Source organism: Leptospira perolatii (assembly GCF_002811875.1).
GTDB classification, from domain to species: Bacteria; Spirochaetota; Leptospiria; order Leptospirales; family Leptospiraceae; genus Leptospira_B; species Leptospira_B perolatii.
Window position 1 is genome coordinate 172,659 of sequence record NZ_NPDZ01000002.1, and the last position, 230,686, is coordinate 403,344.

Sequence of the window (230,686 nt, forward strand, 5' to 3'; positions counted from 1 at the left end):
CCAGGCTTTCCGGAATCGATTAAGCAAACAATTCCGGTCTCTGCGATTCCGGACTCGAAATCCAAATGTAGAGATTTGAGATGCTTGGCTACATAGTCTGCCGTGCTCACCTCTTCGTATTTTAGTTCCGGGTGCTTATGAATATGTCTTCTGTTGGCGACTAATTCTTTGGATCGGCTGGCGGAAACTTTGTTCATTTGAGTCCTTCTATATTCATCTTATAGCTGGATCGATCCCGCAAGTCTTCTCTTTTTCGGTTTGCCCTACCTAGTGTAGGGCTTCTAGGGATTATTTCCTTTTTGGGGCCTTATAAAGTTCTATCGTAGTCAGTAAGTTCCCGTTTCCATACCTGGGTTCCACAGTAGTGATCTCCCTCTGGGCAGTACGGTTTTACGTCACCTTGCAATCGAATCCAGCAAGGAGCTTTGATCCATTTCGCGATTTCGGGATGAACCTTGGATAGATCCAAGAGTTCGTTGATCGATGCTTGAAAGATTTCTTCTTGTGCGTTGTAGCAAGTTCTGGCTCTCCATTTGTGGTGCAGATTCAGTAGATCTCCACCCTCGTAAAAACGAATCGGAAAAGCATTTGGAAGTAGATAGGTCGCGTACTCCGATTTTCCTCCGGCTTCTAAAAACGCATTGAGTTTTTTGAATATTCCATCCATTTTTGTTCTGTAGGTCTCTTCCAGCTGAGCATACTTGGAGACCACTTTCGGGACGATGTAATCCGGCATCCCTGCATACTGCGAAAGTAACACCGGTCTGGATCCGGGAACCATTCTATGTCTTTGGTCTTGGCTATCTGCTGTATGAGAGATTCTCTTTTTGAAAGAATAATGCACATTGAACATGGCTCTCGAGATCGGACTCAAGGTCGTTTCGTTCAGAGTGGAGGTAAGATGTTTGTTTTTGCTTGGATCGAGAACCAATCGGATCGCATCCTCTTCCTTTAGGCTTTGTTTACTAATTCCTAATATAGCCCGGACAGAGGAGGCCAAAATCTCAGGAGCATTTGCGGAATAGGAAACTAATTTTGAATAGCGTCCATCCAAATCCTCGTCAAATTCTCTCACAAAGGTCTTCGCGGATTCCGGTTGATATTCTTCGGATGCATTTCCATAAAATTCCGTAAAGAAGCGGTATTCTGCTGTGTCTTCCAACGGAATCGGGTCGTCCATTTCGTTCACGTAAAGTGGATCGGATTCTTTCACTTTTTCTATCATCAAATCGATGACTTTTTTTTGTTCTTCGGGAACGTTAAACGAATTCATCAATCTGTGATATCGATGCAGAGTAAGTCCGTTGACGGAATGGTACAAATAAGTGTAGGTCCCGAGTGGAAGCAGATATCTCGCTACTTCCAAACATTTTTTCTTAATAGGTGCCTGCCACTTTTCCGGATAGCTCGCCCTAGCTTTGTAGACTAAGAAATATTCGTCTTGTATAAAGTGGTGTAGGAGCTCCACGAATTCAAAGTAGGCATTGGATGCGTAGTCGATGGCTTCTAAGTAGAGTTCCTTCAATCTTCCGCTCAAGCTTGCGGGAACGTAGTAATTTTCCTTTTTTACTTCAACGTATCTTTGGCTGACCTGTTCCGAATTATAATAAGGATGAGAATGCAAGAAAGACCAAACGAACTGCCTAGAAACTTTATCTAAAGTGAATATAAAATGAGGATGTTGTCTGGTGGTAAGATGTCCGGCTTTTTTTGTGGACTTCGCTACTTTGTCTCTGATCTCTAGAGACTTCTCGGAACTCACCATATCGGAGGGGAGTAAGATTCCCTTGGAGGAATAGCAGGTCCTTGCGGATGCAATGGATAGATTGAATGGATCCTTAGTGGAATCCAGAAGTTGCACGATTGGGTCTTGGTTTTCCATAAACTAAAATTTCTTGGTTAGGCTGCACAGACTGAAGTGAATGCCTCTCGTGAAAACTTTTTTTCTGACATAATAGAAAGTTATGTCTCTTATCAAGGGATTTTGTGAAGGCGCGAAGTTCCGACATGATTCTCCGTTTGTCCAATAGAACTCTGCCAAATTGGCGCATGAATTTAGTACTACCATCAGCTCTAAGGAAACCAAGCTTCCTTCGATTACTTTTTTCGAGTGGAGGAACTCTTTTTCCTAGAGGCTTTTTTGCCGTCCTTAGAAGGTGTAACCCCTGGTTGGTCTTCCTTCCATTCTTCCGAATTCCAATCGCTGGTCCAAGGAGCTTCTTCCTCTTCAAAAAGGGGGTCAAAGCTTCGAGCGTCATGCAGCTCTGCCTCCAACTGTTTTTTCTTCTCTATCTTACGCTTCTCCCTTTCTTCGTAGATGTTCAGAAGATATTCCATAATGATTGGGAGTAGGCCACGAGATAGAATGGTAGCGATTACTACTCCAAAGATTACCACTGTCGCGAGGGGCCTTTGCACTTCCGCTCCGGCTTGTGTAGAGAGCGCCATCGGAAGGAAGCCGATCGCTGCAATCAACTCGGTGGTCATAACCGGACGGAGAGAATGAATTCCAGCTGTGATGACCGCCTTCGAAATCGAAAGTCCTTTTAGTAATTCTTCTTTTAATGTAGAAGCATAAACGACGCCGTTTAATACTGAGATGCCGCTCACCGCGATAAATCCAACTCCCGCAGGAATGCTCAATGGAAGTCCCCTCAGGAATAATCCAATAATTCCTCCGGAGACGGCTAACGGAACCACTACGAACACTCCGATCGCGTAATATATATTTCCGAAGGCGGCGATTAACATGAAGAAGATGATTCCTAATGCAATCGGTACGACGATTAACAGACGATTCTTTGCTCTGGTAAAGTTTTCGAACTGTCCGCCCCAATCCGTTCTGTAGCCGTCAGGCAGAGAAGTTTCTAACTCTGCTGTGACTTTTTGCGCTTCGGTTACAAAGCCTACTAGGTCCCTGCCTCGAACGTTCATCTCTACCATGATTCTTCTTTTTAATCCTTCACGATAGATCGCTGCCGGGCCTTCCACTAATTCTATACTTGCGACCTGTCCTAGTGGAATCGTAGCCCCGCTAGAAGTCATCACAGGTATGTTTTCTACCTGTTCCAGATCGGACACATCCAATTGCAATCGAACTACCAAATCGAATCGTTTGAATCCTTCGAATACTTTACCAGCATTCCTTCCGATACGGAGAGACTCTACTGTGGTAAGAATTTCTCCGGCTTCTACTCCGTAGCGAGACATCTTTTGTCTGTCCGCTTTGATTTCTACCAATGGTAAGCCTAAGACTCTTTGCACCCTTAGGTCCGCTGCACCTGGAACAGATTTTACTTTTTCCGCAAATTTAGAGGCCGTATCTTTTAGAGTCTGTAAGTCATCCCCGTAAATTTTGATCACCACGTCCGCCTTGGATCCGGAAAGCAATGCGTTCACTCTGTTTTCGATCGGTTGACCTAAAGCGATTGTGGTGGCTGGAACAGATTTCAAGATTTCGGATTTCATCGTGTCCATGAGTTCTTCTCTGGAGTCGGCGCTTTCCCATTCGCTGATCGGCTTTAGCTTTACCATCTGCTCGCCTTCTTCGGTTCCGATGGGCTCTGCTGCAGACTCTCCTCGACCCATTTTGCTGACTACGCTTACTACTTCTGGGAATTTTTTGAGAGTGTTTTCTATTTCGATGTTCGTATCTCTAGAGTAATTAATCGATGCAGAGGGAAGTCGCTTAATATCGATCGCAAATTCTCCTTCGTCGATTCTAGGTAAGAATTCCGAACCCATCGTAGAGCCCAAAAGAAGGGAGACTATGAACAAACCTACTCCGGAGCGAACCAGAAACATTTTGTTCCTCATTGCTAAGATTAAAAGAGTCTTATACTTCTCCGTGATGATATCCCAGTATTTGCTATGGTGAAACACCGGATTTCTAAATAGTATGGTTGCTGCTGCCGGAAAAGTTGTGAGTGAAAATAACAGGGACATTCCGAGCGCGAGAGCAACAGTCATTGCCATTGGCTGGAACATTTTACCTTCTACACCTTCGAGGGTCATGAGAGGAAGATAAACCAACAGAATAATGCCGACAGAAAACGTGGCCGCCCTCGCGACTCGAATACAAGCTTCGGTGACGATTTCCTCCGAAGCTAGGGCTCTAGATTCCTGGGTATTTTGTAATTCGTAGAATGATTTTCTTAAAATGAATCCGTGCAGAATGGATTCCAACATTACGATGGTTCCATCGACTAGTAACCCGAAGTCTAAAGCTCCCAGGGACATTAAATTTCCTACGATCCCGAACATTCGCATAAAGATCGTAGCTGCTAACATCGGTATCGGAATTGCGAGACTGACTAGCAATGCGCCTTTTACGGTTCCTAGGGCTAAGATCAATACTACCACTACGAGCAACGCAGCTTCCGCCAAGTTGATAAAGATCGTACGAAGTGTCCTTCCGATGAATTCCGATCGATCGTAGAATGTGACCAAGCTCATCCCTTCCGGAAGCTTTTCTCTTTCGAGCTCTATCTTCTCTTTGACTCTCTTTACTACTTGTAGAGAGTTCTGACCCATCAACATCATTGTTGTGGCCCCGACAACTTCTCCTTTGCCGTCCTTTGTAATCAGACCGAATCTAAGTGCTGGTCCTGTTTCTACCTTTGCGATTTGTCCTAGGAGCAGCGGAACTCCGTCTTTTTCTGTTTTGACGGCCACGTTCCTGATTTCTTCTATCGTCTTGAATTGGCTTTCTCCTCGGATTACGATTTGTTCCGAACCTTTTGCGATATAGCCACCACCTGTGTTTTGGTTGGCAGTCTCCAGGCTCAGACAAAGTTCAGATAACGTAATATTGTGAACTGCTAATCTTTGTGGATCGATTTTGATCTGGTACTGTTTGGCTTCTCCGCCTATGATGTTTACGTCGATCACTCCTTCGACTGATTTGATTTCCCTCGCGAGTTCCCATTCCATATAGGTTCTGAGTTCCTCGGGAGTGTGTCTGTCCGAAGTTAAAAAGAATTCGTAGATATCGCCCAAGCCAGTGGCGATCGGAGATAATTCCGGAGATCCGTAGCCCTTCGGAATCGCTTTTTCTGCGGTTCTGAGTCTTTCGTTGATGAGCTGTCTCGCAAAGTATATGTCGGTTCCATCTTTAAAAATTACGGTGACGCTACTGACTCCGGTTCTGGAAATCGAACGTATTTCTGTAACGTGAGGAACTCCGGTGATTTCCATTTCGATCGGAAATGTGATGAATTGTTCTACCTCTATCGGAGAAAGTCCGGGTGACTGGGTGACGATGGATACTTGCACATTCGTGACGTCCGGAATTGCGTCAATGGATAGTCGAATCGTATTGTATAGCCCAACGATTGTGATCGCTCCGGTCAGAACTAAAACCAGAACCCTATTTTTTATGGAAAATCGTATGAGTTTATCAATCATTTGTACAACGGATCAACGGGATACGAACAGAATCCTTTTTTTAAGGAAGCTGTCTATAGGTTTTTGTTAAACGATCTGACCCTTTTCAAAACACAGGATTTGCATTCCGTTCCTTTCTTTTTGGTGGAGTAATGCGAATCCTCTTTTGCTGATGGATTCTATCATTCTATCCAAGGGCAGAACGATCTTGTGGTAGGTGCTCATCTGATAATTCCAAGAGCCTCCGTTCCATTCGTGAAATATGTCCGTGACCTCCACAATTCCAGTGGCGAATGTAAGTAAGCAGCTGAATATTTTTTCTCTTTCGGAGCGAACTACAAAGCCTATTTTGTCTCCATCTTTTCCAGAGCTCAGATCTCGGTAGCCCAGTACCAGTTTTGCTCCATCCATCAGAAAGGAAGCCCAAGTAGAAAGCAGATCTCCCACTTCCATCTGAGACTCTAAATGCGTGAGAGTATCTCCCATGCAAATCAGTAACTCTGGGCTTTCTCCCGTGTACAAGGTCGGATCCCGAATATCCGCCACTTTGGTTTGGATCTGATCCGTCTTGCTTCTGCTTTTGAGTTCGTTTAATAAATTTTCGCTGAAATCTATTGCTAAAACCTTGAAACCTAGTTTTGCAAGAGGTAAGCTTTGCACTCCGTTTCCGGATCCCAGGTCCCAAGCATATCCGTTCTTTTGCGGAGAAAAACCCCAGCTTTCAAATAACTCCAATTCTTCCTTTTCCTTTTCTGGAAGATCGCCTAACATCCAAGCGTACTTTTCTGATAGAAAATTCTCGTAATGTTGTTTTGGCGAGATCATGGAGGTACCTTCTTATTTTGAATCTATTCCACTTTGTAGATTCTCACCGACTCCTCTCTGCCTTTGACATTCACCGGTGGAAGTTCATGTGCAGACAAGAAATCCTTGGAGTCGTTATACACGGATTCGGTGACCAGTAATACCGTGCCGAATTCCTTGTTGAGTTGTTCTACTCTAGAGGCAAGGTTGACAGTATCTCCGATTATCGTATATTCTTTTCTTTCTGTAGAACCTACGTTACCTGTCATTGCTTCTCCTGCGTGTAAACCGATTCCAATTTTGGTTTCTGGAATTTTCTTGGAATGATTGAGATCCTCTATTTTGCGTAAGATTTCTAGGGAAGCGTTCACTGCATTCTGGACATCCTTACCGGAATCAGAAAGAGGTGCCCCGAAAACTGCCATGAAACCGTCTCCTAAAAACTTATTGATGATCCCGTTATTTCGATTCACGATCTCGATTAAATCTTGGAAAAGAGTGTTCAAGTAATCGATTACTTCTGTAGGACTTCTTTTCTCCGAAAATTGTGTAAAGTTCCGAATATCTAAGAACATTACGCAAACATGTTTGTTTTCGGCAAGCATTCCACTCTTTTGGTTCATGAGTCTGTCTACGACTGCGGGGGAAACGTATTGTCCAAACATTCCGACTACTTCGTTTCGTTCCTCCACAAGGTGAACTGATTCCTTAATACTGTTTCTAAGTCGGTGTCCCACTAACCCAGCAATTACTCCCGTCAGAATGTATGTGGTCGTCCTCATTACCAAGGGCAAATAAGAATAAAGGAACAGAAAGTTCGAATCAGGAGTAGACCTGGCGATCGAGTAGAGACCCAGCGCAAAAAATTCCGCCCCGGCAATGAATCCAGTAAACAAGGAGAGTCCGAATTCCATTCGAAGTACCGAAAGGAGAATGAATATAAAAAAGAGATTTGGGAGAGGAGAATGGATCGATAGAATCGGATTTGTGTACTTATGAACAAAAACTAATATTACAAGCCCGGGGAGAGAAGTTTCTATCAGTGCATTTGCGAATCTGGCAAACAGAGGCAAAGGCTTTTTTCTTTTTTTGAGATAGCCCTGCACTTTAAGAACGATTCCTTCGTAAGCGATCCCGAACCCTAAGACAGAGATCAAAAGTAGAAACGGAAAATCGAAGCCTATGCCAGCTTTGAATCTCTCTTCAAAGAAGAGATAGAGTATCACCCAGTTCAGGAACCCTAAGGTAAATACTGCAAATAAAATCTTGGACCTCAATCCTTCGCTCTTGAGTATTTCTGCTTCTATATTTTGTTGAAACGTTGCCTCTCTGTTTGTGACCATTGTGCCTTCTACTTATGAACAATGTAGTGATTAGGAAACTAAACAGAAGGTTCGTCAAAGATTTTCTGGATTTTTTGATTTTTCCTTTTTACATCCCAAAAAAATGCGATAGCTACCAAACCAAATTCTAGCAGCATTATGATATAACTGTCCTTATACGGCACATTTCCGTACGTGCTATACGAAAGTATCCAAACGCTCGCAGCAACGATCGGCCAGAAAAATCCGGTAAAAACAGAAATCGCGAGTAAAGGAAGCAGATACCAGGAATGGATCGTAGTCGAAAAGCAGTAGTAAATTCCGAGGCATAGGATCCAAAACTTTGCCGTTCTAGGAATGATTTCTTGACCGTTTTCGGTTTCTAGCCTTGCTTCCTTCCAGGAGGAAATCAGGATGAACACACCGGATAAAATCGCTAAGTGGATTCCTGCCTGATAGAAATTCAGTCCGAATTGCTGTAGGATCCATTTCCAAAGATAATACATGAGTCCGTGGAATTCGAAGAGGCGAAAATACACTCCGATTCCACTCTTCCATTGTGCTTTCAGCAACTCTAGGAAGTTAGAAAAAAAGGAATCCGAGGAGATCCAAAAAAAGAACAAGAAACTGCAGACGAATACAAAGGTCGCGGAGATCAAGGGTACGAGTACAACTTTCCTAGAGATTTGCTCTTTGCTGATTCCAGTAATCTTTCGGAAAAATAAGAAGGGAAGAAACAAGAGAGGAACTAGTTTTGTAAGAATCGCAGCAAGAAAACTGAGGCTCGCTAAGAATATTTTTTTTCGGCGATAGGATTCTAAGGAGAAGATTAGAAAAAAAACCAGGATAGGTTCCGCGTGCCCGTTTCCGATTCCTTCCCAAAGTACCAAAGGATGTAACCAATAGAGTAAAAACAGTTTCGGTTTTGCAATTGAGCGTGAATTGGCGAAGAGATAAAGTACGCCCAACTCGAATAGAAATAGAATGGTTTTCCAAAGGATAATACCAACGGAAACACTCTGGAACTTTAACATTCCGATAGAGGAAACTGCAAAAAGAATCTGAAGAATCGGAGGATACACAGAGTGAAAGCCTTTCGAATTCATCTTTTGTAATAATTCATTTTTGATTTGAGGGGAAAGTTCGGAAATCAGAGAGGGTTCCAAGTTTTCAGGTGCAGAAGAGAAGGGAGAGATTCCTTCGTAAAAGAGGGTTCCGTCCCAGAGGAATCGGTAAACGTCTTCTGAAAGAAAAACCGGATAAAAAATCAGAACTGCTCTGATTACAATTCCAAAGAGAATTCCCAGTCTTTCCGAGCCTCCTGATTTTAGAGAAACAAGGTAAATGGAAAATCCGGACAGGCTAAGTCCGAAGGCTAAAAATAGAACTAAGGTATTCGACCTTTCCGAATACAGCGGAAAGATTAAAAGTGGTAATGCCCAAAGTAATAGAGAAAATACTGGAGAAATTTTGGCTAGAATCCTTTTCGTCGCCTTTTGCAAAGATATAATAAAATCTTGAACCATTTCAGAACAAACCGATTGAGTATTTTTTAGTATATTGTAAAATCCAGTCTAAATTAGAGAAAGCTCCGAGCTTTCCCCCGGAGGGGTTCAGATGATTCGAATCGGAAAATACCCGGACGCGGTAAATGAATACGGAGCAAGAATCGTAGCCGGTCTGGTCGCTGTTCTTACCCTTTTAACTCTCTGGACCGAGTCAGTTTGGCTTTCGGGCGGGTTGGCGTACGGATTTTTAGCGCGAGTGTTGTACGGTCCGAAATTTTCCCCGTTTGGCTTATTTGCCTCCCATGTTATCATTCCATTTATCGGGGTAAAAAGCAGAACCGTAGCAGGTCCGCCGAAAAGATTCGCCCAGTTTGTAGGATTGATCTTCAGTCTAGCAGGATTCATATTCTTGTTTTTAGGACAAATTCTTCCCTTTCAAATCCTACTTTCCGTTCTACTTTTGTTTTCTGTTTTAGAGAGTACAATTGGATTTTGCGCGGGATGCTATGTGTTTGCTTTATTGATGGGATGGGGTTTGGTTCCTCAGGAAGTATGCGATCGATGCCATAAACTTTCCTTTCCTCCGAAGCCGAACGGAGTTACCATAAACAAACACTGAGCATTTAATACTTTTCTAAATTCCTAGGAAGATTTACAAAGAAAGAAGTCCTCTTTCTGCCCGATCGTATTCTGAGCAATTTTCATGAGCGCGAGCCTGACTGAGGAAAATGCCTCGGAGATAGAATCTATGGGAGACCATTCTAGTTATTACCATCCGGAAGATCTCAAAAAGTTCGGAAATATCAGCGAGTTTCAGCCAGATCTAGCCAAGAAATTTTTCGACTATTATGGTGCCGTTTTTGCAGAAGGAGCTCTTACCGCGAGGGAGAAGTGTTTGATCGCGCTCGCAGTTGCTCATACGGTTCAGTGCCCCTATTGCATAGACGCGTATTCTACGGAAAGCCTAGAAAAAGGCGCTACAGAAGAACAGATGATGGAAGCAGTACATGTCGCCGCGGCGATTCGAGGCGGTTCTAGTTTGGTCCACGGAGTCCAAATGATGAATAAAGTAAAAGAACTTGGAATGTAAATCGAACTATTTTAGAATTTTCTTATGAAATCATTATTGAATAGAGGAAGTATACTTTCGGATGCAAAGGAACAAATTCATATTCTTTCCGACCTGAGCTCCAAAAAAGGATTCCCTTTGTTTCAGGATATTATTAGGAAAAACGGCGGAGAGGAACTTTTAAGAATTCCGAATGGGGTCGAAATTCTGCAAGTCAATCTAGGAAAGCAATGCAATCAGACATGCAAACATTGCCACGTAGACGCAGGTCCAGATCGAAAAGAGGTTATGGATCAAAAAACAATGGAGGATTGCCTCATTGCATTAGGTGATTCGAATATAAAAATTTTGGATATTACGGGAGGAGCTCCCGAAATGAATCCAAATTTTCGCTGGTTTGTAGAGAGGGCAGGGGCGCTGGGCAAAAAAATCATGGTGAGGTGTAACCTTACCATTCTGCTCGCTGGAGAAAAATATAAGGATTTGCCAGAATTTTTTGCGAAGAATCGGGTAGAGGTCGTTTCTAGTCTTCCTTTTTTTCAAAAGCGCAGGACCGATGCGCAACGAGGAGAGGGGGTATTTGATAAATCGACTGTTGCATTAAAGAAATTGAATGCAGTCGGTTATGGACAATCTGGCTCAGGTTTGATTCTGAATCTGGTTTATAATCCGGGAGGAGCTTTTTTGCCGGGGGAACAATCTTCTCTAGAAAGCCAGTTTAAGAAAGAACTATTCTCTGCTCATGGGATCACGTTTAACTCTCTATTCACTATTACGAATATGCCGATTAGTAGGTTTTTGGAATACTTACTAGAAAGCGGGAATTTGGAAGAATATATGGAAAGACTCGTATCTTCCTTTAATCTCGGGGCAGTAAAAGGACTCATGTGTAGAAATACTTTGAGCGTAGGCTGGGACGGCGCACTCTATGACTGTGATTTCAACCAAATGCTGGATTTGCAAATAGAAGGAGCTCCTTCCAGAATCGAAGAATTTACCCCAGACTCATTCAAATCAAAGAGTATTCGGTTGGGTCAGCACTGTTTCGGCTGCACAGCGGGCAGTGGGTCCTCCTGCGGAGGGGCTCTGGCCTAAACGGAGAGCTAATCTTTACAGAATCTTTACGCGATCCGATTGAATTCTTACGCTTCCTTCCATTGACATAAATCTTAAATAAAGCTACTCTTTTGGCGCGATCATTCAGGTTCAGTTTGGGAGACTGCCTGAATTGTCAAAGGAGCTCACTTGTATTTTACATTTCTGATATCGTTGGTATTCGTTCTGTCTGTGTACCTAGTGTATTCCATATTTCGAGCGGAAAAAGTATAAGGAATAGAGAATGAACGGAAATGACGCAGTATTTTTCTTTTTGTTTTTTGCAGCTTTGTTGGTTTTATCCCCGAGTTTAGGAAATTATATCGCGAGGGTTTTGGACGGAGAATTTCCCAAATTCTTTAAGCCGGTCGTAGTGATTGAGTCCTTCTTTTATAAAATCACATTTGTAGATCCAGAACGTTCTCAAAGCCCCAAAGAGTATGCAATCGATCTGCTGTTTCTCACGGTGATCAGTCTTACAGTATGTACTCTAGGATTACATTATCAGGATATTCTATTTTGGAATCCGGAGAATAAGCCCGGAGTTCCTTGGGACTTGGCCTGGAACACTGCAGTAAGTTTTACTACCAATACGAATTGGCAGGCTTATTCCGGAGAGGTTTCGCTTTCTTATGGCAGTCAAATGTTATTGCTCTGCGTACAAAATTTTATTAGCGCCGGTGTTGGGATCGCAGTCTTGGCGGTTCTGGTAAGAGGGATACAGCCGCAGCCCAAAGGAAGTATAGGAATTGGAAACTTTTATACTGACCTTACCAGATCGATCCTCTATATTCTTCTCCCTCTCTCAATTCTTTACGGTCTTTTATTGGTTTCTCAAGGAGTCATTATGGATTTCGGCCGATCGGTTTCCTTTACGAGCCTCGATGGCCAGGAAGGAAAAATTCCTCTGGGCCCAGCGGCCTCTCAGATCGCGATCAAGCAGCTCGGGACCAACGGTGGAGGATTCTTCGGTGTCAATTCTGCTCATCCGTTTGAAAATCCGACTCCTTTTTCAAACTGGTTGGAATCTTTGGCGATTCTTTTGATTCCGGCTGCATTACCTTTTTCTTATGCACGATGGATGAAGTCATGGAAGGCGGGAGCTTCACTTTTTGGGGCAATGCTGATTCTTTTGTTCCTTAGTCTCTTTGTTTCTCTTTGGTCGGAGCTGAACATTTTTTCACCGATTGGAGGTGAAAATTGGGAAGGGAAGGAAGTACGATTTGGAATCGCGCAAAGTGTACTTTGGGAAAATATTACGACTGCGGCATCAAACGGGTCGGTTAACTCCATGCACGACAGCTACTCACCGTTAGCTGGTGGTGCAGCGCTCTGGAATATATTATTAGGAGAGATCGTTTTTGGCGGAGTAGGCGTTGGTTTAGTCGGAATGCTATTTTATGTAATCCTAACCGTATTCCTGGCTGGTCTGATGGTAGGAAGGACTCCCGAATACTTCGGTAAGAAAATAGAATCCAGGGAGGTAAAACTAACGTTAGTCGGAGTCCTGACTGCCGGAATCACAATATTGATTTTTATTGCATTCGCGGTAGTGAATGATTACGGGCTTTCTTCCAGGACGAACTTTGGCCCCCACGGTTTGAGCGAAATTTTATATGGATTTGCCTCTGCCTCCGGAAACAACGGTTCGGCATTTGCCGGTTTGAATGCAAATACTACATTCTATAATTTGGCTCTTTCCTTTTGCATGCTCGTGGGTAGATTCGCGGTTATCTTACCTGCGCTTGGGCTTTCTGGCGCCTTGATCGAAAAAAAGGTAGCGCCAGCGGGTGAAGGAACTTTTTCCACGAATGGCCCCTTGTTCATTCTACTTTTGATTTCTGTGATCTTTCTAGTGGGTGCTCTCACTTTTTTACCAGCGCTATTGTTAGGTCCAGGCGCAGAGCATCTCTTGATTGGGAAAGGAAAAACGTTTTAAGGTTTATAATATTATGAAAAATCAATCTACTTCGTTCTTTGGAGACAAGAAGATTTTTGCAGCAGCAATCAGGAACTCGTTTTTGAAATTGGACCCTAGGTCGCAATGGCGAAATCCTGTTATGTTTCTGGTTTACATCGGAGCGATTCTTACGACTGGAGAAATTTTTATCCTAAAAGAAGGAGCTCGCTTTGCCCTGCATATCTCCATTTGGTTGTGGAGCACCGTATTATTCGCGAATTTTGCAGAGGCCCTTGCAGAAGGTAGGGGAAAGGCAAGGGCAGAGTCTTTACGAAAAACTAGGAGAGAGTCGATCGCCAGAAAATTAGAAGGAAATGCCGAGGTGAAAATACCGGGCTCTCACTTGAAATCTGGAGATCTGGTAGTCTGCGAATCAGGGGAAATGATTCCGGGTGACGGGGAGGTTGTAGATGGAATTGCCTCAGTAGATGAATCTGCAATTACAGGAGAATCCGCACCAGTGATTCGAGAATCAGGAGGCGACAGATGTGCGGTTACTGCTGGAACAAAAGTACTGAGTGATAGAATCGTAATAAAAATTACGGCAGACCCCGGTAAGACTTTTATAGATAAAATGATTTCACTGGTAGAAGGAGCTTCCAGACAAAAAACTCCTAACGAGATCGCGCTTTCAATTTTGCTTTCTGCACTTTCTCTCGTGTTTTTGATCGCAGTAAGTTCTTTAGTTCCAATCGTAATTTACAGCCAGAAAGAAGGAGGAGGAGACACTGGACTCGCTAGTTCGATTCCTGCTTTGGTTGGACTCTTGGTGTGTTTGATTCCGACAACGATAGGAGGACTTTTGTCCGCTATCGGAATCAGCGGAATGGATAGACTGATACGCAGAAATGTGATCGCAAAGTCGGGGAGGGCCATTGAAGCAGCCGGAGACATAGATGTACTTTTGTTGGATAAGACCGGAACCATTACCTTAGGAAACAGAATGGCAAGCGGCTTTCTTCCTGCACCAGGTATAACTGAAGAGAGACTCGCCGACGCGGCTCAGCTTGCTTCTCTATCGGATGAAACTCCAGAAGGAAGATCTATTGTCGTTTTGGCTAAGGAGAAATTTGGAATCAGGGGGCGCAACTTACAAGAGTTAGATGGCACATTTGTTCCGTTTACGGCGAAGACCAAGATGAGCGGTGTGGATTTTGCAAGCAGTTCCACTAAAAAAAGTAGACAGGGAATCAGAAAAGGTGCTTCCGATGCAATCAAGAATTACGTGCAAAGTATGGGAGGAGAGTTCCCACTAGAAATCGTACGAATCGTTGAAGAAATTGCACAAAGCGGAGGAACTCCTCTCGTGGTAGCAGAAGGAAGAGAAATTCTCGGAGTAATACATTTAAAGGATATTGTCAAAGGAGGAATTCGGGAGAGATTTGCGAGATTACGAACCATGGGGATTCGTACCGTGATGATTACCGGCGACAATCCTCTCACTGCTGCAGCTATTGCAGCGGAGGCAGGAGTCGATGATTTTATCGCAGAAGCGACTCCTGAAACAAAGCTCAAGAGAATCAGGGAAGAGCAAGCTTCCGGAAAGCTAGTTGCAATGATCGGAGACGGAACCAACGATGCTCCAGCTTTAGCGCAGGCTGATGTGGGAGTCGCGATGAATACTGGAACCCAAACTGCAAGAGAAGCAGGGAATATGGTGGATCTAGATAGTAATCCGACTAAGCTGATAGAGATCGTAGAAATCGGTAAGCAGCTTTTAATGACCAGAGGTTCACTGACTACCTTTAGTATTGCAAACGATGTATCTAAATATTTTGTAATACTCCCGGCAATGTTCGCTAGCTTGTACCCGATAGAAGGGGTCGGAGCATTATCTTCTTTGAATTTTTTGGGATTTTCTAGTCCAGAATCTGCAGTGTTAAGCGCAGTCATATTCAATGCTTTGATTCTAGTGTTTTTGGTTCCACTTGCACTCAAAGGAGTAGCATATAAACCTTTGGGGGCAGATTCAGTATTAGCCCGAAATCTGTTTGTCTATGGATTAGGTGGTTTGGTGCTACCATTCTTCGGTATCAAGGCGATCGATCTTTTGTTAAGTATTTCTTCCGGCTGGTTTGTATGATACGTTCCTTACTCCAATTTACTTTATGGTCTGTTCTTTGCGGGCTCATTTTCCCGTTTTTGATCTGGGGAAGCGCGAAAACTTTCTTTGGTAAGGAAGCGAAAGGTTCTTTGATTTCTATCGATCAGAAAATCATCGGTTCAGAATTGCTCGCACAAAAGTTCAGCTCAAAGGGATTCTTTCTACCTAGACCCTCTGTTTCGAACTATGATCCATCTGCGGGCGGCGCAAGTAACTTAGGACCTACTAGCGAACTTCTGCGAAAAACGGTCGAGGAAAGAAAGGCCTATTGGATCCAAAAAGGCGGATCGGCACAAGTGCCTCCGGAACTACTCTACGCTTCCGCGAGTGGTCTGGATCCTCATCTGAGTTTGGAAGCGATTGCGTATCAGATTCCGATCGTAGTAAAAGAGCGGGGTTTAAATCAGGAAGAAATGAAAAAGCTAGAAACTTTGATTTCAGAGTTTGCGGAAAACCCGCAGTTGGGTGTATTCGGTTCTCCTAAAGTGAATGTACTTAAACTCAACTTAGCCTTGGACCAACTTAAGCCAAATGGGACGAGAACAGGAAAATAGACCAGATCCGGATGAATTGCTCTCTCGGATCCAGTCCGAGGAAGAGAATTCCAAAAAAGGAAAACTGAAGATCTTTTTTGGAATGGCCCCAGGCGTAGGAAAAACCTACGAGATGCTGAAAGACGCCCAAAGGATAAAATCGGAGGGAAAGGATCTCGTTATCGGATATCTGGAAGGTCACGATCGAAAAGAAACCTTGTTGCAAGCCGAGGGTTTGGAGGTAGTCCCTCGGCAGAAAATTCGTTATAAAGAAATCGAAATGGAAGAGATGGACCTGGACGCGGTCATTGCCAGAAAACCAGAGGTGGTTTTAATTGACGAGCTCGCGCATACGAATGTTCCCGGTTCCAGACATCTAAAGAGATACCAAGACGTCTTGGAAATTTTGGACCAAGGAATTGATGTCTATTCCACTCTAAATGTGCAGCATTTGGAAAGCAGGGCAAAGATTGTAGAAGAAATGATTGGTGCGCCCGTTTCTGAAAGAATTCCGGATTCTATATTAGAAATAGCTGATGAAGTAGAATTGATAGATTTCATTCCGGAAGATCTTGTCAAAAGATTAAAAGAAGGAAGGATCTATAAGTTAGAAAAAGTTCCTCAGGCTTTGTCTTCTTTTTTTAGAATTCCCCATTTGACTGCGCTTCGAGAAATTTCTCTGAACTACACTTCCAAGCTAGTAGATAGGGAATTGTCTAGGCTCGAACCTAATAAAGATTCTAAGCTCTCGGAAAAAATACTAGTCGCAGTCAGCCCTTCTCCCCATTCCGCGGATCTGATTCGAGAAGCAAAGAAAATTGCATTCGGGTGGAAATGCACTTGGGTGGCACTTTACGTCGACGACGGTAGGCGATTATCGAACGAAGAAAGAAAAGGACTGCATTCCTATCTGCAATTGGCAAGAGAGTTGGGCGCGGAAATTCTCACATTGCCGGAAAGAGATCCGGTCGTTGGAATTCTAAGAGCAGCTCAGAGAACGAAAGCCACTCATGTCGTAATAGGAAAAACTTCCAAAACGAAGTTCTCCTGGATATTGGAAGGTGGAAGCGTAGCCGATCGGCTCTCTAAGGGATCTGAAGATTTTCAACTCATCATTGCATCTACAAAGTCTCCGGAAGACAAAAGAAAAACGATCGGTCCGTTTTGGTCCGTCGCAAGATCTAGTCCTTTGCAATACTTTTTATCGCTTGTGGCTTTGTTAGGAGTTACAGCTTTAAATTTACTTTTGGCTCCATTTACCGGTTATTGGTCCATCGGATTATTATATTTATTTTATGTAATGGGATGTGCTCTCTTTGCCGGAAGAGGTCCAGTTCTAGTTTCCTCTGCTATATCTGCACTACTCTGGAATTTTCTTTTTATCCCGCCTCGCTTTACGTTCCGCATCGCTAAGTTGGAAGACTGGCTGATGTTTGTTACGTATTTTATTTTGGCCTTAGTCCTCGGTATCCTGACCACCAGGTTGCGATCTAGGGAAGAGGCGTTGCGCTCCGGAGAGGAAACCTTATCCGCGTTATACGATCTGTCTTTGGCACTATCTAGAACCCAAACCGAAGACGGAATCGCAGCTGTGGCAGTAGCGGCAGTGGAGAAGAAATTTAAATCTGGAACAATGATTGTACTTACTGATTCTGAGGGAAGGTTGCAGCTAACACCTCATAAACGGAGTCAGTTTTTGCCTGACCAACGAGAGTTCGCATTGGCTGCTTGGACTTTCCAAAACAGAAAACCTTCAGGTAGATCCACGGACACAGTTCCATCGTCCAGAGGTTTGTATCTGCCCTTACTTTCTCCGGGAGGCTGTTTCGGCGTACTTGGTCTGGATAGAGAAGGAAAAGAACCTTTGTTAGTCGGTGAAGATGCTCAATTGAATTCGATGCTGAACCAAATCGCGCTATCTCTAGAAAGGTCGCAACTTTTAGGACTGATGGAATCCGCTAAGGTGATCGAAGAGTCCGAAAAATTACACAGCGCTTTGTTCAATTCGATCAGCCATGAATTCCGGACTCCACTTACCGTGATTCGCGCTTCTTTGGATTTATTAGAAAAAAGTGAATCAAAAACGGAGAAAGAAGCCGGAAACACTAAACTAAATCTTGTCGGAGAAATCCGTTCAGCCTATAGAAAACTCGAGCGTCTCGTAAACAACTTATTAGATATGTCTAGGTTGGAATCCGGAAGATTGAAATTGGATCTACAGTGGGAAGATCCGGGTGAAATCGTAATGAATGCGATCAAAGAGTACGAAGTAGAATGGGGAGAACATCCGATCAAGACATCCATCGACGAAAATTTACCTTTGGTCCGACTGGACAATAGATTGATGCAGCAAGTTCTGATTCATTTGATCCAAAACGCATGCATGCATACTCCGGATGGAACTCAGATTACTATAAGAGCAAGTGTCCCAATCGATCACTTATTGTTGACGGTAGAAGACGACGGCCCCGGTATTCCGGTTGGACAAGAGGAAAAAATATTCGAGAAGTTCAGCAAAGCTTCACAGTTAAGTCACGGAACAGGCTTGGGATTGTCGATATGTCGTGGATTGGTAGAAGCACAAGGCGGAACAATTTCAGGACAAAATAAACCTGAGGGAGGAGCTAGGTTTACGATTCGAATTCCGGTGATCACCTTTCCTCCGTTAAATGAGGTAGAATGAGTTCTCCAGTTTTGCTCGTAATAGACGACGAAGTGCAAATACGCAGACTTCTGAGGATGGCTTGCGAGGAAGAAGGTTATAAAGTAGAAGAGGCTGCTTCCGTAAAAGAGGCCTTGTCGAAAGTTTATGTAGTTCGCCCGGATTTAATACTTCTTGATTTGGGTCTGCCCGACATACCGGGAGAAGATTTTTTAACACAGATTCGAAAGGCAGGCCTAAAAGTACCGGTCATTGTGTTAACTGTTTTGGAGAAAGAGCAGGACAAGGTCAGACTTCTGGATGCAGGAGCTGACGACTACATCATCAAGCCCTTCGGCATCCAAGAACTGCTGGCCAGATTTAGAGTGCACCTTAGACATTCTTCTCCGGAAAAAATAAATTCCGAAGTAAAAATCGGAACTCTGACCATTGACTTTGCCCAGAGAACGATCAAGAAAAACGGTAAAGAGGTTCGATTTACACCGACTGAATATTCCTTTTTGAAGCTGTTGGCCACGTATCCCGGAAAAATCGTCACACAATCGCAGATATTAAAAGAACTATGGGGGCCCAATCAAACTGGGGATACTGCATACTTGAGAGTGTATGTGAATCAGATTCGGAAGAAGATAGAAGACGATCCTACTCATCCTGAATTATTGATTACCGAACCAGGGGTAGGATACTTTCTAAAGGATTCTTAATAAGCGATTAAATTACATATTTATCAATAAATTGTTTCTGTTTAGTCCAAATTGACGATTGTGAATAGGATAAATCCTAAATATTCGGACAAGAGTTCTCATTTATTATGCGAAGTGAGGTGGAATTATATTTTATGGAAAGGGTTCAAGTTTAAAGTAGATGAAGTTGAGGTTCTTAGGCTCCAATTCCTTCAGGTAAGATCGAATATTTTCGTAGTTCGAAGAACTTATTTGATTTTTCAAAAGTTAGAGAGTAGAGTCAAGAGATCGCGTCTGAAAATCGGTCTCTGAGTATGAAGCTGGTTCTTCTTCCAATTTTATTCCTCGGTATCTCCTTTGGATTACAAGCAGATCCTTCGTTGGAGGCGATACATCATGCCTTTGCAAAACGTTCCGTCTTTTCGGAACGCGACCAAGCGGTTCATTACGGAGTTCTCGGAAACATATATCAAAAAAGTGGAAACTATTTGGAAGCAATTGCTCAGTATGACAAGTCTCTACATATCAAGATAAGAATAGGTGAGAAATATACGAAAAGCTTTGCTTTGATTTTGCACTTGAAATCAATTTCCTTAGAAAGGTTAGGTAGATTCTGCGACGCATTTCATTCGATTCATGAAGCGATTCGAATTTATCAAGCGATTGAAGATTGGCAATCAGCTACTCTGGCAGAACAAGAAATGGTACATATGGGTGGTTGCGTTCCCGCCGATTCGCTCGGAAGCAGTTCTGTCCATTAAATTAAAGATCGGTTCTTACGAATTCTGAGGAGTAATAATCCGGCTCCATCTGAAAGTTCCCAGTTTCGGAGTTCGGGTTCTTCTTCCCAGGCATCCAAATCGCACAAGATCAAATCAGCCTCTCCGAGTACGGAAGGATCTCCTCCCCTTAAAATGGGAATTTTTTCTTTTTTGAGAAGGGTACGATCCTTTTCCGGAAGTTGCGGAACGATGCCAGAAGGATCCCACAACGAAACTATAGAATTGTAGTTCTTTGCAATATTACAGGCCAAAGGAAGGATGCTCGAGTCCTTCTCTGAGAAAATGGCAACGGTAAGTTGACCGAGCTTTCCGAGTTTTTCCGAAACTAAAATTCCGGCGTCTCCGTTGGATTCGCTTAACAAAGTTCTGATTTTTCCACCGAGAACGTCGTCGCTAAACAAAGATCTTGCTCCACCCATTAGAAAAATTTTATATTCCCTTGATTGGAGCGTTTTCAAGATGTCCTTGGTTACGTTGTCGGAAGGTTTATATAAGGTTTTAAGTTTGATTCCGAGTTCCCGGGAAAGCTTATGCAAAGGCTCAAAACTGGACTTTTCGTACCTTTGGGCCATTTTTCCGGAGATGGTAGAATCCGGGCTTAGGTGAAGCGCGGTTACTTCTTTTAATTTCGAGCTATGAGGGAATAATCCAAAGGCCAACCGCAATAAATCGATTCCTCGAGAATTTAGCGCGAACGCTAACAAAATTTCTTCCGCGTTCCGTATTTGCTTTTGGCTCGGAATGCTGAAGGCTTTTTCTATTCCATCCAAGAGGGGCCCAGTCATAAAGGTAGTGACTAGGGCCATTAATACCATCATCGAGAATACTTCCGCTGAGAGAATCCCGTAATCGAATCCTATATTCAGAACGATCAACTCCATCAGTCCTCTCGTATTCATGAGTGCCCCTAACGAGAGAGACTCTTTCCAATCGCGGCCGGCTAACCTCGCGGCGATCGCGCTTCCCGCAAATTTTCCTGTGACTGCAACCCCAAGAACCGCGGCAAAATCTAGCCAGAGATTCCCTTGGAATAGTAAGCCCATTTGAGTGCGGATCCCAGTGAGTGCAAAGAATAACGGTAGAAAGATCGTAAGGCTCACATCTTCTACTTTTTCGGCCAATAGCGTCCGAAGCTTTGGTTTTTCCGGCATCACTACTCCGGCCAAGAACGCGCCGAATAACGCGTGTATACCGATTGCTTCCGTGATCCAGGCAGATGCAAGTGGGAACAATAGAAAGAAAGTGACCGCCGTTTTTGTGAGAGCTTCTCTGTTGGTGAATATGTTTCCTGCTCTTTTCATCCAAGGTCGGACGATGAATAACATAATTAGAATATAACTAATTGCTAATAGTATCGTAAAGATACCAGGAACAAAACCTCCAGCCTGTACTAACGCGATTACGCAAGCTAGTAGACACCAAGCTGTGACGTCGTCCGTAGCGGCACATGTGAGTGCGATTCCTCCCATCTTGGTTTTGGTGAGGCCTCTTTCTTGAACAATTCTAGCCAGAACAGGAAATGCGGTGATGCTCATCCCGATTCCTAGGAAAAGTGAAAACGATAAAAAACTGATTCCGGGAGGTGCGAGGTTAGGATAAAGAGACAACGCGAGCCATGCTCCCAGTATAAAAGGCAAGAGGATACTTGCGTGCGAGATCAAGATCGCGGAATCTGCTTGGTTTCTGAGTATCTTTAGGTCGAGTTCCATTCCGACCACGAACATGAAGAAAACCAATCCAATTTGGCTCAGCAACTGGAGGTTTCCCATAGAAGATTTGGGAAAAACAAAAGCGTATGCTTCCGGTTGTAGACTGCCGAAGAGAGAAGGTCCGAGTAAAATCCCCGCGATGATTTCTCCTATCACCGATGGCTGTCCTATGAAGACCGCAAATCTTCCCGCAATTCTTGCCACGATCATTACTAAACCGATTTGCATCAAAAGCAAAGGTAGCGGATCTCTGAGACCTTTTAATAAGCGAAGTAACGCCTTGACCCATTCTCCAAGGATTTGGTCATCAGTGAGTAGGGATGCAGCGGGTGTCCCTGGAGTGGAATTCGTGCTTCCTGTTGCCGTCGGGTTGACGCTGGCCTTTTGGAATTCCAGAGAATCGCCGTACTCTAACACCGTAAATAATGCTGCAAAGAAAACAGCTAAGAGAGCCAGATAAAGCAGAAGGTTTCGTTTCATCGTGGAAGCGCGCTCTCCATGTTGGAACATAAGTCCGGCGGAGAAAAGACAAATTTATTTTGGAAAGAATTCTTTGTTTTTGATTCGGCTACTGCTTGATCAATTTTGACCATAGGCTGGATCGAAGCAAATAATCTGCTCCGAATTTGGCAGAGTCCAAAGGAGATAGGGTTTCCGTCTCGCTATCCGTACGGGTCAAAAACAAAATCGACCTATCCTTGTATTGGCCAAAGAACCAAAACCAAGAGATGCTTTTTCCCCCGGCGAATGCGGTTCCGGAATCCGAAAAATACTTAGTTGGATTTCCCCAGTTTCCTTCTACTCGATGAATCCCGCTTGGTAGTCTAACTTCTCCTGGATTTCTTTCTAAACCATCCAGCACAAAGTCCAGATTTTTCCTTCTAACCCCTAGCTCCTCTCTGAAAGCCTTTGCTAGAAATTTGAAAAAGTCCTCCGCACTGACTGAATATCCGCCATCCACCCAAAATAACCTCGTAGAATCTTTAGGAAGTTCTGAAGGCAGACCAGTATTTGCAAGCCAAGCTTTTACTTTGGTCGGACCTGCATCCGACCATACTTTTTGAAAGTACCAAACTGCAGATGTTTCCAGAGCACTGCGTAAGTTCTGATCTTTTTGCCAGCGAATATAAGGATATTGAGTTCTATCCCAGCGTAATGCGAAATAGGGATCTTTTAGGCTTCCGATTTCTAATGCTGAAAGTGCAAGGATGGATTGGAATAGATAAGTCGGAGAAGTTTTCGTCAGACAAACTTCTTGGTTCATCCGAACCAAAAAACCTTTTTCCATTTCTGCAAGAAGTAGGCAGGTGTTCCTTCCAGGAGTCTCTAACTGGACTACTTCTAGATTCGGTGAATCCACAAAAGGGGGGAGCGTTCTGAAATGAGAACAAGATGCGAAAGAAAGCGCCAACACAAAAGAAAGGTAGCGAGCTTTCACCACTCTTCTCCGGGGTAGAACGTAAAGAAGACTAAAGTTGCGCCTACGATGGCGTAAAACCAAATGTACCAGAATCCTACGGCTCTCCAATTCTTTTTGGTGTTCTCTTGGAGTAAGGCAACTAGAGAGTCTCGGTCCGCCTCATACAACTCAGTAGCATCGTTCCAGCCATATAGATTTTTAGAAAGCCGACGATACACAGCTTCCCTGTGGATTTGGATCGAATTCCAAGCAAGTTCTCGTTCTTCTTCATTGGAAGATAAAAGTCTTAAAAATATTTTCGGTACTAAGTAGTATCTGTTGATGAGCAAGCTGGAAATTCGAGTAAACAAACCAAAGTAGAACATGTTCGCCATTCTAGGTGCTTCCCATTTGAAGCCGAATACAAATAAAAAGCTGAGTAAATATGCGCCGTATCCGATAATCAAGCCCGCCCATTCCCAACGTTTGTTCGCAATGATCTCTCTCTCGAATTCTTTGTACAAATCCTCCATCCGGAGTTCTGAATGATTTTTCATCTTTGTTAGCACGCTTGTTTTTAGAGACGCCTTCGTTTTCAACTTACAGATTTTTTGAGGAACTCCTGCGCACAAGCAGTAAAGATCCATTCTTGATCTGTACTCTACCTTTCTTGTTTATGTCTCTGTTTCTATACTCGAAAAGATTCTGGGAAACTGAGCCAACCTTCCGAAAAGGAAAACAAAAAGGCAGGAAGGATGAGCCAGACACTACGAAAGAAAGAGAGAAAAATTCTTACAGGAGAATTTTGGACATCTAGACAAAGGCAGTCTCACCCGATTCATTACGTGGTCAGTTATCGGGCTTCGTTTAAGCCGGAACTTCCTTCCTTTTTCATAGAAAGATATCTGAAAAATAACAAGGGAATCGTACTAGATCCGTTTGGTGGGAGAGGGACTACTGCGGTTCAGGCGAATCTGGACGGATATCGCGCAGTGCATAACGACATCAGTCCGATGTCTCTTTATCTCGCGAAATCTAGACAAAGCATTCCTTCGATCGAAGCATTAGAAAGCACATTATCAAAGATGGATTTATCAAAGAAGGCAAAAGAAGAAGAGATCGATGAAGATCTTTCTGCCTTCTATCATAAGGATACTTTGAAAGAGATTAAGAATCTTCGGAAGATTATCTCAGAAGATGATTCTCCGGAAATAAGGTACATCGGACTCACTGCTCTTTCGAGATTGCATGGGCACAGCACAGGATTTTTTTCAGTCTACAGCTTCCCGCAGATTTCGATTCCTCCTTCTGCACAAAAAAAGAATAACGAAAAGAGGGGATTGGTTCCGGATTATCGTGAAATCAAGCCTAGAATTTTACAAAAGCTTCGACGTGATTTAAAGGATCCTCTGCCTCCTTTTTATCATGAATTCTCTTCTAGGAATTTGTATATTAATAATTCTTCATTGGATATGGCCGATCTTCCTGATTCTTATACAGATTTGGTCGTAACTTCTCCTCCCTTTTTGGACAAGGTAAATTATGAGGAAGACAACTGGTTGAGATATTGGTTCTTGGACATCACTTTAGACTTGAAACAAAAGCCCAGTATTTTTTCCACTTTGGCTGGTTGGTGTGAATTCATCCAAGGAACTCTTCGAGAACTTTCCAGGGTACTGAAACCAAACGGAGTTCTCGTCATGGAAGTGGGAGAGGTGCGCAAAGGGAAAAACGTTTTTAACCTGGACGAATATGTGATTCGTTGTGCGGAAAACACCGGCTTGGAGTGGGAGAACACTTACATCAATGCTCAGAAATTTACAAAACTTGCAAATTGCTGGAATGTCTCGAATAACGAAAAAGGTACGAATTCGAATCGCTGCGTCGTGTTTAGAAACCTAAAGTAGGAATTCGGACTTAGTTCCAAGATCAAATAATAAACTAAGAGCGCGACCTTTCAAAAGAAAATCAATCGTTTAGATGAATTTTTACATCGTAGGGAGCAGGATGTCCTTCTCCTCTTTCGATCCAATTTCTGAGTCCGAGTAGGAAGGTCGCCCATTTGGTACTGCAGTGGTACATAAATTCAACTGGCTTTGCCCAATTTGCGTGAGTGAATAATACATATGTCTGCTTTTCTTTATAAACTAATTTGAATGTAATCGTAGTTCCTAGCCATTCCTTGGGCCCACGAATGCAGTTCCACTGGACGAATTTATTTTTGATCAGTTTTTCGACCTTCATATCCGTAAAACCAAACAGTATAATTCCGTTTAAATTTGCATTTCCAGTTGTGTCAGAAACCCACCAATGCGATAGACCAGAAATCGTCGTCAGCGCTTTATAAACCTTTTCCGGCTTTGCGTTGATACCTACTCGATGAATTATATCCGGCATTTTCTTTCCCAAATCAGAAAAATGTTCACATATCTATAAATTATTTTTTTAAGATGTAAAGTTAAATTGCGGAGTTGATTCATTGGGGTGGGTACTTGGAAAGTGGCCCCACCCTTCTTTGGGTGGGGGCCGGTGCGGTGGAAGTACCGATCCCCGAATTTGCACGCGATAGCACGAATAGGCCGTTTGGGCAAGTTAATTTTGGTGGGGATACTCTTGTAGGAGCTCCTACAACCACCTTTTCCTGGAACTCTTTCCTGGAAATTTGTGCGATTGCTTAGGGAATTTGCAAATTCGTCCGATAGGGTTAGCAGAGGTCGAAATCTATGATGCGCTCCCTGTGGACGGCTGCGACTGGAATGATCGCGCAACAATTCCATATTGATACAATTTCCAATAACCTAGCCAACGTAAATACCACTGGCTTCAAAAAGAACAGAGCGGACTTCGAGGACCTAGTTTACCAACATATGGTACTAGCAGGAACTCCTGCAACTTCTGTAAGTGAAATCCCGACCGGTGTCAATGTTGGTCATGGTGTTAGAGCCGCCGCCTCGCAGAAGTTATTCGAGATCGGATCCTTTCAGGCCACTGGAAATAAGCTAGATTTGGCGATCACGAGTGAAATGGGTTTTTTCAAAATTCTGATGCCGGACGGTAGCTTTGCATTCACGCGCGACGGTTCGTTTAAAATAGATTCGAACCAACAAGTGGTTACTTCTAACGGTTACCTTTTAGAGCCTCCGATCATCCTTCCAGAAGGAGCAATTCTGAATACTTTGATGATTTCCGAACAAGGCGAAGTCACTGTAAAAATCGGTGCAGATGTTCGACCAACAGTGATCGGTCAAGTAGAGCTTTATCGATTTGTGAACCCTGCCGGTTTGCAAGCGATCGGCAAAAACCTTTTCCAAGAAACTGTCGCCTCGGGCCCGGAAATTCCAGGCTCACCCGGAATGGAAGGATTCGGTAATGTACTGCAAGGCTTCTTGGAAATGTCCAACGTAAAGATCGTAGAAGAAATGGTGAACATGATTGTCGCTCAAAGAGCCTACGAGTCCAACTCTAAAGCGATACAGACTTCCGATAACATGCTTTCGACTGCGATTGGTCTGAAACGAGGATAGGAATAAGTGACCTTCCGCTTAACCTTCATTAATTTAGCTTTGTTAAGTGCATTCTATTTTTTTGATACTAGTCTGCATGCGTTAGAGTCGATTTATTTGAAGGGAAAGGTTTTCACTCAAAAGAAGGAAGTTTACCTTTCTGACATCGCTAAAATCTCAGACTCCGTAAAGGACAGAATCATTTTCCAAGATTTAAGTGATCCTACAATTCTCCGTCCTGAGGATCTTCAGTCCAGGCTGAGCGATGTTTCCGTTTCCGGAAAGGAGACGATAGTAATTCCTTTGAATTCTGAATTAGATCCGTCTGATTTGGAAGAAAGTCTTTTGAAGGAGATTTCGAAACTACCTCAGGGTGAAACTTCGGAATTCAAAATAACCTATATGAGTGGGGACAGAGCAGTTCCTGAAAAAGGTGTGGATCTAAAATGGGCGGGGCTTCCTCGAGTGATTCACGCGGGACAGATCGTAGCATCTTTGGATTATTATTTCCAAAATCGTAAAGTACATACTCAAAGGATCAAATTTAAGATCGATAAAAGGGCAGAAGCTTTTTTTGCAAAGCGCGCAATTCGAAAGGGTGAAAGACTCACCGAAGATTCTATCGAAAAAAGGGAAGTGTATTTGGAAGAGCCCTTTCAAGACGGAATAGGTCCCGAATCTATAGGATGGACTGCGTTAGTAGATCTTTCAGCCGGGGAACTACTTCGCAAAAAGCATGTTAGGTTTCTTTACGATGTGCAAAGGGGTGGGGATGTAAATCTGGTTTATATCTCCGGAAATTTAGTGGTCAAAGCTAGATCCAAAGCCTTGAGTTCGGGTAATATCGGTGATAAGGTAGAAGTCACTGCTCATTCAAAGGATGGCAGACTAACTGCCAGAGTTGTAGAGAAGAATACGGTACTTTTGGAAAATTGAAATGATCCAGTTTTTGAAAAAAAGAACCACTGCGATTTTCCTACTTTCTGTTCTCGGAATCGTAGGCGTTTTCAGTCAGGACGTTTCTCAGTGGGAAAACAAGAATCCGTACTCGAGAGCCCAGAATTTGAAAGTTGGCACTTCGATCTATGTTCGAATTAAGGACGGATTTACCGCAGAGTTCGAAATCGAATCTACAGCAGATGAAAGTATTACACTGAAAGCAGTTCCAGACAAGAAAATCATTCCAGAGATGCCTTCCTTCAATCACGATCGCACGATCGTTAGAAAGAATAAGGGAAAAATCAAATCGTTAGGAAAACTAAAAGGAAATATGACTGTGATAGTCTCGGCAATTGATCCGGGGACTGGATTGCTTACTCTGCAAGGCGCAAGATCTTCCACTTATAATGGGGAGCCTTCCACAGTTCAGCTGACCGGATTATTGGCGCCCGAGTTTGTATCCAAGGAAAACTCCGTGGACGCGGATCGAATTGCAAACTTGCAAATTCAGTTTACCGGTGCGATTCGTCCTAAAAATCCTCAGCCTGCGATTCAATTAAAAACTGTTACGAATCCGGACGGATCAGTCACCGTAAAAGCGGACCTGTCCGAAGAGGAAAAACAGAGACTTATTTTGAATCAATTAAACCGCCTTTTGGGTGAATCACAATGAAAGCGCGACAACCTCGCAGAATGGATGTTAAATTCTTCCCTGCTCTCATTGTAATCTTTTTGATTCACACACTTTTTTCATTCGACGAATGGTCTAGTCTTTCCTCTGCAGAAGTTCGTTTAAAAGAAATTTCTAATATAGAAGGTATTCGAGATAACCAGTTGACCGGTTACGGAATTGTCGTAGGACTTCCTGGAACTGGTGATACAAAGACTCCAGTAACGACAGAGAGTATGAAGAACTATCTGAAAAATCTGGGAGTTGATGCGAATCTAAAACCGGAACAGACCAGAAACATCGCTTCGGTGCTTATCACTGCAAACATTCCATCGTATTCTAGGAAGGGAGATCGAATCGACGTAACAGTTTCTTCGATCGGAGATGCGAAATCGCTCGAAGGAGGAGTCTTGCTCCAGTCCCCTCTGAGAGCAGGGAATGACAAGATATTTGCGGTCGCAAGTGGTGTGATTTCGTTTGGAGGAAAAGCGAACAACGAAAGGTCGGGTTTAGGAAGAGGAACTAAAAAAACAGTCGGAATTGTCCACCAAGGTGCAATTGTAGAATCCGAACTCAATCAAGATTTCTTCTCAAATCAAAAAATCGTAATACGTTTTCACGAGCAGGATTTTTCTCAGCTCAATAATGTTATTGCAAAGATCAAAGAAGCGATTCCGTCTAAGTTCAACCTAAAGTCGGAAGTGATCTTGCCACTTTCTCCTTCTGAAATATTAATCAATATCGGTTCTGAATTTACGAACAAATCGGATCTCTACCTTTCTTTGTTAGCAGATTTGGAAAATCTCACTGTGGACTCTAGTACAAAAGCGAAGGTGGTCATTAACGAAAGGTCAGGGGTCATCGTGATGGGAGGAAATATCGTTATCGACGAAGTTGCCGTCTCTAGATCCGGGTTGAGCCTTTCCGTGGCAGATAAAAATCGTAGGAACCCTAAGCTGGGACAGACCCAAGAAGCTCCCAAGGAATCTTTTGTGATCGAAGAGGCGACCCAGGTTTCGGATGTAGTCGATGCTTTGAATAAAGTAGGAGCTTCTACCCGAGACATTATCGCAATTTTGGAAGCTTTAAAGAAGGCCGGAGCTTTGCACGCCGAATTAGAAGTGCAATAAGGAGATTGTCGTGATAGATCATATTCAAAATTACAGTCATCGTTTAGACATCACCCAAAGACCGGAGATCCAGGGTCTGCTTCGAGAAGAGAAGAACGCCAAAAACGGGAAAGCTTTTCCGGAAATTTTGAGAGAAAAATTCAACGAAGAATTATCAGGAGTCGTATCTTCCTCCGAGATAAGAATGCCTCACAATATCAAAGAAGAAATCACAAAAGATCCCTATCGCAAAAAACTATTCGATGCTTCCGTAGAATTCGAATCCATCTTTGTAAAGATGATGTTAAAGGAAATGAAATCCTCGGTGGAAAAATCCGGATTGATTAACGGCGGTTATGCTGAGGAAATCTTCGAGGATATGCTCTACGACGAATATTCTAAGAATTTGTCTAAGAATTCCTCTCTGGGTCTGGCAGAGCAGATCTATCAATCTTTATCTTCTAATTTATCTCCAGTCGGAAAACTGAATTCTAAAATCTAAGAGAACTAATCTTAATCGATTTCTCGGCTGATAGTTTCAGGGACGTTTGGATTTTAGCTTTTTATAATATTTCAAAAGAGGCGATCTAGTCTCCCAAAAGTTGTTTGAAGGTTAGCTGGTCTAGCTCTTTCTGAAGATTCGATTCCGTTCTTTCCACTTTGTCTCGTATCCTTTCCGGGTAGAGATGCAAATTGGCGTCTTCTTTTAACAATGCTTCCGGTATTTTTCTGTAAAAGTCTCCCAGAGTCAGATCCTCTCCGGAAGCAACCGGTAGCCAGTAGCCTGAATCTGAAGTTTCCACTAGGAGGCCTACCTCGGACAGAGTTTTTGTCAATCTAGGAATTTCTTCCAGATTCAAGCCGGAGGTTCTTGCCAAATCTTCTATCGAAGCCGGATTTTTGTTCTGCCTTTGCACTAAGTATGCTGACTTAAGCACGGCTAAAAGTTTTCTAAATTCGAAACTGAAGGAAGTGTGGTGTTCTTCGACTAACTGAAACGGAGCCAAGTATCTTTCGGGAAATTGGATGCAGGCGGTAATTTCAGCTCCGTATAATACGATTAAGGAGAGAGAATAAACCCCGATTAAAAAAATCGGGATGGCAGCTAACGCTTTGTAGACGATCATCGTGGTTTCTGAAAACGATGTGAGATAAATCTTAAAGCCGTATAGAAAGGCCAGAAAAATGGTACTGGTCATAGCTGCACCGAAACCGGCCGCCGAGATCGGAACTCGAGTATTCGGAATGAGAAGGAATAAAGCCATAAAAAATAACCAAATTCCGGTCAGAGGAAATAAGAATTTTAGAATATTATAAGCGGAGAATACGGCATTTCCTCCCCGCAGTGGAATTGTTACATATCTTACATCCCTGTATTCTGAAAGGCTAATCTTCTTGTATTCACCGATATTGAGCAGGCGAAATCTTCCATTCTCGCTTCTATCAAAGAGCATGGACGCAAACACCTTACCTTTGATTGGTACATAAAAGGAGTTCCAGTGTTCTCCTCCATCAATCGAAACTAGAATGTTCCCGAGAGTATCGAGTAAAAAAATATCGGTAGATTCTACGTTTTCTACGGACCAAACTTTTTGAAACGTGTATCGTTTATGGCTCAGGTTTCTCCAGGAACCACCTCCATCTACTGACTTGAATATTCCTCCTCTTTCTCCGGTAACGATCAGCTCTCCGGGTTTCATCTGATGAATGTCCTTCAATCCTTGTCCTGCGATCTTAGTGGAGTTCCAGCTAACACCTTTGTTCTCGGTAGTCCACACGTTCCCGTCATCATCGACCAAGTAACCTTTTTCAGGGGTTGGAAAGTAAATTCGGTTCGCTCTAATCTTTAGAACGTTTGGAAAGATAGGTTTGTAACTTCTACCTTTGGATCTAAAAAGAAGTACCTCTCCGTTTGCAAAAACAAAGAAATAGTTCCCATCTTCTACAAATTCAAAATCTTTGAATTGAGTGCTTTCAAAATAAATGGCATTCCATACGGAACCGTCCACGGGTCGGAAAAGAAAAAGCCCTTTTTGAGAGAGTGCAAAAACCTGCTCATCTCGTACAATAACTCGGAGAAAATCCTGCTTGTTCAATTCCGGTTTTTGACAAAAGTCCAAGCGAGTTCCGAAAGAATCTAAGCAGCGAATATTTTCCAGATCAATATCAGATTCTTCTAATTTATAATCTTCTTTTAAATCTGTGTTTAAGCGAAATAGGTTTCCACCTTCCCCGGCAATCCATATCCTGCCGCCTTGCTCTTTGTCCATGCTAAAATAATGGGCCGGGCGAAAGAAATTTGTGATCCTTTCCACGATTCCTTCCCCGATTACGATTAACAACGGGCCGATAGAAAGGATGAAAAAATAGAAAACGAATTTCTGCAAAAATGATCTGCTGTATTCGATTCTCCAGATTCCATTGAAGGAATTCTCGAGGGACCTTAAAACTGCAGTGGCGGAAAAAACAAGAATTACAAAACCGATCGCTCCGATTTGTCTAGCTGCATCGATCAATTCACCGATCGTTTCTAAATAAGGATTAATGTCTAAGTTGATATTGCTCGTTAGGAAGAATGCGTTGATCTTATCGAATATTTCTTCCTTTCTATTTTCCAGGCCTGAGGTAATCGTTAACAAAGATAAGGCGACGGTAAGCATCGGTATCAGGGAAACAATGGTCGTGTAGGAGATCCCCGAAGCTTTCATGAAACAGTCGTCTTTTACGAATCGATACGCAGATGCTGCGATTACTCGAATCGTAAAATTGATAGAACGCAAAAATCCTCCATCCGGGATATAATCAAAAACTCTGCTGTATTTTGCGTTCGGGTGAGAATTCATGTTTCCCCTTTTTTCACCGCGTAGATTACCATAGACGAAGTAAGAGGAAAGCCCGATTTCTTGATCTTACTCAGAAAATGGTATTTGGTTATCGAAATCCAGCGAAGATAATCCTTCCAAGACTTGAAACTTCCACGTGATTTTTTCAGTTTTGCGATCAGCGAAAAATCGACTCCGAGGTAGGTGATTACACTCTCAAAATTTCGGTTTGCAAGAATTTTCCGAAGATTGGATTCCGAATAATAATAAAGATGTCCGGGCAAATAATAATGATACCCCGGACCAGAGTCTTTGGCCTGCCAACCTTCGAAATTAGCAGTTTGTAATACGAGAAGTCCTCCAGGTTTTAGGATCTTTTCCAGTTTATCAAATACTGCTCTAGGATTTTCTAAGTGTTCGATTACCTCTACCAAAGTAATTACGTCGAAAAAATTTTCCGGAAGATCTGCGTCCAAGAAGTGAGAATTCCAAACTTTGATTCCGCGCGCAGTACATGCTTGGGCTGCATAGGCAGAAACTTCTACACCAAATGGTGAAAATCCCAGCTCTTTCGCGCAGTTCAGAAATCCACCGAAGGAACATCCGATGTCCAAAAAGTTCCCACTTGATTTCCATTTTCCTATATTTTTCAGGCGGGCGATCCATACGTATCGATCGTAAAATTCAGTTTTTCTTTCGTCTTTGTAAGTGAATCCTTCGCTGCCGGTATAATATTCTTCGGTATACAGTTCTTCGGCCTTCGGTCTCGGAAATTGAGCCTGCAATCCGCAAGTGTCGCACTTAAAAATCGGAAGTTGAAAGTCGGAAAAAGAAGAAGTGTAGTGTGGCTTCCACTCGCAAGCACCGTCTAACGCGCACTCTTCTTTCAGAAAGGCGGAAGCACTTTGATCCGGAGGGTTTATTTTTTTGCGAGAAAAATCCAATGGCAAATCCTTTCTTCCAATTTACCGATGGGCGTTCTTTCTGTGTACCCGATTTCGAGCTGGGAGAAATTCTGGAATAGTGTCCGGACGTCTTCTTCAGAGTAAAACCAAGTGGATCCACCTTTTAAATCGGAGGTTCCGATTGTCCCGTTTAAGGCTTTTAAATGAGTATCTCCTACTGCACGAATCGAGCCAGCCAAGTATCCACCAGATTTTAAGATTCTGAAAAAATCCTCCGCGATTTGCTTAGCTAATTCCAGGGAATTGTAATGTAGTACTCCCCAGTTTACCACGAGTTCGAACTCTTCGTTTGCAAAAGGAGTCGGTGGCAGATCCACAAGTTTCGCCTTTGCCCAAGGATAAGATTCCTGAATAGTTTGAATAGAATTCTCGCTGTAATCGGCGGCTGTCACATCGTATCCGAATTCTCTTAACAAAAGACAGTGCCTGCCGGAGCCTGCGCCGAAATCGAGAGCCCTCGGATTATCTGTGTTAAATGAAGAAGGAACACGACTTAGAATTCGTACTAAATTTTCGTCCGGATAATTTAGCTTAGATTTTTCCCTTGTGTAATGAGCTTCCCATACTTTTTTCGAAGGGTGGTTCGAATCATCTGACATCGAATTCAGCTCTCATTCTTGCAGATACACTTTTGTTCCAGACTTCTTCCGAAATGTTTGAGTCGGATCGAATCCCTATCACTTTTGTTCTGCATTCGTTTCCGGAATTTGTATCGAGTCTGGAGCCCGGATCCTTTAAATTGTTTTCGTAAAGTACGGTTTCATGAGAATCCAGAACGAATTGAGCATTCGATTTCAGGATAGAAATTCCCTTGGGTGGGACTTCGAAATGAATCTGGGCTTTTTTGTGCCTAGATACTTTCAACAAGGAAGTCGGTGGAGTGAATTCTGCTCCAATCAACAATTTCACTAAATTTGCAAAGTAGTCGTATCCGTAGTACCCGGGAACTAGTACATCTGCCAGGTGCTCTCCTCCAACTTCGGGACTAGCTTCTAACAAAAACAATTCTCCCTCCCGGTCGATTCTGAACTCTGCAACAAAAGGGCAATTTTTCAAGCCGGTTAATTTGGTGATCGCTGAACAGAGCATTTTGATTTCGCCAATCAATTCAGGGTGCGAAAACGGAAGTCGATGAGAGATTTCTAAAAAAGGAGGAAATTCGGTGAGGTCGTTGAGAGTGATTCCGACCAAATGAAAATTGTGGGAATCCACAAGACCCAGAACAGTACATTCGATTCCTGTAATATACTCTTCCAAAACCCAGGATTCTTTGGGGAGCTCCTGCTTCGTATTTCCTGCTTTTTTTGCGGGGACCTTTTTTTTAATCACGCCCTTTGCGCTTTGTTTGTGGGAAGAGTGCGTTACAGAAGAGAAGAATTTGCTCGCGTCTTCGTCGGATTTTATTAAGCGAACACCGTGCTTTCCGCTACCCTGACTAGGTTTGGCAATCCAAGGATACGGAAATGACTTTTTCTTGGCGTTCAATTCTGTCCAAGGGATTTCTTTCGGAGTCTTGATCCCTTTTTTTCCGCAGACTTCTTTTAGGATCTTTTTATCCGAAAACGTATGCACCGAGTCTATGCTCGCATATCTCAGTTTTAGTTTTTCAGCCAAGAAAGCTGTGGAGTAGGTCGCTTTCCCGAAAGACCTGGTTCCGATTCCTAGAACAGGTGTGTGCAATGGACTTTCTGAAACCGCTTTATATATTTTACGATATTCGTGAGTGGATTCTAGGATTCGTAAACTTGCGGAAGCAAACCCCGGAGCTGTGTCATTTCGATCCACTGCAATGACTTCCAAGCCTATGCCCAAGCACGCTTGGATGAGTGGGAGTTGGTTTTGCCCCGCTCCAATGGATAGAAAATAGCCCTTTCTTTTCATCCTCTGGATAGTTACTTTCTGAACAAAAGAGTGTCAAAGGTTTTTTGGATATGGGACAAAATCTGCCTTAGGGAAATTGATAAACCGCCGATTCTAGAAAGAGAAATTCCGTGTTTGGGAGAGTAAGATGCTAAGGGGAATTTACACCGGTTCTAACGGGATGACAGTCCAGCAGACTAGAATGGATGTGATCGCGAACAATCTTGCCAACGTAGACAAGACTGGATTTAAAAGGGACACTACCTTGTTTAAAACTTTCCCGGAGCTTCTATTACATCGTTATAATGAAGATGGGGTCGGGAAAGTTCCGATGGGCTCCTTTGACACAGCGCCCGTAATCGGAAAATTAGGCCTGGGTGCCGAGGTAAACGAAGTCTATACTCGTTTCGAGCAAGGCTCAGTCAAAAAGACGGACAACCCCTTTGATATCATGTTGCAGGACCGTCCCGGATCCGAACATCCAGCTTTCTTTAGTGTGCTTACCAATCGAGGAGAGAGGCTATCTAGATCCGGGGCCTTTGTCCTGGATACGAACGGATACTTAGTAACTCCCCAAGGATTTCCTTTGATGGGAGAAAATGGACCGATCAAAGTGGCTCGAGGAAATTTTATGATCCGAGAAAACGGAGAAGTCTGGATCAACGGGGAACTTGGAAATGATCCGGTAAACGGTAGTACATCTCCAGATAGGAATCGTTTTGAGAGTCCGGTATTGCTGGATAGAATCAAGTTACGCACTGTAGAAAATCCAAGGCATCTGGACAAGGAAGGGGATTCTTTCTACGCGGATACTCCGGAATCAGGAGAGCCGAGGGCATTCTTACTGGAAGAGGAGCCTAGCATCTTGCAAGGATTTCTAGAAGCATCCAATGTGAACGTTGTCACAGAAATGGTGGAGATGATCGAGGTGAATCGTTCGTACGAAGCAAACCAAAAAACCGTACAAACACACGATCAGATGTTAGCCAAGCTGATCAATGATGTGTTGAGATAAAGTTAACCTAGCTCGAATCCTCACCGCTACTTCTTTTGAATTTTTCCTTCTTATCCTGTGATAATGACAAGAGGGAGAGCTTTGGTTTATTCTAAGAACCAAGCTTATCAATTAAAAGAGGTTTATTTATGGAATTTTTACCCTTGTTGGGAAGGATCTTATTTGCGGCAATTTTCGTTTTAGCCGGTCCAGGTCATTTTTCCTCGGAAAGAATTTCCCATGCTTCCGATCTAGGAGTGCCCTTCACTTCCGTACTGGTCCCGTTGTCAGGTGTAATTGCATTTGTGGGAGGACTTAGTGTGATCCTAGGGTATCAGGCGAAGCTGGGGGCACTTCTTCTTGTATTGTTCTTAGTACCTGTGACCTTTATGATGCACCAGTTTTGGGGAATTTCGGACCCTGTCCAAGCACAGGTGCAGAAGGTTATGTTCATTAAAAATATTTCGCTTTTGGGCGGAGCGATCCTGATCGCTCATTTCGGATCTGGTCCTTATAGCATAAAGGAATAAGAATCCGGAATAGAAAAATCTTTACAAGTGAATGTTCATCCGGTAGAAACTTTCCGAACTCAATTTTATAGAGTTAGGAGAAAAGGATGATCTTAACAGCCAGGATTTTAGCTGCATTAGTCGGTCTGCTTCATGTTTGGATCTTTATCATGGAGAGCATTCTATGGATGCGACCGGCCATTTATCGCCGTTTCGGAGTTTCCGATAGCAAATCAGCGGAAGCAATGAAATCGATTTTTCTAAACCAAGGTTTTTATAATTTGTTTCTTGCAATAGGAGCCTTGTACGGCGCTATCTTTTTCGAGCTTCATGTTACCTATGCACCGGCGATCATGATGTTTGCTTGTCTTTCCGTATTCGGAGCCGGAACGGTGCTTTTGGTTTCCAAGCCTAGCATGGCAAGGGCCGCAATCATCCAAGGACTTCCTCCTTTGATCGCTTTGGTCTTGATTGCTCTAACTATGTTTGGTCAATAATCACATCTAAGCGGGATTGTTTTCGAAGGTATTGTCGGAAAATGATCCCAATCAGCCAACTTCAAGAAACCTGAAGTGTCGGTTATTCTTCGGTGTTAATCACTAGGTTCGCTTATTATTCTTTGAACCAGTATTATGGAAAACTGATGTAATCCCAGACGGCTTGTTGACTGGGCAACATCGTGCAGTTGTGTTTTGCATTCTCGTCCCCAGAAGCACAAAGATTTGTGGTCAAACGTTGCGTATTCCCGTAAGGAGCTGTTCCAGAATCCGCGTCGGTAAGTGCCCCTGCCATTCCAAAAAAATTCAACCAGGCATCCGTAACTTGATTCATATTTCCGGAAAAGTTTGCAACTGAGTCTCCGACATGAACCAGTCCAAAATAAGAACTGGAAGGAGTCAAACCTCCGACACTCAGCCAAGGAGCCACACTAGCGGACGCTATATGGTAGTCGGAAACTCCACTATAGATGGAAACCCTTCCCAGAGGTTTGATCTTTCCTTGGTAGGCCGCGTGTCCGCTTCCTTGAGAGTGTCCTCCAAGATAGACTTTACTCCAATCCACGTTCCCATTGATCAGAAATTGATCCCAACCATCGTTCGGACGTTTTGCAATCAGATATTGGAGCAATTTCAAAAGTCTTCCATCTATGGAGTTGATAAAGTCTACGGAAACAGCAGAGGTTTTATCTACTCCAGTGAGAATCTCTTCTCTTGTATCTCCGAAACAAGAGGCAGAATTGTTCGGGGCGGAATTGCAGATAACGTTGATCGGGTCTCCATTTGGGTACATGAGTCCGATGCTGTGATAGCCTCGAGTCGCTGCCTCTTCTAAGATCTTTGAGACTCCGATCGGATTTCCTCCGGAGCCCGGCAAGAATACAGAAAGAAGATTCTTAGGTGTTCCGGAAGGAACATACATCAAATGAGGATCGTTGTAACTTAGAATACAACTTGCACCATAGCTAGGCAGGGTGAAGATTCTAGTCAGTCCATTATACGTATCCACTCTGGGAGGAAGGGAACTTTGTCCACACAGTGCGAATTCGAGAGCAACAAGATCACGGAATGTATCCTGAGGATCTTGATTTTTGGTACATCCGAAGAAGGAAATGAGAGCGAACGACATACAATAGCAGATCCTGAAAATGGCTCCCTTCATAGGTTTCCACAAGAAACTATATTTACCTTAATTCAATGGTTTTTTAGTAAATATTCAAGCTGTGCATGAGCTTACCCTAGAAAGGATTCTTTTGAGTTTAAGCGAGCAACGTTTTAGAGACACTAGTAAATAATTCTTCCTTCAAATTCTATTAGGCTCACAATTCGAAAGGACTCAGCATAATTAAAAATAGAGAAAATAGGTTGTTTGCAAGGGTAAGCTATGGCAAACAGATAATTCTATCTACGAACAGCCAATGCTGCTGCTAAATATTGGAATTTAGGACCTGAAATGAAGAAGGATACCATTGCTATAATTCTGAATTTTTTTCTATATCCTATCGGATATTATTATCTCAAAGCAGAAGTTCGATTTTGGATATTCTTTGTGGTCGCACTGATTTCTTCCACAGTAGCTGCGATCCTAAATTATTTATGTTTCTCTTTCGCGGATGCAAGAGTTGCTTTGGGTGTCTTGGTCTTGTTCGGATTGTCACTAAGATCTGTAATTGCAGTTGATACTTTATTGTTAAGTCACCGAAAGTTTATTCCAAGTTCAAGAGCATACTTTCGATGGCCACATGTCTTATGGTTTGGCCCTCTCGCAATATTTCTATTTTCCGTATTATCCGTTCCAATTGAGAAGGTCCAGAACCATTTCTCGACTGCAAAATTCATTTTGAGTTCCAGTATGGAGCCGAACTTTTTGATAAACGACTATATTTTCCTGACTCAGATACAAGATACGATTCGTCGAGGCGATGTAGTAAGTTTCGAATATGTCGAAAATGGACGAACAAAAGCTTGGATTAGTCGTGTTGTTGCAATTCCGGGGGATACAGTTGAAGTCAAAGAAGGAGAGATTCGTAAGGATGGAGTAACTATCACTGAAGTTACTGTGAATGGAAAGGCACTCGAGCACAATCTAAGTTCGAATATTTCCTGGCATATAGACACTTGTCCGCAAAATACAATATGTTCGGAACTTGAATTTCAGGAAGAAAACGCAGGACGCAAATATCAAATCCTTGAGACAAATAAAATTTTTTTTCCGATTTTACCTCGCATCAAATTAGGACCGGACGAGTATTATCTACTTGGTGATAATCGGGACAACTCAAGAGACTCACGTTTTATAGGTACTGTGAATCGAAAAGACATCAATGGTCGGTATCTATATACTTACTTTTCTGAGTCTTGTCCTCCGACTAAAATGGGAGATCCTTGCGAAGTCTCAAGAAGTCCAGCCTGTTTATGGAACAATCGGTCTTATTTTCTTCAGTGCAAAATTCGCACCGAAAGAATCGGCATCGTAGTACAGTAAGGTTAAACAGTACCGGCTTCTGTTCTAAGAAGAAGCATACTGATTTTTCCCGTTCCAAAAGATGAAAGGAACGGGAAAGATAAGTATGAAGAGTAAATCATTACTTCGATAAACTTTCCATTTTTATAAAGTAACTCTAACTTGCGATAATCGCTCCCATGATTGTCATCACAACTAAGGAACATCCGGCTTCGAATAACCAGAGTGCGGTCTTTCTGCCCATCCAAATGACTTCGATCGAAGTGGAAGTTACCAAGAATCCGACCCAGAGCCAAATTGCGCAGACCACTCCCTTCCAAATCCCTTCTCCAAATAAGTAAGGAGAGGAGGAGGCGAATAGATAGATTACCGCTAATACGAAGGCTGTTGTGAAATTGGCCACGAAGGTCCAAAGCAATTGGGGGATCATATCGCTGAGTTTTTCGTTCCCTGTCGGCGTGATATTTGCCAGCTTCATCCAGAGTTTTCCGAGCAATGGTCCGTGAAACAAGAAGCCTAGAACAAAAGCCGTAACCGCGGCTATCGTTATTGTAATTAAATTGATTGGTAGCATACTAATCTCTCTCCATAAGATTTTCAACTCAAGATTCGGAAGAATCTGAGTCGCGAATGAATTTACATACTATTTGGTATGTTGTAAACAAAATTTTTCCTCCGTTAATTTTTTGTTGCATCAAAGTCAGAATCGGTTTGTTGTTGAATTGAAAAGATATGACGAGGTTCTAAGGCCACTCATATTGAATCGATGGATTAAGTCTCTCGAAGAATCGGAATGAAAAAAGTAGCGCCTAAAAGAAAAAGAAATCTGGAGGCTACTCGAAGCCAAATTCTCGGGGTAGCGTTCGAGAATTTTTTCAAACAAGGCTTTCAGGGCACCAGCATGGACGATCTCGTGATGAGCACTCAGTTGACCAAGGGGGCTTTTTATCATCAGTTTCCGACAAAACTTGTCCTCGGATACGCAGTGGTAGACGAGGTCCTAAAGCCGCTCATCTTGAATCGATGGATCAAGCCTCTCAATGAATATGAAGATGTTCTAAAAGGGATACTGAACCTTATGCAAAATAATATAGGCGATACTCCCCCGGAGATCCTGAAGTTCGGATGTCCTTTGAACAATCTAGTTCAGGAAATGTCTCCCGTGGATAAGGGCTTTAAGACCCGTCTTCAGTCCGCTCTGTCATTGTGGATAGAGGAGCTCGAAAAACATCTGATTCGGGCAAAAAAATCGGGATATATCAAAAAAGAAATCAATACGAATGAAGCGGCTAGCTTTATTGTAATGGCGCACGAAGGTTTTTACGGTTTGATCAAGGGCGTAGGGAATCCAAAACTTTTCGGAATTCTGTTTCGATCTATGAAGAGATACTTTGACTCGATTGCAAGCTGAGGTTTATATCATACTACTGAGTAATTGCCTTTCTTTCGTTAAATTTAGCTTCGGTCACTACAGAACACAGGGAAGAAAACCCAAAGCAAATTGAGAACCGATGCCGAATTCATAGTATCAGATACTGCTATGCTATAAATTCAGAAATTTGCCGGCATTCGATCCACAGTCTTTAATAGCAGTGGCTGGGATAATATGCTCGCCTCAACGCTTGGATGCGAAAATTCGTCTCTGTAAAGAACCGTTCCATCTTCCTTGTAAAATTTGCAAGTGTCGGAAGCGCAAAATACATCAAAAATATCTAATACAAAAAAATTCGAATTTTCTTTTTCGAGTTTTAGCAGTAGATCGTGGTAATTTTTTCTGCGTTCTAAGGTGGCTTCCCTGGAGTAATAAATGCAAGGAGAATTACCGAATATATTCCACCATTGCGGCATAGCGATGTCTGGGTTGCAATTTGCTTCCCGTGTTAAAGGAATTCCACTTTGGTATATTACAAAAAGACCACGTTCCGACATTTTCTTTATCAAGTTAGATAATCCGTTCTCCAATCTCTGCAAATTTTTTTTTGTAGCTTCAGTTGATGCCTTAGGAGAAAAAGGTGCACCATCGTTGATCATAATAATTGCATCGCCAGGGCGCAGCTTATCGACTAATTCAGGAAATACTGTATTCCAATAATACTGGTTTGCTTGTTCCCATTGTCCCTTGTTGTTTATCTCTGGAATCGGTGCCGCCCCCCAGGAAGAGGTGATCATCGCAGCGCCTTTTCCTTCCGATTCCAAAATTTTAAACATAGGCATTTCTGCGGCACTGAAAGAATTCCCAATGACCAGAAACCTTCGCTTTGCTTTGTAGAAATCTCCAAAAGTACAATTTTCGGGGGAAATCTTTTTTCCTACATCATCGTTGGAGGATAAAACGCATTGTTTTGCGTTCCAGATATATTGCTTATGAGTTTCATTTTCTTCTAATGTTTCCACTCCTTTCTTTTTTAACGAGACAACTGAACCAGTATATAAAAAGCCTTTTTTATATACTGGAACTCCAATGAACAGAATGGAGAGGGAAATAATAAGCGCGGTGCCGAAGGCATAAGAAATCGGGCCAATTTTTATTGCATTACTGAATTTTAATGTAGGCCAGTCGGAGCGACGCAATGGACGTTCTATATACTTATAAGAGAGTGTTGCCAGGATTAGGATAAGTAGCAACTGAAAAGGAATGGACCACCAGTGGATTCCTATGGTCCAGCGACTAGCGGAGAGAATGCTCCAGTGCCATAGGTAAAGAGAATAAGATATGATGCCTAAAAAAGCAAAAGTTCTGAGAGTTAGTATTTTATAAATTACTGAATTATGCCGTACGGTAAATAGAATAATCGTGGTTAGGCTCACGACCGCAAAGGTGATCAGTCCCTGGTATCTGTCTAGTCCGCTTACGAATAAGAACGCGATCAAAAAAAGGAATGCAATGTCAGCTGTGTATGCAAATATCTTGGAATTGTAATTGGGGGATCTCTCGAGTTTCTTCAAACCAACCAATGCGATCGATCCGAATGAGATTTCCCAAAATCGAGCAGGCATAAAGTAAAAGGCTGCCACAGGAGCAGCTGCGGAAAGTTTGCTATATAGATAAAGGGAAAATACTGTTAAAGAAGATAGGATGAGTAAGAATCTCCTTTCTCCGGCGACGCTTTTGTTCAAAAGACCGCCGGTCCAAAATAGAAATGGGAAAAGAAAATAGAACTGTTCCTCCACTCCGAGAGACCACGTATGGGTAAAAGAGTTCAGCTCAGCTATGGTGCTGAAATAATTTGCGGCCTGCTTTAGCAAATACAAATTAGAAAGCCCGAAAAGTGCCGCGACGCCGGTCCGTAAGGAGAAATAGGAGCTACTCGCTTCAGGTGATGAAAACAAAAATGTTAACAGAGCAGTAGTGGCCACGCAAAGAAATAAGGCGGGGGCTAACCGCTTTACTCTCCTGGTCCAAAATCCTAGGATAAATTTTCGAAAAGTTCCGTGCTCTCTTTCTAGGAGAGATTGGGTGATTACAAATCCGGAGATCGCATAGAAAATGTCTACGCCCAAATGCCCGTTAGGTGCAAAGTTTTTATCAAAGTGATTTAGGATTACGGATGCGACTGCGACGGCGCGCAAGCCATCAAGTTCTTTGCGATGCATATTAAATCGTGATGGTCCTTTTTAGGATCTGTTTTCAGAATTTAAACCAAGACGATTCTCCGCGATTACTATTTCAAAAGTACTGCCTAATTTTACGGAATCCGAGGCGTTAGGGCTACGCTCAGGACAGAGTTCTGACGCGGGTCATTTTGAATCTGTAACCCGCATCAGTCAATTTTGGGGGTCTGTATTTTCCCTTTGTTCAATCTTAAACAATATCGAAATGCTTTTCCAGGGAAGCCAACCGTAGAATAGTCAAAACGTCCGGTTTTAATTTTGTGAGTTGAAAGTTCATTTTATGGTTCTTTACTTTTCTTTGGAGTTGCGCAAGAAAACCGACCCCAGAAGAGTCTATGTAAGGTACTGATTCCATATTTAGAATGATGCCGGCACAAACCTTTTCTGCTTCAATCATCGGATACAAAGAATTTCTCAAATCCGAAACATTATACAAATTGATTTCTCCTTCGATTCCGATGCACTTTGATGTTCCACTGATTTCTGATTTTATTTCCATAAACCTTTCCTTTATTAATATAGTTTAATAATATTACATATGTTCTGAAGAAATCCTTAGTCTAAAAACGCACCGATCTTCGTGGGCAGTAAAGGAGAGTGAATCGGTTGGGATTTTTATTTTTTGCATAATTTGAAGTAGCATTAGCAAGCCAATTCCGGCTCCTTCAGCTTCATGATTCTTGCCCAATAGATTTTTAGCATATTGACTAGCCATTTCTCCTTCCAGCAGTGCGGTTACTCTTTTGAATTCGCTTTCGTGCATTTTAGCGAATGTAGTCGCTTCGATAAGCAGTCCTTCGGGTGAAGAATTAATTTCTAACAAAACCGGAGGGTTTTTAAAGTTTGTGTATCGATCAGATTGAAAAATTAAGCCTTTTGAATATTCCGATTTAAAAAGTTTGAGACCTGCTTCGTAGTCGTCGGATAGGGATAAATTTTTTTCCTGGAAAAAGATTCTTTTGTGTATCGCCTTTAGCCCGTTTAGCGAGAATTCGATGAGTGAAGTTTTGATGAGCGAATAACTAGGCGAACCAGAAAACAATCTCTCGGCGTCCAGTAGCAAAGTATCCAAATCTCTCGGTGTGCAAATCGGATAGGCTTTCCTTTGAATTAAAACATCTGTTTTAGGGAATATTTCTTCTCCCACTTTGTGCTCCTTAAAAATTATATGATACTGATATCTCGTAGTATGTATTATACCGGTTTGACGCGAAGGTCTGTGGCACTGCTTTGACGCCTACCTTTACTCCGTCTTTTGATCTGAAAATATCGAAGGAATTATAAAGATAGAGTATTAACAAAGTGCCGGCGAAGGCATTGTTTTCTCTCTTGTGCATTTCAAATTCAGAATAATCGTTTTTGTTAAACACATACAACTTGTCTCCGTAAGGGTAGACTGTTAATTCGCTTTGAGCTTTATCCTTGGCTGCTCTGGCTTGAGCGTATTCATATGCTGTTCCGGCGGCTAACAAGCCGAATAGACTGAACATGAATCTGCTTTTTAGTTTTTGATTTTGTCTTCCTTGATAAAGACCGGGTATCAGCAGATCGTAGAAACGAAAGCGACTCGGAGTCGCCTCGGAATATTCGATTTCTTCCTGACTGGAATAGCTTCCTTTGACTATCTGGTTTTCCGGGATCCAGGATTGTTTTCCGTCCTCCGATTCTACATGGAAAGATTTATTGGATATTTCTAATATAGTTCCTGCTAGCGGCTTTGGATCCGTAGTGAAGAATTTTAGTTTAGAACCGACCTGAATGATGTGGGAGATCGATTGGGATTTGTTCTTTTTGAATTCCAGATATTTTACGTTTTCAAGCTTGAGCTGATCCAGCTTTGTTGCATTTGCTCCTCTGAAGGTGTAAATCGAGTCTTTTGTGATCAAATGTAAATACAGATCGCATTTTTGTCCGGGTTCGTTCGTCTTTTCCAGGCAGATCGGAATTCCTGAATATCCTACTCTTACATGCTTGATGGAATCGATCGGTAGCTTGCGCATTCCAGAGGCGGTTTTTACATAGATATAGGTGCTCGTCTCTTTTTCAATCGAGCCTTCGACAATCTGGCCGTTACTCAATGTAATCCTATCTGGAGATATATTCGATGCGTAGAGCAGGACGAAAAGAATTGCAAGTTTGCCTCCGACAGTTTTCCCAAGAATATGCTGCATTATTAATGTAAGATCGCGGACTTCAGGTCTTCAGTTTTGAATCTTAGCTCCTTTTCTTCGGTCTTAACGATTAAACTATCATTCTCTCTGGCGATCGAGATTACTCCGGAAACCTGTTCGTTCTTGATCGATAAATCCATTCGATGTGCTTCTGAAGAAGGAGGGGAATCGATCGTGACGGAAGTAACGACGGAATAGGGAATGCTTACATCGAATCTTGAATTGTTAATGGATAGTTCAGAGCCGTGGACGCTGAATGATACTCCTCGTATATTTCTTCCGTCGGATAACTTGACTACGATTCTGGCGGTTTCTTCTGGCTTGATAACTTTTGGAGCAGGTGCTTTCTCTTCCAAAAGTGCAGGTGCGAATTCTTTTATCTGTTTGTTTAGTGATAGAGCTTCTTCCGCATATTTCTTGTTATCTGGAGACTCTAACCATCTCTTGATGTTTTGTACAACAACGGGCGACTGCTGTAGCGCTGCTCCTGCTTTTGAAATCTCTAAGATTTCCTTATCATTCAATTTGAGTGCGTTTTCCTCTGCGGTCTTTGTGATCTCAGCTCCTCCTCCATAGATCGCTCCGATTAACATAAGTCGTCGGTTCGATTCTTTGGCGATGGCAAGATTCCTTCTTTGAGACGCTAATTTGCTATATTCCAATACTGCAGACTTCAGATCGCCGAGCTTCTCTGTTGACCTGGTTTTCATATAAGAATCTTCCACGCTCAGCGGGCCAAGAATATTGAATTTATCTAAAGCGAGTGCATACTGTCCTGAAAGGTAAAGAGCTCTTGCTTTTTCTAGTTCGCTGCTACTAGAAGAGTTGATTTCCTCTTGTTGCCTGGATGATTCTCGGAGCACGCTAATTAAAATGGAGGCGCTCTCTGCAAAATGAGTTCCGGGTTGTCTGCGAAGTATTTCTTCTAATTTCTGAATTGCTTTAGGTTGGTCTCCGAGGAGCGCGATGCAGTAAGCATTATGCAAGTAGACAAAAGAGAGGTCGTCGCCTCCGCTACCGGAAAATTCCTCTTCGAGCTCGGAATATTTTTCCGAAGCGATTTTACAAAGTTGGTTCTTTTCCATGAGAAAAGCGAATTGAAGCTTAACGATCCTTCTATGATCTTCTGATAGCTTCAAGAATGACTTGAGCGAAAGTTTTCTGACTAAATTAACAATTCCTAATCCGATCGTTTCGTTTATTCCGAGCTTGGCATCCGATCCTAGTATATCGCTATTCAGTACTCTGGATTCCATGGCACTCGTATAGATTTCCTGAGTGATATCCTGTTGGCTTCCTAGCATTTGTCTAAATTTGTGCTTTAGAACTTCCGAGGAGAATTCATAATTCATAATTTGTGATTTCGTAAGTTGAACACGGAGTTCTAGCATCTTGATGCTTAGAATCGCTTCCGCGATAAGTATAAAGAATACCGAAAGTACGAAGATCGCTAATATTAGAAAGTTACGATTCATTAGGTGGAATCTCCAGTAGGATAAATGTAACGTCGTCCCTGAATTCCGAAGCATGTTCCATAAGTTCCATATTTAATCGATTTGAAATATCTTGATTGGATAAGTGAAAATTATCGAATAGAATCTTTTCTACTCTGTCTATTCCAAACATTTTCCTTTCATGATTCATTGATTCCACTAATCCATCCGTGTATAAAAGTAACTTGTCGCCCGGACATGTGTCGATTGCTCGAATCGAAGTAATCGACTCTTCCGTAAGGCCCAAGAGTGTGCCGGAGGATTCCATTCGAATCATCTTGCGATTTCTGTTTCGAATATAGATGGGTGGATTGTGCGCAGCATTCGCAAAGTATGCCTTGCCTTTTTTGTCGAAAAGGAAAAAGACTCCTGAAGCTAAGAATGCGGATTGCAAAATCGTAAACATATCGAAGCAGAGTTTGTTGATTACCTTTCCTGGATTATGAGTTTCCTCCAAGGCGCTGTTCAAACTCATCTGAATTACTGAGGTTACAAGCGCAGCCGAAACTCCGTGGCCCACTGCGTCACCTAGAAAGATCGCCTTGAGATCTGAATTGATATTGAAAAAGTTATAGATATCCCCGCTTACTTCTCTCATCGGTAGATAGAATATCGCTGGGTTGAACTCCTTAATCGCAGAGGAATCTGGTAGGAATAATGTCTGAACTTGTTTTCCTACCTGAAGTTCTCTTTGTATCTCTGAGTTCAGTTTGACGATTTTAGTCATGGAATCTTCTATTCGATCCGCCATCATATTGAAGGTGTTTCCGAGTTGGTCCAACTCGTCCTCCCTGCTTCTTTTCCAGGCAGCTCTTGCTTTCAAATTTCCAGAAGCCATCTGGATACTAGCGGTTTCTAGAAATTGCAATCTTTTGAATATAGCTCTAAACAAGTAAATCGCAAAAATGAAATGGAACACAACTCCCCAGGCTATGGAAAGTCCGATCTGGAAATAGAGTAAGCGTAATCGGTCCAAGATCATTTTGATGCTCAGGACCGAATACAGGTAAGGGTTGTTCCCACTGATCGCTTTCAGCGGAATTAATAGTCTTACTAAGAAGTTTTTATTGTCCAATTCCACCAAGTATTTCGTATTCAAGAAAGAGGATCGGCTATTCACTTCTTTTATTTTATCAGTGAAATTGCTGGGCAGCGTGAGTGGAGGCGAATCGTTCAGATTTTCCTTGTGCCAAATGTCTCCCTTCTCATCTGCGATAATAAATGAGTTCACTCCGTTCGAGATTAAGATCGCGATTAAATTCTTATAATCCTCGTTCTTTTCTTTCGATAGGGAGGATTTTTCCAGTTGGTGGGAAACTGCGTTTACTAAACTCTCCGCATTGTATTGAAAGTTCTTGATCAACAAATCCATTTGATTCTCAAATATCATCACAGAGAAGAAGATAATATTTACTATAGCCAAAAGTACGTAAAGTAATCCGATTTGAATTCGCAGTGATTTCGGCTTTTTAAGTTTTCGTAGAACGCTTTTCACAGAAATAATAACTCCAGATAATTCACTTTATTCTAAAATTCTTAAGGAGGACCGCTGACACATCTTACCGAAATGGAAGTAGTCCCCTTAATATAAGCTGTTACATTCCCGCCGATAAAGCTGACATACATTGCGGCGTTCTGGATTCCGATATTCGGATCTGAAGTAGAAGTCCAGTAGTCAGTCCATGCAGGCGTGTTTATGAATGCAGTTGAGGAAGTATCTATCGCAGGATTGTATTTGGAGTAATCGACGATGGTCAAAAGCTCGTTCACGTTTGGAAGTCTCCAAGTCCTTCCTCCTAAAGAAAGTCCCGTGCAATAGGTTAGAGCTGCGTCCCAGAGAACTGTACCTGGAGTTCCGGAGCAGGAGGAATTATTCGTTTGTCCCATGCTGCATTTTTGCCAGACAAGACCTGTGCTTTGGTCTCGCACCGTACCCGCTCCTGCATATCCGTCCTGATAAGGACCGATCGCTAACGCTGCAGTATTGCAGAAAAGTAATGCTGACACAATAAAAACCGTATATGAGAAAGTGCGCTTATTCATATTCAAGGTCCGTTTGTTACGCAGATGGAAAATCCGGTGGACGTTTTATTATTCTGTAATGTATATCCTGAGCCGGTATTCACTATAAAACCCATGGCAGGAAAGGTCGCTGCCGTGGTCGCTGACCAGTATACACCGAGAGAAACGTGTCCGGGGATGAAATTCGTAGGTATAAAGGTGCCCTGCTGGTATTCTAAAATGGATTGGATCTCTCGAATTGTAGGTAGCCTCCAAGTCCTTCTTCCGGCATAACCTTGATTTGTGTTCAAAGAATTCAAAGAATAGCAGGCCAAAAGTGAATTCATCCAGATATCCGAAGTAGCTCCCCAATTAGAGCCTGCGGTTCCGGTGCCTTGGCAATTCGTGCCGCTCCAAACCTGGCCGATCAAACAAGACTTCCATATAAGGCCTGTTAGGTTATCCTTAGAGATCGGATCGTTTAAGAATGGAGAATTTGTCTGAGGTGCACTCAAATTCTTTGCCGATGGAAAGTTCAGCAGCTCTCCGTCCATTCCAGTGCTCGAGCAGGAGATCGAATTTCCGGAATTATCCCAACAGCCAGTCTGGCTCGTGTCCGACAAAGCAGGAGCTGCACCTTTCCACCCGGTGGAAAAACTGAGCGTTAAGTCAGATTGCACTGAATTTCCGGAAGTATCGAATAATGTGGACCCGGTCAGAGAGGTCTGGATTCCCGAACCCTCAGGTAGTTCACCTCCTAGAGTAATGGTCAAGTCCGTGGATGTCTTCCAAGCCACGGAAGTGTTATAGAGATTGTTTGGAATTCCTACATAGGAAGCACCATCGTAGATATTCAAATTTCCGGTCGGCAAACGATTCGTATCCATTGCCTTGTCGAAAGTGAATGTAATCGCAACGGATTGTACTGGATCTGCGTTTGTGGCTCCCGCCAAAGGGATTGTGGAAAGTAGAACTGGAGGTAAAGACACCAGGTTCAGGATCGCCTTTAAAGAAAGTCCGCGGCTGGATCCATCTAAAACGCATCCTTGGAAAAATAGCACTGCTAGGAGGACGAGTCCCTCCATTGCTCTTTGCGAAGGCTTAGGAGTTTCATTCTGGATCTGGTCGAAGAACGGGGCGAAAGGTTTCAAGGGGGCAACGAAATGTACTGAGAGAAGAATCACACAAATCATGGATCCGAAAAATTCTTCTGTCAATAGATCCGGAACCAATCGCACTTTAAGCGTATCCACTCGCACTGATTGCAAATCAGCCGCACTTTTGCGGTGAAATGTAAGTCGCTCATAGGCGAGAAGGGAACGATTTAAGACATAAGCAGACTGGGCTTCGCGAAATCTTCCGATTGGAATCGAAAGATTTTCTGCCTCTTTGTCATAATGCCTTAAATTGAATCTGATCTCTTTCATTGCGTTTGCCTAGCCGACTGCCCGCCTCAATCGATTTTCCTAACGTATTGCGGACTGTTTAGATCGGTTACGAATAGGCTTGTTCCATCGGTAGTGATACCTACCGGGTTTTGAAAGCTTGCCTCTCCTGAATTACAAGTGTGGATTGGTGCTTGGTCTGCGGTACCTCCTACAACTCCTCCAACCCCTGCAGCACCAGAACACCCTAGGATGGTTGTGACTGCATAGGGAGCAGTTTGAGAGATCTTTTTAATCGCAGCAGTACTATCCACAATATACAGATAATTGGAATCGAAGGTGATCGCAGAAGGCTTGTTGAAAAGCGCATTCGTACCGGTTGGGTCGTCTACGTTTCCTAAGACTCCTGTCGTGCTTCCAGCAATCGTAGTAACCGTGACTGGAGAAGTAGTTAAATCGATTTTTCTAATATTGTGCGCGCTTGTGTTCGCAACATATAGAGTATTGTTTAGATACGTTAAGTGTCTCGGAGAATTGAACTTTGTAGAAGTTCCGGTTCCATCCAGAGTGCCCGCAGTTCCGTCTCCTGCAATGGTAGAAACCGAGTTGTCCACAAGATTGATCTTTCTGATCACATGGTTTGAGCTGTCTGCGATGTATAAGTTGGACCCGTCGGTTGCGACTCCTCTCGGTTGCAGGAAGCGCGCAGACAAGCCTGCTCCGTCCGTATTTCCGCCCAAGCCCGCAGCTCCGGCGATTGTTGTGTATGTTCCGGTTGCCAGATTGTATTTGATTATCACCTGGTCATGAGTGCTCACGAATAAGAACACTCCATCGGTAGTGATTCCCTTTGGCTTGCTTGTAGGGAATAAGCTTGTAACAGTTCTGGTAGCTATATGAATTTTTCGTACTGCTCCGCCAATGTTATTGGAATTATCCACAACGTATAGATAGATACCGTCGGTGGTGATATGGAACAGATCCAAGAAGACGGCGCTATTTCCAACTCCGTCAACCATAGTTCCTCCGGTGGTTCCTGCATAAGGCATTCCAAAGGCCGGTCCCACACTTGGGTTTTCTGCATACGGTGTGATCGAAAGTGAGCTCGTGTATATCGTTCCATTAATGAGCGGGGAAGTCACCACTCCGTTGATACAGTTGATCGTAATGTTTGAAACATCAGCAGCCGAGACGCTTCCAAACGGCATGCTGATATAGCAGGTTTGACCTGCAGGCTGAGTCTGAACGGAGATCGAATAAGCGGATCCGTTTGCGACCGGAGTATTCATCTTAAAGTTTCCGGGCACCGAAATTGTGCTCTGGTCGGATCCATTATTAGATAATACTAAATTACCTGTTAGGCCGTAGATGATTCCGCCTACATTGTATAATGCGGCACCGCAGGAAATGGACACATTCGTGATCGAACCTGAAGTAACTGTTCCGCTTCCATTCGTAATTGTGCAGTTTTGTATCGGGGAGCTAGGAGAAGTTCCGATTGTAACATCGTAAGTGTTCCCGCTGAGTATCGAAGTTGAAAAAGTGAATGTACCATCCCCGGAAATAGAGAGAGAATTCCCGCCGTTATTCTTTAGAACCAATCCGGATCCGATCAAACCGCTGACGCTTCCACCTACAGTAAATGAACTGGTTGAGCAGCTGATAGAAACGTTGGATATCGCACTTGAAGTTATTGTTCCAGAGCCATTGGTGATGGAGCATACTTGAGTCGGTGTGCTAGGATTATGCTGTATGGTAACGCTATAAGTGTTCCCGCTGACAACCGATGTGGAAAAAGTAAAGCTTCCGTTTGAGGAGATACTAAGTGCGTCTCCTCCGTTGTTCTCTAATACAAGTCCGGTTCCACTGAGTCCGCTAATACTTCCGCCTACAGTAAATGAACTGGTTGAGCAGGAGATCGTAACGTTCGACACGTCCGCTCCACTGATCGTACCGTTATAGTTCGTTACGGAACAAACCTGAGTAGGACTACTTGGGTTGGTAGATACGGTCACATTGTAATTAGCGCCGTCCGCAATTTTAGTGGAAAACGAAAAGCTTCCGTCGGCAGATATCGTAGTGGAATTGGATCCGTTGTTACGGATGACTAAACCAGATCCTGCTAATCCGGTCACGGTTCCTCCTACAAAATATCCATTCGTGGAGCAGACAACCGTTACGTTGGTGACATCGGATCCCGGAATCAAACCCGAAGCGTTGTTTACAGAACAAGTCTGGAGAGGGCCGGTCGGATTTTGTTTTACTGTTACAAGGTAAGGCTTGCCCTGGGAAATCTTTGTTGCGAACGAAACGGTTCCGTTTCCACCAACCGAAATAGTGTCAGTCGCGTTGTTTTCTATCACCAATCCGCCACCTACTAAGCCAGTGACGTTGACCCTGACGGAAAACTTAAGGTTTACCGTGACTGGCTCCGGATTCGCGAGTATCGCTCTCAACGAAAATCCTGAGTGGTGATCGGATACGCACGAAGAACTGAAAATTACTGAAATTATCATGATGCAAAAAAAAGGAGTATTATGATTTATTAATGATCTGAAGCGTACCATCGAATTGCATTCCTTGCAGAGCAGTTTAATTGTTTGAAATCAATTTCATTTTGCGAAGCATCTGAAAACTTCGCGGCTTTCCACATCGGAGACTAACAATTCGATTCGCTTATTACAACTTTTGAGGAAGATACCTTTTGTTCCTTCTGGTGGCAAGACCTTTGGAATAAGACGCACTTTGGTATGATTGAGATGCATCGTTTCGGAATGACTCGCCTTTATGCGCACGAAGTGATCGGAATGAAGGGCATAATTTTGGAAGAATCAGTGGAATTTTTTTTTTTAAATTTTAAAAAAAGTTTATAGAGTCTTCTCGGCTCTACCTATTCCGAAGGAAGCAATCGTTTCCTGAAACGTTTGAGTGACTGTTCTTAATTCTTGGGAGAGATCTAAGAGCTCGGAGGAACTCCAGCTTATGTTTTCTGAATCGGATAGAATTCCTTGTACTGAAGCCTGGATTTTATCGATCTGGCTCTTTTGCACAAAGGTTGCAGAAGCGATTTCGTTTAGATTCTCTGCTGCATCCTTTGTTTCTAGGTTGATTTTAGAAGTCCTTTGGAACTGTTCCTCTGCGATTGCGCAGAATCTGTGCAGGGATTCTTTTAGGACGGATTCCCACTCTTTTACGTCCTGGAAAATATTTTGAACTTCCGAAGACATCGCGAAACCATAGAGTAGGTCCTCTTTGATGATCTGATTGAACTTAGCGATTTCTTTTACGCTAGACTGAGATTTTTGAGAAAGCTTTCCGATCTCTGAGGATACTACCGAAAATCCAGCTCCAAATTCTCCGGCGCGTGAGGCTTCTATAGATGCGTTTAGGGAAAGTAAGAAAGTTTGACTGGAGATGTCATTGATACTTCCAGTGATCTTATTAATTTCTCGTGAAGTACCGGATATCTTTGCCATTGCCTCTTGAACCGTCGAAACCGCCTCGATTCCTTTGGAGACCTTTTGAGAAAATATTCCAAGATTCTGAACTAATTCACCCAGTTTTTCGTTCATTTCCAGCATTGCTTCACTCAGGCCGGTGAGCTCATCTCGAATATGATGAAAATTTTCGTTTTGTAGCGAGACAGATTCGTTGATCTTAACCATTCCATAATGCACTTGCTCCACGGATTCAGATACTTTTTTGGTGGATTCCGATTGTTTCTCTGAAATATCTTTATACGATTGCGAGACCACGGATATATAACCCGCAGTTGATTCCAATTGAGTAATATTGATCCGGACCTTGAAGACCATCTCGGCGAATCGACTCACAAGAGTAAAAATGGACCTTCCTAGTTTCTCCACTTTGTTATTCTTTTTTCCGTTTGCAAGATAGCTCGGGAACTCTCTTAAGCTTCCGTCCAAAGCCTTGTCCGTGAGCTCTATCATTTCGCCGATGGAATCTTTTTTAATGAATTTCAAACCGATTTTCCTTCAGAACTTGTAGGTTCCTGGAAATCGAGTGTATCAAACTTTCCGAATTTTCTCTATAGAAAGGGAACCAGTGCAATTCAAATGGGATTCAAACGCATTTTAGAGGAATGAATTCGAAGAAAGGGTGCGTTAGAAAGTTTGGAAAAGCGAATCATTATTCAAGGGAGTTCCTTTATTGTTGAAGGTTAATTTCAGAACTGGAATTTTTCCTTTAGTTTTGGAGCGTAGAGTCTGCTTACAGGGATAATACTTTCTTCTCCGTCCTTCAAATATAAAAGATATTGTCCGCTGCTATAATATTGAATATGAGATATAAACTTCATATTCACAATAAATTGCTTATGTACTCTCACGAATCTGCTCTTGGGTAATTTGAACTCGATGACTTTTAGCAGTCTGGAAGTCTGGATTTCCTTTTTGATCGTATGTAATACAGTTTTCTTTCCGTGCGAAGAAACATAGATAATGTCCGAGTAAGGCACTAAGAAGTGATTCACTCCTTCCGATACGAAGATCCCGAAATCTTGCTTTTGTTGGGATTCCGGAGGATTGGATTTGATTGTCGCGATCATCCGATTTACTGATTCATCGAAGCGATTTAAAGAGTATGGTTTTAGCAGATAATCTACAGCTCCTAGATTAAATGCATCTACTGCATAATGAGAATAAGCTGTCGTGAATATGATTGGTGGGATTCTGGGTAAATCCTCTAGAATTTCGAGTCCGTTTAAAAACGGAATATCAATGTCCATAAAAACCAAGTCATATTGTTTTTCCAAAAGTTCCTGCTTGGCGCTCGTGCCGTCCACGGCAACTCCGTTGACCTTGAGCTCCGGCCTTGTGGAGACAAAACTTAGGAGCAATTCTCTAGCAGGAACTTCGTCTTCCACTATGAGGACAGAAAGAGTAATCTCCGGTTTATTCATGTGATCGTTCCTCCGGAATTTTGAATGAGATTAGTACGGAGACTCCTTGTTCTGGGAGATTGGATACCTGCAATTTTGCACCGGGAAAATGGTACTTGAATCTTTTGGAAATATTTCCTAGGGATCTGGAAAATAGGGCTCCGTTCGATTCGCTGGCCAGGCCGACGCCGTTATCCTCGAATAACAAAGAGACGGTGTTATCTACTTTATACGCCTTGATCAAAATCTTGAGATCTCCTTTTTTACCGGCAAATCCATGTTTAATCGAATTTTCAACGATCGGTTGCAAGGAGATCGGCGGAATCTGGATCTCTAAGTTTTCTGATTGAGTCTCTATCATTAGCTTATCGCTAAATCTGATCCTTTGTAGTTCAAGATACTCCTCCATAAATTTCCATTCTTTAGAGAATGGAACTAAGGGAGAAGATCCATAATCCACTAAGTAGCGATAGATATCGGAAAGCAATAGAATTGCCTTGTCTGCAAGCTGGGTGTTCAAATGAACTAATGAATGAATCGTATTCAAGCTATTGAATAAAAAGTGCGGATTCATCGTATTTTGAAGCGAAATGAGATTCGCCTCCTTCAGCGCGCGATCAGTCTCCACCCATTCTTGTTTGAGTTGACTTATCTTTTGCCTCGTCCTAGTAAACTTTCTCTCCATCATATAGGCCATCAGTATCGCGATGAAAAGGATTCCCCAATGAAAATTCGTATTGAAGAACATAGGATGGGAATAAGAGTAATCTGCCATTTGAATCGAAATGAAGGAAGCAAATCCTAAGTTTCCAAAAAAATAAAGGCCTGCCTCTTTCATTCCTTTTCTATAAGTTAGAATCGAACCGCGTAAAACAAACAGTACTGTCGCGAGCATGGCAGCATAGAATAGCCATCCAAAAAGTATTTGAGACCAATACACAACTTTTTCATCTAAAGTGTTTTCAATGTAAAGTAAAGAGACCTTATTCAAAGTCATCGAGAGATACGCGAATCCCAGCAGCAGAAGTTGTAAAAGTACTAGGAGGAACTTATTCTGTTTCGTTAAAATAGAATCACTAAAGGAAAGATAAAAATAGATGGATAGAAAAAAGGCGGTGTTTCCGAAGTTGATCCAAAACAGAGGATTGTTAAAGAACATTTCGCGGACATGAGTGCCACTTAGGATTCCAACTCCAGCACTCAAGCAGAACAAACCTATATGCAGAAAATAGTATTCTCTTTTATTATTCCAAAACCAAAATAAAAAGAAGGGGCAGGCGAGAATCAACGAAGCAGAAACGATCGCTTTCACCAGGTCTTTTTGAACGAGTTCAAGTAAAATATCTCCTTTGTATCCGAATTTCACCGTGTCTATGATTCCGATGAAACTTGGGTTTTCTGAATGTATTTTAAAATAAACGATTTTACCTGCTGGGTTTTTAGGAAGAGAAATAACTTCCCAAAAGCCGAATAGAGCGTTTGCGTTATTTTTGAGAGCAAGGAAATCGGAGGTTTTGAATAGCACGGTAGATTCCAGATACACTTCATAGCTCATATTCGAACCTGCAAAGTAGATGGATACATCGTGGGTATAACCTTCTGGCAAGCGGGTCCTGAGCCAAAGGTCTTTCGCACCGTTTCTGTTAGGTGGTTGCTGGGCCCAGACAAATGAAGTCCATTCCTTATCTGAATTTTCTTTTGTCCAAATTGGAACTCCTTCGGTATCGATAGGGGAATCCCCCCAACGGTACTGCCATCCATCTAGAATTTCGATTACGGGAAGGCTGCTCGTAAAATGCTTGTTAGGGGAATTTCTAAGAATTGAAAAAACCATAAGCAGCAGAATAGAAAATAGAAAAACTCCGATCGGCAAGAACCTGAGCGAAAATTGAACGCTCAATAAATTTCCCCATTTCTTTAGTAATGGCCGCGCGGAGAATAGTGTTTTATGATTTGAGGACAATTTCATTTAACCGTATTAAATATTATGAATGTTCATTACATTTTAGCGAGAGCAATCTAGTACAAAAGCCGAAATTTCTTGCATAAGAACTTTCTGTTTTACAAAACAAATGGTACAGAATCGGGGAACCGACGGCTCCAACCAATGAAATTTGTTCTTTCTGTATCCGGTAATACTTTTGCCCTATAAATCCCCACCGCCCAGCTTATATATATTTATCGAAATTCAATTTCATCGTTTTTTCAGCGGAAAGTGGTTTTCCGATTAGATAACCTTGCATTAGGTCACAGCCTATGTTTTTTAACGTTTTGTAAGCCTTCCTCGATTCAACTCCCTCCGCAATTACTTGAATCCCTAATTTTTTCCCCAATTGGACGATGGTTTGTATGATTTCTAGGCCTTTTTCTCCCGATTCGATCTTCTCAATAAAAGATTTATCTATTTTCAAAGCATTGATCGGAAATTTCAGAAGATAGTTTAAGGAGCTGTATCCGGTCCCGAAATCATCTAGGTAGATCTGAAATCCGGAGTTTTTCAACTGTTGCATGATTTTGATGCTTTGTTCCAGATTGCTGAATGCGGTTCCTTCTAGTATTTCGATTCTAATCAGATTAGGAGATACGTTGTACTGGGCGGCATAATGGTGAATCGTTTCCAACACATTTTGCCTAAAGAACTGGGTGGGTGAAATGTTGATACTGATCGGAACAAACACGTTTATGCTTTGGAACTTTTGCAGTTGTATGCAAGCCATCTTGATCACTGCTTTTCCGATTTCTAGAATTTGTCCGGATTCTTCTGCAATCGCAATGAACTCGCTAGTTGGAACGAATCCCAGTTTTTTATGCTCCCAACGAAGAAGCGCCTCAAAGCAAGTGATTCGCTTTGTTCGGGCCGACCAAATCGGCTGGAAGTAAAGTTGGAATTCCTCATTTTTAATGGCTTCTCTTAAGTCTCCTTCCAAATGGAAAATGGACTTAATATTGCTGTACATTTGCGGAATAAAGATATCGTAACCGTTTCCACCCCTGGATTTCACATTATAAAGTGCTATATCAGCATCTCTTAATATTTCATCTGCATCCTTGTAGAAATTGTTCATTAACGCTAGGCCAAAACTGATCGACACACTGACTTTGTTTCCGTCGGAAAGGTTGATAGGTGATTGGAGTTCGTTCCTGAGATTTTCTGTAAGCAAGACCAAAGATTGTAAGGACCTAAAATCCCTGATCAAAATTCCGAATTCATCTCCTCCGAATCTGCCGAAAAAAACATTCGGATCTTTTTGAAGGCATGATTTTAGCCGGGTACCTATAATCCGAATCACCTCGTTTCCCATGAGGTGACCCAAGGTGTCGTTGACGTATTTAAACCTGTCCAAGTCTAAGAAAACGACGGCTATGCTGAGATCATTCCGTTCTGAATAGGCTTGGAAAGCTTCCTCAAGCTTTTGTCTGAAATATTTGCGATTCGGGATTTCGCATAGATCGTCATGCAAAGCGTAATATTTGAATTTTTCTAGTTCCTCTACCGTAGAAGAGATGTCTCTTCCCGTTCCGGAAATCTTGATCATATCGTTTTTGGAATCGTCGTATCGGAACGAATGGAAATCTATGTGTGAGTAACTACCATCTTTTCTTTGCAGTCTCAGGATTTCAGCTGATTGACTGGAGCCGTACTTCATGATTGCTTCAAATCTTCGTAATCCTAATTCGCGGTCCTCGGGATGAAGCAAAGAATGAAATTTACATCCTATCCATTCCTGACACCTCCATCCGGTGATTTTTTGAAAGGAAGGATTTAGAAATAGAATCGTTCCGTCGGTGGAAAGAGTGTAAACGATATCTTTCGTATTGTTTACTAAGGTTCTATATTCAAAATCGGAACTTTTTAATTGAGATAAAGTATATTCCGTAATCGAAAGTCTGGAGCCAGCAAAAACAAAACTGCCGTCTATCGAAGTGATAATTTTGCATTCCAGTGGAATGGAAAGGCCACTGGAACATCTGATTTTTGTAATAAGCCTTTTGGCATTCTCGACAGATCTTAATGCAATTTGATCGGAGATTTTGCCTTGGTCTGATTCCGAGAAAAAGGCGGACCAATGCACTTGGTTAGATTTTAAATTGCTTTCCTTGACTCCTACGATGTTCTTGAAACTTGAATTTGCGCTAAATACCATCCCATTGGCATCTGTGATAAAAATCATATCCTTTGCAAGATCGAACGCAATACTCAGCATTGAGGCAATTTTTTCAGATTCGGGGCTGCTCTGAATTAGGTTGTGGAGGTTATTCATTTTGCGAATGTTCCTTAGCATTTGTGGTTTCGGCCGTGTTTGCAATGGAAATCTCAAAGAGGGAAATTTCGGAGTTTGGGGTATCCACTTTTGACATGCTAACCATGTACTTATCTTTAAAGAATCGGGAAAATCCCTGTATAATTCCTAGGGCTAAATATTCCAATCTTCGCGGTGAATCATAGGACATGACCACTTTGTTGTCTGAAATTCTCGTAACCTTAAGAATCGGAGGATTGAAAGACGAATTACTATTTCTTAATGCTTCGTGTATCGTATTTTCGATATTTTCCAGAAATTGTAAGTAGTTCCAACTCGGATCTATACTGCCCCTAGACATTTCGTAGAGTTTGGTGGATAGAAATCGTCCGAATTCGTTTAATATTATCTTTTCGGAGATGGACTTTATATCGCTAATCTTTGAAACCAAGGAATGAAACTCAGAGATTAAGTCCGATTTGAAGAGCAGATATTTTTCTTTTGAATTTTCTTTTGGCAGAAAATTCTGCTCCATCGTCTCGTATAGAAGACTTTCCTGGTAATTTCCTAGAACGAAAAGATAAAAGAAGTGGAAGAACAATCCATTCATGAATACTCGATCTCTCTTTATCGGTTACTATTGCACCGAATCCAGCAGGTCGTCAATGCAACAGGCATGAAACGCATAAATCTGTAACCGAGAGGCATTTATTAGGAATGAACTAAAGTTATTCCAGAATGTTCGGTATCGATTCCGGCCTTTTTGGATAGAATCACCTGCTATGAAATCGTCATAAATCTGTTTGCAAACGGTGCGTAGTGAATCCCAGACGACACAGTACTCCGCTCAATCATGGGATACAAAGTATCAAGCGTTAGTATGCTTAATCACCAGGGAGGAGGGCCTGAGACACAGCGAACAAAGTGCTGTTCACCTTTGTAAGGATTCGTATAGTCACCTTTAGGATTTGTAGAATTCTTTTTGAAATCGATTGCGAGTGCACTGTTAAAAGAAAGCCAAGAGGAGGAGGACCAGTATTGGCCTTCTGGCGTATTTGGAAATTCGCTCTGATGATCTAAAAAATACTTATAAAATTGGAACAGCTCGCAAACATCCGTTCTATCGCCACTATCCACCGTGTAACCGTAATCAGGACAAGCCATAAGACGCCAATCTGTAATTCCAGCGAAACCGGTGTTTCCGTGCATCCAATTCAAGGTTTCGCAAGCATAGAACAAATTCCCTGAAGACAAAGCCCGGTATCTGAACTGTTGAAAATAAATGCGATCGGAATCGCAATCCCAACCACCTCCAAAGCAAAACTCGATTTCTTGTGCATTCCCAGTGCATTCGGGATCGGTAAGATCCTGCCCAACGCTGCAACGCGTTACAATAATTTGGTTGGTTTGAAATTTCTTCTTGGTTGGATCATAAATTCGAATTGTAACCGGAACGACGCCCTTCTCTTCCACTTCTCTTTGTTTGCCGTTAGTAGTCGCTACTGAAAATAGTACGTCGATCATAAATCCTTTCGGGTTCTTGGCCGAATCAAGCTTTAAAGGTTCGGCTTTATTGCAGGATTGAATTGCGGCAGCAGAAAAAAGTAGCAGAAGCACAAGCTTGGAAGTTCTCATATTCTTTTTTTTTGTTATGAATCAAAGAACAAGTAGCAAGGGAAGATTAGAAAGTCATTAACTTTTGTTAGTCGACCTTTGAAATATTTTTTCACCGGAGAGAAATTTGAGCGAAAAAAATCTCCCGAAGATTTGTTGAACTTCGATGCTGAAAGCCTTCGGGAGAGATTCTAGGACAAATTGGCTCTTCTTGGACTTTATAAATCACCTAACATAGATTAGATTAGCGTCTAAACCAGAATTTTTGGTTATCTCCTTCAGGACATCCCCATTGGAATCTATGTACAAAACATCCGAATCTTTTCTCCCGCATTCAAGGACATTTCCTTGTCTGTGTAAAACTGAGAGTATGCAGGAATAAAATGTAATAAAAATGTAATAACGAAAAATAGTTTAATGAAGTTATAAAATTGCACGAGTCCAAAGAGGACACTGAAAAGAAATTCTTCAAGAACTTAGCTGTCGGTCGCTTATTGTAGTTGGATCAATATTGCTAAGGCTCACCGAGGAGGAGGGCCTGATACACAGCGAACGAAGTGAGAATCAACTTTGTCCGGATTTGCATAGTCCTGCTTCGGATTCTCTGAATTTTTTTTGAAATCAATTGCGAGTGCGTTGTTAAAAGAAATCCAGGCGGAAGACGACCAGTATTGTCCTTCTACTGTATTCGGAAACTCCTTTTGGTGGTTTAGAAAATACTTATAAAACTGAAACAACTCACATACGTCCGTTCGGTCTCCGCTGTTGACCTCAAAGCCGAAATCAGGACAGGCAAAAAGACGCCAATCGGAGATCCCGCCGTAACCGGCTCTGTTGTGCATCTGATTCAGAGAATCGCACGCCTCGAACAAAGGTCCTGAGGTCAAGGCCCGATACTTCAAATGATCTGATTTCGCATTTTGAGTTTTTAATCTGAAAACAGTACCAGCTGAATATAGGAAAGTCATTAACCTTCGTTAACTTCGGCTCAGTAAACTTCGGTTTTTTGGAGGTGAGAAACTTGCAAGGAGGGTTGAATAGAAGTTGGACCCCGTCGTAAAAGGACAGGGCCCAATGGATTTAGGAGCGATATTTTTTTCTAATGAAGCCGCCTAACATAAATTAGCGGCTAAACCAGAATTGTTGGTTGTCTCCTCCGTGGCATCCCCACTGGAGCAAGCTCGCTCCGTTATCGGTCGAACCGCCGGCAATATCAAAGCATTTGCCGCTATTCTTGGCTTTTAGAGAAAAGTAACCACTTCCCATATCGGTCAGGCTAAATCTTTGGTTGGAGCCACTGCCACAGGAATACTGCAAGATGTTAGCTCCGTCGGAATTTGAGGCTCCTTGGACGTCCATACACTTTCCACTATGACGAGCGGAAATTTTAAAGTTTCCGTCTCCAGTCGACTCAAACATCCACCTTTGGTGGTCGCCACCTATATTAGAATATTGTTTTATTTGAGTGCTGTCGCTTCCGCTTGCTCCCGGGACTTCCAAAACTTTTCCACTATGCTTTGCAGTGATAAACGAAAAGTCAGCTCCTGTAGGGTCATTCAAGAAAGGCATGTTTTCACTCATAGAAGATTTGGAACAACCATCCTTTCCGCAACCGCCCATTCCGAGCAAGCTTCCGGTTTGTTCTATCGGGTGGCCAATTCCATCAAAGCAACTGGAGCCAGTGCAATTCATCCAAGCTGGAAAAGAACTTCCTCTTTGCAATAAAGCCAGGTTGTTCCAAGTATCCATATGGTAATCGTTGCCGCCTGGATTTCTGAAATCTTCAAAGTACAGACAACCTCCGGATCCTCCAGAATCGTGAAAGGTTCCGTGAGCATTCTTGCCTACGTAACCGACCGGATGTGTTCCATTTACTGTTTCAAATGTACCCTGTTCTTTCACATACCATCCACCGTGTTGATAGAAAGCTGTTCTCTTGAGCTGACCGTTCACGACAAGAACTGCCATGGATTCCCAATCTGCCGCATGAGAACCTGCACTTAAAAAGCATGTACTTTGCCATGCATAGAAAAACCAGTATCGAATGAGCACTGCATTCGTTCCTGCCTGACTAGCCATATAAAAGATGGGTACTTGATTGTTTGCGATCGGAGAATAATCTTTATTACAAAGTGCGACAGGTTCTACACCTTGTGCTCTTTGCTCAAAGTAGGTCTGTGGATCGCTAGGAAAGCACTTGCTTTGGTCACCGGAACCGGTTCCGAACTCTTGATCGAATCTGAGTCTGGGTGCGAATTGGTGGGCAAGCGCATCTAAATCCATCGAAACATTGCCAGGATCCGCTTGGCAAAGATACATCTGTTTATTATCGCAATAGCGTCCAGAGCACCTAACGCCTGCTAGATACATAGATTCAGGTGCGACGAATTTTCCGCCGCTTTCTTCGGACAGAGGAGCCGTCCAGTAACAGTTGTTACGTACGCCGCTGTTGTTCAGTTCGGAGCAACGGAGAGAAATGCTATCGCAATAACTGCCCGAGCATTGAATTCCAGTAACAAATCCGTTATTTGCACAAATTCTTTCGTTCGATCCTTCCTCGGAGAAATAATCTGTCCAATAGCTATTTGTATGATTATATCCGGATTCGGTTCCGAGCAAGTTCACATTGTCGCAGTAACGGCCATCGCAGCGTAATCCGTGGGTCAAAAAAGCAGATCCAGTTTGAATTGCAGGAGATCCATCCGTGGTCCATTGCAACCAGTGAGGAGGATAGGCCTCGGTATGGAAAAACGTACTTCTAGTACCGGCGAAATTCAGATTTGGATGTAAATTATCCAAAGACTGAATTCCGGCGAGCGCGGAAATCTGCTCTATCTTAGAGCCTTGGTTTTTCTCGTTGCACTGTATCAGCACACACGAAAGCAAGCTTGCCAGCAGAAAGCGGAAAGCCTTTTGTAATTTGGTTCTCTTCATCTCACGAGACCTCATTGGGAGTTTAGGTATTTTTATTGTGTAAGAGTGTTTATAACACCGTCTCCTTAATCCTGACTTATTTTCAAAGTACGAAAGAGACCATACGTAAAAAAATCTTTGGATAGATCTTGGAAGTTGCTCAAACTGATTTTTTATATTCAGTTTGTTATACCACTATTTATGCTCAAAATTCGAGATTAGAAATTGTACAATCGAGTTTGTGTTCATTTTGGGTTTTTAAGAAACCTAACCTTAGGATACTTATGGAAATTCTAATACTTTTGAGTTTGAAATTTGGGCATTTGGAATATCTTTCTTAATTCCCAAACAAAACAGATCAGAAGTCCGAATCCGATGGAGGCCAGAGAATCCAGGAAAGTAATGACTTCGAACCCGAATAAATTTCTTAAAAAATCGAGTTGGAATATTAGCAAAAGTGCGAATGCGGTTAATCCTACAATCCAGTAAATGGTGGCTTTCGATTTCGGAAGTGTTTTATAGAAAGGCTTTTCGGTAGATAGGTGAACCAGCATCATCCCGATATTTGTAGTAACCAAGAATAGAAATCCAAGTGCTCGAATTCTTTCCTGACTCCAAAACATTGATTTTCCCCAAAAGAAAAAGCAGATTAAAACGATTAGAATAAATCCTCCTTGTAGCAAGCATTCCAAAACGTTTCGAAAACTAATGAGGTTCTCGGATCTGTTTCTGGGAGGCGAATTGAGCAGATTTCTTTCTTCTTCTATCCCCTCGAAAACAATAGAGCATGTAGGGTCAATGATTAACTCCATGAGCAACACGTGAGCCGGGAAAAAGAAAAGAGGACCTCCCACAAGCGCAGGCAAGAGAGACATTCCAATGATAGGGACATGCACCGAGATGATATAGGCGGTGCTTTTCCTGATGTTCGCGTAAATTCTCCTTCCGAGTATTACTGCTTTTACGATAGAAGAGAAATTATCATCTAACAATACCAAGTCGGAAGCTTGTCTAGCTACATCGGTTCCTCTTTTTCCCATGGAAATTCCTATATGTGCTGCTTGCAAGGCGAGGGCGTCGTTCACTCCGTCTCCTGTCATCGCGACGGTTTCTCCTTTCGCCTGAAGGCATCTTACGATTTTCAGCTTTTGATGAGGCCTGATCCTGGAAAAAATTCTGACTGTTTCCAAGTTGGAGATCAGTTCTTGGTCAGACATTTTTTGTAATTCATCGCCGGTAATTACGGATTCGTAGTTTGCTAATCCTATCTTTTTGGCTACAGCCCGCGCTGTTCCGGAATGATCTCCGGTGATTACGATCACTTTGATGTTTGCCTGCACACATTGCGCTATAGACGCCGGAACCGAGTCTCTAATCGGATCCTCTAAAAGAATAAGTCCTAAAAACTGAAAGGTTAAGTCGTGCTGGTCTTCTGGGACAGCTGTTTTTGAAACTTGTGATTTAGCAATTCCTAATATTCTGAATCCTTGATTAGAATACTCTTCCACCAGATTTTCCCAGTGTGCAATCTGTTCTTGCGAAAAATGACAAAGGTCGAAAATTGCTTCCGGCGCGCCCTTGGCTCCGACGGACAATTTCTCCGAATTCTCATTGGATAACCAGGCATAACTTAGGGCCATTAGCTTGGGAGAAAGAGGATATTCTTTTTCTAATTCCCAATCTAAATGGATATGCTCAGTACCTGAGAGAAAATTGATCCCTAAATCTAAAATCGCTTTCTCCATCGGATCGTAAGGATCTTTCTTTGAGGCGAGCAAAGCGAATTCTAAAATGGAATGGTACTCTTCGGGAATTTCCTTTAGATCAGAATTACACTCCAAAAAACTTTGCTGGATTCGAAGCCCTCTCACTTTCATTCTGTTTTCGGTGAGTGTGCCGGTTTTGTCCACGCAGAGAACTGTAGCAGCTCCCAGTGTTTCGATAGAATTCAGATTTCTGGTCAAGACTCCAATTTTGGAAATTCTCCAAGCACCCAAGGAAAAGAAAATACTCAGAACTACGGGCAATTCTTCGGGCAGAACCGCCATAGAGAAAGTAAGCGCTGCAAGTATAGCTTGCAGCCAATTCCCGGAACGGATTCCTAATCCGAAAATAATAAAAATGCAAAGTAGTACGGCAATGATCGAAAACTTTAGAGTGAAGCGCTTTACTTCCGTTTGAAGCGGACTTTCGGAACTTGAAACTCTTTCGAGTTCACTTCCAATTTTTCCTATTTCGGTATGATCGCCCGTAGAACCACATCGGAAGATTCCTTCTCCTGCGATCACAGAAGAACCTGAAAATACTTTTCCTAAATTAGTATATTCTGCGTTTTTAAAATTATTCTCTTTTTGTTCTGGAACTTCTTTTGAAACCGCCGCAGATTCTCCGGTCAGTAAAGATTCATCTACGGAGAGATTCAGGGAATAAGCAAGAACTCCATCCGCGGGAATTCGATCGCCTTCTTTTATAAAGACGATATCATTTGGAACGATTTCCGTGGCAGAAATTTCAATTACTGTTCCGTCTCGAATCACCTTGGATTTAAGGGGGGAAAGTTCTCTTAGTGCGGCTAATGCATTTTCGGATTTATTTTTTTGAAAAATAGTCAATGCGATGACAGCAACTACCGCGATCGACAAGGTGACCGCTTCGCTCAAATCACCTAACATACCATAAATTATACCGCAAGCAACCAGAATGGAAAGCATCGGTTCTGCCAGCACGGAAAGGATGACCTTAAAAAAGGAAGGCTTTCTGCTGGTTAGTTCGTTCCGTCCGAATTTCTGGAGATAAAGTCTTGCTTCTTCGGAACTAATTCCCTTGAATCGCTGAAGATTTAGATTCATCTATAATTTGCAAATTTAACAAAACTTTATAAAGCTGGACTTGAAAATCAATCAGATGTTTTATCCAATGTCTCTTTCTTGCACGAGTTTAAAATTGATAAAAGTCCGGGTTGTATGCCTAGGAAAAAGCTACTAAAGTTGACTGAAATTTTAAATTCGTGTATGAATGAAAGACTTCAGTTTTGATCGAAGTGGGAAAAAATCTATCGATGAAAAATAAATTATTCGATTTTATCAAGTTCCTTTGGATGTCGCGCTGGGGGAGGATAGGCACCTTGGGGCTATTGTCCTTACTTTTTCTGGCCATCCTAATTCTGGTCTTTAAGCATAAACGAATCGAGGTCGCTCCACGAAGCGGACCGATTGTGGAGCTTGTTTATTCACTTGGTACCGTAAAATCCGACCGAGTATACCATTTGAAGTTCGGTGTAACTTCCTCCGTGAGGAAGATGTATGTGAAAGAAGGCGATTCGGTGCATCAAACGAGAGAACTCCTGGTTTCCGATTCTGGAACGGCTTTCAGAGCACCTTTTAGCGGGACAGTCACTTCTTTGCCTTACCAAGAAGGAGAGATAGTAATGCCTGGTACTCCGGTTCTAACGATGATGGATTTAAATAAAACTTATATACTATTGTCTCTGGATCAGGATTCGGTGTTAAGAATTCGTCCAGGACAAAGAGCCGAACTTAGTTTTGAAACGATTCGAGGAAGTAAGGTCCAAGGAAAGGTGAGCAAAGTATATCCTTCGGACGGCCAGTTTTTTGTAAGAATCGATGTGGACTCTATGCCTCAGGGAACTCTTCCGGAAATGACCGCGGATGTTGCCGTGGAAGTCGCCCGAAAAGAAAAGGCTTTGTTGGTTCCCGTAAAAGCGATCGAAAAGGGTAGAATACGCGTTAGGCGAGATGGAAAAATACTCTGGGTCGATGCAAGGGTAGGAGCAGTAGACGGAGAATGGTGCGAAGTTTTAGAGAACTCGGTCCTTGAATCCGATTCAGTATTCTTAGACGGGGACACCTAATCACTGTATGTTGTTTTTAGCTATTCGACAATTGATTGCCCGACCTCAGCAAACATTTCTCACATTTTTAGGAATCGTCCTAGGAACTGCGGGATACGTGGTTTTTTCGGGTATGATGTTAGGCTTTCAGGAATATATTACCGATCAACTTGTCAACAATGACGCTCAAATCAGAATTTCTCCGAGGGACGAAGTCTTAAAGGAAGAAAGCTTCAAAGGTATGTTTTATCCTGATTCCTATGTTCGATGGATTAAGCCTCCTTCTGGAAAGACAGATTCAACTCAACTCACCAACATTAAAGGTTGGTTTTTGAAGTTGGACCAAGATGAAAGAGTGGAAGCATACGCCCCTCAGTTGAATCGACAGTTGATTTTTAAATTCGGAAAACAAACTCTCCCCGGAAGATTGCAAGGAATAGATCCTGTTCGCCAAATGCGTGTTACTACGATTGGAAAATACATAGAAAAAGGAAACCTAAAGGATCTGGATAGAGGAGGAGATATTATTTTCGTAGGCGCAGGGCTTTTGGAAAGGTTAGGCGCAGAGGCCGGAGACGTCATGCAAGTAATTTCGCCTAACGGAATTATATCGCGGGTGAAGGTAGGAGGAGTAGTAAGAGTAGGGAATCGGATCATCGACGAATCCTCGGTATATGCCTCTCTCCGGACTGTGCAAAGAATTACTCAGTCCAACGGAATTATCTCGGAGATTGCAATTCGATTAAAGGATGTAAATAAGGCCTCGGATGTGGCGACGGAGTGGTCCTTTTTTACGAGAGATAAGGTGCAAAGTTGGGATCAAGCCTATGAGAGCATTTTGTCCGTATTCAAAACTCAGAATATAGTTAGAAATACGACTACACTAACAATCATTCTCGTAGTCGCCTTTGGTATATACAATGTATTGAATATGGTCGTAAATCACAAAAAGAAGGAAATCGCTATCCTGAGGTCCATTGGATTCGACGAAGGCGACACGATTCGATTATTTATTATTCAGGGTCTTTTTCTGGGACTAATCGGTGCATTTTTCGGATTGGCCTTCGGTGCCTCCGTTTGCTATTTCTTGGACGGTTACCCAATTGGAGGCAAGACCGCTAAGGGTCCAATCCTTACGAATGTAATGAAGATTTCCTGGGACTTTGCCATCTATTTTAAGGCATTTCTATTATCGGTTGTGACCAGCGGAATCGCTTCTTATATACCGGCTCGCTCTGCATCAAAACTCTCTCCGGTGGAGATCATACGTGGTAGTACCTGATCGCCTATCGATTGTTTGTCGCATTGTAGCTAAATCTCCGGAGGAAATGTGAAAGATCCCAAAAACTTTGCACTCGCTTGTGAATCTCTTACAAAGACTTTTGGAGAGCCGCCAACCCGTGCGGTAAACGGAGTAGGCTTTGAATTGCAAAAGGGAGAGTTTGTTGCTCTTACCGGTAGATCCGGATCCGGAAAATCCACTCTACTGTATATGCTAAGCGGGTTAGATTCTCCGACCAGCGGAAAGGTTTTTTTGGAAGGGGCCGATCTTTTTACCATGGAGAGTAAAGAGGCTCATAGATTCCGAAATTCTCATATAGGATTCGTATTCCAATTTCATTATTTACTTCCGGAGCTTACGGCGATAGAAAATATACTGATGCCGACTAGAAAGACAGGAACTGAAAACACAAAAAAGGATTTTGCTAAAAACTTATTAGAGATTTTTGATTTGGAGCATTGTAGAGATAAATTTCCCTCCCAGATGTCCGGAGGGGAGCAACAAAGAGCCGCTATCGCGAGAGCTCTGGTTATGCAACCCACATTTTTGTTCGCCGACGAACCAACGGGGAATTTGGACACCGCAAATGGTGATAAGGCTATGGAAATATTAAGAAAGGCGAATGTAGAAAACGGGACTACTATCCTTTACGTGACCCATGACCCCGATTACGCCGCACTCGCGGATCGGAGAATACATATGGTAGACGGAAAGGTGGAGTTTGATAAGTTTCAAAAGCATTCAAAAACGAAAAAGCAAAAATGAATTGCTTAGCAAATGCTTTATCGAGCCATAAGATACGATGGAATTTTTGAACTATCTCTTGAACTCATAAAAGTGTCGTGCGCTCAGAGCCGGAGCTTCTCGTATCACAATATAAGAATCCTCTCGTTCCCGGATGATTCCATCTTCGATCAAGGACCTAAATGCTCTGCTAACTGATTCTGGCGTGGAGCCGATCAAAGATGCTAACTGCTGTTTGGCGATTGGTAGAGACACGTAAGCTTGGGATCCGCCAGATTCGATTAGATACGTCAGTATCTTATCTCGAACAGAAAAGAAAGCGTTTTCGACAATCTTTTGACGGAAGTAGGTAAGGTACTCTACCGTAACCGCAGAGAACAAAAAAAGCGCCCGGGGGTTTTGCAATAATATCGAAAGAAATTTGTCCCTTGGGTATAAGATAAGTTCGCCTTCTTGCAACGACTGACAATTTGCCGGATAAACAGATTCTTCTTCATCTTGGAACATCGGGGGAGTCGCGATTAACTCACCAGGGAAAAAGATTTTTAAGGTCGCTTCTCGCCCGTTTGTATTCAGAGAATAAAGTTTAAAAATTCCTGAAGTTACTTCGAAGAAACCGGAGTACGGCTCCATTTCCGAAAAAACAGATTGGTCCTTATAGAATTTTTTCCTGATTCCGATCGGCCGGATTAGCTTTCCGAATTCTGAATATAAAGTTATCCAATCGTTCACGGGTGCAGTTTTTGGGCTTATTTTGCAAAGAGTCGTTGTCATCTTTCTTGGGTAATCTCTAGTTTTTATTTATCACTCGGTCAATTCAGATTTTTAGCGCAAGGTTGACCCAAATCAAGGACAAAACCTTCTTGATTATTATAATATTGTATGACATATATCAGGCGGATTTTCCCCTGTTGCAGGAATATTAGAAAAGGAAGAAATTATGCTGACCAAGTTCCAGGCAAAACTGTTTTTTCTATCAGGAACCATTTTGTTTTCCGCAATTTTTTTATTCTTAACTTACGATTCCTTAAAATATGTATACTCCAGTACATCTGCCGCGACCCTTTCCGATTCCGTAATTCGCGGAAAGCACCTTTGGGAAAAAAATAATTGTATGGGCTGCCACACTTTATTGGGTGAAGGGGCCTATTATGCACCGGAGCTTACGAAGGTGTACGAAAGAAGGGGTCCGGAATGGATTAGAGTTTTCCTGAAAGATCCGCAAGCGATGTATCCCGGTGAAAGGAAAATGGTGAAGTACGATTTCACCGAGAATGATATTTCTGATGTGATCGCCTTTTTAAAGTGGAACGGCGAGCTGGATCTAAAGGGATTTCCTCCGAAACCGGAATACAAGCAGGAATCTAAAACGGTTTCTCAGAGCTCCGCGTCGATCAATCCTCCAGAAAAATTTAAGCAGATTTGCGTCGCCTGTCACGCAGTAGGTGGTGCTGGAGGAAATGTAGGACCTGCTTTGGATGCAGTTGGAAAGAAATACGATCTTGCTTACTTGGAAACTTGGTTAAAAGATCCGCAGAAAGTAAAGCCGGGCACCGCGATGCCCAAGCTGCCGTTAAGCGATTCTGAAATCAAAGATTTATCCTTGTATCTGTCGCAATTAAAGTAAGTGGAATAACGTTCGATTAGAGAGTAAAAGCATGAAATACAAATCTCAGAAAATCGCATATTGGTTTTTTGCAACCTGCATGTTACTCCTTTCGCTGCAATTAGTATACGGATTCATCCTAGGCTTTGCGCGAATGGGTTTTGACGGCTTGCATGAGTGGATCCCGTTTAACACGGCTAGAGCGACTCACACTAATCTTTTGGTAGTGTGGCTTCTGACAGGATTTATGGGGGCGGCACACTACATTATACCCGACGAATCCGGGAGAGAAATCTATTCCGAAAAGCTTGCATTTGTCCAGCTCATCTCTTTGATCGTTGTCGGCGTAATCTCTATCATAGGATTTCACTTCAATTTTTGGGAAGGTCGAAAGTTTTTAGAAATTCCCAGACCGCTAGATTATCTTGTAGTGATCAATGTACTATTATTTCTTTTTAATATAGGAATGACTCTCTGGAAAGGAGAAAAGCATTCTACGACAGGTCTTGTTTTGTATTTCGGGTTATTTGCTGCGGCGCTTCTATATCTTCCTGGAATGATCCAGTTTAATAGCCAGACTTTGGATTCTTATTTCCGCTGGTGGGTCGTGCATCTTTGGGTAGAAGGCGTTTGGGAATTGATCATGGGAGGGATTCTTTCTTACTTACTCATTAAGTTGACAGGAGTGGATAGGGAAGTGATAGAGAAATGGCTCTATGTAATTGTAGGCCTAACTTTTCTCTCCGGAATTTTAGGAACCGGTCACCATTATTACTTTATAGGAGTTCCTGCTTACTGGAAAGTAGTCGGCGGTATCTTCTCTATGTTGGAGCCTCTCGCGTTTTTGGCAATGGCTATGTTTGCCGTAGCCATGTATCGCAAAAGCGGTAGAAACCATCCGAATATCATTTCTCTTTTTTGGACGATCGGTAGTGCGATCATGTCCTTCGTGGGTGCTGGCTTTTTAGGATTTGCTCATACTCTTCCTCAGGTGAATTTATATACCCATGGTACTTTGATCACAGCAATGCATGGGCATATGGCATTTTGGGGTGCGTATGCAATGATCGTCCTCGCAATTATTACGTATGCGATGCCATTATTGACGGGCAGAAAGTTGTGGAACAATTCCGTTGGTCTCTACGCTTTTTGGGCTTCGAATGTCGGCATGTTAGGAATGACAGGTGCGTTCGCAGTAGCTGGGATCGCGCAAGTATATCTGGAGAGAAAATTCGGATTGGACTTCCTTACAGTGCAAAAAGAAATCGAAGTTCACTTCTTGGGTTTGGTTCTGGCGGCGATCGTATTCACATCCGGAATTATTGCGTTTATTATTAATTTCATCCGTTTTGGAATTCCTTCCGATGAAGCTCTGGGTGAAGAAGGAATGACCGGGGATGCAGTTCTCGCCGGTCGTTAATGGATGCATTAAGGAAAGATGATATAGTTCAAGAGCAGAGCCCTTATTATAGACAGACCGGAAGCGAAGTAGAGGTATTCGAGCAGGTACACAAGAATAAGCTTCCTCTGCTTTTGAAAGGACCGACTGGTTCCGGAAAGTCCAGATTTGTAGAATACATGGCGGCGAGATTAGGATTGCCTTTGGTAATCGTATCTTGCCACGAGGAAACATCTGCAGTAGATCTGCTCGGCCGTTTTTTGATCCGTGGAACTGAAACTGTTTGGCAAGACGGGCCCTTGACTCGGAGCGTGAGGATGGGCGGCATCTTGTACATCGATGAAATCGCAGAAGCAAGGCCCGATATACTAGTTGCGATTCATCCTCTTACCGATTACAGACGGGAGATCTACCTAGATCGCAAGAACGAAATCGTAAAAGCTCCCGAATCATTTCTGTTAGTCGCTTCCTACAACCCCGGATACCAGAAAGGTTGGAAAGAGCTAAAACCTTCTACTAGACAAAGATTCGTCTCTATTCAATTCGAATATCCAAAGGCCCCAGTCGAGGAGGAAATTCTTTGCAAAGAGTCAGGGATTGATTTAGGGATCGCGGCTAAACTAGTCAAACTAGGACAGAAAATTCGGAATCTAAAGGAGCTAGGACTCATGGAATCCTGTTCTACGAGACTTCTCGTAGACGCTGCGAAATTAATTTCGTCCGGATTGCCGCAGCGACTATCCTGCGAGGTCGCGATCGTTCAGCCGTTGTCGGACGATAAAGACACGGTAAACGCTTTAAAGGATTTGGTCTCCCTACTGTTTTAAAAGCATGGGATGGGACGAAGTAGTATTCAAAACAGTTTATCAATCGATTCGTAATTTATATTTACGTAAATCTACTTCGGATATCGAAAACAAAAGAGTCTATTTGGTACAAATCAAAGAGCGCATTTCTATACTGGCGAAGGCACTGACCGGAGAGAACATCGAAATTTTACCCGCAGAAAACGAAGGTGGCTTCCAGGATCAGAGATTTTTCCTCCCGGAATCTTATGCTGCAGGTCCGACAGCCAAAGAGAATGCGAATTTCTTTATATTCAGAACAATTTATCTATCTGCACAAAAATCCTTGGGATTTCAATGGAAGGCAGAAGAAAAAAGGAACAGGGAAGAATCCTTACTAAAGGCCAAGGATTCTTTTCCGGTCGTTGTCAGGAATATTCTACAAAATTACAAGGGCTCACGCCGACTAGTAGCTTCCGTAATCTATTACGAAAAAAAAGCAAGTAGGAGAAGAGCAAAAAAGCCTGTAACCAAAGATCTAGATTTGTCTTTTCTTCATGGACGTTGGATGTCCTCCGGTTTTTTACCTTCGGGGGAATCAGAACTTCTTCCAAATCCTTCGGAAACTAACCAAAAGATAGAGACCGAATTAGAGGCTCCCCCAAAGGAGGGAGTGCAAGAAATTCAAGTCGATGAAAAGTCCCAGCAAGATTATACTCTGCAGCATCATTTTGAAAAGGTGAATACTGCGGAAGAATTCGAAGGAAATTGGAGGGATTTTGATGGAGCCGACGAATTATCGGACCAAGAAGAAGCACTCAAAGAGCTGAATTTGAAGGATACGGTTCGATCTACCGAGCAGGTTCGATCCGTTTGGAAAACGGAACTCACTTTTGGATCCGGAGGTCTGGAGAGCAAGGAGAGAATTTCAGAGGAAAAGTCCTTTAGATACGACGAATGGGATTATTCAAAGAGACAATACCGTACCGATTACTGTCAGGTTTTTGCAAAAAATAGCTATTCTACAGATAGAGAATATGCAGAAAAAATATTATTAGAATATTCGACTATTCTGAATAACTTAAGAACAAAATTCCTTTATTTTGCAAACAAAAGACTGGAGGTAACCAGACAAGTGGACGGTGAAGAAATTGATCTGGACTTGGTCGTAGATTCCCAGATCGATATTCTGAGCGGAAAAACTCCTTCAGAGAGAATCTATATTTCCAAACCTAAGCAATTAAGAGAAACGTCGATTCTGATTTTAACGGATACTAGCATGTCGACGGATTCCTATTTTGATAATAAGCGAATCTTAGATGTGGAAAAGATTTCTTTATTACTATTTGGGCAAGTTTGCTCCGAGTTCGGAGATAGATTTCAAATCGATCACTTTTCCTCTCGAACTAGAAACCATTGCGATTACTTTTCCGTAAAATCATTTGACGAACCTTGGGAAAGAGCAAAAGGCAAAATCGGCCCGATTCAAGCAAGCGGCTATACTAGAATAGGACCAGCAATTCGACATGCTCTCGAACAGATTCGAAATGAGTCCTCCTCTAAACGCTGGATCTTACTTTTATCCGACGGCAAACCGAATGATTACGATCGCTACGAAGGCAAGTATGGCTTGGAAGATGTAAAGCAAGCGATCAAAGAGTGCGAAAAGTTCGAAGTACAGTTATTTGCACTAGCGATCGATAGCAAGGCCAAGCATTACCTACCGGCAATGCTTGGGATAGGCTCTTTTAGAATTCTACCGCACCCGTCTCAGCTACCAGAAGCACTCATGGAATTTTACATGAAGCTTCTTAGGTAGTTTTTTTTCCTCAAATCTCGTTTACATCCACAAGCAGGAAATTCGGAGAAACCAGTTTTAGCTTGCGAGGGCTATATTTTCCTTTATCGGAGTATGCCTTTTGTATCCAAACAGAGGAGAGAGGCGAATTCTTTCCCTTTTTGACTTGCTCATAGTAGTGTTTAGAAATATTATTTTTTCCTAAAACAGAATTTGTTCTGGCGAGCCAAAGCTGGTTCTGGAGTTTACGAAAGCTTGAATTTTCTAGTTCGTCGACTCTCTCCATGAGTTCAGAAGCTTCCTTTAGTTTTCCCTTTTCGATATATAGCATGGCTTTGAGGAAAAGAATGGAAGGGTCTTTCGCTTCAAATTTTGCTGCCTTGTCTAGTTCCGCTATTATCTCATCGATTCCACCTAATTTAGGATTTTCGTCGATTAGCATGGCTTGCTTGTAATGATGAACCGCTGTTTTTTCTGCGTTCGGAGCAGATTTTGCCTTTCGATTCGAATTCTTGGTCGTACTTTTCTGTTTTTTCAGATCTATGATTTTGTACCCAGGTTTTCCCCAAGCAATCGGAACTTCTACGTAAGGACCTCCACCAGTAGGGGCGACTCCGACCGAGATACTTAATTTTCCGGCTTCGGGACTCATGACTACGGATTTTACCGAAGTAATTTGACGCAAGGTTGAACCCATGGTTCGATTTCCACCGCTACTCGGATCGATTGTGTCGTTTAACAAATTCTGTAAATCGGAAACAGTAGTACCTTTTTTTCTTTGGCTCGCTAGGATTTCCTGAGCCCTTTGGTAACGGCTCAAGCTATGATGATAAAAGACTGGAGATGCCAAGATCTCGCCTTGCTGCAATCGAGGACTGAAGTAATGATTCGTGTTTACGATGTGATCTGATCCAGGAGTAGAGTAGGTTACATCTACGTCTCCGTAGTTTGTCTCTATAACAGCTGCTTTGGATCCGGTCTCGTTTTGACTTGTTATGATCATTCCCCAAGTTGAATTGATTTTCCTACGACGGGCAATTTCTACCGCCTCACGTATATTAGTTGCTTTGGAAATAATTTCATGTCCTAGGTCGATTACTCCAACACCGCTAAATCCAACTTTCTTGTGGAAACGAGTATGGAAGGCGATCGTAATTCCTGCTTCGTTAAACGCAGTAATTCCTGGTACGTCCGCTCCTCTACACGCGATATAACCGTAGCGCAAACCTTGATCTGGAGTACAAAAAGCTACGATCGGTCTCGTATCCCAAACATCTACCCCGGGAAAATCAAAGTTGCGAGCGTGATACAGTTTTCCATCTTTACTTTGGTCTCCCCAAACCGCTACGCTTGAGCATGCTGGAACCATTTGGGCGGTTCTTCCTGGAGTAAAAAAAGCGATTTCGGGTAAGAATTGGATCAGTCCCAAAAGTCCGACAGAGTTTTGGAAAGCATCCATCGTAAAGAGTTCCTTTGCAATTTTTGAAGATTTTCCAGCTGTGGTCAGTGCTGCTATGGTTCTTGCCGAAAACTCTGGGGATCTGTGCTTACTCATCCTTCTGAGCATCCAGTTGATGAGAATGGAAGTAGCTCCTTTGCTTAGAGAACCTCGCATCGATCGCGGTAGACTTCCTACCAAAAGATTTCTAGCCATTACTGGGTAAAAATCGAAGATAGGCTCGAATTCTCCGATAGAATTCATGATTTCGCCGAATTGACGGCCCATTTGCTCTTGAGAACCTTTGAGTTGAAGAACTACCAGTGGATTTTGGATCATGACTCTATTCTAAAATAGACTCGGAAAGAATTCGACCGGATCGATCGGATGAGTCGTTCGAACTTATCGGTTCGGCCTTGATTTCAAAACAAGTTTTGACAATTCGCGTTCTACCGATAAATATGTGTCAGCTGGAATTGGTATTAGTTAGGAAATGGAGTGGGTACACGCAGGTCTGATATCGGTTATCCAATTTGGAGCCGGAATTTCTTTCTTATATGCGATTCTGGAAATGAGCAGGCAATCTGCAGCAAACCGATCTATGGTTGCGATTGCAGTATTCACTGGGACGATCTTACTCAGATATTCTTGGTATTTGAATGAAAGTTTATTAAGAATTCCTTATCTCTTTATCTATCTTTATACAACGATTGTACTTGTAGGGCCATTGGTCTTTGTTTTTGTACAGAAAAGACTTCAGAATCCGGATGAGGAGAGTGCATCTGGCAAATTTGAGCGGAGATACTGGATTCATTTTGTACCTTGCATTCTATTTTTTATCGGAGAATCGCTTTTCTTTATTCAAGAACAGGACCAACTCCGGGATTTGATCCAAAGAGACTCGATAGAATTCCGCTTAGATTGGCTTCATCTGGCCGCGCTTATCGCAAGCATTCACGTTTCTGTATACTCGTTAGCCTGTCTGTATTTGTATCATAAAGTCAGTAAGAAATATGAAATTTATGAAATTAAGCTAATCTGGGTAGTCTTGTTGCTTCCGGTATTTTCCAACGCTTTAATCGGTCCCGCTTTCTTTATGAAGAGCAGATTGCTCTTTGAAATTGGAGCATCTTGCATTGCGATCATTGTGCTTTTGATGTTTGTGGTCAGAGAAAGGCATCCCGGATTACTTAGTGAGTTAAGTGCAGTAATACAGAGCGTAAAATACCAGAACACTCCATTATTACCTTCCGACGTCGAAGCTGCGAATTCTAAGCTTAAAAATATTATGGAACAACAGGCTTTTTACAGAGATAGCGAGCTGAGATTGATCGATCTAGCGGCCGGTTTAGGACTGAGTGTGCATCAGACTTCCAGATACTTAAACGAAGTGCATCAAATGACCTTTTATGAATTAGTAAATTATTATAGAATCAAAGAAGCGTGCGATCTCTTGATTTATGATCCCAAGAAGACAGTATTAGAGATCGGTTACGAAGTCGGATTCAATTCCAAATCTACGTTCAATTCTCAGTTCGTCAAAGCGACCGGAATGTCTCCTGCGATTTATAGAAAGAATCGTATCTCCGAAAAAGAATCCGATTCTTTCTCCTAGACTTTTCATTTAACAAAGGGAATGGATTGCTCCCTTTGTTAAATGGTATCTATACGTTATCTATTATCTGCCTATGATTCCAGGTGTAGTTACCTGAAATCTGTGGATAAAGTAAGGCCCCCTTTTCTTGATTGTATCTTTTGTTTGTAAAAACACATCGTTTAACGCGCTACAGGTGAGATACATATAACCATCCGGCGCGTAGCTAAATCCGTCTGGCCAACGGAGCGAAGTATCTTTAAACAAAGTCTTTAGGTTCTTATTTTCATCCAGGAAGGTGATTGCAGAATGTTCCGGATCCGTAATATAGATTCCGTTATTGGTATCTATGCTGATTCCATCGGACATGGTCTTTTCTGCAAAATTTTCCACTTTCTGCGCCAATTGGTCTGGAGTAAGAGAATCGTTTATTAAATCAGCCACTTTTGCACGAAACAAGGAACCGGAAGTAAATGGTGCGAAATAGAGCCACTCTCTGTTTTTGTCTAGAGCGATGGAATCTGCGTTAAAGATAATAGGTACACCCGCTACTTGAAAAGGTTGACCATTCACTTTGATTTGATTTCTTTCCCCGACCACAGATGGGTGGCCTTTCAGTATTCTTTTACCGGTTTTTGTTTGAATATTATAGACTACGAGCCCTGGGTCTCCGCCAATCGGACTGGTGTCAGTGATGAAGACAGTCTCACGAATCGTGTCGATTTGCATGTCGTTGAATAGAGAGTCTTTAGGAGCAAGAGTTTTGGGAAATTCGAATTCGTGTATCACCTGTTTGGTGGTAATATCAAATCCGTAAATTTTAGTTTTTCCTGTTCCTATAATATTTCCATAGTCTAAGGTCCAGAGTCTGCCTTTGTCATCAACTCTCACGGAGAGTACTGAATCAAAATTATGTTGAAACTCTAGATCAGGAAAAGGTATTACCTGCCCGTTCTGGAGCTCCGCAACTTTAATCTCGGGTTCTCCTTGGGGAAAAAATGAAAAGAAGATTCTACCGTTTGAGGAAGCGGATATATTTCCCGGAGGAAGTTCCAAGCGGACAACTTGCTCCATGTGAGAGATGGGAAATAGCGGATTTGTAGTCCTGTCTTCTAATTCGGTTACCTGGCATCGGATTACTGTAAGTCCGATTGCAAAAATAGGGCTTAGCTGTTTAAACATTTTTCTTCACCACTTCAGTATTTTAAAATTGTTTGAAAAACTCGAGGATAAGTGGATTCCACCTTAACCGTACGAGTGGAACAAGATCATAATTCTTGCTCTGAATCAGTTCGACCGAATCACAAAAAAAGGACGTTCGAATTGTGAAAGGATGCCTAATCTCAAGAAATTTAGCTTCGTACGGAATAAGTGCAATATCAGTGTAAATGATAAGAGAATTATTATATTCTGATATTCTTCCTAGATTTTTTAGATTTGAATATTGCTGGTAGAGGAAAGCCTGATAATCGATCTCGAGCTTGTAGGAGCTCCTACAGGGCAAGGAGTTACAAAATCCTCTTGCAAAAAATGATCGATCGTGATAGATGCGATTTTGTGGCTGCCAGCGGGTACCACCGCACCGGCCCCCACCCTAAAGAGGGCGGGGCCCCCTCAAAACCCACCATCTCCTAAAATCACACTACAAAGCTGTTGGCTCGTTTTATAACGACCGGTTGAATTCGCGGCAAAGAAAAATGACCAATTAGTCATTTTGTATTGACACCTGGTTGACCAATGTCAACACTCGAGCCCCAGCAAGAAGCCAACAAAGGAAATGGTATGAAATCTAAGCATATACCTGAGCTGCTCAAGGACCAAGCCGCAAAGTACGGGAAAAAGGTCTTCGTGATCTTTTTGGAAAAGGAAGTTACTTATCAGGAGCAATATCTTTACTCGGTCCAAACAGCGAACCTGCTTGGGGCAAAAGCAGGATTTTCTCCCAAAGATAGACTCGGGATACTTCTTCCTAACGGTTTAGATTTTTTGAATGTGTACTTCGGGGCTATGTTCGCCGGAGGTACTGCATTGCCATTTAACATTTTGCTCAAGGGCGATGAGCTACTTTATCAAATCAATCATAGCGAAATCAATACCTTAGTCACTAATACTCGTTTTTTCCAGCTGATTCAACCTGTTCTTTCTAAAATGGAAAATCTTAAGACGATTATCTTCGTTGACGACGAAAATGTGGATTCAATTGGAGAAATCGACGGAATCAAGCAGATTCAATTTCAGTCGGAAATGAAAAACTCTTCGTCGGAGCTTCCAACAAGTTATTCTAATATTCAGGAATCGGATATCGCTGGTATGCTCTACACTAGCGGGACTACCGGAAAGCCTAAGGGTTGCATGCTGACTCATAAAAATTATTTGAGCAACGTAGACCAATTTTTTCCGAGAATGATGCCGGAAGATACGGACACTTACCTCTGCATTATGCCTCTATTTCATGTGAACGCGCAGCTTGCTTCTGTGATGCTGACTTTGTCGGCAGGAGCAAGGCTAATTCTAGAGGAGCAGTTTAAACCTCGTACGTTCATTCCTACATTACAGAAATATACATGTCGTTGTTTTAGTGCAGTCCCGGCAATGTACAATTTTCTAAATGAAATGCCGGAATACAAAGATGGAGCAGACTTATCCTTTGTAAAAGCATGCATTTGCGGTGCCGCTCCAATGCCAGTCGAAGTATTCAATAAGTTCGAAAAGAAATTCAATGCAAAGATATTGGAAGGTTACGGACTTTCGGAAGGCACTTGCGTTTCCACATTGAACCCGTTAGACGGAAAACGCAAGATCGGTTCGATCGGTTTGCCACTCGATATGCAAGAAGTAAAAATCATGGATCACCAGGGCAAATTCCTTTCGACTGGCCAGATCGGTGAGATCGTCGTAAAGGGCGGGAATGTCATGGCCGGCTATTATAAAGATGAAAAGTCTACGAAAGAGACGATTGTGGATGGATGGTTGCATACAGGTGATCTAGGGCATATCGACGAGGACGGCTATTTCTTTATCACAGGCCGCAAGAAGGAAATGTTGATTCGAGGCGGAGAAAACATTTATCCAAAGGAAATTGAGGAAGTGCTTTATCAAATGACCGAAGTCGCTGATTGTGCGGTGATCGGATTCCCGGATGAAAAATATGGAGAACAGGTAGTCGCCGTAATCAAGAGGAAACCGGAAGTTCAGCTGGATGAAAAGTCCATCAAGTTATTCTTAAGAGAAAAGGTCGCGAACTATAAGATGCCAGGCAAGGTTATCTTTATCGAAGAGTTTCCTAGAACCGCTTCGGGCAAAATTCAAAAATTAAAATTACGTGATGAACTTTTGTCAGGACAAACCGTTTAAGGAGTAATCTGTGGAACTTACTTATACTTCAAAAGAGCGCAGATCCGTCATTGTCGCGACTTGCCTTGGTTGGCTTTTTGACGGAATGGACATTATGCTTTTGGTAATTATGCAAAAGCAGATTCAGATGAGCCTAAATGCAAGCGACTTTCAGATCAATCTCGCTCTCGGCTTGACCCTGCTGTTTACAGCAATTGGTGGAATCCTTTTCAGTCCTCTGGGAGATAAGATCGGCAGAAAGAAAGCATTAAGTTATTCTATATTAATTTATTCTCTTGGAACCGCGGCTTGCGCATTTTCTCCGAATATTTGGACCTTGATCGTGCTGAGAATTGTTTCCGCCATCGGCATCGGCGGAGAATGGGCTTTAGGTTATGCTCTTCTTTCGGAGAGCTACAAACCGAAACGCAGAGGACTTGTCGGCGGAGCAGTGCATTCCATGTATGGAATTGGTGCACTAATCGCTGTCATTCTTGGAACCAGGTCAGGATTAGATTGGCGTTGGGTTTTCGGTTTGGCGGCTCTTCCGGCTCTCATGATTTTTTGGATCAGAAGGGCAGTTCCGGAATCCAAAGTATGGCTTGCCTTGCAGGAAGAAAAGGCAACAGGAAAGTTGGACCCAGAGCTTCATGCTTCTGTGGATCGAGCTCCTTTGGCAGAAATATTCAAAGGACAATACTTTAGAATTACCTTATTAATCACCTTTCTTTCGGTATTATCCCAATTTTGCTATTATGCCGTAATACAAAAGGTACCAGATTTCCTACAGACGGAGATTAGTTCAGGAGGAGTGGGTCTGGATCAAAAGGCGACCACCTTACCCATGTTACTCGTGATTCTTACGGCGGTTCCCGCAATCATTCTTTCTGGATTTGCCTCCGATCGATTCGGAAGAAAAAAAGTTTTTGCCATCATTTCACTCTACGGTCTGATTTCTCTCGGTTCCTTTGCTTACGTGGCAAAGCAGCTATTGAACGATGATCGCTTACGGTCTGTCGTTTCTCTACAATATCTAATAGACCGCTCTGATCTTTCGGATGTAACTACCACTGGCAGATATAGCCAAGGTGCGCTGACGGACAATACAGTGAACCAACAGAATAAGAAAGGATTTCTTAATGTAAAGGTAGAAGATCCTGAGTCAAAGCTTTCCGAATTCGAGGGAAAAGTTGTACTTTTGAGCGGTAAACTCAGTTTGGCGAATGGGACCAGCGGGACGCATTCAATATTAGTAAAAAGTGCAGAGGAGTATCCTAGAGGTTCTACATTTAGGAATTTCGTCTTCGCTTTCTTACTCTTAGGGATCAGCTTCGGGTATTTTGGAATTATTGGAGTAATGTTTAGCGAGTTCTATCCCACTCACTTACGAGCCACCGGACCGGGATTTGCTTTCAATTTAGGAAGAGGCATGACTGTGTTCTCTGCATTCTTCACTTCTGCGATCGCGGGTTCTTGGGGATGGCCTTATGCTTTTGCATCCTGTGGAATACTGTTTGTGATCAACGCATTGTTAGTTCTTTTATTACCGAATGTTACAGGTCGTGAAATATCGGCTGCTGAAAACGAAATCTTTTTAGAAGCAGCCCAAACGGAGTCCTGAATCGAACGGATGAATTTTTAGTAGTAAAATTAATGACCAACTGGTCATTAATTCTTGACGTAGTACCCTTTTTTTACAAAATTCGACCCTCAGTGGAAAAATAGAAGGGAAAGGAATAGGAAAGATGATTAAACCAAAAGCGCCACCTTATGATCCAATGGAGTGGTTGAAAAAATCTTTTAGCGAAAAGGCCCGACTGGTCTGTCAGGCTTGGGCAGTTCAAGGATACGGCTCGCCTGAAGGTGTATATCTTATTTACGCACTGAAAGTAGGTCTCTACGTTGCTGGTTGGATTTATTTCTGCTCCTTTACCCCCGGACTCGGAGCTTGGGACTCCACCTCTTGGTGGATGCAACCGATAGCGTTTCAAAAGGCTATCGCCTGGAGCATGTTATTCGAAGTCTTAGGCTTTGGCTGCGGAAGCGGTCCACTGACCGGAAGATATTTTCCCCCTTTAGGCGGATTTCTATATTTCCTTAGGCCAAAAACAACTAAGATGCCTTTAATCGAAGGAGCTCCAATCGTAGGTGCAAAAACCAGGGGCTTCTTGGATATCATCAGCTACGCTGCGTTAGTTGTTTTTCTATTCATCTCCTTAATTCATCCAGCACCCGGTTTTGATCAATGGTTGCCTATTGTCGTATTATTGCCTTTGCTGGGGCTTTTGGACAAGACAGTCTTTTTGGCTGCTCGCGGAGAGCACTACTGGGTCACTATTGTAGTCTTTGCCTTTGCGCCAAATTGGATAGCCGGAGCTATGGTAGTGCAGCTCGCACTCTGGTTCTTTGCTGGATTTTCTAAACTAAATCATCACTTCGTAACTGTAGTCTGCGTGATGGCGAGCAATAGTCCATTCACTCCTTTTGGATGGTTCCGAAAGGCGATGTATAAAAACTATCCAGACGATTTGCGCCCTTCGACTACTGCATTAGTAAAAACGTATATGGGAACTGCATTGGAGTTGGCGATCCCAATTACGTTTGTAATAGGAATTCTATCAGGTTCTGCGAATGTAATGACTGCGGGATTGATCATGATGGTTCTGCTGCACACATATATCACGAGCAATATCCCAATGGGAGTTCCAATCGAATGGAACTTTATGGTAGTATATGCAGGATTCTTTTTATTCGGTGCGAATCCGAACGTGATTCCGTTCGATGTGGGATCTATGCCTGTTGTTTTGTTTTTGATCGTGTTCTGCATATTACTTCCGTTGCTTGGAAACATAAAGCCGGAGTGGATTTCTTTTCTACTCGCGATGAGATATTATGCTGGGAACTGGGCGACTAGCGTTTGGTTGTTCAAAGGTGAAAGCTATCGTAAACTGGATAAGCTCACGAAAAGTTCTGCTTGGCTGTATGACCAACTAGATATGTTTTATGAACGAAAAGTTTCTGTGGGGCTCGTGAGTAAGGTAATGGCGTTCAGATTGATGCACCTTCACGGTAGGGCTTTTCAAACCTTGGTTCCAAAAGCTGTTCGAAAATTCGAAGACTATCAGTGGGTCGACGGAGAGCTGATAGCCGGAATGATTGTCGGTTATAATTTCGGAGAAGGGCACCTGCACGATGAGCAATTGCTTCGATCTGTCCAGGAACAGTGCGGATTCGAACCGGAAGAACTAAGATGCATTTTCCTAGAGTCGCAGCCTTTGGGAAAATCCACCCAAGAATACAGGATTTATGACGCAAAGACTGGTTTGATAGAATCAGGAAAAGTGGAGATAAACGAATTACTAAAATTGCAACCTTGGCCAACTAAGGCCTGAAATGAAACAGGGAAGCGAAGAGTTTGATGTCTGCATCATAGGGTCGGGGCCGAACGGACTTGCCGCGGCCTCCGTGCTGGCTCAAGCCGGAGCTTCCGTTTTGATTTTAGAAGCAGCCGAAACGTTTGGAGGAGGTACTCGGACAGGCGAGTTAACCTTGCCTGGATTTCGGCACGACATTTGTTCTGGAGCACATCCGATGGGTGTGCTTTCTCCCTATCTAAAAACCCTTCCTCTCGAAAAATTCGGTCTTCGCTGGATAGAGCCTCCCGCTTCAGTAGCTCATCCTCTGGACGGAGAACCTGCAGTTCTTCTCCGAAAATCAACCGAAGAGACCGCTGAAAATTTAGGAATCGATAAAGCAGCTTATTTGCGTTTGGTGGAACCTTTTTTGAGGAATCCCGATGGATTGATTGAAGATGCCTTAGCTCCTTTAAGAATCCCCAAGAATCCTTTTTTGCTAGCGCGCTTCGGAATGTTGGGTCTGCGTCCTGCGCAATCGTTTGCAAAAAGCAGGTTCAAAGGGCAAAGGGCAAAGGCCTTATTCGCCGGCTGTGCGGGTCATTCCATTCTGTCCTTTGATCAGCCTTTGACTACGGCGATAGGATTGCTGTTCTTGCTGACAGGTCATATGAGGTCTTGGCCAATTGTGGAGGGCGGATCGCAAATGATCACCGAGTCGTTAGTCGGTTATTTGAAATCTCTCAAAGTCGAAATGAGATCCGGAAATGCAGTGTCGGATATAAATGAGTTACCAAGGTCAAGAGTAGTTCTATTCGATACTAGCCCAGCACAAGTTACAAGGATCGCTCAAAAAATATTACCAGTTTCTTATATTCGAAGATTACAATCTTATAAATATGGACCTGGAGTTTTCAAGATAGATTGGGCGCTGAGCGGTCAGATTCCTTGGTCTGATCCTAAATGTATAGAGGCATCTACAGTACATTTGGGCGGCACTCTAGAAGAAATCGCATTTGCTGAATCGGAAGTTTGGAAAGGTAGACATCCGGAAAAACCGTACGCACTCGTGATACAGCAAAGTCAATTCGACGAGGGAAGGGCGCCGAAGGGGAAACATACCGGATACGCATATTGCCATGTCCCGAACGGATCTCGAGTGGACCTGACCGAAGTTCTGGAAAATCAGATCGAAAGATTCGCTCCGGGATTCAAGGATCTGATTTTAGCAAGACATACGATGAATACTGGTGATTTAGAAAAGTATAATGAAAATTATATCGGAGGGGCAATTACAGGAGGAGCGGCTGACATTACTCAGGCTTTTTTTAGACCTGTCTTTCGGTTAAATCCTTACAGTACTCCGAATCCTCACCTATTTTTGTGCTCTGCTTCGACTCCGCCTGGCGGAGGAGTCCACGGTATGTGTGGTTATTACGCAGCAAAAAGTATTTTAAAAAAATTGCCAAGCATCGGCTTGCTAAAAACTTACTAACTTTAATGATTTATTCTGAACCGTCATACTCCCGTCGAGAAGACAACAAGATGCGAAATCGCCGAGCGATTCTCGATGCCGCTCGAAAAGTCTTTGCCACGATAGGTTTTGAGGCTTGTTCGACTAGAGAAATTATTCGCGAGAGTGGGTTAGCCCAGGGAACTTTTTATAATTATTACAAAGATAAGGAATCCGTAATGCAGGATCTTGCGGACGATTTTGCGGAAAACATTCGTCACGCGATTTCCGAAGCACGAGCAAATGCAAATTCTCCCTTAACCTTCCTGAGTGATGCGTATTTTGCATTGTTCACGATCATGCTGCAAAATCGAGAGAACCTACAGATGTTAGCCAGAAACCGGGATATACTTAGAGGTTATTTATTTCAAGGAGGGCCGATGACCCTTATTTTGGAAGAACTCGGTCGGGATCTCGATCGTGCCGTTGAGCTGGGAATGTTCCCTCATCATCCAATAAAAATAACTTCAGTGATGATGGTCGCAGTGGGTTTTGAGGCGATGGTGCTTTTAGCCGGAGAACAAAAGTTCGAATTACGCAAGCTTTCGGACTATTTAGGAACCCTATTTCAAGGTGGAATTGGCTCTGTATCAAAATCTTTGACCAGTGATGACCAGTTGATACTTCGCACTTCCAAAAGTAAAAAAAGTTCAACCTCGAAAAGATCGGTGAGTTTGACTAAGCGAAAATAATTTGCGGTCAAAGAGTTTGAATCTTTCCTGCAATACAAGAAGTACATCCCTAAAACGATAAGTTCGTTTATTTATATCATTTCCTTGAAATAGAAATAGGCCAAACTCTATTAGGCTTCTATTAAAATCCTGAATTTATTAATTAATTCTGTAAACGGTAGAAAAATTCATTGGATCTACCGCGAATTCTCTATACAACTATTCCGTCGGAAAAAAGCGTGAACCCGGTTTATTTATTTTTTGTTGTTACTGAATATGGGTTTCAAAAATGAATTCCTTAATGATTTGGCTGGAACAGGTATTTGAACCAATCCCTCTTCCGCTTTTGGATATTTGGGGGCATATCGGATATTTTCTCGGACTCTTTCTGATGGTTTCGGCTTTTGGGGGATTCACTTTTAGGCCCGGAGGTCGTTGGGGTTTAGGTAGAGAAAGGCAAGCTTGGGATGCAAAGGCATTACTGAGTATCGCCCTAACATTCATACTAGTTTTCACAACAGGTTATATAGGTTCCTTTTTCGTACTCGTGCCTGGAGCGCAGACCTTTGAGTCATTGAAGGATCTATCTGTTTTACTTTGTATTTTGATCTTTGGTTATCCTGCTCTGCTCGCAGTTCCCTTTGTCTATGGACTTTCGGATCTAATTGAAGGAGTTCCCCCGAGCTTTCTTTTAGATTGGATAGAAGGTTACTTTATCAATCCTTCCTGTTTTTGGGTCGCTTATCAATTGATCGGAAAGGATCCGGATTTCAAAAAAGGAAAAACCTGGGGAGGGTATTTGCTCTTCGTGCTCATTTTTATGAGCATAGAACCTCAATTGTGGGGTTATATCTGTTCAAATAAATTTACGCCTGAGATTTCCTACAGAACCATAACTCCTGCTTTATTTTTCACTACAGGATTAACTTGGATCATTGCGCCTTTTGCGATGTTAGTCGCGTACCCTCTCGCCAAGAAATACAATATGTTCTGGGCGGAGATTTCGGGGCACGTAAAGGAAAGAAAGGTAGGAGCTCGAGAATGGGTTTGGCGAAGCGGAAAAGAGGGAAGCGAAGAGGATGATCAATCGTTTAGCCAAGCACTTCCGATTCGGATATTTATACTAACCCCTCTCATCGTTTTCGTTTTTGTAATCGTAATAGCTACAGCATATATATCTTCTCGTAGCGCTGAAAATACCGCTATGAATCTGGCTAGCCGTCTTCACAATGAAATTTCAGAAAGAACCAAACTGCAGTTAGACGATTACTTTGAAACATTCAAAATAAATGATGAAGCTCGCTTAAAATCAGATCTTTCAAAGGTAATCGCAAAAACTAGTCTGTCCAAACAGATTGCAATTTATATAATAGATCGATCTGGAAACCTAGTTGTTTCCTCGGTCAGCGCTTCGCCCGACTTGAAGCAAAAGGAATTGCAACCGGTTGCAGACGGGGTTCTTTTAAATGCGGTTTCCAATCTCAATCGGATTTCGGGAGGTTTAGAAACTTTTAATTCTGCTAAGCAGTATCCTTTCGATATTATTTCTGCAAAACCCCTATTTAGGAAAACTTGGCTAGCCCAGGCAAATCCTTATGTGAATCAGAGTGCGAGCGAGGATTGGATTGTACTCACTGTAATGCCTGAGAGCTATTATCTGGAAGGTGTACAATTGGGTAACGCGAAATCAGGGATTATTTTCGCAATAGGTCTGACACTTGCGTTACTAGTAGCGGTACTATTGGCTGATATCTTGGCCAGACCGATAGGTAGGATTTCGATTGCAACAAGGGCTTTGGCTTTGGGAGAATTTTCACAAAAGGTTCCGAGCAGTTTATTGGCAGAGCTAGACTCTCTTTCCATATCGTTTAACAATATGATGGAGCAACTTCGGGAATCGATCGAGCGCACCAGATTGAGTGAGCAACAATTTCATGACTTGGTGGATACTAGTCCCGGCGTCGTTTGGGAAGCCACGATAGATACTTTTGATTTTACTTATGTGAGCCAGCAGGCTGTGAATTTGTTCGGATATTCAGTGGAGGAATGGAAGCAAAGTGGCTTTTGGTTAGAGCACCTGTATCCTGAGGATAAAAAAAAGGCGGTTGGCTTTTACTCCGAATGCGTGAACGAACATAAAACCAAAGACCTCGAATATAGGCTTTTGCATAAAAGCGGGAATATCGTATGGGTGAGTGACACAGCAAAGCTAATTACGCTCTCGGACTCAGTAAAGTTTCTTCGCGGTGTAATGGTTGATGTGTCCGAAAGAAAAAAGATAGAAGAGAAGCTCCTCGAACACAGCCGCCTGATTGAGACGATCGTTGATCTGACTCCGGATGTATTATATATTTATGATTTAGAAGAAAGGAAAAATATCTATAGTAATCACGGTATCGTTAATACTTTGGGGTATACACCTTCGGAATTGCAAAGTATGGGCGATCAAATCGTTCCTACATTAATGCATCCCGATGATTTTAAGACCTATTTAACAGAAATAGTGCCGCTTTACCATAGCCTGGGGGACAAGACAGTGATCCACCACGAATATAGAATGCGGCATAAATTGGGAGAATGGAAGTGGTTGATCTCCGCAGAACTTATCTATAAGAGAAGTCATACCGGTGCACCGAAGCAGATTTTTGGAATTACCCATGATATTACCAATGCAAAGCAAGCGGAAGAAACGATTCTGGACTTGAATGCAAATTTAGAGAGAAAAATAGAACTCCGAACGTTGGAATTGAAAAGTTCTAACGAGGAACTTATCAAAACGATCAACCATCTAGAAAATATAATGAAGGAATTGCAGGATGCCCAAGAGCAACTCTTGCTTTCTGAGAAACTAGCCGCGCTTGGAAGACTTTCGGCTGGAATGGCGCATGAGTTAAACACTCCTTTAGGCGCAATTTCTTCTGCAAACAAGACGATACTCAAAATGCTCGATACAGAGCTTAAAGAAATTCCAGAACTTTTGTCCAATCTAAATAATGAAGAAAGAGAAAGTTTTAGAGTACTTCTAGTAGAGTGCATGTTAGATGCGGCGCTTCCGGAGCATTTGCCGGATCGATCTTTACGAAAAAAGATGATCCAGACCTTCCGGGACGCCGGTATAAGAAACCCGGAGGAGTCCGCAGTCATTGTGATCGAGACGGGCGTGCACAAATTAGGGGAGAGGCTTCTAAAGTTACTCAATACAGAAAGAAGTTCAGATCTTCTAAGTGCGCTGAATACGATTTCTAGTATAGCTCGATTGGCAAATGTCATCTCTGTGGCTAACGGGAAAGCTTCTTATGTGGTCGAAGCGCTTAGGAACTATTTGTCGCCGGAGGGACGAGACGATGAGGAGCTTTCCAGTGTGGATATTCGATCTGAAATTGAAACGCTGCTCGCACTATATCATAATAAAATTAAGTACGGAGTTGAAGTACTTCGAATATACAACACCGATAACAGATGCATCGGGAACGGTAATAAATTGAACCAGGTTTGGATTAACCTGATAAATAATGGTTTACAATCCATGGAATATAGCGGAAAAATCGAGATTGAAATTAATAAAATGGATTCCTGGATCGTCACATCAATTACAGATTCAGGGCCCGGGATTCCAGTGGAAATTCAAAGCAAGATCTTCAATCCGTTTTTTACGACTAAAAAGCACGGAGAGGGAATCGGAATCGGTCTAGATATCTGTAAGAAAATCATCGAAAAGATGGGCGGTAAAATAGAGTTCGAAAGCAAGCCAGGAAAAACTAAATTCAGTGTCTGGCTAAAATCCGCTGACTAGACGGGTTAAAGCATTGGAGAGTAAACGATCGCAGAACGTAATTTTATGTGTGGACGATGAGCCGATCATCCTGGTTGCTTTGAAGCAAGAGCTAAAAAAGAAATTCGGGAATCAGTTCCAATACGAAACCGCACTGAACGCCCCCGAAGCATTAGAATTAATTGATGAGCTCAGCGCCGGTGGAGTAAAAGTCATCTTAATTCTTTCCGACTGGCTTATGCCGGGAATGAAGGGGGATGAATTTCTGATTCTGGTTTCACAAAAACACCCGGACATCAGAACAATCATGGTGACCGGGCATGTCGACGAAGCCGCAATTGAGCGAGTCAAAAATGACGCAGGTGCTTATGCAGTTTTTCCTAAACCTTGGGATTCAAAAAAACTGATGGAAGCGGTTAGAGTTTGCTGCGGGTTGGAAGAGACCGCCTAAACTTTCGCTCCGGAAACTTCCTCGTAGTTCACTAAAAGTCGATAAATGTGAACAGCATCTTTCCAGATATGAATTCTTCCTTCCTGGTTTAGTTTGCGTACATAGTCGTTTACTTCTCCCAAGCGATAGCGGAAGAAATAGAATAATTTCTTATCTTCAACCGCGATATGACTGATTAGCCATTCCTTTAGATCCTGAAGTAGCTTCGATACCGCGTCAAAATCGTTTTCACCGCCGTGTAATACCAGTTCGCTTATCAATCGATCAAAGCCTCTATGCTGCTTTAGGTGGGTCATCGTTCCGTGAAAGTGAAACTGTCTCATGATTGCTTCTTCCGTGGCAAAATGCTCTCGGATATAGTCTACAGTGGCAGCTAGTGCCTCTTTGATTTTTGGGCTAACTTCATCGCTGCCTATCTGCTGCTTTAATCTCTGCTTATGCATTTTTTCGAGCTTTACGAGCAGTTTTAGTAACCAAAGATGCTGCATGTCTACAATAGCAATTCCGGTTTTGAGCCGGTATCTGTGCCAAAGTTCCGAAATCAGTTTGAGATTGTCGTCGTCGAGAGTAGGCAAGTCTTCAGGTTCTACAGAGACCGGAGAATATGTTATAATATTATAAAGTTCTTCCACTTCTTCTCGATGCGGAGAAGTGTTAAATTGCAGTTCGATCGCGTCTTTTACCTTTTCGTAATTTAAGGTGAATGCATCGAGATAAGCCCTATCTTCGGAAAGAATGTGCTGGTAAAGCCAGGTTCTCATATTTCTGAGTAGATTTAGAGAAGCTTTTCTGTAGTCTCCTGCCATTCGTTCTCTGGCCCTTCTTCTCAGCACTCCGATAAATCTCATGTGCTGTACTCTATGCTGTCCGAGTTTGGGATAGTTCATTAACTCAAGAGCCTTCTCTTCCAGTGAAAAGTGCTCCAAAGTGTAATCGAGTGCCTTCGTCAGAGATCTGCTAAAGTTCTCTTCTAATCTGTAAGGAGTTTCGGACTCAATATCTTCTTCCAGCTCCACGATCATTGCAATCAGCCAAATATGCTGTTTATCTATTACAGGAATATTTAATGCCATATTATAGGTTTCCCAAATATTGCGAATTCTAGAAATCGTGCTTTCTTTCAAAGTGAATTCTCCAGCAAAAATAGACTTTCAGTTGCCTAAGTTAAATGGATGGAAGTGAATGAAAAGTCCATCCTAACTGTGGCGACAGTTAAGTAGGTTGATATATATCAACGGCTCGGAAAAGATTATAGATAAGTGAAATGGGTATGGGTTAGGGTCGTGGCTAAGATTTAGTTCGAGCCGAAAGTAAAGAGTCCACTCGTTCTAAATTTCCTTGTTTTCTATGTAACCTGACAAGGTGTTCTATGTTTGTGCTATGTTGCGGATCACGCATTAACAAGCATTCGCCGAAGTTAATTGCCTTTTCATAATCTCCAAGTCTGGATAGCGCATACGATACCCAGAGATATACAGGGCTATCATCCGGATAATGTTCAAGATAGCGCTGGCCGGCAGCTGCGACCCAGACAAAATCCTTTGTCTGTAGTCCTTTTTTTAATGCGCGTCTTTCTCTCCGACGATTTCCGATCAATTCACTTTCGATATTCTTGGGAGTGTCTTCTATCAGTGTACTTACGTTTGGAAGTTCTTCTTTGTATGCGATTCGAATCAAGCTTAGATCATCGATTACTTGGCCCCTTTCTCGAATCAGTTTTTCTATCTCGAGCAATTCTCCTTGAGCGACAGAAACGTCTTTTAAAATAGCTTTCTCGTCTTCGTTGATAATGGAATTTCCTTCGCTCGTATGTCCGAGTTGAACATCGTCTCTTCCGTCAGATCCAATGATGATTACATCGTTCGGATGCATTTGAATGATCTGTACAACAAAAATTTCCTCCGGATCTTCTACTCCGACCTTTCTAAGCATTCCGGCTTCTGCGATAAATTCGGATAATCCGTCTCTAAATAATACTATTCTTGGATGTTCCGCATTAACAAAGTACATAAGACCTGATTCTTCATCCACTAACCCTAAGACCATGGAAATCAACATCCGTCCGTCAAAAGCGACAAATACGTGTTTCAACTCTTGATAACATTGGTGAAGCCATTGCTCAGGAAAGCGATTCTGCATTTCTGAAGAATTTTGAGTTCTAGTTACTATTGTTTTAAATACGGTTCCCATAATCAGGGCGCCACCAGCACCTTGCATGGATTTGCCCATTGCGTCACCATTAAAGAAAACTAAAACTGGCCTTCCTCTCAGCTGTAAAGAGTAAGCTGCGCATAAATCTCCGCCTAATTCTCCTTGCCAGTTTCTAAACTGAAATCTCTTCTTTTGTCTGCATAAAATTTCTACGTTTACAATTTCGCTCTTCGCGTAATTTCCTGCGAGTGGCTGCATCAGTTGAGAGGTAAGAAAGTAATCTCCGTCCTGCTGATGCTTTAGGTCACGAATTTCGCTTAAACTACGTTGTAAGTCTGCAGTTCTTTTGCGGACCTTTTCTTCTAGATCGGTATTCAACTCTTCGACTTCGTTATGAACGCGAACGAATCGGTTAGCCAAAATCAACGCTATCCCCACGATAAACGCTAAGAAAGTATAGGGCATGATGAAGATGGAACGAATCCACCTTTGTTCCACAGCAAGATCGTGAAGGCCTCCAGCCAAAATCAAAGCTACGCCGACCAACAATAATCTTGCGTCGGTGTTTCCTTTCAGAGATTCTCGGATCGTCAAAAACAGAATATAAGGGAGTACTAATATCATTGAGATCTCGACCGATTCTAAAAAGATCGATCGGAGTTCATGATTGACGAAAATATCCGCGGCTGCGATCGCAAAGTATGCGGAAGAAAATATCACCGCAAACTTAGAATGGTGGCGTAGAAATAATCGATCAATGAAAAGAAGTAAATTCCCAATGAAAACCATAAGGGAAACCTGATCCACGATCGATTGTAATTCTTTATGTTTTTCGAATATTACTTCGGCTGAAGCGTTATTTGTTAGATGGAAAAATGAGAAGAATAGGGAGAATAATCCGAAGTAGAGATTGAATATATCGGCAGGACGTCTGATCGCGAGCAGAAGATGATACAATCCTACGCTCACATATACCGAGGCGAGCAAGAATGCTACGCTAAGTTCAATAGAAAACGTACGCAATAAAGACTGGGCCTGTCCTATGTTTACTTCGGGGCCTCTCCAGAAGAATGGCTTTCCTGGAACCGAGCAAATTCTTGCATAAATATAGTTATTTTTCTCTTTGAGAAACGACTTAAAAGGTAGAATTGCAACGACTCTTCCGTCCTGACCGGAAGTATAGGGCTGGATGGATCCCGATTCTCCGATCAAACCAGATTCTTGGTTGAGATAAAATTTTGCGTAATCGGAAGTGTGTCCACTATCTAAGGCGACTGGAATTTCCTTTCTCATCCAGCTTTGGATCTGATCCGGTAAAAGTCGGCGGACGGTTAGACACGAATTTTGATTTTTGAAATTTGGATCAGAACTTAAATCGAATGGAACAAGGAGTGTTTTCTGAGAACTTTCGTTTTCGTGCAAGTTTTCATTTTTTGAGGGAAGGGGCATGATCTCCCATTCTCCGCGTAGAGAAAAAATTTGGTTCGGATCATTTGGGACTTCCTTGAAACAAGCACCGAAGCTAATTGCAGCGTAGGCTATAAATAAAAAGGGAAGGAATCGTCTTTGTAAAATCAGATCTTTGAACAGAAGACACATCCGAAATTCTCTCTAAGCGTGCCGGAGCAAAAACCGATCGTAATTCTGGAAATGGCTCAGCTTGTACTAGGACGTGAATTGTGGATTAATTTCCACTCGCTTGGGAAATAAATTTTCTACGAATTGAGAAGCAGAATGCAAATCAATTTTTCTTATTTTAATCACTTACATTTGAGTGAGTGTTCGATTGAGATTTATACGTCAAGACGCCAAAGCTTTTTGTCTTTGCTTCTTCGGCTTAGATGTAGCCGGCTTTTTCTTCTTAAATATTTTTCTCAGGAATAGCCCAGCTTCCAATCCTATCTGTTTACCCAAATATACAGTCTTTTCCAGTGAACTCTGTTTGGTGGTTACTAGTCCGACAGGCAAATCAGTGAAAGGTGCGATCGTGCGGATCTGGATTCCTTTCGGAGGACTTTGCGCAAGAGTCCTGGCCATATTGAAATAATAATGATGCATATGCTTCATCAATTTGGATAGTTTGCGATCTCTAGGAAAGGAGAAAAATCTACTAATGGAATGCAAAGGCGCAGAGACTCTTTCGACCGGAGAGTTCATGACTACAGTAATGTCCTTATAGCCTGCATCGATCAGATCGTTTACAGGTAGGGGATTCAGAATTGCAGCGTCTGAGTAGATTTTATCGTCGATCTTATATTTTCCTTTCGTTGCGATAGGCAAGGCGGTTGCTGCTTTCAATAAATCGAATATATTATGCTGAGTTGCTTTTACATATTCAGGAATTCTGTTATGCAAATTACTTACAGCGATCCATAAGTCAGGAAGACCATGTTTTCCGAAATTCTCGGCCTGGATCGGATACTTTTCGCGAAAAAGATAATCCACGAGGTAACTTTGGTCCAAGAAAGTTTTACCTCGGAGAGGATTGAAGACGGAGATCAATTTGCTTCCCGCCAATTCGGAACGCCAGATAGAAAGGGTGTGGTCCCCTAGGTCGGGTTCCGGTTTAGGAGTGCTTGCATAGTAGGCCGCGCAACACGCGCCCGAGGAAACTGCGACGATCAAATCAAAGTTTTGTGCAGGCAAAACACAGTTCAGGGAGTGGAGCACTCCTCCTGCGAAGGCTCCCTTCATTCCTCCTCCTTCGACAAGGAGAACTCTTGCACCTTTTTTGGCTTTTGGCAACTTCATGATGCGATTCCTTCCATCTCTTTAAGAGTTGCATTCGTTTCCCTTTCGAAAGGATATACCAAACCGCTCAATCGGGCAAGCTCGTGCATGCATTCGTGTAAAAATTCTTCTGGGTCTTGACCTGGATGGAGTTCCCTCGTTTCACCGACTCTGAGTGTGATTTTAGTCCTGCGGAAACGACCTCTTGGTTCGTATTCGAATCCCAAAAGTGATACTGGTAAAGGCTTCTTAGGTTTGCCGACGATAAAACGGAATGCACCCGATTTCCCTTCTCCCATTTCATATGGAACAGTGGTTTGTTCCGGAAAAATCACCATTAGATTTCCGCGATATAGTACTTCGCGTGCAAATAATAAATGTTTTTTGCTTTTACTAGGTTCATCCCTGTTAAGGGGAATTCCTCCGCATTTTAGAAAAAAATCTAAGTAACGAGGTCTAGCGAGAGAATCCTTCATGACCCCCCAACAATTCCATCGTCTGCGAAATAAAGCGTGGCTCAAACCGATAGGAATATCGTCGTTTCTCGCGTGCTTTGCTAAGAGTAAAACTTCTCCGTCTTTTGGAATGTTTTCCAATCCGTGAACTTCTACTTTATAAAATAGTGCGCTGTAAATTCTGCCAAACGCATCTATTGTCCGGCGAACTCTATTAGAGGAGCCAGGATGTAGCATTGGGTGTCCATCCGCTTTGCTACGCTTATAGACTGGTTTAGGATTATTACGATTCTGTGACTGGTCTTTTTCGGCTTGCTTCGTTTCCATTCTACATAGTTAAGAGTTTTGCAGAATGGATTTGTTGCAAAAATTTGCGGGACGAGAATGGGATTCTAAAGGTTTTTTCTGGATTCACTTAATGACTTTTTTCAATAAGAGACTTCCACCAACCTAAGCTTTTTTCTACTCCTTCTTTTACGGAAACTTTCGGACGAAACCCCAGTTTGCTTTTTGCTTTTTCGATATCAGCATCCTGACTTCTTCCGGTTACATATACTGCCATACGTGTGACCAGAGGCCTATGGGAATAAGATCCGAACAGCGCATAGGTTTTTTCGAAAAGCCAACCTACAAAAAGTGCGATTCGAAACGGAATGGAGACAGATGCTCTCTTGACACCTAACTGGTCTGCGATCAGATCGCAATATTCTCTCCAAGTAGTATCTCCACCTGTTCCACCTTTGTCCCCGCAAACATTAAACGCTTCTCCTTCCATCCCAGGGACGGATCCGGCTAGTAAAAGTGCGTCGACAGTATCGTCGATATAGACAAGTCCTGCCTTTGCCTTTCCGCCGCTGATGAACAGCATCGATCCTTCGACTAACAATGTCGCGATTTCGGCTACCACGTCTTTGGATCCAGGACCGTAAACAGTTGCAGGTCGGAGAATGACTGCAGGAAGTCCTCTGTCCTTGCAAGCCTCTTGGACCAAAATATCTGATCTAGTTTTAGTAGCTGCATAGCCGAAGGGTAATCGGGCGCCTTTTAAAGGAGAATTTTCATTTGGTCTAGTTCCGGGATGTCCGTATACGTCTGCAGTAGATACATGAACAAATCTCTTTAGACTTGGTTTTGAGGACTGCAAATTCGCTAAACTAACACTGATTAGTTGCTCAGTAAGTATAAAATTCCCAACCTCGAAATCGCGGGCCTTAGCCCAGTCTGTCATGGTTCCCGCGACGTGATATACGGTGTCTATTTCATCCATCAGGGAGTTCGGTATAGGTTGATTCGGAAAGTCAAGTCTGACCACTTGCACATTCGGATTTGATTCTATCTCTGGAGACAATCTACTCGTAGCTCTGACCAGCAGTTTGATTTTCGGTTTTGGCTGAGAGTTCAAAAGACGGTTTAGTAGAGCGGAGCCGATAAAGCCAGTGGAACCAGTAAGTAGAATGTTTGAATTTGCCATAGAAATATGCTTTGAAGTTGATTCTCTAAGCTCTTAATAATGAATACTTAAGTCAATTCTGATTCGAACCAAGAAAATAAAATCTATCTTTTCCGGTGAATTGATTCAGACCTGAGGCTAAATGCAAAGGGTTAGTTCTATTTAGGCAAGTTCGCTTAATCTTCGAAATGTTATAAGACATTACATGAGCAAGGATGCTATTTGAAAATAGCATCCTTTTAAAGTATTGTGATATTCTAATAAATGGATTATCTGCCGTATTTTGCGGTCAGAGTTCCTTCGGCTAGTTTTAGGGAGTTTACGTAGTATCCTACCTGCGCTGGAGGAGAATCCTGGTCCAGAGGAACCTTATCCTTCAGAGCAAAAACTTTAAAGATGTAGTGATGTGGTTTGTCTCCAGTGGGGGGACAAGGGCCTCCGTATCCTGGTTTGCCGAAATCCGTTCTCCCCTGAACAGTACCAGCAGGAAGTTGGTTCGGATCGGTGCCGGCTTTCAAGGCCAAACCTTTGGTATCCGCGGGCAGATTGAATACGGTCCAGTGCCACCATCCACTGCCAGTCGGAGCGTCGGGATCATACATTGTAACCGCAAAGAATTTTGTATCCTTCGGTGCACCAGTCCATTGCAAATCCGGTGAAATATTATCACCAGTGCATCCGAAACCGTTAAATACTTGTGAGTTGGAAATTTTTGATCCTTCTTTAATCGTGGTACTGCTGAGTTTCAGGTCGCCAGCATAAATCGAACCGGTAAGCACCAGACTGAAGAGAAAAAGGCCGAAGGCTTTCAGATTAGATCGCATCGGAAATCCCTCCTGATTTTTTGATGAGATATGGTGTACTCGCAAAAACCAAGAAGATCAATCGATATCCTCAGAATTGATAAAACAATTCAATTTCCGGTTTTGTAAAATAAGGAAAATCGTATAAAAATTCAAATTCCACTAAATTATCCCTAACGTAGATTGGCAGAATAGATGAAGATAGAAAATGAAATGGCAATATTACAATTCTTAGGCGCTGCCGGTACCGTGACTGGATCCAAATATTTGTTAAGAAGTCATGGAAGAAGTATATTAATAGACTGCGGTTTATTTCAGGGAGAGAAGCAGGTCAGATCTCTTAACTGGGACGAGCTTCCTTTTGCCGCGAGCGAAATCGACACCGTTCTATTGACTCACGCGCATTTGGATCACACCGGCTATCTTCCCCGGATCGTAAAAGAAGGATTCAAAGGTAAGATTTTTGGCTCTGCTCCTACCTTAGATATCGCTCGAATTATTCTTCAGGATTCAGCGAAGTTACAAGAGGAAGATGCGGATCATGCGAATGAGCATGGGTATTCCAAGCATAAGCCGGCTCTGCCTTTGTACGATTCTCAGGATGTCGAGAAAACGATTCCGCTATTCCAAAAAGTGGATCCGAACGAATGGATCGATTTGTCTTCCGAAATTCAGTGTAGGTTTAGATACAACGGACATATCCTTGGTGCTTGCTTCGTAGAAGTGAAAGTCGGAAAGAAAGTCTTTGTGTTTTCAGGGGATATAGGCAGAGAATCTGATCCATTGCTCGATCCTCCAGACAAACCAACATTAGGCGATGTCGTACTAATCGAATCTACCTATGGAGATAGAATTCACGAGGAAGATCCGGTCCAGCGATTGATCGAATACGTCCAAAAATACGCGAACTCGAAAGGTTCGATTATCATCCCGAGCTTTGCGGTGGAAAGAACCCAATTACTGATGTATCTTTTTTGGAAACTCAGAAGGGAGAAAAAGATTCCTAAAATTCCGATCTATCTGGACTCGCCCATGGGGGAAAGCGTCTACGAAGTGTTTGAAAACTACGGTTCAAATTGGCATAAATTATCCAGGTCGGAATGTATCGATATCGGAAAAACCATTGAAAAGGTGCAGAATCCCAAGGAGACGAGAAGACTCGCGCAGGAAGAAGGACCTCGTATCATCATAGCTGGAAGCGGTATGGCGACAGGTGGCAGGGTGCTTTCTTATTTGGAACATTCATTAGGAGATCCTAATTCACTGGTCTTGCTTGTAGGTTATCAAGCAAAGGGAACTAGAGGAAGGGACTTGCAAGAGGGCAGCCGCGAGATTAAAATTAGGGGAAAATTTTACACGGTGAAATGCGAAGTTGCGCTAATTGACGGATTATCAGCCCACGCGGATCAAAAGGAATTGTTGGATTGGCTTTCCAAATTACAAAAACCTCCGAAGCATCTTTGTATTGTTCATGGAGAAAACGGGAGTGCTAGGGCACTTTCGGAAAAAATAAAGGAAAGATACGGCTGGGATTCGATGATCCCGCAAAGAAATGATAGAATCGAAATAGATGTTTCTTGATTTTCGGTACTATGACAAAGTTAATAGAATATTAATGAAGAGCAATTTGTCGCTTATATTCATTTCGTCGCAAAAGATTTGTGGTCGGGAGAGAGGATGGACGATCTAGAATTAGGTGTAGAATCCGTACTGGAAAAAATTCCGATTCTTGTAATCGGAATAGACGAAAAGTTTCAGGTAGTCGCTTGGAACAACGAATGCGAAAGAATTACCGGATATTCCAAGGAAGATGCTGAAGGAGATTTAGAAGCAATCCTTTCATTATTGATTTCTAATCCTGATCAGCTAAAGAATATCGTAAAAATCCTGCAAAACTTTGAAGAGCATTTCGAGAATTGGGAAATCGAATTCAAAGCAAAAAGCGGTGAAAGAAAAATCGTGTCCTGGTCGAGGGTGCCGATTTCGTCTAATCCCAAGGATAAGCGAAGCTGGGTTGCAGGGATAGACGTTACTCATAGAGCCGAAGTAGAAAATAGTTTAAAAAGCTCGGTCAAAACTCTTTCCGATTTCCAAACCGCGCTGAATGCGGTCTCCATCGTAGCAATTACTGATAAGAAAGGAATCATCATCTATTCCAACGATAACTTCTGTAAAATCAGCGGGTATAGCAAGGAGGAGCTCCTTGGGCAAACACACAGAATTGTAAATTCTGGGTACCACACAAAGGAATTTTTTACAGAATTGTGGAAGACAATCTCTAAGGGAAAGATTTGGAAAGGTGAGATCAAGAATAAGACCAAGGAAGGAAGATATTATTGGGTGGACACTACGATTTCTCCGATCTTGGATACGAAAGGCAAACCGATTCAGTATCTAGCAATCAGAAACGATATCACCGAGAGGAAGGAAGCCGAAGAGAAGGCTCGTCAGGCAGAAAACAATCTGAAAACACTTCAAGATCGTATGAGCCCTCATTTTCTGTTCAACACTTTAAGCATCATACATTCTTATTTGGAGACTAATTCAGCATTAGCGGACTCGGCGATCTTAATGCTCGCGGAAAATTACAGATTCCTAATAGACAATGCAAATAAAGAATTGGTTCCGTTCGATATTGAATGGCAATTCATGGAAAACTACGTAAACTTGTTAAAGCTTAGATTTCAGGATTTCATGGATGTGGAAATCAAAAAAGAAGGGGATTTTGCCGGTTGTTTGGTCCCGCCGCTGATACTGCAACCCTTGGTGGAGAATTCTTATATCCACGGAATCCGGGACAAAGAAGGAAAAGGAAAGATTTGGATCTACGCTAGAACCTTAGGCGGAAGAACAGAGATTAAAATACGAGACAATGGTTCTGGATTTAAGGACGGCAATAATAAGTCTAGAACCTTGGTGAATATTGCAGAAAGATTAAAATACTTTCTATCGGACGCCGAACTGAGGGCGGAGGATCATCCGGAAGGTGGTGCGATGGTAACAGTTCTATTCAGTAAGCCAAGAAACGTAAACGTATTAGTAAAAGATTAATTATTCCAAGATCGAGTTATGAAAGAAATAAAAATACTAATTGTCGAGGACGAGGCTCCTACCAGAGAGCTCTTAATTTCCTACTGTTTGGCAAAGACTGAACTGAAATTAGCTGGAGTGGCAAAAGACGGAGTAGAGGCGTTAGAGGCTCTTCAAAGCCAAGAATTCGATTTGGTCTTCTTGGACATCAACCTGCCTAGAATGTCCGGATTGGAAGTTTTGGAGAAACTGGAAAAACTTCCTTACATTATTTTCATTACCTCATTGAGAGATAAGGCGATCGAGGCGTTTGAAATGGGCGCCATCGATTATCTACTAAAACCTTTCGCCAAAGATAGATTCAATAAATCGGTGGATCGTGCGATCGAATTCTTAAACAAAGAAGAGGCTAAAAGCTCGAATTCGTTTAACGATCATGGCCTGTTCATTTTGGAAAAAGAGAATTATTTTCTGGTACCGTTCGACGAGATCGTGTTCATTTCCTCTCGGGATAATTTTAGTGTGATCCACACTGATAACAGGGAGTATGTGACGTATAAATCACTGAAAACTTTAGAGGCAAAACTTCCTGCAAATAGATTTATACGGATTTTTAAACAGTACATTATCCATATTAAATTCTTATCGCATATGCAGAGCGATAATATGGGAAACTACACTGTTTATATGAAGGATGAGGACGAAACTCAGCTTCCGGTGGGTAGGAAATACATCGCTAAAATAAAGGAACTCCTCTAAATTTGACCCTGCGGATTTGCATATAACTGGCTAATATCGCCGATCCCCCCGTCGCCCATTGACCGGCACCGAAAAATCAGGTATGAATCGAATATCTGCATTTTTCAGAGTGAGGGACAAAAATGGCGTCTGCTTTAGCCTACGATCCACAAATCAATTTTTCTCAATTTCCGCTTCATCGATACAGAATATCCGCAGATTCCCGCGATATTGGCTCCTTTTTAAATAAAAGAACCGGGCCAAATCGAAGTCGAAGATTTCCAAAGAAAAGCCTGCTGTTTACCTCGGAAGCGAACGCAGACGGCTTTTTCTGGATCAAGGAAGGGACTGTTCGCACCTATATCGATTCTCCTAGCGGCCTTAAGCAACAGACTTTAAAAATCTATCCGAAGGGGACCTGTGTCGGGATTAGAGATGCGCTCTTTGGTGAGAGCTACAATAAGAACGCAGAATGCCTAGAAGATACCGAGGTAATTTTTGTCGGAAAAGAAGAGGCTGAGAACCTCTTAAACGATGATATGTTCCGTGATTGTATTATCAAGTATATCACTAGCGAGAGTAGAGAGGCTGAGAACCGAATCTATTCCATGGGGACCAAGCAAGTTCATTCTAAGTTGGCAGAAATCTTGCTCTCTTTGCAAGAGGCTTACGGACCTGAAATTAATCTTAAGTTTAGTAGAGAAGTGATGGCATCCATTGTTGGCGCGAAAACCGAAACAGTAGTCAGAGCGCTTACCGATTTGAAGGAAAAAGGATGGATTAATGTGGAGAAAAACATTATCCGCATCAATGACATTTCCGCCTTAGAACGATTAGTCGAGGTTTAATAATCGGAGAGAAGACAAAGTGGAAAGACACAACGTAGCAATGGTTGAGGATCAGGAAGGGAAAATATCGATTCCCGTTAATTACGTCAGTATTAAGGGAAATCTAACCGTTCCCAAGAATTCCAATCAATTGGTAATCCTGATTGAAGGAAATGATGATAAGTTCGGAAGGGAACCCAAGGTAAACGTAGTAGCCTTGAAAAAAAGACTTACTTCCAAATCCGTAGCTTCGCTTGTGCTAGAAAGTTTGTTATCCGAAGACGAAAGATCCATCGCCTTCAATCATTTGGACTTGACGTTGCTTTCGAATCGTTTGATCACGATTACGAATTGGATCAGAAAAAATCCGAAATTTTCCAATCTAAAAATCATTTATTGTACTACCTTTAACGGAATAAGACCTGTTCTGTTAGCTGCAAAGAGATCGTTTACGAAAGTAGACGGTATTGTCGCAATATCAGGGAATTATAAAGAAATAGATCCGAAAGATTGGCAGCACGAATTTAAAATTCCAGTGTTAGTATTGTATGGAGAGTTAGATTCTACGGATCAAAAATTTCCAGATAGGGAATTTTTCCTGAAATTCGGTCATCCTAAGAGCGACCAGGTAATCATCAAATCTTCTTCGAATCGGTTTACCGATTCTGACAAATGGGATCTCGCACTGGACTCGATTTGCCTTTGGCTGGGTACGCTCTAACCGATTCGTAAAGTGTGCCTAGCTCTGGATCGACTACATCTTCGCTTAATGGTGGTGATTATGATGACTGGTCGATTTTTCCTCATTAGAAAGTTCTTCTTTAGTCTGCTCGGTGTTGGAGCGGTTTGGCGCACCGACTTCTTCTGAATACGAGTGAGAGTGGCTGCCTGAATGATCATGTGTATCTGTGTGCGTATGAGAAAAGCGAACTAAAACGGTTCCCAATCCAATAATAACAATTGCAAGTCCTACTAGCTTGATAGACTTATTTCCGATTGCAGAAGCTATGCGATGAAATCCGAAGCCAATTCCGAAAAGCAATGGAAATGTTCCGAGAAAAAAGAAGCTCATTGTAAGTGCACCCAATACAGGCGAGCCGGTAGCAAAGGACAGAGCATAAGCAGGATATAATACTCCGCAAGGTAGGAGTGCGGTTAGAATACCGAAAGTAAAAGCTAAGGAATAGACTCGATTGGTTTTGCCCTGATTTTCTCGGATCTTTTCGAGCAAAGGTCTGCCTAGCTTTCCGATCCACTTGGAAAAGAATTTGACGGATTCCGGTGACTTCCCCCAGAAAATCAGAGAGAATCCTAGGAATAGAATAAATGCGACTGAGATCCATGCAGCTCCCTCTTGGATCCAGGAAAGTTGCGAAAAAGCAAGGTTCGTACCTTTTCCAAAAAAACCGAGCAGCACTCCTACCAAAGAATAAGAAGCGAATCTTCCAAGATTATAGGATAGTTGCAAAAACGTAACCTTCGATTGGGAACTTTTTCCTGCATACAAGGAGAGAGTACCTGCAAAAGGTCCACACATGCCTGCACAGTGGATGGATCCGGCAAGTCCTTGTACAAGTGCGATGCCGATAATTGAAAAGCCAAGTTCCATTCAATTACTCTTTATTTCGAGGCTCAAGTTCGTCATCGAATAACATTCTATATTTCGGGCCTTCTACGTCGTCATACTGTCCGGATTTGTAATTCCAGATGAATATAAAGAAAGCTGCTACCGAGATTACTAATGCGATCGGAATCGTTAAGTAAAGTGCGTTCATCGTTTAACCCTCCTTGTTAATAGTGCGGAATTCAGAACTACGGATAGCGAGCTCGCCGTCATAAACCCTGCGCAGATTACCGGAAGCATAAATCCGAATGCTGCAATGGGTATCATAACCGAGTTATAAATTAACGAAACTATAATGTTTTGTAGGATGACTCTTTTTGTTGCTTTTGCTATTTTTAGTCCTTTCGGAAGAGATTCTAGTTTATTGCTTACCAATATCATGTCGGATTTATCTAAAGATAAGTCTGAGCCTACTCCCATGGAGATTCCGAGATTCGCTTGCGCAATGCAGAGAGAGTCGTTGATTCCATCCCCGACCACTACTACGGTCTCTCCCGAAGATTGCGCTTCCAAGATTCTCTTTTTCTTTTCTTCCGGTAAAAGATTTCCTTTAAATTCAGAAATGCCGAGTTCTCTGGCTACAAGTTCCACCTTATCCTTGTTATCTCCGGACAGAATTTCGAGTTTCACTCCGTCCTTTTGTAATTCTGAAATGCTCTTTTTTGCGTCAGTTCTTAGCAGATCGGAAAATTTCCAGGCGGCCAGAGCAGTTTTATTTTTACTCAGATAGATCCATCCGTCGTTTTCGGAATCGATGTCTGTAGCGAAGGACTTGGAGCCGACTCTGTACAGAGCTCCGTTTTTTCCCTCTATTCCAAATCCTGGCAGTTCTTTGATATCGTGCAGAGAAGGGACTTCACTTTTGAGAACGCTAGAATCGGTTTCTTTAAATCCTTGCAATTCTGAAATCGCTTTAACAAAAGACTTTGCGATAGGGTGAGAAGAATTTCTTTCTAAAGAACATGCAATTTCTCTAAAGTTCTGAGAAGTTTCGGGATAAATCACTCTTTCTTCGGAGAGTTGCAGTTGTCCCACTGTCAGTGTTCCGGTCTTGTCGAAAATGATTCGATCCGCTTTCGCCAAGATTTCGGTGGATTCTGGGTTTTTCACCAGAATCCCTTCTTTAGATTGCATCAAATGGCTGACCACAAGTGCCGCCGGGACGCTCAATCCTAATGCGCAAGGACAAGCGACGATCAGTACACTAATCGTGTTTAAGATTGCAGCTTCGGCTCCAGAATGATTCCACCAATAGAAAAATGTAATTGAGGCGACTAACAAAACGACTTTGACGAAATAAGAGGACAGCTTGTCGGTTGTTCTTTGAACTTTTGGTTTGGTTAATAAGGAATTTTCCAAAAGCCTACTCATTTGTGTGAGGCTGCTCTCGAGCACGCTACCGGAAGCTGAAATTTGCACAGTACTGGATAGAGAAACGGAGCCTGCGCGAACTATATCTCCTGCTAGCTTATGAATCGGATTGCTCTCTCCGGTCAGGACTGATTCGTCAAAATAAGCGTTCTGTGAATTTAGGATCCCGTCGATTGGAACTCTCGTGCCATTTTGCAACAAAAGCCGGTCGCCTTTTGTGATAGAAGACGACGGAATTTTCTCCCAAGCGCCGTTTCTCTCGGCTTCCAGTTCCTCCGGAATGAGAGAAAGCAATTCTCCGACTTTTGCACTCGCTTTGAATCGAATGTTTGCTTCTAAATATTTTCCTAATAAAATAAAAAAGTAAATCGTGCAGACAGAGTCGAAATAAACTTCTCCTCGATCCGTAATCGTAACATAGACGCTATAAAAATAGGCGAATCCAACACCTAAAAAAAGAAGTGTATCCATGGATAGAATCCTGTGTTTCCAGGATTCGAGAGCACCTTTCCAAAAAGGATAACCAGAATAAATGAAAACCGGAGTGGCAAATATCCAGGAAACGTAATGGAGGAGCTTTTTGAAATTGAAATCGATTCCCTGGAAGTATCCAGCATAAAGTGCGGCCGAAAAAAGCATGATATTCCCCCAGCAAAAGGCTGCGACAACCGTGCGCAGTAGTAGGTCCTTGTAAGGTTTTTCGACTTTTGACTCTGCTTTGGAATACGAATAGAGATTCGGAGAATAGCCTAGCTTTTGAATGATTTGAAAGATAGCACTTAGATGGACTTCCTTCGGATCAAAATCCACTTTCAATCTTCCGGTTCCGAAATTAATTCTAGCTTCCTGGACTCCCTTGGACTGGTTTAGTACTTTTTCGATCAACCAGGTGCAAGCGGAACAATGGATTCCGCCAACGCTGATTAAAACAGATTTTCCGCCGTTAGGGAGTTCTTGCGCGTACTCCTGCATTACGGTTTCTGAATTTAGATTCAGATATTCTTCATTGGAACGGGAGACTGGTTCGAGCACCTGAGTTCCACGAATAGAGTAGAATTGAGTAAGTCCGCTCTCCAGCAGCAAAGAAGACAGTTCCGCGCAACCATTACAGCAGAAATTTTTCTCAGAACCTTTGATTACTCTAACGATTGATTCTGATTCTATTTCTGAATTGCAATGAAAGCAGATTGTCTGAGTAGGAGCATTCACTGAACTACCTGTATGGTATATCCTTTTGCGTACATTCCTTCGGGCGTCTTTGCTGTAAGAGAAGCCTGCCAAACTCCGGTCATAGGAATGTTAAGTTCCCCTTGGTAGATCCCTTTTTTCTTTTCGCTCAGTTGAACACTTTGATTGAATTTGTCTGTGGCGCTTCTCTCGATTTTGAGGGTGATATTCGCCTCGGACACAGGTTGTCCTAATTTTTCTAAGGAAATCGCAAAGTTCTGTTTTCCTTTTTTAAGCTCTAAAACTCCGGAGGAGAGTAGGGAAGAGTCGATCTTAAAGGAGTAACCTTTCAGAATCATTTCCTTTTGTTCTGCGATTACGTTTTCGTAATTTAATCCTTTCTCATAATAATCCTTATCTATGGGACCGGTATGACCAGAAAGAGCAATCCTTACAGTAAAAAAGGTGGCTAAAAATAGTCCTAAAAATGCGAGTGTGATTAGTATAAAAGCTTTTTTTAAACTAGAATGCATTGGCGTACTCTCCTGATTTAGTCCTATATGCTTCTACGAGATGAATCGGAAGCAAAAAGGGCACAGTGTTTGTCTTTACAAAATTTGGGTCCTTGATGTCTCTTACTAGAACCCGGATTTCGTGACTTCTTTTCGCTAAGTCTAACTCTCCGGCGTGTAATTCTATAATTAATCTGTAATGCTCGTTGGAATTTTCTGGTAGATTGATTGTGCCTTGCTCGGTTCCGCCTACTACGATCCGGAGTTCTCCTTTGAGATCGGTCTTCTCGACTTCTACTTTTAGGGTTCTACTTTCGAATGTATAGTTCTGAATTTGCACTTCATAGAAATTTCTTACGGTTTTGTCCGGAAGAATCATTGGTTGGATATTTCTATCCGGTAGAATCGATAGATACATCGGTACCCGATTCCAAAGTAATATGCTGAGCGCAGAAATGACTAGTAATAGTAAACCGCCGTAGGCGACTGTTCTAGGACGAATCCATTTTATCTTGGTGTTGTTTTCTAAAATCTGATTCTCTGACCAGTAACCGATTAAGGTTTTTTTACCTTCCTTAGCCATCTGGTGAGTACATGCATCGGAACATTTTCCGCAAGCAATACAGCCTACATTTGTTCCTTCCCTAATGTCGATTCCAGTGGGGCAAACGACTAGGCACATATTACACGCGGTGCAGTCCCCGATCTTGACGGTTCCTTTTCTTCTTGGCTCTCCTCTGCGGTAATTGTAAGTGATATTTACCGATTGCGAATCCATCATCACGGTCTGAAATCTTGCATAAGGACACGCATACTTACAGAATTGTTCGCGAATAAATGCGATATCTACATACATCGCAAACGTGAAGAATCCAAGAAAGTACATCCAGTTTGAATCCTCGCCGATTTGAACCAAGCGCCGGATCCCGGAGATCATGAGATACGGATCTGCAAAGTAGGAGATCCACGCAAAGGAAGCAAGCATGCTTACGAAGATCCACGCTAGATGAACCAATCCGATTCCAAAAACGGATGCGTCCTTCTTGCCGTATTTTTTTCCTAATACGATCCTTCCGATTCCATCGAAAATATCGGTATAGATGGTTTGAGGACAGGCCCAGCCGCACCATACTCTTCCAATGAGGGTTGTAAAAAAGAAGAGAGAAAGTCCTAACCCAAGTAGGAGCAGGTGAAGAAAATACCCCTCTTGAGGTGTAAATATGCTTCCAAGGAGAAAGAATTTTCGTTCCGGTATATCCAGCTGGATCAGGGGCAGTGAGCCCCATCTCAGCCAAGGAGTTCCAAAGAATAACAATATTAGGAAAATCTGAACTATATTTCTTGCGGATCTAATTTTCCCGGAAATAGGTCGGGATACTATCATACTGTTACTCGATTGGCCTCTGCTCTTAAAATTTCCTTCGCATTATTATTTGGTCGCTTTCAGATTTGGATTTCTGGAGGCTAACCATGCCATTACTTGATAAACTTTCTCTGAACCCAAAGAGTTTTCGTGTGGCGGCATTGGTCCTCGTCCTAACTTTGCTTTTTCAGGTCCGATTCCTTTCATTACTATTTCGTAAATTTCTTTATCGGTACTTCCGTGGATCCATTGCTTGTCCATAAGATTCGGACCAATTAGTCCTTCTCCGGCTGGACCATGGCAAGCTACGCAATAGGTCTGAAAGGTTTGCTGACCCGATGCGATTGCGGCAGCATTTCCTCTTAATGGATTAGACCCATCGGTGCTTGCAATCGCTACGTTTCGATTTGGATATTGCTTCTCGTATTCCGTTAGTTGCTCGGAGAAAAAGTCCTCCGTACCCCAGACAGAATAGGCGTGAAAGTAGATGGTATATCCGATAGAAAAAACAATGCTCCCTAACCAAACATATTTCCACCATAAAGGGAGTGGATTATCTGCTTGTTTGATTCCGTCAAATTCCTTGTTTGGATCGCTCATTGATTAATCTTCCTCCAGCATACGGTACTTAGGGTTTTCCATTCTTTCTTTGCGTTTGCGACTATAAACGTAAAAGGTGATAATTGTTATCGCCAATACTAGTAGAGGCAATCTAAGTGATTTATAGATTTGTAATGTATCTAGTTCCATTTTCTCCTCACTTTAAGGTCTTGGCCAATTCAGCGCTGTCTCGACCTAACTTGAGCAAGTATGCAATGAGTGCGTCTCCTTCTGTCTTGCCGCTGATTTCAGTCGTAGCTGACTGAATGTCTGCGTCAGAGTAGGGGACACCAATCGCTTTAAGAGCTTTCATTCTCGAAACTACGGATGATATTTTTAGTTCGGCTTCCTTTTCGAACAACCAAGGATAGCCCGGCATGATTGAACCGCTTGCAGTATCCCGAGGATTGATCAAATGGGTCTTATGCCATTCTGCAGAAGCTTGGATCTGGGACTCGTGAGATAGATCCGGTCCGGTTCTCTTGGATCCCCAGAGAAAAGGATGATCGAATACGAACTCTCCAGCTTTTGAATATCCATCTCTGCCGAATGATTTTTGAGGATCGAATCTGTCGACTTCCCACTTAAAAGGTCTGATCATCTGCGTGTGGCAATTGTTGCAGCCTTCCTTTTGATAGACGTCCCGACCCGCGAGTTCCAGCGCAGAGTAAGGCTTTACACTCGAGATAGGTTCCGCTGTTTTAGAGAGAAAGAAAGGAGGAACAAGTTCGAAAATTCCTCCGATCAAGACTGCTATTGTTGTGTAGAGAGTAAATTTTACTCCATTCTTTTCCCATTTTTCTGTAATTCCGGAAAACCAGTCTAGGGATTTATCAAACCAATTCATGCTTGTTTCTCCTTCGGTCCGACTCTTAGATCAATCTCCTTAAATCCCGAACCGGATGTTTGGATTGTCTTTACGATATTGTAGATCATCACGAATAGTCCTGAGAGATACATGACTCCAGCCACTCCTCGGAAGAATCTATAAGGCTTTAGTACCTCGGTGATTTGCACCCAATTTGGATATTTCAAAGCTCCAGTCTCGTCGACTGCTCTCCACATTGATCCTTCCGTAATTCCGGAAACCCACATGGAGACGATATACAAAAGAATTCCGAGAGTTGCGACCCAGAAGTGGAAATTCGCAAGACGCTCCGAGAACAAGTTTGTGTTCCAGATTCTCGGGACTAAATAGTATATTACGGAAAAGGAAAGCATTCCTACCCAGCCTAACGTGCCTCCGTGAACGTGACCGATGATCCAGTCCGTATTGTGCCCGAGTGCACTGACTGATCGAATCGAAAGCAGCGGACCTTCGAAGGTGGACATTCCATAAAAAGTAATCCCGACTAACAGCATCTTTAGTGTGGCATCGGTTTTGATCTTTTCCTTAGCTTGGGTCAGAGTTAAAAAGCCGTTTAGCATTCCTCCCCAAGAAGGCATCCACAGCATGATACTGAAAACCATTCCAGTGGTTTGCAACCAGTCAGGAAGTGGAGAATATAATAGGTGGTGAGGTCCTGCCCAAATATAAAGGAAAATTAAACTCCAGAAGTGGATGATCGACAATCTGTGGCTATAGATCGGCTGCTTTACATGCTTGGGTAGGTAGTAATACATCAACCCTAAAAACGGAGTAGTCAAAACGAATGCTACGGCGTTGTGTCCATACCACCACTGGATGTTTGCATCGTATACACCGGAATAAACCGAGTACGATTTCAACAGTTCTGCTGGTACTGCTAAGTTGTTTACTACGAACAAAATCGGGATTGTTACAAAGGAAGCGATGTAGAACCAAATCGCTGAGTATAGTTGTTTCTCTTCACGAGTGAAGATCGTTGCAAAATAATTTACGATAAAGATAACGAACCATACAACTATCAGTAAGTCGATAGGCCATTCTAGTTCCGCGTATTCCTTGGACTGGTTTAGCCCTAAAGGAAGGGTTATTGCGGCTAGCACGATCGTTAGGTTGTACAAAACGTAATGAATTTTTGCGAGCTTATCGCTCCAAATTCTTATCCTGCACAATCTTTGAACCGTGTGATACGCGGTTGCGAAAATGATACTTAGTCCAAATCCGAAGATTGCAGCATTTGTATGCAGCGGACGAAGTCTGCCGAAAGTAAAGTACGGACCGAAGTTGAGTTCCGGGAAAACCATCTGAAATGCGATCCAGACTCCTACCAGCATTGAGGCAACGCCCCAAACTAGCGCCGAAATTACGAATGCTTTCACAATTCCGTCGTTATATTTTTGCTCCAAAGAGTTCATTCTGTTCTTTTCTCCAATCCTATTTGGATACGACGATTCCGTTATGCTAAACTTGGAGAAAAGGACAAGCAAGATTGACCCTTTTGCACTTCGGGGCAGCTTGATAAAAGTCAAGCGAAGAGTTGCGAGAGAAACTCAGGTTTGTAAAATACGAAATAAAATTACGTAAATGTAATATGATATTTATTAGATGTGAAAGTGGTTGGAGTCCACGCGAATAAATCTTTAGCTAAGGCTCTGAATTTTCTTCAGAGCCTCTGCAAGTTATTGGTGCATAATATAGAATAAGTTTTTAAATTCTGGTTCGGCATAGAACCGCAGGTAGAGAAGATATCCATTAGCGGCAACGCTAAATACCACTGGAATAATCTTGAAAAATCGATTTTTCGAAAATGTAAACAGCAGATAAGAAGCTACAAATCCGAAGATCGGCAAAAAGGATAGTACGCTTAGCACGAGATACAAAAACCAAAAATGTCGGATTCTGTTGTCCTGTTTTTTGGGGATATAGACTTCGAATTTCTTGGTTTTGTACTCACTAAGATGCTGAGGTTCTACTGAATGCCCCCTATGGATCATTCTTCTTTGAACCTTACTCGAGCTTTGAAATCTGTCCATGCCCCAAGTCTATTAGGAATTCTTTCAGTATGCAAGCAACAAAGCGGTAGTTTATTTTGAATTCCATTACTTAAATGATTAATAAATATCATTCAAGATAAGTATTCTCTTGTTAAATATACTATGTTTGTCGGTGTCATTAATTTGGTTGCGGGCATTCTTGTGGCGTGGACTGAGGGTAGGAAGTAGTAATTCTTGTGACGAAGGAGTGAGCTCCATCTAACAAAAGGTAATGCGAACAATTTTGCTCCAAAAACGCCGTAAGAACATGGAGTTTCCCGAATTTTGCTATCCCTTTTGGGATGTGGAACAGTCTAAGTAGCATCGATTTTTCGGTGGATGGACTCTTACTTGTGGTAAATTCGACCGAACCTACCCTTTGGGTCAAAAAATTCCAGTAGCCAAACGAGGCGCCAACGAGTATCCTTTCGGGTCAAGTCAACCGGAAAAGATTTGCGAGTGGATCCTTGGATTTATCCTTATTGTACAATAGCATACTCGACTTAGTTTATTGCCTCGAAGTCGAAGGAAGCGGAACTTACCGCTTCCTTTTTGCCAATAAAGCCTTTAGTTCAGCAGCCGGTCTATCGGAAGGCGAAATCGTAGGTAAGCTTTTGAGCGAAGTTCTCCCTTCGGATTCGTTCAAAATACAGACGAAGAATATTGCGGACGCAATCCGAGATAGAAAAGCAAAATCTTGGATAGACTACTTGCGTTTTAGGAACGAGAAAATTCACGGAGAAGTTTGCGTAAATCCAGTTCTAAACGGAAGAGGAGAATGCACGCATGTTGTTGGAACAATTCATGATATTACGGAGAAGAAGCAGACAGAGGAGGCCTTGAGTCTAAGTAAGCAGCATCTTTCTCTTATTTACGAAAATGTAACTGATATTGTTTACTATATCGGCGTCGAACCAGCGGGAAAGTTTAAATTCCTGTCCATCAATTCTGCCTTTTGCCGAGCGACCGGTTTAAGGGAAGATCAAGTCGTGGGAAAATTCGTGACCGAAGTTATACCCGAAGCTTCACACGAACTAATATTAAGAAATTATAATGAAGCGATTCGAACCGGAAGAACGGTGAGGTGGGATGAAATATCGGTTTATCCTGCGGGAAAGAAGATCGGAGAAGTATCGATTACTCCGGTCTTTGACGAGAATGGAAATTGTACGAACTTGGTAGGCACTGTTCACGATGTGACTGAACGCAAGAAAGCCGAAGACGAAGTTAGGGAAAGTGAAAATAGGTTTCGCCAGTTGACTGACGCGATTCGGGAGGTATTTTGGCTGACCGACGTACAGAAAAACGAGATGATCTATGTAAGTAGAGGATGCGAAGAAATCTGGGGCAGAACCAGAGAGAGTATTTTAAAAGATCCCATTTCCTGGACAAAATCAATTCATCCGGAAGATAGGGAAAGGGTCTTGGAGCGGGCTTCTACACAGCAAATATTAGGAAATTATAACGAAGAATATAGAATTTACAGACCGGATGGAACGATGCGATGGGTAAAGGACTTGGCCTTTCCTATCAAGAACGAAAACGGAGAAGTTTTCAGAATCGCAGGCGTTATCGAAGATATTACTGAAAGAAAAAACCGGGAAGAGCAGCTTCGAGAAGTCGAATTAAAGAGAAGAATACTCGAACAGCAGTTAATTCAGTCCCAAAAATTAGAAAGCTTGGGTACTTTGGCGAGCGGAGTTGCTCACGATTTTAATAATATTCTTTCGATCATATTGGGCCACGCTTACTTGCTCGAGAGACTGAAGCTCGATCCGGAAAATCTTTCTAAAAGTCTACAGGCGATCCAGAACGCCTCTCAAAGAGGTGCTTCCCTAGTGAAACAGCTTTTGACTTTTGCTCGAAAGACCGAATTCCATATGGAGCTTTACTCTTTAAACGAAATTGTAAAAGAAGTGATAAGTATGCTTCTTCAAACTTTTCCGAAAGATATTAAGATAGTCACGGATTTATATCCAGACCTTCCGATGGCATTGATTGATTCTAGCCAGATCTATCAGGTTATTCTAAACTTCTGCGTCAATTCAAGGGATGCTATGCCAAAAGGAGGAATCATTAAGATCGATACTGCTTTGATTGACGGGAAGACGATTCGAGAGAAAAATCATGAAACTGTTTCGGATCAGTACATTCTTTTAACAGTCTCGGATAACGGAGAAGGTATGGACGATCGCACAAAGATGAGTATCTTTGAGCCATTCTTTACCACGAAGGAAATCGGAAAAGGAACTGGTTTAGGTCTTTCTCTAGTCTACGGGATCATACAGAACCATATTGGCTTCATCGATGTGGATACCGCGGTAGGGCGGGGTACAATTTTCAGGGTATACCTGCCTATTCTAAAATATGCCAATCGACCTGACAAAAAGGTAGTTAAAGATTATTACGATATCCAAGGAGGTACTGAAACAATTCTGTTAATCGAAGACGAAGAAATGTTAAGGGAACTGGTCGGGGCGATGCTGGAAAGCAAAGGTTACAAGGTTTTGAAGGCAAGCAATGGAGAGGAAGGACTTAGATTGTTTTCAGATCACGCTGGTGATATAGACTTGGTCATCACCGACTTAGGACTTCCTGGGCTCCACGGATCTGAGGTGATCAAAGCGATCAAGACTCTGGATTTTGACGCGAAGGTAGTGCTCGCGAGCGGATTTATCGAGCACAAGACAAAGCACGATTTAATGGATCTGGGAATCACTCAGTTTATCCAGAAGCCCTACCAATCCGGTGAAATTCTGGAAGCAGTCAGAGATGCTTTAAACGAATAGATTAGAATTTCTTACTTTTGTTTTTCTTTTTCCAGTTACTTTTTGTATTCTTGGGCCCTGGTCTTTTTCCTGGACGATTTGAGTTCCCAAATTTGCCCTTGGATTTATTTTTAGAATCTACTTTACCGTTGTCTCGATCTTTCTTTTTGCCATGATCTTCTTGGAAATTGGATTTCCTTTTCTCTTGATCAAATGAAATGCTTTCATCAAAAGCTTCGGTCCGACTAGACATTACCAGTTTCAAAAGAGCCGCTGCTAGATTCTCCGAAGGAATTCCTTCAGAAGTGATTTTTTTGACGAGAAGAGAATATTCGGTCAAGTCGCCTTCTTTTGCCACTTCTTCCGCAAGATGACCGTATTCTTCTAGCTTCATTTTTTCCAGATGCTTTACAGAAGGAATAGTTCCCCTTTCCATTTTAAGCGAATGTTCATCTTCGATTTTGTAAACTACTCTTGCCTGTCTTCCCCAAATAAAGCTGAAAGCCATTCCTTTGCGACCAGCTCTTCCGGTCCTTCCGATTCTGTGTACGTAATCATCCGTATCTCTTGGAAGGTCATAATTGAAGACGGCCTCTACGTCATTTACATCGATTCCGCGTCCGGCTACATCCGTTGCGACCAACACAGATATAGATCCATTTCTAAAACCGCTCATGACCCGATCTCTTTGTTTCTGTGAAAGATCTCCGTGAAGTCCGTCCGAATGGATTCCTCTGGATTTTAAAATTTCGGCAAGTGAATCGACTTGAGATTTTGTATTACAAAAAACTAATGATAGTTTAGGAGAATACATCGAGAGTAATCTTACGATTGCTTCAGGTCTTGCAGATTCCGGGACTTCGAAGTAGAATTGCTGTATTTTCGGCGCGTTGGTTTTTAGATTTGTTACATCGACCGTCTTCGGAGAGTGCTGAAATTTTTTGGTCAGCGCTAAGATTCTTTGGGAAAGAGTCGCGGAAAAAAGAATTGTCTGACGATCTAAAGGTGTGCTGCCCAAGATGGTTTCCATATCCTCTCGAAAACCCATATCAAGCATTTCGTCTGCTTCATCCAAAATGACGATTTGAACTGAACTTAGGACCAGCGTTTTTCTTCGCATATGATCCATGATCCTGCCGGGAGTACCCACTACGATTTTAGGGTTTTTCTTTAATGCTTTGAGCTGTTTTACTATGTCCTCGCCTCCGTAAATTGGGAGGATGGATAAATTTTCTTTATATTTTCCTAATTTACGAAATTCTTCAGCTACTTGAACTACTAATTCTCTAGTTGGGCATAATACCAGTGCCTGCAATTCGTCGCTATCCGAATCAATCGCCTCTAAGGTTGGTATTGCAAAAGCAGCAGTCTTGCCGGTTCCGGTTCTAGAATGGCCGATAATATCTGCGCCGCTTAAAATATACGGAATCGCTTCGGCTTGAATGGGGGATGGTTCTTGAAACCCCAGTTCTTGGATCGCGTCCAATAGTTCCGAGGAAAGATCAAGTTGTTCGAAAGTAGTTTTGTGCTTCAAAGTATTAGGTGAAAAGCGCTCAGGGGTGCTTTTATACCATGAATTTGGACCGATCCTAGGAAGATAGTCATTTAATTGGTCATCGAATTTTCAGTTCAGGAAAGAATGGCCTATCTTGGCTGGGAAGTCTGTGCAGAACGTAGGATTCACACCTTATTTCTAGAATGTTTTGGTGTATTTTTGAAAGCCTAAAGCATAGAAAACGGCTTGCTATTCCAAACGAATTCCTGCGACTTTGAACAGATAATGCTAAACGAAAAAAGTTATTTTAATATTCTAAATCGCTTAATTTTTCTCCTTTTATTTATCGCTCTCATTGATTCATGCAATATCGATAAGCGGATAGAATTTTCTCCTCCGGACAGGCTCGGTATAGAGTCAGGAAGTTCTCATTGCACCGAATTCGCCAATTTCAGGCGATGGTATGCCTTTTACGGCCTATGGAAAATATCTAAATACGAACCGGAACTGCCCAAGCACGAAGGCAAGGTCTATTATTTTGAAAGCTATGCGACTTGGAAGGAATCGGTCGGAAGCCTTTTGATGGGTGTAGTGACTTCCATTTCGGTTCAGGCGGTCAAGGTGTCCGAATGTGACACCGGTACCAGATTTGTTCATAAAGACCAATATGATGCATTCTTCGAGACCGAAAAGGAGAAAGCAAAGCAAGAGCTTTATGCAAAAGTTGAAAGAGAACTGGAAGAATCTCTCAAGAAATACCTAGAGAAAGTAAGTCCCGCCGAGCATGCCGGCAAAAACTATAGTACGATTGTATTTAGAACCGGAAGGGTACAAGAGGCTCGGGTGGTTGGACAGGATGTAGATACAATTCAAATTGAATGGGATGAAGGAGAGCAAAAGAAAGAATCCTCACTCTTAAAGAAAGATATTTATAAGGTAATCTTCGCGACCAAGATCATCCGGGTGAAAGAGACGAGCGAGCCGAAAGAAGTGAAGGATGTGAAGGATACTAAAGAGACCAAGGACTCAAAGGGCAAAGGACAAGGAAAAGGTAGATAGGGTTTACGACAAGAAGTCAGCCTAAATCGTGTTCTTTTGGTTGGATTTAGGAGAATTATCGCGACGAAAAAAAGTCGAAAAAATCCTTTTCTATACACAAAAAGGTGTAGGATTGGACTGGTAGATACGTCTTCTACATTATACAATGTGCATTAAGCGAAATTAGGAAATAATAAAATGAACGGATTGTCTAATAAATTTTTTCTTAAAAAGCATGGAGCTCGATCCATATCGACCAAGATACTCTTACCTTTGATCGCTTTACTCTTTTACGGCAATTGCGTCATGCTCTTGCTTTCGGAAAAGGAACTAGTGGAAAAAGCAAAGAGCGATCCTGGATCTGCGAATGCACTGATCGTTGCGCTCCTAGGTTCTTCTAATCCTGCCGTGAATGTTGACTTACCTACAATCACATTTACTCCCAATCCATTATCTTTTTCTTATTTTGGAAGTGAATTCACTTATGGTTATGCCGATTATACGGTGATGATTGATTCGAAAACTATACCATCCACTTGGACAAGCAAGAATCTCACTTTTTCTGTAACCATCGCAAGTTCAGATCCGAGCATCTGTCAGATAGGGCCGTATCAGGGGGAAAGTTTTAGCACATCAATGACAGTAAATGTGGCTCCACCTTATTCACAATTCATTGTAAGCATTGCAGTTGAAACTTTTGCCCAGGGACTACATACCTACCAAGTCTACCACGCTGTGAGTCAGAGCAGCGATACAAGCGTCCTTCCTCTCGGAACCAGTTTAGGTAGTTTGGCGGTTCAGGCGCAGTCTAACTAAGATTGCTTCTTCTTCCAAACAAGATAATAAATCAGTAAATTCCATAAAAGAACTCCAGCTCCCAAAAAGTATGAGATCTCGCGAGTTAATCCTTCTGGATATAATATAGAAATAATATAATATTCTAAAAAGCCACCGCTATAACCACTTTGCCCTGCTAACATTCTGAATTTCCATTCTAAAGGAGTCAGAGGGCAAATCCATCCTGTCATCTCTACAAGAAAGCCCCAGATCGCAGCCGGGATATGGATCCAAGGCATCCATTTAAATCTGAAACTTAGGATCGCTCCAAAAATTACGAAAAGCACGAAACATAAATGAAGGATTAGGATCAGGTTTGCTAGGATAGTGAACATCATCGGAATAGGTATCTGATTTCAGTAATTCGATCCTGTAATTGTAACTTTAAAAGGACGTAAAATTTACGAAACCCCGCCTTTCTTATTTTTACGAAATTCCTGGGGGTTTTGTCCAGTATTCTTTCTAAAGACTGCGTTGAATGTGGATTTATTTCCATATCCTACATCTAAAGAAATTTCTAATATAGATTTATCTGGTTCTTCTAGTAGCAGCTTTTTGGCTTCCTCGATTCTGTAATGATTCAAAAACGAAGCAAAGTTTTGGCCCAATCTTGCATTCAGAAACTCCGATAACTGATGAGATGTAATTTGTAGCTGTTTGGATAATTCGGACAAGCTTAGTTTTTCATCCGTAAAAACTCTGCTTTTTAACATTAAGGCATTCAATTTATTCTCTATCTGATCCAAATCGATTTTGTTCAGCATGGATTTTCTATACTTATGCTCTGCACCTTTTTTCTGGAGCGTAATAAAGAATTCAGGGTATCTTTGACTCACTAAGTAAGAGAGCAAGATTACACAGCCGATCAATGAGGAAGCTACGTACAGTAGACTCAATTTTGCGAATAAAAAGGAAAGAAGAGTAATGCTCGGAATCAGGATTGCACCCAATTGAAAGAAAGCAAAATATCGAGAAACAGGGTCGGAAACAAAGACAGACTTTCCCCATAAAAATCTAGAATCGTAGGACATTTTCGCATAATATATTAGGTTAATCGAAGATGCCAATTGAACTAAAAAGCTATGTGTTCCGGTAGAAAGCTGCAAGAAGTTCTGTTTTACGGATTCGTAATTTAGTTCGGAATCCTTGTAATAAGGAGATAGGATAAATAGCAGGGATAGCGCTGCAGGTAGATAGCTCGCAAAATGAAGTGCCTTTTTCGGGCTATACTCAGGATATAAAGAGTACTGATAGAAATAATAAATAAAAGGTCCGAACAGGAAAATAACCGGAATGTGAAGGTGTGGAATTGCAGGAGCGGAAATCGGAAGAACCCCGACGATTAGAGCGGAGAGTACTTGCACGAATCCTATTCCGACGAGAGTCAAGGCAGTGTAGATATTCTTTGCCAAAACTGATTTTTGCACTAATTGCCCAAGGGCCAAAAGAAAACATAAGCCACCCGAGAAAAGAGCTAACACCGAAAATACGAGAAGCATGAATGAGAAGGCAACCGAATACAGAATCCGTGTCAATTCTTCTACGGAATCGGTAACTCATTATACATGAAGAATTGCCCTAAATGATCTGCAAGGGTTTGCCTAGAGTCGTTCAGATGCAGTTCTATCGCAATCTTTAGAGCTTCTCTAATGGATTTATTTACTCCCTTTAACCCCGCTTTTGCGGCGACATCTAAAGCCGGGTTAAACTTGAGCAATTCTCGCGGCTTTTCTAATAATATCTGTAGGATCTGCTCCAAGGTCTTCTGAAACAGGAGAGAAACCTCCTCGTCAGAAAGCTGGGCCAATGTTTCCTCTAAAAGCGCAAAGTTAACGCATTTCTCATATAGTTCATCCTTGATTTGCAGTAGAAAAGCTGGAGAATGAGTTTCAGCGGATTCATCCTTTTGTAAGTTACTTTTGATCAAGGAATAGAAGTAGCTAACCGTAGGAGCTACTCTTTGCCTAGGCAAATTTGAAACGAACGAATTTAGAAAAATCTTAATCAGTTTGCGAGAATGATTAAGATGTTCGAGTACGTCCTCTCTTCTTGAGCCTGCTTTTTCCGCAATCGACTCTCTTTTGTAAAAAGGGATCGCCAAGTCAGAGATAAACCGATTCAATAATTCATCGGAAGCCAAAAGGAATACTTCGCTTAACTGATTTTTTCCATAGGATGAATCCTCCTTTTGAACTGCTGCATGCAATTCGATGATCTTATTTTGTAACGCACCAGATATGGGGATTGTGAGGCAAGGTTCCTTCTTATCCATTCTTCCAATCCACTAACTCAGACAATACCATCATTCCATCGTGGCTCATGCCTGCATAGGCACGTCCACTTTGTCCAAGAGGAACCACATTGCTTACGCCCCTAGCTGCTATGGAATCACGAAGTTCGGGAAGTAGTGACTCCGGAGAAATGCTGACAGTTGAGACTCCGTGGTGCAAATAAGTTAAAATATCTTTCGGATTTTTTAGTTTTCTGATTACGAATAGTCTGCACATAGGATGCTGAGAGATTTTGAATTCGTCTTCCATGACTACCACGGCTGATTGAAACTTTCCAGATTTGTAATTCTCTTTCCAATCTCCGTTAATTACTCTTTTTAACCTCTTGATATCTCCTGCCATGCCTTGCTTTAGGTAGTTCGGAGAATTGCGATCGAATTCTTTCAATGCCTCATGTAGTCCTTTTGCTAGTCGTTCCACCTGGGCGTCGCTGCCGTCCGTGTAGATGATCTGGCTAGCGATGCATGCCTTTTGATTTGCGATTAGAGCGTCTCCCAGTAGTTTCACGACAATAGAATTTAGTTCTCCGGTAGTTGTTCCTTCCAAAGAATCTTTTCCAACGAAGCTTACCGCGTATCTAGGGTTAAAGGTCAGGACTTTCGTGAATAAAGCCCGACTTTTCACAGAAAGAACAGAGTCAGGGGCTCCCCAGACCACAATTCTGTCAAAGGAGTTGGGCGCAAAGAAGCGATCCTCTACGGTTTTGTCTCCGCCAGGCCAGTACACAATAGATAAAGATTTTGTAATGGGATGATCCGGACAGGCAAAGAAGGCAGCAAGGCTTAGTAGAGCTCCCGGGGTAGTTGCTCCATAAGGAGATTTGATCACTGCAGGCGACTTGGTCATGATCGCTCGGACCGCGGAGAAAAACGGAATATGAGGAGAATTCCCTGCGGTGATATGAAGTTGGCGTGTCGGCATTGCCTTCAGTTTAGGTGTACTAGGACTCCATGCAGAATCGTTATCTCCGCAGTACTCAGATGCAAAAAGATTCGCTGTTTCAGGAAAAGGTTCTGCTTCCGGTAAATCTTGCCAATCGTCCAGGAACGAACTTCCTGGAATGGACCAAGCGGAAAGATCCGAATTTACGTTCAGCTCGATTTGGTGGTGATCTAGCAATGAGTGAATTAGAGAAAATGAAGTGTTATGCCAAATATCCGGTAGTTCAGAAGTCAATAAAGTAGTTCTACGAATTGTATCCACGAATTCTTCGTTTTCGATAAACCAGGCTTGCAACGCCGAAAAATAATCTAGGATATCCCGAAAAGATAAGGAGTAGATCCCATCAACTAACGATTGTATATCGGATTCGATTAAATCCGCAGGATCAAAAGATCCGATAAGAGAATAGACATATTTTCCGGTTTTTTCCATGTTTTGGCGATCGATAATGGCTTCCTTTAATACATGAGTTTCTCCGACCTTGACATAGGTTGCGTCGAAATCGGATACTCCACGGAAGGAATCCTTTCTTGCGAACGCTTCCTCGATTTCATTCTTAGAAATCGAATTCGGGAGTAGTAGCCTTCCTTTGACCAGACTAGGAATTCGTATTATATTTTCATTTAATTCCATTAATTGGTTTTGCTTGCAGTATTCGGATGTTTTGTTTGTTGAGTTTGAAGAAATTGCGTTGTTCATACTTATTTCCTTATATAATTAATAATTTAAGCGTTCACCTTTGCCATGATTCCGCCGCAGCCTTTCACTTCTTTTCCAGGACTCCTTTCTATTTCTGAGATAAATTTACCTGTCAATCCGCAAGTGCAGTTACCATCGATCAGTCTAACATTGTCGCCCGTGATTAAAAATCCTGGATAAGAAAATGCGAACGGATCGATAACTCCGAATGTGCCGCATAAATCGCTTCCTTCCATCGGATTCAGATCTGGATCGAGTATCACCGGTTCTAAATATGGAGGAACATGATAATGACCTTGTGTGCAGAGTGACATTACGCATTGCATCTCTGTCATCGAGTAGCCTTCGGTAATTTTGTTGGAAGGAACTCCAAATGTTTTTGTCAGAAGCCCGACAAGCTTCTCGCGAGGTATTCTTTCTCCGTCAAAATTCTTCCATCCTCCCCCATAGGTAATCATGCTGTCAGAAGTAAGCTTTAAGGATTCTCCCTTGCTTTCCAATATATTGCAAAATTCTAATAGAAGGTAAGGAGTTCCAAAGAGTGAAATTCCTTTTCCGATTTGAATCGACCTTTTTAGGAACTGCAGAATACGATCGTAGTTGAGATTTTTTTCGGTGACGGTCGTCCTTAGAAATTCAGCCACCAATTTTTTTTCGGATTCGTCTTTAGGGCCTCTGATAATGCTCCGAACTGCCGATGGGGACATTTTCTTTTCATATAGAAAGTACGCCTCGTCGCATAGTTTTGCAATTTCTTGCCCTACGAGCTGAATTCCCTGGTTTCCTCCGGAAAAGTTTAAGAAAAATCCGTGTTTCCCGCGAAATGCAAATTTCCGTAACGCTTTTGAGAAAGAATCAGCCCCGAGTATTTTTGCTATAGCTAAGAGTAGAATATACTTCCATTTTGGAATCAGTTTTCTGTCTCTTAGGGTATGCAACACGTTTAACAGAGGTAAGCTGAGAAAGATTTCCCAGGTTGTAAGATCCCTGGGGACAAAGGACATGTTCCCGGAAGTTCCTGAGCTAAAAACGAGAACGATCCCTGCTTGAGATAACTTTTCCAACCATTCGTCTATATCGGAGATTGAATCGTAGGAGTTCCTTTCGGATCCTAATTCGAAAGTTGAAATATTAGAGATCCATTCAGTCATTCCGATGAAATCCTTGGAATCCAACAGCCTACTCGGGTAGGATTTGAAAATTTCATCCGGAATCATGAGCTCGGATTTGATTTGCTCTAGGGTAATCTCGTCGGCTGCAATTCCGGCTCTTTCGCAGACTTTCCTGTAAGCCGGAATTCTGCAGAAGTATCTCCTGTGATTGATTTTGGCCGCTTTTTCTTTAAGGCTCTTTACGTGAGCTTCTTCTATTACTTGTCCGCTAGACCAGGCGAGAGTTAGGTTTTTCAGTTCTTCGTACAAACCTAATAAATCGTTATCCAGCTTTTGTGAATCGATCTTATCAAAATCGACCGGATCGGTCTCACTTTCTATGAATTTAGAACCCCTAATTTCTGTTAGTCGATTGCCTTCGTAGAGTCGCATTTTTCCTCCTCAAAAAACTGAGGCAGATTTAATCGGAAAAATGACGAAGCCTCGACCTATTTTATAAAACCAGATGCCTGAGTTTATAAAGGAGTGCCCAGTTTTCCCTCCATGATTCTCTAACTGGAAAACTGAACGACCAAAGCGCCAAAAACCCTTACTTATTGGTTAGGAAATGACTCGAAAAGAGCGAAATTACCAATCCAAATGCAATAATACTTCTGACCCAATGCCAAATATACCATCTCGAAACCAAATTTTCCCAGGAACCAGGCGAAACAGAATTGGAAATCACAGCCTGATTGATTGGAATATGGACCGTAATTGTAATGATTGCGATTGCGGAAAATAAAAAAAGCGGTAGATACGCTAGGAAGACTGAACCAGACGCTTTTCGAAAGTGAATCATGGAAAAATATGAGATCCCAAGCAGTAGAATCCCCAGTTGAGGGAGCATTATTTTTCCCATTCTTGTCAGTAATTCTCCGAAAATGCGCACGGCCTCTGTTTCCGGCCCAATTGTTCGGACATAGGGAAGATCTACACAAGCGATAGATAAGCAAGCACCTGCATAAATCCCGGAAATACCAAGAGTGATCTGGTAGAGAAACAAATTCATAGTAGACTCCTTTTATTACTTGATTGGACAAGTAAATTACTTGTTTAGTCAAGTAATTTTTGTTCTGCTGCTCTTTTGAAAGATCGGAAGTTTTTACTCTGCCTTTAAACCGAAATTAAAACCAGAATAGAAGTGTTATCTGATCATTGTTCGAATAATCTGCGATCAGTTCAATTTCTATGATAACCAATCTAGGGAAAATTATTTTCGGATAACTATCATAATAAAAAAGAATCGAAAGTTCTTTGGTTAACGGATTGGTATAATAACAAAGAATTGATTCTTCTTTCGACAAACACCCGTTAATCATTACAAATTCGAAATATTATAATATGTACAAACAATAAATATACAGTGGTTAGGCGGAAATGAGGTTCGGAATTAAAAAAATAATTGACCAAAAAATTAACTTAAGTTAATAATGGCGCCCAAGTCAAAAAGAAAACGTTATTGGGTGAATGAAACGAGCGTAACGGATTAAATGAAAAGGATGGAACAACAATGTCAATCACGGAGAATAAGAATTATTCGGATATAGAAGATTCAGTTAAAGATGATCCTGAGCTAGATGCATTCGATCGTCGTCTGGTTCATAAATATTATGATGAAAATGTACTCCTTGCTGGAGTCGAGCGTTTGCCTGAAGTAGAGGGCGTGGAAAGATTTCTTGCGACCATTCGGGTGAATATTAACCACAATTTCTTTTTTGAGCATCCTAGAAACCATGTTCCGGGATTGTACATTATAGAAGCGGGGCGTCAGTCCGGCTTAGCAGTAGCTCACAAGTATTTCGGTGTATCTTACGGAAGCGAATTCGTAATGAATCAATTGAGTGTTGATTTCTTTAAATTTGCAAATATCTGGCAGCCTCTTCAAATTGAGTTAGAAGCAAAGGATGTCGTTTATCGAAAAGATCAATTCGTGAGCTTCAATCTCCATGGAACCTTTAACCAAAATTCGCAACTCGTCGCAAAGATGTCAGGCATCTTGATGGTCGTGGGTAAAAACGTAATGGAAAAGCTAGAGCGTTCTTTCGCTAAGCTGGAACCAGGCGTAAATGCGTAAAAGGATATTTGAAAATGAGTGCTTCACAAAAACAATTCGGAATCGTACGTCATAGGGCGGATTTACGCCCACTGTTTCTGGTATTTACCGTAGGAACATTACAATTTATCGCATATCTATTTTGCGATACTGTTGAATCCGCGATCTACTCTGCTTTGGCCTTGTATTTTCCTCTAGCAATGGTAGGGCCAGTCAGCCACAATCACGCCCATTACTCTATATTCAGGGTCAAACTCTTGAATAAAATATTCGAGATATGGATGTACTTAGAGTCAGGCCAAATGGCTAGTAAGTTTAGGCTTCATCATAATTTCGGTCACCATCCGTTTTATACGGATCCAAAGAAGGATACTTCTACTTGGGTTCGTTCTGACGGTTCTACTATGAATAGGTTCGAGTACATCTTCTGGTATTTTGTAACCTATACCTATCGCGTGATTCAAATCGGAAAGTCGCATAAAGTGCTGTTAAAGCAATTTTATTGGCAGCAGCTTTTTGCAACGATCGTTATCGGTGCGTTGGTCTACTATAACCCGATCAATGCGCTGATCGTTTACCTTTTGCCTATGCTCTTTTCTTGGTTATTGTTTATTAACTTTACCTACGATAACCATGTTGATTTGCATTCAAAGGATGATTATGAGGCTTCAATGACAAATACCAGTCGTTTGATCAACTTCATAATCTTTAACAACGGTTACCACTTGGCTCACCATATCAAGCAAGGCCTACATTGGTCAGAACTTCCGGAATTTCATAAATCGATTGAGCATAAGATTCCGGTAGAGCTGAGACCGCAGATTGTTAAGTGAACTCGATAGAGAAAATAAATTATGAATCAGAAATCAATAGCCGTTATCGGCGGTGGTATATCTGGAATTGCCACTGCCTATTATCTTCAACAAAGAGGCTTTCAAGTAGAAGTTCTTGAAAGCGAATCCCAAATCGGTGGTCGTATGGCCACCGCGAATTTGAGAGGAAGGAATATCGCGTTAGGCGGGAAAAACATCGGACGAAAATATTCCTTGTTTAGGGAATTTACTCAGTCGATGGGAGACAATCCATTCGAATATTTCGGATTAAATTCATCGAGAGTTCGAAATGGAAAGATCATAACCTTTGACGAGAAAAAACGTTATAAAGGTATGTGGCAGTTCCTCAAATCGTGTTCGTTAAAAGATCTGATCAGATTGATCCCGATGATGCGTGCAGTAAAATCAAATCGTTCAAAGGAAGGATACCTAGGCGGAAATTTTTTTAACGATTTGCAGAAGAAATATCCGAACGGAAAGCTTTCTTCGATATTTAGCAAAGAACTTTGCCAGCAATTCATTCGGCCGGTTACAGTTCGGATGAACGGAGCCGAACCTAGTGAAGCATTTATCGGAAATTTTGGAAGCAATCTTAGTATTACTTTCGATACTTACGAGCAGCTGACCAATGGACTAGGACCCTTATTTGAACAATTCGAAAGTGGAGTTCCGGTTCGATCCAATTGCAAAGTAAAGTCAATCCTCCTTCATAAGAAAAAGGTGGTCGGAGTTAAGGTAGAGGAGAATAAAAAGAGCCAAGATCTTTATTATGACTATGTAATACTTTCGACCCCTGCTTCTGTTTCTATGGAGCTGGTCTCTCCGCACTTTCCTGAGTTGGAAATCACACTGGGTCAGGTTCGCTACTTCCCGGTGGCAGTAGTAGTCGCTGAATATGAGAAGCCTGTTTTTACAAAAGAAGTAAGGGCGCTCGTATTCCCTGAAACAAAAGCTTTGAGTAATGCTGGAGTCTATGGAGTTAACGACCGACACATTGTTCGGTACACTTTCAGTGGCGCGGTTGCCCGTGAATTATTGTCAAAAAATCCTAAAATAGAGGACCTCGTGAACCTCGGGGAATCTACTCTTTCCGAGTTTATCCCAATCTCGGAAAATCCTCGGATAGCATATACGGGAAAAATAATGAAGCTCGGGCTTTGTGCCTATGCGCAGAATTACGAAAACTTCAGCAAGAGTCTCGCGTCACAACTGGAAAAAGTCGAAGGGCTGGATTTGACTGGGGATTATATCCGAGGGGCTGCAATTGAAGGTTGCTTTCAGGCGGCGAAGGAATGTGCGAACCGGGTAGCGAGTAAATTGCAAGACCAGGGCACTGTTGAATCAGCAACAAGGGAGCTTGCCGACGCTCTAGTCAAAGGCTAAAGAGGTTTGCATATAAAGCTAGTTCGCATGAGTACTATTTCAGGAAAATCTAAAATACGGCCGAGCTTCTTTAAGTTCCGAGATATTAATCTCGCGTATTATGAGATTTCGGCAAAGCGGAAAGCGAAAAAGGACCCAGTTCTCTTTTTTCATGCGAACGGCTATACCGCAATGACCTACTTTCCATTGTTCCAGAATCTGACTGAAGCCGGATATCCGGTGTACGCTCTCGATTTTATGGGTCACGGTAATTCGGATTCAACATATGAATTTCGTGACTGGTATTTTTTTAGAGATCAGATTCTTGCATTCTTGGATCATTTGAGTTTTCCCTCTGCGTTAGGAGCAGGCCATTCAATTGGAGGGGCGTCACTATTGATGGCTGCCTCTGGAGATTCCGGCGGTCGGTTGAAAAAATTGGCCGTATTGGATCCCACTGTTCTAACGCCTTTTCTTTCGCAGTTCTTACATTTCTATCCGAACCCCTTAGCGAGGTTGGCTGATAAGAGGAGATCTGTTTTTAAGAATCTGGAGATTGTGAAAAGAAGCTTTAGAATGATGTCTGGTTACAAGCGCTGGAATGAGGATAGCTTTGACTTATATCTCAAGACGGCATTTAGAAAAAGGGAAGATGGACAATTCGAGCTTTGCCTATCTCCCGACCTGGAAGCAAAGATATTTAGAAGTCTTAAGCCCGGACACTGGGAAAGTTACAGAAAAGTAAAGAATCCGATGCTCATTTTATCCGCGAGCAAATCGGATGTCACTCCTCCTGCGGCTTGTAGAAAACTTTTAAAATTCAATCGGCTTTCCAAGTCGTTTAAACACGACGACGGATCGCACTTTTTTCCGATGGAGGATCCGCAATGGTCCTCGTCGCATATGATTCACTTTTTCGATAATATAAGCAACTAAGGAGGGATGAAATAAATAAATCTGAAATAGGATAAATAAATTTATTGCACCTAATTGATGTTATTTGAAGAAATTGCAATTTAATAAAAAGCTATAGTTATATAGTAGGACGGATGTAGTGTTCGATAAGCACGTTAGATACAGCTCTCTAGAAATCATTTCTGAAAAGGAATTTCTATGAGCATCACAAGGACCGGTTCTGATTATTTAGAGGACCTGACTGACGGCCGGATGGTCGTTTGCGATGGAACCTTGGTGACCGACGTGCCTAATCATCCCGCGCTACGTGGAGGAGCAAATACGATTGCTTCTTTAGTCGATTTGCATTTGGATCCCAACAAAACTGAAATGCGGTTTGCTGATCGATTAGGAAACGAATATCCGGGTGCATATGTTATTCCTAAATCCAAAGAAGAATTAATTCGAAGAGGAATGCTTTTTCGATCAATCGCAAAAAGTACCGGTGGTTTAATGGCTAGGACTCCGGATTTTTTAGCCGCTCTGCTCGCAAGCTGGAAAGCTGCTTGTAACGCATTTGGAAAACATAATGCACGTTATGCGGAAAATGTTTCTGATTATTATGATTTTTCTCGAGAAAGAAATATTGTCCATTCTCACGCGATCAGTGATCCTCCTCCCGATCGGTTTTTAGATGTAACTCGAGAGCAATCTCAGATTTTACGTAAGGTCGGCGAAACATCGGAGGGCATTATAGTCCGGGGAATCAAGATGCTCGCGACTCTTTCTCCTCTTTCGGACGAACTGATCATTTATCCTTTTAGGCCAATCGGTTCCTCAGAGCCAGAGCAAGCGCTTGCCTTCGCAATTCCAATCAATACTCCGGGATTAAAGTTAATGTGTCGCTCTAGTATCGCGTCTGGCGGAAGCGAATTCGATCATCCTCTGGCAGAGAGATTTGATGAGATGGACGCACTTTGCATATTTAACGACGTATTAGTACCACATAATAGAGTTTTCATCGACGGAGATATTAGATTAGCGAACGAGCTGAGAATAGATACTGGAATGGTGTCTTACGTTTCTCATCAAACTTGCGCTAGGGTCGCTGTAAAAGCGGAGTTCTTGTTAGGGGTTGCCAGTTTGGTCGCTCGATTGAGTGGCCGCGAAAAGCAGCCAAGCGTTCAGCAATTGTTGGGAGAAATGGCTGCTGGAGCTGAAGTGCTTCGCTCTTTGTTGGTGTCCGCAGAAGCTGAATCAGAACCGGACCAATTTGGAAATTTTGTTCCCGCATCTTCACAGTTAGGTGCTTCGAGTACGGTAGCTTCGCAATATTATATGCGTTCCATCGAAATCCTTCGGCTTATCGGTGCTAGCGGTTTGGTCATGCATCCGAGTGAAAAGGACTTAATGGCGGACTCGATCGGAGACGTTCTCCAATATTTTTCTGCGTATAATAACGATCCGAATTTGCATATACAGATACTAAAACTTGCTAGCGATCTCGCGATAGGGACTTTTGGAGGTAGGCAAATTCTGTATGAGCAATTTTATCTGGGAGCTCCTCAGGCCGTTCAAATTCGGTACTTTCACAATTACAGGCGGATGCAGGAAGCTGAAAGCATTGTAGAAGCAATGCTGGTCCAGGAAAAGGTTCCGAGCGCATAAGGAGACAGGGAGAGTTTATAATGTCAGAAAATTCAAAAAAACATTATATACCGATGAACTCTATGAAGTCTCCAAGATTTACTGGTGTCCGTTCTTTTATGCGTTTGCCCATTCTGAATACTTTAGAGGACGTAGACGTAGCTGTCGTAGGAATTCCTACAGATTCAGCCGTTTCGTTCAGATCCGGAGCGAGGTTTGGACCAGAGGCAATACGTAGTGCTTCGATTTTATTACGAGATTATAATCCTGCGTTGGGTGTGAGTATTCCAGAGGAACTGTCCATGGTGGACTATGGAGACGCGCCTGTCGTACCCGGTTATCACGAAGAAACTTTGAAAAGGGTGCAAGAATATCTAGAGCCAATTTATGCAGCGAATGTAGTGCCCCTGATTCTCGGAGGAGATCATTCTTTGTCGATTGCTGAACTGCGAGCATTGGCAAAAATCAAAGGACCTGTATCGCTGATTCATATCGATGCTCACGGGGATGTATTAGATAATTATTATGGAGTAAAACATTTTCACGGAACAGTATTTAGAAGGGCGGTGGAAGAAGGTCTGGTAAACGCTTCCGAATCTGTCCAGATCGGCATGAGAGGATCTGTACACCCAGATGATGTCGGGGCCGCGGAATCATTAGGTTACACTGTAGTTCCCTGGGATCAATTGCACCAAATACCGCTGGAGCAACTTGCCGAATTGGTTAAGGAGAAAGTAAAGGACAGGCCAGTGATGCTTTCCTTCGATATAGACTTTATAGATCCGGCTTATGCCCCTGGTACAGGAACCCCTGAAGTAGGAGGACCTAGTAGTTACGAGGCAATTCGTTTGCTCAGAGCCCTTGCACCTCTAAATCTAAATTATTGCAGTTTTGACTGTGTGGAAGTTTCTCCACCCTACGATCCGGCCGGAGTTACGAGTATGGCTGCCTCGGTGATTTGTTTTGAATTGCTATCGTTACTTGCGATGAGTCGTAGATCAAAAAAGAGTAAGTCTCAGAATGGACATCTTTCTGGACTTGTTGGTCAGTAAATCGGTTAACAATGAGGGATATGCGAAATGATATCTGAGAAAACCGACTCTTTTATTACGAAGAAGATGTTAGATTGCATCGGCTCCAATCATTCGCCTGGGCTAAGGATCGGTTCGATTCTGGCCGAAGATTTAGCTTCGAAATTTGGCACTCCCATTTACGCATACAATGCGGAGGCGGCCCGAAACAACTTAAGCGAAGTTAGATCCGCATTGGGCTCTAACATTGAAATATTATATGCCTTAAAAGCGAATCCGAATGCAGGAATCGCTCAGATATTTAGAAAGTCTGGCACCGGTTGCGAAGTCGCTTCCGCTGGAGAAATATTGGTCGCAAAGTTTGCTGGATTTACTGGAGACCAGATTCAGTTCTCGGGCCCCGGAAAAAGCGAACAAGATATTCTGACTTCGTTTCATCATGGTGTTTCGATTTTGAATCTGGAGTCAGAAGAGGAATATGATCTAGTAAAATTTTTATCTAAATTACAGAATTATAAACCTAGAGTTTCGATTCGATTGAACCCGGCTACTGGTCTTAGTGGATCGCGGATGCACATGGGAGGAGGATCCAAGAAATTCGGAGTGGATTCGGAACGAGTACCGGAACTGATGGAGCAAATCGTATCCGAGGGCATTTGTGATTTTAGTGGTTTACATGTCTATCCTGGAACTCAGTGCTTCGATTACAAACCCTGGCTGGAAAACGCAAATGCCTTATTAAAGTTAGCTTCAGAACTGGAATCGATTGCTCCTATTCGGAGTTTGAATTTTGGGGGCGGGTTTGGTGTTTCTTTGTTTGAAGGAGATCCTGAGTTGGACCTGATCTCTCTCGGAAAAGGACTTAGGGAAATGATCGAATCAGCCCGGAATCGAAATCGGAAATATTTCGTAGAATTAGGACGCTATCTAATCGCGAATGCCGGAGTCTATTTAACTAAAATTCTTTATACGAAGAAATCACAGGAAAAAATTCATATTATTACTGATGGCGGAATGCATCATCATGCCGTCGGAGTTGGACTGGGGTCTGTAATCAAACGAACTTATCCGATTGTATCTTGCAACGGATTAGAAAGAAATCCCACAAGAAAGGTCGCTATCGGCGGACCACTTTGTACTCCTGCGGACGAGTTTGCATCCAGCATTGATTTTCCAGAAACCAAAAATGGTGAGTTAATCGGTATTCTGGGTTCCGGGGCCTATGGATTAACTTTCAGTAATATACTTTTTCTAAGTCACCCAACTCCGGGTGAAGTTTTGGTCGATGGAGACAATGCTTATTGGATCCGAAAACCCGGGAAGGTAGAAGACGTGCTAGTTGGGCAATGTGTTCCTGGGAGAGAGGGAGGGTATTCCGATGTGGAATAGTTTCTGTGAGGTAGCTCGTCTTCTAGGTGACACGGTTGCAATATCAAATGAAGCCCAAGTATTAAGTTTTTCAGGACTCCAAAAAGAAGCCGAAAAGATTTCTGAGTTTTTTAGAGATTTAGAGCAACCGGTTGTTTGGATTGCACTTCCCGGAGGTCCAGATTTTACCGCGGTACAACTTGCAATCTGGTCCCTTCCTGATGGAGTAGCCATCCCGATTCCGGAGAAGAGTAGTGAAAGAGAAGCATTAGCATATCTTGAAGTACTTCGTCCTGACTTTGTAGTCGTAAGGTCCTTGCTCGATCAGCAGGCAATCGTTAACACTTTGCCTGAATCCGTCTGCATCCTATCTCTGGAAAAGAAATCCGGAATCACTTCGGACCGCAGGATTTATTATATTGAAGATAAGCCGGCAAATCGGGTTTCTCGAAAAGGTTCCGGAGATTTGCCCAAAGAAACTAGGATGATTCAGTTTACCTCCGGTTCTACGGGGAAACCAAAGGGAATTTTGCTATCTAACGAAAATTTAATTTCTAATTTAGAAAATAATTCTATTCATCTTTCTAAATTCAGCGGTAAACACGCCTTTAGTTCTCTTCCTCAGTTTCATGCAATGGGCGGAGCCGTCGTGTTGGAACATCTTTGGAGTGGTTCGCCGATTCATGTGGCGAATCGGTTCTTGCCCGGGGAGCATGTATCTCGGATGCAAAAATACTCATGCAAAGTGATTCTATCTAGCCCGAATTATTTAAAGCTAATGCTGGACCTAAAGGCATTTAACTCTTCCATTCAATCTTTGATTGAATCATTCACCGTGGGTACGGCTGCTCTAAGTCCAGATCTTGTATCGGCTCTTCATTCGTTATTTCCAGAATCCGAGATTTATTCTAGATACGGACTGAGCGAGTCAATAGGGGCGCTAACACTCTGCAGGATTACGAAAGGTGACCACTATGATTTTGGCACTGTTGGAAAACTAATACCAAACGTAGAGTTTCATCCGGAATTCAGTAAATCTAAAGATAATCCCGGCGAAATCGTTGTTAAGAGTTCTGGCGTCGGAATAGGACAACTTTCTGAGAATGGCATATATTCACGGTTAGTCGATACAGACGGTTTTTTACACACAGGGGATATCGGATTTTTGGATGCTTCCGGCTGCCTGTACCTTAGTGGAAGGAAGAATAATTTCATTAAATCAAACGGATATCGAATTAGTGCGATGGAAATTGAACTAATGCTCAAATCGATTTCTGAAGTTCAGGAGGCGGTTGTTTTCGGAGTTCAGAACTCTTCCTCTGGAGAAAAAATAGTCGCATGTCTGGAGCCTATGCCGGGAAAAAAACTTCCTCCAGCCGCTGAGCTAGATAGGCACTGCAGATCGGAGCTTTCGGCATATAAAGTTCCACAGAAATTTATTGTTTTCGAGCAATTACCGCGAACCCAGTCCGGGAAACCGGACTTGAGCAAAATACGTTTAGAGGTGCAGCTATGAGTGAACTAGCCTCAATCGACCTCCGCCAAGAGGTAACCTCCTTGGTTTGTGAGGTGGTTAAAAATTCTACGGGAAGGGAAGTGGAAATTAGCACTGAGACGAAATTGATTCGTGATGGCTATTTGGATTCCCTATCGATGGTGAATTTGGTTCTCCGAATTCAATCCAACTATGGAATTCAAGTAGAGATTTCGGAAATGGAAGAAAGCAATTTCGGTTCGGTTGATCGTATCTCAAAATTTATTTACTTTCATCGCGAAAATAGCGATCGCCCAAAGGAAAGTAGAGAATGACAGATTCGTTCAATAAAAAGGATCGGATAGGCTTCGGCGGAGTTGTTATTACTATATTCATATAACAAACGTTATCCGAAATACATTCGTTTAATATGTTATTGGATATTTGTTGCATTAAAAAATACGCCTTTTCGGAAGACAGAAAAGGAAGTATCGAAATGTATTTATTATCATTCTTCCATTTGATTGTAATAATTAAGATTATTGTATATGCAAAATGTATAATAAATACACGAGGTGAGTGTTAACTGGAAAAAGGTGAATAACTTAAAAATTATTGACCTCTGGAGATAAAAAATCGGAAACTGGTGCAAATTTAATGTTTTGAGATGTTAAGTTGAAGCGTAATCAAAAGCGAAAATTGAATTTGAAAAAGGTGAAAGCGATATGAGTACAATTGAAAATAGATCTTCTTCGGCTTCCGACGCACCTAGGGCGTCGGAAGTGAGGTTTCTTTCTTTCCTCAATTCTCAATCAAGTCCGGTGGATCGATTCAATGATTCGCCTGATTTATGCTATATTGCTATGTTCCGGAAGGAATAGGCAAGTTGTCGATATTGCGAAATCAGCAAAACCTATCTCAAACTTACTAATTCAGAAGTTTATTAAATTTTTATGTAAGGAAAAGACCAACGAGAGTATTAAATACTATCAACTAACATAGAATAGGCGATTGACTCTTTTAAGCTTAAGAGTGTTCTGCCTTTTAGCGGTTGATGGTGTGGATGATTGAAATATGGAAAATGTTTTAGAATCTAGAGAAACTAAAGAGTTTAAGGCGCCTCGAAGCTGGATTGATTATGCACCGGAGTTAGATGCTGCGGATGCGGAACAATTATCGCGATATCTAAGCGATATAGGGCAAGTCTTCCGAAATGTTCAATCTGTGGACTTTTTGGAAGCTGCTCCATTGCTCGCGCAAGAGTTACCGTTTCGATTGCGCGAGTACATCCACAAAGTGAGACTTAAACAAAGACCGGCTGTCTTTGTAATACCGGCGTTAAATGTGATTGGTCGAACTGGGATCCTGACTCCAAAGGATTGGAAGGATGTTCAGTCTCCTTCTCCAACTCACCACGCAGAAATATTTCTTACGTTAGTAGCTTCTCTGTTGGGAGATGTGTTCGGCTGGACTACTCAGCAGGATGGTCGCTATGTGCACGATGTTTTACCGATGAAGGGATTGGAGAACGAGCAAGTAGGATGGAGCAGTTTAACGCAACTTAGTTGGCACACGGAAGATGCCTTTCATCCGAATCGAGCAGATTACCTAGCTCTACTCTGTCTTCGGAATATTGACGGAGTAGCTACAACATTATGCTCAGTAACCGATCTTGATCTTCCGGTTGATGTCAAAGAAATACTTTGGCAGGAGAGATTTTATATTCGACCGGATCAATCGCACACAGCAAAGCACAATTCGACAGCTAGAGGTTTGTTCGAAAAGATAGAGCAGATGAATCGGGATCCGGAACCTGTTTCGCTGCTATTCGGTAATCCAAATCATCCCTACATTCGCATAGATCCGGATTATATGATGGCAATTCCGGGAGATGCCGAGGCTGAAAGAGCTTTGTCAGTGGTGGTCGATCAAATAAATCGCAATTTATATGACCTTGCATTAAGAGAAGGTGATTTAGTCGTAATCGATAATTTGCAGGTAGTCCACGGAAGGAGAGCGTTTAAGGCGCGGTTCGATGGTTACGACAGATGGTTAAAGAGAGTAAATATTAAAAGAGATCTTCGTCAGGCAGCAGCTGCTTTGGACCAAGGAGGGAGACTAATGACAACAATTTCAAAAACTTCGGAGCAAAAGAGTATCGTGGCACGTGAGGCTGATTTAGTCGAAGCTGTTCAGCCGATTCGAGGATTAGCTTTGGCTACGAGTGTTCAGCATTTTTTTTCTAAAGGAATTTATGACCTACTCGCGAGTTCCCAGGGGCGTCGTTGGAGTTTGGAAGAATTGGCGAAAGAGCTGAAATTCGATGCAGACCGATTGAGAGGTTTGCTTCGTTTTTTGAGAAACGAAGGCTTTATCGAAGGTCTGGATGGTAAATTAAATCTTACGGAAAAAGCTCATCGTTGGTCTGTTTATCGCGCTTGGTATGAAATGATGGTTGGCGGTTACGCCGAAACTTTCGTTTCGATGGGAGACGCTTTGGCCGAAGGAACTCCTCCTGCGCCCAGGGATGGCAAGCTAGTTGGAAAGGGAAGTTGCGGTATCAGCATGCACGATTCCATTCCGATTGTAAGAAGGCTTTTATCTACATTAGACGAGCCTCCAAAGTTGGTGGTTGATTTGGGATGTGGAAGCGGCTCGTACCTGACCGAAATCTGCAAATTGTACAAAGACACAAAGGCTATCGGTATAGAGCCGGATTTAGGTGGATGTCTGGCGGCACAAGAGCACATCGCAGAGTGCGGAATGTCCGATAGGATCGAAATAGTGCACGCAGACGCTATCGATTATATTCAGAAAATGGAAACTCCTCCAGATCTAATACTCCTATGTTTCGTAATACACGAAGTGCTCGGGCAATCCGGAGAAGAGAGAGTCATGCAAATGCTGCAAGCAGCCATGAACGGAGGGCCAAATCAACGTTTGGTGATTATTGATATCGATTATTTAATCGATGATCCTTCGGTGATGAGTCACAAACTTGCGGAAGGTTATTACAATGCATATTTCTTACTGCATCCATTTACAAGCCAAAAGCTAGAAACTCAGAGTTATTGGGACGATTTGTTTGCAAGATGCGGGTTCGAGATAGAGGCAAAGCAGACGACCGATCCTTCATTAGATTCTACGAATATTGAATTGGGCTGGATGTTGAGGCGGAAAAAGTGAAAACCGCTTTCGATACAAAAGCCGATGCCGGCTTGCATGAGTCAGAGCCGGCTAAGAAGGTTCAATTGCCTTTTATATTGGGTGGAAAAAGCATTAAGCCTGATGAAAAAGGGAATCAGAAGATCAGCATGTTAGGCGGAGAAGTTAGCTTTCCTAATCCGGAAATTCTAACTTCTCTGCTAGAATCTTTGCACAATCCTCTGATTGAAGTTTCAACTCAAGATATCATAGGGTTTCTGCACCGACTCGGTAAGATGTGGGAGAACGATGAATACATCCGTAGGCGAGTTTATATCAGGCAAATGTGTGATTTTGTCGGCTATTCCGAACAGATGGCTGTTGCGGAGGCTGATTTAATTGCAGCTACTTTGAGAGGAAGCACTAGATTGTGGGACACTCTTCAAGTGGAACTCGGAGACCGATCCATTTTAGATACTTGGATTAAGAGAGAAGATTGCGAAGTCAAAGCCTTCCCAAAAGGAACTGTGACTCATATTCTTTCTGGAAATGCTCCCGTCGCGGCCGTTCTATCTATATTGCGATCTTTGCTAACGAAAAATCAGACAATTGCAAAAGTCGCTTCGGGAGATCCAATAACGCCCACGCAATTTGCATTAAGTTTTCTTGATTTAGATGCAAAGCATCCTTTAAGCAGATCGCTTCATACTGCTTATTGGCCTTCCGACTCTGAGATCGGAGTCTCGATCGTTGGAAATACGGATGCAGTATGCGTCTGGGGAGGGGCCGAGGCGGTTCGTTGGACTTATAAAAATGTAAAACCAGGCTCTGAAATACTAACATTTGGACCCAAGCGCAGCTTTTCACTCATCGGAGGCTCTGGCCAAAAAGATTTAAAGAACGCTGCGCGTTTGGTCGCTCACGATGTCAGCATGTATGACCAGCAGGCTTGCTTCTCAACACAGCATATTTTTGTGTTAGGTGATCAGTTCGAGTTCGCTACAGAATTAGGTTCAGCGTTGGATCGAAATCAAAAGATACTATCTGCACCAAAAAGAACTGTAGACCAGGCGGCGGACGTCTCTTTATCAAAAATTCATCATGAATTTTTTGGGGGAAAAATTCTCTACTCCGAAGATCATTCATGGCAGGTGATTTTGTCCTCTCCCGGAAAGACTTACCGTCATCCGGGTGCTCGAACTGCTTTTGTTCACAAGATAGACAGTATCGAGCAGGTGCTTTCATTTGTAGATTCCTCAGTGCAAACTGTGGCAGTATATCCGATGGAGATCGTAAAACACTTCAGAGACTCTTTGGGAAGATTAGGTATTTCGAGGGTGGTCGAATGTGGTTCCAGCGGTATGTATCGGCTTGGAGCCAGTCACGACGGAATGTATCCGCTAGCAAGACTAGTAAGGTTTGTTTCTATGGAGGCACCTTCCGAGGTTTATCCCAAAGGAATGACTATCCCGATGGACATGTCGAAAATTATCGAACATAGGCAATTTCGGGATTTGTTTGTATAAGAAATTTTTAATATACGGAGATATTTAAATGAGATGGGGAGTTGCTCTTACAACCTATAAGCCACCGCACTGGGACCAAAGGTCCGTCTTTACGAATTCGCTGGAGTTTGCCACTGAAGCGGAAAAGCTCGGATTTGACGATCTCTGGGTATTGGAACACCATTTTACAGAGTACGGATTGTGTCCGGATGCCATCTTAATGGCTAGCTATTTGCTCGGTATGACCAAGCGGATCAAGGTAGGTACCGCAATCACTGTAGCTCCACTGAATCACCCGGTCCGTCTTGTGGAACAGGTTTCTCTTTTGGACCAACTTAGTAGCGGACGATTTTTGGCCGGATTCGGAAGAGGGTTCTTTCCTTTAGATTTTGAAATTTTTGGAGCTAACGCTTCAGAAAATCATAAAATTCTACAAGAGTGGATCGACATTATTCTGACCACTTGGAGACAAGAAGGAAGACTCAGGTGGGAAAGCGATTTAATTAAGATTCCTGAAATTAGTATTTTCCCATCTAAATTTACTAACCCTAGGCCACCTATCTACGTGGTAGGAGAATCTCCTTCTACAATCGAGTGGGCAGCTTCGATCGGAATTCCTTTGATCATGAACGTTCCTCAGTCTGCAGAGCAGATTCGCGCAAAGCTTGACCTTTACGCAGAGATTGCGGAAAGTAACGGTCATGACCCGCGGGATATCCATCATGTTATTTCAGCTGTGGTGCATGTAGCCGATAGTAGGGACGAAGCCTACAACGATATCGTTCGCAACATAGAAGAATGGCACGACGACGCAATGAGGGTCGCGTTCTCTAGCGATCAACTGAGAAATCTTCCTAATTATCGATTCCATTGGTCTCAGCTGCAGGATGCAATTTTAAAGGGAGAATCTGACGCGAGTGTAGTAGTCAGAAGAGCTCTAGAAATTAGTCCGGTAGGAACTCCGGCAGATTGCATTGAAGCTTTTCAGTATTTGCGAGAGCAAACCGGAGTGGATCATTATATTTGTGGATTTGAAGGAACTCTGGATAGGGAGAAAATCCTGAAAAGTATGCGAAGATTCGCGTTAGATGTAATTCCAAACATATAGGTGAATCATGTCTCATCAGGATCCGATACTAGCCAATAATACTTTTACCGCATCTGCTAGCGTAAGTCGAGCAGATGGGTTGACCGCTCTAGACTCGGCAATTTTTAATCGAGACGATTGGGATAAGATGACCAGGTCCGCTGCACTTGAGTTAAAGTTGGCGGCTTTGTCCGATTCCTTAAAGCATCATTCGGAGAATTGTAAAGAGTTCGGTGACTATTGCGAACGCAAAAGTTTTGATCCTTGGAAGGAACTCTATCCACAGGATTTAGCTTCCATCCCCCAAATTCCGACTTCGGCGTTCAAGGTCGGAGAAATTCTTAGCGTACCTTCTTCTCAGATTATTCGTCGTTTTGAAAGTAGCGGTACAAGCGGGACCAGGAGCAAGATCTTGCGGGATGAAATTACACTCGCTAGACTTTCAGGCTCCTTGCGAAGTTCTGCTGAGGTTTGGTCAGATGTCATCGGAGACAGGGATTTAGAAGATGATATTTTTGTAATACATTTGGGTCCCTCCAGAAAAGATGCTGGAACAGTTTGGTTCGGTTACGTAATGAGCCTGATCGAATTAGAAGCAGAAACCGAACACATGATGAAAAATGGAAAGGTGGACTTGCACGCGGCTTCCGCATTAATAAGGTCTGCCTTGCAAGAAGGAAAAAGAGTTCTAGTCGTTGGAGCTCCTTTCTTAGTAGAAGAGTTATGCAAAGCTTTTCAGAACTCGCCGATTTGCGCAGGTTCGAATCTGTTTTTGCTTACCGGTGGGGGCTGGAAAAAAAATATCTCAAAAGCAATCAGTCAATCGGATTTAGCGTCGTTAGCGGCCAAATCATTCGGAATCGATTCACCTTCTCAACTGAGAGACGTATTCAATCAAGTGGAATTAAATAGCGCTTTTGTTCAGTGTTCTGAGGGAAGGCTGCATTCTCCTCCCTGGGTAGAAGTTATCGTTCGAGACCCTCTTTCTTGGAAGCCATTGGATTCTGGACAAATCGGTTTACTTACCTATTTGGATCCAACCGCACATAGTTATCCTGGATTTATCGCGGGAGAAGATCTAGGGTCGAAGGAAGAGCATGCCTGCAGCTGCGGAAGAACTACGCAAAGTATTCGCATTGTTCGAAGATTGAATGTATCTTCCCATCAAGGGTGCTCATTGCAATTGCAAGAGAAGAAGGAAGAAAAGTCAGATAAAGATAAATTAGGAAAAAGTAATGATCCTTTCTAATAATCTACAAGTAAAATCTTTTAGGGACAGAAATATCGCTCTATGGAGCGATATCGTTCTCGAACCCAGGAATCATTCAGTCTTGATATGTGGAGGCTTTTCTCGTCGGATGAGTGGACTTGGGTCCCTCGCTGCCTATCTACTCACCAACGGCTCCAGCGTTTATAGATTCGATTATTTGGACCACGTCGGCTTAAGCGATGGAGTGATTCGAAATTTTACCATCGAAAGTTTCCATGATAGTTTAACTTCTGTCCTTGAAAAGGTCGCTGATTTAGAGAACGGAAAATCCATATCGATTCTAGCAGTGAGCTTAGGTGCTGTACCTGCCATACAACTTTCGGTCGACAATTCAATGATCAACGGCATCGGGTGCTTAGTCGGGGTGGTAGATCCGAAAACCACTTTTGAAAGAGTTTTCGGAACCGACTACTATGATTGGCGTTTCGAGGATCTACCTGAAACGATCCGATTCGAAGGGTATGATATAGATCCTCGAGGACTTTGGACCGAGCAAAAAGAAAAAGGGAGCGCGAATTTTTCACTGATAAAGAGCGCACTCGAAAAGCTTTCTTGTCCGATCGTGAACCTCGTCGCGTCCGAGGACCAATGGCTCACAATGAGCGAGGTGAGAGAAGCGTTCTCCGTTCCTGGTGGGGGAAGAAGGGAAATCGTAGAACTTCCGTACGGCGGACATGAACTATCTCGCAATCCTTTGGCGCTTAGATTAGCGATGCGTCATATCATAGCTCGATTGTTATACGACGGAAATTTGGAAATGGTCGAAGAGCCTAGTTTTGACGAAATCGGAGACCTTAGAGTCAGTGACCGCAAACGTGCGCGTTCCAGCGCGTTGTTAGACGATGATATAGCTCCGGTAAGCAGAAATGGATGACCGAACTACAATCAATTTTCAGGCAAAACAGATATGAATAGCCAAGTCAGAAATCTAACTCTACCTGAAATAGATGGAGTATTCAGTACTTACCAGAAGATTCGTAAATGGATTCCTAGATCTCCGCTTATCAAAGCTCCGAGTCTAGGGCCGAATTGTTGGCTCAAACTGGAGACTTTAATGCCCACCGGATCTTTTAAGGTTCGCGGAGCATTTGCTTCTTTATTAAAGATTTCTGATGGTACCTCTATCGTAAGTTGTTCCGCAGGAAATCACGGGCTAGCGCTCGCATACGCGGCGACAAAGTTGAAAGCTAAGGCTTGCATCGTGGTCTCTGAGGCTGCTTCGCCTAGAAAGATAGAACTATTGAAACAGAGTTCAGTCGAGTTGGTGATCCAAGGAGCTAACTACGATCAGGCGGAAGATTACGCGCGAGGACTCGCGGAAATTCGTAATGCATACTATCTATCTCCATATAACGATCCAGAAGTAATACTAGGACAAGCGAGTGTAGGCTTGGAGATTCTGGAGCTGTTTTCCGAGGAAGTTACCGTAGTAAGTCCGATCGGAGGTGGGGGATTGCTTGCGGGTGTTGGGATGGCTTTGAGCACAAGACCTGGATCTATAGCCATAGGAGTCGAAGCCGAAAATTCTGCTCCGATGAAAGTTGCCCTCAAAATGGGAGAAGTTACAAAAATCCCCATCGGGCGTACGGTCGCAGATGGTCTCGCGGGAAATCTGGAAGATGGAACTATTACATTAGATTTATTGCAAAGATATGCACCGGAGACCTTGACTGTAAGCGAAAAAGAAATACACGATGCGATGGGGCATTTAGCGGATCACTATGGGATTTTGTCCGAGGGTGCAGGCGCTGTCGGAATTGCTTCCGTACTTTCTGGGAAAGTAACTAGCACAAGAGAACAACCTTTGGTCGTTTTAGTAACTGGCCGAAATGTACGAACTGACACTTGGGTAGACATACTATATAATAAAAATAGTATAATATGATTTTTCAAAATTATAATAGTGCATTTTAAAAGAATGATATTGGATCGGAAAAAATTATGAATCGAAAAATAGTAGCACTTTTACATCAATACCAGTTGGTCGGCTCCGGAGTGCAAATGGCTTTTCCGGAGGATAAATTCGACGTTCGCATTTTTACAATCGGTTCCGCTGACCAAGTATTTCGATCGGATGTGCCGATTTACGCATCACCGGTCACTGAGGTAAAATCTGATTGGTCCGAACTCTTGGCGGTTTTACCGGAAGACGCAGAGATTGTAACAAACGATGAGTCCTGCTTAAAGCCATGTCAGGAAATGAGAATTTCTAAATCCATGCCTGTGAGGATGGCTTCGAATCTTGCGACTTACTCGAATAAGTTGGCCATGAAGGAAAGATTGTCTGCTTGTTCCATCGGAGTTCCAAGGTTTCAAAAATTAGAATTAGCTCCAGAAGGTTGGAAAGAGCGATGCACTGCGATTTTCAAAAACATAGGTCCATCTTTAGTGATAAAACCCGATACTGGCGGATACAATGAGGGAATCACTAAAATTGATCTGCTCGAAGATTTTTTGCAATGGTCTCAAGCTCATCTAGGCGAACAAGGTTGGCACGTGGAGGAATTTGTCTCCGGAAGACTTTTTCATGCGAACGCGTTCGTACTAGATGGAAAGGTAGTCCCGGTTCAAGTAGGTGCCTATACGAATCCTCCTTTAGAAGCTAGCCAAGGTTTTGGCTTAGGAAGCATCACTTTGCCCTGGGATCACCCGATAAGAGAGAAGGGGATTTTGTTAAACGAACAAGTCGTCCAAGCTTTGGGATCGGAAGGACGTTTCGTGATACATACCGAATTCTTTATGGATGAAAGCGGTCGATTCAAGGTAATCGATGTGGCGGCTAGAGCTCCCGGGGCTTTGGTTTCTGATATCGCGAAAATACACTCAGGCGTTCATCTAGAAGCGGCAAGCTATCTATTACAAATAGGTGAAATGCCAGAGTTTCCTAAAAATACCGGAATGAGTGCAGGCTGGCTTTGGTCTCCGCCCAAAGAAGACGGCTCTGTTTCCACGGTCCTTACTTGGAACCGAACTTTCGAAGACCTACTGTTTGATTTAGAAAGAACGGCAGAAGGAATGGGGACCGGGAACGGCTCGAACTGGCTCCGAGCACTTTATGAAACCTGAATTCTACAAGGCTGCGCCGAATCAGGTCCGGCATTGGAGGCACTTTCTCCGATATCCAAAGTCTCCCGCGTTGAATATGACGGTTGCTCTTTACTTGGAAGGCTCTCTAAATATTCAAGCTATGCGGATCGCAGCTGGGATAATATTAAATAAACATAAATCTCTTAGATCGATTCCTTTGGAGATCAATGGAGAATTGTTCTGGGAATACAAAACGGAAAACGAAATCAATTTCAATGAAATCGAAATATTTGAATGCAAAACCGAAGAGGTCGCTCTGGAAGAAGTTCGAAAAGAAGGTGAAAGACCGTTTTCTTTATTGGAAGAGTTTCCTTCCAGATTCAGAATTTTAACGCTCCCAGAAAACGCGAACATTCTATTATTAAATATTCATCATATTACTTTAGATGGTTGGTCTGCGGATCTTTTGGTAAAAGAAATTGCAGAATCCTATTCCTTATTATTAAGAGGAGAAAAACCGAAAGAAACCGCGCCGGTTTATCAAGAATTCGCAGATTATCAGAATTCCTATAGGAAAAGCAAAGAAGGAGAATTTGATTCGGAATATTGGAAGACTGAATTACAATCCGTGCCGAAAGGGATTGGATTTCCCTACGATCTGGATCCGTCCGAGAATCCAGAGTTTCCGAAAGGAAAAATGACTTGGGCCTTTCTCTCCGAAGAACTAACGAATCGCGTTCGAAGTGCTTCCAAGCTTTTGGGATTGACTCCTTTTGTAATACTTCTTTCCGCCTATGGAAGGTTAGTTGGAAGAGTTTCCGGAGCTCAGGATTTTCTGGTAGGTATTCCCTATGTGAATCGATTTAGAGTTCAGGATCGCGAATTGGTGGGGTTTTTAGTAAATACTTTGCCATTTCGATTTACTCAGGTAAACATTCAGGACGAACACTATATTCAGAATGTGGCGAATACAGCTCGAAATGCATTCTTACACCAAAGATTGCCGTACATAGAAATTCTTAGAGATATCGGTCCGGATTACGAATCAGGAAGCAGGCCGGCATTCAGATCTATGTTTATTCTGCAAAGTACTCAAGCCGCGAGAAATCCTTTCGAAAATCTAAGTTGCAAGCAAGCTTGGGTCTCTACGGGCGGTGCAAAGTATGACCAGACTTGGACCATAGAAGAAAGAAGAGGAAGGTACACTCTGGATCTGGAATGGAATCCGAATCTTTATTCTGAAAAAGCAATTCGAAACACGATGGAAGAATACGTAAATATTCTAAGCGAACTAGTGTATAGCCTAATAAATTCAGAGAACGATTCCGCAGAAGATTTGGACTGGAGAGAGGCGGCTCGTCTGAATTGGCCTAGTCTCGATACGCTTTCAGAAATTTTTGAAGGACCGGTGATCCTGGAAAGGTGCTTGGAAACTCAGTTTCTGGCATCGTCAAATGGAAAATTATAATTTGTTAATGTTAGATAGAAAGCTTTCACTGCATCTTTTATTTCCGGATTCTGAATATGAACCGATAGAAGAAAGACTTAGATCACATTTCGAATTGAAAGGAATAGATATATCGATCAGTAAAGGTACCGAGATCGGCACCCGATCGGACTGTCTTTTTATCGCGCCGCACGAGTTTTCTTGGGAGTTCCAGCTGAAATGCATTCAAAAAAAGGAATGGAATTGGATTCACTTAAGTACTGCGGGATACGACTTTTTTCCTTTGCAATCTGTTTCCCCCCGTACACTGGTTACTCGTTCCTGGAAGGCTTATGCTCAACCTTTATCTGAATATATTCTACGTGCTGCCTTAAATCATGCAGGTAATATTACCAAAACTGGATTGCGGGGACAAAAAATTGGAGTCGTTGGATATGGAGAAGTGGGTCGCCTAACTGTGCATTTGTTGCTTCAGCTCGGCGCCCAAGTACGAGTTCTAAGAAAAAGCGGTGCTGAGATTCCCGGGATCAGGGTAGTTCGAAAAGTCCAAGACTTATTGGATGTAGAGCAGCTAATTCTGGCAATTCCGTTGAATTCAGAATCCGTAGGAATCATAGATAAGAATTTCCTAATCAGCTGTCACGAAAAACTGCATATTATCAATGTGGCTCGAGGAGAATTAATCGATCAAGATGCCCTGGTCGAAGCAGTGCAGAATAGGGGACTCAATGCTACCTTAGACGTTACTGTTCCGGAGCCTTTGCCGCACGACCATCCTTTAAGAAATCTTAAAGGAGTTGTTGTTACGAATCATATTGCGTGGAAAAGTGGGCTGGATATTTTTTATCCTCTTCAGGATTTTTTGGAAGTTTGGGATACTATGAGAGCCGGAAATATTCCTCCGGGAATATTAAAAAAACGAGAAGCAATTTTGGTCGAGGCGTAATAGTCCCCCTTGTAAGTTTCCTGGCATCTTCTATCCAGGCGTTGTGCCCTTCTCAAAAATCGAGGGCGAAAGTGATCGTTCCGAATTGCTAGTTCACTCCGGAACTACGTGCAAATACTTTTCTTGAGGCCTCATTGCTGGATCATGAGATCCCCGAGAAGCATGCTGGAATATATAGTGACCGGACTCCTTAATTTCCATTTCTGCCGCGTGCATAGGAAATTCTAGAGGTCTTGTTTCTCCGTCCTTTATTTCATCTATAAATTTCCAACGTTCGCTATTCGGTAACTGAGAATCTTCGCGTACCAGGCAATATTTTCCCGGCATGCCTTGAGCTTCAAACAACCTAAACATACTCGCGCTCCATTGAACTTTTCATTCTGTACTAAATTTCAATGCGAGCCAAGCGAAAGTTTCTTTTTTATGGTAGCTCGAGGAACTTAGAAAGAAATCCTGAGTTATTTCCAATTTTGCGGAATATTTTGTAAACTTGTTGAACTCATTGGAGGAAATCCATGTCCAAGCAGATTGTATCCCAGCGCATTACGGTTCCGGAAATTATGAAACGGAAGGGGAACGAGAAGATCGTATGTTTAACTGCATACACTACTCCTATGGCTAATTTGCTAGATCCACACGTGGATCTCCTTTTGGTCGGTGATTCGGTCGGTATGGTCATGCATGGTCTTCCGAGCACAGTTGGAGTGACTCTGGAGATGATGATACTACACGGCCAAGCAGTTATGCGAGGCGCAAATCGAGCCCTGGTAGTTGTGGACCTTCCGTTCGGAAGTTACGAAGAAAGCCCTGAGTCCGCTTATAAGTCTGCAGTAGAACTTATGAAAAGAGTGGGATGCCAAGCTGTCAAAGTAGAAGCTAGTAAAGATATTTCTAATACGATTTCATTTCTTGTAGATCGTGGAATTCCTGTTGTGGGCCATGTAGGCCTTAGGCCGCAAGCGATCCATCTGGAAGGAGGATTCAAGGCGAAGGGGAAAACTAGTCTAGAAAGAGAACTAGTCATGGAAGAAGCTCTGTCCGTAGAAAAAGCTGGAGCATTTGCGGTTGTAGTCGAAGGCGTCGCGAGTGACTTGGCGGAAGAAATCACTCGTAAGATAAAAATTCCTACGATCGGAATCGGAGCCTCTCCTAAATGTGATGGCCAAATTCTGGTTACGGAAGATATGCTCGGTCTGTTCGAGTGGACTCCAAAGTTTGTGAGGAGATACGCGAATCTAAAGGAAGAGATCTCGAAAGCTGTAGAATCCTACACCGATGATGTTCGAAAAGGTCTATTTCCCGGCCAATCCGAGATGTATATGCTGAAAGCGAACTAGGTAGCCCCGGATTTTGACACCGGGTTCCCTTTTCATTTCCGAAAAAATCGGAAAACCAACACGGATGATGCCGGGGGCTTCCTCCAAAAACCTCCGAGTTAAGAAGGAAAAGTCTGGATTATTTGGATGTCAGCCTATGATTTCGGATCCAAATTCCAAAAAATCTACTTGCAAAATTGAGACATAATACTCTTCTAAGAGGCAACCTTTCCGGGAGGAATGGGGTGAGATTCCCCAACTGACGGCGCAACCGTGTGTAGGACTTCCTACGAGTCGGATCTTCCCATGACTGGATCGCCCGTGACCGATCTGTCATACCGAAAATTATTTTTTCAGGGCCCCGGAGGAATACAAACCGGGACCTTGAATTCCAGATAGAATCCTACCTATCTCATCTTCAAGCTCTCGGCCGATTTGCGCAATGGAGCGATTGTTTGGAAGATGTTGGTTCAAGAAGAAGTTCTATTAAAAGAAAATAAAGAAAGATTTGTCGTTATGCCTATCAAGCATCCGGCTCTTTGGGCAATGTATAAAAAGCAGGAAGCCTGCTTTTGGACCGCCGAAGAGATAGATTTGAGTAGTGATCTCAGAGATTGGGAAAGTTTAACAGATTACGAGCGCTATTTTTTATCCCATATTTTAGCTTTCTTTGCAGCAAGCGATGGAATCGTAAACGAGAATCTCGCGGTCAATTTTATGAGGGAGGTCCAACTCCCGGAGGCCCGATGCTTTTACGGTTTCCAAATTATGATGGAGAACATCCACTCCGAAACCTATTCATTGCTTATCGATACTTATGTAAAAAATCCGCAAGAAAAGCACAGATTGTTCCACGCACTAGAAACAATCCCAGCTATCGCACGTAAGGCGAACTGGGCTCTGCGCTGGATCCAAAACGGGAGCTTCGCAGAAAGACTCTTGGCTTTCGCAGCAGTGGAAGGGGTTTTTTTCAGCGGTAGCTTTTGTTCGATTTTCTGGATGAAGAAGCGTGGGCTACTCCCAGGTTTAACTTTCAGTAATGAACTAATCAGCAGAGACGAGGGATTACATTGCGAATTTGCATGTCTTTTATTCAGCATGCTGGACCATAAGCCCGGAAAAGAGCTCGTGTACGAAATTTTTTCGGAAGCAGTCAAAATCGAGAAAGAGTTTGTGACCGAAGCACTGCCTGTGGACCTGATCGGAATGAATTCCAGATTGATGCAACAATACATCGAGTTTGTCGCGGACAGATGGCTGGTGGAATTGGGTTATCCTAAATTATACAATGCGAGCAATCCCTTCGATTTTATGGATCTGATTTCTCTACAAGGAAAGACGAACTTTTTTGAAAAGAGAGTGGGCGATTATCAAAAGGCAGGAGTGCTTTCCTCTCGCGAAAAACAGACTTTCTCACTAGAGGAAGATTTTTAGAAATTCATTACAACCCACTAAGAGGCACTTATGTTCGTAATTAAGAGAAATGGAAAAAAGGAAAGCGTAAAGTTCGATAAGGTTACTGCGAGAATAGAAAAATTATCCTATGGATTGAGCCAGCTCGTTAGTCCGGTAGATGTTGCAAAAAAGGTTATCGAAGGAATCTACGATGGCGTAAGCACCACTGAGCTGGATAACCTCGCGGCTGAAATCGCGGCTTCATTGACGATCAAGCATCCTGACTACGCACTACTCGCAAGTAGAATCGCTGTAAGTAACCTACATAAGAATACCTTAAAGTCCTTTTCAGATACGATGAGCCTGATGTATGAATACACTGACCCAAAGACCGGACGAAGGATGCCGCTCATTGCGGAAGAAGTTTGGAAAACGATCCAGGAGAATGCGGAATTATTAGATAGTACGATCATTTATGACCGGGATTTTGCTTTCGATTACTTCGGTTTCAAAACTTTAGAGAAATCGTATCTGCTCAGATTGGACGGGAACGTAGTCGAAAGACCCCAGCATATGTACATGAGGGTTGCCGTAGGAATATTCAAGAACGATATTGATAATGTAATAAAGACTTATAATTTGATGAGCGAAAGGTGGTTCACCCACGCGACCCCTACGTTGTTTAATTCTGGAACACCAAAACCTCAGATGAGCAGTTGCTTTCTGCTGACGATGAAAGGAGACAGTATCGAAGGAATTTATGATACTTTAAAACAGACTGCTCAGATTTCTCAGAGTGCAGGCGGTATTGGATTAGCAATTCATAATATAAGAGCAACCGGGTCCTATATCGGTGGCACAAATGGTACAAGCAACGGGATTATTCCGATGCTTCGCGTTTTCAACGATACTGCTCGTTATGTGGACCAGGGTGGCGGAAAAAGAAAGGGTGCATTTGCAATTTACCTAGAACCTTGGCACGCGGATGTGTTCGAATTTTTGGATCTGAAAAAAAATCACGGTAAGGAAGAAATGAGGGCAAGAGATCTTTTTTACGCGCTCTGGATTCCGGATCTATTCATGCAAAGAGTCGAGAGCGGGGAAGACTGGAGCCTTTTCTGCCCGAATGAGGCGCCTGGGTTAAGCGAATGCTGGGGAAAAGATTTCGAAACTTTATACAAAAGATATGAGTCCGAGGGACGTGCTAGAAGGACGGTCAAGGCCCAAGATCTTTGGTTTGCGATCATAGACTCTCAAATCGAAACTGGAACTCCTTATCTTTTATACAAGGACTCTGCGAATCGAAAAAGCAATCAGCAAAATCTGGGAACTATCAAAAGTAGCAATCTTTGCACTGAAATACTAGAATATACCAGTCCTGACGAAGTCGCAGTTTGCAACCTTGCTTCCTTGGCACTTCCAAGGTTCGTAATCGACGGAAAATTCGACTATCAGAAGTTATATGATGTAACCTATCAGGTTACGATAAATTTAAACAGAATCATAGACGAAAACTTCTATCCTGTCGAAGAAGCTAAGAATTCGAACTTAAGGCATCGCCCGATCGGGCTCGGTGTCCAAGGCCTTGCGGACGTTTTCATACTGCTAAGATTGCCTTTCGAAAGCGAAAAAGCAAAAGAGTTAAACCAGAGAATTTTTGAGACGATTTACTTTGCGGCAGTCACCTCGAGTAAAGATCTGGCGAGGAAGTACGGAGCCTATGATTCGTTTCCTGGTTCTCCCATTTCTCAGGGAAAATTTCAATTCGATCTTTGGAATGTTACGCCTAGCGATCACTGGAACTGGGAAGATTTGCGAAAAGAGGTAATTCAGTACGGGGTCAAAAATTCGTTGTTAGTGGCACCGATGCCAACTGCTTCGACTTCGCAAATTCTAGGAAATAACGAATGTTTCGAGCCTTATACTTCGAACATATACACGAGAAGAGTATTGAGTGGAGAGTTTATCGTAGTCAACAAACACCTGTTAAAGGATCTTGTGCAGCTCGGCCTGTGGTCGAATGAGATGAAGAATAAGATCATCGCGGCGAACGGATCGATCCAAAAAATAGAAGAGATCCCGGATGACATCAAAGAACTTTATAAAACCGTTTGGGAGATCAAACAGAGAAGTATTATAGATATGGCAGTTGATAGGGGAGCCTTTATCTGTCAGTCCCAGTCGCTGAACCTGTTTGTAGATTTTCCAAATTCGTCCAAGTTAACCTCCATGCATTTTTACGCCTGGAAAGCCGGACTTAAGACAGGAATGTACTATCTGAGAACCCAGGCTGCGGCCCAGGCTGTTCAATTTACGGTAGAAAAGCAAAAAACTCAAAAAATAGAAGCTGTATTTGCACCGGATCCGAAGAACGGTTTAGAAAAACAGAATATAGATCTTGTGGAACCTGAAATGAGCGGTCCTTCCTGCAGCATGGAGGAAGGATGCGTCACTTGCAGTTCTTAAGCTTTTTTTAAAGCGAAAAACTTTTGCGGGAACTCGTCGTCGATCACGTCCAATATCTTTTTCCCGTTGACCGTATCTGCAAAACTGAGTAATTCCTGGTTGTTCCTATAAATAAGACTCCAGTCCATTACTTCCATGATCCCGATTTCATCGGATTCGTCGGAAAAGTTTCCTAGGAAAATTTCTCCGTTGTCGTTTAGCAGACCATAAAGATTTTTGCAGATCTTCTGTGCTGTCTTGGTTTTGATATAATCAAATAATCCAGCGGAATAGATCAAATCCATACCTTCGTAGTCCACAAATTTGCTTGGATTTGCAGCGAATCGTCCGATTTCGACGTTCAAACAGTGAAAGTCGAGTTCCTTTTTGCTCTTCAAAAGTGCGACCCTGATTCCGTGTTTTGCTTCCGTAATCGCGCGGGGGTCCTGGTCTAGTAAATAGATCGTGAGTCCGTCTAACAAAGATTGGTCGGTTTCTTGTACTAAAGTCACGATTTCCCTAGCAGGTCCACAAGCCACTGAAAGTACATGCAGTTTACTTTTAGATTTCTTTAATCGATCCAGAATCGTTCTGTAAAAGAAATTCTGTCTATGAAAGACTGCCTGTGCAGATCTCAAATTTAACGTGCATTTGTGTAAGCTTTTGCCGAGCAGGTTTGTTCCCTCGGTCGTATTTCTGTAGATCGCATCCATCATCTCAAAATCTCCAGCGTAACCTAGAGGTTTTAATGTGGCGCGCTTGATAAATGGGTCTAAGAATAGAAAATCTCTCAGCTCTTGTCTGATATAACCGAAGTTATATGCAATTTCAGAAGGATCTAATTCGTGAAACAGATCGTTGGTTTGCAACTTAAGAAAGTTATAAATTGGTTTTAACAAAAAATACGTGGAGTTGTACACTTCTTCGCGAAGATTGTACCCGACCGCGAATTCATAGTCGTTCAGGCTGGATTCTAATTGGGTCAAAAGATGCTGAATCGAAAGTATCTTTTCTTTCGCCTGGAAAACAATCGATAAAGCCTTGTTATGCGGTGTTTTCGGTTCTTCGGATTCTACTCTATTTTTTACAGATAAAAGCGAATCATGTATGGAACGGAACAATTCGATATGAATCGGCTCATCGAACTGAATTCCATATTCCCAGGTATGATCCAGCTTCTTTTCCCATCGAACGACTCCGGCTAATATCCTGCTGTACTGTATAATGTCCGTAAACACCATAAGTTGCAAGGAAGCTCCAACTCTCTCCTCTACGGGAAGGTTAAAGCTGCACGAAAATCGGGTCCCATGTTTCGAAATGTCGAGTAAGGTGGACTGAAGAGAGACCGGCTTTCCATTCAGTGACTGAATATGGAAATTACAAGGGTAAGCAGGAATAAATACTTCTTCCCTAGGGATCTGACTTGCTGATTTGCTATCAATCTGATTTGACGAGGTCTTTTCCATTTTCGTTCTTTAACCTTCTAAGTAGATTCATCGCCACTTCATTTTCGGGTTCAAAGGCGAAGACATCCTGCAAAAGGATTTCCGCTCTTTTTGTGTTTCCAATTCTTCTGTAAGAGTCAGAGAGAATTAACAGATTCTTAACATGTCCCGGATGTCTGTATCTGAATCTTTCTCCGAATTCTATAGAATCAGAGTAATTCTTTCTTTTGCAGTGATTCTTTGCCAGAAAGTATAGGTATTTGGTTTCAGCTGGATAGAGATGGACGATTTGCTTTGCGTGTTCCAAAGCAGAATCCATATCGTCCCTTCTCAAGCTTTGAGTGACGGCTTCTTTCAGAATGATTTTAGAATGAAACCCTTCGTTTAATCTTTTTTGAATAATAGGAAATCTCTCTTCTTCCGGAAGACCTAAAATTTCTGCCTCCCAATTTTTGGATTCCGGCTTGATCTTGATAGAGGCACCCTTTGGTTGGAAGGAGATTTTGAGTAAAGAAAGGTCATCTATAATCTCGCCGGATTTCTTAATCTCGTTTACGATTGAAGTCAGGTTTCCATTACCTTTCTCTACGACTTGCAGGAAAATGTTTTCGTCTTCGATCATGTTTTTGGAATTCGATTCTTTGTCCCAAACCATGAGGTCCTCTCTTCCGTCCGACCCCAAAAGAATCACATCACCTGGACTCATCTGGAACAAGCTAACAAAGAATTTGCTCTTGATACCAAGCATTCCGATTTTTCTAAAATAGATCTGAGAATCGATAAAAGAAGCCTTACCATCTCTATAGAGTACCGGAAACGGATGCTCCGCATTAATGTAATATACTAGCCCCGACTCTTCGTCGACTAGACCTATAACCATAGAAATCATCATCGCGCCGTCAAAGCTCTCAAAAGTCTTTTGCAATTCTATGATCGCGCTCTTTAGCCATCTTTCCGGGTACTGATTTTGGTTGGCTTCGAGCATTTTTGTCCTTTGGACCAATGCGTGGAATACCGCACCGAATACGATCGCGCCTCCGGCACCTTGCAAAGATTTTCCCATTGCATCAGCGTTTACAAAGACTACATATCTTTTTCCTTGCAAACGTACTACATTCGAAACACAAATATCACCTCCGATTTCCTGGTTCCAGGTTTTGAAGGTAAACTTTTTCTTTTGGCTCGTATAAAACTCTACAGATACTGTATCGCTTTTGGCCAGATTTAAACTGAGGGGCTTGAGAACCAGCGAGGTCAAAAAGTAATCTCCGTCCTGTTGGGATTTGAGATTACTGATCAGATTCATTTTTTCAAATTCTGATTTGGTTAGAGAAAATTTAAAGTGAGCGATCGTGACCGAAATGATGATGGTACCGAGCATAAAATACAGATTATTAATAATTGAGATAACCTGAAAGTTAGTATCGAATGCCAAATTGGTCAGAACATATTGCAAAACAATGATAAAGCTATTTAGGGCGCCTTTCCAAGCATTCCAGGGTAGAAAAAGATTGATCGCTATGAGTACTAGGTTTAAGCCAGCATAATAAGAAGATTCGAATCCCCCAAGTCTCGTGGTCATCAAAGTGATGATTCCGCCGACTACGAACGTAAATACATATGCATGAATCGCGTTCCAGGGGTTAGGCTTAGAGAATTTCAGTATCAACAACTGAACCAAAGCGATTCCGGTTGCGATTCCCCTAAGAGTAAAGAAGTAGCTTAGGTTATCCTGTAGATATTCTTTTGGAATGATGAAGTAGTCCAATCCCCCAAACAAAGGTACTAAGATTACACCGAGAATGCAAACAATCTCGATCCACTTTTTTTCCAAAGCCCAAACGAATTCGTCAAAACTTCGGTTCTTTGTCTCCATAATACATCCTTAATATTAGGAAAATTTTTTATATGAATGTTATTTACCGTAGATAATTTCGCTTGGACTTTTATCTATGTGCCAATTGAATTTTCGGGATAACCTTTCGCAGAAATTACGAAATTCCGAACCAGAATAATGACAAAAAAAGATCAGTCAATAAATATTTTAAATCGGGAGATTTCCGCCAAACCTAATTAAAACGATCGTTATAACTGGTGAAAGATGGATTACAAAATCTTCCATTATGCATCTCTACTATTCGTTGCGATCCAGAACAGGGATTTTCTCAAATTTGATGGGCAGTGCAAAAAAATGCGATAGGCTCCCAGCCCTCTAATTGTATAAGATTTCCGAGTTTTTGTACGCTCTGATTGCTGTGCACAATAGTTTTGATTCATTAATTAGTTGCAGAAGCTGGATATCGGGGTGAAACCTTACGGATCAGGCATGAAAAAAGAGAAATCGAATTCCGGTCCCAGTCTCATCGATACTGCTTTCGCATATTATTATTATAGGGTGGAGAGATTGGTTCGAATGCACTTTTCGCAGCTCATGATCGAGCTAGGGGAAGATATTTCGATCGAGCAATGGATATTGATCAATCGGCTCGCCGAGACAGGAAGTTCTCCTCAAAGCGAACTAGTCGATAAAACATTCAAAGACCGGCCGAACGTTACACGCCTTTTGGATGGATTGGAAAAAAGAAATTTAGTAGAGAGAATTGACGACCCGGGAGATAGAAGAAAGTTCGAGATTCGACTCACCAAAGATGGTAGGGCATTGCTCGATAGAATGGTTCCTAAAATCAAGAAAGAAAGAGCAGTGGTCTACGATGGGTTAGGAAAGAAAGACCTGGATTCCTTGAAAAAAATTTCTGAAAAAATAGAAGAGAATATTTTACATTCAAAAGTAGGGAAGCGAAAATAGAGGAACGCTTCCCTTGAAGCCTATCTAATTTCCTTAAGTCGTCACCAGAACCCGTGGAGCGAACTGAAACAATTGATGGATCGGAATATGATCGGTCACTTTGGAAGAATACTTAGAAATTTGCACCTTTCCATTCGGGCCAATCAAAAACTCAGCTGGCATCCTGTCCATTTTCATCCCAGGAACTTTTCTCATTTCGAATCCTAGGGATTTCGCCTCATCTATCTCCCGCTTTCCGGTGGCCATGGTTTTGATGACTCCGAGCCAGGAGCTTTGCACTCCATACAGATTGTAAAGTTTGTTTTCCTTGTCAGCAATGATCCGAAACGGAAGTCCATCGATTCCCTCCATATCCGCGATTTGGGAAGCTGAAGATTCGAAAACCGCCAAAATTTCTATTCCATTTTTCTGAAATTCAGGATAGGCAGCTAGCAATTGCTGGATTCTCAGGTTGCAAAGCGCGCACTCCACATTTCTGAAAAAAGCCAAATAGAGGCTTTTTCCCAAATAGTCCTCGGATCGAATCTGTTTTCCTTCATAATCTAAAACCGAAAAGTTCTTAGCTGAATCTCCTACTTTTAATTTCATCTGTTTCTCCTGTTTTGCCATGCACTATTTATTATATAGATAAATGTTGCTTATGCAACAATAATTTAAGCAATTAAATGAAGAAAGTTGGAACTTTTTCCGTCCTTTTCCGGCCAAATTTAAGAAAATTTAAATATCGGAAGCATCCTTAAGGGATAAACGAATCGAAAAAACGATGATCTTTTCAGATAAAAAAATATTGAAATGCCTTGGATTCTAAATCTGAAATGTCTCTTACCCGAAGAAAGTATTTCTAATTCGAAATGGAGTAAAGCTATGGTTCGTAAAATGGAAGTCTTTTTGATTTGCCTGTTACTAGGTTGGAACAGCGGCTGTAAAAACTTATTCGGAGGAAACGATGACGGTCCGAACGATGTAGAGAAAGGTCTGGCTGCTTTTTTGCTTTCCTGCACCTCCGGTACGGATGTAGTAGAAACTCTCTATGCAGGAGGACCTTCTTGCATTACGAATATTTCAGCCGATGCTCCGGCTTGGATCCGAAACAATTTTCATTGTGTTACCGTAAGAGTCTGTGGGAGTTCGTATTGGTTCCAGACGAACGATCTTCCACCTTTTAAGACTGCTTATTACGGAGCCAGTTCTCCCTATTATACAGCTTTCGATACTCAGAGCGGGGCTAGACACCAAAATCCGAATACAATCTCTTCGCAAAACATCTCCATGCTCATTCCGAGCGTGCCTAGTTATGCTTCCTCCAATCTGGATCCTACTGCTGGAATCGACGCGATAGGAATCAGTACCTATGGAGTAGTTTTTTTTAATAATCAAGCCGCTCCCGGGGACGTCTTAGCTACCGAATACCAAACCATGGATTCGGGAGAAGGACATCCACAAAATAGCGGAAAATACCACCACCATACTGAGCCTTTCAACTTGACCAACGATGGAATGGAACTGATCGGGGTGATGCTGGATGGTTACCCGATTTATGGCAAAAAGGACCAAAGCGGGAACCACCCAACTTTGGATTCTACAACGAATTCCATAGCTTGCACTACCACGGAATTTCCCTCCGGAACCTATTGCTATCACGTAGTCAACAGTACTGGAGTGGGCGCCTATATATTGGGAAGTTATTTTAGGGGAAGGAGAGGAACTCTATTTTAAATTTGAGTGAAGTTCAAAAATGAAAGCTCTCTGTTTTGTTTGGATTGTATCACTATTTTTTATTCAGTGCAAAGACCGAGGAATCTCTTCTGAATATCCCAAGGAAGTAACTTCTTTTTCTGAAAAAGGGGAAGGACTTCCTTTTTTTACCGGAAAGGATATGAGACCGACTTGGGATTCAGAAGAAGCTCGAAGGCTCGAAGATTTTCAGGGTTGGGACCAGAAAGGAGTTTTGTTTGGTTCCAACGAAATGAACGGAAAGATTTGCGTTGTTTCTTTTTTCTTTTCCAAGTGCGCTGGAATTTGTCCAATGATCACGCGAAACTTACTCTCGGTACAGGAGAAATATAAGGAGAGGAAAGGAATGCTACTAGTTTCTTTTTCGATTACACCGGATCTGGACACTTCTCAGAAATTGAACTCTTTCGCGAAGGAAAGAAAAATCTTATATAATAAATGGAGATTGCTCACCGGGGACAAAAAGAAAATTTATTCGATCGCAAGGAATAGTTTTAATGCGGATATTTTTTCACCTCGCGAAAACCAAGAGCAGGGATTAAGCGAAAACGATTTTTTGCATTCCGAAAGTTTATTTTTATTGGATCGAAAACTTAGGATTCGAGGAGTTTATAACGGGCGAATGCCTTCGTCCATCCAGGAGCTGACTGAACATGCAGAAATTTTAATGGAAGAAGATTCTAAGAAATCTATATAGCGAATATGAAGCTAGTTCTATCAAAATCCTTTTTTTTCCGGATTAGTTTGTTTGCGTTCTTCGCGCTTTCGGTCTTGGTCAACTGCGTGCGAAAAATAGAACTACCCAATCCAGGAATCGCTAGATCAGAAGGATTGCTCTTTTTTCAGACGAAACCTTTTACCGGAATCCTGGTTAGTCGCTTGGACGCGATCAGAGTCATTCGGGAAACTCCGTACGAGAAAGGGATATTGCACGGAGTTGAAAGGGAGATTTTCGAGAATGGAAACCTTTCTGCCGAAAGAACCTATTCTCAGGGATGGAAGACCGGAGTGCATCGAGGTTGGTTTCCCTCGGGTGCTCGGAGATTTCACCATGAATACAAATACAATCAATATGACGGAGAAGCTTGGGAGTGGTACGAGTCCGGCGCGCTCTATTCGTATGCAAAATATAAAGAAGGCAAGCCGATCGGTAGAAAGATTTGGAGAGAAGACGGGACTATTTATCTAAACTATATTTTTCCGGATGGAAAGGCATTTGGCTTTCCTGGTGCAAAACTTTGCAGACAAGTCAGAGGGGGAAAGGATGGAGGAACCGCATCCTTATAAGTTTCTGTCGATTGGATACAATCGAAAAGATTAGCATCGCGAGTTGGAAAAGTAAGGAAACAATTTTGTGAATATGTGCTTTTAGAGACATTTTTGGAAGATATAGAACCCAAAACATTTTGTTAAACGAAGAAGACATTAAAGAACTGTGAATCATTTCGATTCCATTTTTCGGAAAATAAATTGATTAGCTCTTTCGAGAGCGATCTAGGGTGTAGATTCTGCCGGATTGGCTTTTTTCAGCTGTATTTTTCTTTTTCCTTGCAAACCACCATTTACCGGAGGTAAGATAAAGATTCTTTCAATAGTCTGATCTGGATGCGACTGATCGTTTGGGGAGAAGGTTAGCATTGTGGCTAAATTGAAATCATCGCATTTAATAGCGCTAGGCATCTTAACCTGCCTTTTTCACTGTAAGGAAGTCTCGGCCACATTCGATTTTTATCCGAAGGCAAAGTCTGGTCTTTTAATCCTTACAAATCAAAGCTTAGAACAAAAATCGATCTTGCCTTTGGAAGGCGAATGGGAACTTTGCGAAGGCTTTGGACCATCAAAAAATTGCTCTTTCACTTCCGTACCTGGTTATTGGAAAGAGACGCAAATTCAGAATCTTTCCGGGAACAGATACGGAGCGGCTACTTATAAACTCAGAATCCGTGGACTGGAGCCAGGGGAATATGCATTAAAAATGCATGAAATTCATAATGCCTACAGACTTTTTGTGAACCAAAAGTTGCTTCTTTCTTTTGGAACTCCCGCATTACAGTCCGAGCAAGAAGTGAGAAAAATCGGAAAACCTGTAGTTTCTTTTCTGGTCGAAAAAGGGAAGAGAGAGACACAGATCGCATTAGAAGTTTCTAATTGGTTTGAAGGAGCCGGTGGAATCAGAAGAACTCCCGAATTAGGTAGTCTTAGCGACATACTTGCTCTAGACCGTGCAAAGAGAAATCTAGACTTTCTAACATTCGGTGCGCTAATTTTTTTTGGATTTTCCAGTTTCTTCTTTTACGTGATCACGAAAGAGGAGTTCTCCTCTTTGTTCCTTTCTCTGTTCTGCGGAGCTCTAGCGATTCGGATATTTTTCACAGAGGAACATTATGTTTTAGAATGGTTTCCTAATTTTCCACCTGTACTGGAATCCAGGATAGATGTGGGGAGCCTTTTTGTGTGCGGAATACTTTTCATGTCCTATCTTAGGTGCTTGTTTCCCTATGAACTGAATTTGACTACGTTTCGTGTTTTCCTGATTCCGAATATACTTTGGTTGTCCGGGTTTTGGATGTTCCATGGCGAGGCGCTAGAGAAGATATTTCAAGTATATCTTGGATTTCTAATCCTGACCTTGGCTGCGATTACAATCGTTGCGATCCAGGCGTACCGAAGGAATCGGACCGGCGCCAAAGTATTTTTAGCCTCCTGGGCCTTGTTTTTTTTCGGAGCCGCGAACGATATTTTGTCTAGATTTGGAATTATATCCACTCCATATATTTCTCCTTATACGTTTCTATTATTCATAGCTTTTCAATCGATTTTGATTTCGGTTCGTTACAAGTCTCTATTACAATTTGCTGATTCTCTTAATAAGGAATTAGATGTTAAGTTCAGAGCAATTTCTTCTTCTGTGCAGGAAGCGATTCTGGTTTCCGATTCTTCGGAAAGGATCCTTTATTGGAATGAGGGCGCGAACGAGATATTCGGTTGGACCTCTAGTGAAATTGTAGGAAAACCTTTGGAGACGATTATTCCTGAAGGATTCAGGAATGGCTATCATAAGCTGCTCAGTTCTGGAGATTTGACTTCCCTTCGAAAACCGATAGAATTGCCCGGGGTCCGTAAAGACGGGACCGAGTTTCCTTTCGAGCTTTCTCTTACCGCTTGGACGGTAGAAGGAAGGAGCTATATTGGCGCGATTATCCGAGATATTACGCAGAGAAAAGTCTTGGAGGAACAGAGGGATAGGGCCCTCGACACTCTAAGAAAAGATCTGCATACAGCAGAAAAGATGCAAAAGTCCATGCTACCTTTGCCAGATCCTAAGCGCTGGCCTTTCCCTTGGGATATTCTGTATTATCCTATGGGTCCGATCGGAGGAGATCTATACGATATACGTCAAACCGCCAACGGAAACTGGAGATTTTTTATCGCGGATGCAACCGGGCATGGAGCTCAGGCGGCTATGCTGACTATGGCGATTAAGGCAGATTACGATTCATTCGAAGAACCTGATATGGATCCCGGGAAAGTCCTGACTCATTTGAATCACAAGGTTTATCCTCTATTCCGAAATTTGAATTCTTTCTTTACTGCGTTTATCCTGGATTGGGATCCTAGAACCGGAACCCTTCACTACGCGTCCGGAGGTCATCCTGAACAGATACTGCAAATCGGAATGGAATCTGTACTTCTCCCGAAAACTGGACCTATGATTGGCCTGTATCCCGCTGGAAGGTTTCATACCAGAACCTTTACTCTGGAAAAAAAGAATCCGATCCGATTCTACCTGTTTTCAGACGGTGCTTTCGAAGTCTCGGACGATAGAGAAACAGAACTATTCGGAGAAGAGAGAATGTTAGCTTCTTTGTTATCTAAATCTTCTTTGCCAATTCGCAAGACTCTAGACCTTTACTTTCAGGAACTAATTCAGTTCCAAGGAAGGAAGAAGTTTGAAGACGACCTGACTCTACTCGTGGCAGATATCAGCTCCCTTTAATAGAGGTTAGTCGAATACATCCCTTACCATTTTCTTCGTATCTTCCGCAGTCATGATTTGATAGTGAGAGAGTCCAAAAAGGCAACGCACCCGAGTCTCCGGTTTTGGTTTTTTGCGAAATACTCTTTCGCTCAAGCTTTCAAGGCTTGGAGTTTCGACGATTCCATCTCCGATCCAGGAGGACCATTTGGTTTTGTCGGGAGAAACTAGGCTGTAGAGTTGGTAAGCATCTACATCGTCTAATTCTCCGAAATATAAATCCGAGGAATATCGATCTACCTGACTGACAGCCTCTCTGTCCTCGTCTCGGATGATTCCGTGCGATAGGTCCTTCATTGCCTCGCTCCTTTGGTTACCGATGAATCCTATCAGACTGATTGGTAATACGGGCAGATGCTCTGCTCCTAACCCTAGCCAAAATCCGATTTTTTCGATGTAAGAACCTCCGTCGGGCGCGCTGATAATCAAAGCTTTCCGAATCTTTTTGGATAGAGGTTGATTCTCTATATTAGAATAATATAATGCACTTCGAAGTACGAGTCCACCTTGGCTGAACGCGATCACTTCTATTTGTTTTCCATCTAATTCTTTTGCTCGGAACAGTTCCTTGAGCAATGCAAACAACGCTTTGCCATTGGTAGGGATAGGCGCGCCCGGATTGAATCTAACGTATACCGGATACATTCCTAATTCTTTGAACGTTGCCGATAATGGGATTTCGCCGTGGGAGTTCCACAATCCTTCGTCGCAAAACAAACCTGGGACACATAGGATCAGTCTCTTTAGTTTGGACTTTTTCCAATTTTGCACCATTTCTTCTGCGGTTATGTCTTTTCCGTTTTCTCGAAAGGAGGGTTGAATCGTAGAAGTGGTAACCAAGCCTGCAAAAGATTCTCCTACGATACTCGAAACAGGAATGTTTTCGAAAAGGGTATGCTTTACTACCGTGTCTGCTTTCTCCATCGCTTGGATCGCGATATGCATCGCGTTTTCAGTCGCCTCCAGAGCTTTTGTGAGACCTTCCTTGGTTTTGGCCCCGGTTTCGCTTAACGAATTTCCGGTCTTTTGCAGAAAATCAGCCAATTTGGTTTCTGAGATCATAGGTGCATCAGAGATCGCTGATAAGGTTTTGGAAGACCAGCGAAAGGAATCGGAAAGAAGGTTTCTAACCCCTTCTAATGTTCCTAAGGATACTTCTTTGGCTAGTTTCACAGCGAACTTCCCTAGGTTCATACTTGGCTCAGTGGGTTTGTAAGGCATTCCACCTAAAGAATCGATTGTCTCGGAAACGGGAAGCTAAAATGCTGTTAGCCAGAGATGAATTTACAAATTTTTGGTAGGAAGAATTGCTCTGATTCTAAAAAAGCGGAAATGTTTTTTAAGGAGAGAAGAATTCCCTTTCAACTTATTAATCTTGCCGAAAAGCCAATGAGCAAAGGAGAACTGCAATCCGTTCTGCGGACAGTGACCGCTGACGAACTTGTTGACACTGAGAGCAAAGTATACAAGGAAAAGCAGCTAGCATATTTACAATTCGATAAAATTGATTACCTAATTCAATATCCGGGGCTGATGAAAAGTCCGGTTGTCAGAGATAGAAACAGATCCACTGTAGGCTACAAGCCGGAAGTCTGGAAGCAATGGATCGCCGAGGAAAAAAAATAATCCCTTCTTTTCCTACAAAATCTATTTTAGATTTCTTGGATGAGTATACTAAACTCGTGAATGTGCTCTATTTTCTCGTTTTTTAAATTTCTGCGTCAAAGATCTAAAATTTGTACCATTATAATGTTTATCTAACGATCAAAAGGGCTTTTATTAAGCGAAAATCATCTTCCTAAATGTCCATTTGGAAAATGGATTGCAAAGTTCAATGTGAAAATTATCGAATAACATTCGCAAGCGGATCGTGAAATGCTTAAAGATTCGTGCAACACAAAGCACTGATGTTCGACTTTAAAGATGCAATTAAATTCTCGAAACAAAAATACCTGCTTGTAGCTTGCATTTTACTATTCATCGTTTCTGTTTCTATAATCACCATAGAGTTTTTCTTAAATATTCCTTTTAGGAGGCCGGGCTTCGCGGTCGCCGCTTTCGGAACAGCAGGCGCGATTGTTTTGCTCATTTCCGGTAGGTATAGAGTTGCAACGATTTATTGCTCTGTGTTATTCAGCGTCGCAATCGGAGTAGGAACATTTTTCGGACCAAGTGCCCGAAACGTAAATTCTTGGTATCCGGTCTTCTTTTTTTACCATTTGTTTTTTACTTCAAGAAAGCATACGATTGCGGCTTTGGGCGGTTGTGTCTCCCTAGTGCTGATACATTTCTATTTTTATCGCGCTCCATCCGAACTCGGAGTGCTATTCGATTCATTGGGAGCTTTGCTTGTGCTTTCATTACTTGGTCTTGCAATTTCAAAGGCAATGGAACAGGTAATCGAAGATAAGGATGTGCTCTTGAAGGAATTGCATCACAGAGTTAGGAATAACTTGCAGGTCATGCTCGGGATGATTTCTCTTCTCAAGGACTCGGAAGATTCTCTGGATTTGGAAGAAGCCTTGTCTAGTCTCGAAAGAAAAATATTAGCATTGTCTAATGTGCACAGCCACGCGCATGTCTCGAGAGATTTCAGTCATGTGTTTATGAAGGAAGTATTCGCCTCTTACTTGCCTCGGATCCTTCCAAGGGCCGGCAATAGGTTACGTTTAGATTTTCAAGATGCGAACACACTTTTAAACGTTAGGGAAGCTAGCATTGTAGCTATGATCGCTGGAGAGGTTCTCGTACATTGCATTGACAATGATGAGAAATCTTCTGACTTGATACGAGTCGGTTTAACGTGGAATCATGTCGATGAATACATACTTTCTATGGAAGGTGCGATTCTACCTGATGGCAAGGGTAGAGAGTTTATCGAGATGTTGGTACAGCAATTGAAGGGAGAACTGGATGTTGATCAAAAGACTCCGGGTTCCTGTATTGTTCGTTTTAAGAGTACAAAGTAGGCAAAACTGTAGCAAAAGTAGCCAAAGCGAATTGTTCTATATCGAACATTCATTATTGAATTACCTCACTCCAAATTCCTCTTAACATCAGATTTTCTATTTACGATGGGAGCAAGCCGCGTTAGCGGAACGTCGATTGGTCCCTGGTTCGTTTAGAAAGATTTTATTTTGACAAAATGCATTTCGTAACCCTGATCACAAAAATCGATTTTTGTTAAACGATTTAAGTTTAGATAAAATGCAGAAAATATCTTGTGAGATTTGAGAGTTAAGGTAAGCTATTCGACCCGTAAAGCGTCTACTACGTATTGCGATTCGGGTGAATTGCGTTGGACTAGCTTTTCATGGCCAAAAGGTAGGTGTATTGTGCTCTCAGGTTTTAGTCTTAAAGAAAAAATTCAGGAAAATGCTAATACCTTAATCTATCGTGCAAGTAAAGAAGGAGCGAATGAGAATACTTTCATAGTTAAGCTCCTTGTATCTGAATATCCCACAACCAAAGAATTATCCAATTTGCAGCAGGAATTTGATCTAACGAAATCGCTGGATCTTCCGGGAGTAGTGAAGGCACTGGAGCTACTCAGGCATGGAAATGGTTTGGGCTTAGTGCTCGCGGATGTGGGAGGAATTTCCCTCAAAGATGCAATTAAAGACGGGAAGCTTTCTATTCAGAGATTTTTTGAAATTGCTCTCTCTCTTACCGATACACTTAGGCAGATTCACGAGCAAGGAGTAATCCATAAAGATATCAAACCCGGAAATATCATCGTTTCGCAAAGCGGTCAGGTCTTTATTACTGACTTCGGACTCTCTACAAGATTATCCCAGGAAAAAGCGCGTTATGCAGCCACCTCCGTGATGGAAGGCACCCTGTCTTATATCGCGCCAGAACAAACCGGAAGGATGAATCGTTCTATAGATCATCGTTCCGATTTGTATTCTCTGGGAGTAACCTTCTATGAGTTGCTAACCGGTAAACTTCCATTCGAAACCTCAGACGCGATGGAGCTAGTTCACAGCCATATCGCAAAAATCGCTACTTCGCCTCACGATATCGATCCGAATGTTCCGGAACAACTTTCGAAAATTGTAATGAAGCTAATGTCCAAGACTGCGGAGGACAGGTATCAATCCTCGGCTGGGCTTCTATTCGATTTGCAAAGATGCAACAAGGAGTTCAAGGAATTTGGAAAGATTTCTTCCTTTCCTCTAGGAGAAGAGGATCTTTCTGGAAGATTTCAGATTCCGCAAAAGCTCTATGGAAGGGAAACCGAAACGAATACGCTTCTTTCAGCTTTTGAGAGAGTCGGTTTAGGGAATTCAGAACTACTTTTGGTGAGCGGATATTCGGGCGTAGGAAAGTCTTCTCTAGTTCACGAGGTTCACAGGCCGATCACTGAAAAGAAAGGTTTGTTCATCGCAGGGAAATTCGACCAGTTCCAAAGAGATATCCCGTATTATGCGATCCGTCTGGCATTAAAAGACTTCTGCGAGTACTTAGCTACGGAAAGCGAAGAAGTACTAAACGAATGGAAGCAGAAAATTTTAACCGCGATTGAGGGAAATGGACAGGTGCTCGTGGACATCGTTCCGGATTTGGAATTGATTATTGGAAAGCAACCTCCGGTCCCAGAGCTGAGTTCGCAAGAATCTCAGAATCGGTTAAATTCCGTATTTCTTAATTTTATAAGTACCATCGCAAAGCCGGAGCATCCTTTGGTCATGTTCATTGACGACTTACAATGGGCTGATTCGGGATCATTACGTTTAATTAAACTACTTTTGACTGGTGAACTTGTCCGAAACTTTCTTCTAATCGGAGCTTTTAGAGACAATGAAGTGGATGCTGCGCACGCATTCGTTATGACCTTGGACGAAATCCGAAAAGAAGGATGTATAATCAACACGATCAAGTTGGAGCCTTTGGCATCTGAAGATGTAGGGAATTTGATCTCAGATTCCTTGGGAACAACTAAAGCCGCTTCCTACGAGTTGTCTGACTTGGTGTATTCCAAAACAGGCGGTAACGCTTTTTTCGTGAACGAATTCTTCAAGAACTTGTACGAAGAAGGTCTTTTGCATTTTGATTTTCAAGCAAGAAAATGGAAATGGGACATTGGAAAAATCGAGGCGAAAAACGTCACCGGTAACGTAATTGAATTGATGTCCCAGAAAATCGCGAGAATGCCAGAAGATACAAAAGTAATCTTGGAATTCGCGAGTTGTGTCGGGAACAAGTTTTCTTTAAAAATACTTTCTATCATTTTTGAAGATTCAGAGAAAGTAACACTTTCGAAATTATGGAAAGCTGTAGAAGAAGGTCTAATTATTCCTCTGGACCATAACTACAAAATTTTCCAGGGAGAAGATCGGAAGATTGATGCAAAAGTTACGGATGGCAGTGGTGGTAAGTCGCACTTAGAGCAACAACTGCACGATGCTCATTTTCAATTCCTACACGATAGAGTGCAGGAGGCGGCTTACTCTCAGATTGAAGAGAGCCAGAAAAAACAAGTACACTTGAAGATAGGAAGACTATTGTTAGAGAGAACTGATTCAGAGGAACTTCCTGAGCAGATTTTTTCTATCGTCAATCAATTCAACCTAGGAAAGGACCTGATCGAGGAGGCGGAAGAGCAGCTCAAGCTCTGCGAGCTCAATCTTTTTGCCGGACAAAAAGCAAGGCTGTCCAATGCTTATGGCAGCGCGGTGATGTTTCTAGGAAACGGAATCGAATTGCTTCCTATCGAACCCTGGAAACATCACTACAAGCTAGCCTTTTCATTATATTCCGAAAAAGCATCCTGCGAATACAGCGCAGCGATCTTAGACGAATGTGAAAAGGACATCAAAGTGGCTCTCGCGAACGCGGTTGGTCAGGACGACAAGACAAAAGTTTACACTCTATATTTAAGTTTACTCTTTCAATTGAGCAGACACCACGAGGGCATTAAGGTAGGCAGAGAAGCACTAGCTTTCCTGGGACTTAAAGTGCCAAAGAAAGTAAACAAGGGACACGTCACCTGGCAGTACATAAGATTTAAGATCGCATTAGGCAGAAGAAAAGCCGACGACATTCTGGAACTAAAGGAAATTCAAGATAAAAGAATTTTTAATATATGCTCCGTAATATTCGATCTAGTTCCTTCATCGTATCATGCCGAACCCGATTTAATGGGATACGCCAGCTTGATTATGGCGATCTATTGCCTCCGATACGGAAATTCCATTTACGCTCCGTTTGCCTATGCAATGGCAGGAGTGATCATGTCTGGAGTTACCAAGGAGTTGGAGTCCGGTTATAAGTTTATGAAAATGGGCGAGGCCCTCACTCATAAATTCTATGATATCGGTGTGAAGGCTAGAGTCACTTTCTTGATCGCAAATTTCTCGATGCATTGGCAAAGACCTATCCAAGAACACCCTGAGGTTAGGGATACTGCATTTAAGTATTCGATTGAAGCTGGTAATATCAATTGGGCTGACTATTGCTGGAACCATTCTAGGGCGCAAAGTATTTTCTTTAACGAAAACAGCCTGCAAAGAATTCTAGAAGATAACGAAAAAGTTTATAACATTCACCTAAAACACAAGGATAGACAAGTAATTCTAAGTCAATACTTCATTTTGAATTTTATCAATTCAATGATGCTTCGGAAAAACGAGTGCCCGAATGTGTGTAACTATGACGCGGAAGCTTATGCAAAAGAAATTTTGACAGAGCCAAGCGCCACGGTGCGAGTTTACTTTTACTATTTCAATATGGTATCCGAGTTCACGAAGGAGAATTGGAACTCGGCCCTGGGATACGGATGGAAGGGTTTTATTATTCTGCACGAGGTCTTGGGATTTATGGTGGATTTTTTCCATCGTTACTACTACGTGCTCTCTATCCTCGCCGGCGAGTTGTATGGCGACAAAAAACCCGGGCTGAAGCATAGAATGACCTTTGGCATGAATCGCTTCCTGATCAAATACTACTGCAAAAAGAATCCCGCGAACTACCTGTCTCATAATCTTTTGATCAGCGCGCTCGAAGCTCAGAGAAATAGCAAACCGGAAGCGGCTTTGAAGTTCTTTGAATCTGCCATCGAAAAAGCTCACGATTCGGGATTTATATTAAACGAAGCACTCGCAAACGAGTTTGCTGCGAAATTTTACATAGCAGAAGGAAGTGATAGAGGTGCTTCGGCGTACATGACAGAAGCACATTATCTGTACGCAAAATGGGGTCACGCCCAGAAGGTTCTGCAGCTGGAGGAGAAATACGGAGAATACATTCGAAGAGGATCTCCTTCGGTCACGCAGTCAATCAGCGAATCGATCGTAGGACAAATGACCACTACAGTGGCCACTTCTACCGGAGGTGGAGTCAGCGGCACTCTTGATTTGTCCACGGTTCTAAAGGCTTCTCAGGCGATTTCGGGAGAAATTCGCTTGGATAAACTTCTTTCGGAATTGCTTTATAATCTGATAGAAAACACGGGCGCAGAAAGGGGTTTACTAGTATTAGAGAAAAATAATGAACTAGTTATCGAGGCTGAGGGAGATACCGAAGGAAACCTTTCGGTCCTGAAGTCAGAGAAAGTGCAGGGAAGCAAAAAGGTACCGCACGCAATTATGAATTACGTAATGAGAAGCAAACAGCCGCTAGTCTTGGGCCGTGCAACTCAAGACGGACAGTTCCAAAAAGATCCTTACGTAGTCGAAGAAAAGCCACAATCGATTATATGTTCTCCGATCATACACCAAGGCAGATTGACCGGGCTTGTTTATTTGGAAAATCGTTTGGCCGCTGATGCATTCACTCCTGAAAGACTGCAGATGGTAAAAGTACTCTCAGCACAGGCAGCTATTTCTCTGGAAAATTCCACTTTGTATGAAAATCTCGAAGGAAAAGTAAAAGAGAGAACTGCGGAACTTTCTGTAGCTTTGAGCAAAGTGCAAGAACTAAAGTTGCAACAGGATGCAGATTATTTCTTAACTTCTTTGCTATTGGAACCTTTGGGTGTCGATAAGACCGATAGTGAAAATGTGAATATAGAATTCTTTATGCGCCAAAAGAAACATTTCACTTACAAAAATTCCGAACATACGATCGGAGGAGATATTTGCGGCGCGAACAATATTACATTAAAAGGCAAAAAATACACTGTATTTATGAATGCAGACGCGATGGGTAAATCGATCCAGGGTGCCGCTGGAGCATTGATCACCGGTTCAGTTTTCGAATCCATTATACAAAGGACTATACTTTCCGACTATTGGCAAGGTTTCGCCCCAGAGATTTGGATTAGAAACAGCTTTATAGAACTCCAAAAAGTATTCGAAAACCTTGATGGAGCTATGTTGATTTCCATTTTAATCGGGATCATAGACGAAGCCTCAGGGACAATGTACACAATAAACTCGGACTATCCACCTCCGATTTTGTATCGGAAGGGAAAAGCCGCTTATCTTCCGCCTTCTCATCGCTTCTTGAAGTTGGGCGTAAGTCCGTCATTGTTTGCGAGAAGTGGGAACAGAGGTGGGGACCATTATCATTACCTCTCTATAGATGTACATCCGTTGTTAGACGGTGATATTTTGATCACCGGATCCGACGGAAAAGATGATATCAACACTGGAATCGATGAAGATGGTATGCCTATTAAAGTTCAGGATGAGGAATTTATTCTGACTCTAATAGAAAAATCGGATGGCAATTTGGAGAAATTATACGAGTTGGTCAGGGGGGCCGGCGAGATCACCGACGACTTATCCTTAATGAAATTGGAATATAGCAGAAGCGCTGCCAAAAAGGTTCTGCAAACACCTGAGATTAAGGTCGATCTGGAGAATTTCCAAAGAATGAAAAAGCAAGGCAATTTAATCGGAGCCATTTCCGAACTGAAGAATGCCTACAAACACGGATACGAAGACGCCTACGTTTTTAGGACGCTCGCTAGACTTTTCTATCAGGAAAAGGATTACAAAGCAGCCGCTCATTATGCGAGTAAATATTTTGATAATGATCCGGCCGACAATAGCAATATGTTCTTGCTTTCCCTCGCCTGTTTCAGGAACGGAAATTTAGATAGAGCAAGATCTATATCCGAATGTCTTATTTTAAGAAAATCGGATGATGTTGAGTACTTGTCGCATTATGCGGAAGTATTGCTCGCCTTGGGAAATATGCAATACGAGCAATTTTTACATAGAGCGGAGCAATTAGATTCTAATGCCCCTACGGTTCAGAGGATTAAGAAAAAGTTAATGAAAATAGCCTCCTAATTGGTAAGGAAAACATACTGGTGCTAACAGGGTTTCATCTTCAAGAAAAACTATTCGAGAACTCTGAAACGTTAGTTTACAGAGCCAAAAGAGGCGACGAAGGCAAGGACAGTATAATCGTAAAGCTCCTGATCGCCGAATATCCTTCTACAAAAGAACTTTCCCGAATCAAACATGAATACGAAATAACAAAAAGTTTGGATCTTCCCGGAGTAGTCCGGGCTCTAGACTTGCTTCGGCATAATAACGGATTTGGGCTAATCCTGGAAGACGTTGGGGGTACTTCACTCAACCAGCTACTCAAAAAAGGGAAATTAAACACAGAGCAATTTTTGGATATCGCGATCTCGATCGCAGAAACCTTAGGAAAGATTCATGAGAAAGGCGTAATACATAAAGATATAAAGCCTTCGAACCTTTTAGTAAGCAGCGACGGAAATGCTTACATAACTGATTTCGGATTGTCCACAAGATTAAGCCAGGAAAAAGCAAGATACTCTAGCGCTTCCGTCATGGAAGGTACCTTGGCCTACATTGCTCCGGAGCAGACCGGAAGGATGAATCGATCTATCGATCATAGATCCGACTTATATTCGTTAGGTATTACCTACTATGAAATGTTGATCGGAAAGGTTCCTTTTTTGAGCACCGATCCAATGGAATTGGTGCATAGTCATATCGCTAAAGTTCCGCTACCTCCACACGAGGTCGATCCTGGAATTCCGAAAAAGATTTCGGAAATTGTAATGAAGTTACTATCAAAAACTGCTGAGGATCGCTATCAATCTTCCTACGGCCTAGTATCTGACTTAAAAAAGTGCCTGCACGATTGGAAGAAAGGACGGACAATTTCTGACTTTCGGTTAGGCGAGGAAGATCTTTCGGGTAGGTTTCAAATTCCTCAGAAATTGTACGGAAGGGAAACGGAAAGAGCTGCTCTGCTTTCAGCTTTCGATCGAGTGAGTCATGGTGCGACGGAGTTGCTTTTGGTAAGCGGATATTCCGGAGTCGGCAAATCCTCTCTTGTTCATGAAGTATATAAACCGATCACCGAAAAGAAAGGTCTGTTTATCTCAGGAAAGTTCGATCAGTATCAAAGGGACATACCTTATTATGCGATTCGCCTAGCCTTACGAGAGTTATGCGAATATCTAGTGACCGAGGAAGAAGAAGCTTTAGGTGACTGGAGAGCAAAAATTTTGAATGCTATGCAGAATGACGGCCAGGTCGTCATCGATATCGTCCCCGATTTGGAAGTTATTATAGGTAAACAACCTCCAGTTCCTCAGTTGGGCGCGCAAGAAACTCAGAATCGATTGAATAACGTTTTTCAGAGATTCTTGGGTGCGATATCTCAACCGGAACATCCTTTGGTCCTATTTATTGACGATTTGCAGTGGGCAGACTCAGGTTCATTAAGTTTAATTAAACTACTGCTTACCGGAAGAGGGGTCTGGAATTTTCTGCTGATCGGTGCATACAGGGATAACGAAGTAGATTCGCATCATCCTTTGGTCGGCATATTGGAAGAGACCAAAGTCTCAGGATGTCCTATGCAATCGATCAAATTAGGCACCTTGGCTCCCGAGGATGTCACATTGTTAGTTTCTGAATCGCTAGGTTGTAGTGTACAGGAGGCAGCGCCTCTTTCTCAGCTGGTTCACACGAAAACTGGCGGAAATGCATTTTTTGTAAACGAGTTCCTGCGAAACTTGTACGACGAAAAACTTGTGCAGTTTGATCACTCTGCAAGGAGCTGGTCCTGGAACGTGCAAAGCATCGAGGCGAAGAATGTAACAGGTAACGTCGTTGAACTCATGGCCCAAAAAATCGGGAGAATGCCCGAAAACACTCAGACAGTTCTGGAGATGGCAAGTTGCGTAGGAGCTCAATTTTCCTTAAAAGTACTTTCGATTATTTTCGAGAAAAAAGAGCAGGATACTTTGGCAGTCTTATGGAAAGCGATCGAGGAGGGTCTGATCATTCCATTAGATAATCATTATAAAATGTACCAAGTTTCCAGCAGAGGATTGGAGGAAACTACTGAGGAAGGAGAAATCGTAGAAAGAGCGGATGTTCACTTAGAGCACTTAATTCACGATGCGCATTTCCGGTTTTTGCACGATAGGGTTCAGGAAGCTTCCTATGCTCAGATTAAAGAGGATCGGAAAAAAATAGTTCATTTAACGATTGGAAGACTTTTATTGGAAAGAACGGAAGAAGCAGAACTTCCGGAAATTGTCTTTGCAATCGTGAATCAGTTTAACTTGGGTAGTGATCTGATTACTGAAAAGGAAGAGAGACTAAAAGTTGCCGGATTAAATCTATTCGCCGGAAGAAAAGCTAAGTTCTCCATAGCATACAATAGTGCGATTACATTTTTGACTAAAGGAATCGAGTATCTTCCAGAGGGCCATTGGCGGGAAAATTTTAATCTCTCCTTTGACTTATACTTTGACCGAGCTTTTTGCGAGTACAGCGCCGCGCAATTGGACGAATGTGAACAGGACGTTTTGCTATTACTAAAAAATACCCCGAGTACGGATGATAAGGTTAAGATTTATCAAATTTATTTAAATGTACTCTATTCTCAAAATAGGCACAGAGACGGGATACAGGCGGGTAGGGATATCCTTAAACTTTTGGGCGTGCGTATTCCGAAGAATGTGCAAAAGGTGCACATTGCGCTTAGATACATTAAATTCAGAATGATACTGGGATTGAGAAAAGCGGATGATATATTAGATTTAAAGAAAGTAACGGATAAAAGAGTTTATAATATTTGCTGTATCATATTCGATCTAGTTCCATCTGCTTACCAAACTGAACCGGACTTGATGGGCTATATAAGCGTAGTAATGGCTACTTATTGCCTTCAGAACGGAAATTCTATTTATGCTCCTTTCGCTTATTCGGTGGTAGGGGTAGTAATGGCCGGTGTTACAAAAGAGTTAGAGACGAGCTACGCTTTTTTGCGAATGGCGGAAAAGCTAAACGAAAAGTATTACGATTTAACGGTAAAGGCTAGGGTCCATTTTATTATGGGGAACTTTTCTTTGCACTGGATTCGTCCAATTGCTGAGTACAGGTCCCAGGTAGAATTGGCACTTCAATGTGCGCTCGAAGCGGGAACAATCAATTGGGCGGATTATGCTTTAACCTTTTGTCGGGCGCAAAGTATATTTTTTACGGACAATTCCCTCAGTAAAATATTAGAAGAGAACACGAAGTATTATCACCTTTTTAGAAAGCATAAGGACAGAGAAGTAATTCTCAATCAATATTCCATTCTAAGATATATCAGTTTTTTAATGGGGAAAGAACTGGATGTTCCACTGGATTATCCGTTTAGTGAGGAAGGGTATGAAAAAGAAATGCATACCCATGGAAACTACACCATTCGAGGATATTTTTATTTTTTTAGAATGGTGAATGATTTCGACCACGAGAGATGGGAACAGGCCCTCGAAAACGGATGGGGTGGATTTAAGATAGTTATAGAAGTTCTCGGAAATATGCTGGATTTCACATTACGTTATTATTATGTATTGTCCTATCTTTCATACCGCATCGCAAAAGGGAAATATCCTGGACTGAAATACAGAATCGCTTTCAAAATCAATCGGTTTCTGCTTTCCTACTATAGTAGAAAAAATCCTGCGAATTTTCTCTGTCACAATTTGCTGATCAGTGCGCTCCAAGCTCAGATTGCGAACAACGTAAGCAAGGCTGTCCAGTGCTTCGAAAAGGCGATTAAAGAGTCTCAAAAAGCCGGATTTCTAGTAAACGAAGCACTCGCCAATGAATTAGCTGCAAAGTTTTATATTCTCGGCGGAAGCGCCAAGGCCGCTAGCGGCTACATGACCGAAGCTCATTATTTGTACAGCAACTGGGGAGCTTTCGACAAAATAAGATACATAGAGGAAAAGTACGGCGCTTACTTAAAAAGGACCGGTCCCTCCGCCCAATCTCCAGTTAGTGCAAAATCGACAGGCGAATCAATTTCCGTGTCATCATATACAACGTCCAGTGTAAGCGCTTCTTTAGATTTGGGGACTGTTTTGAAAGCTTCGCAGGCGATTTCGAGCGAGATTCGATTGGATAAACTGTTATCGGAACTTCTGCAGAATCTGATAGAAAATACCGGAGCAGAAAAAGGTCTTTTGATACTGGATAGAAATCATTCCTGGTTGATTGAAGCCGAAGGAGATGCTAAAGGCCAGATGAGCGTTCTGAATTCAGAACCAGTCAAAGGAAGTGCAAAAGTACCTCATAATATTATAAACTACGTGATACATAGCAGAACTCCTTTGATAGTCAGCAACGTAGCACAGGAGCTTCAATTTCAAAACGATCCCTATATTAAAAGCGTTCGACCTAGATCGATTATCTGTGCGCCGATTATTCACCAAGGTAAACTGACCGGACTGGTTTACCTTGAGAACCGTCTAGTGACCGATGTGTTCACAGCGGAAAGATTGCAGATGGTGAACGTAATCTCTGCCCAGGCGGCAATTTCTCTAGAGAATTCGACACTTTATGAAAACTTGGAAGGAAAAGTAAAAGAACGCACCGAGGAGCTTTCCGTAGCGTTGGATAAAGTGCACCAGATGAAGCAGCAACAAGATGCAGATTATTTTCTAACTTCCTTATTGCTGCATCCTTTAGGTCAGGACAAAACCACGAGCAATACAGTTCATATTAACTTTCTATTGAAACAAAAGAAGCAATTCACCTTTAAGCAAGAGGAGCATACAATTGGGGGCGATATTTGCAGTGCTAACAATATAGTTCTAAAAGGGCGAAAATATACAGTCTTCATGAACGCGGACGCTATGGGAAAATCGATCCAAGGTGCCGCCGGCGCATTGATTACGGGGTCAGTATTCGAATCTATCGTCCAGAGGACTAAATTATCCGACTATTGGCAAAAGTTTCAGCCTGAACTATGGGTGAGAAACTGCTTTATAGAGCTGCAAAAAGTATTCGAAAATCTTGATGGAGCTATGCTGATCTCCATTCTGATCGGAATCGTAGATGACGAAACCGGAGCAATGTATTCGATAAATTCAGATTATCCTTCTCCAATCCTATTGAGAGATGGAAAAGCTCAGTATTTGTATCCCTCTCACACTTTCTTAAAATTGGGAGTAGATCCTGGTCTCTATTCTCACACAAATGGAGGAGGTTCTGCGAGTTATCATTATCTTTCCGTTGATGTTTTCCAATTGGAGAACGGAGATGTTTTAGTAACTGGGTCAGACGGAAAGGATGACTTGTATTATGGATTGGACGAACAGGGTGCTCCAATCAAAAAACAAAACGAAACTATGATCTTGTCTTTGGTAGAAGAAACGGAAGGCGATCTTGATAAAATGTATGAACGAATTCGGAAGGAAGCGGATTTAATCGATGACCTTTCCATGATGAGACTATCTTTTGATAAACGGATAGGTAAAAAGAAAGTGCTTTCGGAAGATATTCGAAAACATTTGCAGGAGTATAAGAAGAACATAATTGCATTGAATTATGTGGAATCTGCAAATAGTTTAAAGAAAGCTTATAAACTAGGATATAAAGATCCGATCGTGCTGAAGTCTCTGGCAAAACTGAACTACTTGCAGAAAAAGTATCGAATCGCTTCGGTCTATGCAGAAAGATACTACAGGCATAAGCCGATCGATAATCATAACCTTTACCTTCTTTCTTTAGCGTACCAGCGATTGGGAAAAATCAAGGAATCTAGACAAATCGCAGAGTGCCTCGTTTTGAGAAAAGCATCCAATGCCACATATCTCTCGCACTACGCAGATGTATTGCTGACTTCAGGAAATTCACAATTCAAGCACTTCATTTCAAGAGCAAATGAGGTGAACCCGAATTCTCGGAATGTTCAAAGAGTTTTGAAGCGGATCAGCCAATCCGTATCTAATAATTGATTTCCTTTTGCGGAATTACTTCTTAAGGTGTTTCGCCTGGAATTCGACCGGTGACATTCTTGTACTAGACTTGAAAACAGAATTGAATGTGCTCTTTGAGTTGAAACCAACGGAAAGAGCGATAGAAAGAATCGGTCGATCTTTTTCTCTCAACAGTAATTCACAGGCTTCTTGCACACGGTAGTAATTTACGAACTGATTGAAATTTTTCTTAAATTCCGAATTGATATATTCAGAAAGTTGCTCGGGAGAAATTTTGAATCCTTTTTGTGTGATCTCGTTAGCCAACATAGAAAGTGTCAAATCTTCTACCCTATAACTCCGATCCGCTTCCATGCATTGGTTGAGTTTAAGAATTAGAATTTCCTTATTTACTCCCTTCAGCCTCGTATTCGATAGCTTTTCTCCTCTTTCGTTCAAATCGAAAAAAGGAGGTAACCACTGAGAAGCAAAATATAATCCGCAAACCGCCAAAGTTACGAATAATGCACCGATTGCATGAGTTGTACTTTTTAAATTTCCTTCCCATTGAGCCCAGGCGCTTATGAAAGCAGCAAGTGCTCCTAAAATGCTGAGCGAACGAATTCCAAAAAGTTTTTTGGAAGAAATCAAATTTGGTTCTTTGAGCTGAAAGGATTTCCAGAAAATCAGAAGTGCCGCGATTACCGAAAAAATTCTAGGTCCATAAGAGATGAATGCCAGGAACCGATTCGATTCTTTGAATTTTCGAGCGTCGGACCAAGTTCCCAGTGCAACGGACTGCCAATCATCTGAATTTCCAAAAAGAAACAAGGCGCCAAATTCCAAAATTGCGACCAGGCAAAAGCACCAAATAGATCCTTTTAGAAAAAAACTTCCTTCAAAATCCTTATCGATCAGTCGGAGGCCGTACGCGTAAAAAAGAAAAACGAAGGAATAGGAAGCAGGCAAATGCAAAATAGATACGATGGAAAGTACCAGCGGAGGTGAGTCTAGCAAGCTAAGTGCAGTTTGTCCTTGCCAAATGCCTAGAGTGAAAAGCATTCCGATCAATACCCATTGGGAATTCGTTTTGTTTGATTTGAATAGTTGCCCGGTTCCAAGCAAGATCGCTAACAAAGAACCAAATAAAACTGCAAAACCCAAACCGTGGTCCATGTTTTCCTTTTTCGGATCGTAAATCATTGGATCAACGAAAATTCGTTTCTAAAATCTGTCGGCGCGAGGTCCGAAATCCTGATTTTGGACGACGCGGAGAATAGTTCCTCGTATAATTCGGTTTGCAATCTGCTCAATCAAAGAGAGGAAAAATGAATCTATTTATCACAGGAGCTTCCGGATTTGTTGGAGGCGACATCGCAAGAGAGTTAAAGAAAAAACACAAGGTGCGCGCGATGTCAAGGTCGGAAAAGAGCGACCAATTATTAAGAGAAATGGGCGTGGAACCGATTCGGTCGCAGTTAGGTTCCGTAAAGAAATCCGATTTAGTAGGGATCGATGCGATCATTCATTGTGCTGCATTTGTAGGACCCTGGGGAACTAAAAAAGAGTTCTGGGAGGGGAATGTAGACGGTACCGACCAGATTCTGAAAGTCGCAAAAGAGGCAGGAGTGAAAAGATTCATACACATGAGCACAGAAGCTTGCATCTTTTCGGGACAAGAATTAAAGAATGTTGATGAAGGATATCCTTATCCAAAATCTTCTCCGTTTTTGTACAGCCAAACGAAGGCAGAAGCGGAAAAGAAAGTGATCGCTGCAAATTCTCCTGGATTTGAAACAATCGTTCTTAGGCCGAGGTTGGTTTGGGGAAAGGGAGATACTTCCGTTCTGCCGGTTCTAAAAAGCATGGTCCAAGAAGGAAGATTTATGTGGATCAATGGCGGACGACCAAAGACTTCCACGACGAATATAGCGAATCTTACTCACGCCACCGAGCTTGCATTAACAAAAGGAACTCCGGGACAAGTCTACTTTGTTACCGATGACCAAACTAGCACATTCAAAGAATTCATCACAGCGATGTTAGAAACCCAAAAAATGAACGCAGGAGAAAAATCAATCCCTGGCTTTATCGCTAGAGCTTCGGCTTGGCTGATCGAAGGAATCTGGAGATTATTCGGAATTCGCAAAGAGCCCCCTGTACTGAGGTTTGCCGCCTCTATCATGTCACGCGAATGTACGATCAATATAGAGAAGGCCAAACGTGAGTTAGGTTATTCTCCAGTGATCAGTGTGCAGGACGGCTTATCTGCTATGAGGATCTAATCTTTCGATTCTCTGAAAGTGTCTAAAGATTACTTACTTCTTAACTTATCCAAAAGTATCTGGATATGCTGAGGATCCTTGATCTTAAAGATGGAATCAATATAGCGATTGGCTGCTTCGTTGGTTAGCTTCTGCGTGGTCACTAATTTGAGCATGGCAGCGCTCGCTGCCTTTGACTTTCGAAGCTCGAAAGCGTAAGTTAACGTATAGTCCAAATCTCTGTTGCGGTTTAAATAGGAAATTAAAAAGTCCTCATTCTTTTGGAACCGCTGCTCTGAGTTGGAAAGAAGCTGAAATGAAGCCTGACGAAGTCTATAGTCCTCTATAAATAGATCAAAAATTTTCCGTACAGTTTCGTTGTCCTGGTCGCTCGCTTTGTACTGCAGCCAGCGATGGATTTCGTTGGCGTTTTTCTGAGAGATGACTAATTCTATATCGATATTGTCTGGAATTACAGGGATCTCTTTTGAAACGCTGCGACTTTGATCCGGATTTCCGTTTACATCGAACATGCTTCTGAACAACCAATCTCCCGTAAAAAAGAAAGGAGTTAGAATAATCGTAAAGGGCATGAATGCCATTCTGGTAACATAACCGGTTTCTGGACTCGGTGTCCAAAGAGCATCCACCGTATCTCTTGCTGCGTTTGGAATTCGTATCGCCGGATGTATGATAATCATATCAATCAAACCTGCCAAAATTCCTACGGTGATATAAAAAGGAGAAGCTGCAATTTTTGAAAGAGTCTCTTCCGGAATCAGATTCTCTTCTACCTTCACTAAAAGAGGTGTATTGTTGCGATTGAAGACAGCGCAATTTGAAACTAGTAAGAGGACCAAACAGAAAAGTAAGCTCTTACGAACAAACAGTCTGTGAGTAGCGCAAAAATAAGGGCGCATCTTTTGCCTGTATTTTTTGTCAAAAATCAAAGCCGCTCCGACCTAACCAGTCCACGAGAAAAAAAATCGGAGTCGCTACCAGTTTCGGAATCAGTAAGAAAGCCTGTTGAACAATTCCTCCACTGGGATCTTTCCAGAGGATCACGTAGGTATCGTCCGCAGCCTCCGGTAATTCTGAAATCGGGTGAAGGATAAAAACATCCAGAAGAATGGATACCAAACCAATCGGAATGACGATAGGAGCTAACGCGATCTTTGCCCCAGTGCTTTCTGGTTGGATCTTCGTATCTAGGTACGTCGTTAAAATACGGTTTCTTTTCTCGAAAACGGCGCACTGCATACTTGCCAATGAGATTAGAATTAGAACAAGAAGCATCCCCGAGGTCTTCATTTTGGATGGGGGCAATCGTAAGAGCGCTCCACATTACTGTCTATCGAAATTCGCGGGCAAAAAATTGCACCGAGAGCCTTTCTTTTGAAGGTAGAGCAGTCGGACCGAATCGCCGTGATAGATAGTTCGGATTAGAAGGGCGTTGGATTTTGTTCGCGCCGAATCTATCTTGAACTTATAATTGGAAAATATTCGCCTTACGACAAATAGGTGTTAGATTATTTCAGAGAGAATGAGTGCCATCTTGTCTCTCTGAAAAAATATCCGGTCCTAAATTTAGCTTTTTATTATAGAAAGTTAAGAGCTTCGAATGATTTTGAGGCAAAGATTTTTTTCTGATGCTTCAGGAGTAAGTTTCTTGTATAAGTCAGAAAGTGATTTATGTAAGTAAGTTTCAGCGAATTTGAAGAGGAGCGATCGATCATGAAGAATCATATAGATAGAATGGTCCTAATTTTTTCCGTCTTTCTCATTTTTTTCCTTGGTTGCAGCAGAGAAGACGATCGTTTGCAGAAAAATCGAAGTTGGTGGGAGACTGTATTCGGTACAACGAATGAGTATAGGGTGAAATCAGTCACGAGAAGCGCAGCTTCTTTTCACGAGCCTATCGGATTTAGAAAAGCGGGAGCTGAAATCGAAAATCATCTCGACTTTGATGGAAAATTCAGCGTGAAGAAAAGAATTATCGTCCCTTCCGTGCAATTCTTTGGTTCGATCTCCAAGCAGAGCATGAATTCCGCAAGGATTGCCGAATGCACCGGAAGCTACGTTTCAAATTTGCAGCCGGGGGAGTTCGTTACTTTTTTGCAAACTCATGATTTAGATTGCTTAGACGAATTTCTCTGGGATTATAATCAGGATTCGAACGCAATCTATTCCCAAGCAAACATGATCGCAGTAATCAATCGATTCTCTTCGATTGCTCCTCTTTACAACGGTACAAACGATTTAAGTTTTTTGCAACTATTCAGAATCTTTTGGGCCGGCTTTTATTTAAAAGCCTATTATACTTCCCTTCCATTCGATGAAGATCAAATCTCGCAAGCTTTGATTTCACCGATGCAAACTTTTGCAGGCACTTCGAATTTTCTAGACGCTGGCGATATCTCCGGCGAAATTTTGAATTCCTTTTTTATCACAGCGAATAACGCTAAAATCGGAGGGCCGGCTTATTCCAGTATCCTTTCTTTCCTCGAAATTACTTTGAATCATCCAGAGAGAGTAACGAATAGCTACTGGCAGAGCAACGCTTTGAGTGCAATATTCAATTTGATCAGTCGGCAAACTCATCCTAGTTTTCCTTCCTTTCGCGCAGCAATAGATGCATCATTAATTGATAAACTAAGGAGAATGGCTCTAATTACGAATTTCCTGACCGATTCAGAGGTCTGGATTCTGAATAATGCGATCTTTGATCTGACCATGATCGACTATTATCTTTCTACTTGGCGGCCTGCAGTCGCTTCCGCTTTGACTGAGGTTCTGGTTGCTTATCCTTACTTATCTGAGCCTTACCTTTGGGCAGTCAAGGGAGTGACTCAAAGATCGGATTGTGCGCAGTTGGAGATTGGAGAGATTTGCTTAAGCGTCACAAAAAATGCAGTTCGGGCCAAAGCCTTCACGAATCATTATTCTTTCGACGACGGTACTCAGGTAGTTCATACTCCTTTGACGCTTCCGGACATCCAGCCTTTGTATCACGCACTCAAGCAGGTCGAATCGCAGTTCTTTCGTTTGGTGGGAGTTCATGCTCCTATCCCATCTGATCCTACGGATTCGATTGCAATGTACGTATACGGCACCTTGAAAGATTATCAAGTCTATCATCCTTTCTTGTTCAATCTTCCTACGAATAACGGAGGAATTTACATAGAACAGGACAAGGCTTTTTACACATACCAGCGGACACCTTCTGAAAGTATTTACACTTTGGAAGAATTGCTGCGTCATGAATACGTACATTATCTAGTGGGAAGATTTCTGGTCCAAGGGATGTGGTCCGAGGACCCGATCTATACGGATCAAAGAATGACTTGGTTCGACGAAGGAATTGCCGAATTCTTAGCAGGCGGGACTACGAAAGAAATCATTCCGCGTAAAGTTTTGGTTTCTCAGATCGAAACGGATGAATCCGATAGGATGGACGTTTCCGAAATCGTGAGGGCTCGCTACGGAGATTTTAAGTTTTATCGATATTCTGGAAATTTCTTTCATTACCTATTTACGTATAGAAAGGATACTCTCAGGAATTTTTTGATTGCATTACGTGATCATAATATTCCCGCTTTTGATTCCCTGGTCGCTCAAATATCGGGAGATGCATCTCTCAATGCATCCTATCAGTCGTATCTGGATTCTCTTGTCTCAAGAGTTGACAGTCTGACGGATCCTCTGACTCTTGCTCCAGACCTAACAAACCTATCAACAAATGACACGGCTAGTATCGAGTCTGCATTTCGCTCTAAGCCCGAAGCCGGAACGGCAAAATGCACTATTTCTGCTTTCGGAATCAACGGGCGATTTTCTTGTAGAGGAACTACTACGGGAACACTTCGTTCGAGTAGTGATTGGGTTGCAGGTTGGACTGAGTTAAATTCAAGATTGAACCAGATCATTTCTTCTCTCCAAAGCGAAGGAATCAATAATTTCGCGAGCATGAATTGCAGGCTGGGAGAAATTCGAATGTATAAATACTCAGACCAATTCTATCCTAGCGCACTGTATTCTTGTGAAGGACCGATCCCATCTCGAGACCCGATCTCCTATTCACATCCGGAGCAGGAGCAAGCTGATTTTAAGGATACAAGGCAAGGTTTTGGCTCGACCTGTTCTTTGATTTCTGCTCCGAATGTAAGCGTACAATGCAACACTTGGATCTCCACGATTCTGTTTCCGAATACTACAACCTACGAAGAAATGTACCCGTATTTGAACGGTGAATTTGTAGATTTGAAATCGGAAGTCTTTACAATGAGGCCTCCTTTTTATAAACGAATCACTTGCGATCTGCATTCGATCCAAACAGTGATAATGCCGAACGGGGAGAAATATTTGGTCGGAAATTCGACTTGCAATCTCTGAGATACAGTTACAGGGATTCGATCGAATTCCTGGGTTAGGCGGCGTGGTCTGAAAAGGGAGGTTTCATTCCAAAATTTTTAGGGCTGGTTCCGGATTCTAAGTGAATTTAGATTATTTCCGTGCCAGTCTATAGTTTATCTTTTACTTAAGGGATAAACGGAGGAATGAAATGGCTTTATTACTAAGAAAACGGGGGATCGTCCTATTGATTTTTGCAATCTCTTTGTTTGCCTGCTCAGACTTGAAAGAGGCCTATGGGATGAAATCTGATGACGACAAGAAGAAGTGTGACGATGGAAAGGTGCTATACCTCAGTTGTCTCGGAGCCTACCCAGGGAATCCGTACGCGAATACCTACTGCAACGGGCCTTATCTGGCTTTGGTTTCAGCCTGCGGCGGATCTGGCTCAAGCGGGTATTAATACATTATCATTCAATAATAAACTAATTTTAGAATTTTAGATTTTAGAGGAATTATAATGTTGTAGTTGGCCTTGTGAAAATTTCATGAATGTGCCATTCTTGTGTTAATTGTTCTGATATTCAATCCATTTAGGTCGGTTATAGTGCGGGTGAGTGTAGAACGCTTCTATAACTCGGCCTTGTTTTGTTAGTAAATAAATTTCTTTTGGCAATTCCAAAATAAACGCGTAAAGTATTGGGTGGTTTGTAAAGCAATTACTGCTTCGGTAGGGTGAATTCTATTACGGAGGAGTCACCGATGAAGAACTTGAGTGCTCAAAAAGATTTTCCCACCTGGTTAAAAACAATAACGATACTTTTGATTCTATTCGGTATAAATACCGATTCCATCTATTCAGAATCTCATGCTAAGACTCTCGCGAAGGATGTGGACATACTCTGGGTTGTTCTATCCGCAGCTCTGGTATTCTTTATGCAGGCAGGTTTTTTAATGTTGGAGACTGGTTTATCCAGGTTAAAAAATACGATCAATGTCGCGGTCAAAAATCTTACGGACTATTTAGTTGCTACTGTAGGATTTTTTGCAATTGGATTCGGTATAATGTGGGGATCTTCCTACCAAGGATGGTTAGGGATCGAACACTTTATGCTGATGGATCTCTCTACCGGAAAGGAATACGCTTTTTTTCTATTCCAAGTAGCCTTTATGGGAACCGCGGCCACGATCGTCTCTGGGGCTGTTGCGGAAAGAATTAAATTTTCTGCATATATATACGCGTCTATATTCGTTTCCCTTTTTGTATATCCGATATTTGGTCACTGGGCTTGGGGAGGTGGATGGTTATCACGGATCGGCTTCATGGACTTTGCAGGATCGACTGTGGTACACTCATTAGGCGGTTGGTTTGCGCTGGCAGGTGCGATTTTACTCGGGCCAAGGATCGGTAAATTTTCAAAAGACGGAAAAGCTGAAAAGATTCCAGGACACGAATTGACTTCTTCGGTGCTTGGAGTTTTTATTCTCTGGTTCGGTTGGTTCGGATTTAATGGAGGTAGTACATTAGCTTTTAATGATTTAGTTCCTTTGATTATCGTAAATACTTGCCTCGCGGCTAGTACGGGAGGATTCTCCTCTCTTTTAATCTCCTGGGCACTACAAAGAAAACCTTCTGTAGAAAGTACAATCGACGGAACCTTGGGAGGCTTGGTCGCGATTACCGCAGGTTGCAACGTATTGTCTCCGATATCGGCTTGTATTATAGGAATCATTGCAGGAGCTACTGTGATTTTTGCGGCGAGGATCTTGGAGCTATTTCATATAGACGACGTGGTAAACGCTTTTCCGATTCATGGAGTCTGCGGAATGATTGGTACAGTTGCGATCCCACTTTTTAAAGGATTCAATTTAGAAGCTCTAAAAGTCCAGGCAATCGGTGTGGCTGCTTGTGCCGGATGGTCCTTCGGTCTCGGGGTACTGTTCTTCCTGCTTCTCAAGATGACGATTGGAATCCGGGTCACTCGCCAAATGGAAGAAGACGGCCTCAACTTTGCAGAACACGGAGCAGGTTCTAGTTGGTTGGATCTATTAGGTTCTTTGCAAGAACTTTCTAGCGGTGCAGGAGATCTTTCTAGACAACTTAGAGTAGAAAAAGGGAGCGAGGCAGGCGCGGCCGCTGAATTGATGAATCGGTTCTTTACAACTCTTGCGGTCATGGTCAAATCGATTCAAGACAAGGCCGACGAACTCAGAAATTCTTCCTCTGCGCTTAATTCTTCTTGGGCTGTAGTGGATTCTAAAATTCAGAACCAATCTGCGAACTTCGATGAAGTAGAGGCTGTCGCCGAGGGATTTAGATCAGCATTTTATCGTATCGCTAGCAACGCGGACGAACAGCAGGAAATAGAATCGAATAATACAAAACTAATATTCGATTTGATTCAGGAATTCAGACTGATGGGAACTTCTTTGACGGATTCCAAAAATACCTCTGAAAAAGCTTTCGCGGTCTCTAAGCAGAGTACGAATGAAATGGAGCATTTGGCGACCGGGTTCGCTCGAATGGTAGAGTCCACAAAGAAAGTAGAAGAAATGATACAACTTCTGTCTGAAATCTCGGATCGATTAGGAATGCTTTCTCTAAACGCTTCCATCGAGGCCGCAAGATCTGGCGCAGCGGGAAGGGGCTTTTCCGTAGTCGCGAGCGAAGTAAACAAGCTGGCGATGTTAACCGAAGAGCATACTAAAAGAGCAGGCGGATTCTTCAAGGATATACTCACATCCGTGACTGAGTGCAGAAACTCATTCTCTACTTTGGCCGAGAATTTTTCTGGTCTGGCCGCGGAGGTAGAAAGATCCAATAAAGTTTCCGAAAGTATTTTGCAAGAAGGCCAACAGATTCAGTTCCGACTAGAAGATCTGACTTCTAGAAACGAATCACTCAGAAAGTTGAGTCTGGATATTTCTGAATCTCTAAAAAATAGACTCGCGGAACTCGATTCTCTGTTTGTCTCCCTGTCGAAAGCGAACGATTCATTCTCCGAAATATCTACTCAATCTAGGGGGCTTACAAATACTTCTGAGTTTTTGAACAGCCTCGCTGATGTATTGTTCAATCTAACTTCACGTTTCAGACTCAGGGAGGAAAAGGTAGTTTAAGCAAATCTAATTTACTCTATCTTAGGTTGATCCAAAATAGGAACTTTCCAAGCCTTTAGATTCGCCAGAACGAATTCTAAAAGAGTTTCCTGTTTTTTCCGAGCATCCATTTCCGGCGGAAGTGGAGTTCCGAATTTCATATGAATTTCGTTTTTGCGATGAAGGCTCGCGATATCTTTAAAGATTTTTCCGTTTTCCCAAAAATCTGTTCTAAGTGCCATCGGGACCACAGGGACTCCGGCTCTTGAAGCCAGCTTTACAGCGATGGAATTGAACTCACTCGGAGCAAACGTAGTGGTTCTGGTGCTTTGAGGAAATACTACGATAGAGGTTCCTCCTTTCAGAATCTTAGTGCCTTCTTCGAGTACCTTCACCAAATCTTCTCTCGGATTCGTTCTACCGACTGCGATTGGATTTCTGGACCTCATAACTGGTCCAAATAGCTTTCCTTTGACTAGACTTTCCTTTACAACGAATGTTACCGGACGAAACGGAACGATGAAGTGAGGAAGGACAAAAGTCTCAAGAACGCTCATATGGTTTCCCGCAAAAACAACCGGTCCTTGTGGACTGATTAAGTTCTCCATATTCTCTACCTGGAACTTTCCTCCGCATTTTTCTACGAGGTCGAAAATTACACCCGAAGAAACCGTCCAAGTAGGATCATCATACTTACCATCTAACGAAAGTTTTCTGCTCTTAACTATCTCACTAAAGTAACCAAGAATGAAAGGCAAGTCGCTTCCGAGCAAAAGCCTATCAAAGAGCCAGCGCTTTCTATTGGCTGGAGTGGTATAAGACAAAGATGTGCCTGGTTCCCAGTGGATTTTTACACCTAACTCTTCACGATTCAGATTTTTGGAATGCATCACGCATCTCCTTTATTTATTTCGACTATATTAAATTCCGTAGATCTCATACTTGTCCAAATGAGAAAAGCGATCAGTATTGAGACCGAAGCGGAAAAAAGGAAAACATAGGGATGTCCTACGAATTCCCAAATCCAACCTGCAAAAATACTCGCGAATAGGAGGCAAATACTTTGCCCTCCTGAAAAGGTTCCAAACGCTGTGCCCGCGTCTTTCGCCGGGACCAGATTGCTGATCCAGGCTTTGGCGATTCCTTCTGTTGAAGCTGCGTATATCCCGTACAAAAAGAATAATACAAGAAAGTGAAAGATAGAATCGCCTAACGCCATCCCGCCGTAGGAAACTGCGAACAAGGCGAACCCGAGAGATAATATCTTTCTAGGTCCAATTGAATCAGATAAGTAACCAGCGGGAATCGAAAAAGCAGCATAGACTAGATTATAAAATATGTATACATAGATCATGGCATCCTGGGAGGATAAAACCTGTTTTACATAAAACAAAAGAAACAAGTCTGAGCTATTCGCGAGTGAAAAAGTCCAGAGAAGCAGGGCAAACCTTTTGTATTTCGGCGGACTTTCTTTCCAGTATATTATGAAATCTTTGTATGATCCTCCCGGTGAAGGCGCAGCTTTTGGGTTAGAACTTTCGCGCAAAAAACTGGAAAGGAAAATTGTCAAGATTCCAGGAATTGCTGCAATGAGAAATAGTTGCGCAAAGGAAAGTCCAAAGTATCTAAAAGCAATTAGGGCAAGCAGGGGCCCTGTCACCGCGCCCAGTGTATCCATTGCTCTATGCAGACCGAAGATTTTGCCTTTGGATTTTGCCGTGGCTTCTTCAGATAATAAAGCATCCCTCGCACCAGTACGAATTCCTTTTCCCAAACGATCGATCGTCCTGGTCAAAAAAATCCAACCTATATTAGAAAATAGTACCATCATAGGCTTGGAAATTGCGCTAAGTGAATATCCGAGTCGGATAAACGGGACCCTCTTTTGAGAAACATCGCTTAACTTTCCGAAGGTGCCTTTGCTCAAGCCCGCTGTGGCTTCTGCCAGTCCTTCCAAAAAACCGATCCATGTAAAAGAGTAGCCAATACTAGAAAGATAGAGGGGCAGAATCGGATAGAGCATCTCGGATGCGATATCCGTAAGCAAACTGATCCAGCATAAAATCCAGACAGTTTTGGAGATACCGGATTGAGAATTAGAAGTGCTCAAAGATTTAGTAGTGCAAAGAGGGAATAGCCAAGTAAATCAGGCCGAGTCAAAATCAAAAGAAGAATTTGCGAAAGCATGAATTGATTTAGATTATGTTGGTTGCAGAAAGCGACCAGCCCCAAAGTTTCGATAATTCTTTGGAGCCGAACTTTGTTTAGAAATTTGTCATCGATGGCGATTTCAAGAATGGAAACCTTTTGTTGTATTCCATTTCAAATCTTAGAATCGATTCAGAAGCATGGAAGGTACTATCGATTTCATCCCAACCATGTTTGATTCGGTCGACCTGAGAAGGATCTAAAACAAAACTATATTCTTTTTGGTTTGCGGAGCAAACGAGCCTTTCTAGATCGATTTCCAATTCGCAACCGGGATTTTTTTCGACCCAGTTTGCAATTTCTAAAATCTGATCCTCTTGCAGTGCTACAAGTGCGATTCCGTTCTTTGCGCAATTGATCGAAAAAATATCCGCAAAGGACGGAGCTATCACCACTTTGAAACCAAAATCGGACAAGGCCCAAGGAGCATGCTCTCGACTAGATCCAGAGCCGAAATTTTTTCCGGAGATTAATATACTTGCGCCTTTGTATCTTTCAAAGTTGAGAGGAAAATCAGGATTCAATACTGTTTCCTCCGTATCCATATACCGCCAATCGTGAAACAAGTGTTTGCCGAATCCTTTTTTATCCACAAGCTTCATGAATTGTTTGGGAAGAATTTGATCTGTGTCTATGTTTGCTCTGAGTACTGGCACTGCGATGCCTTTATGATTTTTCCAACCGTTCATGCGATTTCTCCTTTTCCTTGGTTTGGATTTGTCAATTTTCCGTGCACCGCAGCTAACACCGCCATTTCGGGGCTGACTAAATGAGTTCTTCCTCCTCTACCTTGCCTTCCTTCGAAGTTTCGGTTCGAGGTGGATGCACATCTTTCTCCTGGCTTTAGTACATCGTCATTCATTGCTAGACACATAGAACATCCGGGTTCTCTCCATTCAAACCCCGCTTCTATAAAGATCCGATCCAATCCTTCCTTTTCCGCCTGCCTTTTGACTCTGCCGGATCCGGGAACTACGATCGCATGTACTCTGTTAGATACTTTTTTTCCCTTGGCCAAGGTCGCTGCATTTCTCAAATCTTCCGTTCTAGAATTCGTGCAGGAGCCTATGAACACCTTGTCGATTTCAATTTCTGAAACCAGAGTTCCTGGCATTAAGCCCATATAAGCGAGAGCCCTTTTCGCAGATTCTTTTTGAGCTGGATCTGAAAAACTTTCCGGATCCGGAACAAAGCCGTCTATTGACACTGCTTGAGAAGGGTCTGTTCCCCAAGTTACCTGCGGAGAAATGGAATTTGCTTCTATGATCACGATTCGATCGTAGGAAGCTTCAAAATCTGATCTTAACTTTTCCCACGTAGACGTCGCGACATCAAATAGGGGACCCTTTGGTGATCCCTCCAAATTTCGTAGGTAAGCGAAAGTGGTCTGATCAGGCGCGATCAAACCTGCTCTTGCACCGGCTTCTATACTCATGTTGCACAAAGTCATCCTGGCATCCATCGACATTTTATATATTACGTTTCCTGAATATTCTATAACATGCCCGTTTCCACCATTCGTTCCGATCTTTGCGATCAAGGCTAAAGCTATGTCCTTTGCGGTTGTTCCGGGAGAAAGTTCTCCTTCGACACGGACCAGCATGTTTTTAGATTTTTTTTGTCTCAGTGTCTGGGTCGCGAGTACGTGTTCCACTTCGCTTGTTCCGATTCCGAAAGCCAAAGCACCGAAGGCTCCGTGAGTCGAGGTATGAGAATCTCCGCAAACGATCACTGTCCCGGGCGAGGTAAAGCCGAGCTCCGGCGCGACCACGTGGACGACTCCCTGGTCTGGGTGGTCTATATCCAAAAGCCTGATGTCAAATTCTTCGCAGTTCTTTTCTAATGTTTCCATTTGCAATTTAGAAACCGGGCCCGCCGCTTCCCTGGTTCTAAATCTCGTGGAAACATTGTGATCAACTACGGCCAAGGTCAATTCAGGACGAAATACTTTCCGATTTCTTTCTCTAAGGCCGGAAAACGCCTGCGCCGAAGTGACTTCGTGCATCAGATGACGATCCACCCAAAGCAAGTCTTCCCCGTTTATATCGCTTTGAATCACATGCGATTCCCAAAGTTTGTCGTACAAGGTTCTCGGTTTCATTCTGGCCTCCCGAATGATTAAAAAGTAACCGAAAACATAATATAATGCAAATAGATTGAAATTATATAAGCTATAACTAAATGTAATACTATGGAATTTAGACAGATACGGTATTTTCTAGAGATTTGGGAGGCCGGTACGTTCCAAAGAGCCGCTGGTCGCATGGGCCTTTCTCAGCCTGCTTTGTCTAGGCAAATTGCCCTTTTGGAGCGGGAACTTGGGAACACCTTGCTGGAAAGAGGACCCAAGGAAGTGCGATTGACTCACGAAGGTCAGACATTCTTAGAATATGCGAGAAGGATGGAGGAGCTTTGGAAGGAACTCCACGAAGCAATGCGAAAACCTGGGAAGGAACTGAGCGGAAAGTATTCTCTTTGTGCAGGCGGAACCGTTTCAGCCTGGATTCTGCCAAAAATGATTAAGAAGATTTTAGAAAAGCATCCTGATTTAGTTCTTTCGGTCCGTGAGGGTGACGCGCAGGAAACAAAGGAATTGGTTTTGAATGGTCAAGCCGATCTCGGAATACTTACCGGTCCCTTGGACGAACCTGGGCTTTCCACAGAAGAATTTTTGTCGGACAGAATCGTGCCTGTTGCAAATAAGGAACATCCAATTTTCAAAAAAAAGAAAATACGATTCAAAGATATAAATAACGAATCTTTTATATACTTTCACCCAGGTTCCGCGATTCGAAAGGCAATCGAAAAAAAAATCAAATCATTTAAGTCAGAATTTTTTCCCAAAGTGGCGATGGAATTACGAAGTGTAGAGTCGGTTATCAAAGCGATCGAGGCTGGATTGGGAATCGGCTTCCTTTCTGAATATTCCTTAAGTTCAAAACTGAAAGTGATTCCGATCGAAGAATTGGTAACAGAACGCAAATTTTTCCTTTGTCATAAAAAACAACCAAGGAAAGGGCTATCCTTGTTAAGAGAATTACTCCTTTCCATGAAGGAGTAATTCCATTTATTTATATTTCATCCCGGAAAAGACAAAATTACTTTTTCATAATTTGCTTCAGAAATTCTATCGCAGCCGATTCTACCAGTTTTTTGTCGGTTTCCACATGCATAGACGCTAAAACATGGTTTCCGTCGGAAATAGCCACTTTCCGGTTTAGAGGACTTGGGTTTTTACCGCCGAATTTGGAATATGCTTCGAGCATAGCCGGTACGCTCGCTGTTACATCTTGTTCCTTTTCGTCTTTGTAATAATATTCTAATAGAGTGGGGCAGGTTACTTTCTCGAAAACCTCATCTTTTGCGATGAGTTTTCTTAGATCCGAGATATGTTCCAAGGCAGAAAGGTACTGGTCTTTGTACCAATATTCGTAGTAATGCTCTTTCAATCTTTCACCGGGACCAATCGGTTTCGATTTGCGAATCTTTCCATTAACAAGAGCTGCGATCCATTTTCCTCCCGGAAGATAAAACAGTTTAGCTGCTACAGGTGCATAATCGTAAAAAGGAGAGAGTAGAACTATTCCGGCGATCTTATCCGGATATTTTGATGCGAGATAGGTTGCGATCAATCCGCCCATGCTAGTACCTACAATGACAACCTTTTCGCCCAACTGATTCATCATTAGAAAGGAATCTTCAGATACTTTCAGATACTCCGGATAATCCGTATCTCGGTGGTCTTCGTTGTTGGTGCCGTGGCCCGGAAGTCTGAGATAGTATGTATTTGCTTTTAATGCAGAAGCGATTCGATCCACTGAGTATTCCCCTTCTGCACGAGAGGCACCATAACCGTGAATATACAGAATTGCTAGCGGAGTCTTTCCCGGTGAATACCTTACTAGTTTTTCTTCGTTTCCGGGACGGGCATGTTTTGCAATGCTTTCGGAAAGTCTGGACTTATAAAACAAATCAAAAGTCGACGGAAGTGGACCGGGCTGCTGGTACTCATAATGAGGAAGGGTTACATAGTAGGACGCAGTATAAGCGCCAATAAGTAGAGCCAAGGCGAACAGTATTTTTTTGTTAAGAGACTTCATGAATTAAAGAAAACTTCCCAAGTTTGAAATCCAAGAGTTTTCAAAAACGGTCTTGTTTTGCAACCACTTTAGGGTCTAGAAATTTACTTGTTCCAATTAGGAGCTAACAATCGTTAATTTCTATGTCTGATTTGCGAAAAATCGTTCTATTCGAAATGTATTTGACACTATCCCAAAATAGAGGTACCCCTAAGCGCTATGAAAAAATTATCAATCGTTTTACTCTCAATAGTTCTCTTAGTTTTGGTGTTTTTTTTCTATATGGGTGCCTTTGAAACAATTCAGTTTCAGAAGGAGGTAAAGGGACCTTATTACCTTTTATACCAAAGTCATACTGGAGCTTACAAGGATATCGGTTCGGTCATCAGTACGGTCGACACTTATGCGACAGAAACAAAGCTTCCGATCGAGGCAAAATTCGGATTGTATTATGACAATCCGAATTATGTACCCGATGAAAAGTTAAGAAGTGAAGGGGGTGTTGTTCTGTCAAAAAAGGCCTACGAAGGCCTGCCTCAAAATCTGGAAAAATTCGGGGTTAGGGTGCTTCCGCAAGGAGAATATCTTGTGACTCGTTTTCCTTACAAAAACCCGCTTTCCATTTTGTTCGGAGTCTTTAAAGTATACCCAGCTTTTTCACGCTACGCCAAAGAAAACAAGTTTAAAGAGTACGTGTACAAAGAAAATGATTACAAGGATGAATTCATTTCCGAAATCTATTTGAGTGAAGATATTTTATACTTAATCCATCTTCCTCAGGCGAAAGAATAAAAAGCAGAAATAAAGTTTGCATATTCTCGCCAGGGAAATAATTTCTATCCTTGGCTTTTTCCGAGGAGATGCACTATGTATTTTCGATTTATATTGCTCTGCGCGATAACCTTGCTCGCTGTTTCTTGCGGCAAGAAACTACCAGTATCCATGATCACGGCCACTTCGATGGAAAGTGGCCTTCCTTTTGATATACTTTCTGGACAAGCCTGGAGACCTGAAAAGGGTGCTAGTTTTGTAAAGTTGCATGTCTATCCTGATGATGCTTTTACTCTTTCCAAAATTGAAATCAATTCCTGTGGAGGAAATTTTAGCGACGTAGTCACTGCCTATATTAATTTTGATGAATATAGTCAGGATTTGACTTCGGATGGAGCCAAGGCATCAGTGTCTTTTGAAACTCCTAGAAATGCTAGATCAGTTACATTCAACTTTCATAAGAACACTGACCTTTGCATCGATAAGGTTGTATTTTATGATGAAAAGGGCTCTAAACTGAACTTGAAAGCCCCCAAAGTAGTAGAGGCAAGCGTAAAAGCTTCGGAAACCGCAAAGCCTTACCTATCGTACGACGCTATGAATTTATTCGATTCTAGATATGAATACGCGTGGGCGTCTGACGACCATGGCGTGGGCGTCACGCTTGATTTTGATTTTAAGGAAGAGCAAAAAATTGAATCATTAAAGATTTGGAATGGATACCAAAGATCTGATGTGCACTGCTTCTCGAACGGTAGACTGAAGGAAGCTACTCTTACCGGAGATAACGGCTACCAGGCAAAAGTCGCTGTGGAAGATATTCTAGGCCCTCAGACAGTAAAGCTCGAAAAACCTTTTAAGGGAAAGCATCTTCGTTTAACAGTGGATTCAATCTACAAAGGGAAGACCTATAAAGGATTAGTATTAAGCGAAATCCGTTTTTTTGATGGAGACGACTGGGTCCTCGCGAGTCCGATTGAACAGGTCAAGAAAATCGCAAAAGAAAATTCTCTGCAGTTTACGGCGGCTGGAGCCAACGGAGTACTCAATTGGAGTTTTATAGGTGGAGAATTGTACGGAGATATTCCTGTTTCAGGGGCAGGATCCAGTGAAGCTCCGGATTCTCAGGCTGTCGCAGAAGCAAATCCGACTCCCTCCGAGGATTTTGCTCAACCAGAATCTTCGAATTGGACCCTCAGGTTGCGTACGGATGGAAGCATGTTTTTGGAAGGAAACACTCGAGAGTCAGACGGGGCAACCGGAACCAATAGAAGTTTTTTTGCATTAGGAAATTTTGAAGTAAAAGAAGCAAAGCCAGATAATTTGAAGCTCAGGATCTTCGGTTTTGTGAGAACTTTTACGGAAAAGGAATACAACGAGGATTACTACGGAGGAGATTGCAACGGTTGTGGTAGGGATTGCAATATGGCAAACGATGATCCGAATAAAAAGGAAAAGATTTTTCAAGAATTCATTCGGATTAAAAAAGTGGGAAACAAGTTGTATGTGCAAAATGAGAATCCGAACAAAATTTTCCACTTTAAGACTTTGGAATTGAATAACGAATAGAAGTTGAGAGACATGAAGAAACTTCAGATTCTTTTTCTAATCGCCGTTGCGATCTGGTTTTGGGGCTGCGATAAGCCAGGCGAATCCAAGGGAGACCAATTTTCTCTGAACCTCGCCGGCAAAGAAGGCGCGGTTCCAGTAAAAGTACTCTGGGAATACAAGGGATTACCGGGAAAGATGGAAATCTACGAGCTCGCTTCGCAAAGGCCGGTCAAACTTTGGGATACCCAGGCCTATGATTCTATCGAGAAAGCTCCGGTTTCGAAACCAATTGAAGATTCAAAGTTGGTTTTGGTCGCCGGAGACACCAGAAAATTCGCATTAGTATATAAGAATCCTCTAAATGAGACTCTGCATTTTTTTGCGGCTCCTCATTCGGTACAGCCACCCGAATTCGGATTTGGATTCAAGTTCAAGTGTTTATGCGTAAATCACCTCTTCAAAGTAGGGCCGAATCAAGTTTGGGTAAGAGTGGTAGAGCTTAGAACCATGCCGAACTGGAAGAGCGATCCTTTTCAGATCACGCATACATTGATTCGAGTAGCAGCCGACCAGGCTGCTCAATGGGAAAAGCCCGAATCCGGTTCTGGAAATCCGGATTAGTTTTTAGGACAATAGATAGTCTTTGATTGCATGGAGCAGGTGGCTTGAGTCCCATCTGCTCTTGTATAAGTGCCCGGTCCGGAATTATTAGAATCTAGAAATTCCGCTTCTAATGTACTTCCGTCGGAAAAAGTTACTTTTGCGTTCCCTTTCAGTATTCCCTTGGAAAAGTTTCCTTCCATTTTAGTTCCGTTCTTGAATGTATAAACTCCGGCTCCCTCTTTTAGATCTTGAGAATACATACCTTGGAAAGAATCTCCGTTTTTGTATTGGAAGTTTCCCTCTCCCTCTCTCGAGCCGCTTTTGAAACTGCCTTCGTACTTATCGCCCGTGGAATATAAATAGGTTCCTCTACCGTTTTCGCAATCGCCTTGTTCGCAGGTTCCGTCTTCGGAAGTTTCCATATCTAAGGATCGATTGGAAGCTCGCACATTCCCTTCGGAACCTTGTCCATCGGAAGAGGCAGAATTCGAACCGGAGTTTCCGGAGCTAGACTCTGGGGCAGAGTCTTTTTTGTCCGAAGCACAATTGAAACAAAGAATGAGTAAAACTAAACAGAGCGAGAAAGCGTTCAATAACTTGGAATGCATATCCAAATATTGAAAAACAAAATCGAGTTCGTCAATCCAGATTCAACAAAGTAGTTCGCTGATCGGCATTGCTTGCGCGTTTAAGAATGCCGGCAATTTTTTCCTTAGCTTTAAGTATGCATAATAATAGATTTTTTTGAGCAGGGGATGGAATAAGATTAGATCGACCCATCTGTAGGACCTTTTTTTTCTCAAGAACATTCTGAGCACAATTTTCATCCAAGTTTTCGGTTTGGAACCTGAGGGAAAGAATCGAAACTTGTACGCTTTCGGATATTGGTCGTGATAGATAGAAGAAAGTAAGATCGCTTCTTCATAGAGCTCGAGATAGCGCGCCGGATTGTTTTCGTACATCATCTTGCGACAAAGAAGGATTAATTGGAATGTATCATATTGGAATCTAAAATCGAAGGGGATTCCAATTTCTTTGGACAGTTCTCCCATCTTCAAAAGTGAATCTAACGCATTCTTTCCGAGTTCTAAAGATTTGTTCCGATCCTTGACAAAGGTTTGAGTCAAAAGACGAAATGGTTCGGAAACTGTGACCTTATCCCAGGTAATATGTATTAGAGGCGGAATTCTCACCCTATGAAAATACAAAGTTAGGCGAGCGAATTCAGGATCGTATAATAAGTGTTCGATGACCTGGTCGGAAAGCCTCAAAAACTCTAGAAACTTTGGCAAATTTTCCTTTCCCCAAAACTTGCCGATGCATTTTTCAACCGACCAATTTTTGGAGAACATTCTTACGGATACGAGAGAGTTCAGTTCATTCCAAAAGGAAGAGTTTTTTAGAAAAGTGATATTCTGGAAGGAAGACCATCCTCCTGTTTGAGTCCAAACGCTGATTCCGATTAAATCGGAGGAAGCATTTGCCAAAAGTCGATTTTTGTAGTTTTCGTACTGCCAGCCTACAAAGGAGGGAAATTCTCCGAAACCTTCGTATTCTCTTCGGGCTTGAAGTTCGAGTAACTTGGGGAGTCCGTCTTCGAAAAAAAGAGGATTGAGCTCCATGTATCTGAAGAAATCTCCTTCGCCATATTTCATGGAGACTACGAGGGACTTGCTTTTGATGCCTCGAAATACTTTCTTGTATGTGCTTTTATTCCAGATCAGATCACCAATTGCATAGGCTCCTAAGGTCCAGGTTCTAAAAACCAGTGTCTTTTTATACTGCTCGAATATCGGCAGAATTTCTAGGAGTAACTGTCTCGCGTCTTCAGGCTTGCGAATCAGTAATTTACTTTTGAACTCTTTCTGTACATCGACTCCATCGGATTCTCCGATTCTAAGTATCACTCCTTGCACGTCCGGAAATCGTTCGAAAACCTGCTTTAGAGATTCTGCAAATACTTTTCGGCAAGCAGGCAGTTTCCCGTCGGTTTGTATTCTAAGGCTTTCGTTTAATGGTAAAAAGTCGGTTGTCAAAAAAACGTTTAGTCCGCTTTTTCTAGCGATCGAAAACAGTTTTTTATATTTCTTTTGATAGCCATGGATTTTCTTTTTCAAAAGCTCGGGATAAAAAGGATGAGCAACTAAATAACAAAGCTCATCCAGGCTAATCGAGTTAAAACCCAAATCAGAAACTCTTTTTGCATAGACTTGAAAAGACTTTCTTACTTTCTTATGCTTTTTTCGGGAGAGCTTGGAGCCTTTTTCAAGCTTTGCGATCGGAGCCTTTGACCAATTCGTCGTGCCTTCTTCTTTTTCCAAAAAAAAAGGTCCCGAAGCGTCTACAATCGATAAGAAGGTCTTCGAGCTGGTTGGCATTCGATCATTCCTTTCTTCGTTGGTAGCGAATGGTTTCTACCAAGGCGGCGGTCAAGATCAAGACGCCTCCGATAAGATCTTGCCCCCTCGGAATTTCTTTCAGCAGTAACCAAGCCAATAAACTGGAATAGACCGGTTGTACAGTAGTCATCAAAGCGACTGTTTTTACTTTCATATAAAAAACCGCTCTGATATACAAAGTATGCGCGAATGCTGTAAAGAACACTCCGAGTAAAATGACGAGAAACCACTCCTTTTCGGTCTTGAAGATAGGCTCCAAAAAGATGGAAGGGGTTAAGATTACACAGCAAACCACTGTTTGGTGAAATAGAACAGTGGAGGATGGATGACTGGAAAGATGGATCTTGGTCCACAGGTTTCGAAATGCGAGTGCAAAGGCAGAAGTCAATCCCAGGAGAACGCCTAACGCGTATTTATTGCTTAGTTGAAATTCCGGAACTAATATCCACATCGCGAATAAAACTACAAGGGACATGACAACGTCCAAAGGCTTGATTCTAGTTTTAAAGTGAAAAGGCTCCAGGAGCACGGTCCACACAGGATGCGTAAAAAGTGTGACCACGGCGATTGCTACGGAAGATACCTGGGCAGACGCGAAAAAAGTGACCCAGTGCAAGGCCAGGAGCAATCCTGAGCACAAAGACCAAAAATTTTCCTTTTTGTGCGGAAAGAGGAGGGGGCGCTTTCGCAGCAATAAAAAGCCGCCTAGAACCAGGCTTGCAAAGAAGGTTCTTCCCCAAGTGATGAGTGACGGCGATTGTGAAAGCAGATGCGCAAACAATACGTTCCCGCTGATAATCAACTGAGATAGTTGCAGTTCTATATAATTTCGTAATCGATTTTCTTCCATCGGAATAATCGATACCAGAATGCAAAAGCGAGAGTCTTAGAAAAGGAAACTTTTTCTCCCTCGCTCATTTTTTACTGTAACGAAAATTTAATTTTGTGTTACTAACATCGGTTCGGTTTTGCGAAATCTATTTGCCCGAAATATGCTTCCGAAGTCATTGAATCGGATCCCGTATTTTTTCATCGCGGGATGCACAAACGGAGCTACAGCCTGCCTGAGATAAAAAGGTTGATTTACCACGAAATGATGGATTCCGTGTGTGCTTCCAAAATTGAAGCAGAATAGATGGAGCGGAAATAAATACCATTTATTCAAGACTTGCGTTTGTTCGTACAATCCTTTCACATCTCCGTAATAGTGCATATTTGAAGAAACCAATTGGATTACGGTCTGGCGTATCCAGTTTGGAATCAGATAAATGACTGCCGCTATATTGAGGAATTCCTTCACTGTGTTCATCCATTCTGGGAATTGAACCGGATGGGATAAAAATCCGTTGATTAAATAAATCGCATGGATTCCTAGAAAGCCGTACCAAAGATGATAAAACAAAACCAGAAAAGGCCAACTTGATAAAGTAATCTCGGAACGCGAAAATTTGGGGGCATCTTCTTTTAGTTCTTTTACGTGCGCAAGAAACGAAATGTTTCCGTCAATCGTCGTCAGAAGTCTTAAGATTCCAAAGTTCATGCCGTTCCCGATCAATCTTTCTTCAATATCGTCCTTGTGACCGGACACTTTGTGATGGTGAAGGTGTATCATCCTTCTATACCAAGGGCTGACAGTATTTCCTCGAAACATCCAAACGATCCAGAATAGTAAATTCTGGATTCTTATATTTTCTTTAAAATAAAGGTTATGGATCAAATCGTGTTCCATTTCATGCAAGATGGAAGCCAATATTGTATTCAAAAAAATGCAAGTAATTGGTCCTATATAACCTAAAACATAAAGCGAAGCAAACAGGATCATCCCAGTCGCCGAGCTCAGAGTGATTCCGAAGCCGATCAGATTCTGGTGTCTAAGGAAAGGGAATTTTCGACGAATCTTTCTGTCTCGGAACCGAATCCACTGAATGATCTTCCGGCTTTTATCCCTGTCTGTTCGTATTCTGTCTTCTTTAGTTTTCGTGATCTCGGCAAGGCTCATTTATCTCTCCGGTGTTTTCAATTCAGATGGCCTCAGTTTAATGATTTTTCCTCAGCGAGTCGTCGCAATTTATCAAAAGGCACTTCCGAATCGTCGCGTTAGATAAATTCTTTCCTAAATTCGGTGGGAGTTTTTCCGGTATTCTTCTGAAATGCCCTATGGAAAGAAGATTTTGTCCCGAAGCCTACTTCGAAGGCAATATCCAGAACGGAACGTGCCGGGTCTTCTTTTAACAATTTGCATGCCTCCTGAATTCGAAAGTCGTTCACAAACGCCGAAAAATTCATGCCTAATTCTTGGTTAATCAATTCTGAGATTTGGTGAGTTGTGAGTGCGAGTTCGTCCGCTAGGTCCGCGAGACTTAGCTCCTCGTCTCTGTACAATTTTTCAGAGATCATCAGCTGAATGAGATTCTCTTTTAGCGCACTTCTATCGATTCCTTGTAAAAGGGAACGCTGGTATTTTTGTCTGGTTGCTTGTGCTAAGTATTGCAGTGTTTGAAAAAATTCCGGTCTGCGATGTCCTATCAAATATGCCAAACATAGACTCATTCCGACCATAGCGGAATTCGATAAAAGGTAGATTCCTTCTTTGGTCGCTAAGAACAGAATTCCGAGTCCTACGTTCAGCATTGTAGCGAAAACTAGAAACAAAAGGATTCTCGCAGTCTTCTCTTCTCGGAGTACCTCCCATCGGAAAAGATCCCGGCTTTTCTTGAGAATCGCAGACACATAGATGAGTAATAAACCAAGGGGAACAAATACTGCGAATTCTCCCAAGGTCCCATGAACTGGATGAAGAAATTCTAAAATGGTCTTGGTCAGAAATTCGGAGGACAAAAAAATTCCGGAAAAGAAAGCCGTCCAAAAAAGGAAGGGAACGAGAAAGTGTTTCTTTTCAATTCCCCAAAATCCGATCGAAGAGTCAGAATCGAAACCGATCCTGTGGATTCCATAGAGCAAGGGGCCGAGGCTACCTAAAATCGGAAGATTCGCGCTAGCCAACCAGGGAAATCTTTGAAATTCTCCTGACAGAAATAATAGGATCGTGGCTTCGAAGCCTCCGATTGCCAGAAATAATGTGGCCAAAAGTCGGTTTAGGGCTGTTTTCCGCTCGATCGCCAATTGCCCTAAGCACATAAGCAGCCCAAGACATGCCCCAAAAAAAGTAATTCCTCGGAATACCCCAAACAAATCCATCGAATTCTATTCCAAAACCAAGTTGCTTTTGCACTTTGGATGGATCGGAAACGTACGAATACACTTGCTTGCTGTCAAGCGATCCTGTGGAGGGTGTTCCTTCCAGGCCCAAAAACGAACCGTCAAAATGGCAAGGCTATTGAATAAAATAACATTCGTTATGGATAAAACAGCGATTTTCAGGGCCGAATTTTTTTTCGAACGCACGGAGTTTTTTTACGCATAAAACTAAAATATAAGTTTGATGTAAGGGGTTGTTATGTAGCGAACGTTATCTTCTCAATCAATCGGAAAAGATAAAAACATGGATTGGATAGTGAAAAGAAACGGTAAGCGACTGGTAGCTTTGCTACTGGTCGCACTTGCTTTAGGTTGCAACAGCCATGGTGACAAGCCAGCGCCGGGCAGTTTTTCAGATAATCTAGAGCAGGGCGGAAGTCTCCATTTATTTAACCTGCTGGATGAGTACCCTTCCTTGAAGGCCGGATTCCACAGCTTAAAGCCTGCGGATTTTAATCTGAGGCTTGATAGTTCCATGAGAATCCCGGATCGAATCGATATCGTAGGATTCTTAAGAGCTTCCGGAGATATGCTTCTGAAACCAGAAGCGAATACCAGACAATCTTTGCAGAAAGTGCACGCTATTTTGGATAGATTGGAAGGAGCTCCTAACCAAGCATTCGATGTTTTGCAGCCATGGTTGGAAAGATTGCGCAATTATTCCAAACCTGTGTTGCGTAACTTGGCTCCAATCAGTCAGAACGCATTACATTATCTTTATTCTACTCTTAACAAGGAAGAGACCGAAACCAAATATAGAGAGTTCTCAACTGTATTAAAAAGGGCAGAAATTAAGGAAATCTTTATAGATCTTGAGGATGTCGCCAACAAGGCCCTGAATCAGAACGCGAATGCAAAATCTGCGATCCAAAATCTTTTGGCGGCAATGACTGATCCTAGCCTAAGTGGGGATCGAATTCTAAAAAATAAGATAGTAAAGATTTTATCTTCGATCGGAGAATCTTTCCGGAAGAGAGCAGGTTTTACAGACTTCAAATCTTCCGAAACAGTTCTGAAGGAACTCGTGATCAATCTGGAAAAATATTTCACTGTGGGTGGAGAATTTTATTCGGATCCTGCTCTTCCTGATTATCGAGATCCAAATTTCCCTGCAAATTTTTCCACAGTATTGGTCGAATCCTTTCGCTATCTAAGGCCTATGCTGACGAAAGGTGGAAATTATACCTCTGATCCGAATGTTTTGCTTTCTCAAAAACTCAGCCAAAACTTATTCAAATTAGATTTTGCTCCTACTATGACCGGTGTGGATCAATCTCTCAGAGATTTGATTCGAGTAGATTATCTGGGAAGAGACAGAGCTTACTCTATCGATAAATACACGATCAGTGCATTAGAATCTCTGATGTTCATTTTAACTCTCGCGGATACTTACGGGTTTCGGTGGGAGAATCCATCGGATACTACGATGATGAGATTAGAGCCGAATGGCTCTGTGAACGGCGGACCTATGACAGGGGGAATCCTGACTGTCGGAGATAGTATTTACTCTCTCGGCTCCGCGATGACCGGGAACCTAGGTGTAAAAGCTTTTCTGAACCAAAGCGCAAATGATGGCGCTGTGTTCAGGGACGGAGACGCTTCTACTCCCACTCCATTCCAAATTTTCTTAAATAGTCCAACTCTGACTTTGCTGGAATCTCCGGACAGAAGTATTGTACCAACTTCTAACGATCAGGTTTATATTAAGACGATTCCTTTCATGATGAGGATGATCTTAAACGTGGTTCTTTCCGGTGGTGGGCCGTACTACAACAAGAACCGAGTAGATTCTCTAGGAAATATTTATACCATAGATGGAAAACTCTATAAGAATTCCAATGGAGACGACCTGATTTACAAGTCTTCTTGGAATACCACTGAATATAGAATCAAAGTCGCTGATACTGTAAACGGAAGTTGCACTTCCGGAAGCCTTTGCAGATGGGTCGGCCCTGGTGGGAGAGAAACCACAGCTACTTTTTCGGATAACTCTTTTACTCAAGTTGCTAACGGCCAGAATGCTTCGGGAGAAAAAGGCTGGAGCATTCCGGTTTGGGAAATTGGAAAACAAGAAGTAGATCGCGCAGTAAATACCGACGAAGAAGCGATCTATAGAAATTTTCAATGGTTGTTAACCGAAAAGAGAATGGTCGCGGTGATTCCACTCCGAGCTTCCTTGGGCTCGGGGGTTCCTTACAAAATGGCTGCGTATGCAACCGTGATTGCAAACGGTTTGAAAGGATTGATGGGAGCCAGACCGATTCTGGCAGACGGCGCTTCTTGTTCCCAAAAAGTAAACGGGATCTGGAGGATCAAAGGAAATCTTTGGAAACCGGGATGCGCGACTGCGAACCAGCCAAACTTCAGAGAAGCTGGAATTCCGATCCTGCAGGAAAACTTTTCAGAGCTCCCGGGAGATAGCATGTTCTATCTCGAAGCCTGGGACTACGGAACCAGCGGTACAAGTCCAATCACCTTCAATAGCTTAGGTGATTCAAACGTTTATAATATTTTCTATCCGCCCACTTCACAGTATGGAGTGATCCCACAGGCAATCGCTGCTAATTTTCCAGTGATGGAAAGATTAGCCTTCTTGACTCCCGACAATGTTTCCCCTTCTCAAGTCGCAAGCTATTGGAATACTAGAAACAGATTGCTTCCATTGATTATTGCCTTGGCAAAAACTTTGGACGAGCAAACTGATTCAATAGGCGGAAAGAATCCTTACCAGTTGCTGACCGGCCTCAGCGCAATACTGAGCAGACCTCTACTAACGAATATTACGGATCCTGAATCTGGTTCAGGAGGAAGAACCATCACAGTCATGAAGACGATGATGGCAGACGCAAGTATTCGAAATCGTGCAGCCGGAGAAGAAGAGTATCTTTTCCGTTGGAAAGATCCAATTACGGAAAAACCGATTCGATCTATGCTCTCGATCTTGTCCGAAAACCGTATTGCGTATCAGGATGGTTTTCTGAATCTAGTCTCCCGCACAGATCTACTTTCTACTTTGGTGCAAATGCTTGCAGAAATGGGAAGACCGAGCAGAGCTAGCGGTGCGAACCAAACATTCCAGGCTATCTCAGGTTTAGTCGACGAGATTAAACTGACGAACGAATCTCCGGCCCCTAACCAGTTCAATTTACAAACTTATCTTGAAGAAGTGGAAGTTACACTCGCGGCTTATCCTGATTCTCGCCCTACCAACGTCTACGATCCGGTTTGGAATGATCTAGGCGCTTGGGCAGTCCGTCTTAGAGATTATTTCGACAAAGAGTCCATCTACAGTTTGATCCCTATGATAGATTTTTCCTTGGACATGATTTTGGACAATGTGCCGAGCCAAACCGAAATCGCCGGAATTCTGGATCTAGTAGGAAGTCTGTTTAGGAATTCCCAAGGAAACCAAGATCACTTGATTACGGAATTATTAACTTCCGATACGCCCAAATTGTTGGATGTGACCGCTCCTTATGGAAGAAGCTTAAACGGAGTCTTAATGGGGCTTTCCAAGTCCGGTGAATTCTTTTCTTATCTTGAGCAGGATATGAAAACTCCTTACTCCATCAAAGACATGTTTAGCGATACCAAAAAGCTTCTCAACTCCGAGATGATCCAAACTCCTAGACAGGACGAGTCTTCGCTGCTGTTTACCGCAGGAACGTTGATGGGGATATTTGCGGATCTGACAGAAAGAGGCCATAAACCATTCCCTGGCGGCACGGTCTTTTATGATCGTTTCAATAAAAATGAGGACTCAGATACATATTGGGACCGGTTTGTCTCGGTCTTTTCTAGGTAAGGTGAATATGATGGAAATTAATAATACTGAATATTCTGAAAATACGATGTATCTGGAACAATGTGAATTTTTGAAACAGTACAATCACTTAGTAAGCGTAAACGATAGAGCAACTTTACAATTTAAAAATGATGAGGTAAAGGAAATTACCTCGGAATCTGAGAGTGTTGAATACATGGAATCTAGGAAGAAATCAATGGATCTACTCAAAAAAAGAAAGTGGAGTGATATTGCGATGTCGCTCATTCTGATTTCGCTGATGACCTTGGCGTGTAAGCCAAAGAAAGAAGGCGGTTTTGATCTCATGGGGATCTTTGATATCGGAATTCTTCCGGGTGGGACTTCCGGAGGAATCGACGGTAGTATTCAGCCAACCTACAACAGTGTGGATAACAGTGTAGCGACTCTGCCGGCAGATTTCGGCACAAAAAATCCTCAGGCGATTCTGTTCATCAATTCTCTAGACAATGTGGATCGATACAAGGATCTGGAGATTCGTTTTTCTCATTCCATGAACAAGACTGCTACTGAGCCGACTATTTCCATCGTCGGAGATTCCGGACCTCTATTAGGGCCCAACCCTGGCGGAGATTACTATTGGGCCAGCGGCCAGAGGTTGATTTTCAATCCATTTAGAGAATTGAGACCCGGAGAAAAGTACACTCTCACTGTTTCTTCCGACGCGCTGACGCTTTCTGGAAAACCGTTAGAGCCTTATACCGTAGAATTTACGACTACTATTGACTACGGAATGACGAATAAGATCAAGCAAGGCGCCATGGAACGTACGTTAAACGGAGACAATGACATCACGTACGACCAATCTGCGAACCTGCAACTTACTTCTAATTTTCAAAATCCTGTAAGTAGCCAAACAATCATCCAGTCTATCATTCTGAAAAAGAGCGGTTCCACTTCGACCGTATCGATTTGTGCGAGCGCTCCTTGCTCCATGACCAATTCGATCCAGCTCACCTTGAACGGTTCTGGGATCGACCCTACGATTGGTGGAAACACTTACTTTTATGAAATAGCGACTTCAACCGGAAAGACTTACAGAAGATACTTCAGCTTTAACTATGGAAATTTAGCAAATGCGAATGGATTGCTTTCCAATATTTCCAACGGTGTGATGGACGAAGCCCAGATGCTTCCGTTCTTAGGAAAATTGATCGAGAAGTTTACTACGAACGCATTCAAGGTTACGGATGACTTCAACACTCCTCGTACGTTCCAAGAATTTTTGATCGGTCTACCAAATTGGTCTAAGAAGAAATTTTTCGATAACGGTCAGTGGAATATCGGGGAGGCTTGTATTCGTCCAGGTGTAGCAGGTTCCGGTGGAACGAATGGACTAGATGCATTCAAGAATCGTGAATTTGTTTCGGTACTAGGTTCCAAGCCCGGAAACGAAGGAAGAGGTTACTGCTGGGTTCCATCTCCGACCTATCCTACGTATCCCAATAATGTGGTTCCGCCAAAAGGCGCCGAAGATCAGGGTGAATGGGCATTCGATAAATGGCCTATGGCTGCTCCGCCGTTTAGTAAATACAACGCCCCGTTGCAAGACAGTCTTGGCGCCGCCAGGATGAACATGGACGTATATGTAATGGACATGAGGCTGCCGCCTTACGTTCGTAATGCGTCCGATCAACAATTAGGTAACGTAGGTGCTGATCTGAGAGTGAACAAAGGAAATGGATCAGTGCCTCCTGGTCTAGGATTAGATTTAAAATCCAGATACGTAGAAGTGGATCTATTCATCGTTTCCAGATACGAAGACTGGTATACTATCTTTATCTCACCAGGCACTCTGATGTATTTCAGTACCACGGCTAAATTGAACTGGGATCCGACTGCAGATACTGCGCTGAACGGAACCGATTCGCCGAACATCAATAGCGTGAAACTCACAACTCCTTCCTTGCGTATGGCTAGGGCTAGAAACAATCTGAGCGTTGACACGAACGGAGTTATCTCCATGACGATTCGTTCACCATTCGCTGTAGAAGATACTGTGTTTCCTTTAAATCCTAGCGATAGCGATATCAATTCTAATACGAACAACTTCTTTATATTGCCTTGGTCTAACCCGAATCATCTTCCGATGGGAGTGTATTCCGGAGCAGAAGATACCATGGACTTTATGTATACTGGTCCGATGACCTACCAAGGCTCTAACGAAGGGGGAGTGGATAATATCCTTGTTCCTCTGATCGGAAGAGGCACGATCCAGAACTTAGCTGGGGGAACTGTTCCATATGTAAAAGGAATCATTACCCAGTACATGTTAAAGGACGTAATCCAAAGGATTGCACCGAACGTGTTGAACTCAGTGGTTTTAGCATTGCGTGACCAGGGTGTAACTATTAAGTTACCTGAATATTTGCCTGCACCTTTGCAGAACTTTCCTTTGACCATCAAGTTCAAGCTTCGTTCCGATGCTTTAATCAAGCATGATGGCACAAACAAAGGACTCGTGAGTTCTCTGGATCTAGCATTTACCAGTGACTATGTGGATCCGCAAGGAAGAGGTCTAAGAACTCAGGCTGCCAAGTCCGGAATGATCATCACTCGCAATCCAGCGACTCCATTTCCTTCTACCTATCAATTCTCGCAATCTGCGGCAAATCCGGGATTCTTACTCTCTATGCACTCGGATACTCTGTCTCAGGCGGCATTTCACCTATGGCAAAGAAGAGGATTGGATATCGTAATGAATAAATTGTTTATCGATACGATGAACAATTTCTCCGGAGGAAATCCTTTATTCCAGCTGACGACCACTCTGTTGAAAGCTTCTCCGATTATTACGATCTTGGCTCCAGGTAGAGACAAACTGCAAGGCTTGAACGGATCGAACCAGTTAGCACCAGCTGCAAGACCCTATGACGATATTGATATGATAATGGAGCCTGTTCTTGCTCCGAATATCAAGTTCAAGCCAATGGGAACACAAGCAGGAGTTCCTAAACTGAGACTCTATTTTACGGAAATGCAATTGAAGATCGTGGCAAAAAAACCTAGTTCTTGCAACGGACTATCCGGAGAAGACCTAACGTCTTGCCAATCGGATACTCGTCCGAACGGAACTAGCTACACTCTCGGAACTGTAAGAATCAGTATGGCTGCAGATGCAGACTTCCGGTTCAAAACCTTTTCCAACCCGAACAATAATCCCAGCTTGCAGAACTTAAACGCTCTACAAGTAGTACTCTCTACCGAGGGACTCGATTATACTGTAGAAGTGTTGGAAGGACAGGCGAACAATCCGTTCGGTTTGGATCCGGATGGAATCTATGTAGTGATCGAACCTCTCGTAAAATCTCTCGTAGTTCCTTTGATCAACAGTATCCTGAAGGAAGTACCACTTCCACCTGAAATTACTTTCCCGAAATTGAGACATCCGACCGCAAACACTGCTTGTGCGATCAATGCTCGCAGCAATGTGATCGATTTCTTTACTCTCGACACTCCTCCAACGAGCGATCCATATATGTTAGGTGGACTTAGATTTAAAGGAACGGCGCTTTCGGATCCAGCTTCTCTGGTTGTTTGCCCTTAACGATCCTCTCTAAAATAGGATCTGGACCAAAAAAGAAATACCGGCGGGAAGATTTCCCTCCGGTATTTTTTCTTTCATTACGCACTTCGCTTTTTTCGATTTTCGTCGAAATCTTAGAGTTCCATTCGTCCAAGAAGTTCCGCCGAATCATAAACTAGTATAATTTATGAATAACGGTTGTTATATCTGTGTAACGTCTTGCCTCAGTTAGAATTCGTTGCATAAGTAAAAACTAAAACTAAGTAAGCAAAAGGAAGGCAATTCTATGTTTCACCATGATCCATTTAATTGTGAGCTTTTATTCACAAAATTGCATTCTTTTGCAGAAAGAACTTGCAGGATTCCAGGCACAATAGGAATGAAAAGTAGACCATGACGTTTTACCAAATCTCTTGCTATCTCGTGGCAACGGTTCTTATTTACCGTACGCTGCATAATTTGGTATTGTTTGCGAAAAATACCAAACAGATCTACTTACTTCATTTTGCTTTATTGCAAGTATCTTATGGAATGTACTTGTTCTTCTTCACTTTGACAGTGAACGCAGAGAGTGTCGAAAAGGCGCTGTTCTACGAAAGAATGGAAAACACTATGATTCCGATTTTCGGCACCTTTCTAGTGTTATTCGTAAACAGTTATAGAAGATTATTCAGTAAAGATTTTGTATATCTTTATGTATTCTTGAATCTACTACTCTCCGGAATCTTGGTGACGGATCCGAATGCATATACAATGAACCTGTCTCATCCGAGAAGCTTTCCCTACTTGGGTGTGGTCATCTACGAAACCAACCAACCGATACTGGTACAGTATTTCTATCTTTCCGCAATCTTGATGATTTTCTGGACCTTGTTTAAGGTGATCAATCAATTCTTCCGGAATAACTTTAGGAACAGGTTTTTGCTCTTCGGATTGATTCTGTTTTGCGGAAACGTAATCGCTGATATCCTGGTCGCGACGGATATACTCCCAATTCCGTACACTTCCCACTTTAGTTTTCTGGTCTTGATGTTTTCAGTGGATAGCTTCTTGACTGTGAATCAATCAGAAAGGGAGGTTCGCCTAGAATTCAAGGAAGCAGTCTCCCATTGGATTGATCGCGCAGGCTTTAGTACGATTTCATCCAATTCTACCAAAGTGTCTTCTGCCTCAGCTAGGGTGGAGAAAACTCCGGAGAAGAAAATAGAAGAAGGATATTCAGGAATCTCGAAAAGGAAAGCTCAGAATTCTAGCAAACTGAGAATCAAAACTCTAGGTCCGTTAGAAATCGAACTGGACGGTAAGAAAATCCCGGCTTCTGACTACTCGAGTAAAAAGAAATTACTGAAGCTCATCAAATTGCTGGTCATCAGATTCGGAAAAGGTGTGCACAAAGAGGAGCTCCTAGAAAATCTCTGGCCCGGAATGGGGGAGAAGAATGCACTCAACAGTTTGCATGCACTTTTGTTTAGGCTTCGAAAGATTCTGGGAAATCCGGATGCATTGGTTTTTGCCGAAGATAGACTCTACTTTCATCCGGAGCTTGTGGGTGCGGACTTTGCAGAATTCGAAAAAGACTTCGAAATTGCACAGCGCTTATTAAGAGATAAGAAAGAAGAAGAAGCATATGCACTATTTCGAAGAATACAGGAATTGTACAAAGGTGATTTCTTTGAATTTGATCTCTATTTCCCTGAATCGGATGTAAGAAGAGAATATCTAAGAAAAAGTTTGATCGAAACCTATCGAATTTTGTGTGAGCAATCCCTTAAACTAGGAGATAGCGCAACTTTATTTGTGGATTCGGAGAGCTGGATTCGTTTGGACGATTTGGATGAAAGGGCTTGGCGATTTCACTTGGAAGCATTGCAGCAATTGGATCGAAAAAATGAAGCTCTCAGAAAGTTTGAAGATCTAAAAAAGATCTTAAAGAAAGAACTCGGAGTGGAACCTGAGCCAGAAACGATCTCTTTAATCGAAAAGATTCGTGCCCAAGTGACATCTCCCGTATCTTAAAAACCTTTTTTCCTGTCATTGACTTGAATAAAGAGAGAGAAGGAATTCTTTCAATAAAACGACCATTCAGACAAAAATCGTTGGACGCCCACAGTCCGTCCCGTAGGTTTTCCCAGAATCCCCTAAGTTCTTTAAGTAGAAAAGTAACCATCAACCGGCATGAAAAATATTATACTTTTATTTGTAACGATTGTTACAATTACCAATCTTAATTGCTCCCTAGTATATCGGGCCACCGGATCCACTTTGAATTCGTATGCAGAGGAATATTTAGTTCCTCACTTTTTGGCATCCGAAGATTTGGACGCTGTTTGTACAGGTGGTACTGCCTTAGGTCCTTTAGTAGCCTCCTTCCAAAGAGTCGGAACCGAAGTGCATTTACCTGTCATGGTGGCTGCTATGGGTGCAGGAATCTGCTCGGAACGCAGAGCGCAGGAAGCGGAACTCTCTTACATTGCGGCAGTGCGAAAAGGAAAAGCAGAAGAAGCCGCGGACTTTCAAGCAATTCAAATTCGCCAAGAAGGAATGGCAGCAAAAAGATTCGGAGAGTCTTACAACCATTTTGTGGAATATTTCGGCGAATGGAAGGGAAGCTGTCCTTCTATGAATGAAGAAGAGCAATTTTACTTTTTAGTTGGATTGGCTTCTGGGTTGCTCGCAATTTTGCACGATCGTGCTTCTCAAGGATATGCCGGTATTACTACTGAAATTCCATCCATCGTATCTCAAGCTTCCAAATGCTTGGATCCTAAGAAATGGTGGGGAACTCCTCTTGCATTTGAAGCAGTAGTGTGGATGTCGGTTCCGGGAGTGACTCCTGCCGGAAAGGATCCGATCAAACAGTTGGAAGAGGCAGTAAAACTAGGAGACCAAGCTGGAGTCAGACTTTCTAGAGCTTTCCAAATCCAAGCAATCGCTGGCCAGGGAAATATTGAGCTTATGAAGAAGTTGATCAAAGAACATTCTTCTATCTTGGAAAAAGTTCCTCCTAAGAAAGAGTTTTTACTACTGGAAACATATGCAGAAGCATTATCTAGACACGAATCAGACAAGATTTGGGTCAAAGAAACTGGACATCGCGGACCGGTAGCTTTTGGCCCTTTTCCTGGTAAAAAGAAATCCAGCAAAGACGACGATGATTTATTAAAGGACCTATAAGCTAGAAGGCTTAGGACAAAAGATTTCTATGAATCTAAACAACAGTACTGATAACAATGCGAAGGAGAACCAACAGATGAAGCGGATGAAATTCAAATCTGTAATTACCTATTTTCTAATAGGAGCGGTCCTGTTCGGATTACATTCCCTCATTGCGGCGGAACCGGTCGATCGCACTATGTGCGTTTTTGATCCATCCGGAACGCACGGGGATGTTTTCAAAGCGGGACAACGCTACCAAGCTCAAGCTTTGAGTTGGGGAGTCAGAGTGGAACTCAAGGCGTATACCGATGAGGTAGTCGCAAACTCAGATTTCAAAGCAGGAAAATGTCATCTTGCGTTTCTGACCTCTTTACGTGTGAGAGGTTATGTTCCTCAATCCGGTTCTATCGAAGCGATCGGCGCGCTTCCAGGTTACGATTTGTTGCATAGGACGATCGAAGTATTAGCAAATCCTAAAGCAAGGAAATTGAATGTAGATGGTGACTATGAAACCATGGCTATGTTTCCTGGAGGAGCTGTTTACTTACTACTTCGGGACAAGAATTTAAAGGATATCAAAGATCTCGCTGGAAAGAAAATCGCTACATTGACTTACGACCAAGCAGCAACCACTATGGTGGATATTGTTGGAGCGTCTATGGTTCCGGCGGAAATCGCGACTTTTGCCGGTATTTTTAATAATGGTAGAGCAGATGCTTGCTATTCTCCTGCAATCGGAATCAAGCCTTTGGAATTGATGAAGGGGATTTCTCCGAACGGCGGGATTGTGCGTTTTCCAATCGGTCAGTTAACATTTCAGATCGTTGGTCGCCATAAGGATTTTCCTGAGGGATACGGCAACACCTCGAGAGCCTGGGCTTCTACTCAGTTCGAGTCTATGCTGACACTTACCAAAAAAGCAGAGAAAGAGATCCCTGCGAAATTCTGGTTGGAAGTACCGAAAGATCAGCAAATCGGATACTTTGAGAAGTTTAGAGAAGTTCGCACTAAGCTGAGAGATAAGAAAGTATACCATCCAGCAATTCTAAAACTCATGAAGGGAGTTCGCTGCAAAGCTGACCCAGTTGCGAAAGAATGTTCGGACGACCTGGAATAGCTCGCGTTATATATTAAAAAAAGTAGATATAGATAAGGGGAGGAATCCTTCCTCCCTGCAAGGCGGATCGGATAACGCCTAAATTTCCTAAGGATTGGTTTCAAATACTATGTGGAGAAAAATAGTTTCCTGGGCCGTATTGTTTTTCTTGTTCGTGCCCTTGATTCAAAGCGGCGGACAACTTCTACAAGCAAGGTTGCTTGGAGTAGGCGGCACCATTTGGCCGAATTACGCGATGATCCGAAACGTGTGTATGGCCGGAATGACCGCGGGAGGGGACGAGAGAGCTGAGGTCAGCGAATCTGATTCTGCTCTGTTAGATGAACTGGATCTAGGATCCACAGGAACTGCTCCGAGCGCTTCCACCGGTCTGAGCGAGACTCAGCTCGAACTGCTCGAAGTCGCAGCTAACATGACCTGGGCTCAGTCCACGTATTGCGGTATAGAAAGAAGGCTTTCTTGGTTAACGATCTTTGCCACAGATTATATCCCGATGACGATGGTGGTGCTACTGTTGGTCGCCGGTACGGTATCTACTACGAGGAGATATCATATCGCTCTTAGAAATCCGGAAAACTGGTACGATGAAGTAGTTACGGAAGTAAGCCAGGTTCTCGCGAACATTATCTTAGTCATTTCAGCTTCTTACATGCTCATGCTACAAACCGGAGTAGAGGCCCAGATCCAAGTTCTCTGGATTGTTGGTATGGCATTTCTAGCTGGGTTAAATGTATATAATTTGATGCATCCGGTCTTTCCTAAAAAGGAAAACAATGCCGCCTTGAACCTGGTCAACGCGTCTCTTTGTATTCCTTTATACTGTTGGATGGCCTTTATATGCGCAGTGTATTTTTTCCTTTACGAACACCATCCTGCCGGACTTGCGATTTATCTCCAAAAGTTGACTGAGCATGCTACTTTATATATTCAGATCGGACTCTATGTTTGGACGGGAATTTTGTTAAGAGACACTTCCCTGGGACGGAGATTCTTTGATATCCTGAAGCCTTGGAAATTGCCTTCTGAACTTCTTGCAGTAATCATTGTGATTGTTGCTGCTCTTCCTACAGCTTATAGCGGTGCTTCCGGCATCGTTGTGCTCGCGTTAGGTGCTACAGTATTTACTGAATTGAGGAGAGCTGGTGCGACCCAAGAGCGGGCACTCGCAGCGACCGCGATGTCAGGGAGCTTAGGAGTGGTTCTACCTCCTTGTCTGCTCGTGGTTATTGTAGCTTCCTTGAATTTAGATGTAACTACCGATGAATTGTTCCATTGGGGCTGGAGAGTCTTTGCAGTCTCTTCTTCTCTTTTCTTAGTCGTAAGCTGGTTTACAAGAAAGGAATCTTGGAAGATCAAGCCTGAGTCAAACGCATTCGGACAAACCTGGCTTGCATTTAAATCCTTCGGAGTCTACATGATTGTATCCATTGTAATCGTGCTCGCGATCGTGTTGGGACTCGGGACTCATTTTGACGAGCATACTGCTCCGTACATTCTACCTATCGCGATGTTAGCATTGCTTTTCATCGATTATAGGTATTCTAAGAAAGAGCATCCTCATACGGAAGAAGCCCGCGAAGCAGTAAAAATTACTAGGACATCCTACGATGCAGGTTCCCACCTTGGCGCCTTACTGCTGTTAATGGGACTTTCCGCGAGTATGGGCGGGGTTTTCGAAAGATCAGAAGTGATTAATTTATTCCCGACCCAACTGGGTTCTCCATTTAGCGCAATGCTAGTCTTGACCGTTGCACTGGTCATTATTGGTATGCTAATGGATCCTTATGGCGCGGTAATTTTGGTATCGGTAACTCTGTATCCGATTGCAAAAGCAAACGGAATCAATCCATTGAATTTTTGGATGACTGCACTTGTTTCCTTTGAGTTAGGATATTTAACTCCGCCAGTGGCTTTGAATCACCTGCTGACCAAGCACGTAGTTCGGCACTATCTGATCAAAGAGGAACATCTTTTGGGAAAAGGATTCCTGGCTAAGAATGAACATATCGTAATTCCAATCTTGGTCCTGTTCTTGACTCTGCTTGTAACTGCCTTCGGTCCGATCTTCTTCGGATAAACTTCCCCCTGGATGGGAAAGAGTTCCTACTTATGTAGGAGCTCCTGCAGAAGTGGAGAAGAAAATCGGGCTTGAAGAAAACGTGATTCTGTGAAATTTGGCGGCGGGTACCACCGCTGCCGCTCCGGCCCCCACCCACACAGGGTGGGGCTTTTTCACTAAAAAGTCCGGAAAATCCTTCCTTCTAAAGGGAATAAAAAAGCCGCAGGGTTCCGTCCCCGCGGCTTTTGTTTTCAAAAAGAAGAAAAGGCTGTATCTTTCTGAAATTCTATCTCAGACCTTATCCTTCTTTTTCTTCTTCTTATCTTTGTCCTTCTTATCATCAAGGACAGCCGGGAAGGCCATTTTCCCATTGGAAAGGTGTGCTTTTAGGAATTCCTTTTTCTTTTGTTCTGCCCAGGGTAAAGCTAATGATAACTCTTCCGCTAACTTTATCAGACTGTCATTGATATCTACAAGTTCTTCGATCACCACAAAATAAGACACGCTTGATTTTAGGCGGCTATCTCCTTTGCGGATTCTCTTCATTTGGTTTTTGTAAATTTGCTCTTTGATCTTTTCGAAATCTTTGGTCTTTTTCTTGGAGGTAGCCTTTTCTAGTAGGCCTGGAATTCTGTCGGCATCTGCTAATAGCTCGAAAATTTCCTCTGCCTGCTTACGAAGTTCCTTCAAGTCTTCCCGTTCTTCTTTGGACAGTCCGGATTGAAATCTGTCTATTTTTGAAGAAGTGCTTCTCAAAATATTCCATAAGCTTTCCGTAATGTGGTCAATCTGACCTAGAGCGTTTGTAACTGGATGAATGGTGTGAAATTCGTTTTCATCCAGATGTCGTTCAGCCAAGGAAAGGAAGTTAGAGAGAGAATTCTCGTACATCTTCTTCAAATTTTTGAGGTGCTTCGCGGTTTGCTTAAAGTCTTTCTTCTTCCCGTTTACATAGCCGGAACAAACCGTATTCATAGCTTTCTTGGCTACGACCAAACTTCCTAACATAGACGAAATGGTGCGAGAGAGCGCCTTTTCAGGGTGCCTACGCAAGGCCACCAAGCTTTCCATGCTCTCTTCATACTCTTCTTTTCTCTTGGCATGGACACGATTGAATAGTATGACTAAACCGAAGGTGATTGCCAGAATCACTGCAACTGCGATGATTCCCCAGAAATGGAAAATTGCTGCAATCATTCCTCCCATTAGGGAGGCCATAATCGCGGTCATAAACCAACTTCCTACCACCGTAAGTACTCCGCTGACCCGGTTGACTGCGTTGTCTCTTTGCCAAGCGCCGTCCGCTAAAGAAGTTCCCATCGCGACCATAAATGTTACAAATGTTGTAGATAGCGGAAGCTTGTGAATCGTCCCGACCAGAATCAGGGCAGAAGCGATTAGGATATTTACCGACGCCCTAAGCATATCGAAGGCTTCGGTTTCGTGTAATCTTACGATCTCTGTAGAAAGGTTTTGCTTGAATCTGCTTCCGACCCAATTCCGAATCGATTTGGGAAGAACTGCTCGAACTGGATAATAAATTCCTAATGCGATCTGAACAAAGACTCTCGCAACTAAGCTTGTCTGAAAAGTCTCGAGAGTTTCTCCTTGAGAACCTAAGGTTACTTCTGTTTGAGTAACAGTTTCTGCCTTTTTGGATTTGAATAAGGCAAAGATCATTACGAGTGCAGCACTGAATAGGATCAGGTTAGGTGTGGGGACAGTTTCTGCCAATCCAGTAGCTAGAGTATTCACATCCCAGTTGGAAATCTTGATCAGTTCGTAGGTCTGCAAGCTCGCGATCGGAACCCCTATAAAGTTGACCAAGTCGTTGCTCGCAAATGCCATCGCGAGAGAGGCGGTTCCAAGCAGTACGACGATCTTCAATACGTTGACCCCAGCAAATATCAATCCTTGATAAAAGACAGAGAAACCTAAGAAGGAGAAAAGCATGATTCTCCAGAGGTTATCGTTAATCCAGGTTACCCATTCCTTTTGCAATATGGTAGATCCCTTCATGGCAGTCAGAAGTACGAAGAAGATAACAATGGAAGTGGCAAGCCCCGCGAAAATTCCCCCAAATACTTTCATAGAGTTTTCCGTCCGAAACGAGAAAATGAGCCGGAAGAAGAACATCAAGATTAGTCCAGAAAAGAACGCCAGAATTACCGAAAGCACAATGGAAAATATAATCTTTAAGGCACTCGCCGAATTGATGATTTCAAAAGCTTGGTTTACGGTATCGGTCTTAAGTAGCGCCATTGCCAGGGAAGCGCCTAACAATTCGAAAACGAGGGACACAGTGGTAGAAGTAGGAAGACCTAAAGTATTATATAAGTCTAACAGGATAACATCCGCTACCATTACCGCTAAGAATAGAAACATTAATTCTTGCAGGGTAAACGCATTCGGATGAAAGATTCCCTTACGAGCTACTTCCATCATTCCATTGGAGCTCATCGCCCCAAACACAATCCCTACTGCAGAGATAAGAATGATGACCCTTCGCGTAGAGGCCTTCGAGCCGACTGCGGAATTGGTAAAATTGACCGCGTCATTGGCAACCCCGACCAGGAGGTCAATTACGCCCAGGACGCACATTACTCCGACAATGAATAAGAAAATATCCATGAATAACTATTCCTAAAAATTATTGGGCCTGAAAGCCGAATGAATGATTTGTGATTCTCTAGTTTTTTAGTTTCGGGGGCCGGCTCAACCGAAATTTATGGCCTTTGGGGATTGATTTATTTCATTTTCGTTACAATTCCTCAAAAAAAGGCCCTTGCATTTGGACAAGTAAATTCCGCTTTTTAGGGATTGACTCCAGTTCGGGCTTTCCATGAAATCTCGGGAAACAAATATTTCGGTGAAAATGCGTACTTTTTTTTCTCAACCAGTCGTTCGTTATGTATTCCTGTTCCCAACTGCCTTTTTTATCTCTTATTTTGCAGTAAATTCAGCTTTTCTAAACCAACCGTATCAGGAAATGGGTGATCTGGCGGCCAATGCACTGCAAATCATGCGTGCCTCTGAAGGAAGAGAGATGCTCGGGGCCTATTCTAGATTCCAGGTGAATCATATTGGGCCTATCACATTCTATTATTTAGGCTGGATTGCAAAGCCTCTCTTTTTCGTAGTTTCCGAACATGGAAAGTACTCTATTGGAATTTTACTCTATAATTATGCCTTTCTATGCATCTCTCTTTTTCTTTTGTACAAAAAGTTAGAAGTTAGAAGTTCTCTGCTAGCGCTCACCTTATCTTTGTTTGTCTGCTTGGCTGCTGCAGGTCCGGATATTTTTTCTTCGATCTGGGGCCCGTCCGTCATCCTGTTTCCGATGTTCTTATTTATTGTTTCCTGCCTTTTTTTGAAAAGGGGAATGCCTGAGGGCTTGCTCTGGTCTTTGGTCTCCGGGACGTTTATCGTCCAAAACCAAATCGGAGGACTGACGATTGTAGTTCCGATGTTCTTAATTTGCGGCGGTTGGGGAATCTATTCCCTAGGGTGGAAAAAATACATTAGTTCCAGGGAACACTGGAAATTCTTCGGAATAGGGCTACTCTTTGCTCTTATCGCATTTTTACCTCCGATCATTCAGGAGATCCAGTCCTTTCCCGGGAACCTGAGTAAGGTACTTGCCTTAGGTGCAAAAAACAAAACGGTGCATAAACCTGGTCCAGTCTTTGAATATTTATTTTCTTACTACCTCGGACCTTTTCCGTTGCTGACCAAAATTCCGAAAGATCTGATTTTGGGAGTTCTAATTCTTTTACCTGGAATTTATAGAGAAAGATTGCATGTTTGGGAAAAGGATCTATATTCTATTTTCTTAATAGGTTTTTTTCTTTCTCTATTCGGAGCCTTTAAATTGCAGGGCGGTTTAGTTTCTCACGTCTACTGGTTTGAATATGTTTTCGCTGCAGTTTTATATTATCTGAATTTTAGGTTACTGGCTTCCTTGGTGGGAAAGATTTCTGTAGAAAAGCAGAGTCGACTTTATAAAGCAGTCCTTTTTCTTTTGGTATTGGTGACTCTTAGACTTGGAAAGGCGGATTTTACTTATGTGGATTCTCCTGAGAAATTCCTAGACGCAATGCAACCGCAAAAAGACGTTTTATACAAAATCGAATGGGGTTTCGGGGACGAAAATCATATCCAGGGTCATTTGGCAACCGGAGTGGTACTCAGGATGGCCCGCCAGCAAATCCCTGTTTGCGTTTCCGAAAAATGGAATTTTCTGTTTCCTGAGGATTACCGTTGTGAGGCTCGGAAAAATGCTCCGAAAATAAAAAGAGTCGTTTTTGAAACCTTGGATCCACCTTCCCCGGAATTTAGAGCCGGGAAAGAAGGAGTATTCGAATACAAGAATACTCGGATGACTCTAATGAAACAGTAACTCAGGAATGTTTTTCCTCAGGGAAAAATTGGAAATAGGGTTTCGTAAACCTATGGCCGGATTACTTTAGGCAAATCAAAAGGAGGTTCGATGAAAATTTCGCTAGGAAACCTACCTCCCGAAATGACGGAAGAGGATTTGACCAAGCTATTCGCTGGTTACGGAGAAACTCGGCATGTTCAAATCAAAAAAGACAAGCTGACCGGAAGATCTCTTTGTTATGGCTCCCTGGAAATGGATGAAGAGCCGGGCAAAAAAGCCATCAGTGCTTTAAATAAAAAGGAAATCTCTGGAAAGTCGATAGCGGTCGTTGATTCCGAAGAATGGAAAAAAGAATTCGAGAAAAAGCAATCCGTGAAAGGAGCTTCTTCTGGAAATAAACTCCATGGAAGCCAAACCCAGGGGGGATTCTCCGGATCTGGGATCCGACGCACAGGAGGAAGGGGAAAATAAATGAATCGTTTTGTGAAATTGCTTGGTTCCGGCGCGGCTGTATTTCTGATCATCAGCGGACTTTCTGCGCAGCCTAACAGCGGTCTTGTGATCAAAGAAATTAAAAAGGGAACTGGAAAAGAAGCGTTCAATGGTTCGAATGTAACGGTCCATTATACTGGTTGGTTAACGAACGGAAAAAAATTCGATAGTTCCAAAGACAGAGGTAGACCATTTAGTTTTGATCTCGGAACCGGGCAAGTGATTCGCGGTTGGGATAAAGGTGTGCAAGGAATGAAAGAGGGAGGAATCCGCAAATTGACGATTCCGCCCGAACTTGGATACGGCAGCACTGGTGCCGGAAGCACTATCCCACCCAATGCTACTTTGATCTTTGAAGTAGAGCTTTTAAAAGTTTATTAAACGAAGGCAACTTTGTGTCAATCTGCCGGTTTTGCCATAAAATATCCAGAGCAAAGCCAGGCAGATTTTTGAATCTGCTGTAATTTTTACGGCCTCCGTTTCCTCGAATAAATTAGAAGGAAAAACGGGGCGATCCACTCGATGTCGGCAGATGAGCTTGTAGAAGAACAGGAAATTATCCTATTATTTCCAACTGCGCATAACGAGTCTCTCTTTTGGAACCTTCCCACTCCTGCCTTATTACTCAGTACCGAAGGCGATGTTTTAGTAGTTAATCGCAGATTTGAAGAATTAACGGGAAGAGAATCTTGTACGAATCCAAACCACGCAAACTGGTCGGAGTTTGCGCATCCTGACGATTTGGATGGAATATTAGATTTTCTGAATGAAAAAAAGAGTGCGACTCATCCATCAACCTTTTCCATAAGAACTAGAATGAAGACTGTTTCTGGTTTTCAAAAAGTTCTCCTTCATGGAAATACAACAGCCGAGGGAAATAAATTTCTCATTCAGATTCACGAATTAAATGAGGACGGATTCGTAAAAGATTACTCGGTAGAGGATACGGATTATCGTTGGAGATCCTTCTTGCTGGAAGGAATGGATCTAGTTGTATTTGTGGATTTAGATGGGAAAATTCTATTTTTGAACAAAACCTTTTCCGGTGCACCAACCGAGAACTTTGTTGGAAAGAATTTACGCGAACTAATTGAACCAGGTTTTGAAGAAAAACTGAAAGAACTGATGAAGAAGGTAGAGGAAACTCACAAACCTTATTATATGGAGGATTGGAGTAGCATTACGGGTGTCCGTAACCATTACTTTGTGAGAGTTTCTCCTGCAACAAGTCAAGGAGAACTGCATGCGTTTATTTTCACGATCACGGACACTACGGAAAAAAAGGAATCCGACGACGAGATCCAAAAGCGTTTGGATGCTCAAAGGCATCGTCAAAAATTAGAAGCTCTAGGCACACTCGCAGCGGGTGTAGCGCACGAAATCAACAATCCTTTAACTGCGATCTTGAACTATGCAGAAATCGCTGTCAGTCAGCTGGGCAAAAACGAGCCCATTCAGAAAAACCTGGATGTAATCATTAAAGAAAGTGTCAGGATCTCCAAAATTGTAAGGAGTCTATTAGGATTTACTCATAAAGAAGGAGGTGAGAAGCGTCCTGTGAATCCTTGCGATGTACTCGCATCTTCCGTTCAATTTCTAATGCCTTTCTTGCAAAAGGATCATATTGTTGTAGAGGGCGTATGCCAGCACTCAGAGGGAGAAGCCGCTAAAAAGCACACAACGATTATCTCCACTGATCCTCAAAAACTGAATCAAGTTTTTATAAATCTTCTCACAAACGCTAGAGATTCATTGAATCAAAAGTATCCGGAAGCAAACCCGAACAAAAAAATACGACTATTTCAGGACGTCATTTATAGAAAAGGAAACGGGTTTGTCAAAATTACTGTAGAAGACCTAGGTCTCGGTATTCCAGAAAAGAATCGCGCGAAGATTTTTGACCCATTCTTTACTACGAAGCCCACATTTATGGGCACAGGTCTGGGGCTCTCGGTTAGCTTTGAAATCGTACGTGAGCTCAAAGGCGAAATAGAGTTCGATACTGAAGACGGATTGTACGCCCGTTTTCACGTAATTCTTCCTATCAACTAAGAAGAGCAGCCATTCTCCTCACTCTGATTCAAAGAGTTATAGAAGGACTTTTCGAGCAAGAAAAGTTCCTATTTCTTTGTAGTTGACTTCCTTGGCAAAAAGAGGGAGCCTCCCTTCGTGCTTGGAAGTTTGGTTCTGACCGTTTTACTCCTAATCATTCTCCTATATGGAAGAGAGGAGATGAGGAAGCTGCGAAGGAGTAGGAACTCCATTCCGATTCGAATCCACGTAAACGGAACTCGAGGAAAAAGCTCGGTTACCAGGCTAATCGCAGCTGGTTTGAGAGAAGGTGGAATTCCGACTTTGGCGAAAACCACCGGCACTTCTCCCAAATTTATTTATCCTGATGGAAGAGAAGTGTCTATTGCCAGACATGGATCACCCAACATCAGAGAGCAGATTGCAGTTTTGAATCACGCTAGAACTGAAAATGTGCGCGCGATTGTTCTGGAGTGTATGGCCTTGCAACCTACGATTCAGAAAATTTCAGAAGATAAAATGATACAAGCGACTCATACGGTGATCACCAATATTCTGGAAGATCACCTAGAAGTGATGGGCCCGAGAAAAGAAGACGTCTGCTTTGCGTTTGGCGGAACGGTTCCCCCTGGAAAACAAGTATTTACCGCAGAAAGAGACCTTTTGCCAGTGCTTACCGAAATTTGTTCGGATAGAAGTGCGCAAGTCCATTCATTGAACCAATCAGATTTGCAGGAAGTTTTAGAAGAGGATCTTTGTGACTTTCGCTATTTTGAGCACAAGGAGAATGTTGCTTTGGCTCTAAAAGTTTGCCAAAGTGTAGGAGTTCCTAAACAAACCGCGCTTCAAGGAATGAAAAAGGCAAATCCGGATCCGGGAGCGACCTGCGCGTATTCCATGCAGTATTTCGGAAGACAGGTGACTTTCGTAAATGGTTTTGCGGCAAATGATCCTAAATCCTCTAGAAAAGTCTGGGACCTTGGAATCGCCAATTTTTCGAATGTGGATAAACGAATCGCGATTATTAATTGTAGATCGGATCGATCGGAGAGATCGATTCAACTCGGAAAGGAGATTTCTAACTGGAAGCAATCGATGCCCGATTTACTTGTGTTAGTTGGAGAATCCACCCATATTTTAGCAAAAGCTTTATTAGAGGGTGGAGTATCCTTTGGGAGAATCGAGATTGCGGAATCCGCTACGGAGTCCGAAGTTTTCGAGAGGATCTTGGATCTCGGAGGAAATAAATCTCTGGTAGTTGGCCTGGGAAATATCGCCGGAATCGGTTTGTCACTACTACGTATGTTTCGAAATCGCAGCGAATTTATAAGGATGAAAACTTGGATATCCTGACACTATCGATAGGAATCGGATTGTTCGTAAGTCTTGCGTTTTCCGAGTTCTTCGGAATCGCCGCGGGGGGTTTGGTCGTTCCGGGATACATCGCATTACAACTTCATAATCCGTTAACTGTTTTGTTTACGATCGGGCTAGGTTGTCTCACATACGGGGTAGGGCTCTTGGTTTCCAGGGTAACTATACTTTACGGAAAAAGAAAGACCGCATTTCTGCTAATCTTGGGCTTTGTTTTGGGTGCACTTTCTTTTGAACTTTTAAGAAGGGCAGCCGGATCGAATCATTTTATCGATTCGATTCATAAAAGCGGAGAGCTCGCGGCGATCGGCCATATTTTGCCTGGACTGATTGCACTTTGGATGGATAGACAGGGTGTCCTTGAAACCATTTCTGCCTTAGTCACCGGAGCCGTGATCGTAAGACTTACATTAATCCTAATATTAGGTAGCGAGTTCCAACTGTGAAAGCAATATACTGGAAACCGGGGACAGCGTCTGTCCATGTATACGTTTTGATCGCAGGGATTTCACTTATAGGTTTATTCTTGATTGAAAATTTCAAGATAGACCGAAAACAACCTTATTATTCACAGAAAATGGAAGCAGCCAAGACTGCTGATTCTGCTTTTGCGTTGATTCGATCGATTCGATTGGACCAAGGAAAGATTACGGATATTGAATATGATCCTGCTAGATCCGGATTGATTGGATCATTTTTGACTCCAGTGACTAGCAATACCGGAATTATTACAGCAAAACAAACTTCAGTGAATCCGAACTTTGCAGCTTTGATCGTAGAAATGTTGCGAAAGGCAGGAGTGGAAGAAGAGGGGGTGGTCGCCATTGGCTTATCCGGTTCTTTTCCAGCCTTGAACATATGCGTTTACTCTGCCGCAAAATCTCTGAAACTGAAAGTGCTTTCTATTTCTAGCATTTCTTCCTCTCAATGGGGTGCAAACGATCCGGATTTTCTTTGGATCGACATGGAAAGAGAATTACAAAAAGAGAAAGTATTCCCGTACAGATCCATTGCGGTTAGCTACGGGGGGGTAGAGGACAGAGCTCTTGGGATCAGTAGAGAAGGGAGACTTCTCCTCGATGGATCCGTAAAGAGAAACCATCTCCCACTGATCGCGAGCGAAAGCTTTACGGAAAGCATAGAAGAAAGAATGAGACGATTCAAGGAAGGAGCCGGAAACCAGAGAATCCAAGCTTATATCAATGTAGGTGGAGGCTCCATCTCTGTAGGAACTAGAGCCGGGAAAATCAGTTTTAAACCGGGTTTGAATGTTAGTCTTCCTCCCGGAGCTGCTAAGATCGATTCTGTAATGACTCGCTTTTTGCTCGAAGATATCCCTGTCATTCACTTGACCGAAATAGAGGAACTCGCAAAGAAGAATGGTTTTCCTCTCCAACCAAAGGTGATTCCGAAGCCCGGAGAAGGAGAAATTTTTTCGAAAGAGGAATACAATCGATGGTTCGTATTCTTTGTGTTAGCCGGGATACTGACACTTATCTTTTTCCTTTTCAGGTCGAGAAATGTCCAGTCTAGCGAGGATTGGTCAGGAATTCCACTTTAGGATTTTAGGAAGCGAATCAGCTCCTTGTCTCTATTCTCGTCTTCTAATAGAACGATTTCGTAATGGTTTAGATTTTTGAGATCTAAAAGTTGCATTCCAGGAATCTTTCTTTTCATCCTCTCTATTGCCGAGTCAGGAAGAAGTTCGTCGCCGCTTCTAAAATTAGGCTTTCCTGCTCTAACTACTAGTACCGGACATTGCAGAGCAGAATACGGAAGAGCACGATTGTCTTTCAGTATGGAGATCATCGAAGAAGGATTGCGGAAAAAGATCCCAGGAATCCTAGAGAGGTGCATGGAACCTCCCATATTTCTAAGCTCGGATTCTATTACGTATGGAGGTAGAGAACATCTTACCGGTCCGATCGGCCCTTTTTCTCCATTACTAGAAAAGCAAGTCGCTAAAGTTCCCGTGCTCTCCAATTCATAAATTAAGAAATTTCTAATATTCTCATTCCAGGCGGATAGGATAGGGGATTTTCTTGCTTCCGAAAGATAGTATTCTTTGCTCGGAGCGACCCTACCAAGTCTGGATAAAGAAGTAGAGATCATGATCAGATTGGAGATTTTCCTGAATACGCTGAGTTCTCCGCCACCATCTACCAAGATCGCCTTGGAAAGCAATTCAGGATATTTTTCGGCGAATCGCAGGGTGATCCAACAACCTAACGAATGCGATAAGATTGAAATCTTGGAAAAGCCCAATGCATTTGCGAGCTGCTTCAGATCTTCCGCATGTAATCTAGCTGAGTAGTCAGATTTTGGTTTGTCGGAGTTACCCCGACCCCTCAGATCGTAGGTAACTACCGTGATTCCATTTTTGGAAAGAGTCCTAGCGATCGGCTCAAAATTTCGGAGGTTTCCGGTCAGACCATGAATGCAAAAAAGCGGAACAGAATTTTTGGAGTTCCCGGGAAAGATTCTCGCCGCTAATCGAATGCCTGAAGAAAGAGTCACTGTAGAATCCAAAAAAGTCTTTGCCTGACGTTTTGATTTCAAGTTTTACCTTCCCAGAAACTAAAAATATTAAAGTTTCGTTATGGAGTAGAATCTTTACTTTGTTAAGCGATTTCTGCGCCTAACCTTCGCAAGATTTCTCCTAGATTTTTTTCCATCTCGCTTCGGAGCGGAATATGGATAAATGCTATCTTTTCTCTTTTTCGAACGGCGGTAAATCCGGAATTGGACCTTTCTAATTTGTACCATATTCTGGATTCACCAAATCCAGTGAATCGAATGCAAAAGTCGTCCTCTTTTAGGTCGAATTGAGTTACGGCCCCTAGGTGTCCTCCTGAAATCGCCTTTCTCAATTTTCTGAGAAAGCTTTCAGGGTCCGATTCAGAAACTCGAATTTCTTTCATAACTTAAGAAACAAAAACCATGTAAAGACCTTGTAACAATCCTACGATTGCTCCAAGAACGGATCCGATTAAAATGAGAATATACTCGTCTTCTTGGAATGCCGATCTTAGGATCGGCTCGAATTCTTCCGGTGGGAGGTCCTTCATTCTCTTAAACATATTGTTTTCTATGCTCATTGCCCGACTCATGTAAGTTTCGAGTTTAGAAGAGCTGTTTGCCAGTGTGTCGGAAATGCGAGAGATCACTTCCTTCTTGGTATGTTCGAAGTCGGATTCTTCTCCCTTATCTTCCTCATCCAAGTCTCCCTTTAAATGCAGTTTTGCGGCCACATTCTCTGTCTCGTGTTGGATGGTCTCGACCAAGGTTCTTGCAGCTCTTTTGTAAAGAATCTCTTCCAAAACGTTCCGAGCAGTTAAGACCTGGGTCGCGAATACGTTTGAATACTTTCTGGAAACATCTTCCTGTCTCGCTAGAAATAATCCTCTGTATTTAAAAGGTCCGAACCTCTTTTCATACAAAGGACGAAAAATCATGGTGAGCGCCACCCAGTTCGTGATATATCCTACGATGACACCTTGAATCGGTAAGGTCCACCAAATCGGGAGGTAATTCCAAGCAATTGCTTGCAAAACTCCTAATGCTCCACCCAAGTACCATCCGCACCTTTCTATGAAGGTGAACTCCTTGGAGCCCACTTCCTGAAAAATGTCTACGATCCTTTTGACGTTTGGACCGGTCAGTTTTCTCAAAACCAAAGAACGGAAATTAAATACGGCGGATACGTTTTCCTTCACCTGCGTCATGATGTTTTTCACAGTGTGGGAACATTTTTCTCGGACTGCTTTTACTACTTCCGTTTCATGTCCGTTTTCTAGATGCTTTCGCAATTCAGGATTGATATGGTGAATCAGCTCGCTCGTCGCAAGTGGGATCATTTCGTTTAATACCGGTTGGAACTCCTTTTCTAGTTGGTCCGGGTCCACTTTGGCAAAGAAATCTTCGACTTTAATCAATCTCTCTGTCATAATATTCACTGATTTTAGAGCAAGTTTTTGGGCCTTTTTAGGCACGATTCCTTGCCAGCCCAAATAGGGAGGAATTCCTACAAATTCCAATGGATAAAAGGTCATTTTCAAGGCGACAACGTTGGTAAACCAGCCGACAAACCCGTAGGTAAACGGCATCATGATGATTCCTATTAGTTCTTTGTGCTGGCTTATAAAGGAAAGATCCATTCGTTTTAGTCCTGTAGCGATCGCTATAATTTTCTGCTTTTTTGCAAAGTCCAGGTCTAAGGGATCGGAGGCAAGATATTTTTCATGCTTGAACGAAACAGAAAGGTAGAGCAAAGCCTGTTTCCGAGTTGGTGTATTCTCGCGGACGAGAACGGCAATATTTTGCAAACAAACTGTCCCTTAGAGAGATGGGAAGGTACAAATCTATCAGATTATTTTATAGGGACTGAATTCATTTCGAATCCTACTTCCAACGGACACGTGTTCGAATGGAGGAAAGACAAAAATCCTAGTTCTTGCCCTCAACCAACGTTGCGCGTCAGTTGTCACTCAGTCGGCGGTTTACGTTGGATCGAGTTATTTCCTGCGGACTCCGAGAATAGTGAATCAGAATTTTCTAATATTCTAGATAGTAGTTCCTATTTACGGGGGCTATCCTTTCGGCAGATTTTTGAGACAAACCAGGCGATAAAATGGATACTGGATCCTGATACAGGAAACATTTTGTTCGTAAACGAAGCAGCCTGCAGTTTTTACGGATACTCCAAGGAGGAATTACTCCAGATGAAAGTATCCGATATTAATTGTCTCTCTAAAGAAGAAATATTCAAAGAAATGAGACATGCTGCTAATGAATCCAGACTTTATTACTTATTCAAGCATCGTCTCAAATCCGGCGAAATCAGAGACGTAGAAGTTTACACTGGACCTTTTAAGATGGCCGGAAAGACATTATTATTCTCGATCATTCATGATGTAACAGAGAGGATAATCGCCAAAAAGAAATTGGAGACAAGCGAAGAGCGTTATCGGTCTCTTTTTGAAAATGCATCTGACGCGATTATCATCGTGAACAGATCCGGAGAATTATTGGATCTTAACCGAACAGCTGTTAGATTGCTTGGTTACAGCAGAGAAGAATTTATACATTTAAAACTTACGGATATTCAGGCAGAAACATGCCGAGAAAGAGTTGCCCAGGATTTATCCAACGTGCAGCTCGGAAAGCCAGTATTGCTTGAATGTATTCTTGTTTCAAAAGAAGGAAGATCCATCGGAGTAGAAGTAAACGCCGTACTTTTGGAAGACGGCACAATTATGGGAATCGCGAGAGATACTACTGAGAGATCCCAAATGATGAGTCGCTTGGAAAATTCTTTGAAAGAAAAAGAGGTGATGCTGCAGGAGATCCACCATCGGGTGAAAAACAATCTTCAAGTGGTGTCCAGCTTATTGGAGTTACAGTACGATAACTCGGACAATCCTGAGTTAAGAAAAGTTCTAAAAGATAGCGCGAGTAGAGTTAAGTCCATGGCTTATGTGCACGAAGAACTGTATCGATCAGTCAATCTCGCAGAGGTCGATTTAAGGGAATACTTTGAGCTTCTCACTGAAAATCTGATGCACGTCTACGGTGCAGAGCAAAATATTAAGATTCGTCTAGATGTGGACGCTATAAGTGTTTCCATCGAAAAAGCGATTCCACTCGGATTGCTATTAAACGAATTGCTCACGAACTCGTTGAAATATGCGTTTCCGGATCACAAAGGCGGAAGAATCAAAATCGGACTATCATCTGACGGAAAAGAAATGAGATTTTCTTACAAGGATGACGGAATTGGATTCGCTCTGGAAAAGCCGATTCGGGAAGGATCGATTGGGGTGCAACTTTTGGAAATTTTTTCCAAACAGTTGAGGGCCACGGTTGTTCAAAAAACGGATTCTGGAGTGCTCTATGAATTGAGGATTCCGCTTTCTTTTTAAGACTTGAACGTTTTTTTACAGGGAGTACATTCGGTCTTTCGGAAAGAAAACGTATGCAACATTCTATTGAAGAAATTTTAAAGCAGATCTATTTATTTTCCAATTTCAGTGTGGACGAGCTGTCTAAGATCGCGGAAAAAACGAAATACAAGGTCCTGGAACAAGGGGATGCTCTTTACCAAGAAGGTAACGAAGCAAAAGCTTTCTACGTAGTCATGTACGGAACTTTGAAAATTCTAACCGCTACCGAAAAAGGGGACGATGTAAACGTCACCACAATCGCGACTGGGGATCATTTCGGAGAATTTCCATTTTTAGATCAAGGCAAGAGAGCCGGAACCGTAGAGGCGATGGAGCGTTGCGAGTTGCTTGAAATACCTTTCGATCACCTTCAAAGGGTGTTGGACGCGGACAAGGATCTTGCATTGAAGTTTTATAAAGGAATCACGACCTATCTTGTCAAAAGAATGAGACTGCTCACTCATGATCTTGCTTACGCACGCGAGCTAAAGAAAAAATATACTTGAGCCTAAAGTTTTTCTATGCGGAATCGAAAACTTTTCAATAGACTTTATTTTTTCATAATATTCTTATTCTTTGTTTCAAGC

General features: G+C 42.5%; 180 protein-coding genes (2 of these 180 only partly in view). 98 read left to right on the forward strand and 82 right to left on the reverse strand.

Going from position 1 to position 230,686, the window contains the following annotated elements:
- From CH373_RS04695 to CH373_RS04720, 6 genes are all read right to left on the reverse strand, one after another.
- Positions 1 to 197: the beginning of a M20 metallopeptidase family protein gene (locus tag CH373_RS04695; protein WP_100715279.1), read on the reverse strand. 982 nt of this gene lie to the left of the window's left edge; the window shows 197 of its 1,179 coding nt (coding positions 1-197); it begins with the start codon at positions 195 to 197; the stop codon falls past the left edge of the window.
- A 110-nt stretch (positions 198 to 307) separates the two neighbouring features.
- The gene (locus CH373_RS04700) at positions 308 to 1,882 is read right to left on the reverse strand and encodes an FAD-dependent thymidylate synthase (protein ID WP_100715277.1); all 1,575 of its coding nucleotides are present in this window, start codon (positions 1,880 to 1,882) and stop codon (positions 308 to 310) included.
- 215 nt (positions 1,883 to 2,097) lie between these two features.
- Positions 2,098 to 5,406: an efflux RND transporter permease subunit gene (locus CH373_RS04705; RefSeq protein ID WP_100715275.1), complete on the reverse strand. Its 3,309-nt coding sequence runs from the start codon at positions 5,404 to 5,406 to the stop codon at positions 2,098 to 2,100.
- A 66-nt stretch (positions 5,407 to 5,472) separates the two neighbouring features.
- Positions 5,473 to 6,210: a class I SAM-dependent methyltransferase gene (locus tag CH373_RS04710; RefSeq protein ID WP_100715274.1), complete on the reverse strand. Its 738-nt coding sequence runs from the start codon at positions 6,208 to 6,210 to the stop codon at positions 5,473 to 5,475.
- Positions 6,211 to 6,233: 23 nt separating this feature from the next.
- Positions 6,234 to 7,532 carry an adenylate/guanylate cyclase domain-containing protein gene (locus CH373_RS04715; RefSeq protein ID WP_100715272.1) on the reverse strand — a complete coding sequence of 433 codons (1,299 nt, stop codon included), beginning with the start codon at positions 7,530 to 7,532 and terminating at the stop codon, positions 6,234 to 6,236.
- 38 nt (positions 7,533 to 7,570) lie between these two features.
- On the reverse strand, positions 7,571 to 9,037 hold the full coding sequence (locus CH373_RS04720; protein WP_100715271.1) for an MptA/MptB family glycosyltransferase: 1,467 nt from the start codon (positions 9,035 to 9,037) through the stop codon (positions 7,571 to 7,573).
- Positions 9,038 to 9,128: 91 nt separating this feature from the next.
- Between CH373_RS04720 and CH373_RS04725 the strand changes: the two genes are divergently transcribed.
- The 10 genes from CH373_RS04725 to CH373_RS04765 all read left to right on the forward strand — a co-directional run bounded on the left by CH373_RS04725 (position 9,129) and on the right by CH373_RS04765 (position 19,886).
- On the forward strand, positions 9,129 to 9,638 hold the full coding sequence (locus CH373_RS04725) for a DUF4395 domain-containing protein (protein ID WP_100715269.1): 510 nt from the start codon (positions 9,129 to 9,131) through the stop codon (positions 9,636 to 9,638).
- 129 nt (positions 9,639 to 9,767) lie between these two features.
- Positions 9,768 to 10,109, forward strand: coding sequence for an arsenosugar biosynthesis-associated peroxidase-like protein (locus CH373_RS04730; RefSeq protein WP_100715268.1), 342 nt, complete (start codon positions 9,768 to 9,770; stop codon positions 10,107 to 10,109).
- Between the two features lie 24 nt (positions 10,110 to 10,133).
- Positions 10,134 to 11,183, forward strand: a complete 1,050-nt coding sequence (gene arsS, locus CH373_RS04735; protein WP_100715267.1) for an arsenosugar biosynthesis radical SAM (seleno)protein ArsS — start codon at positions 10,134 to 10,136, stop codon at positions 11,181 to 11,183.
- Between the two features lie 174 nt (positions 11,184 to 11,357).
- Positions 11,358 to 11,417 carry a potassium-transporting ATPase subunit F gene (locus CH373_RS18920; RefSeq protein ID WP_423789818.1) on the forward strand — a complete coding sequence of 20 codons (60 nt, stop codon included), beginning with the start codon at positions 11,358 to 11,360 and terminating at the stop codon, positions 11,415 to 11,417.
- 10 nt (positions 11,418 to 11,427) lie between these two features.
- On the forward strand, positions 11,428 to 13,122 hold the full coding sequence (kdpA, locus tag CH373_RS04740; RefSeq protein WP_100715265.1) for a potassium-transporting ATPase subunit KdpA: 1,695 nt from the start codon (positions 11,428 to 11,430) through the stop codon (positions 13,120 to 13,122).
- Positions 13,123 to 13,135: 13 nt separating this feature from the next.
- Complete coding sequence (gene kdpB / locus CH373_RS04745; RefSeq protein ID WP_100715264.1) at positions 13,136 to 15,226, forward strand: potassium-transporting ATPase subunit KdpB; 2,091 nt, start codon at positions 13,136 to 13,138, stop codon at positions 15,224 to 15,226.
- The gene (kdpC, locus tag CH373_RS04750) at positions 15,223 to 15,801 is read left to right on the forward strand and encodes a K(+)-transporting ATPase subunit C (RefSeq protein ID WP_100715263.1); all 579 of its coding nucleotides are present in this window, start codon (positions 15,223 to 15,225) and stop codon (positions 15,799 to 15,801) included. The genes kdpB and kdpC overlap by 4 nt, the downstream gene beginning before the upstream one ends.
- The gene (locus CH373_RS04755) at positions 15,779 to 18,463 is read left to right on the forward strand and encodes a sensor histidine kinase (RefSeq protein ID WP_100715262.1); all 2,685 of its coding nucleotides are present in this window, start codon (positions 15,779 to 15,781) and stop codon (positions 18,461 to 18,463) included. The genes kdpC and CH373_RS04755 overlap by 23 nt, the downstream gene beginning before the upstream one ends.
- Entirely contained in the window at positions 18,460 to 19,146 is a 687-nt protein-coding gene (locus CH373_RS04760) for a response regulator (protein ID WP_100715260.1), read from the forward strand. Before CH373_RS04755 ends, CH373_RS04760 begins: the two co-directional genes overlap by 4 nt.
- 293 nt (positions 19,147 to 19,439) lie before the next feature.
- A complete protein-coding gene (locus tag CH373_RS04765; RefSeq protein WP_100715259.1) occupies positions 19,440 to 19,886 on the forward strand; it encodes a tetratricopeptide repeat protein in 447 nt (148 codons plus the stop codon).
- Here CH373_RS04765 and CH373_RS04770 read toward each other — a convergent pair.
- From CH373_RS04770 to CH373_RS04780, 3 genes are all read right to left on the reverse strand, one after another.
- A complete protein-coding gene (locus tag CH373_RS04770) occupies positions 19,883 to 22,096 on the reverse strand; it encodes a cation:proton antiporter (protein ID WP_100715257.1) in 2,214 nt (737 codons plus the stop codon). The genes CH373_RS04765 and CH373_RS04770 overlap by 4 nt on opposite strands.
- A gap of 88 nt (positions 22,097 to 22,184) precedes the next feature.
- Positions 22,185 to 23,054: a penicillin-binding transpeptidase domain-containing protein gene (locus CH373_RS04775; RefSeq protein ID WP_100715256.1), complete on the reverse strand. Its 870-nt coding sequence runs from the start codon at positions 23,052 to 23,054 to the stop codon at positions 22,185 to 22,187.
- Positions 23,051 to 23,572: a hypothetical protein gene (locus CH373_RS04780; protein WP_243393260.1), complete on the reverse strand. Its 522-nt coding sequence runs from the start codon at positions 23,570 to 23,572 to the stop codon at positions 23,051 to 23,053. Before CH373_RS04780 ends, CH373_RS04775 begins: the two co-directional genes overlap by 4 nt.
- Before the next feature lie 198 nt (positions 23,573 to 23,770).
- Between CH373_RS04780 and CH373_RS04785 the strand changes: the two genes are divergently transcribed.
- Positions 23,771 to 24,922 (forward strand): DNA methyltransferase, encoded by a 1,152-nt coding sequence (locus CH373_RS04785; RefSeq protein ID WP_100715254.1) that lies wholly within the window; start codon positions 23,771 to 23,773, stop codon positions 24,920 to 24,922.
- Positions 24,923 to 24,983: 61 nt separating this feature from the next.
- On the opposite strand, the gene CH373_RS04790 is transcribed toward CH373_RS04785, so the two are convergent.
- Positions 24,984 to 25,412: an SRPBCC family protein gene (locus CH373_RS04790; RefSeq protein WP_100715253.1), complete on the reverse strand. Its 429-nt coding sequence runs from the start codon at positions 25,410 to 25,412 to the stop codon at positions 24,984 to 24,986.
- Positions 25,413 to 25,738: 326 nt separating this feature from the next.
- Between CH373_RS04790 and flgG the strand changes: the two genes are divergently transcribed.
- The 5 genes from flgG to CH373_RS04815 are packed head-to-tail and all read left to right on the forward strand — an operon-like array spanning position 25,739 to position 29,738.
- On the forward strand, positions 25,739 to 26,539 hold the full coding sequence (flgG, locus tag CH373_RS04795; protein WP_100715252.1) for a flagellar basal-body rod protein FlgG: 801 nt from the start codon (positions 25,739 to 25,741) through the stop codon (positions 26,537 to 26,539).
- A gap of 6 nt (positions 26,540 to 26,545) precedes the next feature.
- The gene (gene flgA / locus CH373_RS04800) at positions 26,546 to 27,454 is read left to right on the forward strand and encodes a flagellar basal body P-ring formation chaperone FlgA (protein WP_207761499.1); all 909 of its coding nucleotides are present in this window, start codon (positions 26,546 to 26,548) and stop codon (positions 27,452 to 27,454) included.
- 1 nt (position 27,455) lies between these two features.
- Complete coding sequence (locus CH373_RS04805; protein WP_100734072.1) at positions 27,456 to 28,130, forward strand: flagellar basal body L-ring protein FlgH; 675 nt, start codon at positions 27,456 to 27,458, stop codon at positions 28,128 to 28,130.
- 20 nt (positions 28,131 to 28,150) lie between these two features.
- The gene (locus CH373_RS04810; protein WP_100712968.1) at positions 28,151 to 29,257 is read left to right on the forward strand and encodes a flagellar basal body P-ring protein FlgI; all 1,107 of its coding nucleotides are present in this window, start codon (positions 28,151 to 28,153) and stop codon (positions 29,255 to 29,257) included.
- Between the two features lie 10 nt (positions 29,258 to 29,267).
- Entirely contained in the window at positions 29,268 to 29,738 is a 471-nt protein-coding gene (locus CH373_RS04815) for a rod-binding protein (protein WP_100712969.1), read from the forward strand.
- 85 nt (positions 29,739 to 29,823) lie between these two features.
- On the opposite strand, the gene CH373_RS04820 is transcribed toward CH373_RS04815, so the two are convergent.
- Genes CH373_RS04820 through CH373_RS04835 form a run of 4 tightly spaced genes read right to left on the reverse strand, consistent with a single transcriptional unit; the run spans position 29,824 to position 34,904 of the window.
- Positions 29,824 to 32,079, reverse strand: coding sequence for a YhjD/YihY/BrkB family envelope integrity protein (locus CH373_RS04820; protein ID WP_100712970.1), 2,256 nt, complete (start codon positions 32,077 to 32,079; stop codon positions 29,824 to 29,826).
- Positions 32,076 to 33,002: a class I SAM-dependent methyltransferase gene (locus tag CH373_RS04825; RefSeq protein ID WP_423789758.1), complete on the reverse strand. Its 927-nt coding sequence runs from the start codon at positions 33,000 to 33,002 to the stop codon at positions 32,076 to 32,078. Before CH373_RS04825 ends, CH373_RS04820 begins: the two co-directional genes overlap by 4 nt.
- A complete protein-coding gene (locus CH373_RS04830; RefSeq protein ID WP_100712971.1) occupies positions 32,978 to 33,622 on the reverse strand; it encodes a class I SAM-dependent methyltransferase in 645 nt (214 codons plus the stop codon). Before CH373_RS04830 ends, CH373_RS04825 begins: the two co-directional genes overlap by 25 nt.
- Positions 33,612 to 34,904 (reverse strand): ATP-grasp domain-containing protein, encoded by a 1,293-nt coding sequence (locus CH373_RS04835; RefSeq protein ID WP_100712972.1) that lies wholly within the window; start codon positions 34,902 to 34,904, stop codon positions 33,612 to 33,614. The genes CH373_RS04830 and CH373_RS04835 overlap by 11 nt, the downstream gene beginning before the upstream one ends.
- A 127-nt stretch (positions 34,905 to 35,031) precedes the next feature.
- Between CH373_RS04835 and CH373_RS04840 the strand changes: the two genes are divergently transcribed.
- The 3 genes from CH373_RS04840 to CH373_RS04850 all read left to right on the forward strand — a co-directional run bounded on the left by CH373_RS04840 (position 35,032) and on the right by CH373_RS04850 (position 36,883).
- The gene (locus CH373_RS04840; protein WP_100712973.1) at positions 35,032 to 35,898 is read left to right on the forward strand and encodes a flagellar hook-basal body protein; all 867 of its coding nucleotides are present in this window, start codon (positions 35,032 to 35,034) and stop codon (positions 35,896 to 35,898) included.
- Positions 35,899 to 36,026: 128 nt separating this feature from the next.
- A complete protein-coding gene (locus tag CH373_RS04845; protein WP_100712974.1) occupies positions 36,027 to 36,407 on the forward strand; it encodes a DoxX family protein in 381 nt (126 codons plus the stop codon).
- 86 nt (positions 36,408 to 36,493) lie between these two features.
- Entirely contained in the window at positions 36,494 to 36,883 is a 390-nt protein-coding gene (locus tag CH373_RS04850; protein ID WP_100712975.1) for a DUF1304 domain-containing protein, read from the forward strand.
- Between the two features lie 133 nt (positions 36,884 to 37,016).
- Here CH373_RS04850 and CH373_RS04855 read toward each other — a convergent pair whose 3' ends face one another.
- Positions 37,017 to 38,012 (reverse strand): BPSS1187 family protein, encoded by a 996-nt coding sequence (locus tag CH373_RS04855; protein WP_125169916.1) that lies wholly within the window; start codon positions 38,010 to 38,012, stop codon positions 37,017 to 37,019.
- Positions 38,013 to 38,336: 324 nt separating this feature from the next.
- Between CH373_RS04855 and lepB the strand changes: the two genes are divergently transcribed.
- Positions 38,337 to 39,368 (forward strand): signal peptidase I, encoded by a 1,032-nt coding sequence (lepB, locus tag CH373_RS04860; protein WP_100712977.1) that lies wholly within the window; start codon positions 38,337 to 38,339, stop codon positions 39,366 to 39,368.
- 136 nt (positions 39,369 to 39,504) lie between these two features.
- On the opposite strand, the gene CH373_RS04865 is transcribed toward lepB, so the two are convergent.
- The gene (locus CH373_RS04865) at positions 39,505 to 39,921 is read right to left on the reverse strand and encodes a DUF1761 domain-containing protein (protein WP_100712978.1); all 417 of its coding nucleotides are present in this window, start codon (positions 39,919 to 39,921) and stop codon (positions 39,505 to 39,507) included.
- Between the two features lie 219 nt (positions 39,922 to 40,140).
- On the opposite strand from CH373_RS04865, the gene CH373_RS04870 reads away from it, so the two are divergent.
- Positions 40,141 to 40,758 carry a TetR/AcrR family transcriptional regulator gene (locus CH373_RS04870; RefSeq protein WP_100712979.1) on the forward strand — a complete coding sequence of 206 codons (618 nt, stop codon included), beginning with the start codon at positions 40,141 to 40,143 and terminating at the stop codon, positions 40,756 to 40,758.
- Between the two features lie 140 nt (positions 40,759 to 40,898).
- On the opposite strand, the gene CH373_RS04875 is transcribed toward CH373_RS04870, so the two are convergent.
- The 18 genes from CH373_RS04875 to CH373_RS04960 all read right to left on the reverse strand — a co-directional run bounded on the left by CH373_RS04875 (position 40,899) and on the right by CH373_RS04960 (position 66,526).
- Positions 40,899 to 42,941 carry an acyltransferase family protein gene (locus CH373_RS04875; RefSeq protein ID WP_100712980.1) on the reverse strand — a complete coding sequence of 681 codons (2,043 nt, stop codon included), beginning with the start codon at positions 42,939 to 42,941 and terminating at the stop codon, positions 40,899 to 40,901.
- 208 nt (positions 42,942 to 43,149) lie between these two features.
- The gene (locus CH373_RS04880) at positions 43,150 to 43,458 is read right to left on the reverse strand and encodes an STAS domain-containing protein (RefSeq protein ID WP_100712981.1); all 309 of its coding nucleotides are present in this window, start codon (positions 43,456 to 43,458) and stop codon (positions 43,150 to 43,152) included.
- Positions 43,459 to 43,491: 33 nt separating this feature from the next.
- Positions 43,492 to 44,106 carry a hypothetical protein gene (locus CH373_RS04885; RefSeq protein ID WP_100712982.1) on the reverse strand — a complete coding sequence of 205 codons (615 nt, stop codon included), beginning with the start codon at positions 44,104 to 44,106 and terminating at the stop codon, positions 43,492 to 43,494.
- A 10-nt stretch (positions 44,107 to 44,116) separates the two neighbouring features.
- A complete protein-coding gene (locus tag CH373_RS04890; RefSeq protein WP_125169917.1) occupies positions 44,117 to 45,037 on the reverse strand; it encodes a hypothetical protein in 921 nt (306 codons plus the stop codon).
- Between the two features lie 95 nt (positions 45,038 to 45,132).
- On the reverse strand, positions 45,133 to 46,605 hold the full coding sequence (locus CH373_RS04895) for a hypothetical protein (protein ID WP_100712984.1): 1,473 nt from the start codon (positions 46,603 to 46,605) through the stop codon (positions 45,133 to 45,135).
- Positions 46,595 to 48,118, reverse strand: coding sequence for a PP2C family protein-serine/threonine phosphatase (locus CH373_RS04900; RefSeq protein WP_100712985.1), 1,524 nt, complete (start codon positions 48,116 to 48,118; stop codon positions 46,595 to 46,597). Before CH373_RS04900 ends, CH373_RS04895 begins: the two co-directional genes overlap by 11 nt.
- A 41-nt stretch (positions 48,119 to 48,159) precedes the next feature.
- Positions 48,160 to 48,630, reverse strand: coding sequence for an Lcl C-terminal domain-containing protein (locus CH373_RS04905; RefSeq protein ID WP_165778777.1), 471 nt, complete (start codon positions 48,628 to 48,630; stop codon positions 48,160 to 48,162).
- A 38-nt stretch (positions 48,631 to 48,668) separates the two neighbouring features.
- Complete coding sequence (locus tag CH373_RS04910; protein WP_100712987.1) at positions 48,669 to 50,051, reverse strand: Lcl domain-containing protein; 1,383 nt, start codon at positions 50,049 to 50,051, stop codon at positions 48,669 to 48,671.
- Positions 50,052 to 50,077: 26 nt separating this feature from the next.
- Positions 50,078 to 52,465, reverse strand: coding sequence for an NHL repeat-containing protein (locus tag CH373_RS04915; RefSeq protein WP_125169919.1), 2,388 nt, complete (start codon positions 52,463 to 52,465; stop codon positions 50,078 to 50,080).
- Between the two features lie 411 nt (positions 52,466 to 52,876).
- Positions 52,877 to 53,992, reverse strand: coding sequence for a methyl-accepting chemotaxis protein (locus tag CH373_RS04920; protein ID WP_100712989.1), 1,116 nt, complete (start codon positions 53,990 to 53,992; stop codon positions 52,877 to 52,879).
- 203 nt (positions 53,993 to 54,195) lie between these two features.
- Entirely contained in the window at positions 54,196 to 54,930 is a 735-nt protein-coding gene (locus CH373_RS04925) for a LytR/AlgR family response regulator transcription factor (protein WP_100712990.1), read from the reverse strand.
- Entirely contained in the window at positions 54,923 to 56,809 is a 1,887-nt protein-coding gene (locus CH373_RS04930) for a sensor histidine kinase (protein WP_165778778.1), read from the reverse strand. Before CH373_RS04930 ends, CH373_RS04925 begins: the two co-directional genes overlap by 8 nt.
- A gap of 268 nt (positions 56,810 to 57,077) precedes the next feature.
- Positions 57,078 to 59,171, reverse strand: a complete 2,094-nt coding sequence (locus CH373_RS04935) for a sensor domain-containing protein (RefSeq protein WP_165778779.1) — start codon at positions 59,169 to 59,171, stop codon at positions 57,078 to 57,080.
- Entirely contained in the window at positions 59,164 to 59,760 is a 597-nt protein-coding gene (locus CH373_RS04940; protein WP_100712993.1) for a heme NO-binding domain-containing protein, read from the reverse strand. Before CH373_RS04940 ends, CH373_RS04935 begins: the two co-directional genes overlap by 8 nt.
- A gap of 278 nt (positions 59,761 to 60,038) precedes the next feature.
- Positions 60,039 to 60,785, reverse strand: a complete 747-nt coding sequence (locus CH373_RS04945; protein WP_100712994.1) for an Lcl C-terminal domain-containing protein — start codon at positions 60,783 to 60,785, stop codon at positions 60,039 to 60,041.
- 500 nt (positions 60,786 to 61,285) lie between these two features.
- Positions 61,286 to 61,732, reverse strand: coding sequence for an Lcl C-terminal domain-containing protein (locus CH373_RS04950; RefSeq protein ID WP_100712995.1), 447 nt, complete (start codon positions 61,730 to 61,732; stop codon positions 61,286 to 61,288).
- A 154-nt stretch (positions 61,733 to 61,886) separates the two neighbouring features.
- On the reverse strand, positions 61,887 to 63,698 hold the full coding sequence (locus tag CH373_RS04955; protein ID WP_100712996.1) for an RICIN domain-containing protein: 1,812 nt from the start codon (positions 63,696 to 63,698) through the stop codon (positions 61,887 to 61,889).
- A 272-nt stretch (positions 63,699 to 63,970) separates the two neighbouring features.
- Complete coding sequence (locus CH373_RS04960) at positions 63,971 to 66,526, reverse strand: cation-translocating P-type ATPase (RefSeq protein WP_100712997.1); 2,556 nt, start codon at positions 66,524 to 66,526, stop codon at positions 63,971 to 63,973.
- A gap of 209 nt (positions 66,527 to 66,735) precedes the next feature.
- Between CH373_RS04960 and CH373_RS04965 the strand changes: the two genes are divergently transcribed.
- Genes CH373_RS04965 through CH373_RS04975 form a run of 3 tightly spaced genes read left to right on the forward strand, consistent with a single transcriptional unit; the run spans position 66,736 to position 69,574 of the window.
- Positions 66,736 to 67,548 (forward strand): efflux RND transporter periplasmic adaptor subunit, encoded by an 813-nt coding sequence (locus CH373_RS04965; RefSeq protein ID WP_207761443.1) that lies wholly within the window; start codon positions 66,736 to 66,738, stop codon positions 67,546 to 67,548.
- Between the two features lie 7 nt (positions 67,549 to 67,555).
- Positions 67,556 to 68,809 carry an ABC transporter permease gene (locus CH373_RS04970; protein ID WP_100712998.1) on the forward strand — a complete coding sequence of 418 codons (1,254 nt, stop codon included), beginning with the start codon at positions 67,556 to 67,558 and terminating at the stop codon, positions 68,807 to 68,809.
- A gap of 48 nt (positions 68,810 to 68,857) precedes the next feature.
- On the forward strand, positions 68,858 to 69,574 hold the full coding sequence (locus CH373_RS04975; protein WP_100712999.1) for an ABC transporter ATP-binding protein: 717 nt from the start codon (positions 68,858 to 68,860) through the stop codon (positions 69,572 to 69,574).
- Positions 69,575 to 69,625: 51 nt separating this feature from the next.
- Here the strand turns inward: CH373_RS04975 and CH373_RS04980 are convergent, their stop codons facing one another.
- Positions 69,626 to 70,285 carry a Crp/Fnr family transcriptional regulator gene (locus tag CH373_RS04980; protein WP_243393261.1) on the reverse strand — a complete coding sequence of 220 codons (660 nt, stop codon included), beginning with the start codon at positions 70,283 to 70,285 and terminating at the stop codon, positions 69,626 to 69,628.
- 208 nt (positions 70,286 to 70,493) lie between these two features.
- On the opposite strand from CH373_RS04980, the gene CH373_RS04985 reads away from it, so the two are divergent.
- The 4 genes from CH373_RS04985 to CH373_RS05000 are packed head-to-tail and all read left to right on the forward strand — an operon-like array spanning position 70,494 to position 75,162.
- Complete coding sequence (locus tag CH373_RS04985; RefSeq protein WP_100713001.1) at positions 70,494 to 71,180, forward strand: c-type cytochrome; 687 nt, start codon at positions 70,494 to 70,496, stop codon at positions 71,178 to 71,180.
- A 31-nt stretch (positions 71,181 to 71,211) separates the two neighbouring features.
- Complete coding sequence (locus tag CH373_RS04990) at positions 71,212 to 72,579, forward strand: cbb3-type cytochrome c oxidase subunit I (protein WP_100713002.1); 1,368 nt, start codon at positions 71,212 to 71,214, stop codon at positions 72,577 to 72,579.
- Positions 72,579 to 73,385, forward strand: coding sequence for a CbbQ/NirQ/NorQ/GpvN family protein (locus tag CH373_RS04995; protein ID WP_100713003.1), 807 nt, complete (start codon positions 72,579 to 72,581; stop codon positions 73,383 to 73,385). The genes CH373_RS04990 and CH373_RS04995 overlap by 1 nt, the downstream gene beginning before the upstream one ends.
- Before the next feature lie 4 nt (positions 73,386 to 73,389).
- A complete protein-coding gene (locus CH373_RS05000; protein ID WP_100713004.1) occupies positions 73,390 to 75,162 on the forward strand; it encodes a nitric oxide reductase activation protein NorD in 1,773 nt (590 codons plus the stop codon).
- 10 nt (positions 75,163 to 75,172) lie between these two features.
- Here CH373_RS05000 and CH373_RS05005 read toward each other — a convergent pair whose 3' ends face one another.
- A complete protein-coding gene (locus tag CH373_RS05005) occupies positions 75,173 to 76,918 on the reverse strand; it encodes a C45 family peptidase (RefSeq protein ID WP_243393262.1) in 1,746 nt (581 codons plus the stop codon).
- A gap of 154 nt (positions 76,919 to 77,072) precedes the next feature.
- On the opposite strand from CH373_RS05005, the gene CH373_RS05010 reads away from it, so the two are divergent.
- A complete protein-coding gene (locus CH373_RS05010; protein WP_100713005.1) occupies positions 77,073 to 78,194 on the forward strand; it encodes an AraC family transcriptional regulator in 1,122 nt (373 codons plus the stop codon).
- Between the two features lie 63 nt (positions 78,195 to 78,257).
- On the opposite strand, the gene CH373_RS05015 is transcribed toward CH373_RS05010, so the two are convergent.
- A complete protein-coding gene (locus tag CH373_RS05015; protein WP_100713006.1) occupies positions 78,258 to 79,355 on the reverse strand; it encodes an L-dopachrome tautomerase-related protein in 1,098 nt (365 codons plus the stop codon).
- A 600-nt stretch (positions 79,356 to 79,955) separates the two neighbouring features.
- Between CH373_RS05015 and CH373_RS05020 the strand changes: the two genes are divergently transcribed.
- The 7 genes from CH373_RS05020 to CH373_RS05050 all read left to right on the forward strand — a co-directional run bounded on the left by CH373_RS05020 (position 79,956) and on the right by CH373_RS05050 (position 91,266).
- The gene (locus CH373_RS05020) at positions 79,956 to 81,527 is read left to right on the forward strand and encodes a class I adenylate-forming enzyme family protein (RefSeq protein ID WP_165778780.1); all 1,572 of its coding nucleotides are present in this window, start codon (positions 79,956 to 79,958) and stop codon (positions 81,525 to 81,527) included.
- 10 nt (positions 81,528 to 81,537) lie between these two features.
- A complete protein-coding gene (locus tag CH373_RS05025; RefSeq protein ID WP_100713008.1) occupies positions 81,538 to 83,127 on the forward strand; it encodes an MFS transporter in 1,590 nt (529 codons plus the stop codon).
- A gap of 124 nt (positions 83,128 to 83,251) precedes the next feature.
- A complete protein-coding gene (locus CH373_RS05030) occupies positions 83,252 to 84,898 on the forward strand; it encodes a DUF3556 domain-containing protein (RefSeq protein WP_100713009.1) in 1,647 nt (548 codons plus the stop codon).
- Position 84,899: 1 nt separating this feature from the next.
- Entirely contained in the window at positions 84,900 to 86,354 is a 1,455-nt protein-coding gene (locus tag CH373_RS05035) for a phytoene desaturase family protein (protein ID WP_100713010.1), read from the forward strand.
- Between the two features lie 50 nt (positions 86,355 to 86,404).
- Positions 86,405 to 87,064 carry a TetR/AcrR family transcriptional regulator gene (locus CH373_RS05040; protein WP_243393263.1) on the forward strand — a complete coding sequence of 220 codons (660 nt, stop codon included), beginning with the start codon at positions 86,405 to 86,407 and terminating at the stop codon, positions 87,062 to 87,064.
- A gap of 268 nt (positions 87,065 to 87,332) precedes the next feature.
- Complete coding sequence (locus tag CH373_RS05045) at positions 87,333 to 90,836, forward strand: PAS domain-containing protein (protein ID WP_100713012.1); 3,504 nt, start codon at positions 87,333 to 87,335, stop codon at positions 90,834 to 90,836.
- 13 nt (positions 90,837 to 90,849) lie between these two features.
- A complete protein-coding gene (locus CH373_RS05050; RefSeq protein WP_100713013.1) occupies positions 90,850 to 91,266 on the forward strand; it encodes a response regulator in 417 nt (138 codons plus the stop codon).
- Here the strand turns inward: CH373_RS05050 and CH373_RS05055 are convergent.
- The 6 genes from CH373_RS05055 to CH373_RS05080 all read right to left on the reverse strand — a co-directional run bounded on the left by CH373_RS05055 (position 91,263) and on the right by CH373_RS05080 (position 98,876).
- Positions 91,263 to 92,390 carry a bacteriohemerythrin gene (locus CH373_RS05055; RefSeq protein ID WP_207761444.1) on the reverse strand — a complete coding sequence of 376 codons (1,128 nt, stop codon included), beginning with the start codon at positions 92,388 to 92,390 and terminating at the stop codon, positions 91,263 to 91,265. The genes CH373_RS05050 and CH373_RS05055 overlap by 4 nt on opposite strands.
- Before the next feature lie 163 nt (positions 92,391 to 92,553).
- The gene (locus CH373_RS05060) at positions 92,554 to 94,710 is read right to left on the reverse strand and encodes a SpoIIE family protein phosphatase (RefSeq protein ID WP_243393264.1); all 2,157 of its coding nucleotides are present in this window, start codon (positions 94,708 to 94,710) and stop codon (positions 92,554 to 92,556) included.
- A 507-nt stretch (positions 94,711 to 95,217) separates the two neighbouring features.
- Complete coding sequence (locus CH373_RS05065; protein WP_100713014.1) at positions 95,218 to 96,168, reverse strand: patatin-like phospholipase family protein; 951 nt, start codon at positions 96,166 to 96,168, stop codon at positions 95,218 to 95,220.
- Entirely contained in the window at positions 96,165 to 96,929 is a 765-nt protein-coding gene (locus tag CH373_RS05070) for a lysophospholipid acyltransferase family protein (RefSeq protein ID WP_100713015.1), read from the reverse strand. Before CH373_RS05070 ends, CH373_RS05065 begins: the two co-directional genes overlap by 4 nt.
- 88 nt (positions 96,930 to 97,017) lie before the next feature.
- Positions 97,018 to 98,073, reverse strand: a complete 1,056-nt coding sequence (locus CH373_RS05075) for an NAD-dependent epimerase/dehydratase family protein (protein ID WP_100713016.1) — start codon at positions 98,071 to 98,073, stop codon at positions 97,018 to 97,020.
- Between the two features lie 248 nt (positions 98,074 to 98,321).
- Positions 98,322 to 98,876, reverse strand: a complete 555-nt coding sequence (locus tag CH373_RS05080) for a YbhB/YbcL family Raf kinase inhibitor-like protein (protein ID WP_100713017.1) — start codon at positions 98,874 to 98,876, stop codon at positions 98,322 to 98,324.
- Between the two features lie 174 nt (positions 98,877 to 99,050).
- On the opposite strand from CH373_RS05080, the gene CH373_RS05085 reads away from it, so the two are divergent.
- The 5 genes from CH373_RS05085 (at position 99,051) to CH373_RS05105 (ending at position 104,171) form a co-directional block, all read left to right on the forward strand.
- A complete protein-coding gene (locus CH373_RS05085) occupies positions 99,051 to 100,436 on the forward strand; it encodes an MBL fold metallo-hydrolase RNA specificity domain-containing protein (protein WP_100713018.1) in 1,386 nt (461 codons plus the stop codon).
- A gap of 96 nt (positions 100,437 to 100,532) precedes the next feature.
- A complete protein-coding gene (locus CH373_RS05090) occupies positions 100,533 to 101,906 on the forward strand; it encodes a PAS domain S-box protein (protein ID WP_100713019.1) in 1,374 nt (457 codons plus the stop codon).
- 18 nt (positions 101,907 to 101,924) lie between these two features.
- The gene (locus CH373_RS05095) at positions 101,925 to 102,644 is read left to right on the forward strand and encodes a LytR/AlgR family response regulator transcription factor (protein WP_100713020.1); all 720 of its coding nucleotides are present in this window, start codon (positions 101,925 to 101,927) and stop codon (positions 102,642 to 102,644) included.
- A gap of 122 nt (positions 102,645 to 102,766) precedes the next feature.
- The gene (locus CH373_RS05100) at positions 102,767 to 103,471 is read left to right on the forward strand and encodes a Crp/Fnr family transcriptional regulator (protein WP_100713021.1); all 705 of its coding nucleotides are present in this window, start codon (positions 102,767 to 102,769) and stop codon (positions 103,469 to 103,471) included.
- A gap of 19 nt (positions 103,472 to 103,490) precedes the next feature.
- Positions 103,491 to 104,171, forward strand: coding sequence for a dienelactone hydrolase family protein (locus tag CH373_RS05105; protein WP_125169921.1), 681 nt, complete (start codon positions 103,491 to 103,493; stop codon positions 104,169 to 104,171).
- 45 nt (positions 104,172 to 104,216) lie between these two features.
- On the opposite strand, the gene CH373_RS05110 is transcribed toward CH373_RS05105, so the two are convergent.
- From CH373_RS05110 to CH373_RS05155, 10 genes are all read right to left on the reverse strand, one after another.
- Positions 104,217 to 105,059: a sulfite exporter TauE/SafE family protein gene (locus tag CH373_RS05110; RefSeq protein ID WP_100713023.1), complete on the reverse strand. Its 843-nt coding sequence runs from the start codon at positions 105,057 to 105,059 to the stop codon at positions 104,217 to 104,219.
- Between the two features lie 4 nt (positions 105,060 to 105,063).
- Positions 105,064 to 105,225: a cbb3-type cytochrome oxidase assembly protein CcoS gene (gene ccoS, locus CH373_RS05115; RefSeq protein ID WP_100713024.1), complete on the reverse strand. Its 162-nt coding sequence runs from the start codon at positions 105,223 to 105,225 to the stop codon at positions 105,064 to 105,066.
- Positions 105,222 to 107,654 carry a heavy metal translocating P-type ATPase gene (locus CH373_RS05120; RefSeq protein ID WP_100713025.1) on the reverse strand — a complete coding sequence of 811 codons (2,433 nt, stop codon included), beginning with the start codon at positions 107,652 to 107,654 and terminating at the stop codon, positions 105,222 to 105,224. The genes ccoS and CH373_RS05120 overlap by 4 nt, the downstream gene beginning before the upstream one ends.
- Positions 107,651 to 108,145 carry a FixH family protein gene (locus CH373_RS05125; protein WP_100713026.1) on the reverse strand — a complete coding sequence of 165 codons (495 nt, stop codon included), beginning with the start codon at positions 108,143 to 108,145 and terminating at the stop codon, positions 107,651 to 107,653. Before CH373_RS05125 ends, CH373_RS05120 begins: the two co-directional genes overlap by 4 nt.
- Complete coding sequence (ccoG, locus tag CH373_RS05130; RefSeq protein ID WP_100713027.1) at positions 108,135 to 109,508, reverse strand: cytochrome c oxidase accessory protein CcoG; 1,374 nt, start codon at positions 109,506 to 109,508, stop codon at positions 108,135 to 108,137. Before ccoG ends, CH373_RS05125 begins: the two co-directional genes overlap by 11 nt.
- Before the next feature lie 45 nt (positions 109,509 to 109,553).
- Positions 109,554 to 110,087, reverse strand: coding sequence for a cbb3-type cytochrome c oxidase N-terminal domain-containing protein (locus CH373_RS05135; RefSeq protein WP_100713028.1), 534 nt, complete (start codon positions 110,085 to 110,087; stop codon positions 109,554 to 109,556).
- Between the two features lie 3 nt (positions 110,088 to 110,090).
- Complete coding sequence (locus CH373_RS05140) at positions 110,091 to 110,237, reverse strand: CcoQ/FixQ family Cbb3-type cytochrome c oxidase assembly chaperone (RefSeq protein ID WP_100713029.1); 147 nt, start codon at positions 110,235 to 110,237, stop codon at positions 110,091 to 110,093.
- Positions 110,238 to 110,244: 7 nt separating this feature from the next.
- On the reverse strand, positions 110,245 to 110,934 hold the full coding sequence (gene ccoO / locus CH373_RS05145; protein WP_100713030.1) for a cytochrome-c oxidase, cbb3-type subunit II: 690 nt from the start codon (positions 110,932 to 110,934) through the stop codon (positions 110,245 to 110,247).
- Positions 110,931 to 112,367: a cytochrome-c oxidase, cbb3-type subunit I gene (ccoN, locus tag CH373_RS05150; RefSeq protein ID WP_100713031.1), complete on the reverse strand. Its 1,437-nt coding sequence runs from the start codon at positions 112,365 to 112,367 to the stop codon at positions 110,931 to 110,933. The genes ccoO and ccoN overlap by 4 nt, the downstream gene beginning before the upstream one ends.
- A gap of 264 nt (positions 112,368 to 112,631) precedes the next feature.
- Entirely contained in the window at positions 112,632 to 112,946 is a 315-nt protein-coding gene (locus CH373_RS05155; protein WP_125169923.1) for a hypothetical protein, read from the reverse strand.
- A 506-nt stretch (positions 112,947 to 113,452) separates the two neighbouring features.
- On the opposite strand from CH373_RS05155, the gene CH373_RS05160 reads away from it, so the two are divergent.
- Positions 113,453 to 115,774: a PAS domain S-box protein gene (locus tag CH373_RS05160; protein WP_100713033.1), complete on the forward strand. Its 2,322-nt coding sequence runs from the start codon at positions 113,453 to 113,455 to the stop codon at positions 115,772 to 115,774.
- A 1-nt stretch (position 115,775) separates the two neighbouring features.
- Here CH373_RS05160 and CH373_RS05165 read toward each other — a convergent pair whose 3' ends face one another.
- A complete protein-coding gene (locus CH373_RS05165; RefSeq protein ID WP_100713034.1) occupies positions 115,776 to 117,287 on the reverse strand; it encodes a DEAD/DEAH box helicase in 1,512 nt (503 codons plus the stop codon).
- A gap of 246 nt (positions 117,288 to 117,533) precedes the next feature.
- Here CH373_RS05165 and CH373_RS05170 point away from each other — a divergent pair, with 246 nt between their 5' ends.
- Both CH373_RS05170 and CH373_RS05175 read left to right on the forward strand, forming a co-directional pair.
- A complete protein-coding gene (locus tag CH373_RS05170; RefSeq protein ID WP_243393266.1) occupies positions 117,534 to 118,307 on the forward strand; it encodes an LIC_13076 family protein in 774 nt (257 codons plus the stop codon).
- 177 nt (positions 118,308 to 118,484) lie between these two features.
- Positions 118,485 to 119,102: a hypothetical protein gene (locus CH373_RS05175; RefSeq protein WP_100713035.1), complete on the forward strand. Its 618-nt coding sequence runs from the start codon at positions 118,485 to 118,487 to the stop codon at positions 119,100 to 119,102.
- Here the strand turns inward: CH373_RS05175 and CH373_RS05180 are convergent.
- The 6 genes from CH373_RS05180 to CH373_RS05205 form a co-directional block, all read right to left on the reverse strand.
- The gene (locus CH373_RS05180) at positions 119,099 to 119,461 is read right to left on the reverse strand and encodes a DUF2784 domain-containing protein (protein ID WP_207761445.1); all 363 of its coding nucleotides are present in this window, start codon (positions 119,459 to 119,461) and stop codon (positions 119,099 to 119,101) included. The genes CH373_RS05175 and CH373_RS05180 overlap by 4 nt on opposite strands.
- A 63-nt stretch (positions 119,462 to 119,524) precedes the next feature.
- On the reverse strand, positions 119,525 to 120,622 hold the full coding sequence (locus tag CH373_RS05185) for an AraC family transcriptional regulator (RefSeq protein ID WP_100713037.1): 1,098 nt from the start codon (positions 120,620 to 120,622) through the stop codon (positions 119,525 to 119,527).
- Between the two features lie 41 nt (positions 120,623 to 120,663).
- Positions 120,664 to 121,395 (reverse strand): hypothetical protein, encoded by a 732-nt coding sequence (locus tag CH373_RS05190; RefSeq protein WP_100713038.1) that lies wholly within the window; start codon positions 121,393 to 121,395, stop codon positions 120,664 to 120,666.
- A complete protein-coding gene (locus CH373_RS05195; protein WP_100713039.1) occupies positions 121,388 to 123,055 on the reverse strand; it encodes an acyl-CoA reductase in 1,668 nt (555 codons plus the stop codon). The genes CH373_RS05190 and CH373_RS05195 overlap by 8 nt, the downstream gene beginning before the upstream one ends.
- Before the next feature lie 26 nt (positions 123,056 to 123,081).
- Positions 123,082 to 124,599, reverse strand: a complete 1,518-nt coding sequence (locus CH373_RS05200; protein WP_100713040.1) for a LuxE/PaaK family acyltransferase — start codon at positions 124,597 to 124,599, stop codon at positions 123,082 to 123,084.
- Positions 124,600 to 124,756: 157 nt separating this feature from the next.
- The gene (locus CH373_RS05205; protein ID WP_100713041.1) at positions 124,757 to 125,218 is read right to left on the reverse strand and encodes an anthrone oxygenase family protein; all 462 of its coding nucleotides are present in this window, start codon (positions 125,216 to 125,218) and stop codon (positions 124,757 to 124,759) included.
- A gap of 501 nt (positions 125,219 to 125,719) precedes the next feature.
- Here CH373_RS05205 and CH373_RS05215 point away from each other — a divergent pair.
- The 18 genes from CH373_RS05215 to CH373_RS05300 all read left to right on the forward strand — a co-directional run bounded on the left by CH373_RS05215 (position 125,720) and on the right by CH373_RS05300 (position 147,297).
- Complete coding sequence (locus CH373_RS05215) at positions 125,720 to 126,283, forward strand: AfsA-related hotdog domain-containing protein (RefSeq protein WP_100713043.1); 564 nt, start codon at positions 125,720 to 125,722, stop codon at positions 126,281 to 126,283.
- A gap of 14 nt (positions 126,284 to 126,297) precedes the next feature.
- The gene (locus tag CH373_RS05220) at positions 126,298 to 127,095 is read left to right on the forward strand and encodes a fatty acid desaturase family protein (RefSeq protein ID WP_100713044.1); all 798 of its coding nucleotides are present in this window, start codon (positions 126,298 to 126,300) and stop codon (positions 127,093 to 127,095) included.
- A gap of 21 nt (positions 127,096 to 127,116) precedes the next feature.
- A complete protein-coding gene (locus tag CH373_RS05225) occupies positions 127,117 to 128,478 on the forward strand; it encodes a protoporphyrinogen/coproporphyrinogen oxidase (RefSeq protein WP_100713045.1) in 1,362 nt (453 codons plus the stop codon).
- Positions 128,479 to 128,505: 27 nt separating this feature from the next.
- Positions 128,506 to 129,393 (forward strand): alpha/beta fold hydrolase, encoded by an 888-nt coding sequence (locus tag CH373_RS05230; RefSeq protein ID WP_100713046.1) that lies wholly within the window; start codon positions 128,506 to 128,508, stop codon positions 129,391 to 129,393.
- Between the two features lie 177 nt (positions 129,394 to 129,570).
- Entirely contained in the window at positions 129,571 to 131,019 is a 1,449-nt protein-coding gene (locus tag CH373_RS05235; protein ID WP_100713047.1) for a 4-hydroxyphenylacetate 3-hydroxylase family protein, read from the forward strand.
- Between the two features lie 20 nt (positions 131,020 to 131,039).
- Complete coding sequence (speB, locus tag CH373_RS05240; RefSeq protein WP_100713048.1) at positions 131,040 to 132,050, forward strand: agmatinase; 1,011 nt, start codon at positions 131,040 to 131,042, stop codon at positions 132,048 to 132,050.
- Positions 132,051 to 132,077: 27 nt separating this feature from the next.
- A complete protein-coding gene (locus CH373_RS05245; RefSeq protein WP_100713049.1) occupies positions 132,078 to 133,418 on the forward strand; it encodes a type III PLP-dependent enzyme domain-containing protein in 1,341 nt (446 codons plus the stop codon).
- Positions 133,408 to 134,913, forward strand: a complete 1,506-nt coding sequence (locus CH373_RS05250; protein WP_100713050.1) for a class I adenylate-forming enzyme family protein — start codon at positions 133,408 to 133,410, stop codon at positions 134,911 to 134,913. Before CH373_RS05245 ends, CH373_RS05250 begins: the two co-directional genes overlap by 11 nt.
- Positions 134,910 to 135,206, forward strand: coding sequence for an acyl carrier protein (locus CH373_RS05255; RefSeq protein WP_100713051.1), 297 nt, complete (start codon positions 134,910 to 134,912; stop codon positions 135,204 to 135,206). Before CH373_RS05250 ends, CH373_RS05255 begins: the two co-directional genes overlap by 4 nt.
- A gap of 739 nt (positions 135,207 to 135,945) precedes the next feature.
- Positions 135,946 to 138,057, forward strand: coding sequence for a guanitoxin biosynthesis L-enduracididine beta-hydroxylase GntD (gntD, locus tag CH373_RS05260; RefSeq protein WP_100713052.1), 2,112 nt, complete (start codon positions 135,946 to 135,948; stop codon positions 138,055 to 138,057).
- Entirely contained in the window at positions 138,054 to 139,541 is a 1,488-nt protein-coding gene (locus CH373_RS05265; protein WP_243393267.1) for an acyl-CoA reductase, read from the forward strand. Before gntD ends, CH373_RS05265 begins: the two co-directional genes overlap by 4 nt.
- Before the next feature lie 28 nt (positions 139,542 to 139,569).
- Positions 139,570 to 140,628 carry an LLM class flavin-dependent oxidoreductase gene (locus CH373_RS05270; RefSeq protein WP_100713053.1) on the forward strand — a complete coding sequence of 353 codons (1,059 nt, stop codon included), beginning with the start codon at positions 139,570 to 139,572 and terminating at the stop codon, positions 140,626 to 140,628.
- A 7-nt stretch (positions 140,629 to 140,635) separates the two neighbouring features.
- Positions 140,636 to 141,856: a LuxE/PaaK family acyltransferase gene (locus CH373_RS05275; RefSeq protein WP_243393268.1), complete on the forward strand. Its 1,221-nt coding sequence runs from the start codon at positions 140,636 to 140,638 to the stop codon at positions 141,854 to 141,856.
- Entirely contained in the window at positions 141,843 to 142,751 is a 909-nt protein-coding gene (locus CH373_RS05280) for an alpha/beta hydrolase family protein (protein ID WP_100713054.1), read from the forward strand. Before CH373_RS05275 ends, CH373_RS05280 begins: the two co-directional genes overlap by 14 nt.
- Before the next feature lie 33 nt (positions 142,752 to 142,784).
- Entirely contained in the window at positions 142,785 to 143,762 is a 978-nt protein-coding gene (locus tag CH373_RS05285) for a threonine ammonia-lyase (protein WP_100713055.1), read from the forward strand.
- A 56-nt stretch (positions 143,763 to 143,818) separates the two neighbouring features.
- Entirely contained in the window at positions 143,819 to 144,943 is a 1,125-nt protein-coding gene (locus CH373_RS05290) for an ATP-grasp domain-containing protein (protein ID WP_100713056.1), read from the forward strand.
- Positions 144,933 to 146,372 carry a condensation domain-containing protein gene (locus CH373_RS05295; RefSeq protein WP_100713057.1) on the forward strand — a complete coding sequence of 480 codons (1,440 nt, stop codon included), beginning with the start codon at positions 144,933 to 144,935 and terminating at the stop codon, positions 146,370 to 146,372. Before CH373_RS05290 ends, CH373_RS05295 begins: the two co-directional genes overlap by 11 nt.
- A gap of 7 nt (positions 146,373 to 146,379) precedes the next feature.
- A complete protein-coding gene (locus CH373_RS05300) occupies positions 146,380 to 147,297 on the forward strand; it encodes an NAD(P)-dependent oxidoreductase (protein ID WP_165778781.1) in 918 nt (305 codons plus the stop codon).
- A 93-nt stretch (positions 147,298 to 147,390) separates the two neighbouring features.
- On the opposite strand, the gene CH373_RS05305 is transcribed toward CH373_RS05300, so the two are convergent.
- Complete coding sequence (locus CH373_RS05305; RefSeq protein ID WP_100713059.1) at positions 147,391 to 147,651, reverse strand: hypothetical protein; 261 nt, start codon at positions 147,649 to 147,651, stop codon at positions 147,391 to 147,393.
- A gap of 161 nt (positions 147,652 to 147,812) precedes the next feature.
- Here CH373_RS05305 and panB point away from each other — a divergent pair, with 161 nt between their 5' ends.
- The 3 genes from panB to CH373_RS05320 all read left to right on the forward strand — a co-directional run bounded on the left by panB (position 147,813) and on the right by CH373_RS05320 (position 152,474).
- Positions 147,813 to 148,634 (forward strand): 3-methyl-2-oxobutanoate hydroxymethyltransferase, encoded by an 822-nt coding sequence (panB, locus tag CH373_RS05310; protein ID WP_100713060.1) that lies wholly within the window; start codon positions 147,813 to 147,815, stop codon positions 148,632 to 148,634.
- 441 nt (positions 148,635 to 149,075) lie between these two features.
- Positions 149,076 to 150,047: a ribonucleotide-diphosphate reductase subunit beta gene (locus CH373_RS05315; protein ID WP_100713061.1), complete on the forward strand. Its 972-nt coding sequence runs from the start codon at positions 149,076 to 149,078 to the stop codon at positions 150,045 to 150,047.
- Positions 150,048 to 150,077: 30 nt separating this feature from the next.
- Positions 150,078 to 152,474 carry a ribonucleoside-diphosphate reductase subunit alpha gene (locus tag CH373_RS05320; RefSeq protein ID WP_100713062.1) on the forward strand — a complete coding sequence of 799 codons (2,397 nt, stop codon included), beginning with the start codon at positions 150,078 to 150,080 and terminating at the stop codon, positions 152,472 to 152,474.
- On the opposite strand, the gene CH373_RS05325 is transcribed toward CH373_RS05320, so the two are convergent.
- Positions 152,471 to 153,919, reverse strand: coding sequence for a PilZ domain-containing protein (locus CH373_RS05325; protein ID WP_100713063.1), 1,449 nt, complete (start codon positions 153,917 to 153,919; stop codon positions 152,471 to 152,473). The two genes, CH373_RS05320 and CH373_RS05325, sit on opposite strands and share 4 nt — an antisense overlap.
- Complete coding sequence (locus tag CH373_RS05330; RefSeq protein WP_100713064.1) at positions 153,891 to 155,774, reverse strand: PP2C family protein-serine/threonine phosphatase; 1,884 nt, start codon at positions 155,772 to 155,774, stop codon at positions 153,891 to 153,893. The genes CH373_RS05325 and CH373_RS05330 overlap by 29 nt, the downstream gene beginning before the upstream one ends.
- A 450-nt stretch (positions 155,775 to 156,224) precedes the next feature.
- Between CH373_RS05330 and CH373_RS05335 the strand changes: the two genes are divergently transcribed.
- Positions 156,225 to 156,704, forward strand: coding sequence for a MarR family winged helix-turn-helix transcriptional regulator (locus tag CH373_RS05335; protein WP_100713065.1), 480 nt, complete (start codon positions 156,225 to 156,227; stop codon positions 156,702 to 156,704).
- Positions 156,705 to 156,737: 33 nt separating this feature from the next.
- Here CH373_RS05335 and CH373_RS05340 read toward each other — a convergent pair whose 3' ends face one another.
- The gene (locus CH373_RS05340; protein WP_165778782.1) at positions 156,738 to 157,292 is read right to left on the reverse strand and encodes a redoxin domain-containing protein; all 555 of its coding nucleotides are present in this window, start codon (positions 157,290 to 157,292) and stop codon (positions 156,738 to 156,740) included.
- A 276-nt stretch (positions 157,293 to 157,568) separates the two neighbouring features.
- Between CH373_RS05340 and CH373_RS05345 the strand changes: the two genes are divergently transcribed.
- From CH373_RS05345 to CH373_RS05360, 4 genes are all read left to right on the forward strand, one after another.
- Positions 157,569 to 158,420: a YHYH protein gene (locus tag CH373_RS05345; RefSeq protein WP_100713149.1), complete on the forward strand. Its 852-nt coding sequence runs from the start codon at positions 157,569 to 157,571 to the stop codon at positions 158,418 to 158,420.
- 19 nt (positions 158,421 to 158,439) lie between these two features.
- Positions 158,440 to 159,135 (forward strand): SCO family protein, encoded by a 696-nt coding sequence (locus tag CH373_RS05350; protein WP_100713067.1) that lies wholly within the window; start codon positions 158,440 to 158,442, stop codon positions 159,133 to 159,135.
- 5 nt (positions 159,136 to 159,140) lie between these two features.
- Positions 159,141 to 159,725: a toxin-antitoxin system YwqK family antitoxin gene (locus CH373_RS05355; RefSeq protein ID WP_100713068.1), complete on the forward strand. Its 585-nt coding sequence runs from the start codon at positions 159,141 to 159,143 to the stop codon at positions 159,723 to 159,725.
- A 352-nt stretch (positions 159,726 to 160,077) separates the two neighbouring features.
- Positions 160,078 to 162,435, forward strand: coding sequence for a SpoIIE family protein phosphatase (locus CH373_RS05360; protein ID WP_100713069.1), 2,358 nt, complete (start codon positions 160,078 to 160,080; stop codon positions 162,433 to 162,435).
- Between the two features lie 6 nt (positions 162,436 to 162,441).
- Here the strand turns inward: CH373_RS05360 and CH373_RS05365 are convergent, their stop codons facing one another.
- Positions 162,442 to 163,713, reverse strand: a complete 1,272-nt coding sequence (locus CH373_RS05365; RefSeq protein ID WP_423789759.1) for an esterase/lipase family protein — start codon at positions 163,711 to 163,713, stop codon at positions 162,442 to 162,444.
- A 39-nt stretch (positions 163,714 to 163,752) separates the two neighbouring features.
- Here CH373_RS05365 and CH373_RS05370 point away from each other — a divergent pair, with 39 nt between their 5' ends.
- The 4 genes from CH373_RS05370 (at position 163,753) to CH373_RS05385 (ending at position 177,655) form a co-directional block, all read left to right on the forward strand.
- On the forward strand, positions 163,753 to 164,100 hold the full coding sequence (locus CH373_RS05370) for an arsenate reductase family protein (protein ID WP_100713071.1): 348 nt from the start codon (positions 163,753 to 163,755) through the stop codon (positions 164,098 to 164,100).
- Between the two features lie 263 nt (positions 164,101 to 164,363).
- Positions 164,364 to 165,443, forward strand: a complete 1,080-nt coding sequence (locus tag CH373_RS05375; protein WP_125169925.1) for a histidine kinase dimerization/phosphoacceptor domain -containing protein — start codon at positions 164,364 to 164,366, stop codon at positions 165,441 to 165,443.
- Positions 165,444 to 165,809: 366 nt separating this feature from the next.
- A complete protein-coding gene (locus CH373_RS05380; RefSeq protein ID WP_100713073.1) occupies positions 165,810 to 171,716 on the forward strand; it encodes an AAA family ATPase in 5,907 nt (1,968 codons plus the stop codon).
- Positions 171,717 to 171,736: 20 nt separating this feature from the next.
- Complete coding sequence (locus CH373_RS05385) at positions 171,737 to 177,655, forward strand: trifunctional serine/threonine-protein kinase/ATP-binding protein/SpoIIE family protein phosphatase (protein ID WP_100713074.1); 5,919 nt, start codon at positions 171,737 to 171,739, stop codon at positions 177,653 to 177,655.
- A 15-nt stretch (positions 177,656 to 177,670) separates the two neighbouring features.
- On the opposite strand, the gene CH373_RS05390 is transcribed toward CH373_RS05385, so the two are convergent.
- Positions 177,671 to 178,819 (reverse strand): helix-turn-helix domain-containing protein, encoded by a 1,149-nt coding sequence (locus tag CH373_RS05390; protein WP_100734073.1) that lies wholly within the window; start codon positions 178,817 to 178,819, stop codon positions 177,671 to 177,673.
- A 125-nt stretch (positions 178,820 to 178,944) separates the two neighbouring features.
- Here CH373_RS05390 and CH373_RS05395 point away from each other — a divergent pair, with 125 nt between their 5' ends.
- Positions 178,945 to 179,901: an NAD-dependent epimerase/dehydratase family protein gene (locus CH373_RS05395; protein ID WP_100713150.1), complete on the forward strand. Its 957-nt coding sequence runs from the start codon at positions 178,945 to 178,947 to the stop codon at positions 179,899 to 179,901.
- A 29-nt stretch (positions 179,902 to 179,930) separates the two neighbouring features.
- Here the strand turns inward: CH373_RS05395 and CH373_RS05400 are convergent, their stop codons facing one another.
- Together CH373_RS05400 and CH373_RS05405 are read right to left on the reverse strand one after the other, a co-directional pair.
- Positions 179,931 to 180,830, reverse strand: coding sequence for a hypothetical protein (locus tag CH373_RS05400; protein WP_100713075.1), 900 nt, complete (start codon positions 180,828 to 180,830; stop codon positions 179,931 to 179,933).
- Positions 180,820 to 181,176 carry a hypothetical protein gene (locus CH373_RS05405; RefSeq protein ID WP_243393270.1) on the reverse strand — a complete coding sequence of 119 codons (357 nt, stop codon included), beginning with the start codon at positions 181,174 to 181,176 and terminating at the stop codon, positions 180,820 to 180,822. The genes CH373_RS05400 and CH373_RS05405 overlap by 11 nt, the downstream gene beginning before the upstream one ends.
- A gap of 435 nt (positions 181,177 to 181,611) precedes the next feature.
- Here CH373_RS05405 and colA point away from each other — a divergent pair, with 435 nt between their 5' ends.
- The 3 genes from colA (at position 181,612) to amt (ending at position 187,350) form a co-directional block, all read left to right on the forward strand.
- On the forward strand, positions 181,612 to 184,272 hold the full coding sequence (colA, locus tag CH373_RS05410; RefSeq protein ID WP_423789760.1) for a collagenase ColA: 2,661 nt from the start codon (positions 181,612 to 181,614) through the stop codon (positions 184,270 to 184,272).
- A 169-nt stretch (positions 184,273 to 184,441) separates the two neighbouring features.
- Positions 184,442 to 184,693, forward strand: a complete 252-nt coding sequence (locus CH373_RS05415; protein WP_100713078.1) for a hypothetical protein — start codon at positions 184,442 to 184,444, stop codon at positions 184,691 to 184,693.
- Between the two features lie 299 nt (positions 184,694 to 184,992).
- Positions 184,993 to 187,350 carry an ammonium transporter gene (gene amt / locus CH373_RS05420; protein ID WP_100713079.1) on the forward strand — a complete coding sequence of 786 codons (2,358 nt, stop codon included), beginning with the start codon at positions 184,993 to 184,995 and terminating at the stop codon, positions 187,348 to 187,350.
- A gap of 11 nt (positions 187,351 to 187,361) precedes the next feature.
- Here amt and CH373_RS05425 read toward each other — a convergent pair whose 3' ends face one another.
- The 4 genes from CH373_RS05425 to leuC all read right to left on the reverse strand — a co-directional run bounded on the left by CH373_RS05425 (position 187,362) and on the right by leuC (position 191,638).
- Positions 187,362 to 188,219, reverse strand: coding sequence for a lysophospholipid acyltransferase family protein (locus tag CH373_RS05425; protein WP_100713080.1), 858 nt, complete (start codon positions 188,217 to 188,219; stop codon positions 187,362 to 187,364).
- Positions 188,219 to 189,439, reverse strand: coding sequence for an MFS transporter (locus tag CH373_RS05430; RefSeq protein WP_243393271.1), 1,221 nt, complete (start codon positions 189,437 to 189,439; stop codon positions 188,219 to 188,221). Before CH373_RS05430 ends, CH373_RS05425 begins: the two co-directional genes overlap by 1 nt.
- Positions 189,440 to 189,593: 154 nt before the next feature.
- Positions 189,594 to 190,226: a 3-isopropylmalate dehydratase small subunit gene (leuD, locus tag CH373_RS05435; protein ID WP_100713081.1), complete on the reverse strand. Its 633-nt coding sequence runs from the start codon at positions 190,224 to 190,226 to the stop codon at positions 189,594 to 189,596.
- Positions 190,223 to 191,638, reverse strand: coding sequence for a 3-isopropylmalate dehydratase large subunit (leuC, locus tag CH373_RS05440; protein ID WP_100713082.1), 1,416 nt, complete (start codon positions 191,636 to 191,638; stop codon positions 190,223 to 190,225). Before leuC ends, leuD begins: the two co-directional genes overlap by 4 nt.
- A gap of 90 nt (positions 191,639 to 191,728) precedes the next feature.
- Between leuC and CH373_RS05445 the strand changes: the two genes are divergently transcribed.
- Entirely contained in the window at positions 191,729 to 192,598 is an 870-nt protein-coding gene (locus CH373_RS05445) for a LysR family transcriptional regulator (RefSeq protein WP_100713083.1), read from the forward strand.
- 37 nt (positions 192,599 to 192,635) lie between these two features.
- Here CH373_RS05445 and CH373_RS05450 read toward each other — a convergent pair whose 3' ends face one another.
- Complete coding sequence (locus tag CH373_RS05450) at positions 192,636 to 193,637, reverse strand: alpha/beta hydrolase (protein ID WP_100713084.1); 1,002 nt, start codon at positions 193,635 to 193,637, stop codon at positions 192,636 to 192,638.
- A gap of 198 nt (positions 193,638 to 193,835) precedes the next feature.
- Here CH373_RS05450 and CH373_RS05455 point away from each other — a divergent pair, with 198 nt between their 5' ends.
- From CH373_RS05455 to lsa20, 3 genes are all read left to right on the forward strand, one after another.
- On the forward strand, positions 193,836 to 194,408 hold the full coding sequence (locus tag CH373_RS05455) for a GyrI-like domain-containing protein (RefSeq protein WP_100713085.1): 573 nt from the start codon (positions 193,836 to 193,838) through the stop codon (positions 194,406 to 194,408).
- Positions 194,409 to 194,483: 75 nt separating this feature from the next.
- Positions 194,484 to 195,956 (forward strand): discoidin domain-containing protein, encoded by a 1,473-nt coding sequence (locus tag CH373_RS05460; protein ID WP_100713086.1) that lies wholly within the window; start codon positions 194,484 to 194,486, stop codon positions 195,954 to 195,956.
- A 12-nt stretch (positions 195,957 to 195,968) separates the two neighbouring features.
- Positions 195,969 to 196,559 carry an LIC11469 family lipoprotein adhesin Lsa20 gene (gene lsa20, locus CH373_RS05465; RefSeq protein WP_243393272.1) on the forward strand — a complete coding sequence of 197 codons (591 nt, stop codon included), beginning with the start codon at positions 195,969 to 195,971 and terminating at the stop codon, positions 196,557 to 196,559.
- On the opposite strand, the gene CH373_RS05470 is transcribed toward lsa20, so the two are convergent.
- The 5 genes from CH373_RS05470 to CH373_RS05490 all read right to left on the reverse strand — a co-directional run bounded on the left by CH373_RS05470 (position 196,556) and on the right by CH373_RS05490 (position 202,138).
- Entirely contained in the window at positions 196,556 to 197,149 is a 594-nt protein-coding gene (locus CH373_RS05470) for an MORN repeat-containing protein (RefSeq protein WP_100713087.1), read from the reverse strand. The genes lsa20 and CH373_RS05470 overlap by 4 nt on opposite strands.
- 42 nt (positions 197,150 to 197,191) lie before the next feature.
- Entirely contained in the window at positions 197,192 to 198,919 is a 1,728-nt protein-coding gene (locus tag CH373_RS05475; RefSeq protein ID WP_100713088.1) for a glycosyl hydrolase family 67, read from the reverse strand.
- A 4-nt stretch (positions 198,920 to 198,923) separates the two neighbouring features.
- Complete coding sequence (locus CH373_RS05480; RefSeq protein WP_100713089.1) at positions 198,924 to 199,790, reverse strand: DMT family transporter; 867 nt, start codon at positions 199,788 to 199,790, stop codon at positions 198,924 to 198,926.
- Positions 199,791 to 199,877: 87 nt separating this feature from the next.
- The gene (locus CH373_RS05485; protein ID WP_100713090.1) at positions 199,878 to 200,939 is read right to left on the reverse strand and encodes a fatty acid desaturase; all 1,062 of its coding nucleotides are present in this window, start codon (positions 200,937 to 200,939) and stop codon (positions 199,878 to 199,880) included.
- 98 nt (positions 200,940 to 201,037) lie between these two features.
- Positions 201,038 to 202,138 (reverse strand): AraC family transcriptional regulator, encoded by a 1,101-nt coding sequence (locus CH373_RS05490; RefSeq protein WP_100713091.1) that lies wholly within the window; start codon positions 202,136 to 202,138, stop codon positions 201,038 to 201,040.
- A gap of 304 nt (positions 202,139 to 202,442) precedes the next feature.
- On the opposite strand from CH373_RS05490, the gene CH373_RS05495 reads away from it, so the two are divergent.
- The 6 genes from CH373_RS05495 (at position 202,443) to CH373_RS05520 (ending at position 215,897) form a co-directional block, all read left to right on the forward strand.
- Complete coding sequence (locus tag CH373_RS05495; protein WP_100713092.1) at positions 202,443 to 206,003, forward strand: hypothetical protein; 3,561 nt, start codon at positions 202,443 to 202,445, stop codon at positions 206,001 to 206,003.
- 7 nt (positions 206,004 to 206,010) lie between these two features.
- Positions 206,011 to 209,568, forward strand: coding sequence for an Ig-like domain-containing domain (locus CH373_RS05500; RefSeq protein ID WP_243393273.1), 3,558 nt, complete (start codon positions 206,011 to 206,013; stop codon positions 209,566 to 209,568).
- Between the two features lie 372 nt (positions 209,569 to 209,940).
- A complete protein-coding gene (locus tag CH373_RS05505; RefSeq protein WP_100713093.1) occupies positions 209,941 to 211,563 on the forward strand; it encodes an AfsR/SARP family transcriptional regulator in 1,623 nt (540 codons plus the stop codon).
- A 246-nt stretch (positions 211,564 to 211,809) separates the two neighbouring features.
- Positions 211,810 to 212,721 (forward strand): hypothetical protein, encoded by a 912-nt coding sequence (locus CH373_RS05510; RefSeq protein WP_243393274.1) that lies wholly within the window; start codon positions 211,810 to 211,812, stop codon positions 212,719 to 212,721.
- Positions 212,722 to 212,797: 76 nt separating this feature from the next.
- A complete protein-coding gene (locus CH373_RS05515) occupies positions 212,798 to 213,820 on the forward strand; it encodes a putative solute-binding protein (protein WP_423789761.1) in 1,023 nt (340 codons plus the stop codon).
- 109 nt (positions 213,821 to 213,929) lie between these two features.
- Complete coding sequence (locus tag CH373_RS05520) at positions 213,930 to 215,897, forward strand: TRAP transporter large permease subunit (protein WP_100713095.1); 1,968 nt, start codon at positions 213,930 to 213,932, stop codon at positions 215,895 to 215,897.
- A gap of 273 nt (positions 215,898 to 216,170) precedes the next feature.
- Here CH373_RS05520 and CH373_RS05530 read toward each other — a convergent pair whose 3' ends face one another.
- Positions 216,171 to 218,510, reverse strand: coding sequence for an inorganic phosphate transporter (locus CH373_RS05530; protein ID WP_100734074.1), 2,340 nt, complete (start codon positions 218,508 to 218,510; stop codon positions 216,171 to 216,173).
- 244 nt (positions 218,511 to 218,754) lie between these two features.
- Between CH373_RS05530 and CH373_RS05535 the strand changes: the two genes are divergently transcribed.
- The 7 genes from CH373_RS05535 to pgsW all read left to right on the forward strand — a co-directional run bounded on the left by CH373_RS05535 (position 218,755) and on the right by pgsW (position 225,718).
- On the forward strand, positions 218,755 to 220,278 hold the full coding sequence (locus CH373_RS05535; RefSeq protein ID WP_125169926.1) for a hypothetical protein: 1,524 nt from the start codon (positions 218,755 to 218,757) through the stop codon (positions 220,276 to 220,278).
- Between the two features lie 60 nt (positions 220,279 to 220,338).
- The gene (locus CH373_RS05540) at positions 220,339 to 220,731 is read left to right on the forward strand and encodes an RNA recognition motif domain-containing protein (protein WP_423789762.1); all 393 of its coding nucleotides are present in this window, start codon (positions 220,339 to 220,341) and stop codon (positions 220,729 to 220,731) included.
- Positions 220,732 to 221,133 carry an FKBP-type peptidyl-prolyl cis-trans isomerase gene (locus CH373_RS05545; protein WP_100713100.1) on the forward strand — a complete coding sequence of 134 codons (402 nt, stop codon included), beginning with the start codon at positions 220,732 to 220,734 and terminating at the stop codon, positions 221,131 to 221,133.
- Positions 221,134 to 221,274: 141 nt separating this feature from the next.
- Positions 221,275 to 222,804: a PAS domain-containing sensor histidine kinase gene (locus CH373_RS05550; protein ID WP_100713101.1), complete on the forward strand. Its 1,530-nt coding sequence runs from the start codon at positions 221,275 to 221,277 to the stop codon at positions 222,802 to 222,804.
- A 117-nt stretch (positions 222,805 to 222,921) separates the two neighbouring features.
- Positions 222,922 to 224,136, forward strand: a complete 1,215-nt coding sequence (pgsB, locus tag CH373_RS05555; RefSeq protein ID WP_100713102.1) for a poly-gamma-glutamate synthase PgsB — start codon at positions 222,922 to 222,924, stop codon at positions 224,134 to 224,136.
- Entirely contained in the window at positions 224,124 to 224,603 is a 480-nt protein-coding gene (gene pgsC / locus CH373_RS05560) for a poly-gamma-glutamate biosynthesis protein PgsC (RefSeq protein WP_100713103.1), read from the forward strand. The genes pgsB and pgsC overlap by 13 nt, the downstream gene beginning before the upstream one ends.
- Positions 224,600 to 225,718 (forward strand): poly-gamma-glutamate system protein, encoded by a 1,119-nt coding sequence (gene pgsW, locus CH373_RS05565; protein WP_100713104.1) that lies wholly within the window; start codon positions 224,600 to 224,602, stop codon positions 225,716 to 225,718. The genes pgsC and pgsW overlap by 4 nt, the downstream gene beginning before the upstream one ends.
- Here the strand turns inward: pgsW and CH373_RS05570 are convergent.
- The 3 genes from CH373_RS05570 to CH373_RS05580 all read right to left on the reverse strand — a co-directional run bounded on the left by CH373_RS05570 (position 225,715) and on the right by CH373_RS05580 (position 228,314).
- Complete coding sequence (locus CH373_RS05570) at positions 225,715 to 226,716, reverse strand: alpha/beta hydrolase (protein ID WP_243393276.1); 1,002 nt, start codon at positions 226,714 to 226,716, stop codon at positions 225,715 to 225,717. The two genes, pgsW and CH373_RS05570, sit on opposite strands and share 4 nt — an antisense overlap.
- 62 nt (positions 226,717 to 226,778) lie before the next feature.
- Complete coding sequence (locus CH373_RS05575) at positions 226,779 to 227,078, reverse strand: hypothetical protein (protein ID WP_100713105.1); 300 nt, start codon at positions 227,076 to 227,078, stop codon at positions 226,779 to 226,781.
- 3 nt (positions 227,079 to 227,081) lie between these two features.
- Positions 227,082 to 228,314: a DUF445 domain-containing protein gene (locus CH373_RS05580; protein ID WP_100713106.1), complete on the reverse strand. Its 1,233-nt coding sequence runs from the start codon at positions 228,312 to 228,314 to the stop codon at positions 227,082 to 227,084.
- Positions 228,315 to 228,398: 84 nt separating this feature from the next.
- On the opposite strand from CH373_RS05580, the gene CH373_RS05585 reads away from it, so the two are divergent.
- The 3 genes in view from CH373_RS05585 to CH373_RS05595 are tightly spaced (at most 53 nt apart) and all read left to right on the forward strand, a layout consistent with a single transcriptional unit that may run on beyond the window.
- Positions 228,399 to 230,078 (forward strand): PAS domain S-box protein, encoded by a 1,680-nt coding sequence (locus CH373_RS05585; protein WP_100713107.1) that lies wholly within the window; start codon positions 228,399 to 228,401, stop codon positions 230,076 to 230,078.
- A gap of 53 nt (positions 230,079 to 230,131) precedes the next feature.
- Positions 230,132 to 230,605, forward strand: coding sequence for a cyclic nucleotide-binding domain-containing protein (locus tag CH373_RS05590; protein ID WP_100713108.1), 474 nt, complete (start codon positions 230,132 to 230,134; stop codon positions 230,603 to 230,605).
- 15 nt (positions 230,606 to 230,620) lie between these two features.
- Positions 230,621 to 230,686: the 5' portion of an alpha/beta fold hydrolase gene (locus CH373_RS05595; RefSeq protein WP_100713109.1), read on the forward strand. It continues 870 nt past the right edge of the window; the window shows 66 of its 936 coding nt (coding positions 1-66); its start codon is at positions 230,621 to 230,623; the stop codon falls past the right edge of the window.

What these genes read in the sequence shown, in the direction of transcription:
- CH373_RS05200 (WP_100713040.1), bottom strand. Translation starts at nt 124,599, where the DNA reads ATGCGACTCTACGAAGGCAATCGACTAACAGAAATTAGGGGTTCTAAA.
- CH373_RS05045 (WP_100713012.1), top strand. Translation starts at nt 87,333, where the DNA reads ATGAATTCCTTAATGATTTGGCTGGAACAGGTATTTGAACCAATCCCT.
- CH373_RS05490 (WP_100713091.1), bottom strand. Translation starts at nt 202,138, where the DNA reads ATGGATTTGTTTGGGGTATTCCGAGGAATTACTTTTTTTGGGGCATGT.
- CH373_RS05545 (WP_100713100.1), top strand. Translation starts at nt 220,732, where the DNA reads ATGAATCGTTTTGTGAAATTGCTTGGTTCCGGCGCGGCTGTATTTCTG.
- CH373_RS05010 (WP_100713005.1), top strand. Translation starts at nt 77,073, where the DNA reads ATGGAGTGGGTACACGCAGGTCTGATATCGGTTATCCAATTTGGAGCC.
- CH373_RS05030 (WP_100713009.1), top strand. Translation starts at nt 83,252, where the DNA reads ATGATTAAACCAAAAGCGCCACCTTATGATCCAATGGAGTGGTTGAAA.
- CH373_RS05110 (WP_100713023.1), bottom strand. Translation starts at nt 105,059, where the DNA reads ATGGAACTTGGCTTTTCAATTATCGGCATCGCACTTGTACAAGGACTT.
- CH373_RS04875 (WP_100712980.1), bottom strand. Translation starts at nt 42,941, where the DNA reads ATGCATCGCAAAGAACTTGATGGCTTGCGCGCCGTCGCAGTCGCATCC.
- CH373_RS04925 (WP_100712990.1), bottom strand. Translation starts at nt 54,930, where the DNA reads ATGAATAAACCGGAGATTACTCTTTCTGTCCTCATAGTGGAAGACGAA.
- CH373_RS05450 (WP_100713084.1), bottom strand. Translation starts at nt 193,637, where the DNA reads ATGAAGTCTCTTAACAAAAAAATACTGTTCGCCTTGGCTCTACTTATT.
- CH373_RS04710 (WP_100715274.1), bottom strand. Translation starts at nt 6,210, where the DNA reads ATGATCTCGCCAAAACAACATTACGAGAATTTTCTATCAGAAAAGTAC.
- CH373_RS04960 (WP_100712997.1), bottom strand. Translation starts at nt 66,526, where the DNA reads ATGAATCTAAATCTTCAGCGATTCAAGGGAATTAGTTCCGAAGAAGCA.
- gntD (WP_100713052.1), top strand. Translation starts at nt 135,946, where the DNA reads ATGGAAAATGTTTTAGAATCTAGAGAAACTAAAGAGTTTAAGGCGCCT.
- CH373_RS05180 (WP_207761445.1), bottom strand. Translation starts at nt 119,461, where the DNA reads ATGATGTTCACTATCCTAGCAAACCTGATCCTAATCCTTCATTTATGT.
- CH373_RS04945 (WP_100712994.1), bottom strand. Translation starts at nt 60,785, where the DNA reads ATGAGAACTTCCAAGCTTGTGCTTCTGCTACTTTTTTCTGCTGCCGCA.
- CH373_RS05575 (WP_100713105.1), bottom strand. Translation starts at nt 227,078, where the DNA reads ATGAAAGAAATTCGAGTTTCTGAATCGGACCCTGAAAGCTTTCTCAGA.
- CH373_RS05280 (WP_100713054.1), top strand. Translation starts at nt 141,843, where the DNA reads ATGATCCTTTCTAATAATCTACAAGTAAAATCTTTTAGGGACAGAAAT.
- CH373_RS04990 (WP_100713002.1), top strand. Translation starts at nt 71,212, where the DNA reads ATGAAATACAAATCTCAGAAAATCGCATATTGGTTTTTTGCAACCTGC.
- CH373_RS05275 (WP_243393268.1), top strand. Translation starts at nt 140,636, where the DNA reads ATGTCTCATCAGGATCCGATACTAGCCAATAATACTTTTACCGCATCT.
- CH373_RS04845 (WP_100712974.1), top strand. Translation starts at nt 36,027, where the DNA reads ATGGAATTTTTACCCTTGTTGGGAAGGATCTTATTTGCGGCAATTTTC.
- CH373_RS05020 (WP_165778780.1), top strand. Translation starts at nt 79,956, where the DNA reads ATGAAATCTAAGCATATACCTGAGCTGCTCAAGGACCAAGCCGCAAAG.
- CH373_RS04985 (WP_100713001.1), top strand. Translation starts at nt 70,494, where the DNA reads ATGCTGACCAAGTTCCAGGCAAAACTGTTTTTTCTATCAGGAACCATT.
- lsa20 (WP_243393272.1), top strand. Translation starts at nt 195,969, where the DNA reads ATGAAGAAACTTCAGATTCTTTTTCTAATCGCCGTTGCGATCTGGTTT.
- CH373_RS05590 (WP_100713108.1), top strand. Translation starts at nt 230,132, where the DNA reads ATGCAACATTCTATTGAAGAAATTTTAAAGCAGATCTATTTATTTTCC.
- CH373_RS05300 (WP_165778781.1), top strand. Translation starts at nt 146,380, where the DNA reads ATGTTAGATAGAAAGCTTTCACTGCATCTTTTATTTCCGGATTCTGAA.
- CH373_RS05140 (WP_100713029.1), bottom strand. Translation starts at nt 110,237, where the DNA reads ATGGAACTAGATACATTACAAATCTATAAATCACTTAGATTGCCTCTA.
- CH373_RS05460 (WP_100713086.1), top strand. Translation starts at nt 194,484, where the DNA reads ATGTATTTTCGATTTATATTGCTCTGCGCGATAACCTTGCTCGCTGTT.
- CH373_RS04730 (WP_100715268.1), top strand. Translation starts at nt 9,768, where the DNA reads ATGGGAGACCATTCTAGTTATTACCATCCGGAAGATCTCAAAAAGTTC.
- CH373_RS05500 (WP_243393273.1), top strand. Translation starts at nt 206,011, where the DNA reads ATGATGGAAATTAATAATACTGAATATTCTGAAAATACGATGTATCTG.
- CH373_RS04940 (WP_100712993.1), bottom strand. Translation starts at nt 59,760, where the DNA reads ATGAATGGATTGTTCTTCCACTTCTTTTATCTTTTCGTTCTAGGAAAT.
- CH373_RS05315 (WP_100713061.1), top strand. Translation starts at nt 149,076, where the DNA reads ATGTTGGTTCAAGAAGAAGTTCTATTAAAAGAAAATAAAGAAAGATTT.
- CH373_RS04870 (WP_100712979.1), top strand. Translation starts at nt 40,141, where the DNA reads ATGAAAAAAGTAGCGCCTAAAAGAAAAAGAAATCTGGAGGCTACTCGA.
- CH373_RS04785 (WP_100715254.1), top strand. Translation starts at nt 23,771, where the DNA reads ATGAGCCAGACACTACGAAAGAAAGAGAGAAAAATTCTTACAGGAGAA.
- CH373_RS05085 (WP_100713018.1), top strand. Translation starts at nt 99,051, where the DNA reads ATGAAGATAGAAAATGAAATGGCAATATTACAATTCTTAGGCGCTGCC.
- CH373_RS05075 (WP_100713016.1), bottom strand. Translation starts at nt 98,073, where the DNA reads ATGGCAAATTCAAACATTCTACTTACTGGTTCCACTGGCTTTATCGGC.
- arsS (WP_100715267.1), top strand. Translation starts at nt 10,134, where the DNA reads ATGAAATCATTATTGAATAGAGGAAGTATACTTTCGGATGCAAAGGAA.
- CH373_RS04830 (WP_100712971.1), bottom strand. Translation starts at nt 33,622, where the DNA reads ATGTCAGATGATTCGAACCACCCTTCGAAAAAAGTATGGGAAGCTCAT.
- CH373_RS05225 (WP_100713045.1), top strand. Translation starts at nt 127,117, where the DNA reads ATGAATCAGAAATCAATAGCCGTTATCGGCGGTGGTATATCTGGAATT.
- CH373_RS05485 (WP_100713090.1), bottom strand. Translation starts at nt 200,939, where the DNA reads ATGAGCCTTGCCGAGATCACGAAAACTAAAGAAGACAGAATACGAACA.
- CH373_RS05415 (WP_100713078.1), top strand. Translation starts at nt 184,442, where the DNA reads ATGGCTTTATTACTAAGAAAACGGGGGATCGTCCTATTGATTTTTGCA.
- kdpA (WP_100715265.1), top strand. Translation starts at nt 11,428, where the DNA reads ATGAACGGAAATGACGCAGTATTTTTCTTTTTGTTTTTTGCAGCTTTG.
- CH373_RS05250 (WP_100713050.1), top strand. Translation starts at nt 133,408, where the DNA reads ATGTGGAATAGTTTCTGTGAGGTAGCTCGTCTTCTAGGTGACACGGTT.
- CH373_RS04965 (WP_207761443.1), top strand. Translation starts at nt 66,736, where the DNA reads ATGAAAAATAAATTATTCGATTTTATCAAGTTCCTTTGGATGTCGCGC.
- CH373_RS05520 (WP_100713095.1), top strand. Translation starts at nt 213,930, where the DNA reads ATGTGGAGAAAAATAGTTTCCTGGGCCGTATTGTTTTTCTTGTTCGTG.
- CH373_RS04970 (WP_100712998.1), top strand. Translation starts at nt 67,556, where the DNA reads ATGTTGTTTTTAGCTATTCGACAATTGATTGCCCGACCTCAGCAAACA.
- CH373_RS05040 (WP_243393263.1), top strand. Translation starts at nt 86,405, where the DNA reads ATGCGAAATCGCCGAGCGATTCTCGATGCCGCTCGAAAAGTCTTTGCC.
- CH373_RS05190 (WP_100713038.1), bottom strand. Translation starts at nt 121,395, where the DNA reads ATGGATAAGAAGGAACCTTGCCTCACAATCCCCATATCTGGTGCGTTA.
- CH373_RS04995 (WP_100713003.1), top strand. Translation starts at nt 72,579, where the DNA reads ATGGATGCATTAAGGAAAGATGATATAGTTCAAGAGCAGAGCCCTTAT.
- ccoG (WP_100713027.1), bottom strand. Translation starts at nt 109,508, where the DNA reads ATGATAGTATCCCGACCTATTTCCGGGAAAATTAGATCCGCAAGAAAT.
- CH373_RS04820 (WP_100712970.1), bottom strand. Translation starts at nt 32,079, where the DNA reads ATGAATTCTCACCCGAACGCAAAATACAGCAGAGTTTTTGATTATATC.
- CH373_RS05585 (WP_100713107.1), top strand. Translation starts at nt 228,399, where the DNA reads ATGCTTGAACGAAACAGAAAGGTAGAGCAAAGCCTGTTTCCGAGTTGG.
- ccoN (WP_100713031.1), bottom strand. Translation starts at nt 112,367, where the DNA reads ATGAACTCTTTGGAGCAAAAATATAACGACGGAATTGTGAAAGCATTC.
- CH373_RS05195 (WP_100713039.1), bottom strand. Translation starts at nt 123,055, where the DNA reads ATGAACAACGCAATTTCTTCAAACTCAACAAACAAAACATCCGAATAC.
- CH373_RS04910 (WP_100712987.1), bottom strand. Translation starts at nt 50,051, where the DNA reads ATGAAAGAGATCAGATTCAATTTAAGGCATTATGACAAAGAGGCAGAA.
- CH373_RS05535 (WP_125169926.1), top strand. Translation starts at nt 218,755, where the DNA reads ATGCGTACTTTTTTTTCTCAACCAGTCGTTCGTTATGTATTCCTGTTC.
- ccoO (WP_100713030.1), bottom strand. Translation starts at nt 110,934, where the DNA reads ATGAATTGGTTTGATAAATCCCTAGACTGGTTTTCCGGAATTACAGAA.
- CH373_RS05395 (WP_100713150.1), top strand. Translation starts at nt 178,945, where the DNA reads ATGAATCTATTTATCACAGGAGCTTCCGGATTTGTTGGAGGCGACATC.
- kdpB (WP_100715264.1), top strand. Translation starts at nt 13,136, where the DNA reads ATGAAAAATCAATCTACTTCGTTCTTTGGAGACAAGAAGATTTTTGCA.
- speB (WP_100713048.1), top strand. Translation starts at nt 131,040, where the DNA reads ATGTCAGAAAATTCAAAAAAACATTATATACCGATGAACTCTATGAAG.
- panB (WP_100713060.1), top strand. Translation starts at nt 147,813, where the DNA reads ATGTCCAAGCAGATTGTATCCCAGCGCATTACGGTTCCGGAAATTATG.
- CH373_RS05325 (WP_100713063.1), bottom strand. Translation starts at nt 153,919, where the DNA reads ATGGAAAAGACCTCGTCAAATCAGATTGATAGCAAATCAGCAAGTCAG.
- leuD (WP_100713081.1), bottom strand. Translation starts at nt 190,226, where the DNA reads ATGAACGGTTGGAAAAATCATAAAGGCATCGCAGTGCCAGTACTCAGA.
- CH373_RS05355 (WP_100713068.1), top strand. Translation starts at nt 159,141, where the DNA reads ATGAAGCTAGTTCTATCAAAATCCTTTTTTTTCCGGATTAGTTTGTTT.
- CH373_RS05235 (WP_100713047.1), top strand. Translation starts at nt 129,571, where the DNA reads ATGAGCATCACAAGGACCGGTTCTGATTATTTAGAGGACCTGACTGAC.
- CH373_RS05340 (WP_165778782.1), bottom strand. Translation starts at nt 157,292, where the DNA reads ATGAAATTAAAAGTAGGAGATTCAGCTAAGAACTTTTCGGTTTTAGAT.
- CH373_RS05100 (WP_100713021.1), top strand. Translation starts at nt 102,767, where the DNA reads ATGGCGTCTGCTTTAGCCTACGATCCACAAATCAATTTTTCTCAATTT.
- CH373_RS04865 (WP_100712978.1), bottom strand. Translation starts at nt 39,921, where the DNA reads ATGCTACCAATCAATTTAATTACAATAACGATAGCCGCGGTTACGGCT.
- CH373_RS04780 (WP_243393260.1), bottom strand. Translation starts at nt 23,572, where the DNA reads ATGAAAAATCATTCAGAACTCCGGATGGAGGATTTGTACAAAGAATTC.
- CH373_RS04805 (WP_100734072.1), top strand. Translation starts at nt 27,456, where the DNA reads ATGATCCAGTTTTTGAAAAAAAGAACCACTGCGATTTTCCTACTTTCT.
- CH373_RS04855 (WP_125169916.1), bottom strand. Translation starts at nt 38,012, where the DNA reads ATGTCGTTCGCTCTCATTTCCTTCTTCGGATGTACCAAAAATCAAGAT.
- CH373_RS05305 (WP_100713059.1), bottom strand. Translation starts at nt 147,651, where the DNA reads ATGTTTAGGTTGTTTGAAGCTCAAGGCATGCCGGGAAAATATTGCCTG.
- CH373_RS05080 (WP_100713017.1), bottom strand. Translation starts at nt 98,876, where the DNA reads ATGCGATCTAATCTGAAAGCCTTCGGCCTTTTTCTCTTCAGTCTGGTG.
- CH373_RS05215 (WP_100713043.1), top strand. Translation starts at nt 125,720, where the DNA reads ATGTCAATCACGGAGAATAAGAATTATTCGGATATAGAAGATTCAGTT.
- CH373_RS05470 (WP_100713087.1), bottom strand. Translation starts at nt 197,149, where the DNA reads ATGCATTCCAAGTTATTGAACGCTTTCTCGCTCTGTTTAGTTTTACTC.
- CH373_RS05345 (WP_100713149.1), top strand. Translation starts at nt 157,569, where the DNA reads ATGGTTCGTAAAATGGAAGTCTTTTTGATTTGCCTGTTACTAGGTTGG.
- CH373_RS05505 (WP_100713093.1), top strand. Translation starts at nt 209,941, where the DNA reads ATGACGTTTTACCAAATCTCTTGCTATCTCGTGGCAACGGTTCTTATT.
- CH373_RS04880 (WP_100712981.1), bottom strand. Translation starts at nt 43,458, where the DNA reads ATGGAAATAAAATCAGAAATCAGTGGAACATCAAAGTGCATCGGAATC.
- CH373_RS05475 (WP_100713088.1), bottom strand. Translation starts at nt 198,919, where the DNA reads ATGCCAACCAGCTCGAAGACCTTCTTATCGATTGTAGACGCTTCGGGA.
- CH373_RS04850 (WP_100712975.1), top strand. Translation starts at nt 36,494, where the DNA reads ATGATCTTAACAGCCAGGATTTTAGCTGCATTAGTCGGTCTGCTTCAT.
- CH373_RS05285 (WP_100713055.1), top strand. Translation starts at nt 142,785, where the DNA reads ATGAATAGCCAAGTCAGAAATCTAACTCTACCTGAAATAGATGGAGTA.
- CH373_RS05330 (WP_100713064.1), bottom strand. Translation starts at nt 155,774, where the DNA reads ATGGAGACAAAGAACCGAAGTTTTGACGAATTCGTTTGGGCTTTGGAA.
- kdpC (WP_100715263.1), top strand. Translation starts at nt 15,223, where the DNA reads ATGATACGTTCCTTACTCCAATTTACTTTATGGTCTGTTCTTTGCGGG.
- CH373_RS04955 (WP_100712996.1), bottom strand. Translation starts at nt 63,698, where the DNA reads ATGAAGAGAACCAAATTACAAAAGGCTTTCCGCTTTCTGCTGGCAAGC.
- CH373_RS04720 (WP_100715271.1), bottom strand. Translation starts at nt 9,037, where the DNA reads ATGGTTCAAGATTTTATTATATCTTTGCAAAAGGCGACGAAAAGGATT.
- CH373_RS05480 (WP_100713089.1), bottom strand. Translation starts at nt 199,790, where the DNA reads ATGGAAGAAAATCGATTACGAAATTATATAGAACTGCAACTATCTCAG.
- CH373_RS05135 (WP_100713028.1), bottom strand. Translation starts at nt 110,087, where the DNA reads ATGAGCGATCCAAACAAGGAATTTGACGGAATCAAACAAGCAGATAAT.
- CH373_RS04770 (WP_100715257.1), bottom strand. Translation starts at nt 22,096, where the DNA reads ATGAAACGAAACCTTCTGCTTTATCTGGCTCTCTTAGCTGTTTTCTTT.
- CH373_RS04790 (WP_100715253.1), bottom strand. Translation starts at nt 25,412, where the DNA reads ATGCCGGATATAATTCATCGAGTAGGTATCAACGCAAAGCCGGAAAAG.
- CH373_RS04755 (WP_100715262.1), top strand. Translation starts at nt 15,779, where the DNA reads ATGGGACGAGAACAGGAAAATAGACCAGATCCGGATGAATTGCTCTCT.
- CH373_RS05455 (WP_100713085.1), top strand. Translation starts at nt 193,836, where the DNA reads ATGAAAAAATTATCAATCGTTTTACTCTCAATAGTTCTCTTAGTTTTG.
- CH373_RS05350 (WP_100713067.1), top strand. Translation starts at nt 158,440, where the DNA reads ATGAAAGCTCTCTGTTTTGTTTGGATTGTATCACTATTTTTTATTCAG.
- CH373_RS04935 (WP_165778779.1), bottom strand. Translation starts at nt 59,171, where the DNA reads ATGAATAACCTCCACAACCTAATTCAGAGCAGCCCCGAATCTGAAAAA.
- CH373_RS04835 (WP_100712972.1), bottom strand. Translation starts at nt 34,904, where the DNA reads ATGAAAAGAAAGGGCTATTTTCTATCCATTGGAGCGGGGCAAAACCAA.
- CH373_RS04840 (WP_100712973.1), top strand. Translation starts at nt 35,032, where the DNA reads ATGCTAAGGGGAATTTACACCGGTTCTAACGGGATGACAGTCCAGCAG.
- CH373_RS05245 (WP_100713049.1), top strand. Translation starts at nt 132,078, where the DNA reads ATGATATCTGAGAAAACCGACTCTTTTATTACGAAGAAGATGTTAGAT.
- CH373_RS05390 (WP_100734073.1), bottom strand. Translation starts at nt 178,819, where the DNA reads ATGATTTACGATCCGAAAAAGGAAAACATGGACCACGGTTTGGGTTTT.
- CH373_RS05370 (WP_100713071.1), top strand. Translation starts at nt 163,753, where the DNA reads ATGAATTTACAAATTTTTGGTAGGAAGAATTGCTCTGATTCTAAAAAA.
- CH373_RS05220 (WP_100713044.1), top strand. Translation starts at nt 126,298, where the DNA reads ATGAGTGCTTCACAAAAACAATTCGGAATCGTACGTCATAGGGCGGAT.
- CH373_RS05405 (WP_243393270.1), bottom strand. Translation starts at nt 181,176, where the DNA reads ATGCTTCTTGTTCTAATTCTAATCTCATTGGCAAGTATGCAGTGCGCC.
- CH373_RS05295 (WP_100713057.1), top strand. Translation starts at nt 144,933, where the DNA reads ATGAAACCTGAATTCTACAAGGCTGCGCCGAATCAGGTCCGGCATTGG.
- CH373_RS05335 (WP_100713065.1), top strand. Translation starts at nt 156,225, where the DNA reads ATGAAAAAAGAGAAATCGAATTCCGGTCCCAGTCTCATCGATACTGCT.
- CH373_RS05155 (WP_125169923.1), bottom strand. Translation starts at nt 112,946, where the DNA reads ATGATCCATAGGGGGCATTCAGTAGAACCTCAGCATCTTAGTGAGTAC.
- CH373_RS04760 (WP_100715260.1), top strand. Translation starts at nt 18,460, where the DNA reads ATGAGTTCTCCAGTTTTGCTCGTAATAGACGACGAAGTGCAAATACGC.
- CH373_RS05495 (WP_100713092.1), top strand. Translation starts at nt 202,443, where the DNA reads ATGGATTGGATAGTGAAAAGAAACGGTAAGCGACTGGTAGCTTTGCTA.
- CH373_RS05530 (WP_100734074.1), bottom strand. Translation starts at nt 218,510, where the DNA reads ATGGATATTTTCTTATTCATTGTCGGAGTAATGTGCGTCCTGGGCGTA.
- CH373_RS05090 (WP_100713019.1), top strand. Translation starts at nt 100,533, where the DNA reads ATGGACGATCTAGAATTAGGTGTAGAATCCGTACTGGAAAAAATTCCG.
- CH373_RS04705 (WP_100715275.1), bottom strand. Translation starts at nt 5,406, where the DNA reads ATGATTGATAAACTCATACGATTTTCCATAAAAAATAGGGTTCTGGTT.
- CH373_RS05065 (WP_100713014.1), bottom strand. Translation starts at nt 96,168, where the DNA reads ATGAAGTTGCCAAAAGCCAAAAAAGGTGCAAGAGTTCTCCTTGTCGAA.
- CH373_RS05515 (WP_423789761.1), top strand. Translation starts at nt 212,798, where the DNA reads ATGAAGCGGATGAAATTCAAATCTGTAATTACCTATTTTCTAATAGGA.
- flgG (WP_100715252.1), top strand. Translation starts at nt 25,739, where the DNA reads ATGATGCGCTCCCTGTGGACGGCTGCGACTGGAATGATCGCGCAACAA.
- CH373_RS04895 (WP_100712984.1), bottom strand. Translation starts at nt 46,605, where the DNA reads ATGAATCGTAACTTTCTAATATTAGCGATCTTCGTACTTTCGGTATTC.
- CH373_RS05035 (WP_100713010.1), top strand. Translation starts at nt 84,900, where the DNA reads ATGAAACAGGGAAGCGAAGAGTTTGATGTCTGCATCATAGGGTCGGGG.
- CH373_RS05175 (WP_100713035.1), top strand. Translation starts at nt 118,485, where the DNA reads ATGAACGGATTGTCTAATAAATTTTTTCTTAAAAAGCATGGAGCTCGA.
- CH373_RS05000 (WP_100713004.1), top strand. Translation starts at nt 73,390, where the DNA reads ATGGGATGGGACGAAGTAGTATTCAAAACAGTTTATCAATCGATTCGT.
- CH373_RS05170 (WP_243393266.1), top strand. Translation starts at nt 117,534, where the DNA reads ATGCTAAACGAAAAAAGTTATTTTAATATTCTAAATCGCTTAATTTTT.
- CH373_RS05230 (WP_100713046.1), top strand. Translation starts at nt 128,506, where the DNA reads ATGAGTACTATTTCAGGAAAATCTAAAATACGGCCGAGCTTCTTTAAG.
- CH373_RS05185 (WP_100713037.1), bottom strand. Translation starts at nt 120,622, where the DNA reads ATGCTTCTCGTATTTTCGGTGTTAGCTCTTTTCTCGGGTGGCTTATGT.
- CH373_RS04715 (WP_100715272.1), bottom strand. Translation starts at nt 7,532, where the DNA reads ATGGTCACAAACAGAGAGGCAACGTTTCAACAAAATATAGAAGCAGAA.
- CH373_RS04700 (WP_100715277.1), bottom strand. Translation starts at nt 1,882, where the DNA reads ATGGAAAACCAAGACCCAATCGTGCAACTTCTGGATTCCACTAAGGAT.
- CH373_RS04725 (WP_100715269.1), top strand. Translation starts at nt 9,129, where the DNA reads ATGATTCGAATCGGAAAATACCCGGACGCGGTAAATGAATACGGAGCA.
- CH373_RS04950 (WP_100712995.1), bottom strand. Translation starts at nt 61,732, where the DNA reads ATGACTTTCCTATATTCAGCTGGTACTGTTTTCAGATTAAAAACTCAA.
- CH373_RS05095 (WP_100713020.1), top strand. Translation starts at nt 101,925, where the DNA reads ATGAAAGAAATAAAAATACTAATTGTCGAGGACGAGGCTCCTACCAGA.
- CH373_RS05015 (WP_100713006.1), bottom strand. Translation starts at nt 79,355, where the DNA reads ATGTTTAAACAGCTAAGCCCTATTTTTGCAATCGGACTTACAGTAATC.
- lepB (WP_100712977.1), top strand. Translation starts at nt 38,337, where the DNA reads ATGAAGAAGGATACCATTGCTATAATTCTGAATTTTTTTCTATATCCT.
- CH373_RS05005 (WP_243393262.1), bottom strand. Translation starts at nt 76,918, where the DNA reads ATGATCCAAAATCCACTGGTAGTTCTTCAACTCAAAGGTTCTCAAGAG.
- CH373_RS04810 (WP_100712968.1), top strand. Translation starts at nt 28,151, where the DNA reads ATGGATGTTAAATTCTTCCCTGCTCTCATTGTAATCTTTTTGATTCAC.
- CH373_RS05060 (WP_243393264.1), bottom strand. Translation starts at nt 94,710, where the DNA reads ATGAGAAAGGAAATTCCAGTCGCCTTAGATAGTGGACACACTTCCGAT.
- CH373_RS05445 (WP_100713083.1), top strand. Translation starts at nt 191,729, where the DNA reads ATGGAATTTAGACAGATACGGTATTTTCTAGAGATTTGGGAGGCCGGT.
- CH373_RS05255 (WP_100713051.1), top strand. Translation starts at nt 134,910, where the DNA reads ATGAGTGAACTAGCCTCAATCGACCTCCGCCAAGAGGTAACCTCCTTG.
- CH373_RS05070 (WP_100713015.1), bottom strand. Translation starts at nt 96,929, where the DNA reads ATGGAAACGAAGCAAGCCGAAAAAGACCAGTCACAGAATCGTAATAAT.
- CH373_RS05125 (WP_100713026.1), bottom strand. Translation starts at nt 108,145, where the DNA reads ATGCATTCTAGTTTAAAAAAAGCTTTTATACTAATCACACTCGCATTT.
- amt (WP_100713079.1), top strand. Translation starts at nt 184,993, where the DNA reads ATGAAGAACTTGAGTGCTCAAAAAGATTTTCCCACCTGGTTAAAAACA.
- CH373_RS05290 (WP_100713056.1), top strand. Translation starts at nt 143,819, where the DNA reads ATGAATCGAAAAATAGTAGCACTTTTACATCAATACCAGTTGGTCGGC.
- CH373_RS05205 (WP_100713041.1), bottom strand. Translation starts at nt 125,218, where the DNA reads ATGAATTTGTTTCTCTACCAGATCACTCTTGGTATTTCCGGGATTTAT.
- CH373_RS05550 (WP_100713101.1), top strand. Translation starts at nt 221,275, where the DNA reads ATGTCGGCAGATGAGCTTGTAGAAGAACAGGAAATTATCCTATTATTT.
- CH373_RS05425 (WP_100713080.1), bottom strand. Translation starts at nt 188,219, where the DNA reads ATGCATTCCAAAAATCTGAATCGTGAAGAGTTAGGTGTAAAAATCCAC.
- CH373_RS04765 (WP_100715259.1), top strand. Translation starts at nt 19,440, where the DNA reads ATGAAGCTGGTTCTTCTTCCAATTTTATTCCTCGGTATCTCCTTTGGA.
- CH373_RS05320 (WP_100713062.1), top strand. Translation starts at nt 150,078, where the DNA reads ATGTTCGTAATTAAGAGAAATGGAAAAAAGGAAAGCGTAAAGTTCGAT.
- CH373_RS05270 (WP_100713053.1), top strand. Translation starts at nt 139,570, where the DNA reads ATGAGATGGGGAGTTGCTCTTACAACCTATAAGCCACCGCACTGGGAC.
- ccoS (WP_100713024.1), bottom strand. Translation starts at nt 105,225, where the DNA reads ATGAACGCACTTTACTTAACGATTCCGATCGCATTAGTAATCTCGGTA.
- CH373_RS05580 (WP_100713106.1), bottom strand. Translation starts at nt 228,314, where the DNA reads ATGGATCTTTCCTTTATAAGCCAGCACAAAGAACTAATAGGAATCATC.
- leuC (WP_100713082.1), bottom strand. Translation starts at nt 191,638, where the DNA reads ATGAAACCGAGAACCTTGTACGACAAACTTTGGGAATCGCATGTGATT.